Source organism: Phytopseudomonas flavescens (genome assembly GCF_900100535.1).
GTDB classification, from domain to species: domain Bacteria; phylum Pseudomonadota; class Gammaproteobacteria; order Pseudomonadales; family Pseudomonadaceae; genus Aquipseudomonas; species Aquipseudomonas flavescens.
The window spans coordinates 57,451-286,445 of sequence record NZ_FNDG01000006.1; the positions used below are offsets into that span (position 1 = coordinate 57,451).

201 protein-coding genes, 1 other RNA gene and 1 pseudogene are annotated in these 228,995 nt (G+C 64.8%); 79 read left to right on the forward strand and 124 right to left on the reverse strand.

Annotation, left to right across the window (positions count from 1 at the left end):
- Positions 1–23: 23 nt before the first annotated feature.
- Together BLR94_RS09560 and BLR94_RS09565 are read right to left on the reverse strand one after the other, a co-directional pair.
- Positions 24–1,517: a YifB family Mg chelatase-like AAA ATPase gene (locus BLR94_RS09560; RefSeq protein ID WP_084304678.1), complete on the reverse strand. Its 1,494-nt coding sequence runs from the start codon at positions 1,515–1,517 to the stop codon at positions 24–26.
- Positions 1,518–1,556: 39 nt separating this feature from the next.
- The gene (locus BLR94_RS09565; protein ID WP_084304677.1) at positions 1,557–1,814 is read right to left on the reverse strand and encodes an accessory factor UbiK family protein; all 258 of its coding nucleotides are present in this window, start codon (positions 1,812–1,814) and stop codon (positions 1,557–1,559) included.
- 402 nt (positions 1,815–2,216) lie between these two features.
- Between BLR94_RS09565 and glnK the strand changes: the two genes are divergently transcribed.
- The 4 genes from glnK to sutA all read left to right on the forward strand — a co-directional run bounded on the left by glnK (position 2,217) and on the right by sutA (position 5,129).
- The gene (glnK, locus tag BLR94_RS09570; protein WP_003096476.1) at positions 2,217–2,555 is read left to right on the forward strand and encodes a P-II family nitrogen regulator; all 339 of its coding nucleotides are present in this window, start codon (positions 2,217–2,219) and stop codon (positions 2,553–2,555) included.
- 41 nt (positions 2,556–2,596) lie between these two features.
- Positions 2,597–3,913, forward strand: coding sequence for an ammonium transporter (locus tag BLR94_RS09575; RefSeq protein WP_084304676.1), 1,317 nt, complete (start codon positions 2,597–2,599; stop codon positions 3,911–3,913).
- Positions 3,914–4,306: 393 nt separating this feature from the next.
- Entirely contained in the window at positions 4,307–4,732 is a 426-nt protein-coding gene (locus BLR94_RS09580) for a secondary thiamine-phosphate synthase enzyme YjbQ (protein ID WP_084304675.1), read from the forward strand.
- Between the two features lie 76 nt (positions 4,733–4,808).
- A complete protein-coding gene (gene sutA, locus BLR94_RS09585) occupies positions 4,809–5,129 on the forward strand; it encodes a transcriptional regulator SutA (RefSeq protein WP_084304674.1) in 321 nt (106 codons plus the stop codon).
- Between the two features lie 195 nt (positions 5,130–5,324).
- Here the strand turns inward: sutA and BLR94_RS09590 are convergent, their stop codons facing one another.
- From BLR94_RS09590 to lptM, 6 genes are all read right to left on the reverse strand, one after another.
- Positions 5,325–6,020 (reverse strand): HAD family hydrolase, encoded by a 696-nt coding sequence (locus tag BLR94_RS09590; protein ID WP_084304673.1) that lies wholly within the window; start codon positions 6,018–6,020, stop codon positions 5,325–5,327.
- Complete coding sequence (locus tag BLR94_RS09595) at positions 6,017–6,859, reverse strand: tyrosine recombinase XerC (protein WP_244158136.1); 843 nt, start codon at positions 6,857–6,859, stop codon at positions 6,017–6,019. The genes BLR94_RS09590 and BLR94_RS09595 overlap by 4 nt, the downstream gene beginning before the upstream one ends.
- Before the next feature lie 140 nt (positions 6,860–6,999).
- Complete coding sequence (locus BLR94_RS09600; protein ID WP_084304671.1) at positions 7,000–7,695, reverse strand: DUF484 family protein; 696 nt, start codon at positions 7,693–7,695, stop codon at positions 7,000–7,002.
- Positions 7,692–8,522: a diaminopimelate epimerase gene (gene dapF / locus BLR94_RS09605; RefSeq protein ID WP_084304670.1), complete on the reverse strand. Its 831-nt coding sequence runs from the start codon at positions 8,520–8,522 to the stop codon at positions 7,692–7,694. The genes BLR94_RS09600 and dapF overlap by 4 nt, the downstream gene beginning before the upstream one ends.
- A gap of 5 nt (positions 8,523–8,527) precedes the next feature.
- The gene (gene lysA / locus BLR94_RS09610) at positions 8,528–9,775 is read right to left on the reverse strand and encodes a diaminopimelate decarboxylase (RefSeq protein WP_084304669.1); all 1,248 of its coding nucleotides are present in this window, start codon (positions 9,773–9,775) and stop codon (positions 8,528–8,530) included.
- 9 nt (positions 9,776–9,784) lie between these two features.
- Positions 9,785–9,910: an LPS translocon maturation chaperone LptM gene (gene lptM, locus BLR94_RS09615; RefSeq protein ID WP_084304668.1), complete on the reverse strand. Its 126-nt coding sequence runs from the start codon at positions 9,908–9,910 to the stop codon at positions 9,785–9,787.
- A 316-nt stretch (positions 9,911–10,226) separates the two neighbouring features.
- Here lptM and cyaY point away from each other — a divergent pair, with 316 nt between their 5' ends.
- From cyaY to rnk, 3 genes are all read left to right on the forward strand, one after another.
- Entirely contained in the window at positions 10,227–10,559 is a 333-nt protein-coding gene (gene cyaY, locus BLR94_RS09620; protein WP_084304667.1) for an iron donor protein CyaY, read from the forward strand.
- Positions 10,549–10,758, forward strand: coding sequence for a DUF1289 domain-containing protein (locus tag BLR94_RS09625; RefSeq protein WP_084304666.1), 210 nt, complete (start codon positions 10,549–10,551; stop codon positions 10,756–10,758). The genes cyaY and BLR94_RS09625 overlap by 11 nt, the downstream gene beginning before the upstream one ends.
- A 115-nt stretch (positions 10,759–10,873) precedes the next feature.
- Positions 10,874–11,281: a nucleoside diphosphate kinase regulator gene (rnk, locus tag BLR94_RS09630; RefSeq protein WP_084304665.1), complete on the forward strand. Its 408-nt coding sequence runs from the start codon at positions 10,874–10,876 to the stop codon at positions 11,279–11,281.
- 67 nt (positions 11,282–11,348) lie between these two features.
- On the opposite strand, the gene BLR94_RS09635 is transcribed toward rnk, so the two are convergent.
- From BLR94_RS09635 to BLR94_RS09670, 9 genes and pseudogenes are all read right to left on the reverse strand, one after another.
- The gene (locus BLR94_RS09635) at positions 11,349–13,028 is read right to left on the reverse strand and encodes an ABC transporter ATP-binding protein/permease (protein ID WP_084304664.1); all 1,680 of its coding nucleotides are present in this window, start codon (positions 13,026–13,028) and stop codon (positions 11,349–11,351) included.
- Positions 13,025–15,811, reverse strand: a complete 2,787-nt coding sequence (locus BLR94_RS09640) for a M16 family metallopeptidase (protein WP_084304663.1) — start codon at positions 15,809–15,811, stop codon at positions 13,025–13,027. Before BLR94_RS09640 ends, BLR94_RS09635 begins: the two co-directional genes overlap by 4 nt.
- Before the next feature lie 11 nt (positions 15,812–15,822).
- The gene (locus BLR94_RS27910) at positions 15,823–17,358 is read right to left on the reverse strand and encodes a TonB-dependent receptor (protein WP_139807695.1); all 1,536 of its coding nucleotides are present in this window, start codon (positions 17,356–17,358) and stop codon (positions 15,823–15,825) included.
- Positions 17,359–17,950: 592 nt separating this feature from the next.
- Positions 17,951–18,715: pseudogene (locus BLR94_RS28290) on the reverse strand (STN domain-containing protein); the annotation flags it as partial.
- A gap of 152 nt (positions 18,716–18,867) precedes the next feature.
- Entirely contained in the window at positions 18,868–19,830 is a 963-nt protein-coding gene (locus tag BLR94_RS09650) for a FecR family protein (protein ID WP_084304662.1), read from the reverse strand.
- 90 nt (positions 19,831–19,920) lie between these two features.
- The gene (locus BLR94_RS09655; RefSeq protein ID WP_084304661.1) at positions 19,921–20,433 is read right to left on the reverse strand and encodes a sigma-70 family RNA polymerase sigma factor; all 513 of its coding nucleotides are present in this window, start codon (positions 20,431–20,433) and stop codon (positions 19,921–19,923) included.
- Positions 20,434–20,522: 89 nt separating this feature from the next.
- Positions 20,523–23,363 (reverse strand): class I adenylate cyclase, encoded by a 2,841-nt coding sequence (locus BLR94_RS09660; RefSeq protein WP_090423688.1) that lies wholly within the window; start codon positions 23,361–23,363, stop codon positions 20,523–20,525.
- Positions 23,364–23,472: 109 nt separating this feature from the next.
- On the reverse strand, positions 23,473–23,718 hold the full coding sequence (locus tag BLR94_RS09665; RefSeq protein WP_084304659.1) for a TIGR02647 family protein: 246 nt from the start codon (positions 23,716–23,718) through the stop codon (positions 23,473–23,475).
- A 178-nt stretch (positions 23,719–23,896) separates the two neighbouring features.
- Positions 23,897–24,172 (reverse strand): hypothetical protein, encoded by a 276-nt coding sequence (locus BLR94_RS09670; RefSeq protein ID WP_084304658.1) that lies wholly within the window; start codon positions 24,170–24,172, stop codon positions 23,897–23,899.
- A 166-nt stretch (positions 24,173–24,338) separates the two neighbouring features.
- On the opposite strand from BLR94_RS09670, the gene BLR94_RS09675 reads away from it, so the two are divergent.
- Together BLR94_RS09675 and BLR94_RS09680 are read left to right on the forward strand one after the other, a co-directional pair.
- Positions 24,339–25,136 (forward strand): IclR family transcriptional regulator, encoded by a 798-nt coding sequence (locus tag BLR94_RS09675; protein ID WP_084304657.1) that lies wholly within the window; start codon positions 24,339–24,341, stop codon positions 25,134–25,136.
- A gap of 111 nt (positions 25,137–25,247) precedes the next feature.
- A complete protein-coding gene (locus BLR94_RS09680; protein WP_084304656.1) occupies positions 25,248–25,871 on the forward strand; it encodes a 2-dehydro-3-deoxy-6-phosphogalactonate aldolase in 624 nt (207 codons plus the stop codon).
- 75 nt (positions 25,872–25,946) lie between these two features.
- Here the strand turns inward: BLR94_RS09680 and BLR94_RS09685 are convergent, their stop codons facing one another.
- A complete protein-coding gene (locus tag BLR94_RS09685) occupies positions 25,947–26,189 on the reverse strand; it encodes a DUF4282 domain-containing protein (RefSeq protein WP_084304655.1) in 243 nt (80 codons plus the stop codon).
- A 167-nt stretch (positions 26,190–26,356) separates the two neighbouring features.
- On the opposite strand from BLR94_RS09685, the gene BLR94_RS09690 reads away from it, so the two are divergent.
- Positions 26,357–27,022, forward strand: a complete 666-nt coding sequence (locus tag BLR94_RS09690) for a glutathione S-transferase family protein (protein WP_084304654.1) — start codon at positions 26,357–26,359, stop codon at positions 27,020–27,022.
- Here the strand turns inward: BLR94_RS09690 and BLR94_RS09695 are convergent, their stop codons facing one another.
- Genes BLR94_RS09695 through argH form a run of 3 tightly spaced genes read right to left on the reverse strand, consistent with a single transcriptional unit; the run spans position 27,023 to position 29,488 of the window.
- Positions 27,023–27,502 carry a GNAT family N-acetyltransferase gene (locus tag BLR94_RS09695; RefSeq protein ID WP_084304653.1) on the reverse strand — a complete coding sequence of 160 codons (480 nt, stop codon included), beginning with the start codon at positions 27,500–27,502 and terminating at the stop codon, positions 27,023–27,025.
- A gap of 28 nt (positions 27,503–27,530) precedes the next feature.
- A complete protein-coding gene (locus BLR94_RS09700; RefSeq protein WP_084304652.1) occupies positions 27,531–28,094 on the reverse strand; it encodes an AAA family ATPase in 564 nt (187 codons plus the stop codon).
- Positions 28,094–29,488, reverse strand: coding sequence for an argininosuccinate lyase (gene argH, locus BLR94_RS09705; RefSeq protein WP_084304651.1), 1,395 nt, complete (start codon positions 29,486–29,488; stop codon positions 28,094–28,096). The genes BLR94_RS09700 and argH overlap by 1 nt, the downstream gene beginning before the upstream one ends.
- A 218-nt stretch (positions 29,489–29,706) precedes the next feature.
- Here argH and BLR94_RS09710 point away from each other — a divergent pair, with 218 nt between their 5' ends.
- The 9 genes from BLR94_RS09710 (at position 29,707) to BLR94_RS09750 (ending at position 39,210) form a co-directional block, all read left to right on the forward strand.
- Positions 29,707–30,783 (forward strand): sensor histidine kinase, encoded by a 1,077-nt coding sequence (locus BLR94_RS09710; RefSeq protein WP_084304650.1) that lies wholly within the window; start codon positions 29,707–29,709, stop codon positions 30,781–30,783.
- Entirely contained in the window at positions 30,780–31,526 is a 747-nt protein-coding gene (locus BLR94_RS09715) for a LytR/AlgR family response regulator transcription factor (protein ID WP_084304649.1), read from the forward strand. The genes BLR94_RS09710 and BLR94_RS09715 overlap by 4 nt, the downstream gene beginning before the upstream one ends.
- A 140-nt stretch (positions 31,527–31,666) precedes the next feature.
- Positions 31,667–32,605 (forward strand): hydroxymethylbilane synthase, encoded by a 939-nt coding sequence (gene hemC / locus BLR94_RS09720; RefSeq protein ID WP_084304648.1) that lies wholly within the window; start codon positions 31,667–31,669, stop codon positions 32,603–32,605.
- Positions 32,602–33,375 carry a uroporphyrinogen-III synthase gene (locus BLR94_RS09725; RefSeq protein ID WP_084304647.1) on the forward strand — a complete coding sequence of 258 codons (774 nt, stop codon included), beginning with the start codon at positions 32,602–32,604 and terminating at the stop codon, positions 33,373–33,375. The genes hemC and BLR94_RS09725 overlap by 4 nt, the downstream gene beginning before the upstream one ends.
- Positions 33,376–33,391: 16 nt before the next feature.
- Entirely contained in the window at positions 33,392–34,537 is a 1,146-nt protein-coding gene (locus BLR94_RS09730) for a uroporphyrinogen-III C-methyltransferase (protein ID WP_084304646.1), read from the forward strand.
- Entirely contained in the window at positions 34,534–35,808 is a 1,275-nt protein-coding gene (locus BLR94_RS09735; protein ID WP_084304645.1) for a heme biosynthesis HemY N-terminal domain-containing protein, read from the forward strand. Before BLR94_RS09730 ends, BLR94_RS09735 begins: the two co-directional genes overlap by 4 nt.
- A 329-nt stretch (positions 35,809–36,137) precedes the next feature.
- On the forward strand, positions 36,138–36,599 hold the full coding sequence (rsd, locus tag BLR94_RS09740; RefSeq protein ID WP_084304644.1) for a sigma D regulator: 462 nt from the start codon (positions 36,138–36,140) through the stop codon (positions 36,597–36,599).
- 142 nt (positions 36,600–36,741) lie between these two features.
- The gene (locus tag BLR94_RS09745; protein WP_084304643.1) at positions 36,742–37,851 is read left to right on the forward strand and encodes an AlgP family protein; all 1,110 of its coding nucleotides are present in this window, start codon (positions 36,742–36,744) and stop codon (positions 37,849–37,851) included.
- Between the two features lie 537 nt (positions 37,852–38,388).
- Entirely contained in the window at positions 38,389–39,210 is an 822-nt protein-coding gene (locus tag BLR94_RS09750; protein ID WP_084304642.1) for a phasin family protein, read from the forward strand.
- 95 nt (positions 39,211–39,305) lie between these two features.
- On the opposite strand, the gene BLR94_RS09755 is transcribed toward BLR94_RS09750, so the two are convergent.
- The 6 genes from BLR94_RS09755 to BLR94_RS09780 all read right to left on the reverse strand — a co-directional run bounded on the left by BLR94_RS09755 (position 39,306) and on the right by BLR94_RS09780 (position 46,797).
- Positions 39,306–39,677: a gamma-butyrobetaine hydroxylase family protein gene (locus tag BLR94_RS09755; RefSeq protein WP_084304641.1), complete on the reverse strand. Its 372-nt coding sequence runs from the start codon at positions 39,675–39,677 to the stop codon at positions 39,306–39,308.
- Between the two features lie 95 nt (positions 39,678–39,772).
- Complete coding sequence (hslU, locus tag BLR94_RS09760; RefSeq protein ID WP_084304640.1) at positions 39,773–41,110, reverse strand: ATP-dependent protease ATPase subunit HslU; 1,338 nt, start codon at positions 41,108–41,110, stop codon at positions 39,773–39,775.
- A 24-nt stretch (positions 41,111–41,134) separates the two neighbouring features.
- A complete protein-coding gene (gene hslV, locus BLR94_RS09765) occupies positions 41,135–41,671 on the reverse strand; it encodes an ATP-dependent protease subunit HslV (RefSeq protein WP_084304639.1) in 537 nt (178 codons plus the stop codon).
- A 294-nt stretch (positions 41,672–41,965) separates the two neighbouring features.
- A complete protein-coding gene (locus tag BLR94_RS09770) occupies positions 41,966–42,661 on the reverse strand; it encodes an SPOR domain-containing protein (protein ID WP_084304638.1) in 696 nt (231 codons plus the stop codon).
- On the reverse strand, positions 42,662–44,425 hold the full coding sequence (gene argS / locus BLR94_RS09775; protein WP_084304637.1) for an arginine--tRNA ligase: 1,764 nt from the start codon (positions 44,423–44,425) through the stop codon (positions 42,662–42,664).
- Positions 44,426–44,577: 152 nt separating this feature from the next.
- Positions 44,578–46,797, reverse strand: coding sequence for a primosomal protein N' (locus BLR94_RS09780; RefSeq protein WP_084304636.1), 2,220 nt, complete (start codon positions 46,795–46,797; stop codon positions 44,578–44,580).
- Between the two features lie 348 nt (positions 46,798–47,145).
- Between BLR94_RS09780 and rpmE the strand changes: the two genes are divergently transcribed.
- From rpmE to BLR94_RS09795, 3 genes are all read left to right on the forward strand, one after another.
- A complete protein-coding gene (gene rpmE, locus BLR94_RS09785; protein ID WP_042552353.1) occupies positions 47,146–47,358 on the forward strand; it encodes a 50S ribosomal protein L31 in 213 nt (70 codons plus the stop codon).
- Between the two features lie 26 nt (positions 47,359–47,384).
- Positions 47,385–48,182 carry a thermonuclease family protein gene (locus tag BLR94_RS09790; RefSeq protein WP_084304635.1) on the forward strand — a complete coding sequence of 266 codons (798 nt, stop codon included), beginning with the start codon at positions 47,385–47,387 and terminating at the stop codon, positions 48,180–48,182.
- 227 nt (positions 48,183–48,409) lie between these two features.
- The gene (locus BLR94_RS09795; protein WP_084304634.1) at positions 48,410–49,678 is read left to right on the forward strand and encodes a malic enzyme-like NAD(P)-binding protein; all 1,269 of its coding nucleotides are present in this window, start codon (positions 48,410–48,412) and stop codon (positions 49,676–49,678) included.
- A gap of 100 nt (positions 49,679–49,778) precedes the next feature.
- Here BLR94_RS09795 and BLR94_RS09800 read toward each other — a convergent pair whose 3' ends face one another.
- Positions 49,779–52,217 carry a penicillin-binding protein 1A gene (locus BLR94_RS09800; protein WP_084304633.1) on the reverse strand — a complete coding sequence of 813 codons (2,439 nt, stop codon included), beginning with the start codon at positions 52,215–52,217 and terminating at the stop codon, positions 49,779–49,781.
- Between the two features lie 182 nt (positions 52,218–52,399).
- On the opposite strand from BLR94_RS09800, the gene BLR94_RS09805 reads away from it, so the two are divergent.
- The 11 genes from BLR94_RS09805 to BLR94_RS09855 all read left to right on the forward strand — a co-directional run bounded on the left by BLR94_RS09805 (position 52,400) and on the right by BLR94_RS09855 (position 68,189).
- Complete coding sequence (locus BLR94_RS09805; protein ID WP_084304632.1) at positions 52,400–53,464, forward strand: pilus assembly protein PilM; 1,065 nt, start codon at positions 52,400–52,402, stop codon at positions 53,462–53,464.
- Positions 53,464–54,036 carry a PilN domain-containing protein gene (locus BLR94_RS09810; protein WP_084304631.1) on the forward strand — a complete coding sequence of 191 codons (573 nt, stop codon included), beginning with the start codon at positions 53,464–53,466 and terminating at the stop codon, positions 54,034–54,036. The genes BLR94_RS09805 and BLR94_RS09810 overlap by 1 nt, the downstream gene beginning before the upstream one ends.
- Entirely contained in the window at positions 54,033–54,656 is a 624-nt protein-coding gene (pilO, locus tag BLR94_RS09815; protein ID WP_084304630.1) for a type 4a pilus biogenesis protein PilO, read from the forward strand. Before BLR94_RS09810 ends, pilO begins: the two co-directional genes overlap by 4 nt.
- Complete coding sequence (pilP, locus tag BLR94_RS09820; RefSeq protein WP_084304629.1) at positions 54,653–55,171, forward strand: type 4a pilus biogenesis lipoprotein PilP; 519 nt, start codon at positions 54,653–54,655, stop codon at positions 55,169–55,171. Before pilO ends, pilP begins: the two co-directional genes overlap by 4 nt.
- Before the next feature lie 54 nt (positions 55,172–55,225).
- Positions 55,226–57,400, forward strand: a complete 2,175-nt coding sequence (locus BLR94_RS09825) for a type IV pilus secretin PilQ (protein ID WP_084304628.1) — start codon at positions 55,226–55,228, stop codon at positions 57,398–57,400.
- A gap of 3 nt (positions 57,401–57,403) precedes the next feature.
- Positions 57,404–57,922 carry a shikimate kinase AroK gene (gene aroK / locus BLR94_RS09830; RefSeq protein WP_084304627.1) on the forward strand — a complete coding sequence of 173 codons (519 nt, stop codon included), beginning with the start codon at positions 57,404–57,406 and terminating at the stop codon, positions 57,920–57,922.
- A gap of 50 nt (positions 57,923–57,972) precedes the next feature.
- Positions 57,973–59,079: a 3-dehydroquinate synthase gene (gene aroB, locus BLR94_RS09835; RefSeq protein ID WP_084304626.1), complete on the forward strand. Its 1,107-nt coding sequence runs from the start codon at positions 57,973–57,975 to the stop codon at positions 59,077–59,079.
- Positions 59,080–59,086: 7 nt separating this feature from the next.
- On the forward strand, positions 59,087–60,694 hold the full coding sequence (locus BLR94_RS09840) for an AAA family ATPase (protein WP_084304625.1): 1,608 nt from the start codon (positions 59,087–59,089) through the stop codon (positions 60,692–60,694).
- A 232-nt stretch (positions 60,695–60,926) separates the two neighbouring features.
- Positions 60,927–65,375, forward strand: coding sequence for a glutamate synthase large subunit (gene gltB, locus BLR94_RS09845; protein ID WP_084304624.1), 4,449 nt, complete (start codon positions 60,927–60,929; stop codon positions 65,373–65,375).
- Between the two features lie 103 nt (positions 65,376–65,478).
- On the forward strand, positions 65,479–66,897 hold the full coding sequence (locus tag BLR94_RS09850) for an FAD-dependent oxidoreductase (RefSeq protein ID WP_084304623.1): 1,419 nt from the start codon (positions 65,479–65,481) through the stop codon (positions 66,895–66,897).
- A gap of 185 nt (positions 66,898–67,082) precedes the next feature.
- On the forward strand, positions 67,083–68,189 hold the full coding sequence (locus BLR94_RS09855) for a glycerol dehydrogenase (RefSeq protein WP_084304622.1): 1,107 nt from the start codon (positions 67,083–67,085) through the stop codon (positions 68,187–68,189).
- Positions 68,190–68,226: 37 nt separating this feature from the next.
- On the opposite strand, the gene BLR94_RS09860 is transcribed toward BLR94_RS09855, so the two are convergent.
- Positions 68,227–69,594, reverse strand: coding sequence for an LLM class flavin-dependent oxidoreductase (locus BLR94_RS09860; protein WP_084304621.1), 1,368 nt, complete (start codon positions 69,592–69,594; stop codon positions 68,227–68,229).
- Positions 69,595–69,672: 78 nt separating this feature from the next.
- Positions 69,673–70,653, reverse strand: coding sequence for an aliphatic sulfonate ABC transporter substrate-binding protein (locus BLR94_RS09865; RefSeq protein ID WP_084304620.1), 981 nt, complete (start codon positions 70,651–70,653; stop codon positions 69,673–69,675).
- Positions 70,654–70,887: 234 nt separating this feature from the next.
- Between BLR94_RS09865 and hemE the strand changes: the two genes are divergently transcribed.
- Positions 70,888–71,955 (forward strand): uroporphyrinogen decarboxylase, encoded by a 1,068-nt coding sequence (hemE, locus tag BLR94_RS09870; RefSeq protein ID WP_084304619.1) that lies wholly within the window; start codon positions 70,888–70,890, stop codon positions 71,953–71,955.
- A gap of 32 nt (positions 71,956–71,987) precedes the next feature.
- On the opposite strand, the gene BLR94_RS09875 is transcribed toward hemE, so the two are convergent.
- The gene (locus tag BLR94_RS09875) at positions 71,988–73,646 is read right to left on the reverse strand and encodes an ABC transporter ATP-binding protein/permease (protein ID WP_084304618.1); all 1,659 of its coding nucleotides are present in this window, start codon (positions 73,644–73,646) and stop codon (positions 71,988–71,990) included.
- A gap of 70 nt (positions 73,647–73,716) precedes the next feature.
- Positions 73,717–75,921 (reverse strand): TonB-dependent siderophore receptor, encoded by a 2,205-nt coding sequence (locus BLR94_RS09880; RefSeq protein ID WP_084304617.1) that lies wholly within the window; start codon positions 75,919–75,921, stop codon positions 73,717–73,719.
- 363 nt (positions 75,922–76,284) lie between these two features.
- Between BLR94_RS09880 and BLR94_RS09885 the strand changes: the two genes are divergently transcribed.
- On the forward strand, positions 76,285–76,497 hold the full coding sequence (locus BLR94_RS09885) for a heavy-metal-associated domain-containing protein (protein ID WP_084304616.1): 213 nt from the start codon (positions 76,285–76,287) through the stop codon (positions 76,495–76,497).
- A 64-nt stretch (positions 76,498–76,561) separates the two neighbouring features.
- Positions 76,562–76,918 carry a metal-sensitive transcriptional regulator gene (locus BLR94_RS28170; RefSeq protein WP_084304615.1) on the forward strand — a complete coding sequence of 119 codons (357 nt, stop codon included), beginning with the start codon at positions 76,562–76,564 and terminating at the stop codon, positions 76,916–76,918.
- A gap of 52 nt (positions 76,919–76,970) precedes the next feature.
- On the opposite strand, the gene BLR94_RS09895 is transcribed toward BLR94_RS28170, so the two are convergent.
- Positions 76,971–77,378, reverse strand: coding sequence for a DUF2141 domain-containing protein (locus tag BLR94_RS09895; protein ID WP_244158130.1), 408 nt, complete (start codon positions 77,376–77,378; stop codon positions 76,971–76,973).
- Between the two features lie 82 nt (positions 77,379–77,460).
- Between BLR94_RS09895 and BLR94_RS09900 the strand changes: the two genes are divergently transcribed.
- The 4 genes from BLR94_RS09900 to darH are packed head-to-tail and all read left to right on the forward strand — an operon-like array spanning position 77,461 to position 80,950.
- Positions 77,461–78,378: a hypothetical protein gene (locus BLR94_RS09900; protein ID WP_084304613.1), complete on the forward strand. Its 918-nt coding sequence runs from the start codon at positions 77,461–77,463 to the stop codon at positions 78,376–78,378.
- A 19-nt stretch (positions 78,379–78,397) separates the two neighbouring features.
- A complete protein-coding gene (locus BLR94_RS09905; RefSeq protein ID WP_084304612.1) occupies positions 78,398–79,555 on the forward strand; it encodes a beta-ketoacyl-ACP synthase III in 1,158 nt (385 codons plus the stop codon).
- Entirely contained in the window at positions 79,545–79,952 is a 408-nt protein-coding gene (locus tag BLR94_RS09910) for a DarG family dialkylresorcinol biosynthesis protein (protein ID WP_084304611.1), read from the forward strand. The genes BLR94_RS09905 and BLR94_RS09910 overlap by 11 nt, the downstream gene beginning before the upstream one ends.
- Complete coding sequence (darH, locus tag BLR94_RS09915; RefSeq protein WP_084304610.1) at positions 79,949–80,950, forward strand: BtrH-related acyltransferase DarH; 1,002 nt, start codon at positions 79,949–79,951, stop codon at positions 80,948–80,950. Before BLR94_RS09910 ends, darH begins: the two co-directional genes overlap by 4 nt.
- Before the next feature lie 180 nt (positions 80,951–81,130).
- Here darH and BLR94_RS09920 read toward each other — a convergent pair whose 3' ends face one another.
- The 6 genes from BLR94_RS09920 to BLR94_RS09945 are packed head-to-tail and all read right to left on the reverse strand — an operon-like array spanning position 81,131 to position 85,495.
- Entirely contained in the window at positions 81,131–81,682 is a 552-nt protein-coding gene (locus BLR94_RS09920) for a hypothetical protein (RefSeq protein WP_084304609.1), read from the reverse strand.
- Positions 81,679–82,782 (reverse strand): beta-ketoacyl synthase N-terminal-like domain-containing protein, encoded by a 1,104-nt coding sequence (locus tag BLR94_RS09925; protein ID WP_084304608.1) that lies wholly within the window; start codon positions 82,780–82,782, stop codon positions 81,679–81,681. The genes BLR94_RS09920 and BLR94_RS09925 overlap by 4 nt, the downstream gene beginning before the upstream one ends.
- The gene (locus tag BLR94_RS09930; RefSeq protein WP_084304607.1) at positions 82,779–83,045 is read right to left on the reverse strand and encodes an acyl carrier protein; all 267 of its coding nucleotides are present in this window, start codon (positions 83,043–83,045) and stop codon (positions 82,779–82,781) included. The genes BLR94_RS09925 and BLR94_RS09930 overlap by 4 nt, the downstream gene beginning before the upstream one ends.
- Positions 83,027–84,214: an ABC transporter permease gene (locus BLR94_RS09935; RefSeq protein WP_084304606.1), complete on the reverse strand. Its 1,188-nt coding sequence runs from the start codon at positions 84,212–84,214 to the stop codon at positions 83,027–83,029. Before BLR94_RS09935 ends, BLR94_RS09930 begins: the two co-directional genes overlap by 19 nt.
- On the reverse strand, positions 84,211–85,095 hold the full coding sequence (locus tag BLR94_RS09940; protein WP_084304605.1) for an ABC transporter ATP-binding protein: 885 nt from the start codon (positions 85,093–85,095) through the stop codon (positions 84,211–84,213). Before BLR94_RS09940 ends, BLR94_RS09935 begins: the two co-directional genes overlap by 4 nt.
- Positions 85,088–85,495 carry a hotdog family protein gene (locus BLR94_RS09945; RefSeq protein WP_084304604.1) on the reverse strand — a complete coding sequence of 136 codons (408 nt, stop codon included), beginning with the start codon at positions 85,493–85,495 and terminating at the stop codon, positions 85,088–85,090. Before BLR94_RS09945 ends, BLR94_RS09940 begins: the two co-directional genes overlap by 8 nt.
- Before the next feature lie 60 nt (positions 85,496–85,555).
- Here BLR94_RS09945 and BLR94_RS09950 point away from each other — a divergent pair, with 60 nt between their 5' ends.
- Complete coding sequence (locus tag BLR94_RS09950; protein ID WP_090423689.1) at positions 85,556–86,110, forward strand: methyltransferase family protein; 555 nt, start codon at positions 85,556–85,558, stop codon at positions 86,108–86,110.
- Between the two features lie 39 nt (positions 86,111–86,149).
- On the opposite strand, the gene BLR94_RS09955 is transcribed toward BLR94_RS09950, so the two are convergent.
- From BLR94_RS09955 to BLR94_RS10060, 22 genes are all read right to left on the reverse strand, one after another.
- On the reverse strand, positions 86,150–86,590 hold the full coding sequence (locus tag BLR94_RS09955; protein WP_084304602.1) for an excinuclease: 441 nt from the start codon (positions 86,588–86,590) through the stop codon (positions 86,150–86,152).
- An 18-nt stretch (positions 86,591–86,608) separates the two neighbouring features.
- Entirely contained in the window at positions 86,609–87,010 is a 402-nt protein-coding gene (locus BLR94_RS09960; RefSeq protein WP_169835193.1) for a hypothetical protein, read from the reverse strand.
- A gap of 37 nt (positions 87,011–87,047) precedes the next feature.
- Positions 87,048–88,274, reverse strand: coding sequence for a beta-ketoacyl-ACP synthase (locus BLR94_RS09965; RefSeq protein ID WP_084304600.1), 1,227 nt, complete (start codon positions 88,272–88,274; stop codon positions 87,048–87,050).
- A gap of 19 nt (positions 88,275–88,293) precedes the next feature.
- Positions 88,294–89,022 carry a 3-oxoacyl-ACP reductase FabG gene (fabG, locus tag BLR94_RS09970; protein WP_084304599.1) on the reverse strand — a complete coding sequence of 243 codons (729 nt, stop codon included), beginning with the start codon at positions 89,020–89,022 and terminating at the stop codon, positions 88,294–88,296.
- Entirely contained in the window at positions 89,019–89,489 is a 471-nt protein-coding gene (locus BLR94_RS09975) for a hotdog family protein (RefSeq protein ID WP_090423690.1), read from the reverse strand. Before BLR94_RS09975 ends, fabG begins: the two co-directional genes overlap by 4 nt.
- On the reverse strand, positions 89,486–90,745 hold the full coding sequence (locus BLR94_RS09980) for a beta-ketoacyl-[acyl-carrier-protein] synthase family protein (RefSeq protein ID WP_084304598.1): 1,260 nt from the start codon (positions 90,743–90,745) through the stop codon (positions 89,486–89,488). Before BLR94_RS09980 ends, BLR94_RS09975 begins: the two co-directional genes overlap by 4 nt.
- Positions 90,742–91,224 (reverse strand): DUF3261 domain-containing protein, encoded by a 483-nt coding sequence (locus tag BLR94_RS09985; RefSeq protein WP_084304597.1) that lies wholly within the window; start codon positions 91,222–91,224, stop codon positions 90,742–90,744. Before BLR94_RS09985 ends, BLR94_RS09980 begins: the two co-directional genes overlap by 4 nt.
- Positions 91,221–91,949: a class I SAM-dependent methyltransferase gene (locus tag BLR94_RS09990; protein WP_084304596.1), complete on the reverse strand. Its 729-nt coding sequence runs from the start codon at positions 91,947–91,949 to the stop codon at positions 91,221–91,223. Before BLR94_RS09990 ends, BLR94_RS09985 begins: the two co-directional genes overlap by 4 nt.
- 10 nt (positions 91,950–91,959) lie before the next feature.
- Positions 91,960–93,204, reverse strand: a complete 1,245-nt coding sequence (locus tag BLR94_RS09995; protein ID WP_084304595.1) for an NAD(P)/FAD-dependent oxidoreductase — start codon at positions 93,202–93,204, stop codon at positions 91,960–91,962.
- Positions 93,191–94,339 (reverse strand): cation:proton antiporter, encoded by a 1,149-nt coding sequence (locus BLR94_RS10000; protein ID WP_084304594.1) that lies wholly within the window; start codon positions 94,337–94,339, stop codon positions 93,191–93,193. The genes BLR94_RS09995 and BLR94_RS10000 overlap by 14 nt, the downstream gene beginning before the upstream one ends.
- The gene (locus tag BLR94_RS10005; protein ID WP_244158131.1) at positions 94,336–96,678 is read right to left on the reverse strand and encodes an MMPL family transporter; all 2,343 of its coding nucleotides are present in this window, start codon (positions 96,676–96,678) and stop codon (positions 94,336–94,338) included. The genes BLR94_RS10000 and BLR94_RS10005 overlap by 4 nt, the downstream gene beginning before the upstream one ends.
- The gene (locus BLR94_RS10010; protein ID WP_084304593.1) at positions 96,668–97,276 is read right to left on the reverse strand and encodes an outer membrane lipoprotein carrier protein LolA; all 609 of its coding nucleotides are present in this window, start codon (positions 97,274–97,276) and stop codon (positions 96,668–96,670) included. Before BLR94_RS10010 ends, BLR94_RS10005 begins: the two co-directional genes overlap by 11 nt.
- The gene (locus tag BLR94_RS10015) at positions 97,273–97,698 is read right to left on the reverse strand and encodes an acyl-CoA thioesterase (protein ID WP_084304592.1); all 426 of its coding nucleotides are present in this window, start codon (positions 97,696–97,698) and stop codon (positions 97,273–97,275) included. The genes BLR94_RS10010 and BLR94_RS10015 overlap by 4 nt, the downstream gene beginning before the upstream one ends.
- A gap of 89 nt (positions 97,699–97,787) precedes the next feature.
- Positions 97,788–99,329 carry an HAL/PAL/TAL family ammonia-lyase gene (locus BLR94_RS10020; protein WP_084304591.1) on the reverse strand — a complete coding sequence of 514 codons (1,542 nt, stop codon included), beginning with the start codon at positions 99,327–99,329 and terminating at the stop codon, positions 97,788–97,790.
- Complete coding sequence (locus tag BLR94_RS10025; protein ID WP_084304590.1) at positions 99,310–100,245, reverse strand: LpxL/LpxP family acyltransferase; 936 nt, start codon at positions 100,243–100,245, stop codon at positions 99,310–99,312. The genes BLR94_RS10020 and BLR94_RS10025 overlap by 20 nt, the downstream gene beginning before the upstream one ends.
- Positions 100,245–100,994 carry a glycosyltransferase family 2 protein gene (locus BLR94_RS10030; RefSeq protein WP_084304589.1) on the reverse strand — a complete coding sequence of 250 codons (750 nt, stop codon included), beginning with the start codon at positions 100,992–100,994 and terminating at the stop codon, positions 100,245–100,247. Before BLR94_RS10030 ends, BLR94_RS10025 begins: the two co-directional genes overlap by 1 nt.
- Positions 100,991–102,649, reverse strand: a complete 1,659-nt coding sequence (locus BLR94_RS10035; protein WP_084304588.1) for an acyl-CoA synthetase family protein — start codon at positions 102,647–102,649, stop codon at positions 100,991–100,993. The genes BLR94_RS10030 and BLR94_RS10035 overlap by 4 nt, the downstream gene beginning before the upstream one ends.
- Positions 102,646–103,191, reverse strand: a complete 546-nt coding sequence (locus tag BLR94_RS10040) for a COG4648 family protein (protein ID WP_084304587.1) — start codon at positions 103,189–103,191, stop codon at positions 102,646–102,648. The genes BLR94_RS10035 and BLR94_RS10040 overlap by 4 nt, the downstream gene beginning before the upstream one ends.
- A complete protein-coding gene (locus BLR94_RS10045) occupies positions 103,188–103,445 on the reverse strand; it encodes an acyl carrier protein (RefSeq protein ID WP_084304586.1) in 258 nt (85 codons plus the stop codon). The genes BLR94_RS10040 and BLR94_RS10045 overlap by 4 nt, the downstream gene beginning before the upstream one ends.
- An 11-nt stretch (positions 103,446–103,456) precedes the next feature.
- Positions 103,457–103,717: a phosphopantetheine-binding protein gene (locus BLR94_RS10050; RefSeq protein WP_042552285.1), complete on the reverse strand. Its 261-nt coding sequence runs from the start codon at positions 103,715–103,717 to the stop codon at positions 103,457–103,459.
- Entirely contained in the window at positions 103,698–104,507 is an 810-nt protein-coding gene (locus BLR94_RS10055) for a lysophospholipid acyltransferase family protein (RefSeq protein ID WP_084304585.1), read from the reverse strand. Before BLR94_RS10055 ends, BLR94_RS10050 begins: the two co-directional genes overlap by 20 nt.
- On the reverse strand, positions 104,480–105,193 hold the full coding sequence (locus tag BLR94_RS10060) for a beta-ketoacyl synthase chain length factor (RefSeq protein WP_084304584.1): 714 nt from the start codon (positions 105,191–105,193) through the stop codon (positions 104,480–104,482). The genes BLR94_RS10055 and BLR94_RS10060 overlap by 28 nt, the downstream gene beginning before the upstream one ends.
- Positions 105,194–105,428: 235 nt before the next feature.
- Here BLR94_RS10060 and BLR94_RS10065 point away from each other — a divergent pair, with 235 nt between their 5' ends.
- Positions 105,429–106,199: a ParA family protein gene (locus BLR94_RS10065; protein WP_084304723.1), complete on the forward strand. Its 771-nt coding sequence runs from the start codon at positions 105,429–105,431 to the stop codon at positions 106,197–106,199.
- Between the two features lie 108 nt (positions 106,200–106,307).
- Here BLR94_RS10065 and trxC read toward each other — a convergent pair whose 3' ends face one another.
- Together trxC and BLR94_RS10075 are read right to left on the reverse strand one after the other, a co-directional pair.
- A complete protein-coding gene (trxC, locus tag BLR94_RS10070) occupies positions 106,308–106,742 on the reverse strand; it encodes a thioredoxin TrxC (protein WP_084304583.1) in 435 nt (144 codons plus the stop codon).
- A 209-nt stretch (positions 106,743–106,951) separates the two neighbouring features.
- Positions 106,952–107,929, reverse strand: coding sequence for a sulfite exporter TauE/SafE family protein (locus BLR94_RS10075; protein WP_084304582.1), 978 nt, complete (start codon positions 107,927–107,929; stop codon positions 106,952–106,954).
- A 223-nt stretch (positions 107,930–108,152) separates the two neighbouring features.
- Between BLR94_RS10075 and BLR94_RS10080 the strand changes: the two genes are divergently transcribed.
- Positions 108,153–109,616, forward strand: coding sequence for an alpha/beta hydrolase (locus BLR94_RS10080; RefSeq protein WP_084304581.1), 1,464 nt, complete (start codon positions 108,153–108,155; stop codon positions 109,614–109,616).
- Positions 109,617–109,695: 79 nt separating this feature from the next.
- On the opposite strand, the gene BLR94_RS10085 is transcribed toward BLR94_RS10080, so the two are convergent.
- Positions 109,696–111,891: an OsmC domain/YcaO domain-containing protein gene (locus tag BLR94_RS10085; protein ID WP_084304580.1), complete on the reverse strand. Its 2,196-nt coding sequence runs from the start codon at positions 111,889–111,891 to the stop codon at positions 109,696–109,698.
- Between the two features lie 190 nt (positions 111,892–112,081).
- Here BLR94_RS10085 and BLR94_RS10090 point away from each other — a divergent pair, with 190 nt between their 5' ends.
- Positions 112,082–113,167, forward strand: a complete 1,086-nt coding sequence (locus BLR94_RS10090) for a hypothetical protein (RefSeq protein ID WP_084304579.1) — start codon at positions 112,082–112,084, stop codon at positions 113,165–113,167.
- Positions 113,168–113,393: 226 nt separating this feature from the next.
- Here BLR94_RS10090 and selO read toward each other — a convergent pair whose 3' ends face one another.
- From selO to BLR94_RS10110, 4 genes are all read right to left on the reverse strand, one after another.
- Positions 113,394–114,857 (reverse strand): protein adenylyltransferase SelO, encoded by a 1,464-nt coding sequence (gene selO, locus BLR94_RS10095; protein WP_084304578.1) that lies wholly within the window; start codon positions 114,855–114,857, stop codon positions 113,394–113,396.
- Entirely contained in the window at positions 114,854–118,192 is a 3,339-nt protein-coding gene (gene mscK, locus BLR94_RS10100) for a mechanosensitive channel MscK (RefSeq protein WP_244158133.1), read from the reverse strand. The genes selO and mscK overlap by 4 nt, the downstream gene beginning before the upstream one ends.
- Positions 118,193–118,339: 147 nt before the next feature.
- Entirely contained in the window at positions 118,340–120,082 is a 1,743-nt protein-coding gene (locus BLR94_RS10105) for a potassium/proton antiporter (RefSeq protein ID WP_084304576.1), read from the reverse strand.
- A 309-nt stretch (positions 120,083–120,391) separates the two neighbouring features.
- Positions 120,392–121,363 (reverse strand): helix-turn-helix transcriptional regulator, encoded by a 972-nt coding sequence (locus BLR94_RS10110; RefSeq protein ID WP_084304575.1) that lies wholly within the window; start codon positions 121,361–121,363, stop codon positions 120,392–120,394.
- A gap of 406 nt (positions 121,364–121,769) precedes the next feature.
- Here BLR94_RS10110 and BLR94_RS10115 point away from each other — a divergent pair, with 406 nt between their 5' ends.
- Both BLR94_RS10115 and BLR94_RS10120 read left to right on the forward strand, forming a co-directional pair.
- Positions 121,770–123,923 carry a TonB-dependent siderophore receptor gene (locus BLR94_RS10115; protein WP_084304722.1) on the forward strand — a complete coding sequence of 718 codons (2,154 nt, stop codon included), beginning with the start codon at positions 121,770–121,772 and terminating at the stop codon, positions 123,921–123,923.
- A 204-nt stretch (positions 123,924–124,127) separates the two neighbouring features.
- Entirely contained in the window at positions 124,128–124,427 is a 300-nt protein-coding gene (locus BLR94_RS10120) for a DUF2218 domain-containing protein (RefSeq protein WP_084304574.1), read from the forward strand.
- Positions 124,428–124,461: 34 nt separating this feature from the next.
- On the opposite strand, the gene ppx is transcribed toward BLR94_RS10120, so the two are convergent.
- On the reverse strand, positions 124,462–125,967 hold the full coding sequence (gene ppx / locus BLR94_RS10125; RefSeq protein ID WP_084304573.1) for an exopolyphosphatase: 1,506 nt from the start codon (positions 125,965–125,967) through the stop codon (positions 124,462–124,464).
- Positions 125,968–126,222: 255 nt separating this feature from the next.
- Here ppx and trxA point away from each other — a divergent pair, with 255 nt between their 5' ends.
- The 4 genes from trxA (at position 126,223) to BLR94_RS10145 (ending at position 130,783) form a co-directional block, all read left to right on the forward strand.
- A complete protein-coding gene (gene trxA / locus BLR94_RS10130) occupies positions 126,223–126,549 on the forward strand; it encodes a thioredoxin TrxA (protein ID WP_084304572.1) in 327 nt (108 codons plus the stop codon).
- Positions 126,550–126,789: 240 nt separating this feature from the next.
- The gene (gene rho / locus BLR94_RS10135; RefSeq protein ID WP_084304571.1) at positions 126,790–128,049 is read left to right on the forward strand and encodes a transcription termination factor Rho; all 1,260 of its coding nucleotides are present in this window, start codon (positions 126,790–126,792) and stop codon (positions 128,047–128,049) included.
- A 302-nt stretch (positions 128,050–128,351) separates the two neighbouring features.
- On the forward strand, positions 128,352–129,818 hold the full coding sequence (ubiD, locus tag BLR94_RS10140; RefSeq protein ID WP_084304570.1) for a 4-hydroxy-3-polyprenylbenzoate decarboxylase: 1,467 nt from the start codon (positions 128,352–128,354) through the stop codon (positions 129,816–129,818).
- The gene (locus BLR94_RS10145) at positions 129,818–130,783 is read left to right on the forward strand and encodes a CDP-6-deoxy-delta-3,4-glucoseen reductase (protein ID WP_084304569.1); all 966 of its coding nucleotides are present in this window, start codon (positions 129,818–129,820) and stop codon (positions 130,781–130,783) included. Before ubiD ends, BLR94_RS10145 begins: the two co-directional genes overlap by 1 nt.
- Positions 130,784–130,971: 188 nt before the next feature.
- Here the strand turns inward: BLR94_RS10145 and fecA are convergent, their stop codons facing one another.
- From fecA to BLR94_RS10165, 4 genes are all read right to left on the reverse strand, one after another.
- Positions 130,972–133,347: a TonB-dependent Fe(3+) dicitrate receptor FecA gene (gene fecA / locus BLR94_RS10150; protein ID WP_084304568.1), complete on the reverse strand. Its 2,376-nt coding sequence runs from the start codon at positions 133,345–133,347 to the stop codon at positions 130,972–130,974.
- A 73-nt stretch (positions 133,348–133,420) separates the two neighbouring features.
- Positions 133,421–134,380 carry a FecR domain-containing protein gene (locus tag BLR94_RS10155; RefSeq protein ID WP_084304567.1) on the reverse strand — a complete coding sequence of 320 codons (960 nt, stop codon included), beginning with the start codon at positions 134,378–134,380 and terminating at the stop codon, positions 133,421–133,423.
- Between the two features lie 2 nt (positions 134,381–134,382).
- Positions 134,383–134,895 carry a sigma-70 family RNA polymerase sigma factor gene (locus BLR94_RS10160; protein ID WP_084304566.1) on the reverse strand — a complete coding sequence of 171 codons (513 nt, stop codon included), beginning with the start codon at positions 134,893–134,895 and terminating at the stop codon, positions 134,383–134,385.
- An 84-nt stretch (positions 134,896–134,979) separates the two neighbouring features.
- Positions 134,980–135,957 (reverse strand): NADPH:quinone oxidoreductase family protein, encoded by a 978-nt coding sequence (locus tag BLR94_RS10165; protein WP_084304565.1) that lies wholly within the window; start codon positions 135,955–135,957, stop codon positions 134,980–134,982.
- Positions 135,958–136,111: 154 nt separating this feature from the next.
- Here BLR94_RS10165 and BLR94_RS10170 point away from each other — a divergent pair, with 154 nt between their 5' ends.
- On the forward strand, positions 136,112–136,531 hold the full coding sequence (locus tag BLR94_RS10170; protein WP_084304564.1) for a flagellar basal body-associated protein FliL: 420 nt from the start codon (positions 136,112–136,114) through the stop codon (positions 136,529–136,531).
- On the opposite strand, the gene BLR94_RS10175 is transcribed toward BLR94_RS10170, so the two are convergent.
- From BLR94_RS10175 to BLR94_RS10195, 5 genes are all read right to left on the reverse strand, one after another.
- Positions 136,532–136,981 (reverse strand): EVE domain-containing protein, encoded by a 450-nt coding sequence (locus BLR94_RS10175; RefSeq protein ID WP_084304563.1) that lies wholly within the window; start codon positions 136,979–136,981, stop codon positions 136,532–136,534.
- Positions 136,982–137,034: 53 nt separating this feature from the next.
- Positions 137,035–137,631, reverse strand: coding sequence for a 5-formyltetrahydrofolate cyclo-ligase (locus BLR94_RS10180; RefSeq protein ID WP_084304562.1), 597 nt, complete (start codon positions 137,629–137,631; stop codon positions 137,035–137,037).
- A gap of 97 nt (positions 137,632–137,728) precedes the next feature.
- A non-coding RNA gene (gene ssrS, locus BLR94_RS10185) (6S RNA) lies at positions 137,729–137,907 on the reverse strand.
- Between the two features lie 33 nt (positions 137,908–137,940).
- A complete protein-coding gene (locus tag BLR94_RS10190) occupies positions 137,941–138,255 on the reverse strand; it encodes a cell division protein ZapA (protein ID WP_084304561.1) in 315 nt (104 codons plus the stop codon).
- Entirely contained in the window at positions 138,252–138,461 is a 210-nt protein-coding gene (locus BLR94_RS10195; protein ID WP_084304560.1) for a TIGR02449 family protein, read from the reverse strand. Before BLR94_RS10195 ends, BLR94_RS10190 begins: the two co-directional genes overlap by 4 nt.
- Before the next feature lie 335 nt (positions 138,462–138,796).
- Here BLR94_RS10195 and BLR94_RS10200 point away from each other — a divergent pair, with 335 nt between their 5' ends.
- From BLR94_RS10200 to BLR94_RS10245, 10 genes are all read left to right on the forward strand, one after another.
- Positions 138,797–139,351 carry a YecA/YgfB family protein gene (locus BLR94_RS10200; protein WP_084304559.1) on the forward strand — a complete coding sequence of 185 codons (555 nt, stop codon included), beginning with the start codon at positions 138,797–138,799 and terminating at the stop codon, positions 139,349–139,351.
- 39 nt (positions 139,352–139,390) lie between these two features.
- A complete protein-coding gene (pepP, locus tag BLR94_RS10205) occupies positions 139,391–140,725 on the forward strand; it encodes a Xaa-Pro aminopeptidase (RefSeq protein ID WP_084304558.1) in 1,335 nt (444 codons plus the stop codon).
- Between the two features lie 4 nt (positions 140,726–140,729).
- Positions 140,730–141,920, forward strand: a complete 1,191-nt coding sequence (gene ubiH, locus BLR94_RS10210) for a 2-octaprenyl-6-methoxyphenyl hydroxylase (protein WP_084304557.1) — start codon at positions 140,730–140,732, stop codon at positions 141,918–141,920.
- Positions 141,917–142,399: a DUF4442 domain-containing protein gene (locus BLR94_RS10215; RefSeq protein WP_084304556.1), complete on the forward strand. Its 483-nt coding sequence runs from the start codon at positions 141,917–141,919 to the stop codon at positions 142,397–142,399. Before ubiH ends, BLR94_RS10215 begins: the two co-directional genes overlap by 4 nt.
- A 12-nt stretch (positions 142,400–142,411) precedes the next feature.
- Positions 142,412–143,629, forward strand: a complete 1,218-nt coding sequence (locus tag BLR94_RS10220) for a 2-octaprenyl-3-methyl-6-methoxy-1,4-benzoquinol hydroxylase (RefSeq protein ID WP_084304555.1) — start codon at positions 142,412–142,414, stop codon at positions 143,627–143,629.
- A 326-nt stretch (positions 143,630–143,955) separates the two neighbouring features.
- On the forward strand, positions 143,956–144,456 hold the full coding sequence (locus BLR94_RS10225) for a sigma-70 family RNA polymerase sigma factor (RefSeq protein ID WP_084304554.1): 501 nt from the start codon (positions 143,956–143,958) through the stop codon (positions 144,454–144,456).
- Between the two features lie 3 nt (positions 144,457–144,459).
- The gene (locus BLR94_RS10230; protein ID WP_084304553.1) at positions 144,460–145,395 is read left to right on the forward strand and encodes a FecR domain-containing protein; all 936 of its coding nucleotides are present in this window, start codon (positions 144,460–144,462) and stop codon (positions 145,393–145,395) included.
- 117 nt (positions 145,396–145,512) lie between these two features.
- Positions 145,513–147,948 (forward strand): TonB-dependent siderophore receptor, encoded by a 2,436-nt coding sequence (locus BLR94_RS10235; RefSeq protein WP_084304552.1) that lies wholly within the window; start codon positions 145,513–145,515, stop codon positions 147,946–147,948.
- 139 nt (positions 147,949–148,087) lie between these two features.
- Positions 148,088–149,089 (forward strand): extracellular solute-binding protein, encoded by a 1,002-nt coding sequence (locus tag BLR94_RS10240; protein ID WP_084304551.1) that lies wholly within the window; start codon positions 148,088–148,090, stop codon positions 149,087–149,089.
- A 108-nt stretch (positions 149,090–149,197) separates the two neighbouring features.
- Entirely contained in the window at positions 149,198–150,814 is a 1,617-nt protein-coding gene (locus tag BLR94_RS10245; protein WP_084304550.1) for an ABC transporter permease, read from the forward strand.
- A gap of 51 nt (positions 150,815–150,865) precedes the next feature.
- On the opposite strand, the gene BLR94_RS10250 is transcribed toward BLR94_RS10245, so the two are convergent.
- The 13 genes from BLR94_RS10250 to BLR94_RS10310 form a co-directional block, all read right to left on the reverse strand.
- Positions 150,866–151,948: a glucuronyl hydrolase gene (locus BLR94_RS10250; protein WP_084304549.1), complete on the reverse strand. Its 1,083-nt coding sequence runs from the start codon at positions 151,946–151,948 to the stop codon at positions 150,866–150,868.
- Positions 151,948–153,159: an MFS transporter gene (locus BLR94_RS10255; protein ID WP_084304548.1), complete on the reverse strand. Its 1,212-nt coding sequence runs from the start codon at positions 153,157–153,159 to the stop codon at positions 151,948–151,950. Before BLR94_RS10255 ends, BLR94_RS10250 begins: the two co-directional genes overlap by 1 nt.
- Positions 153,156–154,376, reverse strand: coding sequence for an acyl-CoA dehydrogenase family protein (locus tag BLR94_RS10260; RefSeq protein WP_084304547.1), 1,221 nt, complete (start codon positions 154,374–154,376; stop codon positions 153,156–153,158). The genes BLR94_RS10255 and BLR94_RS10260 overlap by 4 nt, the downstream gene beginning before the upstream one ends.
- Positions 154,370–156,019, reverse strand: a complete 1,650-nt coding sequence (locus BLR94_RS10265) for an AMP-binding protein (protein WP_084304546.1) — start codon at positions 156,017–156,019, stop codon at positions 154,370–154,372. Before BLR94_RS10265 ends, BLR94_RS10260 begins: the two co-directional genes overlap by 7 nt.
- Positions 156,016–157,863 (reverse strand): CoA transferase, encoded by a 1,848-nt coding sequence (locus BLR94_RS10270; protein ID WP_084304545.1) that lies wholly within the window; start codon positions 157,861–157,863, stop codon positions 156,016–156,018. The genes BLR94_RS10265 and BLR94_RS10270 overlap by 4 nt, the downstream gene beginning before the upstream one ends.
- Positions 157,864–157,948: 85 nt before the next feature.
- Positions 157,949–158,221 (reverse strand): MoaD family protein, encoded by a 273-nt coding sequence (locus tag BLR94_RS10275; RefSeq protein ID WP_084304544.1) that lies wholly within the window; start codon positions 158,219–158,221, stop codon positions 157,949–157,951.
- A gap of 72 nt (positions 158,222–158,293) precedes the next feature.
- On the reverse strand, positions 158,294–158,701 hold the full coding sequence (locus BLR94_RS10280) for a M67 family metallopeptidase (RefSeq protein WP_084304543.1): 408 nt from the start codon (positions 158,699–158,701) through the stop codon (positions 158,294–158,296).
- Between the two features lie 20 nt (positions 158,702–158,721).
- Positions 158,722–159,894, reverse strand: a complete 1,173-nt coding sequence (moeB, locus tag BLR94_RS10285) for a molybdopterin-synthase adenylyltransferase MoeB (protein ID WP_084304542.1) — start codon at positions 159,892–159,894, stop codon at positions 158,722–158,724.
- A gap of 180 nt (positions 159,895–160,074) precedes the next feature.
- Complete coding sequence (pigE, locus tag BLR94_RS10290; RefSeq protein ID WP_084304541.1) at positions 160,075–162,585, reverse strand: prodigiosin MAP biosynthesis aminotransferase PigE; 2,511 nt, start codon at positions 162,583–162,585, stop codon at positions 160,075–160,077.
- Positions 162,586–162,608: 23 nt separating this feature from the next.
- Positions 162,609–165,023: a decarboxylase gene (locus BLR94_RS10295; protein ID WP_084304540.1), complete on the reverse strand. Its 2,415-nt coding sequence runs from the start codon at positions 165,021–165,023 to the stop codon at positions 162,609–162,611.
- A 25-nt stretch (positions 165,024–165,048) separates the two neighbouring features.
- Positions 165,049–166,356 (reverse strand): MFS transporter, encoded by a 1,308-nt coding sequence (locus tag BLR94_RS10300; RefSeq protein WP_084304539.1) that lies wholly within the window; start codon positions 166,354–166,356, stop codon positions 165,049–165,051.
- A complete protein-coding gene (locus tag BLR94_RS10305; protein WP_420492676.1) occupies positions 166,353–167,414 on the reverse strand; it encodes a methyltransferase in 1,062 nt (353 codons plus the stop codon). Before BLR94_RS10305 ends, BLR94_RS10300 begins: the two co-directional genes overlap by 4 nt.
- A complete protein-coding gene (locus BLR94_RS10310) occupies positions 167,404–169,395 on the reverse strand; it encodes a TonB-dependent receptor (RefSeq protein WP_084304538.1) in 1,992 nt (663 codons plus the stop codon). Before BLR94_RS10310 ends, BLR94_RS10305 begins: the two co-directional genes overlap by 11 nt.
- A 162-nt stretch (positions 169,396–169,557) precedes the next feature.
- Here BLR94_RS10310 and BLR94_RS10315 point away from each other — a divergent pair, with 162 nt between their 5' ends.
- The 3 genes from BLR94_RS10315 (at position 169,558) to gcvH (ending at position 172,433) form a co-directional block, all read left to right on the forward strand.
- A complete protein-coding gene (locus BLR94_RS10315) occupies positions 169,558–170,523 on the forward strand; it encodes a helix-turn-helix domain-containing protein (protein ID WP_175154222.1) in 966 nt (321 codons plus the stop codon).
- A gap of 328 nt (positions 170,524–170,851) precedes the next feature.
- Positions 170,852–171,946 carry a glycine cleavage system aminomethyltransferase GcvT gene (gene gcvT, locus BLR94_RS10320; RefSeq protein ID WP_084304536.1) on the forward strand — a complete coding sequence of 365 codons (1,095 nt, stop codon included), beginning with the start codon at positions 170,852–170,854 and terminating at the stop codon, positions 171,944–171,946.
- Positions 171,947–172,049: 103 nt separating this feature from the next.
- The gene (gene gcvH / locus BLR94_RS10325) at positions 172,050–172,433 is read left to right on the forward strand and encodes a glycine cleavage system protein GcvH (RefSeq protein WP_084304535.1); all 384 of its coding nucleotides are present in this window, start codon (positions 172,050–172,052) and stop codon (positions 172,431–172,433) included.
- A 48-nt stretch (positions 172,434–172,481) separates the two neighbouring features.
- Here gcvH and BLR94_RS10330 read toward each other — a convergent pair whose 3' ends face one another.
- From BLR94_RS10330 to BLR94_RS10345, 4 genes are all read right to left on the reverse strand, one after another.
- Positions 172,482–172,784, reverse strand: a complete 303-nt coding sequence (locus tag BLR94_RS10330) for a DUF2388 domain-containing protein (protein WP_084304534.1) — start codon at positions 172,782–172,784, stop codon at positions 172,482–172,484.
- 120 nt (positions 172,785–172,904) lie between these two features.
- Positions 172,905–173,357 (reverse strand): NfeD family protein, encoded by a 453-nt coding sequence (locus BLR94_RS10335; protein WP_084304533.1) that lies wholly within the window; start codon positions 173,355–173,357, stop codon positions 172,905–172,907.
- A 2-nt stretch (positions 173,358–173,359) separates the two neighbouring features.
- Positions 173,360–174,283, reverse strand: coding sequence for an SPFH domain-containing protein (locus BLR94_RS10340; protein WP_084304532.1), 924 nt, complete (start codon positions 174,281–174,283; stop codon positions 173,360–173,362).
- A 295-nt stretch (positions 174,284–174,578) separates the two neighbouring features.
- Positions 174,579–175,715 carry a GlxA family transcriptional regulator gene (locus BLR94_RS10345; RefSeq protein ID WP_084304531.1) on the reverse strand — a complete coding sequence of 379 codons (1,137 nt, stop codon included), beginning with the start codon at positions 175,713–175,715 and terminating at the stop codon, positions 174,579–174,581.
- Between the two features lie 33 nt (positions 175,716–175,748).
- Between BLR94_RS10345 and BLR94_RS10350 the strand changes: the two genes are divergently transcribed.
- Together BLR94_RS10350 and BLR94_RS10355 are read left to right on the forward strand one after the other, a co-directional pair.
- On the forward strand, positions 175,749–176,885 hold the full coding sequence (locus BLR94_RS10350; protein WP_244158134.1) for an ABC transporter substrate-binding protein: 1,137 nt from the start codon (positions 175,749–175,751) through the stop codon (positions 176,883–176,885).
- 59 nt (positions 176,886–176,944) lie between these two features.
- Positions 176,945–178,063, forward strand: coding sequence for an aryl-sulfate sulfotransferase (locus BLR94_RS10355; protein ID WP_084304530.1), 1,119 nt, complete (start codon positions 176,945–176,947; stop codon positions 178,061–178,063).
- Between the two features lie 138 nt (positions 178,064–178,201).
- Here BLR94_RS10355 and tfpB read toward each other — a convergent pair whose 3' ends face one another.
- Both tfpB and BLR94_RS10365 read right to left on the reverse strand, forming a co-directional pair.
- Entirely contained in the window at positions 178,202–179,986 is a 1,785-nt protein-coding gene (tfpB, locus tag BLR94_RS10360) for a type IV pilus assembly ATPase TfpB (RefSeq protein ID WP_084304529.1), read from the reverse strand.
- A 117-nt stretch (positions 179,987–180,103) separates the two neighbouring features.
- Complete coding sequence (locus BLR94_RS10365) at positions 180,104–180,454, reverse strand: helix-turn-helix domain-containing protein (RefSeq protein ID WP_084304528.1); 351 nt, start codon at positions 180,452–180,454, stop codon at positions 180,104–180,106.
- Between the two features lie 163 nt (positions 180,455–180,617).
- On the opposite strand from BLR94_RS10365, the gene BLR94_RS10370 reads away from it, so the two are divergent.
- On the forward strand, positions 180,618–181,031 hold the full coding sequence (locus BLR94_RS10370) for a hypothetical protein (protein ID WP_084304527.1): 414 nt from the start codon (positions 180,618–180,620) through the stop codon (positions 181,029–181,031).
- Positions 181,032–181,075: 44 nt separating this feature from the next.
- Here the strand turns inward: BLR94_RS10370 and BLR94_RS10375 are convergent, their stop codons facing one another.
- The gene (locus tag BLR94_RS10375) at positions 181,076–181,747 is read right to left on the reverse strand and encodes a DUF502 domain-containing protein (RefSeq protein WP_084304526.1); all 672 of its coding nucleotides are present in this window, start codon (positions 181,745–181,747) and stop codon (positions 181,076–181,078) included.
- A gap of 56 nt (positions 181,748–181,803) precedes the next feature.
- Positions 181,804–183,174 carry a CYTH domain-containing protein gene (locus BLR94_RS10380; RefSeq protein ID WP_084304525.1) on the reverse strand — a complete coding sequence of 457 codons (1,371 nt, stop codon included), beginning with the start codon at positions 183,172–183,174 and terminating at the stop codon, positions 181,804–181,806.
- Between the two features lie 299 nt (positions 183,175–183,473).
- On the opposite strand from BLR94_RS10380, the gene BLR94_RS10385 reads away from it, so the two are divergent.
- The 4 genes from BLR94_RS10385 to argA all read left to right on the forward strand — a co-directional run bounded on the left by BLR94_RS10385 (position 183,474) and on the right by argA (position 188,330).
- Positions 183,474–184,154, forward strand: a complete 681-nt coding sequence (locus tag BLR94_RS10385; RefSeq protein WP_084304524.1) for a TIGR00153 family protein — start codon at positions 183,474–183,476, stop codon at positions 184,152–184,154.
- A gap of 38 nt (positions 184,155–184,192) precedes the next feature.
- Positions 184,193–185,458: an inorganic phosphate transporter gene (locus BLR94_RS10390; RefSeq protein WP_084304523.1), complete on the forward strand. Its 1,266-nt coding sequence runs from the start codon at positions 184,193–184,195 to the stop codon at positions 185,456–185,458.
- A gap of 306 nt (positions 185,459–185,764) precedes the next feature.
- On the forward strand, positions 185,765–186,910 hold the full coding sequence (gene argE / locus BLR94_RS10395; protein WP_084304522.1) for an acetylornithine deacetylase: 1,146 nt from the start codon (positions 185,765–185,767) through the stop codon (positions 186,908–186,910).
- Between the two features lie 121 nt (positions 186,911–187,031).
- On the forward strand, positions 187,032–188,330 hold the full coding sequence (gene argA / locus BLR94_RS10400; RefSeq protein WP_084304521.1) for an amino-acid N-acetyltransferase: 1,299 nt from the start codon (positions 187,032–187,034) through the stop codon (positions 188,328–188,330).
- A gap of 75 nt (positions 188,331–188,405) precedes the next feature.
- On the opposite strand, the gene rmf is transcribed toward argA, so the two are convergent.
- The 4 genes from rmf to BLR94_RS10420 form a co-directional block, all read right to left on the reverse strand.
- Complete coding sequence (rmf, locus tag BLR94_RS10405) at positions 188,406–188,642, reverse strand: ribosome modulation factor (protein WP_084304520.1); 237 nt, start codon at positions 188,640–188,642, stop codon at positions 188,406–188,408.
- Positions 188,643–188,758: 116 nt separating this feature from the next.
- Complete coding sequence (gene gshA / locus BLR94_RS10410; RefSeq protein WP_084304519.1) at positions 188,759–190,339, reverse strand: glutamate--cysteine ligase; 1,581 nt, start codon at positions 190,337–190,339, stop codon at positions 188,759–188,761.
- Between the two features lie 205 nt (positions 190,340–190,544).
- On the reverse strand, positions 190,545–190,934 hold the full coding sequence (locus BLR94_RS10415) for a PaaI family thioesterase (protein WP_084304518.1): 390 nt from the start codon (positions 190,932–190,934) through the stop codon (positions 190,545–190,547).
- A 4-nt stretch (positions 190,935–190,938) separates the two neighbouring features.
- Positions 190,939–193,281, reverse strand: coding sequence for a Tex family protein (locus BLR94_RS10420; protein WP_084304517.1), 2,343 nt, complete (start codon positions 193,279–193,281; stop codon positions 190,939–190,941).
- A gap of 394 nt (positions 193,282–193,675) precedes the next feature.
- Here BLR94_RS10420 and ompR point away from each other — a divergent pair, with 394 nt between their 5' ends.
- Positions 193,676–194,413 (forward strand): osmolarity response regulator transcription factor OmpR, encoded by a 738-nt coding sequence (ompR, locus tag BLR94_RS10425; RefSeq protein WP_084304516.1) that lies wholly within the window; start codon positions 193,676–193,678, stop codon positions 194,411–194,413.
- Positions 194,414–194,527: 114 nt separating this feature from the next.
- Complete coding sequence (locus tag BLR94_RS10430) at positions 194,528–195,841, forward strand: ATP-binding protein (RefSeq protein WP_084304515.1); 1,314 nt, start codon at positions 194,528–194,530, stop codon at positions 195,839–195,841.
- A gap of 102 nt (positions 195,842–195,943) precedes the next feature.
- On the opposite strand, the gene BLR94_RS10435 is transcribed toward BLR94_RS10430, so the two are convergent.
- From BLR94_RS10435 to rimA, 4 genes are all read right to left on the reverse strand, one after another.
- Positions 195,944–196,840: a S66 peptidase family protein gene (locus BLR94_RS10435; RefSeq protein ID WP_084304514.1), complete on the reverse strand. Its 897-nt coding sequence runs from the start codon at positions 196,838–196,840 to the stop codon at positions 195,944–195,946.
- A complete protein-coding gene (rimK, locus tag BLR94_RS10440) occupies positions 196,837–197,742 on the reverse strand; it encodes a 30S ribosomal protein S6--L-glutamate ligase (RefSeq protein WP_042554499.1) in 906 nt (301 codons plus the stop codon). Before rimK ends, BLR94_RS10435 begins: the two co-directional genes overlap by 4 nt.
- Positions 197,739–198,206, reverse strand: a complete 468-nt coding sequence (gene rimB, locus BLR94_RS10445; protein ID WP_084304513.1) for a retropepsin-like aspartic endopeptidase RimB — start codon at positions 198,204–198,206, stop codon at positions 197,739–197,741. Before rimB ends, rimK begins: the two co-directional genes overlap by 4 nt.
- A gap of 75 nt (positions 198,207–198,281) precedes the next feature.
- Positions 198,282–199,073: a S6 modification regulatory phosphodiesterase RimA gene (gene rimA / locus BLR94_RS10450; RefSeq protein ID WP_084304512.1), complete on the reverse strand. Its 792-nt coding sequence runs from the start codon at positions 199,071–199,073 to the stop codon at positions 198,282–198,284.
- A 109-nt stretch (positions 199,074–199,182) separates the two neighbouring features.
- Here rimA and BLR94_RS10455 point away from each other — a divergent pair, with 109 nt between their 5' ends.
- Positions 199,183–199,596, forward strand: coding sequence for an RNA-binding S4 domain-containing protein (locus BLR94_RS10455; RefSeq protein WP_084304511.1), 414 nt, complete (start codon positions 199,183–199,185; stop codon positions 199,594–199,596).
- Here the strand turns inward: BLR94_RS10455 and BLR94_RS10460 are convergent.
- Positions 199,560–200,384: a phosphatase PAP2 family protein gene (locus BLR94_RS10460; protein ID WP_084304719.1), complete on the reverse strand. Its 825-nt coding sequence runs from the start codon at positions 200,382–200,384 to the stop codon at positions 199,560–199,562. The two genes, BLR94_RS10455 and BLR94_RS10460, sit on opposite strands and share 37 nt — an antisense overlap.
- A gap of 218 nt (positions 200,385–200,602) precedes the next feature.
- Here BLR94_RS10460 and hslO point away from each other — a divergent pair, with 218 nt between their 5' ends.
- From hslO to BLR94_RS10475, 3 genes are all read left to right on the forward strand, one after another.
- On the forward strand, positions 200,603–201,490 hold the full coding sequence (hslO, locus tag BLR94_RS10465) for an Hsp33 family molecular chaperone HslO (protein WP_084304510.1): 888 nt from the start codon (positions 200,603–200,605) through the stop codon (positions 201,488–201,490).
- 154 nt (positions 201,491–201,644) lie between these two features.
- A complete protein-coding gene (locus tag BLR94_RS10470; protein ID WP_084304509.1) occupies positions 201,645–203,186 on the forward strand; it encodes a phosphoenolpyruvate carboxykinase in 1,542 nt (513 codons plus the stop codon).
- Between the two features lie 125 nt (positions 203,187–203,311).
- Positions 203,312–205,237 (forward strand): RecQ family ATP-dependent DNA helicase, encoded by a 1,926-nt coding sequence (locus BLR94_RS10475; RefSeq protein ID WP_084304508.1) that lies wholly within the window; start codon positions 203,312–203,314, stop codon positions 205,235–205,237.
- Here BLR94_RS10475 and BLR94_RS10480 read toward each other — a convergent pair.
- Complete coding sequence (locus BLR94_RS10480; RefSeq protein ID WP_084304507.1) at positions 205,201–206,154, reverse strand: LysR family transcriptional regulator; 954 nt, start codon at positions 206,152–206,154, stop codon at positions 205,201–205,203. The genes BLR94_RS10475 and BLR94_RS10480 overlap by 37 nt on opposite strands.
- Positions 206,155–206,280: 126 nt before the next feature.
- Here BLR94_RS10480 and BLR94_RS10485 point away from each other — a divergent pair, with 126 nt between their 5' ends.
- Both BLR94_RS10485 and BLR94_RS10490 read left to right on the forward strand, forming a co-directional pair.
- Positions 206,281–207,201 (forward strand): aldo/keto reductase, encoded by a 921-nt coding sequence (locus BLR94_RS10485; protein ID WP_084304506.1) that lies wholly within the window; start codon positions 206,281–206,283, stop codon positions 207,199–207,201.
- A gap of 82 nt (positions 207,202–207,283) precedes the next feature.
- Entirely contained in the window at positions 207,284–208,618 is a 1,335-nt protein-coding gene (locus BLR94_RS10490; RefSeq protein WP_084304505.1) for an NTP/NDP exchange transporter, read from the forward strand.
- On the opposite strand, the gene BLR94_RS10495 is transcribed toward BLR94_RS10490, so the two are convergent.
- From BLR94_RS10495 to BLR94_RS10565, 15 genes are all read right to left on the reverse strand, one after another.
- A complete protein-coding gene (locus BLR94_RS10495) occupies positions 208,608–209,492 on the reverse strand; it encodes a LysR family transcriptional regulator (RefSeq protein ID WP_084304504.1) in 885 nt (294 codons plus the stop codon). The genes BLR94_RS10490 and BLR94_RS10495 overlap by 11 nt on opposite strands.
- Before the next feature lie 77 nt (positions 209,493–209,569).
- Positions 209,570–212,359, reverse strand: coding sequence for a hybrid sensor histidine kinase/response regulator (locus tag BLR94_RS10500; RefSeq protein ID WP_084304503.1), 2,790 nt, complete (start codon positions 212,357–212,359; stop codon positions 209,570–209,572).
- 315 nt (positions 212,360–212,674) lie between these two features.
- Entirely contained in the window at positions 212,675–213,964 is a 1,290-nt protein-coding gene (gene purD / locus BLR94_RS10505) for a phosphoribosylamine--glycine ligase (RefSeq protein WP_084304502.1), read from the reverse strand.
- 198 nt (positions 213,965–214,162) lie between these two features.
- Positions 214,163–215,770: a bifunctional phosphoribosylaminoimidazolecarboxamide formyltransferase/IMP cyclohydrolase gene (purH, locus tag BLR94_RS10510; protein WP_084304501.1), complete on the reverse strand. Its 1,608-nt coding sequence runs from the start codon at positions 215,768–215,770 to the stop codon at positions 214,163–214,165.
- A gap of 73 nt (positions 215,771–215,843) precedes the next feature.
- Complete coding sequence (gene fis / locus BLR94_RS10515; RefSeq protein WP_042554510.1) at positions 215,844–216,164, reverse strand: DNA-binding transcriptional regulator Fis; 321 nt, start codon at positions 216,162–216,164, stop codon at positions 215,844–215,846.
- Positions 216,161–217,159: a tRNA dihydrouridine synthase DusB gene (gene dusB, locus BLR94_RS10520; protein WP_084304500.1), complete on the reverse strand. Its 999-nt coding sequence runs from the start codon at positions 217,157–217,159 to the stop codon at positions 216,161–216,163. The genes fis and dusB overlap by 4 nt, the downstream gene beginning before the upstream one ends.
- 203 nt (positions 217,160–217,362) lie before the next feature.
- On the reverse strand, positions 217,363–218,706 hold the full coding sequence (locus BLR94_RS10525; protein WP_084304499.1) for a DUF3426 domain-containing protein: 1,344 nt from the start codon (positions 218,704–218,706) through the stop codon (positions 217,363–217,365).
- A gap of 136 nt (positions 218,707–218,842) precedes the next feature.
- Positions 218,843–219,721, reverse strand: coding sequence for a 50S ribosomal protein L11 methyltransferase (prmA, locus tag BLR94_RS10530; RefSeq protein ID WP_084304498.1), 879 nt, complete (start codon positions 219,719–219,721; stop codon positions 218,843–218,845).
- 95 nt (positions 219,722–219,816) lie between these two features.
- Positions 219,817–220,509, reverse strand: coding sequence for a DUF4272 domain-containing protein (locus BLR94_RS10535; RefSeq protein WP_084304497.1), 693 nt, complete (start codon positions 220,507–220,509; stop codon positions 219,817–219,819).
- A gap of 144 nt (positions 220,510–220,653) precedes the next feature.
- On the reverse strand, positions 220,654–222,009 hold the full coding sequence (gene accC, locus BLR94_RS10540; RefSeq protein ID WP_084304496.1) for an acetyl-CoA carboxylase biotin carboxylase subunit: 1,356 nt from the start codon (positions 222,007–222,009) through the stop codon (positions 220,654–220,656).
- A gap of 17 nt (positions 222,010–222,026) precedes the next feature.
- Positions 222,027–222,479 carry an acetyl-CoA carboxylase biotin carboxyl carrier protein gene (gene accB / locus BLR94_RS10545; protein ID WP_084304495.1) on the reverse strand — a complete coding sequence of 151 codons (453 nt, stop codon included), beginning with the start codon at positions 222,477–222,479 and terminating at the stop codon, positions 222,027–222,029.
- 72 nt (positions 222,480–222,551) lie between these two features.
- A complete protein-coding gene (gene aroQ / locus BLR94_RS10550; protein ID WP_084304494.1) occupies positions 222,552–223,001 on the reverse strand; it encodes a type II 3-dehydroquinate dehydratase in 450 nt (149 codons plus the stop codon).
- Between the two features lie 120 nt (positions 223,002–223,121).
- Entirely contained in the window at positions 223,122–224,891 is a 1,770-nt protein-coding gene (locus BLR94_RS10555) for a protein-disulfide reductase DsbD (protein WP_084304493.1), read from the reverse strand.
- 309 nt (positions 224,892–225,200) lie between these two features.
- A complete protein-coding gene (locus BLR94_RS10560; RefSeq protein WP_084304492.1) occupies positions 225,201–227,165 on the reverse strand; it encodes a methyl-accepting chemotaxis protein in 1,965 nt (654 codons plus the stop codon).
- Positions 227,166–227,299: 134 nt separating this feature from the next.
- Positions 227,300–228,913 carry a GGDEF domain-containing response regulator gene (locus BLR94_RS10565; RefSeq protein WP_084304491.1) on the reverse strand — a complete coding sequence of 538 codons (1,614 nt, stop codon included), beginning with the start codon at positions 228,911–228,913 and terminating at the stop codon, positions 227,300–227,302.
- Positions 228,914–228,995: the final 82 nt, after the last annotated feature.

Here is a 228,995-nt window from a genome sequence, read left to right on the forward strand (position 1 = left end):
TCTCGCGTCGCCGTGGCGCTCACTCATCCCTGCGCCGGCCGGTACTGCAGGGCCTCGGCCAAGTGGCAGCGTGCGATATCGGGCGTATCGTCCAGGTCGGCCAGGGTTCGCGCCACTTTGAGCAGGCGATGGGCGGCGCGCAGGGAGAGGCCGAGGCGTTCGCAGGCCTGTTCCAGCCAGCGGCGTTCGGCATCCGGCAGGACGCAATGGCGTCGCAGGCCCGGCAGGTCCAGAAAGGCGTTGGCACAGCCCTGGCGAGCCATCTGCCGCTGCCGGGCGGAGGCGACCCGGGCGGCCACCGTGGCACTGCTCTCGACGCCGTGCGGCGGGCTATACAGAGTGGTGGCCTCGCGGGCCACGGTGACGTGCAGGTCGATGCGGTCGAGCAAGGGCCCCGACAGCTTGCCGCGGTAGCGCTGTATCTGCTCCGGGCTGCAACGGCAATTACCGCTGGGGGCGCCGAGAAAACCACAGGGGCAAGGGTTCATCGCCGCGACCAACTGGAACCTGGCTGGAAAGCGCGTCTTGTCGCGGGCACGGGCGATCACGATGCTGCCCGACTCCATGGGCTCGCGCAAAACCTCCAGCACCTTCCTGTCGAATTCGGGCAGTTCGTCCAGAAACAGCACACCGTGATGGGCGAGGGTTATCTCGCCGGGCTGTGGCCTGCTGCCGCCACCTACCAGGGCCGGGCCCGAGGCGCTGTGATGAGGCTGCCGGAATGGCCGCTGCGGCCAGCTCTGCAGCGGTGCATGGCTGGCGACCGAGCGAATCGCCGCAACCTGCAGGGCCTCGTCTTCGCTCAGTGGCGGCAGCAGGCCAGGCAGGCGGCTGGCCAGCAGCGTCTTGCCGGTGCCGGGCGGGCCACTGAGCAGCAGGTTGTGGCCACCGGCGGCCGCGACCAGCAGAGCCCGCTTGGCTGCGACCTGCCCCTGCACCTCGGCGAGATCCGGGTAGGGTTGCGACTGATGCAGCAGACCCTGGGCCTTGTATGGTGCCAGCGGTGTCTGGCCATTCAGGTGTGCGACCAGTTCCAGAAGGTGCCCCGCTGCCAGTACCGTCAACCCGGAAGCCAGGCTGGCTTCTTCCGCGTTTTCCCTGGGCACCACGAGGGTGCGTCCCGCTCCCCGTGCCGCCAGGGCTGCGGGCAGTACACCGCGAACGGGACGGATGCTACCGGACAGCGCCAGTTCACCGAGGCACTCGAGCGTGGTGAGCGCGTCCGCCGGCAACTGGCCGCTGGCGGCCAGAATGCCAAGGGCGATGGCCAAGTCGAAACGGCCGCCGTCCTTGGGCAGATCGGCGGGGGCCAGGTTCAGAGTGATGCGCCGAGGGGGGAAATCCAGTGCGCAGTTGAGGATGGCGCTGCGCACGCGATCCTTGCTTTCCTTGACCGCCGTTTCCGGCAGGCCGACCAGTGCCAGGGCGGGCAGGCCGTTGGCCAGGTGGGCCTCGACGGTGACGGCGGGAGCCTCTACGCCAACCTGGGCGCGGCTGTGGACTATGGCCAATGACATCGATCACTCCTTGATCGTGGCGGTTCACTCGACGCCGCGTCAGGGCGTCGTTGTACTGCCTGACTCCATTTCGGCGACCCTGGCCTCCAGAGCCTCGAGGCGTGCGCGGGTGCGCGCCAGCACCAGCATCTGGCTGTCGAACTCCTCGCGGCTGACCAGATCCAGTTTGCTCAAGCTGCTCTGCAGAAGCGCCTTGAGTTGGCTCTCGAGCTCGCTGCGTGGCAACGGATTGTCGCCGCTGAGCAGGCGTGTCGCCTGGCTGCTGAGCGCGTCTAGCAATGCTTTGGGTGGCAGCATGGGAACCTTCCGGAAACGATTGGCGGCAGTGTAGCACGGTGGTTTTCGGAGGCGGCCGGCTGTCGGTGCACTGAATTGGTGCGCCCAGCAATGCGCTTTGGCGCCGTTCTGGTGCGGTAGTACCGCGTGGTGGTTTGCCGACATGCCTCGGTGCGCCCGTAACGTCCTGAAACGAGGAGATTTGCTGGTATTGGCAAGCTTTCTGCTTGGAGGCAGATGACCCATGCACCGATGCGGTTCGGTCGTACCGTACGGGCGGGGAGTGTTTCGCCGGGAGCAGTTGGTGGTATCGGGATCAGCCTGTCTTGGCAACCGATGCATACAAAAGCCAGACACTGAGCTTAGACTGGCCACGGGGCAAGAATTCCTGGGGCAAGTCCACCTTACACGGGAGAGAGTTTCATGAAGCTAGTCACTGCCATCATCAAGCCGTTCAAGCTGGACGACGTCCGCGAATCGCTGTCGGAAATCGGTGTGCAAGGCATCACCGTCACCGAAGTGAAAGGATTCGGTCGTCAGAAAGGCCATACCGAGCTGTACCGCGGTGCCGAATACGTCGTCGACTTCCTGCCCAAGGTGAAGATCGACGTGGCGATCGCCGACGATCAGCTGGACCGCGTCATCGAGGCGATAACCAAGGCCGCCAACACCGGCAAGATCGGTGATGGCAAGATTTTCGTCGTCAATCTGGAACAGGCGATCCGCATCCGTACCGGCGAAACCGATACCGACGCGATCTAAGCTCTGCCCCCTTACCCCCCAATCGTCCCAGGAGTTAAATCATGACTCTGCGAAAAGTCGCAGGGCTCGGAGCCCTTTCGTCCCTGTTTTTCCCCGGCATGGCCATGGCGCAGGAAGCGACACTCAATTCCGGTGACACCGCCTGGATGCTGACCGCCACCGCCTTGGTACTGTTCATGACCATCCCCGGCCTGGCGCTGTTCTATGCGGGCATGGTGCGTTCCAAGAACGTCCTGTCGGTGATGATGCAGTGTTTCGCCATCACCGCGCTGATGAGCATCCTGTGGTTCGCCTACGGTTACAGCCTGGCGTTCGACACCACCGGGATGGAAGCCGGTGTGACCAACTTCAGCTCCTTCGTGGGCGGTTTGGGCAACATGTTCCTCGGCAACCTGACCAAGGAGTCGCTGACCGCGTCCTTCCCGGAAAGCGTATTCGTCACCTTCCAGATGACCTTCGCGATCATCACGCCTGCACTGATCGTCGGTGCCTTTGCCGAGCGTATGAAGTTCTCGGCGATGCTGGTGTTCATGACCGTCTGGTTCACCCTGGTATATGCACCGATCGCGCACATGGTCTGGGGCGGCGACGGCGCCCTGATGTGGGACTGGGGCGTGCTGGACTTCGCCGGTGGTACCGTGGTGCACATCAACGCCGGTATCGCCGGGCTGGTGGCGTGCATCGTGCTAGGCAAGCGCAAGGGCTTCCCGAGCGTGGCCATGGCGCCGCACAACCTGGGCTACACCCTGATCGGCGCGGCGATGCTGTGGGTCGGCTGGTTCGGTTTCAACGCCGGTTCCGCTGCCGCTGCTGACCAGACCGCCGGCATGGCCATGCTGGTTACCCAGATCGCCACCGCCGCCGCCGCGCTGGGGTGGATGTTTGCCGAGTGGGTCGCGCACGGCAAGCCAAGCGCTCTGGGCATCGCCTCTGGCGTCGTCGCAGGCCTGGTCGCCATCACCCCCGCTGCCGGCACCGTCGGCCCGATGGGCGCGATGATCATCGGTCTGGCGTCCGGCGTGATCTGCTTCTTCTGTGCCACCAGCCTCAAGCGCAAGCTGGGCTACGACGACTCCCTGGACGTGTTCGGCGTGCATGGCGTGGGCGGTATCGTCGGCGCGTTGCTGACCGGTATCTTCGCAGCACCTGCCCTGGGTGGCTTCGGCGAAGTCCAAGACATCGGCCTGCAACTGTGGATCCAGTTCAAAGGCGTTGCCTTCACCGTGATCTACACCACCATCGTCACCTTCGTGATCCTCAAGGTCATCGATGTGGTCATGGGCCTGCGTGTCAGCGAAGAAGAAGAGTCGGTTGGCCTCGACCTGGCTCAGCACAACGAGCGCGGTTACATCCTGTAACCCGAGTAGAGCCCGCCGCTTGCGGCGGGCGAGTGCCCGGAGCCAGTGGCCGGCCCGGGCATCTCGGTCGTCAGTACACGCCCAGCCGCTTGGCCGCCCGCTTCGATCCCCTCCATCTGCCGAATCGGCTGCACCATTGGGTGCTCCAGTGCGGCAACCCATGGCTTGCCGCTCGGTGACGAGAAGCGCGTCGCGCAGGGCGAGGTGGCTCATGGCTGCCGCATGGCTCGAGCCTCCCTTTGATTGCCAGCCCCATGGCCTGTGCGGTTTCTTTCCCGGCGGATCGCGCGCCCCTGAAAATGATCCCCGAACCACCAAAAGGCCGTGCAGACGGCCTTTGCTTTTTTCTACGGCACGCTAGAATGCGCGCGTTGAAAAAACAGGACGGCGAACATGTGGCAGCAACGGTTGATCAGCCTGCGTCCTCGGGTACGGGGCTTCCATCTCGTCACCGATGAATTGCAGGATTCATTACCGGAACTGCTGAGCTGCAGGGTGGGTCTGTTACACCTGTGGCTGCAGCACACGTCGGCGTCACTGACTGTCAACGAGAATGCGGACCCGGCGGTAAGACGCGACTTCGAGCGCTTTTTTCGCCGCCTCGTCCCTGAGGATGCGGCGGGTTACGAGCATTGTGACGAAGGACCGGACGACCTGCCGGCGCATTTCAAGTCGAGCCTGTTGGGCGTTCAGTTGCAGGTTCCCGTGAGCAACGGGCGCCTGGCACTGGGTACCTGGCAAGGGATTTACCTGGGCGAGCACCGTGAGCAGGGTGGTGCGCGCCGAGTGTTGGCGACCTTGCAAGGTACGGCGAATTGAATTTTTTCCAGGCGTTCGGCAGCGCTGGGCGACTGGGCTATAACTAACCTGCTTTTCGCAAGTCATGAGGTTGAACATGAGCGACGAAGAACTGGAACAAGACGAGCTGGAAGGCGCAGACGAGGACGACGGCGAGGAGCTGGCGGCCGCGGATGGCGATGGTGGCGATGACGACAGCGAATCCGACAGCGCGGCTCCTGCCAAGGGCAAGGCCAAGAAAGCCGTCGAAGTAGACGAGCTGCCGAGTGTCGAAGCCAAGCAAAAGGAGCGTGATGCGCTGGCTCGCGCCATGGAAGAGTTCCTGTCACGGGGTGGCAAGGTGCAGGAGGTCGAACCGAACGTGGTTTCCGACCCGCCCAAGAAGCCCGACAGCAAATACGGCAGCCGCCCCATCTGAGGCAAACGCCGCTTGCACACGTCAAAGCCCGCCCTTTCAGGCGGGCTTTGACGTTTCAGGGCGTAGAGACATGCGCCGGTGCTGGGTTTTAGCCCACCCATTACTCACATCCATCGAGCGTGGCAGCCCGGGCCAGGAGCGGTCCGGTGGGGCTTGAGGAGGGCGATCCGTTTTCGCCCGTCACTCGAACTGCCGCTAGGCCCAGCGCTGCAGCAGTGCTGGCAGCTCGCTCAGGCTGCGGATCTGCGCATCGGCTTCAGCGTCGCCGTCCCAGGCCTTGCCTTGCGGGTTGAACCAGACGGCGCGCCAGCCGGCCGCGCGCGCCCCGGCGATGTCGTCACCGGGGTGGTCGCCAATGTGCACGGCCTGCTCGGCCCGCATGCCGGAGCGGCTGAGCGCCTCCTGAAAGGGTTTGCGGTCGGGTTTACCGACGCCCAGCTCTTCAGCGCAGAGGATGACGCTGAAATAGTCGGCCAGCCCCAGGCGGCGCACGTCAGCATTGCCGTTGGTGATCACGCCCAGGTGGTAGCGGTTGGCCAATTGCTCCAGCGTGGTGACCGTATCGGCGAAGAAGGTGATCGCGTGACGCGCCTCGAGCATGGCCTGGAAAGCACCTTCGGCGAGGTGCCGGGCTTCGTCGGGAGCATGGCCGACCCCTTCCAGCGCATGCCGCAAGGTGCGCTGGCGCAGCTCGCTGAGGCGGTATTTCAGGCTCGGCTCGGCTTCCAGCAGGCGGCCGCGGGTCTGCCCCAGGTATGTGACAGGCTGGCTCGCCAGGCGGGGGGCGTGGGCGCTGATCCAGTCGCGCATGGCGGCCTCGGCGCCGAGGATCACCGGGCGGTTGTCCCACAGGGTGTCGTCGAGGTCGAAGGTGACCAAGCGGATACTCATGAGTCCTGTTCCTTGCGGCGTTTGGCACGTGGATGGGCGCTGTCGTAGACCTTGCTCAGGTGCTGGAAATCCAGGTGGGTGTAGATCTGTGTGGTGGCGATGTCGGCATGGCCCAGCAGCTCCTGCACCGCGCGCAGATCCTGGGAAGATTCGAGCATGTGGCTGGCAAAGGAATGACGCAGCATGTGCGGATGAATGTGCTGGCCCAGCTCACTGATGCCTGCCTGGCGAACCCGCAGCTGCACCGCACGGGCGCCAATGCGGCGTCCCTGACGGCTGATGAACAGCGCACCCTCCGCCGGATTGGCCAGGGCGCGTAGCGGCAACCATTGCTCCAGGGCTTCACGGGCCTTGCCGCCGACGGGCAGTTCACGCACCTTGTTGCCCTTGCCGACCACCCGCACCAGGCCGGCAGGCAGGTCGAGACCATCGAGGTCGAGTGCGACCAGCTCCGACAGGCGCAACCCCGAGGAATAGAACAACTCGAGCATGGCGTGATCGCGGCGGGCGATGAAGTCGTCTTCCTGGGCGCCGTCGAGCAGTTGGCTGGCGCGATCCACGTCCAGCACCTTGGGCAGCCGGCGCTCGCCCTTGGGAGGTGTCAGACCGCTGGCCGGGTCGTGTCGGCAATGGCCTTCGCGGATCAGGTAGCGATACAGGCCGCGGGTGGCGGAAAGCAGGCGCGCGAGGCTGCGGGCCGACTGCCCTTCCATGTGCAGGCGCGCCACCAGGCGGCGCAGACGCGAGGTATCGAGGGCGGTCCAGTCGGAGAGTTGCTCTTTCTCGCCGTAGGCGAGCAGCTTGCCAAGGTCGCGGCGGTAGCCATCCAGGGTGTGCATGGACACCTGGCGCTCGCTGCGCAAGTGCTCGAGATAGGCATCAAGGTCAGTTGCAAGCTTCACGCTTCACGCTCCAAGTAAGGCAGGACGGCAGGGCACGGGCTCCAACTTGCCGCTTGTGGCTTGAAGCTTGCGGCTGCCTAGCGTACCGAGCGCAGCGGCGTGGAGAAGCGCGGCAGCACCCGCGACAGGACTTCGGCGATATAGCCGAGGAACAGGGTGCCCAGCGAACTCTTGTAATGCTGCGAATCGGCGCTGCCGATCGCCAGCACGCCATGCAGACCCTGGTAGGAAAGGCCGACCACCGCCGCCGAGCCAACGTCCGCACCGGCGTTGCCGAACAGGAAATTCAGTTCGTGCTCGCGCAGCACGCCACAGATGGTCTTGCCGCCAGCCAGCAGGCCACCGATGGCCTGGTGGGCCTCCGCGCTGCTGACGCTGCGGCCGACCGGCAGTGGTGTGTCGCTGAACAGGATCAGGCCCACGAAAGGCACCTGGAACTCGCGACGCAGGCTGTCCTCAACGCAACTGACCACCTCTTCGAGGCTGCTGGCGTCCATCAGGTCGAGTATCAGGCGCCGGGTCTTGTCGAACAGCCGGTCGTTGTCGCGTGCCACATCCATCAGGTGCGACAGGCGCTGGCGCATCTCGATGTTACGCTCGCGCAGCAGTTTGACCTGGCGTTCCACCAGCGAAACCGTATCGCCGCGCTGGTGAGGAATGCGCAGCTCGGGAATCAGCTCGTCATGATCGATGAAGAACTCGGGGTGCAGGCGAAGGTAGGCCGCGACCGTTTCCGAGTCCAGCGGCTTGGGCGAATCCTGCTGATCAGTCATAGGCGAACCTGTCCTTCGTACACGCGCACGGCGGGGCCGGTCATCATAACCGGCTGGCCAGGGCCTGCCCACTCGATGCTCAGCTTGCCGCCCGGCAGTTCCAGCTGGACGGGGGAGTCCATCCAGCCCTGGCGGATCGCCGCGACGGCAGCCGCGCAGGCACCGGTACCACAGGCCTGGGTTTCCCCGGCGCCGCGTTCCCAGACGCGCAGACGGCCGCGCTGGCGATCGACGACCTGCAGAAAACCGACGTTGACCCGCTGTGGAAAACGCGGGTGATGCTCCAGCTTCGGCCCCAGTTCGTGCACCGGCGCGCTGTCGACATCATCGACACGCAGCACGGCGTGGGGGTTACCCATGGAAAGCGCGGCCAGCTCGTGGGCCTGGCCTGCGGCCTCGACGGTGTAGCTCAGGGCTTCGGCGTCGGCCTGGAAGGGAATCTGCTCGGGCGTCAGGCGTGGCGCGCCCATGTCCACGGTGATCAGGCCATCGGCACGCACCTGCAGCTCGATGATGCCGCCCTTGGTTTCCACACGGATGGTTTTCTTCACCGTCAGGCGCTTGTCGAGCACGAAGCGGGCGAAACAGCGCGCACCGTTGCCGCACTGTTCCACTTCGCTGCCGTCGGCATTGAAGATGCGGTAACGGAAATCCACGTCCGGATTCTGCGGCGGCTCGACCAGCAGCAACTGATCGAAGCCGACGCCGGTGTGGCGGTCGCCCCATTGCTTGGCGTGCTTGGGCTGGATATGGGCATGCTGGCTGACCAGGTCGAGCACCATGAAGTCATTGCCCAGGCCATGCATTTTGGTAAAGCGCAATAACATCGGCATCACTCCGGCAGGCGGCTTTCGCCCGCGAAGAGTTCGTCCAGGGTTTCTCGCCGACGCACCTCGAAGGCCTGCTCGCCGTCCACCATCACCTCGGCGGCGCGGCCGCGGGTGTTGTAGTTGGAGCTCATCACGAAGCCATAGGCACCGGCCGAGCGCACGGCCAGCAGATCCCCTTCGGCCAGGTTCAGAGCGCGTTCCTTGGCGAGGAAATCACCGGTTTCGCAGATCGGCCCGACGATGTCGTACTGACGGCTGGCGCCCTCGCGCGGTTGCACCGGCACCACCTCCATCCAGGCCTGATACAGGGCCGGGCGGATAAGGTCGTTCATCGCCGCATCGACGATGGCAAAATCCTTGTGCTCGGTGTGCTTGAGGTACTCCACGCGGGTCAGTAGCACGCCGGCGTTGGCGACGATGAAGCGGCCCGGCTCGAAGACCAGGGCCAGGTCGCGGCCCTCGATGCGTTGGCGCACCGCCTGTATGTAGTCGCCTGCCAGTGGCGGTTGCTCATCGCGGTACTGCACGCCGAGACCGCCACCGAGGTCGATGTGGCGAAGGGCGATGCCCTGCTCGGCAAGGCGGTCTACCAGTACCAGCAGACGGTCGAGGGCATCGAGGAACGGCGGCAGGCTGGTCAGTTGTGAGCCGATATGGCAATCGACGCCGACCACCGCCAGGTTCGGCAGCGCCGCGGCGCGGGCATACACCGCCTCGGCATCGGCGATGGCGATACCGAACTTGTTTTCTTTCAGGCCGGTGGAAATGTACGGGTGAGTGCCGGCGTCCACGTCCGGGTTGACGCGCAGGGAGATCGCCGCGGTCTTGCCGAGTTCGGCGGCGACCTGCTGCAGGCGTTCCAGCTCGTCGGTCGATTCGACGTTGAAGCAGTGCACGCCGACTTCCAAGGCGCGGCGCATGTCGTCGCGGCTCTTGCCGACGCCGGAGAAGACGATCTTGTCGGCGCTGCCGCCAGCGGCCAGCACACGCTCCAGTTCACCGCGCGAAACGATGTCGAAGCCCGCGCCGAGGCGTGCCAGAACGTTCAGCACGCCCAGATTTGAGTTGGCCTTGACGGCGAAACACACCAGATGCGGCATGCCATTCAGCGCGTCGGCGTAGGCGCGGTACTGCGCCTCGATGTGAGCGCGCGAGTAGACATAGGTGGGCGTGCCGAAGCGCTGGGCAATGGCGGACAGCGCCACACCTTCCGCGAACAGCGAACCGTCGCGGTATTCGAAGGTGTTCATGAGCCGTCCTTATTTGTCTTGTGCTGGCGCGGACTGGGTATCATCCGGCAGGTACAGCGGGCCTTTCTGGCCACAGCCACCGAGCAGGGTGGTGACGGCGACGAGCGCGATGAGGGCAGTGAACAGCCGCTTCATGGTCAAATCCTTGTAATAAAGCATAATTGCCCCGGAGTATACCGACCCCCCGGCATGTTGCCTATGCGCCGGGCTTCCCGTCCGGCGGGCCTTCGCCCTGGCATACTGGCGGGCATCGAACGGCGGCGACGCGGGTTGTGTGCAAACCGCCACGCTCGCTTCGCGGCGTTGCAGATCGGCATCGAAATGCTCGTTTACTGCCCGTAAACTGCAATTTTTCGCCGTTGCCCGGCCTGTACTGGTCAGGTTTCCACCGGCCGGGGCGATTCCTTATTTTTACGTGCGATGTCGCTGAATCCTTCATGAGGTAAATGCAATGAGTTTGACCGAAGCCCGTTTCCACGACCTGGTCGATGCCGTGCAGCAGGCGGTGGAAGACATCTTCGACGACAGCGACCTGGACCTCGATCTGGAAAACTCCGCTGGCGTGCTGACGGTGCGCTTCGAAAACGGTTCGCAACTGATTTTCAGTCGTCAGCCGGCGTTGCGTCAGCTTTGGCTGGCTGCCCGTTCCGGTGGCTTCCATTTCGATTACGACGAGGACAACCGGCGCTGGATCTGTGACAGCAGCGACGAGTTGCTCAGCGAAATGCTCGAGCGCATCGTGGTCGAACAGTCCGGCGCCAGCCTCGAGTTCGATGAGATCTGAAGCCGCCTGCGCCGATTCGGCGCTGGGCGGGGCACCTGTCGCGTCGCCCTGTCGGCGGCGTTGCTGCCTGAACGAGGCCGACAGGTGCCTGGGATGCGGGCGTCTGCTGGCGGAAATCCTCGAATGGGGCAACGCCGACGAGGGGCGCCGCCGCGTCATCCGGGCATTGGCTGAAGAGCGGTTGCTGGCGACGCCCTGAGGCCCCCTTGTTTATTCGGGTGGCTGTGTTACGGTCGGCTCCATCTGTGCAAAACCCTATCGTCTCGATGGGGTTTTGCTTTTTTGGCGCCCAGCAAGGGAGACATGCACGCACCATGGCCAGCACCCCAACCATCACCATTACCCGCCTCGATCTGCAGCGCCTTGAGCTATTGCTCGACAGCCTCGATGATTTCGGCCCGACGGCCGAGGCCTTGCAGGCCGAACTGGACCGGGCGGAGGTGGTTGGCCACGATCAGGTACCGGCCGGCGTGGTGACCATGAATTCGCGCGTGCATTGCCGCGAGGAAGGCAGCGGCAAGGATTACCACCTGACCCTCGTCTACCCCCAGGACGCCGGTGCTGAAGGCAAGGTGTCGATCCTCGCGCCCGTCGGCACCGCGCTGCTGGGGCTGAGCGTTGGCCAGCACATCGACTGGCCCGTGCCGGGCGGCAAGCAACTCAAACTGACCTTGCTGGCGGTGGAATATCAGCCGGAAGCGGCGGGCGAGTACGCCCGTTAAGGCTGCCTGCCTCGCCTGACTCGTCACCAGCCAGCTGGGTCGAGCGTCGCGACACCCGGGAATCTGTTCAGGCCGGCGCGACCGGCCGGCATACCGCCCCACAATCCTGCAAATCAATGCTGCGCTCGAACAGGCGCTGCACCGCTGGCTGATGGCTGACGCCGATCAGGGTGCAGTCGGGCAGGCGCATGCGCAGGCGCTCGAGCAATTCACAGGCCGCCCGCTCGTCGAGCTGATTGGTGGCTTCGTCGAGGTACAGGGTGTGGGGGCGATAGAGCAGGGCGCGGGCCAGGGCCAGGCGCTGCTGCTCGCCGCCGGAAAGCTCCCGGCCCCATTCGGTTTCTCGGTCCAGCTCACGGGTGAGATGGTCGAGCCCCACATCCTGCAGCGCGCCGATCAGTTCCAGAGCGTTGGGTATCTGCGTTGCCGGGTAGGCCAGCAAGCGATCCAGGCGACCGCTGGCCAGGTAAGGCTTCTGCGGCAGCAGCAGGCTGCGCCCGCCCGGTAATTGCCAGCTGCCGCGGTGATGAGGCCAGAGGCCCATCAGGGTGCGCAGCAGGGTGGTCTTGCCCAGGCCGCTGGGGCCCGCCAGGCGCAGCCATTCCCCGGGGCGGGCCTGCAGCGCCAATCCGCAAAGCAGCGGCTCGCCGTTGGGGCGCAGCACATCCAGCCCGCAGGTGTTGAGTGTCTCCCCATGGTTGAGTTCGACCGCCGGCAGCCGCTCCATGGCCTGCTGGAACTGGCCGAGGCGTTGGACGGTGGCGCTCCACTCCATCAGGGTGCGGTAGGAGTAGATGAACCAGCTCAGCGATTGGTGTACGGCGGCAAAGGCCGTGCGGATCTGCATCAATCCGCCCAGGGTGATGGTCTTGGCCAGAAAGGCTGGCAGCGCGATGAATACCGGCACGATATTGCTGACGCGCTCATAACCGACGGTGAATGTCCCGAGCTTCAGCTCCCGGCGCATCAGGCCGCGCCAATTGTCGGCGATGGCCGCGAAGCGCAGGCCCAGGCTTTGCCGCTCGGCCTGTTCGCCACCGTACAGGGCGATTTGCTCGGCATGCTCGCGCTTGCGCAGCAGATCCGCGCGGAAGGCCGCCTCGCTGCGTTGGCGCTCATAGTTGAGGCCGTGCAGCGGGTGGCCCAGCCAGTGGGTGAACAGGATACCGATCAGGGTGTAGACCACCACGGCCCACACCAGGTAACCATCGAGGGTGAGGCTGTAACCGCCGAGGGTGAAGGTCTGGGTCCCCGAAAGCTGCCAGAGAACGCTGACGAAGGCACCGATCTGCAGGGTGTTGATGAACAGCGAGACGACCAGGCCGACGGTCTTGTCCGTCAGCAGGTGCACATCCTCGGCGATCCGCTGATCGGGGTGGTCCGGCTCGCCGCTCAGCCCCAGCCGGTAGTAGCGACGTTCACCCAGCCAGCGATCGAGCATGTGATCGTTGAGGTGCTGGCGCCAGCGCAGGATCAGCGCCTTGGTCAGCCAGTTCTTCGAGACGATCACCACGATCAGCGCACCGATGGCCAGGGTGTAACTGCCCATGAGATCGAGCAGCGCACGGCCGTCGAAGGTCGCCAGGGTGTCGTAGAACGTCTTGCTCCAGGCGTTGATGTAGACGTTGACCTGAACGATGCCGATGCCCATGGCGAACACCGACGCCAGCAGCAGCCAGCCGGGCCAGCCGGCACGGCTGGCCCAGAACGGGCGGGACAGGCCGAAGAACAGTCGCAGGGTTCTCATGAGCCGACGTCCTGCGCGGGCAGCATCAGCAGGCGGACTTCGTTACTCGCTGGAAATACCTGGCGAGCCAGGCGCTTCAGGGCTTTGGGCTCGAGGGCTGCCGGCAATTGGTGCTGCTCGCTGAGGTAACGCGGGTCGTGCCAGGCGCGCTCGCTGAGAATCAGGCGATTGAACTGGATGGCTGGATCTTTTACCCGCAGCGCTTCCTGGCGGGTCAGTTCGCGGCGCAGGGCTGCCACACGCTTCTCGTCGATGCTGTCGGGCAAGGCGGACAGGGTCTGGCGCGCCAGTTGCCAGAGTTCGTCGGCGCGTTGCGGGTCACTGCTGAAGCGCAGCTCGCTGTCGATGCGCTGGTGTTCGGGGCTCAGTTCGCTGTCGAACTTCAGGCTGTAGATACCGGCAGCCTCGCCGCGCAGGCGCTGTTTCAGCAGGTCATTGGCGATCTCGCGCAGCGCCGCGACCCGGGCGGCATCCGCCGGGCTCCACGGATGGGGCTGGAAGCTGCCCGCATACAGGCTGGCGCGTGGCTCCCGAGCGATGGCCAGGCTGGCCTGGCGCTGACCGGGTTGGCGTGGCTTGGCCGTACTGATCAGCGGCTCGCCACGGGGGATGCCCGCCAGGTGGCGATTGACCAGCACTTCCAGTTCGCGCTCGGGCAGATCGGCCATCAAGTAATAGGTCACTGGCGCAGCAGCCTGGCGGCGCCATTGAGCCTCCAACGTGGAGCGCTCGAGGGCGTCGAGTTCCTGGGCGTTGGGTTCCTGCCAGTCATCCTGGCCCTGCTTGACGCTTCGCCAGGTCGCCTCCTGCTCGCTGCGCACGTTGTCACGTCGGCGCAGCAGGCTGTCGCGCAGCTCGCTGATGCTCTCGCGGTAGGCCGCTTCATCCAGGTCACGGCGGGTCTGTCGAGCCTGGTAGAGCGCCAGCAGGCTGCCCAGCTTGTCGACCGCAGCGCTGCCTTGCGCCTCCAGACGTTGCGGCCCCTGCGTGAAGGACAGTTGCACGGTTTCGCGTTGTTTCCAGGCCTTGAGCTGCTCATCGGTCCAGCCTGGCGGGGGCATCTGCAGGGCCAGTTGATTGGCGATTTGCGCGCGCCAGGACTGCGCGCCCTGGTACAGGAAGCCGGCGCTGGAATCGACGCGCAACTGCGCCTTGCCATCCGCGCCCCTGGCACGCAGCCACACCAGGCGGTCGCCATTGCTCAACTGCCACTGCTCGACCTTCTCGCGGGCGAAGCGGCGGCGCGTTTCGATACTGCCCGTCGGCGTGCCGCCGTGCAGGTCGGGGATGCTGACTTCTTGTTGGACGGCAGGGGGCGCAGGGGCTTCCAGGTGCATAGCGGCCAGGTGCTGCACCTGCTGCTCGACGCGTTCGGCATCGGGCAGTTTCAGCTGCACTCCACCGGGCGCGCTGAGTTGCAGGACCCGATCCGGGCTGTCGAGCCACCCGACGATGCGTTGCTGCAGTTCGCGCTTGTCGATGCGGTCCAGATTGATCCGGGTATTGCGCGCGATGGCCTCGGGCTCCTGCAGCACGCGCTCGCCCAGGGTGGCGTCGTTGAGCTGCCGCACCCAGGCGTCGAAATCCCGCGGCGTCGGCTTCGCCAGCATGCGCTCGGCGATCTGCCGCACCTCGCCCTTCGCGGCGGCCACGTCCTCGTCGTGCAAGCCGTGCTGGCGCAACCGTTGCAGCTCGCGCAACAGGGTCTGCAGCGCCTGCTCGTGGTGCTGGCCTTTGACGCTGGCGGCTACCGCCAATACACCGGTACGCCGGCCAATCTGGGTCTTCACCGCGGTCAGGCTGCCGATTCCCTCTTCCAGCGGTTGGCGGCGCAGGTACCGCGACAGTGCGCTGAGTGCCAGGCGATCCAGCAAGCGATCACGTCCCCCCGCGAGTGTCTGTTCGCGGATGTCCAATTTCCGGAAACGCATCAGCAGAGCGACCTGGTTGCTGCCGCTCTGGCTGTCCTGCACGCGGAACACCTTCAGCCTGGTGTCCAGCGGCAGCTCGAGGTGCTCGCGCGAGGGGCGTTCGCCTCGTTGCGCCTGGCCGAAATGGCGTTCGATCTGCTCGGCCATGTGCTTGGGATCGAAGTCGCCGACCAGGTTCAGCACCATGTTGCTCGGCCGGTACCAGCGCTGCTGGAAGGCTTGCAGGGCGTCCAGACGGGCCGCTTCGATGGCCTGCCGATTACCGATGGTGCGATGGCCGGGATAACGGGAGCCGGTACGCTGCGCGGCGGTGCGCTTGGCATTCATGCGTTGTGCGACGCCGAGCCCGCCGCGCCATTCCTCGATGACGATGGGCCGTTCGCGCTGCAGGTCGTCCGCGGTGAAATCGCCGGCGAAGGCCAGGGTCGCCAAGGCCTCCAGCGCCAGTTCGGCGCTGGCCGTGCCGTCGGGCGGGCTGAGCAGGTATTGAGTGCGCTCGTAGTGGGTCACCGCATTGAAGTGCCGGCCCTGTTGCCAACCGGCCTGCTGCAGGCGCTGGCGCACGTCCGGCGTGGCATCGCCATGGCTGTAGAACGCCAGGTGTTCGAGCAGGTGGGCGACGCCGACCTGGTCGTCGGCCTCGTCCACCGAGCCGGCGTGCACCGTCAGGCGCAGGTCGAGGCGGCCCTTCTGGGTGTCGATGGGGATCAGGTTGTAGCGCAGGCCATTGGGCAGCTCGCCACGGCTGACGATCGGGTGCCAGCGCAGGGGCGCGTCATCGGCGGGCGTGTGGGCACAGGCACCGAGCAGCAGCGCTGCCAATGCCACGAAGAAGAGGTTCAGGGTATGCATGGGGCGCGCTCTTAGAATTGGTAGCCGACTTCGAGCCAGTACTGGCGACCGGTTTCGTAGCTCAGGCTGCCGCTGGTGCTACCGATGATCTCGTTGACGTGGTTGGTCAGGTTGGTCACGTCCACCGCCATGTATAGGGCCTGTTCGCCCTGCAGGGGGATGTCCAGCTTGACCCGGGTATCCCAGGTGACGGCGGCTTTCGCCTCGCCGACCAGGTAGTGCTCGTAGCTGGTGTCGTCGAGGGTGATGGTGCCGTCGCGGTAGATCTGCTCGTACGCGCCGCGGTAGCGCAAGAAGTTGCTCCAGGTCAGGTTCAGCGCCGGGACGCTGGTGATGGTGTTGAGGCGTGCCGTCCACGGGCGGTTGAAGTTGTTCGCCGGCAGCTGGCTGTAGGGCACCAGCTTGCCATCGAAGTACACGTCATCGTCCTCCAGCCTGCCGGAGGTGAAGATGCTGTCGTAGTCGTCGTAGAAATTGCTCTTGGTCTGGCTCCAGTCGAAGGCGGCCTGCAGGCTGGTGACGGTGCCGGCCAGGCGCAGGTTCTGCAGCGGCGTGATGGTCAGGGTGACGGTCTCGTTCTCGCTGCGGGCGGCATTGGTGTAGGTGTAATAGTTGGCGATGGTGGTGGCGCCGTCGCCGTCCGGCAGGTCCAGGTCACGCGAGCGGGCCCGTACGATCTGGTCGCGGCCGTCGCGGTGCACGTACTTGAGGTCGACGCGCATGCCGAGCATCTGCTGGGACAGCCCGAGCATCCACTCGTCGTCATAGGGAATGTCCAGCTTGCGGAAGCTGCTCTCGTCCACGCCGTAATTGACCAGGGTGCCGAAGTCGGGAATGGCGTTGGCGCTGCTGGCGGCCCGGGAAGCCCGCCACCAGAGTGACTGGCGGCCGTCGGCCAGGCGGTACTTGAACAGGTTGCGGCCGTAGTAGCGGTTGGCGCCGGCGCTGAACAGGGTGCGCCCGTCGCCCAGCACGTCGTAGCTGGCGGCAAAGCGTGGCGCCAGGGTTTTCTTCTCCATGTAGTCGTCGCCGTCCAGGCGCAGGCCGGGGCGCAGGTTGAGCTTGCCGATCTGGATGTCGTCCTGCAGGAACAGCGCGTAGGCGGTCTGGTCCAGCTCGATCTCGCCGGCCTTGACGTAGCTGAGCATGCCGAAGTACTGGCGCTGAGCGACGCCGGCGGCATTGACACTGATCGAGCAGTAGTCGTCGTCGAGCAGGCCGCTGGCGGTCACGCAGGTGCTGCTGCCGGTGGCGTTGGAAAGCCTCAGCGCGCTGGTGCCCCAGGAATCCTCGGTGACTTCGTAGCGGGCCTCCTGGCGGCTCAGCTCCAGGCCGCTGCTCAGGCTGTGGGTGGCGCCGAGAAAATCCAGTGGCTGCAGCGCGGCCTTGAACGCGTACTCGAAGCCACGTTGCTCCTGTTCCAGGTCGCCCATGCCACCTTCGACGCTGGTGGCGCTGGTGCCACGCGCCGGATTGCCCCAGTTCTTCTCCTGCGACCAGCGCCACTGCTTCTTCACGTTGCTGTCGGCGTCGCGCGAGCTTTGCACCTGCTTCCAGGACAACTTGTGGGTCTGGGTGACTTGGTCGCCCTTCCAGGTGGGCCTGCAGTGCGGCGCTCTGGCCGCCGGACTCGATGGTGAAGCCCGAATTGCGCTCGTTGGCCTTGAAGTACTCCGCTTCCGCCGGGGCGTCGATCAGGGTGAAGGTCAGGTCCAGGCGCTCGTTGGGCGTCCAGAAGCCCTTGAGCATGTAGTTGTCGCTTTCCCGGGTCTGGTCACGCTTGACCTTGTCGCCCTGGCTCTGGAAACCGTCGGTGTAGGTGTACAGGGGGATCTCCGAGGTCTTGCGCACCACGTTGCCGATCAGCCCGAAGTTTTCCGTGAGCATGCCCTCGAGCATCAGCCGGGTGGTCAGCTTCTTGAATTCCGGCTGGTTGGTGTAGTCGCTGGACAGCTCGAATTCTTCCTCGCTGACGTCGTCGTCACTGAGGTGGTACTCGGTCCATTCGGAGCGGGTCATGCTGGCCGAGACCTTGCCGTGCAGGCCTTCGCGCGGGCGTCGGGTGATGGCGTCGATCACGCCGCCGTTGAAGCGCCCGTATTCGGCCGGCACGTTACTGTCGTAGACGCGTACTTCTTCGAGCAGGTCGGCATCGATGGCGATGCCGAAGGCATTGCTGGGAACGTCGTAGACACCATTGACGTCCATGCGGCTGGCGCTGCTGGCGGCGGGATTCAGATCGTTGTTGATGCTGATGCCATCGACCATGAAATTGTTCTGGTAGAACCTGGCACCGTTGATGCTGATGTCTGCAGGGCTGATCTCGCCCGGGGTCTTCGAGCTTTGCTGGGTGGTGTCGAAACGCACACTGGGGTGCATCCTGAGCAATGTCGTGAGGTCGCCATTGGCGCCGGCGAAGCTCTCGATGGCGCGTCGGTCGATGATCTCTTCGCCCTGGTAGAGGCTTTGCGATTGCCCGAGTACCACGGTATTGCCCAGCTCGATGGCGTTCTGTTGGCTGGCCAGTTGGTGCAGGGTGAGTACCTGTTGCTGATAATCCCAGCCGACATGGCTGCCATCGAGCAATCTGTCGAGCGCCTGCTCGCTGCTCATCTGGCCACGCACCTGGTGGCCGCGCAGGTGGGCGATCAGGCTCGGATCGACGCTGACCTGCAGGCCGCTCTGCTGGGCGAAGGCGATCAGGGCATCGGCCAGGGGCTGGGCGTCGATGGCGAAACGGTGTTGAAGCTGCAGCAGAGCGCCGGCAGGTTCAGGGCTTTGCTCGGCACGCAGGCCCGTCATGGGCAGGGCCGCGCACAGGCCCAGTAGCCCCAGGCTGATGGACGTAGCCAGTTTGCGGGTGCCGGTAGATGGCTGTCTGAGCCGTTGCGCGTGCTTTTTCATGGTTTGCCCCGGGCCGGCCGAATGGCCTGATTGAAAGCTAATGCGAATCCGTATTGATTCGCGTTCGGGGCAATGACGCGGTGGCGCGATGAATTTTCAGCGATTCATGGATTATTTTTACTGTGCGATAAAAAGCCGGCCTGTGAACGCGTTCAAGGTTCGCGCGTGACGACTCTCAACCAGGGCGTCCAGGTGCTGACCTTGCCTCGATAAGGCTTGACCAGTGCGCGCAGCGCGGTGTCAGGGTCGGCCAGTGCGTAGACGCCCGTGACGCGTTGATCCCCCAGAGCGCTGTCGCGCAGCACGACGTTGCCGCGCAGGTACGGGCCGAGCTCTTCCAGTACGTCGGCAATCCTCGCATCACGCACCACCAACTGGCCGTTTTGCCAGGCGGCTATCTGGCTGACAGGTAACCGGTCGCGGGTCGCGGCGTGGGTGTCGGTGTGCCAGCGCAAGCGCTCGCCAGCACCCAAGGCGGCAGCCAGGACGGTGCGGTCATGCGCCACGCGAACCGAGCCGTGCTGTACCGCCACGGCGAGGCCGCTGCGGCGGATTGCCACGTTGAAGGCCGTACCGGTGACGGTGATCTGCAGGTTCTCGGCATTCACGCTGAAAGGGCGCGTGTTGTCCGGGGTCACCTCGAAAAAGGCCTGGCCAGCCAGCAGGCGCACGTCACGGCGGTCATTGTGGTAGCTGACGGTAATGGCCGATTCGCTGTCCAGGTACACGTGGCTGCCATCTGCCAGCTCGACCGTACGTTGCTGGCCGAGGCCGGTGCGGTAGTCGCTCTGGTAGGCGAGGTAGCCATGGGGAACGATGAATGCCATCAGGCAGGCGGCCATGGCGCCCGCCAGCAGAGCCGGCCACCTGCGCCGACGTGGTCGCACGGCGACTGCCGGCGCTGGCTGATGGCGGGGCGGCGCGGCCATCTCCGCGCTCGCCGCTTGGGCCATGGCGGTGAGCCGCCAGACCCGCTCCGCCTTGCGGTACGCCACGGCGTGGCTGTCATCGACCGACAACCAGGCCGCCAGCGCGCGGCGCAGCTCGGTATCCTCCGGGCTTTGCTGGACGCGCAGCAGCCAGTCCAGGGCGGTGTGTCTGAGATTGCCGGTCATGGGCGGATCGCGGTCAGGTGAAAAGGTGGCAGATGTTCGCACAGTCGAATGTCACGAGCAAAGCCGGGCGTGGCCACGCCTGCGGATAAATCATCCATTGGCCTGCTCCAGTCGGTCCGCGCAATGGCATAGCGCCTGGTGAACCAGTTGATGGGCCAGGCCGACGGAGATGCCGAGCGCCACCGCGACCTGCTGCAGGGTATGACCTTCCAGGCGGTGCATCTCGAATGCCCGACGCACGCGCTCCGGCAGCTCTGCCAGGGCGGCATTGACGATGCGCAGTTCAGTGATGCTGCTGGCCTGCTGCTCGGGGCCGGGGCTGTCATCGGAAAGCGTGTCGAGCAGTTGTCCACTGTCCGGCTGGCGACGTTCGGTGGCGATGCGTCGGCCAAGGTCGAAAGCCAGGTTGCGCACGATGCGATACAGATAGCCGACGGGTTGGTCGATCACCGCCTCGGCACTGGCACGACTGTTGAAACGCAGCCAAGCCTCCTGCACCACGTCTTCGGCCTGGGCACGGCAACTGACGAGCGATGCGGCGTAGTCCACCAGGGCATTGCGATGGGTGAGGTAGAGATCGAGTTTGTGGCTGGGTGGAGACACGATGATGACTGCCAGAGGCCGTGCACAGCGGGCGTGCTACAGCGAGTGCGCATGTTATCTCATGTTGAGAATTGTTATCAATAATCCCTTCAGCGTCCACGCAGGGCGTTATTCAACGCCTCTTCCAGGCTGGCCTTGTAGCGCAGGTAATGCACCACCGAGGGCTGTCGGTCGCCCAGCAGGGCGGACAGATCGAGGTCGGTGATGTAGCAGGGATAGCGCTCTGCCCCGCTGCGCAGGGCAACGATGTGCTCGGCCACGGCGCTGAACAGGTTGTCGGCGTATTCGAGTTCGGAAAATTCCCGGTGGTTGCAATACAGGCTGATGTAGGCCCGCTGGCCGCTGCCGGGTTCGACGATCGCCTGCACGTCGTAGAACGGCTGGCTCACCTGCGTCAGCGGCGCAGGGCGTTGTTCCAGGCGCTGGGCGCGCAGGGGCGCGGCGGGCTGCAACTGCTGGTAGATGATTTCCAGGGGCGGCTGTGGGTTCTCCTGGGCCAGCGCGGCATTGCGCCGATAGAGCAGCGACTGCAGGAAGCGCTGCAAGGGTGTCAGCAGGCTCGCTTCGTCATGGAACGGCGCCTGGGTACGCCACACCACCCCATGTTCGTCGAGCACGGTGACCTGCGCCAGGCTGTCTGCTTCGTGCAGGCGATAGAACACCTGAATGCAGGCAGGACGGCCAGCGCCGAGAATCAGCGCCAGGTCCTCGTCTTCCAGTGCGTTACGGTCCAGGCGCAGCGGGTTGTAAGCAGCGCGATCCTGGGCAAGGTGCTCGAGCAGGGCTGGCAGATCGTCCAGGGTGGTGTGGCGGACGTCGCCGGGCGTCAGCTCGAGCAGGTGATAACGGCGGGTGATCTGCAGCAGGTAGCGCTGCTGCTCGCCGCTATCGAGACTGGCGATCAGGCCTCGCAGTAACTCATCGACACGCTCGGCGATGGCTGTCGCGCGGTTGCGGCAGAAGCAGAGTACCCGCAGGTTGGGGCGGCCGCCATTGGCGGGCAACGCGTTCAGGACGTCGGTGAGGCAGTCGAGCAGGGCGTCGGGGCCCTCATGGCGCTGCACCAGCAGTTCGTTCCAGCTGTTGAGGATGACCGTGTCGAGCGTCAGCACCAGGTTCTCGCGTACGCCGGAGTAGCCCAGAGGGTCCGTGCGTTCGCTGGTCATGTGTACGTTCATCTGGCTGTGCTGCCTGAGCGGGTCGACGCCGACGTTGACCAGCAACAGTACTTCCGTCGGTCGACGGGGCCGCTGCAGGGCGCTTTGCGCAACGCTTTCCAGCGGCATGGGCAGCGCCTGGGCGAGTCCGTTGAGCAGGTGGCTGAGCTCGAATTCGCTGAGGTCGCTGTCGCCCGGGTGCAGCGACAGGTGCGTCGCACTGTCGATGACTCCGTTGCGATGGCACCAGGCGAGCAGTTCGATCAGGCTGCGGGCCTGTCGCAGCGGGGCGAAGTCCAGCCATTCCTGGGGGCCGAGACTGCCGTTGAACAGCGCCCAGCGATCACCCCTGGGGGTGGGGCAATGCACCAGGGTAAGCGTGTCCTCGCCGAGGTCCGGCGCGATCCCCGGGTTGATGAATTCGACCTTGCCGGCGCGCCGCTCGAACGCCGCGTACAGGCGGCGGCCGAGCACCGCCAGGTCACGGCTATCGGTTGCGGCCTGGCCGCTCTGGTGGCGGGCGAGCTGGGACAGAAAGCGGTAACTGTAGTTGAGCTCGTTGACCAGGGCACGGCGCTCCGCACTCACCTGGCGGACTTTCCACTGGCTGCGGCTGTCGAGCATGATCAGTTGGCGCTCGCCCCAGCCCCATTCGGCGGTCAGTCGTTCGAGCAACAGGCGCTGCCAGCTCTTGGCGCGGTTGCGTGGCGGTTTGCTGACCTTCTTGTTGATCTTCAGGTACAGGCAGCGACGCACCAACTCCAGGCGTTCCGGCTCGCCGCGGGCGCCGAGGTACTCCTCCAACCGGCGATAGATCAGCACGTAGGGGTCGAGCTCATCGAGGTCCAGTTGCCCGTCGTGTACCAATTGCTTGAAACGCAGCGACAGGCAGTTCACCTGCGGGTGCTCGCTGGCGTAAACCTCGGTCAGCAGCAGTTTGAGCGCCGATTTGTAGGGGGATTCTATGCCCTTGAACAGTTGCCACAGGCCCGCGCCGATGAACTCGCCGGAAGGCACATGGGCCAGGTGGCCGAAGTCGATGACATCCTCTTCACGGATGAAACGCTTGCTCAGCAGGGCTGAAGTGAAGCGCTCGTAGCGCTGCTCGTCGAGCGCGGGTACCAGCCACCACAGTGGTGTGCGACCACCGAGCCAGATCGCGGTTCGGTAGAACTCGTCGAGCAACAGGAAATGCTGGGTGGTGCCGCAGTCATCCGAGGTCAGGCGCGCCCCGCGCTCGCCGCTGCGGAAACGCTGCGGGTCGATCTGGAAAAAGTGCGCCTCGGCGCCCAGGCTGGCGGCCCAGGCCTGCAGCAGGTCGCACTTGCGGCGCAGCTCTTCACGGGCTGCGGCAGTCAGGTCGCTGGCATGGCAGACCCACAGATCCATGTCGCTCTGCTCGGCCTGCGCCACGGTACCCAGGCTGCCCATCAGGAACAGCCCGTGGATCGGCGTGGGTGCCGGGCCACGGGCGGCCTTGTAGGCGAACGAGCGGGTCAGGCGCTGGGCTTCGGCGAGCAGCTGGGGGCTCGGTTCGAAGCCGCTGAGGCCGGCAGGTGTCTGCGCCGAGACATACCCGGGCAACAGCGGATGGTTGACGTGGAACAGCAGCGGCAACAGCGTGAGCACTCGCTGCTGACGAGGCGACAGCACCTGCATGACGCGCTGCTGGCGGCCCTGGTTGACGCGCATAAAACGTGCGCGCAATTGCGTGAGCACCTTGCGGTCGATGCCATGGTCGATATTGGGGCGCAGGGGCAGGTGGCGCGTCATGCTCGGGCTCGGCCGGGTGATGAGCAAGACTACAGTCGTGCAGGTCCTGTCGCAATCGCTGGTGGCGTAGAGGCCCGCCGCTGTCGAGGCGGCGGGGCATGGGCCACGATCAGGCCGGCTGTGGGGTGGTGAGGATGGCGCGCAGGCCTTGCACGTGCTCGGCCGCTTCTTGGCCCAGGCGGGTCAGGTAGCCGCCATCGGCGAGGCTGATCAGCCCCTTGTCATGCAGACGCTCGGCAGCGGCGATGACGGAGGGGGCAGCATCGTGGTGGATCTTCAATCCCTCCTGACCATTGTCCAGGTTGAACAGCAATAGAATGTCCAGTTCGGCGACCAGTTCGGCGGTGAAGGCCATGGTGACTCCTGCCTGTTGTTATCGTGCACGGCACAGACCGTGGGCTTTGGGGGGGCTGGCGCCCCACGGCCTGAGTGTAGTCAAGGCTCCCTCGGTTTGCCGGGGCTGCTGGCGTTGATCGAGAGCCTGCCGGTGGCCGCTACCGTCGCGGATGGCCGCACGCGCGGCGCGGACCGACTCAGTGCTCCTCGGGCAGCGTCGGCAGTGCGCGTAGCGCCTGCTCGTAGCCTTCGCTATCGAAAGGACGATCCTCGCGTAGCATGGCATCCACCTCATGGGCGAGCACCATGGCCATCATCTGCACGCTCTCCGCGCGCTCGTAACCCACCAGCGTCAACGTGTTCAGCACAGCGCGGGCGAAGGCTGGCTCGCCCGACTGCAACTGGTTCTCGATGGCCTCGAGCAGCGCTTGCTCGGTGAAGGTTTCGTCATCGTGCTGGTCGGCAGTGCTCATCTCGCGGATCCGGGGGGGCTGGAAGGAGTCGCCAGTTTGACAGTGCGGATTCTGGCTGGCCACGCAAACCGTCGTGTAATTCGATCGATTTCCACAATATGGGAGTTAGTCCCGTATATTGAGAATTATCGAAAGGCCGACTAGAGTGCGTTGCCAGGAGAGCCCCATGCCCGAAGACAACCACCACCATGCACCCCAGGGTGCCCAGGCACTGTTCAGAGGACTGGCGGTGATCGACGCGGTCGCTCAGGGGGCCGGCAGCCTGGCCGGCATCGGCGCGGCCATCGGCTGCACGCGCAGCACCACCCACCGCCTGATCTCCGCGCTGGTGAAGGCGGGCTATCTGCGCCCGGTTGGCGGTGGCGCCGGTGGCTATCAGCTTGGCCACCGGCTTATCGAGCTGGGCTACAAGGCCCGTGCGCAGATGCCCCTGGCCAAGGTTGCACGGCCCCATCTGGAGGCGTTGGCACGGCTCACCCAGGACACCGTGCACCTGGGCGTGCGTGACGAAGGCGACGTGCTCTATATCGAGAAACTGTCGAGCAGCCGTGGCCTGGAAATGCGTTCGCGCGTCGGCCTGCGCATGCCGTTGGCGCTGACCGGCATCGGCAAGTCGTTGCTGCTCGACCTGCCCGAGGCGCAGTGGCAGGAGCTGTATCAGCAAGGCCTGCAGCGCCGTGCCGGGCAGCCGGGGCTGCGTGAGGCGTTCACTTCATGGCATGAGTTTCACCGCCTGATGAGCGGCTATGCCGAGGGCGGTTTCAGCTTCGATCTGGAAGAGAACGAGCTGGGCATACGCTGTATCGCCGCTCCGGTCCGCGACGCCAGCGGGCAGATAGTCGCGGCGCTGAGCGTCGCCAGTGCCATCCCTTACATGCCTCTGGCGCGTATGCATCAGTTGCGCCCGGAAGTGACCGCTTGTGCCGCCACCATTTCCCGGGAACTGGGGTGGAGTGCCCGATGAGCGACGCGCCTCGACAGCACCGCCCACGCAGCCACCAAGATCGACCTCGTCCGCGCCGTTTGCCCGGTGCCGTGGTCGTCGTCGCCGTAACCCCTCTGAGGAGCGCTTCGCATGCCTGATTCCCCTCTGCGGCAATTGCCGTTGATCGCCATTCTGCGCGGCATCACGCCTGAGGAAATCGTGCCGGTCGGCCTGGCACTCTACGAAGCCGGTTTCCGGTTGATCGAGATTCCGCTCAACTCTGCGCAGCCCTTACAGAGCATCGGTCTGCTGGCGGCTGAACTGGGTGATCGCGCTCTGATCGGTGCCGGTACCGTACTCAGCACCCGGCAGGTCGAGGAGGTGGCGCAGGCAGGAGGCCGGCTGATCGTGTCGCCCAACTGCAACCCTGAGGTGATTCGTGCCACGCGCCGCGCCGGGTTGTTCAGTTCGCCCGGAGTGGCCACGCCCAGTGAGGGGTTCGCGGCACTGGAGGCCGGCGCTCAGGTGCTCAAGCTGTTTCCTGCCGAGCAGTTCACTCCGTCGATCGTCAAGGCCTGGCGCGCGGTGTTCTCGCAGGACATCGCCCTGCTGCCGGTCGGCGGTATCACGCCTGCCGGCATGGCCGCCTATGTGGCAGCCGGAGCCAGCGGTTTCGGCCTCGGCTCGGCGCTGTACAAACCAGGCATGAGCGCCGCGCACGTGAGTGACAACGGCAGGGCCTTCGTGGCGGCCTGGAAGGCCACGCAGCACTGAAATTCGCTTCGCCCATTGCCCATCGCAGCCGGTTTCTGACAGCGCCGACGAGGTGCTGGACGCGCAGCGTGCTGGTCAGGTGCGGCTGGCGATTTTCTGCAGGTTTTCGTGGATCTTGAACAGCACGATCATCAGTTCGCACCAGATACGCGCGCCGATGACGCCGCCGATCAGCGTGCCGAGGCCGCCGAGGAAACTGCCGTCGGTGCTGAACATCATCGCCAAGCCGCTGGCGGCCACGCTGAGCAGCAACAGCCAATAGACGAAGGTGATGATTTTCGGGGTGAGCATCGCGTCGAAGAAGAACAGGTTCTTCATGGTGTGACTCCAGTCCATGGTAGGGATTGCCGGGCGGCGAGCCCGAGGCGGCGGGAGAGTAGCAGGCCAGGGCGGTAGCAGACCAGTTGGTCTGAAGCGCTTGTGGTAAAGCGCCTGAAATGAGGTTAGCGTGCTCGTCCCGGCTGTCTATCAGAGGATACCCATCCATGCTCAGGCTCCACGGTTTTGCCGTCAGCAACTACTACAACATGATCAAGCTCGCCCTGCTGGAAAAGGGCCTGCCGTTCGAAGAGGTGCATGCCTATGCATCCCGTGATGAGGACTTCCTGACCATCAGTCCGCGCGGCAAGGTGCCGGTGCTGCAGTGTGGCGAGGGCTTCATCAGCGAAACTTCCGCGATTCTGGAATACCTCGACACCCTGGGGCAGGGTATCGCGTTGTTGCCCCGGGGCGCGTTCGAGCAGGCCAGGGTGCGCGAGCTGGCCAGGCACATCGAGCTGTATATCGAGTTGCCGGCGCGATCCTGCTACGCCCAGGCGTTTTTCGGTATGTCGCTGGACCCGGCGATTCTCAGCAAGGGCCGCGAGGAATTGCTCGCCGGTGTCGAGTCACTCAAGCGCCTGGGGGTGTTCGCGCCCTATGTGGCTGGCGAAAGCCTGAGCCTGGCCGACCTGTACTTCCTGTACAGCATCGACCTGGCCGCTGCGGTGGCGCACAAGCTGTTCGAGATCGATCTGCTCGGCGATTTTGCCGAAGCCCGCACGCTGCTCGAGCGTTTTGCCAGCAACCCCAACGTACAGCGCATAGCAGCGGACAAAGAGGCGGCGTTCGGGCCGTTCATGGCGCATATGAAGGCACGCCTGGCCGGCTGATCAGCCGGCGGCGAAGTCGGTCAGCGCTTCGCCGGTCAGGCGGTAGCCGATCCACTCGTTCTGCGGTTTGGCGCCGATGGACTGGTAGAAGTCGATGGCCGGCTGATTCCAGTCCAGCACCGACCATTCGACGCGACCGCAACCACGTGCCACCGCCAGCCTGGCCAGGTGGCGCAGCAATGCCTTGCCGGCACCGACGCCGCGTTGTTGAGGGGTGACGTAGAGGTCCTCCAGGTACAGGCCGTGCTTGCCCAGCCAGGTCGAGTAGTTGAAGAAATACACGGCATAACCGATGGGCTCGCCGTCCCGTTCGCAGATCAGGCCGTGGGCCGTGCCGCCTTCAGTGAACAGACTGTTTTCGATGCCGGCAATGTCGGTCTTGACCTCGTGCTCGGCCTTTTCGTAGATGGCCAGATCGGTGATGAAGCGCAGGATCAGGGCGGCGTCTTCACGTACTGCGGGGCGAATGGTGAGTGGCATCTGGTGCTTCCGGAAAGAGTGAATGGTGTTATCGAATGGTTGCCTCAGCCGACAGGCTGGTCAGGAAACGTTCGACGGCCTGGCGTGAACTCAGCCGCAGGTAATGCCGATGAGCCGGAGCGTTGCGCATTTCCTCGCCGTAACGCTGCCGGTAGGTGGCATGCCGGGTCCAGGCCCAGACCAGGATCGATTGCTCGGGCTTGAGGCTGAACAGGTTGGTCCAGCGCTCGCGGTTGCCGTTCCATAGTACCTGGCGGCTGAGCAGCCGCCGCAAGGTACGCCACAGCACCTGGCGCATCACGGCTGGGCGCGGTAAATCCAGCCAGATCACCAGGTCCGCGCGCTCCAGTACCAGAGGGCGGGCGGAGGAGTAGTTGCCTTCCACGACCCAGCCGTCACCCTGCAGGGCGTCGGCTACGGCGCGCTGGAACTGTTCCGTGGGCAGCGGCTGCCAGCCGGGCTGGTGGAACAAGCCATCCAACTCGACATGGCGGTAGCCCAGACGCTGCGCCAGGCGGCGCGATAGCGTGGTCTTGCCCGCGCCCGAGCAGCCGACCACCGAAATACGCCGGCCGGGTATCCAGGCCTCCATCAGCGTGAGGCGAGCAGGGCCCTGCCGTGCTCAACGGCCAGACGTACCTGGCGAGGCGCGGTGCCGCCGACGTGGTCGCGGGCGTTCACCGAGCCTTCCAGGGTCAACACGGCGAACACGTCCTGTTCGATCTGATCGCTGAACCGGCGCAGCTCTTCGAGGCTCATCTCGGCCAGATCCTTGCCACTGTCGACACCGTATTTCACGGCATGGCCGACGATTTCGTGGCAGTCACGGAACGGCAGGCCCTTGCGCACCAGGTAGTCGGCCAGGTCGGTGGCGGTGGAGAAACCACGCAGGGCCGCTTCGCGCATGATGGCGTGCTTGGGCTTGATCGCCGGGATCATGTCGGCGAAGGCGCGCAGCGAATCGCGCAGGGTGTCGGCGGCGTCGAACAGCGGTTCCTTGTCTTCCTGATTGTCCTTGTTGTAGGCCAGCGGCTGGCCTTTCATCAGGGTCAACAGGCCGGTCAGGGCGCCGAACACGCGGCCGGTCTTGCCACGTACCAGCTCGGGAACGTCCGGGTTCTTCTTCTGCGGCATGATCGAGGAACCGGTGCAGAAACGATCCGGCAGATCGATGAACTGGAATTGCGCGCTGGTCCACAGCACCAGCTCTTCGGAAAAGCGCGACAGGTGCATCATCGCCACGGACGCGGCCGCGCAGAATTCGATGGCGAAGTCACGATCCGACACGCCGTCCAGCGAGTTGCCGCCCACGGCGTCGAAGCCGAGCAGTTCGGCGGTTACTTCACGCTGGATCGGGTAGGTGGTGCCCGCCAGTGCGGCGCTGCCCAGGGGCATGCGGTTGGTGCGCCTGCGGCAATCGACCAGGCGCTCGTGATCGCGGCTGAGCATTTCGAACCAGGCCAGCAGGTGGTGGCCGAAGGTCACGGGCTGAGCGGTCTGCAAGTGGGTGAAGCCCGGCATGATGGTCTCGGCTTCACGCTCGGCCTGCTCCAGCAGGCCCTGCTGCAGGCGGGTGATTTCGGCGAGGATCAGGTCGATCTCGTCACGCAGCCACAGGCGGATATCGGTGGCCACCTGGTCGTTGCGCGAGCGGCCGGTGTGCAGCTTCTTGCCGGTCACGCCGATACGGTCGGTGAGGCGCGCCTCGATGTTCATGTGCACGTCTTCCAGGTCGACGCGCCAGTCGAAGTTGCCTGCTTCGATCTCGCTCTGGATCTGGGCCAGGCCGTCGATGATCGCATCGCGCTCGGCATCGCTCAGCACGCCCGCCTTGGCGAGCATGCTGGCGTGGGCGATGGAACCCATGATGTCGTGGCGATACAGGCGCTTGTCGAATTCCACCGAGGCGGTGAAACGGGCGACGAAGGCGTCGACGGGCTCGCTGAAGCGGCCGCCCCAGGACTGATTGGTTTTCTCGTTGCTCATGGGTTTGACTCGGCTGTATGCAGGTGCGCAAGCGCCGCAAAGGTGCGGCACGACGGAAATTGGCATCGATGATACCAGACACTTCGCTCCACGCAGCGGCTCGGGATACTGTTGCCTGAATCACATTTTCATCAGGCGTGACGCAGTGGCGTGAGCTATTTCACCAGCTTGCGATGGCCGCGCTTGCCGGCTTGCCGGCGTGCGCGGAAACTGCGGCGATGAACACCCATCGCACCACCTCGCCCCCTGCTGCGCCCGATGATTTCTTCGTGCCGGAACTGTGCCAGCCCGAGGCGCTGCTCAGCACCGTGCTGCTCGCCGAATTGCTGGTGCTCGTGCTGGTATTGGCCGAGCCGATGCTGCCCGGTTTCGACTGGGTTCGCCTGGCGCTGACCTCGCTGTTCGTGCAGTGGATCGTGCTGCTCTCCTCGGCATTGCTGTGCCGCTTGCGCCCGCTGCTCGCGCGGCTGCGGGCGATGTGGGCCGGAGCGGCGTGTTGTGTCCTGGTGGTCGGCCTGACGCTGGGCTGTACGGCAGTCGCCGATTATTACGACCTCGGTGGGCCGCTACTCCACGAGGGCGAGGTGAACCTGTACCTTCGCCACGCGCTGATCAGCCTGATCATGTCGGCGTTGCTGTTGCGCTATTTCTATCTGCAGAGCCAATGGCGACGCCAGGAGCAGGCCGAGCTACGCGCGCGTATCGAGTCGTTGCAGGCGAGGATTCGCCCGCATTTCCTGTTCAACAGTTTGAACAGCATCGCCAGCCTGGTTGTCACAGACTCTGTCAGGGCGGAACAGGCTGTGTTGGATCTTTCCGATCTGTTTCGGGCAAGTCTGGCCAGGCCGGGCACCCTCGTAAGCTGGAGCGAGGAGCTGGAACTGGCGCAGCGGTACCTATCGATCGAGCAGTATCGGCTCGGTGAACGACTACAGTTGCAGTGGGAGGTTGATGATGTCCCCGCTGATTTACCCATTCCTCAGCTGACCCTGCAGCCGCTGCTGGAGAATGCCTTGATCTACGGTATCCAGCCACGTATCGAAGGGGGTCTGGTGCAGATATCAGCCAATTACATCGATGGTGTATTCCATCTCAGCGTCAGTAATCCATACGAGGACGGCGGCAAGCCTCTGGCGTCGCGCGGAACCCATCAGGCGCTGGCCAACATCGACGCGCGTCTTGCGGCACTTTTCGGTGCGCAGGCCAGTCTCAGCGTGGAGCGTCGTGATGGTCTTCACTACACCCGTCTTCGCTATCCATGTGCAAGACTCACGCAGGAAGCCAGATCATTATGAATGTCTTGATCGTCGATGACGAACCCCTTGCCCGAGAGCGTTTGAGCCGTATGGTTGCCGCTTTGCCGGGTTATCGTGTTGTCGAGCCGTCTGCGGGCAATGGTGAAGAGGCACTGGCTCTGGTCGAGAGTCTAAAGCCCGACGTTGTACTGCTCGATATCCGCATGCCCGGTCTCGACGGCCTGCAGGCTGCCGCCCGTCTGTGCGAGCGCGAAGCGCCCCCAGCGGTGATCTTCTGCACCGCCCATGATGAATTCGCCGTGGAGGCCTTTCAGGTCAGTGCGGTGGGCTATCTGGTCAAACCGGTTCGCCCCGAGCACCTCGAGGAAGCGTTGAAGAAGGCCGAGCGCCTCAACCGCGTGCAACTCGCTGCGCTGACTCGCCCGGCGGCGGAAAGTGGCGTTGGCCCACGTAGTCACATCAGCGCCCGTACTCGCAAGGGCATCGAACTGATTCCGCTGGATCAGGTGATCTACTTCATCGCTGATCATAAGTACGTGACCTTGCGTCATGAGGGTGGCGAGGTGTTGCTGGATGAACCGCTCAAGGCACTGGAAGACGAGTTCGGTGATCGCTTCGTGCGCATCCACCGTAACGCGCTGGTATCACGTGAGCGCATCGAGCGCCTGCAACGTACGCCGCTGGGGCACTTCCAACTCTACCTCAAGGGGCTCAATGGTGATGCGCTGGTGGTCAGCCGCCGCCATGTCGCGGGCGTTCGCAAGATGATGAACCAGCTCTGAGCGCTCCGCTCCAGTCCATGGACTGCCGACAAAAAGCACGCGACTGGCCGTGATTGCAGGCTACTGCCATGCGGGCCAGCAGCTCGCATCCCATGGATGCCTGTTATCATCGCTGGCAATTGGTTCTCTGGAATTGTCCCATGCCTCGCGAAATCCGCATCGCCACCCGCAAGAGTGCCCTGGCCCTGTGGCAGGCCGAACACGTCAAGGCACGTCTCGAACAGGCTCATCCAGGGCTGGCGGTGAGCCTGGTGCCGATGGTCAGCCGGGGTGACAAACTGCTCGATGCACCCCTCGCGAAGATTGGTGGCAAGGGCTTGTTCGTCAAGGAGCTGGAGACCGCACTGCTGGAAAACCAAGCCGACATCGCCGTGCATTCGATGAAGGATGTGCCGATGGACTTCCCTGATGGGCTGGGCCTGTACTGTATCTGCGAGCGTGAGGATCCGCGCGATGCCTTCGTCTCCAACCATTTCGAGAGCCTCGATGCGCTGCCTGCCGGGAGCGTGGTCGGCACCTCGAGCCTGCGTCGCCAGGCGCAACTGCTGGCGCGTCGACCCGACCTGAAAATCCAGTTCCTGCGTGGCAATGTTAATACCCGCCTGGCCAAGCTGGATGCTGGCGAGTACGACGCCATCATCCTCGCGGCTGCCGGCCTGATCCGCCTCGGCTTCGAAGCACGCATCCGCGACTCGATAGGCGTCGAGCACAGTCTGCCTGCTGGCGGTCAGGGTGCGGTCGGAATCGAATGCCGGATCGACGATGCCGAGCTGCAGGTTCTACTGGCGCCGCTCAACCATGCCGAGACCGCACTGCGGGTCAGCGCCGAGCGGGCCATGAACAAGCGTCTCAACGGCGGCTGCCAGGTACCGATCGCCTGCTATGCGATTCTCGAAGGCGAGCAACTGTGGCTGCGAGGCCTGGTCGGCGAGCCCGATGGCGGCCGATTACTGCGTGCCGAACAGCGTGGCGCCGCGGCGCATGCCGAGCGCCTGGGCATCGAGGTGGCCGAAGCCTTGCTGGCCCAGGGGGCGGGCACGATACTGCAAGCCATCTATGCCGAGGGCGCAGCCGAGTGATGGGTTGGCGCCTGCTGCTGACGCGCCCGGAGCAGGACTGTCAGGCGCTGGCAACGGTGCTCGCTGGCGAGGGTGTGCATACCGCGTGCCTGCCCTTGCTGGACATCCAGCCTCTGCCAGAAACCCCGCAGCACAGTGCAACCATCTGCGACCTGAATCGCTACACCGCCGTCATCGTGGTGAGCAAGCCGGCTGCCCGCTTCGGTCTCGGCCTGCTCGACCGCTATTGGCCGCAGCCACTGGCCGCCCAGCCCTGGTTCAGCGTGGGGGCGGGCACCGGGCAGCTCCTCGCGGACTACGGGCTACGGGTCACCTGGCCCGACCGCGGGGATGACAGCGAGGCCCTGCTGGCCTTGCCCGAACTGCAGGCCGTACTGCAGGATGCGCTGTTTCCGCGGGTGTTGATCATCCGGGGCGAGGAGGGCCGCACTCTGCTTGCGGATCGCTTGCGGGAACAGGGCGTTGAGGTCGACTACCTGGCTGTCTATCGCCGGCTGCTGCCGGAGTACCCCGACGGCACCCTGCAGAGGCTATTACAGGTGGAACGCTTGAATGGGCTGGTGGTCAGCAGTGGGCAGGGCCTGATGCATCTGCACCATCTGGCGGCCGCTGACTGGCCACCGGTGGCGCGACTACCCTTATTCGTACCCAGTCCGCGAGTCGCCGTGATGGCCAGCGAGCTGGGTGCACGGAGTGTTGTGGATTGCCGTGGTGCCGATACCGCGGCGTTGTTGGCGGCCTTGCATGCGCAGGCCACGCCCGACTTGTGAATCGAAGGATGGATACGTGAGCGAAGCGACTACCCCGAAAGAGCAGGAGCAGCCTGTGCAACCCGCCCTCGAATCTTCCCCGCCTGCACGCCAGGCCAGGCCTGCTTCACCGGGTTCCGCACTGGCGGCCGTGGCCTTGCTGGTCGGTGTCATCGGTATCGCTGTCGGGGGCTGGAGTGTCTGGCAACTGCGCGCGTTGCAAACCGGAACCCAGCAGCATGCCGGTCAGCTCGAGGAGGCGCGCAGCCAGACCCAGGCGCTTTCGCAGCGTACCAACAGCTTGAGTGAACGTTTCGAGCAACTGCCGACGGTGCAGGAGCTTGAAGAGCGTCGCCGTCTGGTCGCCCGCTTGCAAGGCGACCAGCAATTGCTCAACCAGCGTCTGGAAACCGTGCTCGGTGCCAGCCGCCAGGACTGGCGCCTTGCCGAGGCCGAACACCTGCTGCGCCTGGCCAGCCTGCGCTTGTCGGCGTTGCAGGATACCAACAGTGCCACGGCGCTGGTGCAGGCGGCCGACGAGATTCTCAGGGATCAGGATGATCCGGCCGCATTCGCCGCCCGTGAGCAGTTGGCCAGGAGCCTGGAGGCGCTGCGTTCGACCGAGAACCCTGATCGCACCGGATTGTTCCTGCAACTTGGCGCCCTGCGTGAGCAGGCGTCGCAGTTGAACTCGCTGAATCCCAAGTTCGTGGCCGACGGCGGCGTACTGGGTGAGCTGGCTGCAGACAGCCAGCCAGGCACCTGGTGGACGCAGGGCTTGCAGACGCTGTCGCAGTACTTCCGTCTCGATTTCAATGCCGACCAGAACATCCGCCCGCTGCTCGCCGGCCAAAGCCTGACCCAGGTACGCCTGGCGCTGAGTCTTGCGCTCGAGCAGGCGCAATGGGCGGCGCTGCATGGCGAGACCCAGGTCTATCGTCAGGCGCTGCAGCAGGCTGGGGAGGTACTGGACGCCAACTTCAATCGTGACAATCCTGACAGCCGGGCCCTGCGCGCGCGGGTTGGCGAACTGGTCGACAAGCCCATCGAAGTCCAGGTGCCCGAGCTGACTCAGTCCCTCAACGCGGTGCAGGCCTACATCGAGCACAAGCAATCGGCACGTGAGCGGCTAAAGGACGCGCCGACCGATGAGGCAACCGGTAACCGGGAGGGGCGCCCATGAAGCGCGTTTACCTGCTGCTGTTCACCCTGCTGGTGATCGGCGGCCTGGCGCTGCTTGGCCTGGCCATCTCCGAACACCAGGGTTATGTGCTGTTCGCCTACCAGGGCTTTCGCTATGAGTCGACCTTGTGGGCATTCGTGCTGCTGGTCGTTGCCGTGTGGCTGGCGCTCTGGCTGCTGCGCCTGGTCATTCGGGCACTGTTGACTTCACTCGGGTTGGTCAACCCGTGGTCGCGCCTGCACCGTGAGCGCCGTGTACGCAGCGCTTCGGAACATGGCTTCCAGGAATTGATCGAGGGCCGCTGGGCCAAGGCCCAGACGCATCTGAGTCGAATTGCCCGCAACGAGCCCCGGCCGTTGATTCACTACCTGGGCGCCGCCCGCGCCGCCAACAATCTCGAGCACTATGAGGAAAGCGATGCGCTGCTGGCCGAGGCGCTGGAGCGCCAGCCGAATGCCGAGCTGGCCATCGCCCTGACCCATGCCGAACTGCAACTGGCGCGTGGGCAAGTGGATACCGCTCAGGAAACCCTGTTGGTGATGCAGGAGCGTCATCCGCGCAACCCGCAGGTGCTGCGCCAATTGCAGGATCTGTACGTTATACGGGGTGACTGGCAGGCGCTGTTCAAACTGCTGCCGGTGCTGCGCAAGGAGAAGGCGCTGGCTCCTGCCGAGCTGATGGCGCTGGAGCGACGGGCCTGGCGCGAGTACCTGACCGCCATAGACTTGAGCGCTGCCGATGAAAGCGTACTGCCTTCTCTGGCCCAGGCGTGGGAACGACTGTCGCCCAACCTACGCGCAGAGCCCGAGCTGCTTGCGGTGTATGCCGATCGTCTGCGTATGCTGGGGGCCGAGCCGGGTGCCGAGGAGTTGCTCAACAAGGCACTGAACCGCGAATACGACAGTCGCCTGGCGCGTTTGTACGGCCTGCTGCATGGTCGCGATCCGGCCCGCCAGTTGCAGGCTGCCGAGGGCTGGCTGAAACAGCATCCCGAGGATGCGGGACTACGGTTGACCCTGGGCCGTCTGAGCCTGCATAACCAGCTGTGGGGAAAGGCCCGAGACTACTTCGAGAGCAGCCTGACCTTCGAGCGCCATCCGGAAACCTGCGCGGAGCTGGCACGGCTGCTTGCCCAGTTGGGGGAAGTGGAGCGCAGTAACAGCTTGTTTCAGGAAGGCCTCGGTCTGCTCGACCGTCGCTTGAGCGGGCAGGTGGCGAGTGGTGCCGCTGCCACGGTCGTGCAGCCGCATGCTCTGGGGCCTGAGCGCTGATCCGTGCCCAGGTGCGTCGCTCCTGCCTCGCGGCGGCTGGTACTGCGGGTCGTGGGCATGTACCCGGCCACGTGCGATAAGCCGAAATCAGTGTTCGGACTGCAATGCGAATCATGCTAGTGTCCGGATTCGGCTGTGCGTTCAGGTATCGGTGCATGACGCTTGGGTCGTCTTCCGCCGTGTGAGCAGGGCTCGCACCGGAGCGGCCGCAGGTGAATGCCGCCAACAGGGCGATCAGCCAGCTTCCCATCCGAGGCGGTTGCCTGTTTCCCGAACCATAGCCGTTGCCCGGATGCCTACAGGAAACACCTTAAGGGAGGGAGATCATCATGCTCGAAAGTTGCCAGAATGCACAGGAACGCTGGGGCGGCGTGCACCTGCTGATCGATCGCTGGTTGCAGGAGCGCGCTGAGCTGATCAAGGCCTATGCCGCCATCGACGATGTCAGTGACAAGTCCATGAGGCAGCAGTTCTGCGAGATTCTCGTCGACTACGTTTCCGCCGGGCATTTCGAGGTCTACCAGCAGCTTACCGAAGAGGCTCGTGCATTCGGTGACCAGCGCGGTCTCGAGTTGGCCAAGCAGATATACCCGCGTCTTGAGGTGATCACCGAGGCTGCCCTGGCTTTCAATGACCGCTGCGATACCGGTGATTGCGCTGATGTCCAGGCCGTCGGTGCCGAGCTCAAATGTCTTGGTCAGATGCTTCATGAGCGTTTCGAGCTGGAAGATTGCCTGATCGAAGTGCTGCACACCGCCCACAAGCAGCAGGCCACTGCCGCTGCGGTATGACGTTGCACGCCGTGCAATCGCGGCGTTTCCGTCTCCTGTCTTTGTGCACTCGCTCTCATACGCATGGGCTTGCAAAGCGCCGCTAGCGGGCGCAAATTCACAGGTCTAGTATGGCTTCATCTCATCCGCCAGGAGGCGCGTCATGTCGGCCACGAAAAACGTGAAAAAGAAATCGGTCACCACTCCCTTGCACCTGCTTCAGCAGCTCTCCGGCAGTTTGCTCGAGCACCTCGAAAGTGCCTGCTCGCAAGCCTTGGTAGATGCTGAAAAAGTACTCGCCAAGCTGGAAAAACAGCGCGGTGCCGCGCAGGAAAAACTGCACAAGGCTCGCGGCAAATTGCAGGCCTCGGTTGAGGCAGGCAAAGCCAAGGCACAATCCAAGGCCAAGTCGGCCGTCGACGAGTTGGAAGGCGCCCTGGATGCGTTGCAGGCTCGCCAGGGCGAGACCCGCCAATACATCGTTCAGCTAAAACGCGATGCTCAGGAAAGCCTGAAACTGGCTCAGGGTGTCGGCAAGGTTCGTGAAGCTGCCAGCAAGGTTCTGTCCTCTCGCAGCAAAGCGCCGGCCAAAGCTGCCGCTGCGAAGCCTGCTGCCGCCAAGCCAGCGGGCAAAGCTGCCGCGAAGCCTGCTGCTGCCAAACCAGCCACCAAAGCCGCCGCCAAGCCAGCTGCTGCCAAGCCGGCTGCAAAAGTCGCTGCAAAACCTGCTGTAGCCAAGCCAACTGCCAAAGCTGTCGCGAAGCCAGCCGCTGCCAAGCCAGCCGCCAAAGCCGCCGCGAAGCCTGCTGCCGCCAAACCAGCCGCTAGCACTGCCGCGAAGCCAGCCGCCGCCAAACCAGCCGTTAGCACTGCCGCGAAGCCAGTCGCCGCCAAGGCCGCTGCAAAACCTGCTGTAACCAAGCCAGCCGCCAAAGCCGCCGCGAAGCCTACTGCTGCCAAACCAGCCGCTAGCACCGCCGCCAAGCCTGCCGCTGACAAGCTGGCTGCCAAAGCCGCGGTAAAACCTGTTGTAGCCAAGCCAGCCGCCAAAGCCGCTGCAAAACCAGTCGCCAAGCCAGTACCTGCCGCGTCCAAACCAGCTACCAAGGCACCAGCGAAACCCGCAGCAGCCAAACCTGCGCCCAAGCCAGTCGTAGCGGACAAACCGGCTGCGGTCGCCCCGGCCGCAGGTAAACCGGTCAGCGAGTCGAACCCGGCTCCCGCGCCGGCAGCGAGCAATAGCAATGGTGTGACCCCGCCTAGCGCCAGCTGATTCAGCTGCCTCGAAAGCCCGTGAGCGCTCCCTGGCGGAGCGTTCGCGGGCCGTCTCCCACGAGCGAGTGGCTCGTATCTATTGCATTGCTGCGTTCCCGCCTCCTGCTGTCTCGACAGCGCGCTGCCGTGCCTCCCGGTTGTACCTGGTGGTGGTGTCCATTCCTTGCTTCGTCGGCGCCGCCGCATGGATGCAGGCGCCGACCCAGGTGTGCACATCCGAAGGTGCCTGATCTTGTCTCTTTGCTGGAAAACTGCCGCGGATCGGCTACCCAGCGGAACAGCGTGCCAAGAAGCGGGTCAATGAGGGAGTCGGGTTGGCCAACGGCCAGCCGACGGAGTCAGAAGCAGAGTGTCCTTCGTGAAGAACGGGGTCTTCGTGAGTATCGAAAGATCGAGCGGGCCTCGGATCCTAGCGTGGCAGGCGCCCCAACCGGCTCGGCGTCCCGCTCGACAGGCTACCCAGCCCTGTCTGCTACGCTGGATGAGCTGAGCGCGTTGCTCGAGCACGTCGCGCTTACCCAATAAGGAGAGCAGGATGGCTGTCAAAAAGAAATCCGAGAAACAGACCGGCTCGTGGATCGGCGAGGTTGAAAAGTACTCGCGGCAGATCTGGTTGGCGGGCTTGGGCGCGTATTCCAAGGTCAGCAAGGACGGCACCAAGCTGTTCGACACGCTGGTCAAGGATGGCGAGAGAGCCGAAAAGGCCGCCAAGAGCGACGCGGGCGAGCACGCCGATGCAGCGAAGCGTTCGACCGGTAGTGCCAGATCCCGTGTCGATGAGGTCAAGGACAGGGCAATCGGCAAGTGGGGCGAGCTCGAAGAGGCTTTCGACAAGCGCCTCAACAGCGCCATCTCGCGCCTGGGCGTGCCGAGTCGTAGTGAGGTCAAGTCACTCAACGACAAGGTCGAGTTGCTGACCAAGCAACTGGAGGCATTGACCGGCCTGCCCGCAAAGGCAGCTGCCAAGTCTGCTGCCGCGAAGCCGCCTAGCAAGCCTGTCACTACCAAGACTGCCTCCGCTGCCAAGCCTGCGGCTGCGAGCAATGCTGCCAGTAAGCCAGCGACGAAAGCGGCGGTGAAGCCTGGCGCCAAAGTTGCAGCGGGCAAAGCAGCGGCGGCGAAGAAGGCTTCTGCTGGCAAAGCGGTAGCCGCCAAGCCTGCGGCTGCCAGCAAGAGCCCCGCCAAACCTGCAGCCAAGCCGGCAGTGAAGGCTGCGCCCAAACCAGCTGCCAAGCCGGTACGCAAGCCTGCAGCGAAGAAGCCAGCCGCGGCCAAGCCGGCAGCGCCGGTGAGCACGCCAGCGCCAACTGCCTCGCCGGCAACCGCTACGACGCCAGCCTCGGGCAATCAGTCCTGAGATTGCGCGCGGTAACGAAAGCGCCCGGCCTTGTGCCGGGCGTTTTCATTTCAGTTGGGAAATAGCTGCACCAAGCCGTCAGGGATGGCTGCGGGTCAGAGCATCAGACGCACGACCGACTCATCCGGATCGCGGGACTTGCCTGCTGCTGCGAGTTCCGCGAGATAGTCACGCCAGAGCTCGTCCTGGCGCAGCGCCAGTTGATGGAGGTAGTCCCAGCTGAACAGGCCACTGTCGTGGCCGTCGTCGAAGGTCAGTTTGAGGGCGTAATTGCCGGCAGGCTCGATGCCGATCAGCGCGACATTCAGCTTGCCCGTCTGCAGAATCGGCTTGCCGTGGCCCTGCACCTCGGCCGATGGCGAATGCACGCGCAGGAACTCCGCAGGCAACCTGTAGCTGTCGTTGCCGTATTGCAGTTCCAGCGTGCGCGACGCCTTGTGCAGCTTGATCGAGGTGGGGATACGCATGCGGACTCCAAGCCACAGGCTGCAAGCTGTACGCTGGAGTCAAAAAGCAGGTCGCTCTTGGCTCGATGTTCGTGGCTTGCAGCTTGCCGCTGCTCTCAGAGGATATAGCGTGACAGGTCTTCGTCCTGCGCCAGTTCGCCAAGGTGGCTGTTGACGTAGGCCGCGTCGATGCGGATGACCTCGCCATTCTGTTGGCCAGCCAGGTCGCCGGCACTGAAGGATACCTCCTCCAGCAGGCGTTCCAGCAGGGTGTGCAGGCGGCGGGCGCCGATGTTCTCGGTTTTCTCGTTCACCTGCCAGGCGATCTCGGCCAGGCGCTTGATGCCGTCTTCGGCGAACTCCACGCCCAGGCCTTCGGTCTGCAGCAGTGCCACATACTGCTCGGTGAGCGACGCGTGAGGCTCACTGAGGATGCGCTCGAAGTCTTCCGGCGACAGTGCCTTGAGTTCGACACGGATCGGCAGACGCCCCTGCAGCTCCGGCACCAGGTCGCTCGGCTTGCTGAGGTGAAAAGCCCCGGATGCGATGAACAGTATGTGGTCAGTCTTGACCATGCCCAGCTTGGTATTGACGGTGCAGCCCTCGATCAGCGGCAGCAGGTCACGCTGCACGCCCTCGCGGGAAACGTCGGCGCCACCGGCATTGGCACGCTTGGCCACCTTGTCGATCTCGTCGATGAACACGATGCCGTGCTGCTCGACCGCCTCCAGGGCCTTGGCCTTGAGTTCTTCCTCGTTGACCAGGCGTCCGGCCTCTTCTTCGCGCACCAGTTTCAGCGCGTCCTTGACCTTGAGCTTGCGGCTCTTTTTCTTGCCCTTGCCCATGGTAGAGAACAGGTTCTGCAACTGGCTGGTCATTTCCTCCATGCCGGGCGGCGTCATGATTTCGATGCCGGCAGGGCTGTCGGCCACTTCGATCTCGATTTCCTTGTCGTCCAACTGGCCTTCGCGCAGGCGCTTGCGGAACAGTTGACGGGTGTTGGAGTCCCCCGACGCCGCTTCCTCGGCAAAGCCGTTGCGCGCTGGCGGCAACAGGGCATCGAGGATGCGGTCTTCGGCCGCGTCTTCGGCGCGATGACGCACGCGTACGATCTCCTGCTCGCGCAGCATCTTCACCGCCGCATCGGCCAGGTCACGGATGATCGACTCGACGTCACGGCCGACGTAGCCGACCTCGGTGAACTTGGTCGCTTCCACTTTCAGGAACGGGGCATTGGCCAGCTTGGCCAGGCGCCGGGCGATCTCGGTCTTGCCGACGCCGGTCGGGCCGATCATCAGGATGTTCTTGGGCGTCACTTCGGCACGCAGTTCCAGCGGTAGCTGCATGCGCCGCCAGCGGTTACGCAGGGCGATGGCCACGGCGCGCTTGGCGTCGTCCTGGCCGATGATGTGGCGGTTGAGTTCGTGGACGATCTCGCGGGGTGTCATGGACATGAGCGGGCTCCGATCAGGACTGGCCTAGATGGCCGAGTCCAGCTCCTCGATGGTCAGATTCTGATTGGTGAAGACGCAGATGGAGCCGGCAATCTTCAGCGCGGTTTCGGCGATCTCGCGGGCGTCGAGTTCTTCGCCGCCTTTCTGCAGCAACGCGAGCGCCGCAGCCTGGGCGAAGCCACCGCCAGAGCCCATGGCGATCAGGCCATGCTCGGGTTCTACCACGTCGCCGTTACCGGTGATGATCAGCGAGGCGTCCTTGTTGGCCACGGCCAGCATGGCTTCCAGGCGGCTCAGGGACCGGTCGGTACGCCAGTCCTTGGCCAGCTCCACGGCGGCGCGGACGAGGTGGCCCTGATGCCTTTCGAGCTGCGACTCGAAACGCTCGAACAATGTGAAGGCATCGGCAGTGGCACCGGCGAAACCGGCGATGACCTGGCCGTGGTACAGGCGACGGACTTTCTTCGCGTTGCCTTTCATCACGGTATTGCCGAGGGATACCTGGCCGTCGCCACCCATGACGACTTTGCCGTGGCGGCGGACTGAAACGATGGTGGTCAAGGGCATGCTCCTTCGGCAGCTCCGGGGTTGACCTCATATATGGGGGTGGCTTTTGCGTGCTTCAAGCCAGATGGTGCGAACGGTAGGAAAACGAACTGCCCGATGGCAGGCTTTGGATGCCGCGTTATCTGTTCGAGGCGGGTTTCGCTTCGTGACCGGTGACCGTGTCAAGGCGGGAGCGGATCTTCGATCTATTGTGGGAGCGGGCCGCGCCCGCGATTTCGCGCGCATGGCGCGCTCCCACAAAAGCCGATCACAGGCCGCTCTTGGCTTATTACGCCTGTTAACGCTGTTTTAGCGGGTCTGGCGCTGTTGCAGCAGGAGATTGCTGAACCCGTTGGCGGCCAGCGCCTTTTGCGACTGGGCCAACTGGTCGCGGTTGGCGAACGGGCCGACCAGTACGCGGTGCCAGGTTTCGTCGCGCACGGTGCCGGACTCGACGCGCACGTTCTGACCGAGCAGGGTGATCTGCGCACGCACACCCTCGGCGTCGTCCTTGCGGCGGAACGAGCCGGCCTGCAGGAAGAATTGGGTGGTCAGTGGCGCCTGCGCGGCAGGCGCCGCTGTTGCCACGGGCGGCGCTGGCGGTGGAGTTTCGCCGTTGAGCGCGGCCTGTGCGCGGGCCGCGTCGATCTTCGCCGCTTCTTCCGGGGTTACCGGCGGCGGGGTCGGCGTGGTGGGCGGTGGTACGGCGTCCGGCGGCACGATGACTTCCGATTCCGGCAGCAGGGTGTAGAAATCGTATTTGGGCTTGCCCGGTTCCTGGCTGGTCGCCGACGGCGTCGCCTTGGGTGTGATGCCGGCGCGCTCAGGCTGCGGTTTTTCGCGCTTGATCGCGTCGCTACCCGGCTGCAGGTTGAACAGCAGCATGGCGAACACGCCAACCACCAGCCCGCAGGCCAGCCAGATCCAGCCCGGTACCGGGCGTTTGCTCGGGGCCTTGTAACGGCTGGCGCCGCGTTTTGGTGCGGGCTTCTTGCGGGCTGCCACTTACATGCGCTCCAGGGTTTCCAGGCCGAGCAGTTGCAGGCCTTGCTTGAGGGTGCGGCCGGTCAGCGCGGCAAGGCGCAGACGGCTCTGGCGGATGGTTTCGTTTTCGGCGCCGAGCACCGGGCAATGCTCGTAGAAACTGGAGAACAGCCCGGCAACGTCGTACAGGTAGCTACACAATAAGTGCGGCGTGCCCTTGTCCGCGACGCTACCCAGCACTTCGCCGAGCTGCGCCAGCTTGCCGGCCAGTTCGATTTCCTGGGGCGACTGAAGTTCGATGCGACCGTCGAGCTGCTCGGCGTTCTTGCCCAGTTTGCGGAAGATGCTTGCCGTACGGGTATAAGCGTAAAGCAGATAGGGAGCCGTATTGCCCTCGAAGCTGAGCATCAGCTCGAAGTTGAAGCTGTAGTCGCTGGTACGGTGCTTGGACAGGTCGGCGTACTTCACCGAGGCAATGCCCACGACACGGCCAATTTCACGCAGTTCGGCTTCGTCGAACGGCGTCTCACCCTTTGCCGCGCGCTGGTCGTTGCGTTCCTTGACGAGCTCGTAAGCACGTACCTCAGCTTCGTCGAGCAGGTCGATAAGCTTCACCGTGCCGCCATCGCGGGTCTTGAACGGGCGGCCATCGGCGCCGTTCATGGTGCCGAAGCCCATGTGTTCGAGTTGCATGCCCTCATGCACGAAGCCGGCGCGGCGGGCGACTTCGAAAGCCATCTGGAAGTGCAGGGCCTGGCGCTGGTCGACGAAGTACAGGGCACGGTCGGCCTTGAGCTGCTGACTGCGGTAGCGCATCGCGGCCAGGTCGGTGGTCGAGTACAGGTAGCCGCCACCGGCCTTCTGCACGATCACCGGCAGCGGGTTGCCTTCGGCGTTCTTGTAATCGTCGAGGAAGACGCACTGGGCGCCATTGTCCTCGGTCAACAGGCCTTTCTCGCGCAGGGCTTCGATCACCCCTGGCAGCTCCGCGTTGTAGGCGCTTTCGCCCTTGACGTCAGCCGGCGTCAGTTTGACGTTCAGGCGGTCGTAGGCCTTCTGGCAATGGCTCAGGGAAATACTGTTGAAACGGTGCCACAGGCGCATGCATTCATGCTCGCCGGCTTGCAGCTGGACGACCAGGGCACGAGCCCGCTCGGCGAACTCGGTGGATTCGTCGAAGCGCTTCTTGGCGGCGCGGTAGAAACCTTCCAGATCGGCCAGCTCGCTTTCCGCAGCGGCCGGGTTCTCTTCCATGAAGGCCAGCAGCATGCCGAACTGGGTGCCCCAGTCACCCACATGGTTCTGGCGGATCACCTCGTCGCCGAGAAACTCCAGCACCCGCGCCACGGCGTCGCCGATGATTGTCGAGCGCAGGTGCCCAACGTGCATTTCCTTGGCCAGGTTGGGCGAGGACAGGTCGACGACCACGCGCTCGGCCGGGCCGGCCTTGCGCACGCCAAGGCGAGCGTCGACCAGGGCGGCTTCCAGGCGCTCGGCCAGAGAGTCGCTGTTCTGGAAGAAGTTGAGAAAGCCCGGGCCGGCGATTTCGACCTTGCTGACCTGCGAATCGGCAGGTAGGGCATCGATCAGCTTCTGGGCCAGGTCCCGGGGCTTCATCGCCGCAGGCTTGGCCAGCATCATGGCGATGTTGCTGGCGAAGTCGCCGTGGGTCTTGTCGCGGGTGTTCTCCACCTGGATCGTCGGGCTCAGGCCTTCTGGCAGAACGCCTTCGGCGGTCAGGCGGGTCAGGGCTTGCTGGATCAGGTGGCGAATACTGTCTTTCATGGTCTGCTCATTCGGCCGCGAGATGCGGCGCCGCTCGAAAGCGTGGGTGGAAAACTGGGCATTATAAAAGCAGCGGCAAGCTGCAAGCCACCAGCCTCCAATAAAAGCATGCCACGTTTGCACCACTGGGCTGGCTGTCCGGTGTTTGCCGCTCAAAAAAGATCGATCGGATCGACATCCAGCGACCAGCGCACGGCACGCCCGCTGGGGAGGCCTTCCAATACCAGCAGCCAGTGGGCGAGCAGCTTGTGCAGGGGCGCGCGGGCGTTGCCTTGCAGCAGCAGCTGGGCACGGTAGCGACCCGCGCGGCGCTCCATGGGAGCGGGCACCGGGCCAAGCAACTCGATACCGCTCAGGCCGAGCTCGCCCAGCCATCGCTCGGCTTCGTTGCAGGCCTCGTCGAGAAAGTCTTCGGCCTGGCCGGGCTTGTGCGCTTCGGCGCGCAGCAGGGCGAGGTGACAGAACGGTGGCAGGCCGGCGGCGCGGCGCTCGCTGAGGGCCTGGTCGGCGAAGGCGAAGTAGCCCTGCTCGGTCAGTTGCACCAGCAGGGGATGGTCGGCCAGGTGGCTCTGGATGATCACCTTGCCCGGCTCCTCCGCGCGCCCGGCACGCCCAGCCACCTGGACGATCAGTTGTGCCATGCGCTCGCTGGCGCGAAAGTCGGCGGAGAACAGGCCGCCATCGGCATCGAGGATGGCCACCAGGGTCACCCGCGGGAAGTGGTGCCCCTTGGCGAGCATCTGGGTGCCGACCAGGATGCACGGCTCGCCACGCTGGACGGTGTTGAACAGGGTGGTCATCGCTTCCTTGCGCGAGGTGCTGTCGCGATCGACCCGCAGCACCGGCACCTCGGGAAACAGGATTTCCAGCCGCTCTTCGGCCCGCTCGGTACCTGCACCGACCGGGCGCAGGTCGACGTTGTTGCAGCTCGGGCAGTTGCTCGGCTGGCGTTCGGCATGGCCGCAGTGGTGGCAGCGCAATTCACGGCTGCGCTGGTGCACGGTCATGCGCGCGTCGCAGCGTGGGCATTGCGACAGCCAGCCGCATTCGTGGCACAGCAGGGTCGGCGCGAAACCGCGTCGATTGAGAAACACCAGCACCTGCTGGCCGGCCGCCAGGGTCTGGGCGATGGCCTGCTGCAGTGGTGGGGACATGCCGGCGTCGAGTGGGCGGCTCTTGATGTCCAGGCGCAGGAAGCGTGGCGGATGGGCGCCACCGGCGCGCTGATTCATGCGCAGCAGTGCGTAGCGGCCGCTGTGGGCGTTGTGCAGGCTTTCCAGCGAGGGCGTGGCCGAGCCGAGCACGATCGGTACGTTTTCCTGGTGGGCACGTACCACGGCCAGGTCGCGGGCGTGGTAGCGCAGGCCCTCCTGCTGTTTATAGGACGAGTCATGTTCTTCGTCGATGATGATCAGGCCTGGCCGCTTCATCGGCGTGAACAGCGCAGAGCGCGTGCCGATGATGATGTCGGCCTCGCCATCGCGGGCGGCCAGCCAGGCGTCCAGGCGCTCGCGGTCGTTGACCGCCGAGTGCAGCAGGGCGATGCGCGCGTTGAAGCGGCGCTCGAAGCGCGCCAGGGTCTGCGGACCGAGGTTGATTTCCGGAATCAGTACCAGTGCCTGCTTGCCAGCCTCCAGTGTCTCGCGGATCAGTTGCAGGTAGACCTCGGTCTTGCCGCTGCCCGTCACGCCGGCAAGCAGAAAGGCATTGAAACTGTCGAAGCCAGCGCGCACTGCCTCGGCTGCCGCGCGCTGCTCGGCGTTGAGTGGCAGTTCCGGCTGAGCCAGCCAGTTGGCATGCCGCTCCGGGCTGCTCAGGCGGCGAACCTCGACGCGTACCAGGCCCTTTTCCTGCAGCAGCTGCAGGCTGTCACGGTTGATCTGCAACTGGCCTAGCAACTGATGGGCGACGCCATGTGGGTGTTGGGCGATGGTCTTCAGCGCGTCGCGTTGGCGGGGCGCCCGGGCCAGCCGCGGGTCATCCAGGCGGGCGTCCTTGGCGATCAGCCAGAAGCGCTCCTGGCGCGCTTCGGCCGGCTCGCCCTGACGCAGCAGTACCGGCAATGCCCAACTGAGCGTGTCACCCAGGCTGTGCTGATAATACTGCGCCGTCCATTGGCACAGGCGTAGCAGTGCCGGCGGCATGGGCGCCTGCAGGTCAAGCAGTTGCAGGGCGGGCTTGAGCTTGTCGGCAGGTACCTCGCTATGCTCGCTGAGCTCGATCAGCACGCCGATCATCTCGCGGCGCCCGAACGGTACGCGCAGCCGCGCGCCAGGGCGCAGGTCGCGGGCCGATACGCCGGGCGGGGCGAGGTAGTCGAACAGGCGTCGCAGCGGCGAGGGCAGGGCGAGTCGCAGGATGGCGTCGGGCACGCGTAGGCTCCAGGCAGGCGAGGCGCGATATTAGCAGGCCGCTGAAAAACTACCTACGTTGCCATCACCGCGTTACGTCAGACTCGACAAGCCGTTTGCAGCGCGAAGGGCGAGCGGAGCGAGTGGTGCTTACTTTACAGCCTGTGCTGCGCTTTTCGCCTGTTCCTGCGGGTCGCCAGCGCCATACGCTGACCGCCACGCAGAGGTTTTCGATGGCCTGCGCCTTTGGCGACGGCCGGCGGATTCTGCAGCTTGCATCACGGGTGCGCTCTGGTATGATCCGCGGCCAACCTACGTGCGGTACCTGACATCCAGTCGGGTGGCGGCACAAGACCCGAGGAAAGAATCATGAAAGCCGATATCCATCCGGAATACGTTGCCATCGACGCCACCTGCAGCTGCGGCAACGTCATCAAGACTCGCTCCACCCTGGCCAAGCCGCTGAGCCTGGACGTGTGCTCCGAGTGCCACCCGTTCTACACCGGCAAGCAGAAAGTGCTGGACGCAGGCGGCCGTATCGACCGCTTCAAGCAGCGTTTCGGTGTGTTCGGCGCCAAGTAAGCGCCCGGACAGCGAAGAAAGCCCCGATGGCTGTTTTCGCACTATTGAAGAAGGCGTCCCTTGTGGGCGCCTTCTTCGTTTCTGCCGTTTGCCTGCCGGCCCAGGCGTTCTGCCCGGCGCCGGGCAAGCTGGCGCAGGTCAAGGTGCAGCGGGTGGTGGATGGCGACACCCTGCGCCTGGTGGATGGTCGCAGTATTCGCCTGATCGGTATCAATGCCCCGGAGCTGGCGCGCAAGGGGCGGGCTGCGGAGCCGCTTGCCGAAGCCGCCCGGGATCGCCTGAGCCAGCTGGTCGCCGCCAATGACGGCCGTGTGGGGGTGAAGGCGGGCGAGCAGAAAAAGGATCGTTACGGGCGCACCCTGGCTCATCTGTATGACCGTCGTGGCACCAACCTGGAGGCGCAGATGCTGGCCGAGGGTTTCGGCCAGATGGTGGCCGTTACGCCGAATGCCGCGCTGGTGGCCTGTCACCGCGAGGCCGAGCGTCAGGCGCGGCGTGCGCATGCCGGGCTCTGGGCGCAGCTGCGGCCCTTGCCGGCGCGGGCTGTGCGCAACCCCGGTTTCGTCCTGCTCGAAGGGCAGGTGCAGCGGGTCGAGCGCAATCGGGGTGGAGTGTGGATCGAGCTGGGTCACTCGGTGGTGCTGCGCATCGCGCCACAGGTATCGGGCAGCTTCGATGCTGCGCTGTTGGGTGGCTTGCAGGGCAAGCGAATCGAGGCGCGTGGCTGGATGATCGACCGTTCCCGGCGCGGCGGCCTCAAGGTTGGCCAGGCGCGCTGGATGCTGCCCCTGACCCACGGCGCCATGCTCGAGGTGTTGCGCTGAGGCCTGGCCTGGCGCTGTTCATCGAGCTTCCCTGACGACGATGACGGGAGCGTCTGCGTCGGCCGGCAAGCTGCATGGTGGCCGCGGGCCGTGGCCCTGCCAGTGCTTCAAAACGGATCGCCGAGACACGTTTGCAGGCTGACTGCATGGTCTTGTGCAGGCCCCTGCAACTTGCGTATCCTCGGCCGCCTGCCAGTCCAATAGCCCTAAAAAGCGGAAATGCCACCATGTCTGATCTGAAAACTGCCGCTCTCGACTACCATGAGAAACCCCGTCCGGGTAAATTGAGTGTCGAGCTCACCAAGCCTACCGCCACTGCCCGTGATCTCTCTCTGGCTTACAGCCCGGGCGTCGCCGAGCCGGTGCGCGAGATCGCTCGCGATCCGGAGCTCGCCTACCGCTACACCGGTAAAGGCAACCTGGTAGCAGTCATTTCCGACGGCACCGCGATCCTCGGCCTGGGCGATCTGGGGCCGCTGGCATCCAAGCCGGTCATGGAAGGCAAGGGCGTGCTGTTCAAGCGCTTTGCCGGTGTCGATGTGTTCGACATCGAGGTCGATGCCGAGAGCCCGCAGGCCTTCATCGATACCGTGAAGCGCATCTCCATCACCTTCGGTGGCATCAACCTGGAAGACATCAAGGCACCCGAGTGCTTCGAGATCGAGCGCGCCCTGATCGAGCAGTGCGATATCCCGGTTTTCCACGATGACCAGCACGGTACCGCGATCGTCACCGCGGCCGGCATGCTCAACGCCCTGGAGATCGCTGGCAAGACCCTGCCGGAAGCCAAGATCGTTTGCCTGGGGGCCGGCGCGGCAGCCATCTCTTGCATGAAGCTGCTGGTGAGCATGGGTGCCAAGGTCGAGAACATCTTCATGATCGACCGCAAGGGTGTGATCCACGCCGGCCGTGATGACCTCAACCAGTACAAGGCGGTGTTCGCCACCGAGACCTCCAAGCGTACCCTGGATGACGCGCTGACTGGCGCCGACGTGTTCGTCGGCCTGTCCGGTCCGGATCTGCTGAGTGCCGAAGGTCTCAGGCTGATGGCACCCAATCCGATCGTGTTCGCCTGCTCCAACCCTGATCCGGAGATCAAGCCGGAGCTGGCGCATGCCACCCGTGACGACGTGATCATGGCCACTGGTCGCTCCGATTACCCGAACCAGGTCAACAACGTACTGGGCTTCCCGTTCATCTTCCGTGGCGCCCTGGACGTTCGCGCCACCCGTATCAACGAAGAGATGAAGATCGCTGCAGCCAACGCATTGCGCGAACTGGCCAAGCTGCCGGTGCCGCAGGAAGTCTGCGATGCCTACGGCGGTATCGCTCTGCAGTTCGGTCGTGAGTACATCATTCCCAAGCCGATGGATGCGCGTCTGATCACCGTGGTGTGCGATGCAGTGGCCAAGGCGGCCATTGAAAGTGGTGTGGCGACGCTGCCCTATCCGAAGCACTATCCGCTGCAGTCGGTTGCCGATGTGTTCAACGGCTGAGTGATCGGCCGTTAGGCAATAAAAAACCCGCTTCGGCGGGTTTTTTATTGCCTAACGGCTTTCTATTCGAGGCGTGTGGCGTGGTGCCGCTTGCCGCGATTCAAAAGAGGTCGATCGGGGCGGCCTCGTCGGCCGGCAGCGGGCTGCCGGGGGCGCCCATGCCTGGGTCGAGTTCGTTCATGGGCGGCGGCGAGTCCTCGCTCTTGAACAGTTCGAAGTAGGCGTCTGGCGTTCCCGGTGCCGCAGCGCGACCGCTGTGAGGGTCGACACGCAGGGTGAGGATGCCCTCGGGCTCGGCTGGCGCGTGGGCGGGTTTGTCCTTGAGCGCGGCGCCCATGTAGTTCATCCAGATCGGCAGTGCCACGGTTCCACCGTATTCGTTGCGCCCCAGGCTTTCCGGCTGGTCGAAGCCCGCCCACACGGTGGTCACGAAATCAGCGTTGTAGCCGGAGAACCAGCTGTCCTTGGAATCGTTGGTGGTCCCGGTCTTGCCGGCCAGGTCGGTTCGGCCCAGGGCCATGGCGCGGCGCCCGGTACCGCGCTTGATCACGTCCTGCAGCATGCTGGTCATGATATAGGCGGTGCGCTCGTCAAGAATGCGCTCGGCCGCGGCCGGTTCGGGTGCCTCCGGCAATTGTTCGGGCTTGGCTTCTGCGGTGCTCATCACGCCCTCTTCATTGACCGGTGGCGGCACTGGCGGTTGTTCGGCATTCGGCACGCTTGGCGGATTGGCGATGAACAGCGGGTCGCCATGGCGATTGTCGATGCGCTGGATCAGGTATGGCTGAACCTTGTGCCCGCCGTTGGCGAACGTTGTCCAGCCGGTGGCGATTTCCATGGGGGTCAGGTTGGCGGTGCCCAGCGCCAGTGACAGATTGCGTGGCAGGTCCTGGCGGTTGAAGCCGAAACGCTCGATGTAGCGCAGCGTCCGTTCGATACCCATGGCTTGCAACAGGCGAATCGACACCAGGTTGCGCGACTTGTAGAGCGCCTCGCGCAGGCGGATGGGGCCTAGGAAGGTGTTGTTGTCGTTCTTCGGGCGCCAGACCTGATCCATGTAGTCGTCGACGAAGACGATCGGAGCATCGTTGACCAGGCTGGAGGCGGTGTAGCCACTGTCCAGTGCGGCGCTGTAGATGAATGGCTTGAAGCTGGAGCCTGGCTGGCGCTTGGCCTGTACGGCGCGGTTGTAGTTGCTCTGTTCGAAAGAGAAGCCGCCGACCAGGGCACGAATCGCACCATTGTGCGGGTCGAGGGAAACCAGGGCGCTCTGTGCGCTTGGCAGTTGCACGAAGCGCAGGCTTTCATCGTCCTGGCGCTGTACGCGAATCAGGTCGCCGACCTGCACCACGTCCGCTGGCTGCTGTGGCCTGGGGCCCAGGCTGTTGGTATTGAGGAAGGGGCGAGCCCATTTCATGCTGTCCCAGGACACGGCCTCTTCGGCGCCGCGGCGCGTCAGTACCAGAATGCCGCTTTTCTCGACCTGGGTGACGATGGCCGGTTCCAGACCGCCACGCAGGCCCTGCTTGCTCAGCTCGGCCTGCCAGGTTTCCCGGGTCATGCCGGGCAATCGGCTTTCCGGGCCGCGATAACCGTGGCGCTGGTCATAGTCGATCAAGCCGTCCCGCAGCGCCTTGTTGGCCATCAGTTGCAGGTCGCTGGGTACCGTGGTGGTGACGTTGAAACCCTGGGTATAAGCGTCGCTGCCATAGCGGCCGACCATCTCGGCACGCGCCATTTCGGCCACGTAGGGCGCCGGCACCTCGGGAGTGGGTACGTGGTAGCTGGCGTCCACCGGCTCGGCAAGGGCCGTTTCGTAGCGGGCCTGATCGATGCGGCCCAGGCGGTGCATGCGGCCGAGGATCCAGTCGCGGCGCTCCTTGGCGCGGGTCGGATTGGTCAGCGGATTGAAGGCCGAAGGTGCCTTGGGGAGACCGGCTATCGTCGCAAGCTGCGACAGGCTCAAGTCTCGAATGGACTTGCCGTAATAGACTTGTGCGGCGGCTTCGATACCGTAGGCGCGATGGCCCAGATAGATTTTGTTGACGTAGAGCTCGAGGATTTCATTCTTGCTCAACTCGCGCTCGATCTGCAGAGCCAGGAGGATCTCGGTGATCTTGCGCGAGAAACTTCGTTCGCTGGTGAGGAAGAAGTTCTTCGCCACCTGCATGGTGATGGTGCTGCCGCCCGATTGAATTTGACCGGTTTTCAATAATTGCGTGGCAGCGCGCATCAGGCTTGTAAGATCAACGCCATAATGGTTTGCGAAGTTGTCGTCCTCTGCGGCGAGCAGCGCACTGGTGAAGTCAGGCGGAATGTCGGCGAAGGCAATGGGGGAGCGGCGCATTTCCCCGAATTCCGCGATGAGCTTTCCATCGCTGCTGTAGACCCGAAGCGGGATCTGCAGCTCTATGCTGCGCAGGGCATCGACAGAGGGTAGAGTCGGGCTCAGGTAGAGGAAGGCACCGCTGAGGCTGAGTAGTAGCGCACAAAAAACAGCGATGACGGACCAACAGAAAAACTTCAGCAAACGCATCAAGATTTTTGGATTTCCAGATAAAAGAATGAGTTAAGCGGAAGACGAGGCGCAAGGGCAAAAAACTGATCACATTATAAGCGTTTTTTTTGCTGGGGAGCCATTTGCGCTTCTGTCAAGTCTGCTATTTAATGTGGAAAAATATAAATCGTCCGTAAGTTATGGATGTGAATAGGAAATCGGTCGTGCTAGGGCTCTTCAGTAAGAAAGCGAACACGCTTTTGGGGATCGATATAAGTTCGACCTCCGTCAAACTCCTCGAATTGAGTCGCTCGGGGAGCCGCTACAAGGTAGAGGCCTACGCTGTCGAGCCGCTGCCTGCCAATGCTGTCGTCGAAAAGAACATTGCCGAGCTCGAGGGTGTCGGTCACGCGCTCGCACGGGTTCTGAGCAAGGCCAAGACCGGCGTGCGCTCGGTATCCGTCGCCGTGGCCGGTTCGGCGGTGATCACCAAGACCGTCGAGATGGACGCGGGGCTTTCCGACGATGAGCTGGAAAATCAGCTGAAGCTCGAGGCCGATCAGTACATTCCTTATCCGCTGGAGGAAGTGGCGATCGATTTCGAGGTCCAGGGCATATCTCCTCGCAATCCCGAGCGCGTCGATGTGCTGCTGGCTGCTTGCCGCAAGGAGAACGTCGAGGTTCGCGAGGCCGCGCTGGCTCTGGCCGGGCTGACCGCCAAGGTGGTGGATGTCGAAGCCTATGCGCTGGAGCGCGCCTATGGATTGCTTGCCGAACAGCTTGGCGGTGTGCATGACGATCTGACCGTTGCAGTGGTGGACATCGGCGCAACCATGACAACGCTCAGCGTGCTGCATAACGGACGCACCATATACACCCGTGAGCAGCTGTTCGGTGGCCGGCAACTGACCGAGGAAATCCAGCGTCGCTACGGGCTTTCCGTCGATGAGGCCGGCCTCGCCAAGAAGCAGGGCGGTTTGCCTGACGACTATGACAGCGAGGTGCTGCAGCCGTTCAAGGATGCCCTGGTGCAGCAGGTATCCCGTTCCTTGCAGTTCTTCTTCGCTGCTGGCCAGTACAACGATGTCGACTACATCCTGTTGGCGGGCGGCACGGCCTCGATTCCCGATCTCGACCGGCTCATCCAGCAGAAGATCGGCACCCAGACCCTGGTTGCCAATCCGTTCGCGGACATGGCCCTGAGCGGCAAGGTCAATGCCGGGGCGCTGGCCAGCGACGCGCCGGCGCTGATGATTGCCTGCGGCTTGGCGATGAGGAGTTTCGACTGATGGCACGGATCAACCTCCTACCATGGCGCGAGCAGCTCCGCGAAGAACGCAAGCAACGCTTTCTGGTTTGCCTGGGCGGTTTGCTGGTAGTCGCCGCGGGCCTGGTGTTTCTGGGCGATCAGTACCTCAATGGCGAGATCGAGAACCAGCAGGCACGCAACGATTACGTGCGCAAGGAGATCGCTGTGCTGGATAAGCGCATCGCCGAAATCAGTGAGCTGCGCACACGTCGCCAGCAGCTACTGGAGCGCATGAAGATCATTCAGGATTTGCAGGGCAATCGTCCGATCATCGGGCATGTCTTCGACCAGTTGGTGCGAACGCTTCCCGATGGTGTGTATTTCACGGCCGTGAAGATGACCGACAAGACCATTGCCATCGTCGGCGCGGCCGAGTCGAACAGTCGTGTTTCCAAGCTGATGCGCGACATGGATGCCTCGGATTGGCTGGCATTGCCGAACCTGACCGAGGTCAAGGCGGTTACCGCCGGCGCGGTGGACCAGGCCAACACCTTTCAACTGACCGTGCAGCAGTCGCGGCCTGCCAGTGAAGAAGCGGAGGTCAAGCCATGAGTCTGAACGATTCCCTGGCGAGCTTGCGCAAGATCGATTTCAATGATCTCGACCTCAACAACATCGGTTCCTGGCCCTCCGCGGTCAAGGTCATTGCCGGCATGATTGCCGTGGTACTGGTGTTGGCGCTCGGCTACAACTTCCACCTGAAAGACCTTCAGGCGAACCTCGATCAGCAGCGCATGGATGAGGAAACGCTCAAGGAGCAGTTCTCCAGCAAGGCATTCCAGGCAGCCAACCTCGAGGCTTATCGCGAGCAGATGAATGAAGCGGAGGTGTCGTTCGGTGCACTGCTCAAGCAATTGCCGAGCGATACCGAGGTGCCGGGGCTGCTCGAGGATATTACCCGTATCGGTCTGGACAGCGGCCTGGAATTCGAGGAAATCAAGCTGCTGCCGGAAGTCACCCAGCCGTTCTATATCGAGCTGCCCATCCAGATCAAGGTGGTGGGTGGCTACCACGACCTGGCGACTTTCGTCAGCGGGGTCGCCAGTCAGCCGCGTATCGTCACGTTGCATGATTTCGAGCTGGTTCCCGCCGAGCAGGGCAGCACGTCCAAGCTGCGCATGAGTATCCTGGCCAAGACCTATCGCTACAATGACAAGGGTGCACATCCATGAAGCGGGTTTTCTTGTCCAGCCTACTGTTGCTCAGCCTGGGCGGTTGCGGTAGCGGCGACTTCAGTGATCTGCAGGCCTATATGGATGAGGTGCGGGCACGGCCGAAAGGCCAGATCGAGCCACTTCCACAACCCGAGCCCTATGAAAGCTTCACCTATAGCGCCGCGGCCCTGCGTAGCCCGTTCCAGCCGCCCGTGAAGATCGATCCGATCAGCCGGACCAAGGGCAGCAAGGAAATCAAACCGGACGAAACCCGGGTCAAGCAGTTCCTCGAAGGCTTCAATATCGAACTCTTCGAGATGGTGGGTACGCTGGCCAACAACAGCGGTTCGTTCGCGTTGGTCAGCGGAGCCGGTGGGGTTCATCGCGTCAGGGTCGGGGACTACCTGGGGCGCAATGAAGGCCGTATCGTCGCCATCGACAGTGCCAAGATCGACGTCGTCGAAATCGTCCCTGATGGTGATGGTGGCTGGCTCGAACGCCCCCGTACCCTCACTCTGAAGGAGCGCTCCTGAGGAGCGAGGTGAAGCATGAACAGAAATAACCGGTCTGCCAAACGGAACCCAAGCATGAACAGCTCTTTTTCGCGTCTCGGCGTTTCGCTGCTGGCGATCCTGCTCTCCCCTGCAGCGCTGGCAGCCAACCTGCAAGCGCTGGATGTCGCAGCTCTGCCGGGTGACCGTGTCGAGCTGAAACTGTCGTTCGACGAGCCGGTCAGCGCACCGCGTGGCTACACCATCGAGCAGCCAGCCCGCATCGCCCTGGATCTGCCTGGGGTCGCCAACAAGCTGGGCGCCAAGAACCGCGAACTGGGGATGGGCAATGCCCGCAGCGTTACCGTCGTCGAGGCCAAGGATCGCACCCGACTGATCATCAACCTGACCAATCTGGCGCCTTACAATACCCGTACCGAAGGCAACAACCTGTTCGTACAGGTCGGGACCGGTGTCGCCACTACCGCAGCCAGCGCCGCTGCCGCCCCGGCAAGTGCGCCGGCTGCTGCCCGCCCCGCCCCCGTGGCTGCTACACCGGTTGCGGCTCCCGCAGCGCCGAAGGTGTTCGGCGCGGTGAACAAGGCGATCCGCAACATCGATTTCCAGCGTGGTGAGCAGGGCGAGGGCAACGTCGTCATCAACCTCTCCGATGCCTCCGTCAGCCCCGATATTCAGGAGCGTAGCGGCAAGATCGTGCTGAACTTCAATCGCACCCAGTTGCCGGAAGCCCTCCGTGTGCGCCTGGATGTCAAGGACTTCGCCACGCCGGTGCAGTTCGTCAGCGCCAGCGGCACCGGTGATGATGCGAGCATCGTCATCGAGCCGGTCGGGTCGTTCGACTACCTGGCCTACCAGACCGAGAACAAGCTGACCCTGAGCGTCAAGCCGCTGACCCAGGAAGACGCCGAGAAGCGCCAGGCCGAGCGGTTCGCCTACACCGGCGAGAAACTGTCGCTGAACTTCCAGGACATCGACGTGCGTTCGGTGCTGCAGTTGATCGCCGACTTCACCGACCTCAATCTGGTTGCCAGTGACACCGTGGCCGGCAATATCACCCTGCGTCTGCAGAACGTGCCCTGGGATCAGGCGCTGGATCTGGTGCTGAAAACCAAGGGCCTCGACAAACGCCAGGTGGGTAACGTGCTGTTGGTGGCGCCAGCCGAAGAGATCGCCGCCCGGGAGAAGCAAGAACTGGAGTCGCAGAAGCAGATTGCCGAGCTGGCGCCGCTGCGTCGCGAGCTGATCCAGGTCAACTACGCCAAGGCCACCGATATGGCCAAGCTGTTCCAGTCGGTGACCGGGGCCAGCGGCGCCGCCGGTCCGGTGGATGAGCGCGGCTCGATTACCGTCGACGACCGCACCAACAGCATCATCGCCTACCAGACCCAGGAGCGTCTGGACGAGTTGCGCCGAATCGTGGCGCAACTGGACGTGGCGGTTCGCCAGGTGATGATCGAGGCACGGATCGTCGAGGCCAACGTCGATTACAGCAAGGCGCTGGGGGTTCGTTGGGGCGGCACACTCGGTAGTGCGGGATCCCGTTGGAGATCCTACGGTAAGGACGGCAACTTAGGGATAGAGGATGAGGACGGTGCTACCTGTGGGCCATTCGCTGGCAACTGTACTCGTCCCACATCTGGTGATTCCAACTCTCCGACACCTTTCGTTGACATGGGCGTTGCGAACAGCACCTCGGGCATCGGTATTGGTTTTATCACCAACAGCGCCATCATTGATCTGCAGCTTTCCGCCATGGAAAGTTCGGGTAATGGTGAAATCGTCTCCCAACCCAAGGTGGTAACTGCGGATAAGGAAACGGCGAAGATCCTCAAGGGGCAGGAAATCCCCTATCAGGAAGCGAGCTCCAGTGGCGCTACCTCGACATCTTTCAAAGAGGCTGCCTTGTCGCTGGAAGTGACGCCGCAGATCACTCCCGACAATCGCATCATCATCGAAGTGAAGGTGAACAAGGATGCACCCGACTACCAGAATCAGCTGAACGGGGTTCCGCCCATCAGCAAGAACGAGGTCAACGCCAAGGTGCTGGTCTCCGATGGCGAAACCATCGTGATCGGCGGGGTATTTGAAAACACTCAAACCAAGGCAACCGAGAAAGTGCCTTTCCTTGGGGATGTGCCCTACCTCGGACGCCTTTTCCGTCGCGACACGATTACCGATAGCAAGACCGAGTTGCTGATTTTCATCACCCCACGCATCATGAACACTTCCGCGGTGGCCGTGAGTCGGTAATTAGTGCGTAATCTGATCCTTGTCGGCCCGATGGGTGCTGGAAAAAGCACCATCGGGCGCTTGCTTGCCAAAGAGTTGCGGTTGCCATTCAAGGACTCCGACAAGGAGATCGAACAGCGTACCGGTGCCGACATACCCTGGATCTTCGATGTCGAGGGTGAGCAGGGGTTTCGCGAGCGCGAGCAGGCGGTGATCTGCTCGCTTTGCCAGTCCAACGGGCTGGTGTTGGCGACCGGGGGGGGCGCGGTGCTGCGGCCACAGAACCGGCAAGCGCTGCGCGCCGGTGGGCGGGTGGTGTATCTGCATGCCTCCGTCGAGCAGCAGATCGATCGCACGGCACGTGACCGTAATCGTCCATTACTGCGCACGCCCAATCCCGGGCTGGTGCTGGCCGACCTGCTCGCCATTCGTGATCCGCTGTATCGGGAAATCGCCGATGTGATCATCGAGACCGATGAGCGCCCGCCGCGTATGGTGGTTCAGGAAATTCTCGAGCGGCTGGAAGCGCTGGCACCGCGTTAATGACAGGGCCTAACTGCGTTATCCTAGCGCCCTTTTCAATCGGGGGCTCCATGCAAACACTTCATGTCGATCTCGCTGAGCGCAGCTACCCCATCCATATCGGTGCCGGCCTGCTCGGTCGTGCCGATCTGCTGGCGCCACATATCGTCGGTCGCCAGGTGGCGATCGTCACCAACGAAACCATCGCACCCTTGTACCTGTCGACGCTGCAGGCGACTCTGGCGGATTACCGGGTCACCTCGGTAGTGCTGCCCGACGGTGAAGCATTCAAGAACTGGGAAACCCTGCAAATCATCTTCGATGGCCTGCTCGCTGCGCGCCATGACCGCCGTACCACGGTCATCGCGCTGGGCGGCGGGGTGATAGGCGACATGGCCGGGTTCGCCGCCGCCTGTTATCAGCGTGGCGTGAATTTCATCCAGATCCCGACTACCCTGCTGTCCCAGGTGGACTCTTCGGTCGGCGGCAAGACCGGTATCAATCACCCGCTCGGCAAGAATATGGTCGGCGCGTTCTACCAGCCTCAGGCCGTGCTGATCGACACCCGTAGCCTGCATACCTTGCCACCCCGGGAGCTGTCGGCGGGGCTGGCGGAAGTGATCAAGTATGGTCTGATCTGCGATGAGCCCTTTCTCGGCTGGCTCGAAACGAACATGTCAGCGCTGCGTGGCCTGGACCCGCTTGCACTGACCCAGGCGATCGAACGCTCCTGTGCCGCCAAGGCGCGGGTGGTGGGGGCCGACGAGCGGGAGACCGGTGTGAGGGCCACCCTCAACCTCGGGCACACGTTCGGGCATGCCATCGAGACCCATATGGGCTATGGCGTCTGGTTGCATGGCGAGGCAGTGGCGGCGGGAACGGCGATGGCGCTGGAGATGTCTCAGCGGCTGGGCTGGATCACTGCCGAAGAGCGTGACCGCGGCATTCGCCTGTTTCTGGCGGCAGGCCTGCCGGTGGTGCCGCCGCAGGAAATGACCCCCGCGGACTTTCTCGAGCACATGGCTGTCGACAAGAAGGTGCTGGATGGCCAGTTGCGTCTGGTTCTGCTGCGCTCGCTGGGCGAGGCGGTGGTGACCAGTGACTATCCACGGGACATATTGAGTGCCACCCTGGCTGCCGACTACCCGGCACTGGTGGCCCGGCTTAACAATCAGTGAGTATTCAATGACCAGTCTGCACGCCGACGAAGCGTTTCTCGACCACTATCAGTTCACCCATGATCCGTTCGCGGCGCGGGTGCCGGGTTTCAAGTTCTTCCCGGCGCAGCGCAAGCCGGTACTCGGGCAGTTGCATCATCTGGCACGTTACAGCCAGTTGCTGCTGGTGGTGACGGGCCCCGAGGGGAGTGGCAAGACCCTGCTGCGTCAGGCGCTGGTGGCCAGCACCAACAAGCAGGCCGTGCACAACGTGGTGGTTTCTGCACAGGGGGCTGCCGATCCAGCGACATTGATGCGGCATATCGCCCAGGGCCTCAACACTCAGCAGACGGATCACGCATCGCTGTTGGCGCAGGTCGGCCAGCTTTCGCTGACCGGGCAGGAAGTCTATCTGCTGATCGACGATGCCGAGGAACTCAGTGACGCTGCGCTGGAGGCGTTGCTGATACTGGCGCAGGGCAATACGGAAGGGCGTCCCCACGTCTTTCTGTTTGCCGACAGCGATCTCATCTCCCGTCTGGACGCTCTGGCCGATGCGGAAGAGGTATTCCACGTCATCGAACTTCAGCCTTACACCGAGGACGAAACCCGCGAGTACCTGGCGCTACGTCTCGAGGGTGCCGCCCAGGGTATCGAGCTGTTTTCCGATGAGCAGGTCGAGCTGATTCATGATCGCTCGGGCGGCTGGCCCGGCGAGATCAACCGGGTGGCGCGTGATGTTCTGATCGACGCCATGGCGTCGCGCCGGGGGGCGGCGAAGGCGGGCGGTTTCTCCTTCAACCTGCCGAAGAAGCATCTGTTGGCGCTGGCAGTGGTCGGTATCGGTGTGGTCGCGGCGCTGTTGATGCAGGGGCGTTCGGGGTCTAACGATGCTCCTGCACCACAAGCGCCGCTGCCAGTCGATGCAGCGCAGCAGTCGCAACAACAGCCCGAGTCGCAGGCGGCCCTGCCTGGCACCGAGCAGGCTGCCGATGGCCGGCCTGCCATCGAGTTCGCCGGCAGCAACCAGCCCCTGCCCCTTCCGCTGGTTGGACAATCGCAACCGGTGATTCGTCAGCCACTGGCCCAGGCCGCCGGGGAAACCGACGGGGAGGCCGCTGTGGAACTCCCCGAGCCGGTCACCAGTACGCCCGTGACAGTCCCTCCAGCGGCGTCCCAGCCAGCGCCCGCGACTGCGCCGCCCGCCACGCCTGCTCCGGCCAGGACGCCTCAGGCATCCGCGCCGCCCGCGCAGCAACCCAAGCCTGTGGAGCAGCCGAAGCCGGCTCAACAGGCCCCTGTGGCCAAGCCCGCTCCTGCCGCCCAGGCCCCAGCCGCTGCCAGTGCAGCGCCAGGCAATGGCTGGTATGCGGCGCAGAACAAGAGCCACTTCACCCTGCAGGTTCTCGGTACCAGTACGGAAGCCAGTGCACGTTCCTTCATCAGTCAGAACGGCGCGCAGTACCGCTACTTCAAGAAGATCCACCAGGGCAAGCCGCTTTTCGTCATCACTTATGGTAGTTTTGCCAGCCGCGATGCCGCCCAGGCGGCGGTGAAGACCCTGTCTGCGAAGGTGCAGGCCGGCAAGCCCTGGCCGAAGACCTTCGCCAGCGTCGCGCAGGAGATGGCGCCTTAGGCTGATCAAGCCCGCCACGGGCGCAGCGACTGCATCCGTGGACGGGTTCTCTTTCATTTTTGCGACATTTCATTCCGATATTTCGTCACATTGTTCTTTGTGACGCCTCTCTCGCTATGTACAATGACCTCCGTTTGCCTGTGCAAAGCCGGGCGCATCGACCTGCGCGCAGGGTAATTGGGTTGAATTAGAAAGAAAAATGCCGAATAAGGCAGTCTGGTGAGAGTTCCCTATGAAAGCAGGTCTGTACCATCCTGATGAGTTCAAGGATAACTGCGGCTTCGGCCTGATCGCGCACATGCAGGGTGAGGCCAGCCATCACCTCTTGCAGACGGCGATAGAAGCACTGACCTGCATGACCCACCGTGGCGGCATCAATGCCGACGGCAAGACGGGTGATGGCTGTGGTTTGCTGATCCAAAAGCCCGATCTGTTCCTGCGCGCCGTGGCGAAGGACACCTTCGGGGTCGAACTGCCCAGGCAATATGCCGTAGGCATGGTCTTCCTCAACCAGGACGAGACCAAGGCCAGCGCTGCTCGCGACAACATGAACCGCGAGATCCTGGCGGCCGGCCTGACCCTGGTCGGCTGGCGCAAGGTGCCCATCGATACCAGCGTACTCGGCCGCCTGGCCCTGGAGCGCCTGCCGCAGATCGAACAGGTGTTCATCAGTGCCGATGGCCTGAGCGACCAGGATTTCGCCATCAAGCTGTTCTGTGCCCGGCGCCGCTCCTCGGTGGCCAACGCTGCGGACAGCGAACACTACATCTGCAGCTTTTCGCACAAGACCATCATCTACAAAGGCCTGATGATGCCGGCCGACCTGCAGCAGTTCTACCCGGACCTGGGTGACGAGCGCCTGCAGACCGCGATCTGCGTGTTCCACCAGCGCTTTTCCACCAATACCCTGCCGAAGTGGCCGCTGGCCCAGCCGTTCCGTTTTCTCGCCCACAATGGCGAGATCAACACCATCACCGGCAATCGTAACTGGGCACAGGCGCGTCGTACCAAGTTCGAGAATGGCCAGATCCCCGCCCTAGAAGAGCTCGGCCCGCTGGTCAACCGGGTGGGCTCGGACTCTTCGAGCATGGACAACATGCTCGAGCTGATGGTCACCGGCGGCATCGACCTGTTTCGCGGCGTGCGCATGATCATTCCGCCAGCCTGGCAGAACGTCGAGACCATGGACGCCGACCTGCGGGCGTTCTACGAATACAACTCCATGCATATGGAGCCCTGGGATGGCCCGGCAGGCGTGGTGCTGACCGATGGTCGACACGCCGTGTGCCTGCTCGACCGCAACGGCCTGCGCCCGGCGCGCTGGGTGACCACCACCAACGGCTACATCACCCTGGCCTCGGAAATCGGCGTGTGGAGTTATCAGCCCGAGGACGTGGTCGCCAAGGGCCGTGTCGGCCCGGGCCAGATTCTCGCCGTGGACACCGAGACAGGTCAGGTGCTGACCACCGACGACATCGACAACCGTCTCAAGTCCCGCCACCCCTATAAGCAGTGGCTGCGCAAGAGCGCGCTGCGCATCCGCGCGACCATGGAAGACAACGACCATGGTTCAGCCTTCTACGAGGCTGATCAGCTCAGGCAGTACATGAAGATGTTCCAGGTCACCTTCGAGGAGCGTGACCAGGTGCTGCGCCCGCTCGCCGAGCAGGGCCAGGAGGCAGTCGGCTCCATGGGCGACGACACGCCGATGGCCGTGCTGAGCCAGCGCGTGCGCTCGCCGTACGATTACTTCCGCCAGCAGTTCGCGCAGGTCACCAACCCGCCGATCGACCCGCTGCGCGAAGCCATCGTCATGTCGCTGGAGATCTGCCTCGGTGCCGAGCGCAACATCTTCGAAGAGTCGCCAGAGCATGCATCGCGGGTGATCCTCAGCTCGCCGGTGATCTCCCCGGCCAAGTGGCGCAGCCTGATGAACCTGGAGCGCCCGGGATTCGAGCGGCAGGTCATCGACCTCAACTACGACGAGTCGATCGGCCTGGAAGCGGCCGTGCGCAACATGGCCGACCAGGCCGAGGAAGCCGTGCGCGCCGGCAAGGTGCTGCTGGTGCTGACCGACCGTCACATCGCGCCGGGCAAGCTGCCGGCGCATGCCGCGCTGGTCACCGGCGCGGTACACCATCGCCTGACCGAGACCGGCCTGCGCTGCGACTGCAACATCCTGGTGGAAACCGCCACCGCACGCGACCCGCATCACTATGCGGTGCTGATCGGCTTCGGCGCATCGGCGGTGTATCCGTTCCTGGCCTACGAAGTGCTGGGCGACCTGATCCGTACCGGTGAAGTGCTGGGCGATCTCTACGAGGTCTTCAAGTACTACCGCAAGGGCATTTCCAAGGGCCTGTTGAAGATTCTCTCGAAGATGGGCATCTCCACCGTCGGCTCTTACCGCGGCGCGCAACTGTTCGAGGCGGTCGGCCTGGCCGACGAGGTCACCGGCCTGTGTTTCCGTGGCGTGCCGAGCCGCCTCAAGGGCGCGCGCTTCGTCGACCTGGAAGCCGAGCAGAAAGCCTTGGCGGGCGAGGCCTGGAACAATCGCAAGGCGATCCAGCAGGGTGGCCTGCTGAAGTTCGTCTACGGTGGCGAGTACCACGCCTATAACCCGGACGTGGTCAACACCCTGCAGGCGGCAGTCAAGCAGGGCAGCTACGAAACCTTCAAGGAGTACACCAGGCTGGTGGATACCCGCCCGGTGTCGATGCTGCGTGATCTGTTGCAGGTCAAGCTGGCCGATACGCCGCTGTCCATCGACGAGGTGGAGCCGCTGGAGTCGATCTTCAAGCGTTTCGACGCCGCCGGTATCTCCCTGGGTGCGCTGTCGCCGGAAGCCCACGAGGCACTGGCCGAGGCGATGAACCGCCTCGGCGCGCGCTCCAACTCCGGTGAGGGCGGTGAAGATCCTGCACGCTACGGCACCCTGCGCAGCTCCAAGATCAAGCAGATCGCCACCGGCCGTTTCGGGGTGACCCCGGAATACCTGGTCAATGCCGAAGTGCTGCAGATCAAGGTGGCTCAGGGCGCCAAGCCAGGCGAAGGCGGCCAGTTGCCGGGTGGCAAGGTCAACGGTCTGATCGCCAAGCTGCGCTATGCGGTACCGGGCGTGACCCTGATTTCGCCACCACCGCACCACGATATCTATTCGATCGAAGACCTGGCGCAGCTGATCTATGACCTCAAGCAGGTCAACCCCAGCGCCCTGGTCTCGGTCAAGCTGGTATCCGAAGCCGGCGTCGGCACCATCGCCGCCGGTGTGGCCAAGGCCTACGCCGACCTGATCACCATTTCCGGTTATGACGGCGGCACCGGCGCTTCGCCGCTGACGTCGATCAAGTATGCCGGCGCACCCTGGGAGCTGGGCCTGGCGGAAACCCACCAGACCCTGCGCGGCAACGACCTGCGCGGCAAGGTGCGGGTGCAGACCGACGGTGGCCTGAAAACCGGCCTGGACGTGGTCAAGGCTGCCATCCTCGGCGCCGAGAGTTTCGGCTTCGGTACCGCGCCGATGGTCGCCCTGGGTTGCAAGTACCTGCGCATCTGCCACCTGAACAACTGCGCCACCGGCGTGGCCACGCAGAACGACAAGCTGCGCAAGGATCACTTCATCGGCACCGTCGACATGGTGGTGAACTTCTTCACCTTTGTTGCCGAGGAAACCCGCGAGTGGCTGGCCAAGCTGGGCGTGCGCAGCCTGGGCGAGCTGATCGGACGTACCGATCTTCTGGACATCCTGCCGGGTGAAACCGCCAAGCAGAACCACCTGGATTTGACCCCACTGCTGGGTAGCGATCACATCCCGGCCGACAAGCCGCAGTTCTGCGAAGTCGACCGCAACCCGCCGTTCGACCAGGGCCTGCTGGCCGAAGAGATGCTGGCGATGGCCAAATCGGCGATCGACAGCGCCAGTGGTGGCGACTACCAACTGGACATTTGCAACTGCGACCGTTCCATCGGGGCCCGCGTCTCCGGCGAAATCGCCCGGGTGCATGGCAACCAGGGGATGCTCAAGGCGCCGATCACCTTCCGTTTCAAGGGTACTGCCGGGCAGAGCTTCGGGGTGTGGAACGCCGGTGGCCTGAACCTGTACCTCGAAGGCGACGCCAACGATTACGTCGGCAAGGGCATGACCGCTGGCAAGCTGGTGATCGTGCCGCCCAAAGGCAGCCCGTTCAAGACCCAGGACAGTGCCATCATCGGCAACACCTGCCTGTACGGTGCCACCGGTGGCAAGCTGTTCGCGGCGGGTACTGCAGGTGAGCGCTTCGCGGTGCGCAACTCCGGCGCCCATTCCGTGGTGGAAGGCGTGGGTGACCACTGCTGCGAATACATGACCGGCGGTTTCGTCTGCGTGCTGGGCAAGACCGGCTACAACTTCGGTTCCGGCATGACCGGTGGTTTCGCTTACGTGCTCGACCTGGACAATAGCTTCTACGACCGCGTGAACCATGAGCTGGTCGAGATTCAGCGCATCAACAGCGAGTCCATGGAGGCCTACCGTAGCCACCTGGAGCGGGTGTTGGCCGAGTACGTCGAAGAGACGTCGAGCGAGTGGGGCCGCAATCTGCTGGAGAACCTGGACGACTACCTGCGCAAGTTCTGGCTGGTCAAACCCAAGGCTGCGAACCTCAAGTCGCTGCTCTCCAGCATCCGCGCCAACCCGCAATAAGCAGCTTCAAGCGGCGAGCCCCGACAGTGGGGCTCGCCGCTCAACGTGATTGTCTTGCAACTTCGAGCGTGTCGCTCGGCGCTGCTGCTAAGAGGTTTATGATATGGCTGAACGTCTGAATAACGACTTCCAGTTCATCGAAGTCGGGCGCAAAGACCCGAAGAAGAAGCTGCTGCGGCAGCGCAAGAAAGAGTTCGTCGAGATCTACGACACCTTCAAGCCGGCCCAGGCCGGCGAACAGGCGCACCGCTGCCTGGGCTGCGGTAACCCGTATTGCGAGTGGAAGTGCCCGGTACACAACTTCATCCCCAACTGGTTGAAGCTGGTCTCCGAGGGCAACATCCTGGCCGCCGCCGAATTGAGCCACCAGACCAACACCCTGCCGGAAGTCTGCGGTCGCGTGTGCCCGCAGGATCGCTTGTGCGAAGGTGCCTGCACCCTCAACGACGGCTTCGGCGCGGTGACCATCGGCTCGGTGGAGAAGTACATCACCGATACCGCCTTCGCCATGGGCTGGCGCCCGGATATGTCCAAGGTCAAGCCGACCGGCAGGCGTGTCGCCGTGATTGGCGCCGGCCCTGCCGGCCTTGGTTGTGCCGACGTGCTGGTGCGCAATGGCGTGACCCCGGTGGTGTTCGACAGGAACCCGGAAATCGGCGGCCTGCTGACCTTTGGCATCCCCGAGTTCAAGCTGGAAAAGAGCGTGCTGAGCAATCGCCGCGAAGTCTTCACCGGCATGGGCATCGAATTCCGCCTGAACACCGAGATCGGTCGGGACATCACCCTGCAGCAGTTGCTGGATGAGTACGATGCCGTGTTCATGGGCATGGGCACCTACACCTACATGAAGGGCGGCTTCCCGGGCGAAGACCTGCCGGGCGTCCACGATGCCCTGGACTTCCTGATCGCCAACGTCAATCGCAACCTCGGTTTCGAGAAGGCGCCGGAAGATTTCGTCGACATGAAAGGCAAGCGCGTCGTGGTTCTCGGCGGCGGCGACACCGCGATGGACTGCAACCGTACCTCGATCCGCCAGGGCGCCAAGGCCGTGACCTGCGCCTACCGCCGTGACGAAGCGAACATGCCGGGCTCGCGCAAGGAAGTGAAGAATGCCAAGGAAGAGGGCGTGAAATTCTTCTTCAACCGCCAGCCCATCGCCATCGTCGGCGAGGACAAGGTGGAAGGCGTAAAGGTGGTCGAGACCCGTCTCGGCGAACCGGATGCCCGTGGCCGTCGCAGCCCGGAGCCAATCCCGGGCTCCGAGGAGATCATCCCGGCGGAAGCCGTGCTGATCGCCTTCGGTTTCCGCCCGAGCCCGGCGCCCTGGTTCGAGGCGTTCGATATCCGCATCGATACCCAGGGCCGGGTGGTCGCGCCGGAAAAGGCCACCTTCAAGCACCAGACCAGCAACCCGAAAGTGTTCGCCGGTGGTGACATGGTGCGTGGTTCCGACCTGGTGGTCACCGCGATCTACGAAGGCCGCAATGCAGCGGAAGGGATTCTCGACTACCTCGGTGTCTGAGCATCACCTTTCCTGACGAGGCCGGCAGCATGCCGGCCTCGTCGTTTCCGGCCTTCTAGAGCCTCTTTTCAACGCAGCAGTGCCGACGCGCAGCAGATTTCCAACCGGTTCTTAGCTGACCTGAGGCAATACGCCGCGTTGATCGCGCCTTTACAGTACCTCCAGCGTTTTCTCAGGAGGTTCCCATGTTGACCACTGCCATCTTCCCATCCCGTTACGTGCAGGGCCGCGGTGCGCTCGAGCAGCTCGGTTTCGAGTTGTCGCGCTTTGGCAGCAAGGCGCTGGCGCTGCTCGATCCTTTCGCCTATGACAATCTCGCTGCTTCCGTGGACGCAGCCTGCAGCGGCCATGTGCAGTTGCGTCGGGTGCGTTTCGCCGGTGAGTGCAGTGACGAGGAGATCGAGCGTCTGGTGGCACTCGCCGACGACGAGCGGCCCGAGGTGATTCTCGGCATGGGCGGCGGCAAGGCGCTGGATACCGCCAAGGCCCTGGCCCACGCGCTCGGCCTGCCGGTGGCGGTGGTGCCGACCCTGGCCTCCAGCGATGCGCCTTGCAGTGCGCTGTCGGTGATCTACACCGCCGAGGGCGTCTTCAAACGGTACCTGGTGCTGCCGCGCAATCCGGATCTGGTGCTGGTCGACAGCCAGGTGGTCGCCCGGGCACCGGCGCGCTTTCTGGTTTCCGGCATGGGCGACGCCCTGGCCACCTGGTTCGAGGCCGAGGATTGCCGCATCAGCGGCGCCGCCAACATGACCGGCCGCCAGGGGCCGCGTACCGCCCATGCCCTGGCGCGGTTCTGCTACGACACCCTGCTGGAGTACGGACCTCTGGCCTTGCAGGCCTGCCGCCAGCAGGTGGTGACGCCTGCGCTGGAGCATGTCATCGAGGCCAATACGCTGTTGTCCGGTCTGGGCTTCGAAAGTGGCGGCCTGGCCGCCGCCCACGCGATTCACAATGGCTTCACGGTCCTCGAGGGTACCCATGCCTACTGGCACGGCGAGAAGGTCACCTTCGGTGTGCTGAGCATGCTGATGCTGCGTGACAGCGCGCCGCGGCTGATCGATGAGGTCTATGGTTTCTGTCTCGCCGTCGGCTTGCCGGTCACGCTCGCCGAGATCGGTCTGCCCGAGGTCAGCGACGCCGATCTGCTGCGCGCTGCAGAGCTTGCCTGTGCAGCGGGTGAAAGTATCCACAACGAGCCCTTCGCGGTGGATGCGCACAGCGTGCTGGCCGCCATGCGCACCGCCGACGCCGAGGGCTTTCGGCGGCTGCAGGCGGCTAGGGTCTGTTGACGTTTCACGCACGGCCGCGCCGGAACGTCAACAGACCCTAGATAACCGTCTGATGGGCGGCGTGGCGAGGGTCGAGGCGGTCGCCCCGAGCGAACAGCTGGTGCCTGAGAGTGCCGCCCTCGTAAGCCTGGCGGTAGCGGCCACGGCGCTGCAGTTCGGGCACCAGCAGGTCGACGACCGCCTCGAGGTCTTCATGAGCGACGGCATAGGTCAGGTTGAACCCGTCGATGCCGGTGGCGTCCAGCCAGGTTTCCAGTTGGTCGGCGACTTCGCCGGGCGAGCCGAGCAGAACCGGCCCACGACCGCCCAGGCAGACGAACTCGGCGGCTTCGGCCACCGTCCACTGGCGGTTCGGATCGCTGCGCGTGAAGGACGCCAGGGCGGTACGGCCGGCATCGTTTTCCAGGTATTCGATCACCTGGTCGCCGCCCAGGCTGGACAGATCGATGCCTGTCCAGCCGGACAGGAGCGCCAATGCGGCCTCGACGTCCACGTAGCGACGGTAGTCGGCCAGCTTCGCCTCGGCAGCCGCCCGGCTCGGCGCGACGATGATCAACGCCTGGGCGTAGATCAGTTGCTCCTCGGGCTGCCGGCCCGCCTCCCGCAGGGCCTGGCGCAGGCCATCCACCAACCCCTTGAGGACGGTCTGGGTGGGGCCGCTGATGAACACGCACTCGGCGTGGCGGGCCGCGAAGGCCTGGCCGCGGGGCGAGGCGCCTGCCTGGAACAGCACCGGGGTGCGTTGCGGGGAGGGCTCGCAAAGGTGCATGCCGGGCACCTGGTAGTGCTCGCCGTGATGGCCGATCGGATGCACCTTGCCCGGGTCGATGTACGAGCTGCCGACCTCGCTGCGGTTGACCGCATCGTCCTCCCAGCTGTGCTCCCAGAGTTTGTAGAGCACCTGCAGGTATTCCTCGGCCAGCGCGTAGCGCTGGTCATGGCCCAGTTGTCTGTCCAGGCCCAGGTTGCGTGCGGCGCTGTCCAGGTAGCCGGTGACGATGTTCCAGCCCACCCGGCCGTCGGTCAGATGATCCAGGGTCGACATGCGCCGCGCGAAGGGGTAAGGGTGCTCGTAGGTCAGCGAGAAGGTCACGCCGAAGCCCAGGTGCCGGGTGACGGCGGCCATGGCCGGGACGATCAGCAGTGGATCGTTGACCGGCACCTGCACGCCGCCACGCAGCGCCGCCTCCGGGCTGCCCTGGTAGACGTCGTAGATACCCAGCACGTCAGCGATGAACAGCGCATCGAACAGCCCGCGCTCGAGCGTTTGCGCCAGCTCCAGCCAGTAAGGCAGGCGGTTGTGGTACTGACTGCGATTGAGTGGATGGCGCCAGAGGCCGGGCGACTGGTGGCTGGCGACATTCATGCTGAAGGCATTGAAACGGATCGGCTTGCGGGGCGTCATGGTGGCTCTACCGGTGTGCGGCTCAAGGACTGTCCCCACCACGTGGGTGGGGCGCGAGGTGGCTCGGTCAGGTCCCTGTCAGGGCAGCAGGGACTGTGGATAGACCGCCTCGTCGACGCGCAGGGGCTTGGGAATCAGCCCGAGGCCGAGAAAGGTGTCTGCCAGTTTTTGCTGCTCCGCGATGATCGAGGGCGTGATGGCCTCGGCGGCATAGTTGCGCCGCTCGGTGGCGAGAAGCAGCACGTCAGGGGCTATCCCCAGTTGTGGGGCGAGCAGGTCGGCGACCTGCTGAGGATGCTTGTTGGCCCAGTCACTGACCTGCGCCAGTTGTTGGAAGAAGGTCTTCACCAGATCGCCGTTGTGGTCGGTGAATGCGGCCGTGGACAGGTAGAAGGTACGGTTGTTGGTCAGCCCCTGGCCATCGCGCAGGTTGCGCACCGGCAGCTTCTTTTCGGCGGCGGCGAGGAACGGGTCCCATAGCGTGGCGGCCTGCACCGAACCCGATTGCAGCGCGGCGATGGCGTCCGCGGCGTTGTTGACATAGGCCGGGGTGATGTCGCTGTAGCTCAGGCCGACGTCCTGCAGCGCCAGGGCCAGCAGGTACTGGGCGTTCCAGCCGCGACCGGTGGCTACCCGCTTGCCCTTGAGGTCGACGATGTTCCGGATGCCTCCCTGATTCTGCGTCAGGATGCCGATGCCCTTGGGGTAGGGTTGTTCTGCCGCCAGATAGACCACCGGCTTTCCGGCAGCCTGGGCGAATACCGAAGGTGCATCGGCAGCGTGGCCCAGGTCGATGGCCCCGGTGCTCAGCGCTTCCAGCAGTTGCGGCCCGGCGGCGAACTCGTGCCAGCTGACCTTGACGCCCTGGGGTTCGAGCGCCTTCTCCAGTGCGCCACTTCCTTTGAGAATATTCACGCTGTTGAACTTCTGGTAACCGATTCGCAGCGTCTTGGCGCTCTCGGCGTGGGCCGCTTGCCACGGCAGCAGGACGGCGCTGGCGGCCGCCAGAAGGCCCAGGGTGAAGGCGCGGCGGCTGGGGAGACGGAAATGACGGGCCATGCTGAACTCCGAAATCGAACCTGATGGTGGACGGCCCTCAATATAGAATCAGAAGGAACTAACGAGCACGCTTAATCTTCTTTTTTGGTATAACGTTTTCTTTTCAGTACCTCATCAAGGAATATAAAGAGTGCGTCCGACGTGGCCAAAAGCCGCAGCGAACCACCTGCGCCGTGTCTTTTAGGCCGCGCTTTGCGACAATGGCGGGTCTGCCGCCCCCTGGAATCCTGTGCCATGACCGCCCTGAAGAACGACCGTTTCCTGCGTGCTCTGCTCAAGCAACCCGTCGATGTCACCCCGGTGTGGATGATGCGTCAAGCGGGCCGCTACCTGCCGGAGTATCGGGCCAGCAGGGCCAAGGCAGGGGATTTCATGCGTCTCATGATGAACCCCGAGTTCGCCTGTGAGGTCACCCTGCAGCCGCTGGATCGTTATCCACAGCTGGATGCCGCGATCCTTTTCTCCGATATCCTCACCATCCCCCACGCCATGGGCCAGGGGCTGTACTTCGAGACCGGCGAGGGACCACGCTTTCGCAAGGTGATCAGCAGCGCCGCAGATGTGGACGCGCTGCCGATTCCCGATCCGCAGAAAGACCTCGGCTATGTGATGGATGCGGTACGCACCATCCGGTCGGCGCTGGGGGGGCGTGTCCCGCTGATCGGTTTCTCCGGCAGCCCCTGGACCCTGGCCACCTACATGGTCGAGGGCGGCTCGTCGAAGGATTTGCGCAAGTCCAAGGCGATGCTCTATGACGATCCGCAGGCCATGCACGCGCTGCTCGACAAGCTGGCCCAGTCGGTCACGGCTTACCTCAATGGGCAGATCCTCGCCGGTGCCCAGGCCGTGCAGATCTTCGATACCTGGGGGGGCAACCTGTCGTCGGCTGCCTACCAGGCGTTCTCCCTGGCCTACATGCAGAAGATCGTCGACGGCCTGATCCGCGAACATGACGGGCGCAAGGTTCCGGTGATCCTGTTCACCAAGAACGGCGGGCTGTGGCTGGAGTCCATGGCGGCCACCGGCGCCGATGCGCTGGGGCTGGACTGGAGCTGCGACATCGGCGAAGCGCGCAGGCGCGTTGGTTCGCAGGTGGCCTTGCAGGGCAACATGGACCCTACCGTGCTGTACGCCAAGCCGGCGGCGATTCGCGCCGAGGTCGCGCGCATCCTGGCCAGCTACGGTAGCGGCAGCGGTCACGTCTTCAACCTGGGGCACGGCATCACCCCGGAAGTCGATCCGGCCCATGCCGGCGCGTTCCTCGAAGCCGTGCACGAGCTGTCGGCCGCTTACCACGGTTGACGGCGCCCCGCGACGATCCTGCGGCAGCCCCTTCACTGCAGGCGCAGGCACCTGTTGTGGTAGCGTTCGAGGTTCGCGTGGTGCGCCACGCTGATGACGGTGGCGTTCGGCAGTTGCGCGGCCACCAGTTGGTAGAGATTGTCTTCGTTGGCGGTGTCCAGCGCCGAGGTGGCCTCGTCGAGGAACAGGTAGTCGGGCCTGTGCAGCAGCACCCGGGCGAAGGCCAGGCGCTGTTGCTCACCGGGTGACAGGCGTTTTTCCCAGTGGTCGTGCTGCGCCAGCCTGTCGGCGTAGCCGTGCAGGCGCACCTGCTGAAGCGCTTGCACGCACTGGGTATCGGTGAAACCTTCCACGGCGGCGGGGTAGCACAGCGCGCCTTTCAGTGAGCCGGGGGGCAGGTAGCTTTTCTGCGGCAGGAACAGGTGCTTGCCGCCAGGCAGGTCGATCCGTCCCGCGCCGTGGGGCCATAGTCCGGCTAGGGCGCGCAGCAGGGTGCTCTTGCCGGCGCCCGATGGGCCTTGTACCAGCCAGCGCTGCCCGGCAACGATGTCCAGGTCGCCCACGCGGTTCAGCGGCGCGCCATCCGGTCGGGCCAGAAGCAGGCCGCGGATGTGCAAGCTGGCGTCGGCACTTACGGTCAGCCGGATGCCGGCGACGGGCACCGCCTTTAGCGCCTGGTCGAATTCGCGCAGCCGCTGCAACACCGAGCGCAGCAACGCCAGTTCCTTGTAGTTGAACAGGAACCAGGACAGCGCGGTGCGCAGGCGCGCGAAGCCGACGCTCAGCTGCATCACCCCGCCGATGGTGATCTGCCGGGCGAAGTAGCGGGGGATGGCGATGACGTAAGGCAGGATGCTGCCGACCTCGACATAGATTGACTCGGTGAAGGCGACCCGCTTGGTGTAGGTCATCAGGCCGCGCCAGTTGTGGCGGATGGCGTGGAAGGCCTGGCGCAGGCGCTGATGCTCGATCGGCTCGCCCCGGTAGAAGGCGACCTGCTCGGCATGTTCGCGCAGGCGCACCAGCAGGTAGCGGAAGTCCGCTTCGTATTGTTGCTGGCGGTAGTCGAGGCCGACCATGGGCTTGCCGATCTTCTCCATGATCCAGGAGCCGACCAGGGCATAGAGCACCGCAGCCCAGAGCATATAGCCGGGCAGCGCCCAGTCGATCCCCACGGCGCCCAGCGAAAGGCTGCCCGACAGCCCCCAGAGGATCACCGAGTAGGACACCACGTTGACGATGTTCTTCAGCAGGCCGAGGCTCAGGCTCAGGGTCTTGCCGGCCAGGTGGTTGAGGTCCTCGGCGATGCGTTGATCGGGGTTGTCGGCGAGCTGGCCGGCTTCGATCCGCTGGTAGGCGTGGTCGTTCAGCCAGCGTACCAGGAACACCTCGGTCAGCCAGCTGCGCCAGCGGATTTCCAGTAACTGGCGGAAGAACATGCTGAAGGTCGAGGCGAGGGTGATCGCTGCGATCAGTGCGCCCAGGGTCCACATCAGTGGCCAGATCGCCTCGCGCTCGAACGCCGAGAGGGCATCGAAGAAGGCTTTCTGCCAGTTGCTGATGCTCACTGCGCAGTACACGGTGAGCAGATCCAGGGCGATGACCAGGGCGAGCAGGCCGTAGGCGTGCCATTTGTCGTCCGACAGCCAGTAGGGGCGAATCAGTTGCCAGGCGGAGGGAGACGCTTTCATCGTGGGTCTTCAGGCGAATGGGCGAAGCACGCCATTGCACCGGGGCTCGTCGCCGAGCCCCGGTGTGCGGCTAGTAGCTGGCGCGTAGCGACAGGGTGAAATGGCGCGGCTCGCCGTAGGTGTTGTAGGTGTTGTTGCCGAGGCTGGCGTAGTACGTGCGGTCGCTGAGGTTCTCGCCGTTGAGAGCCAGCGTCAGGTGTTCGTTCAGCGCGTAGCTGGCCACGGCGCTGACCAGGGCGTAGCCGCTCTGCTTGCGGTCCGAGGCGAAGCGGTCGCTGCCGTAGGCGCTGCTGGCCGTGACCCCTGCGCCAAGGGCCAGGCCTTTGAGCGCGCCACCCGGGAAACGGTAGTGGCTCCACAGCTTCAAGCTGTGCTTGGGCGAGGAGTGGCTGAACAGGCCGGCGTTGCTGTCATCCTTGAGGTAGCGGGTCTTGAGGTGGGTATAGCCGGCACTGATGTCCCATCCCGGCAGCGGCCGGCCATTGACTTCCAGTTCCCAGCCACGGCTCTCCACTTCGCCGGCAGCGATGTAGTAATTGGGGGCGTTCGGGTCTTCGAAGGGGCGGTTCTCGTCGCGGATGCGGAAGGCCGCCAGCGTGGCGTTCAGGGCCTCGTCGAAGAAGGCGGTCTTGATGCCCACTTCGTACTGCTTGCCGACCCTGGGGGCGAGCGTGCCGCCGCCGGCCTTCTCGTAGTTCTGCGGAATGAAGATGTCCGAGTAGCTGGCGTACAGCGATGCCTGTGGGATCGGTTGGTAGACCAGGCCGCCATAGGGCGTGAACTCGTCATCGCTCGACTCCCCCTGACTCCAGGCCGTGGGCGTGGACGGGGATCGGCTGCGACTCTTGTAGTCGTAGTCGCTCAGGCGGCCGCCGGCCACCAGCGTCAGCGGATCCAGCAGGCGCAGGCGAAGCTGGCCGTAGACGCCACTCTGTTCGGTCAGGCGTTCCGCCCCCCGGTTGCGCACGAGGCTGGGCTCGGCCAGGTCGGGATTGGCCAGGTCGAGACCGCTGGCCGCGCTGCCCACCAGGCTCGAGGCGCTGCGGTTGCTGCCCCAGGTGTCGCTGCTGCGCACCCGGTAGTCGTCCTGGTTGTAGCCGATCAACGCCTGGTGCTCGCGGCCAAGCAAGCGGAACGGCCCCGAGGCATAGAGATCGGCCGCCCGGCGGCGCGAGTCGCCCTGGTATTCGCGCAGGAAGACATAGCTGAAGGTGTGGTCGCTCAGGTCGACGCCGCCTGCTCCGGGCACCGCATCCTTCCATTCGCTGTCCTGGCTGAGGTAGCGCAGCTTGGCGGTCAGGCTCCAGTCGTTGGCGAAGCGCTGTTCGGCGGCCAGCACGGTTTCCCGGGTGTGCGTGCGGTTGTAGCTCCAGTCGGGATAGGGGGTGGTGGCGCGAGACACGTCCAGCAGGCGGCCCGCCGTGCCGCCCGGCGCACTGACCGGCAGGCCGGAGAAGGGCACGTCGATGTCGTTGTCCTGGCGGGTGTGCGCCAGCGACAGGGTGAGAGCATCGTTCAGGTCGAGCTCCAGCACGCCATGGCCGACCCATTTGCGCTGGTGCGTGCGGTCGTAGAAGAAGTCGCGATCCTGGCCGACGCCGACGAAGCGGCCGCGCAGGCGCCCGTCGGCATCCAGCGGTCCGGTGATGTCCAGCTCGCCGCGCTGGTTGTCCCAACTGCCGGCACTGATGCTGCCGTCGAGGCCGAACTGGGCGCGGGGCTTCTTGGTCACCACGTTGACCGTGCCACCCAGGTCGCCGCTGCCCTGCAGTACGCCGGATGGGCCGCGCAGCACCTCGACGCGATCGTACACGGCCAGGTCGAACTGTTCCGCGCCGCTCAGCCCACCTGTGCTGGCAACCCCGTCGATGCTGACGTTGAGACCGTAGCCGCGCGACCAGTACTGGCTCTGTGCGGTGTCGTTGGGAATCACGGTAACGCCCGGGGTCTGGCGTAGCGCATCCTCCAGGGTATTGAGGTTCTGGTCTTCGATGCGCTGGCGGGTGATCACGCTGACCGACTGAGGAATCTCTCTCGGCGCGACCGGCAGCTTACTGGCCACCGTGGTGCGCTGGGCGGCATAGGCATCGGTGTCCTCGCTCTGGCCCTGCCCCCATACCGTCAACGTTGGCAGGCTGGTTGGCGCGGTGTCTTCATCTTCCAGAGACTGTGCCAACAGTGGACCGGACAGGCCGGCCAGCAGGCCGAAGCCGATCCAGCGGTAGCATTTATGAATACCCCATACCTGTATGCTTTCATGGCGATCCACGCTCATGGTTCCTCCCCGGTGACGACGGTAAAAAAGAGGTACTTCCGCCAGATCTGTGGCTGGTCAGCGGGGATGGATGGTAGGTAGCAATGAAAATGCAGTAAAAAGACTGTTTTTGAATATTTATAGTTATAAGTCGTCTATGGAAATATAACCTTTTGAATAGGCTGGATTTTTATCCAGCGAGGCGGCGAATTCCTGATCATATACCTACCTGGGGTATTTACAGATACCCCATGCAGGTATCTCATGGCCCGCATCCGTTCCTGTCGCGACCAGCGTCGGCATCCGCCTGATGGATGCCGAGCGAACGGAGTCTCGGCCTTTGGCCGGCAGCAGGCCCTCGTCGCCCCGTCAAAGGAGATTTTCATGGCGTCCATCATTCTCAAGGTTCAAGGCATGTCCTGTGGCGGTTGCTCCAGCAAGGTCAAACGCGCGCTGGAAGGCGTCGAAGGCGTCAGTAGCGCCGAGGTGGCGCTCGACACCGGTCTGGTCAGCGTCGAGGGCGCCGACAGCCTGCGCGCGGCGTCGCAGCGCCTGCGCGAAAAGATCGAAGCGCTGGGGTTCACGGTGCGCGACTGAGGCGGCGAGTCGCGTTCCGGGGACATGCTAGACTCGCGCATCCCTTTCGTCGCCGTGGATCACGATGAGCAAGCGCAAGGCCACCTCCCAGAACGTCGCGCCGTCCGGACAGGTCCCGTGCGTGCAGTGCGCGCCCACCGCCAGCACCGACAAGAGCGTGGTGCAGCCGCGCAAGAAGGCGCTGCTCAACCGCCTGAGCCGGATCGGCGGCCAGGTCAATGGCATTGCCCAGATGGTGGAGAAGGACCGCTATTGCGTGGACATCCTCACCCAGGTGTCGGCCGTTCGATCGGCGCTGGACGCGGTCGCCAGCCAGTTGCTCGCCGACCATGCCAGCGGTTGCGTGCGCAAGGCCATCCTCGAGGACGGTGGCGAAGAGGCCATCACCGAGCTGCTGGGCATCATCAAAAAGATGCGCTGACCCCTCAACGGCCTCCCGGCCCCGGGCTGGACGATCAACCGCAGCGAATCGCTCAGCGGGCGGCCGGCCTGGCGCCTGCTCGGGGCTGGCGCAGGCGGATGTCGACCAGCGTGTCGTCGGTGCCGTGCTCGAAGCCGACGTCGCGGGGCGCGGGCTTGCCCTTCAGTAGCGATGGGTTGGTGGAAAAGCCCACCGGCTCCAGGGGAATGCCCCGTTGGCTGAGGTCCAGGCGACCGTTGCCGTTGCTGTCCTGAAACAATTGCAGGGCGTATTGTCCAGGCGGCACGTCCTTCATGATCAGTTGCTCGCCTTCACCCTGCAGCTCGCGCAGCACCGCCTCCCAGCTTTTCTCATTGGCTGCCACCAGAGCCACGTACAACCTGGCGGCACCCGGGTTGTCCTCCAGGCGAATCAGCAGATCGCCTGCCTGCGCCGGCAATGACCCGAGCAGTAAAGCCACTGCGCAGAGTGCGCAGTGTTTTGTTACGATTTGAGGAAGTCTCTGTGGCATAATCCGCCCATTTTGCAGGGATTCGCTTTAAATGCGTCAGGTTCTAGTCGTTCACTTCTCACAGACTGGCCAATTGAACCGCCTGGTGCAATCGGTCTGTGCGCCGTTGCAGGCGAGTGAAGGCATTCAGGTGGATTTCCTGGTGCTGCAACCGGCCAAGCCTTTTCCCTTCCCGTGGCCTTTTCTTGGCTTTTTCCGGGTATTCCCGGAAACCGTGTTGATGAAGCCACAGCCTTTGCTGCCGTTGATGGTCGATGCCGATAAACGCTACGACCTGATCATCCTCGCCTACCAGGTATGGTTCCTGTCACCCTCGTTGCCCTTCACCAGTTTCCTCGCATCACCTGAGGCTGCTCGGCTGTTGAAGGATACGCCGGTGGTGACCCTGATCGGTTGTCGCAACATGTGGTTGATGGCCCAGGAAAAGGTCAAGGCCCGTCTGCAGGCGTTGGGCGCCAGGCTGGTCGACAACGCCGTGCTGACCGACGCCTGCGGCACGGCAGCGAGTTTTCTGGCCACGCCGCTGTGGATGTTCACCGGCCGGCAGAAACCCTTCAGCTGGGTGCCGCGTGCCGGTATCGACGAGAATGAAATGGCCGCCGCCAGCCGCTTCGGTGATGCCATGGCTCGGCGCCTGCTCGCTGACCAGCAGCCGATCGAGCAGCCGATGCTGGGCGGTCTGGGGGCGGTGATAGTGGATGAGAAACTGATTGCCAGCGAGAAGGTCGGCAACCGTAGCTTCACGCTGTGGAGCCGGCTGCTGAGCGCGCTCGGCCCGCAGCAGAGCAGGCGCCGTGCTGCCGGGTTGGTGGTCTACATCGTTTTCCTGATCTGCCTGATCCTGACCGTGGTGCCGATCAGTGCCCTGTTGAAGAAGTTATTGGCCCCACTGTTCAAGGCACGAATCCTGCGTGAAAAGGCCTACTTCGCCGGCCCGTCCGGCGAATAAACTGGTCCGAGGTAATCCCGTGGTATCACCTGTATTCATCAATCGCATCAGTGCAAGCCTGCCCTTTGATCCGGTCGACAACGAGCAGATGGAAGCTCGCCTCGGCATGGTCGGCGGCAAGCCGTCGCGCGCCCGCAAGCTGGTCCTGCGCCGTAACGGCATCCAGCAGCGCCACTACGTCATCGATCCGCTGACCGGCGAGCCAGGCATGAGCAACGCCCAGCTCAGCGCTGCGGCGATCCGTGGCCTGGTCGGCGCGGGGTTCGCGCTGGACAGCCTGGATTGTCTGGTCGCCAGCACCTCTTCGCCCGACCAGGTGATGCCTGGCCATGGGGTGATGGTGCACGGCGAGCTGGGTAATCCGCCTTGCGAAGTCGCCACTACGGCGGGCATCTGCCTGTGCGGGATGACCGCATTGAAGTACGCCTGGATGAGCGTGGCCAGTGGCGAAAGCCGCAATGCCGTGGCCTGCGGCTCCGAAGTGGCGTCGACGCTGATGCAGGCGCGCAACTTCAATGCCGAGTACGAGAGCCGCGTCGAGGAACTGGAGAGCCACCCGGAGATCGCCTTCGAGAAGGATTTCCTGCGCTGGATGCTGTCCGACGGTGCCGGCGCCGTGCTGCTGCAGGATCACCCCAACGCCAGCGGGTTGAGCCTGCGTGTCGACTGGCTGGATATTCTCTCGTTCGCCGACCAGATGCCCGCCTGCATGTACGCCGGGGCCGAGATGCAGGATGGCAGTCTGCGGGGCTGGAGCCGTTACGACGCCGATGAGCGCGCGCGGCAGTCGGTGATGGCGATCAAGCAGGACGTCAAACTGCTCAACGAGAATATCGTCAAGTACACCGTGGAAGAGGCATTGCGGCGCATCATGGTGCGCCGTGAACTGCGCGTGGCGGATATCGACTGGTTCATGCCGCACTATTCCTCGGAATTCTTTCGCGACCGTTTGGCCGAGGGCCTGGCCAATGTCGACCTGCCGATTCCGATGGATCGCTGGTTCACCAACCTGACCCGCAAGGGCAACACTGGCGCGGCGTCGATCTTCATCATCCTCGAAGAACTGTTCAATGGCGGGCTGCTGCGCAATGGCCAGAAACTGCTGTGCTACGTGCCGGAAAGCGGGCGTTTCTCCAGCGCATTCATGCACCTGACGGTGGTCGGCAATGAAGCTTGATGAAGTCCCCCAGGACCCCGATTCCGCTTACGGCGGGCATAGCAAATTGCTGTATGCCGTCGATGAAAAAGGGCATTACCAGGGCGCGCAAAGTACCGGTTGGGAGCCAGAGTCCTATTCCACCCAACTGGCCGTCGCCGAGCTGCAGGCGCAGGAGGCCGAGGCCCATGCCGCCTGGCAGCGTGGCGAGCTGTCGCCGCTGAAGTGCCTGATGTATCGCTATCGCATGGACGAGCCGGCGCTGGCGCAGATCGCCGGGCTCTGGCAGTGGCGCGTGCGCCGGCATTTCCGACCGGAAATCTACCGACGCCTGAGCGATTCGCTGTTGGCTCGCTATGCCGAGGCCTTTGGTCTGTCCGTCGACGAATTGCGTCGTTACCAGAAGGAACTGCCATGAGCGCGTTCGAGCATCGCCAGAGCGCCCACTGCGAAAGCGGCGTCATGGCCAGTCTGCTGACCCATGCCGGCCTGCCGATGAGCGAGCCGATGGCGTTCGGCCTGGCATCGGGCCTGGCATTCGCCTACCTGCCGATCGTCAAGCTGGGCGGCATGCCGCTGATCGCCTACCGCATGCCGCCCCGCCACCTGATCAAGACCCTCAGCAAGCGCCTGGGCGTGCGTCTGACCAGCCGTACCTTCTCCAGTCCCGAGCAGGGGCGCGTCGCCCTGGATGCCGCTCTCGACAGTGGTCGCCTGGCCGGACTGCAGAGCTCGGTGTTCTGGTTGCCGTACTTTCCGCCGGAGATGCGCTTTCACTTCAACGCCCACAATCTGCTGGCCTATGGTCGTGAAGGCAACGAGTACCTGCTCAGCGACCCAGTGTTCGAGGCGCCGGTGCGCTGCGCTGCCGAGGATCTGCAGAAAGCGCGTTTCGCCAAGGGCGCCCTGGCGGCCAAGGGCTTGATGTATTACCTGGACGACGTGTCGCCCGATCAGGACTGGCAGCGGCTGATTCGCAAGAGCGTGCTGTCGACCTCACGCATCCTCGATGGCATGCCGCTGCCGTGGATCGGCATTCGCGGTATTCAGCACCTGGCCAAGTGCGTCGAGGCGCTCGACCCGGCACAGGCCAAGTACAACCGTCTGTACCTCACCCATATCGTGCGTATGCAGGAGGAGATCGGCACCGGTGGTGCGGGCTTCCGCTTCATGTACGCAAGCTTCCTGCAGGAGGCCGGTGAGAAGATCGGCGATGCCACGTTGCAGGAGGCCTCGACGCGCCTGACCGCCGTCGGCGACGACTGGCGCCAGTTCGCCTCGGCCTGCGTACGGGCCAGCCGCAGCAAGGGCGAAGCACCGGATTTCAGGCCGATCGCCGACAGGCTGCGCGGCATTGCCAGCCAGGAACGTGTCTTGATGAAAGAGCTCGGTGCCTGGGCCCGGCGCAAGGGTTGAGCCAGGGCTGCAGTAGGGCGAAAGCGGTCATTTGTAGGGTGGACCGGGGCGCGTAGCCGACGCTTCACCTACGCGGCCCGACCCGTCCACCGCTCTGCGATCGCGATGGTGGATGAAAAGAGCGTCAGCTACGCGCCCCGATCCACCCTACGGCTGCTTTCGCCTTACAGCAGGCGCTTTTCATAGCTGCAACTGCAGCGCGTCGATCCCCGCCGTTAGCTCGGCAAAATCTGCCGCGTTGCTCAGCCCATTGGTCAGCACCGCCTGGGCTACGAACGCGTCGTTTTCATCGATCAGCACCAGAAGCGCCTGGCCGATCAACCCATCCGCCAGATCCAGACCGGCCAGCGCTTGCAGGTGTTTCCACGCATGCGGGCCGGCGCCGATGAACAGGTTCGGCCCCTCCAGCCCCAGCTGCGCCGCGACGTGAAAACCCGCTGCGTTGCTGACGCTGTTGACGAACTCGAACGGCTTGGGCTGCAAGCGGTACACGCAGACCGCGTCGAGCAGCGAGCCCATGGTCGCCCGTGCCGGGTGCCGGGATGCCAGGTACAGCCCGCAGTCGCTGCGTATCTGCGCCTTGAGCGGGGCGGTGCACAGCAGGGCCTGGAGGATCATCCGGTCGATGCGTCGAGGCGGGCTGGCCAGCCATTGGCTAAGGGTGGCCTTCAGATCCTTGTCGGAAGAGCTGGCGTCACCGCTGACGCTGCAGGCGGCAATGACCGTGCTCATGGTGTTTCTCCCGTGCAGCGCTGCAGCACCAGGCTGGCGTTGTTGCCGCCGAAACCGAAGAAGTTGGCCAGCAGCAGGCTGTCACCGGCGATGGCGAGTGGCTTCGACGGCAGTGGCAGCAGCGCCTCGTCGGCGTAATCGCACCCTGGCAGGTGTGCCAGGTTCTGCACCAGCAGCAGGGTCTCGGTCAGGCCGCAAGCGCCCAGGGTGTGGCCGAGCCACGGTTTGAGCACGCACAGCGGTGGCAGCACGTCGCCGAACAGCAGGCGCACGCCGTTGCTTTCGGCGCGGTCGTTGGCGCCGGTGGCGGTGCCGTGCAGTTTCACCAGGCCGATCTGTTCGGCACGGGTGCCGGCGCTGCGCAGGGCTTCGCGCATCACCCAGTCGATGTGGCTGCCGTCTTCGCGGGTGGTGGTCAGGTTGCTGGTGTCGCAGGCGCTGAAGCCGCCAAGCAGTCTGGCCAGCGGTGCCGGGCCGGGCTCCAGCGACAGCAGCGTGGCGGCGTAAGCCTCGCCGAGAACCAGGCCGTCGCGCTGGGGGTGGAAGGGCCGGTAGCGGCCGCTGGGCGAGAGCAGGTCCAGGGCGCCAAAGCCCTGCTGGGCTATCGCGCTGGGTGTTTCGAAGGCCAGCACAAGGACGCGCTGGTAGTGGCGGCTGGCAAGCAGCCGGGCACCGTACAGCAGCCCGTTGGCGGCGCTGGTACAGGCGGTATTGAGGGTGAAGGCGTCGGCAAAGCCCCAGCGCGCCCGCAACCGCTCGGCGATCAGATCCAGGGACGTGGAGTGATCGGGATGGAAGCCACCCTCTTGTTGCGCACGGGCCTCCAGCTCGTCGATGTCGAGGCTGGTGCTGGCGACGATCAGCAGGCAGTCGCCCTGTGCGCCGGCATGTTCGCCCAGGGTTTCGCGAAGCAGGCGGTCGAAGTGCTGGTCCCGGCATTCAGCCGCCATGCCCAGGTAGGCGCGCGGCTGCTGCAGCTCATGCAGCACGACGCTGTCCGCGGCAGGCAGCACGCCGCGCTGCAGCGCTTCATTGGCCGCGCACAGGTCGGGGCCGAGGGCACTGTGCAGGGCGCCACGCTGGAAATAGACGGGCGTCACTGCTTCTGCCTGATGAAGGCCGCGATACTGGCGATGCTGTTGAGGATGCGCCGGCCGTCCTTGGCCCCTTCGATGCGCACGCCATAGTGCTGCTGCAGGGCCAGGGAGACCTGCAGCGCGTCCAGGCTGTCCATCTGGATGCGGCTCTGCTGGCCGAACAGGGGTTCGTCGTCGTCGATGCTCTGCCAGTCGATGTCGTCTTCCTTGTCGCACTCGCGAATCAGCAATTGCTTGAGCTTTTCTTCTAGTAGTGTGTGGTCCATTGCGTTTGCTGTACTCGTTTGTGGAACAGGAACAAGCCGCTGGCGCCGGCCAGTGCCGCGAACAGCAGCAGGCGCACGCACCAGGGGGCTACGTCGTTCAGTGAGCCGTGGCCCACCAGCAGGGTGAGGAAAGCATCGAGCGCCCAGCTCATCGGGGAAACCTCGGCCAGCTGGCGCATGGCTTCCGGCATCACGCTCTTGGGCACCATGATGCCGCCGATGGCGGCGAGAATGATCGTGATTCCGCCGCCAAGCAATAGGGCTTGTTCACTACTGCGCGCCAGGGCCGCCAGCAGCAGGCCCAGGCTGCCGGTGGCCAGGGCGATGCTCGCCGCCAGCGCTGCGTAGGCGACCAGCGCGCCATTGAGTTCCAGCGCCGGCAGGCCGAGCAGTGGCAGGCCATGCATGCCGATGCCCAGCAGCAGCACGAACTGCAACAGGTTGATGGCCAGGTAGGGCAGCAGCTTGCTCAAGGCCAGGGTGCCGAGCCCCAGGCCCAGGCAGCGGAAGCGCAGTAGCGCGCCGCTCTGTTGCTCGCGCTGAAAACTGCCGGCCATGGGCAGCACCACGAAGAACATGCCGAAGATCAGCCAGGCCGGGACGCTCATCTGCGTGGCGTTGGCCTGGTCGCTCAGGTCGCCGCTGGCCAGGCGCTGGCGCTCGTCGATCTGGCTCTCGGTGCGTTGCTGGATCAGTTCGAGCTGTTCGGCGGGGCTGAGGCCCTCGTCCAGCGCGCCACTGTCTTGCAGGTAGGCGAGCAGCCGGGTCTGAGCCAGGGCGATGGTCACGGCGCCATGCAGGCGCTGGCGCGAGAGGCGGTCGAACTGCGCGGGAAAGCTCAGGGTAGGGCCATGATGGGGCGTATCCAGCAGCCTGCCGTCGAAGTCGGCGGCCAGGCTGATGCGGGTCATCTCCGGCGGGCCGCTGGCGAGCAACTGGCTGTCAGGCAGTTGTGCCTGCAGGGCGCTATGGAAGAAACGGCTGGCGTCGCTGGGCTGTGGCGCATCGATGACCAGTTGCAGGGGCGGCGGGCGGTCCTGCAGGTAGCTGGACATGGCCCCGGCCATGATCACCAGGAACAGCGTCGGCATGATGAACAGTACGGCCAGCGCGTGCGGGTCGCGCAGCAGCAGGAGGATTTCCTTGCCAACCAGGGCGCGCAGTCTCACAGCCGGCCTCCATTGAGGCGCAGGTAGAGCTGCTCCAGGGAAGGGCGGCCGAAGCGCAGCAGGCTGGGGACCTGCGACTGCTCGCTGATGAAGCGGGTGATCGCCAGCAACTGCGCGACGTCCAGCGCGGCGATGCGCACGCCAGTGGCCAGTTGTTCGGCGCTCAGCCCCAGGCTGTCAAGCAGCGGCAGCAGGCTGTCAGGCTGGCCCTCGGGCCATTCCAGGAACAGGCCCGGCTGGCCGTCGAGCAACTGCCGGGTGTCGATATCCAGCTGCACGCGACCTTCGTGGAGCAGCAGGATGCGATCCGCCACCCGCTCCACCTCGTCCAGATAATGACTGGTGTAAATCACCGCCTTGCCCTCGGCGGTCAGTTGCTGGACGGCTTCGATGAGCATCTGCCGGCTGGCGGCATCGACGCCCACGGTGGCCTCATCGAACAGATAGAGTTCTGCCGGTTGCAGCAGGCCTATGGCGAAGTTCAGGCGCCGCTGTTCGCCGCCGGACAGGCGCTCGGCACGGCGTTCGAGTTTGTCTTCCAGGGCCGTGCTGACGATGCAGTGCTCCAGGCGTTGGCGACGCTCCGGGCCGCGCAACCGGTAAAGGTCGGCGAACAGGGCGAGGTTCTCTTTCACCTTCAGCCCGGCATAGAACGCCAGTTGCTGCGGCACCAGGCCCAGGCGCCGCTCGCCCAGCCAGACGATCTCGCCGCTCAGTGGCTGCAGCACGCCGCTGAGCAGCGACAGCAGGGTGGTCTTGCCGGCGCCGTTGCTGCCCAGCAGCCCCAGGCACTGACCGGCCTGCAGGCGCAGGTCGATACCCTGCAGCGCTGGCTGTCGGGCTTCGGGGTAACGGTAGCCGAGGTTCTTGAGTTCAAGCACGGACGAGCACCAGCAGCAGTTTGCCATCGAGCAGCAGGCGCTCCTCGCTGTGCACGGTGAAGCCGTACAGGGCGCCCGCCGGACTCAGTGCCTCCTGGGTCGCGCTGAGCAGCAGGTCGCCGTCACGGCGCAGGGGATGGTCATGCAGGTGCAATTGCGAGAGCTTGCCAACCAGGGCCATTTCGATGGCGCTGTCGTTGCCGTATAAGGCACCATGCGCTGCACACAATTGCGCGGCGGCTTCGAACAGCAGGCAGGGCGAAGCATTGTCGCCTAGGCTGTCGAGGTGCTGCCAGTTGCTCAGGCCCTGGATAGTGCCGGCGTCATGTTCGAGCAGCGCGTCCAGCCAGAGCGCCTTGCCCTGGTGCGGCAGCAGTGTATGCAGTTGGCTTCGATCCATGGCGGGCGTCTGGGCGTACGGGCGTGGCAGTGTAACAGAGGGCAGTTAGGGAGGCGTGTGGTGGGTGGCTGGCAATTACTGGTTTTCGTGGGGCTGAGTATCGTTCTGATCGGGATTTCCTGGCGGTCGCTGGGTAACCCGCGTAGTCACGGGTTTTACCGTTTTATCGCCTGGGAGCTGATGGCCGTGGCGCTGGTGCTCAATGCGCCGTTCTGGTTCGAGGACCGCGACGCGACGCATCAGCGGGTTTCCTGGGTATTGCTGACGGCTTCATTGCTGGTGCTGTTCGCCGGCGTGTACCAGATGCGTCGCTTCGGGCGTGCCGACCAGCGGCGCCAGGACGACGAGCTGTTCGCCTTCGAGCGCACCTCGGCGCTGGTCACCAATGGCATCTTCCGCTATATCCGCCACCCGATGTACTGCTCGCTGCTGCTGCTTGCCTGGGGCATCGCCTGGAAGCAGCCGACCGCGTTGACGCTGATCCTGGCATTGCTCTCGAGCGTGGCGCTGTGGCTCGCCGCCAGGTGCGAGGAGCGTGAGTGCCAGGCCTATTTCGGCGATACCTACCGCGACTACATGGCGCGCAGCCGGATGTTCGTGCCCTTCGTTTTCTGACGCCTGCGCCGAGAGCCCCGCGGGCTCCCGGCGCATCACTCACTTGACGCGGGCGTACTTGGCCTTCAGTGCGACGCCGGCCATGATGGCGCCGGCATGGCATTCGTATTTGCTGTTGTCGCGGTATTCCTTGCTCTTGTAGTTGCTGGCCAGGTCGACCACGGCATTGGCGCCTGCGGCCTTGGCCGAGTTCTGCAGTTTGATCAGCGCGGATTGCAGCGCCCAGCTGCAGGCGGCCTCGTCGGTCTTGTTGAAGGCGTTGGTCTTTTGGCTGGTGGTGACGTTGGCGTTGATGATCTTGGCGCCAGCCGGGGTCTTGTTCAGGTAGAACTTCACCGACCCGTCGAGGCGGCCAGCCTGGGTGGCTTCGTTGACCACCGACTGGAAGTCCAGGAAGTGGGCGGTGTCACGGGCCTGGCTGACGGCAGGCAGCAGGGCGGCGGAGAGAAGTGCAGCAGCGGTCCAGGTTTTTGCGTTCATGGGTAACTCCTCGAGTGTTTACTGGGGCATGTAAAGGGAAGGACTGCTCAATTCCTGCTGAATGCTGCGATCCAGATTCTGGGTCCAGGTGTTGTAGGTCCGGTGGATCTTGCCGTTGCGGTAGTCGAGATTGCGACTGCCGCGGTAGCGGATCGAGTAGGTCGAAGCGGTGTAGGGAATGGTGACTTGCGCCTGGTGGCTGCGGCGGGTGACCGATGCCAGGATCTGCCCCTGGTCTGCGCGTTCCACCGTCCATTGGCGGCGCTGCAGGGCGGTGAGGATCGCCCTGCGCATGTCGTCCTCGCCCTTCACCGCGGTCGGTGGTGCGCTGTTTTCGATGTTCACCACCGGCTTCGAGGTGCAGGCGGTGATACCCAGGAGCAGAAGGGCGAGCAGAGCGATGCGGTTGAAACGAGACATCATCCATATTCCTTGTCGGTGAAGACGTTACGGTCTTTCAGTGCCAGCGGCGGAAGATCAACGACGTATTGACACCGCCAAAGGCGAAATTGTTGTTCATCACGTACTCATTGTTCATCTCGCGGAATTCGCCGCGCAGATAATCCAGTTCGCCGCAGGCCGGATCGATCTGGTTCAGATTGAGCGTGTGCGCGTAGCTGTCGCTGTTGAGCATTTCGATGCTGAACCAGGATTCCAGTGCGCCGCAGGCGCCCAGGGTGTGGCCCAGGTAACTCTTCTGCGAGCTGATTGGCATGCGTGTGCCGAACAGGCTGCTGGTGGCCTGGGTTTCCGCCACGTCGCCCTGCTCGGTGGCGGTGCCATGGCCATTGACGTAACCGATGGCGTCCGGCGTCAGCGCGGCATCTTCCAGGGCCAGTTGCATGGCCCGGCGCATGGTGGCCTGTACCGGTTTGGTGGCGTGCTGGCCGTCGGCGCTGCAGCCGAAACCGACGATCTCGGCGTGGATGGTGGCGCCGCGGGCGAGGGCATGCTCCAGTTCCTCGAGCACCAGCATGCCGGCGCCCTCGCCGATCACCAGGCCGTCGCGGCCCCTGTCGTAGGGGCGTGGGCTGGTGTGCGGCGCATCGTTCTTCAGGCTGGTGGCGTAGAGTGCGTCGAAGACCATGGCTTCGGTCGGGCACAGCTCCTCGGCGCCGCCGGCGAGCATCAGCGGCAGGCGGCCGAACTTGATCGCTTCAAAGGCGTAGCCGATGCCCTGGCTACCGCTGGTGCACGCGCTGGAGGTGGGGATCAGCCGACCGGTGAGGCCGAAGAAGATGCTGATATTGGCGGCCGTGGTGTGCGGCATCATGCGGATGTAGGAGTTGGCGTTGAGGCCGTCGGCCACCGAGTTGAGCAGCATGTTGCCGAACGCCTTGATCTCCTCGGTGCTGCCGGTGGACGAACCGCAGGCCACGCCCATGCGGCCGTCACCGATCCGTGCGTCGCCGAGCAGGCCGGCGTTGGCCAGGGCGCGTTCGGCTGCGTAGACCGACAGCCGCGATACGCGGCCCATGCTGCGCAGTTGCTTGCGGGTCCAGTGGCCGGGCACCACGAAATCGTCCACCGGGCCGCCCAGGCGGGTGTTCAGTTCGCTGAAACGATCCCACTCGTGCATCACCCGGATGCCGCTGCGATTGGCACGGAAATTCGCCGAGATACTGTCCCAGCTCTCGCCCAGGGAGGTAATGCCGGCCATGCCGGTAACGACTACGCGCTTCATCGTGCCACTTCACTCTTGATCAACACAGACCGCCATTCACGGCGATCACCTGGCGGGTGATATAGGCCGCTTCTTCGGACATCAGAAAATTCACCGCGCCGGCCACTTCGTCCGGGGTGCCCATGCGCGCCGCCGGGATCATCTTGAGAATCTCCTCGAGCGGCACGTGCTCGTCGAGAATCTCGGTATCGATCAGCCCCGGTGCCACGCAGTTGACGGTGATCCTGCGTTTGCCCAGTTCGATGGCCAGCGCCTTGGCTGCACCGATGATACCGGCTTTGGAAGCACTGTAATTGACCTGGCCGCGATTGCCGATCAGCCCGGAAACCGAGGTGATGCAGACGATACGCCCTGGCTTGCGGCGACGCACCATGGGCATGGTCAGCGGATGCAGGACATTGTAGAAACCGTCGAGATTCGTGCGCAGCACCACATCCCAGTCCTCTTCGCTGAGCGCCGGGAAGGCGCCGTCGCGGGTCAGGCCGGCATTGCACACGATGCCGTAATAGGCGCCGTGGGCCTCCACGTCTGCCTCCAGGGCATCGCGGCAGGCTGCGCGGTCGGCCACGTCGAACTGCAGGATGCGGGCGCTCTGGCCGAGTGCCTCGATCTGCGCCTGTACCGCTTCGGCCTCGTCGCGACGCGAACGGCAGTGCAGCACCAGGTCGTAACCGGCGCGTGCCAGGCGCAGTGCAATGGCGCGGCCGATACCGCGGCTCGATCCGGTGACCAGAATGGTCTCGCTCATGCGGACGGCTCCTTGGAAATGGGGGGTTCCTGAATGTAGGTGGCCACGTCGCGGGGCTGAAACACGTTCAGCCGGGCCTCGACGAGGATGGCCGGGCCTTGCAGGCGGCATTCGAATACGCACATGCCGTTGTCATCCTGCAGCGAGCGGGTGGCGGTGATGTGCAGTGTACTGTCGGCCGGGAAACGCTCCACGTTGCAGGTGAAATTGCGCGTGCCGAGCAGGAAACCCAGTTCCACCGGGCGGCCTTCCTGGCGCGCGTGGCAGCCGGCGAAGGCCGCCACGCTCTGGGCCATCAGCTCGATGCCGACCGACGCGGGCAGGCTGCCGTCCGCATCGCTGAACAGCCCGCCCGGGCGTACCACCAGGCAGGTCTCGATATGCTCGGCGCTGAACGCCAGCACCTCGTCGATCAGAATCATGTCGCCAGCGTGGGGCACCAGCTCGGCGACGGGCCAGACACTCACGGTAGGTCTCCTAGGGTCTGTTGGCGCTTCAGCGCACGCCGTTCGGAAGCGTCAACAGAGCCTAAAATCAAGGAAATGTTGTTGCCGCCAAAGGCGAACGAATTGCTCATCAGGTAACGGCGCCCATCCGTTGGCAGTTGTGCAGGGGCGGTCGCTTCGACCAGATTCAGGCGCGGCAGTTGCGTATCGGCCTGACCATCCCAGACATGAGGCGGCAGGCGATTGGCGGTGTTGTAATCACTCAGGGTCAGCCAGCAGAAGGCAGCCTCCAGTGCCCCGGCGGCGCCGAGGGTATGACCGGTCAGTGATTTGCTCGACGAACAGGCCACGCCGGCGGGAAACAGCGCCTGCACCGCCAGGCTCTCCATGGCGTCGTTGTGGGTAGTGGCGGTGCCATGCAAGTTCAAATAGCTGATCTGCTCGGCCGCCAGGCCCGCAGCGCTCAGCGCCTTGTGCATGGCTTGTTGGGCGCCGATGCCCTGTGGATGCGGCGCGGAAATATGGTGCGCGTCGGAGCTGGCGCCGCCGCCGAGCAGGGCAATGCCCGGGACATGATCGTCGTCGTGCGCGCGGGTCATCAGGAACAGTGCTGCGGCTTCACCGATATTGATCCCGTGGCGGTTGATCGAGAACGGGTTGCAGCGCTCGTCGGATACCGCCTCCAGGCTGGCGAACCCGTTCAGGGTCAGCTTGCAGAGGCTGTCGACACCGCCGCACAGCACGGCATCGCACACGCCCAGTTGCAGCAGGCGCTGGGCGCTGAGCAGGGCACGGGCGCTGGAGGTGCAGGCGGTCGACTGGCAGTACACCGGCCCGCTCAGCCCCAGCCAGTCGGCGAGGAAGGTGGCCGGGGCGACGATTTCCTGGCCGCTGTAGTGGTATTCGGCAGGCAGCACGCCGTGGTTCACGTATTCAGCGATATGCTCGCCTGCCTCGGCGATGCCCGAGGTACTGGTGCCGAGCATCACGGCGATGCGTCCGGCGCCGTGGCGGGCGATGGCGGCCCGGATCTCGTCGTGGATTTCCAGCGCCGCGGCCAGCAGCAGTCTGTTGTTGCGGCTCGCGGCGTGTTCCTGGCCGGCGGGCATGGCCGGCAACGGCCCCTCGACCGCGCCGACGGTCACGCTGCGCTGCGGTATCCAGCCGGCCTGGCGGCGCATGCCGCTGGTGTCACCGGCGAACAGGGCATCGGCCACTGCCTGCTTGCCCTGGCCAAGGGCGCAGACCACGCCAAGGGCGTCGAGTCGAGCGATCATGGTTGTGTCTCCAATGGGCTCACCTGGTAGCGCTGCTTGCCGTTATCCAGGCGGATGGCCAGTGGTGCCCTGTACTGGATGCGCCAGTTGGGCGCGAGCTGGCGACCGTCGCTGCCTTGCCGCTGCCAGTCGGCTTGAGCGTAGTTGCGTGCCAATTGATCGGCCGGGGTGAGGGCGAACAGCAGGGCGGCGAACAGTTCGCGGGCCTCGCCATTGGGCGGCAGCAGGCCGTCGTTGTGCCAGGCGCCGGCGATCAGCGACTGGCGAGCCAGGGGCACGCCGAGCGGGTCGAACAGCGACCAGCGCAGGCTGTTGCCTTCTGCCTGGATCACCAGCAGCCAGTCCTGGCCATCGGCGCTGCTCACCTGTAGCGATAGCGGCAGCGGTGCGACCAGCGCTGGGGATGAGTCGGGCAGCGGCGTGCGGGCGGCGCAGGCGGTCAGCAACAACACGCAGGCGAGCAACCACAACCTGTTCATGTCGGCGCCTGCTCGCCGGGCTTGCGCACCGCCGCATTGACCAGGGTCTCGTTGCGCTGGCCGAAGGGCCTGGCCTTGCGAAGCCCCCAGCGTTCCAGCAGGCCGAAGTCTTCCGAGCGGCTCCACCACAGGTAGGGGTAGGAGACATTGCCCTCGCCGAACACGAAGCCCTGATCACGTAGCATGCCCAGGTACTCGTCGGCGCTCTTCTGCACCTCCATCGGGTGGCGGAACAGCCAGCGGATCACCCAGGTATCGATGTAGTACTTGGTCGACTCGGCGAACAGCAGCAGGCCGCCGGGCTTGAGCACCCGCCAGAACTCGGCCAGCGCCCGTTCCTGCTCGACCAGGTGGTGGAAGGTCTGGTGACAGAAGAGGATGTCCACGCTGGCATCGGGCAACTGGATCGCCGCGCAGTCGCTGGCGAGCAGCTGCACGTCCAGGCCCAGGCGCCGGGCTTCGGCGCGCGAGCAGTCGAGGCTGTGCAAGTCGGCATCCAGGCCGATCATCCGCGCCGGCGCAAAGGCGCGCTGCAGCAGGCCGAACGACTTGCCCTGCCCGCAGCCGGCGTCGAGCAGCACGGCGTCGTTCGGCAGCGGGCCGTCGATCAGTGTCTGCAGGTCGTCGATGGCCACGCGCAGCACATGGTGCTGCCACACGTGGCTGCGCAGGAACCAGAAGCCGAAACCGGTTTCTTCGACGTAGGTCGGTGCGGGTCGATTCATGGCGCGGGTCTCAGGCACTGGCACACAACTCGGCGAGCACCCGCAGACGCCGCTTGGGTTCGGCGACGTAGGGGTTGCGCTCGTCCCAGGCATAGCCGGCGAGAATCGAGCTGATCATGCGGCGGATCTCCGGCGAGGCGTTGGGGAAGAAGATCACGTCCTGGAAGCTGCCGTCGTACCAGCCCTCCACGTAGACGCGGAAGGTGTCCACGCCGCGCTTGAGCGGGATGGCGAAGTCCTGCTCCCAGTCCACTGTTTCGCCACTGAGCTGGCGATGCAGGAGGTTGGCGGCCATGCTCGCCGAGCGCATGGCGATGGTCACGCCGGAGGAGAACACCGGGTCGAGGAACTCGGCAGCGTTGCCCAGCAGGGCGAAGCCAGGGCCATGCAGGGTCTTGACGTTGGCCGAGTAGCCCTTGATCTCGCGTACCGGGGTGTCCCACACGGCGTTGCCCAGCAGTTTGCTCAGGCTCGGCGCCTCGGCGACGAACTGCTTGAGGGCGGCGTCCATGTCCTCGGGGTAGTCGGCGAAGCGCTCGGCCAGGCCGACCACGCCCAGGGAGCAGCGGCCGTTGCTGAACGGGATGCTCCAGAACCACAGGTCGCGGTGGGCCGGGTGGGTGGTGATGAGGATCTTCTCGCGGTCGAAGGCCGGGTGATCGATACGGTCTTCGATGTGGGTGAACAGCGCCTTGCGCAGCGGCAGGCTGGACGGTTGCTCGAGATCCAGCAGGCGCGGCAGCAGGCGGCCATAGCCGCTGGCGTCGAGCACGAAGGTGCAACGCACCTGGTATTCATGGCCATCGCCCAGGCGGCGTACCGACAGCAGTGGCTGCTCGCCGCTGAAATCCACGGCGACGATTTCCTCCTCGTAGCGAATGGCCACGCCCTGGCGTTCGGCCTCGTCGGCCAGCACCTTGTCGAAGGTGGCGCGTTGCACCTGGAAGGTCGAGCCGAAGCTTTGCGAGAAAGTCTCGCGGAAGTCGAAGTCGGTATAGCGATCGCCCCAGGCGAAGGCTGCGCCATGCTTGATCTGGAAGCCGGCAGCGCGCACGGCATCGATCATCCCGGCTTCTTCGACGAAGTCCAGGCAATGGGACAGCAGGCTTTCACCGATCGAGAAACGCGGGAAACGCTGGCGCTCGAGGATCAGCACCTCGTGGCCCTTGCGCTTGAGGAGGGCGGCAGCGATGGCGCCGGAGGGGCCGGCACCGACTACGACGATCTGATGCTGTTGGACTTCAGGAGACTTCATAGCGGCGTTTCGCCTCGCTTGTGTACGCGCGCCGACCCAACAGGGCGGGCAGCAGAGTGGAGAACAGGCTCATCAGCAGCAGGCCGAAATAGACCATGGCATCGATCAGCTGCAATTGCAGGAGCAGGTTGAGGAAGACGATTTCGGTCAGGCCGCGGATATTCAGCAGCAGGCTTTCCTGCCACTTGATCCGCACCGAGGCGGCGGGCTCGGCCCAATGCAGGCCCAGCCAACTGCCCAGCAGCTTGCTGGCCACCGGCGCCACCAGCAGCACGCCGACGGCGAACCAGGAGTCCGCGGCGCCAATGCCGTGGAAGTCCACACGCAGGACGCCGCAGGTGAGGATCAGCGGCACTGCCAGGCCATTGATCAGCAGTTTCCACTGACGCTGCGGCAGCGGCAGGCGGAACGGCACGCGGATCGCGGCGAGGCACAGCATGTAGGCGATACCGAAGACCAGGGCGTTGAGCTTGAGGTTGTGCAGCAGCACCATCAGGGCGAAGAACGGCAGGCTGTAGCACAGCGGGTGGCGCAACTTGAGCAGGTGCAGCAGCAGCGGCAGGGCGGCGGCCAGCAGCGGCCACAGCAGGCTTGCCGGATGACTGCTGCCCTGGGCCAGGCCGAACAGGCTCCAGCACATGAAGTCCATCAGAATCGCCGCGTGCAGCAGGCGTTTGGTCGCTGCGGGCGGATAGTCGATGCTCTGCAGGAACAGGTAGAGCACCGGAATCGCGGTGATCGAGAACAACAGGCCGATCCCCACGGCGCTCAGCCAGCCATGGTCACCGGGCAGCACCCACAGCGCACAGGCCAGGCCGGCCAGCAGCGGAATCAGAAAGCTTGGCAGGGCGATCTTCAGGCAGGCCGGGCTCAGCTCCAGATCGATCACGTCGCTGAGGATATAGCCCAGCAGCAGGGCGAAGCACAGGCCGTAGAGCAGATCCACCCAGGCGGGGGCGAGCAGGTCGGCCGCACTGAGCTGCAGGTGCGGCTCGACCCAGCCGAGCAGCAGCGCGGGAATCGCCAGGCTGGCGACCAGCAACTGGCCGACGATGGGAATCAGCCGGCGGCCGCCAACCCGGCCGACCAGGGCGTAGACCGCCAGGGCCAGCAGCCAGAAACCAAGCACGCTCACGCGATGACCTCCTTGTCGGGGCGCGTTGCGGCCCAGGGCGATAGCAGAAAGCAGAACATCAGGCCGAGGCTGATGGCCAGGCCGAAGTTGGCGATGGCCGGTGTCTGGCTGATCAGCAGCAGGCCGAACGACAGCCAGCTGGACACCGCCGAGAGCAGCGTACCTAGGAGGCTGACCGCCGGGCCGCCGATGTTCTCGCGCATCAGGATGGCGTAGTCGACGCCGATGGCGGTGATCAGCAGCAGGCCGAACAGGCTGAACAGGGTCAGCGGCTGGCCCAGCCAGCCCAGGCAGGCCAGTGCGGCGAGGGCGGCCAGCAGCGGCAGGCAGACCACCCGCAGCGCGCCGCCGATGCCGAACGGGATGCACAGCAACAGCACGATGGCCAGGCACGACACCAGTTTGAGTTCGGCGGCGCTGATCTGGGTGGCGGCGAACAGGCTGTTCAATTCGCCCAGGCGATCGACCAGTTGCACGCCGTCGAGCCCCTCGGCGGCGCTTTGCAGCAGCGCGCTGTCGGTCTGCCCCTGCAGGCTGACGATGGCGGCGATGCCTTGGTCATCGCGGCCGAGCCACAGGGGGCGCCAGGGCTCGCCCAGGGGGCCGGCGAGGGCCTGATCCAGATCCCGGTGCGGCTGCTCCAGCAACTGCTGCCGTTCGGCTTGCAGGGCGCTTGCCGGCACGCCCAGCTCGAGCAGTGCCTGCCAGTGTTTCGGCAGCTCCGTCAGGGCAGTACGCAGCGACAGCAGTTGGGCTTCAGGTGCCACTAGCTGATTGAGCGACAGGTAGCTGCGCAACTGCTGGTTTTGCACCAGCGCATCCAGGCGTGCGCCCAGGGCTTGCTGGCGCTGCAGCAGTTGTGCCTGGTCGTTGGCGCGCACCAGGAAGAACTGGCTGGTGGGCTGCTGCCCGGTGAGTTCGACGATGCGTTGCGACTGGGCGAACAGCGCCGGGTCCTTGCCCAGCCACTGGCGCAGGTCGTTCTGGCTGTGCAGTTGCCAGATGCCGCCGGCGCAGAACGCCAGGAACGCGCCGAGCAGCCAGAAATTGCCATTGTCTCTCTGTATGCGTGAATGCCAGCTCAGCAGGCGCGTGGCAACCGCCAGCAGGCGCGGTGCCGGGCGCAGCTGCAGGCCGTCCAGCCAGGCGGGGAGCAGGCAGACCGAGCACAGATAGGCACCGACCAGGCCGGCGGCGGAGAACGCGGCGATCTGGGTGAGGGCCGGGAACGGCGTGAAGGCCAGTGCCAGGTAGCCGGCCAGGTTGGTGCCCAGGCTCAGGCTGAGGCCCGGCAGGGTGCTGCGCAGCGCGCTCCAGCTGCGCCATTCGGCTTGGCCCCAGCTCTTGCTCAGGTAATGCAGCGGGTAGTCGGCGGCGACGCCGATCAGGCTGGCACCCAGTACCAGGGTCAGGGCATTGATCTGCCCGAAGATGAGCACACAGGCGGCGCTCCCAGCCAGCAGGGCCACGCCGATCGGCAGCAGGCTGAGCAGCACCCGCGGGCGACGGAAAGCCAGCAGCAACAACAGCAGGGTGCCGAGGCTGGCGGCGCCGCCGATCAAGGTCATCTCGCCCATCGCCTTGTTCTGGCCGGCCGCCGCGTAGAGTACGCCGCCGGTGGCGAGCAATTGCCCGCCGGCGGCCTCGGTGGTGGCACGTGCCGCCTGGATGCCCTGGGCGATGGCCAGCGGTGCCTGCATGTCGAAGGCATCGCCACGGCTGCGCAGGTGCAAAACGGCCCAGGTCATGCCTGGCTCCTGAACCAGCAGGGTGCCGCTGGCCAGGTCCGGCTGCACCCGGCCGCCAAGATTCAGCGCCTGCTGGGCGCGGGCGCCGAGACCCAGCCAGTCCTGCTCCGGCGGCAGCAGGCTGAAGGAGGCGAAGGGGTCGAACAGCGCCGCGGCGCGTTGCGCTATGAAGGCCTGGGGTCGTTCGATCAGCAACTGGCGGTCGGCGGCAGGCAGCAGGTTGAGGCGGCTTGCGTGCAGGTCCTGGCGCAGGGCGTCGAGGTCGCTGTCGAGTGTCCAGCGCACCCGTTCGAAGTGGCCGCTGTCACGCCATTGTCGGCCCAGCTCGGCGGCCAGGGCGACGGCACGCTCGCGCTCGGGGTGGCCGACCAGCACCAGCAGATCGTGCTGGATCGGCTCCTGCATGCGCGCTTCTGCCTGCTGCAGGCGGGCGTCGCCGGCGCCGCTGGGCAACAGGGCGAGCATGCTGGCCGCCACCGGCGGGCCGTTGCGCCATTGCCAGGCGCTCAGGGCCAGCAGGGCCAGCAACAGCACGCCGAACAGCCGCGGCAGGCGGCGTTCGAGCAGGCCCGGGGTCGATTCAGCGGACAAAATCCTGGCGCTCCTGTTCGCTCAGGGTATCGGCCGGGACGCTGGCGGGCATGCGCAAGAGCGTACGGTCGCCCTGGGTTTCGTGCAGTTCGATGCGTTCGACCAGTTCGCCACCGCCGATGTCGATGCGGCTGAATACCTGCTTGAGCAGCAGCGAGGTCGGCAGCAGGGTCAGCGTCCAGGCCCTGGTGTCGCCCTCGAGCTGCAGCTCGAAGTCCCGCGCCAGGCCGCTGTGGTTGCCCTTGAGCACGTCGAGGAACAGCTTGCTCTGCTGGGCGGCGACGTCGCGCCCCGGCTGCAACTGCCAGCCGCCGGCGCTGCGCCGGGCGATGCCCGTGGCGTCGATGCGATATTGCTGCTGCAGTGGTTTTTCCAGCGTCCACAGCAGGCCGGCGTCGGCCGCCAGCACGAAGGTGCCACTGCTGGTCAGTGGTTGCGGCAGGGCACGCAGGTGCTTTTCCTGGATGAACGGGCCGCGCACCACGGGATGCTGCGACAACTGCCGACTGAGCTGATCGAGGGTCAGGGACTCGGCCTGGCTGCTCGATGCCGCGAGCAGCAGGCCGATCACCAGGGTGAAGCGCGCCAGGGCGTTCATCCGATCACCCGCTGTACGGCATCGATGAATACCTGAGGCGAAGCCAACTGCATCTCGCGGCTGGCGATCTCCACCGCCACTTGCACGCTGCTGCCGCGGGTCATGCGTTCGCCGGTGGCGCTGTCGCTGATCAGGTAGTGGATCTTCAGGCGGTTTTCCCATTCCACCAGGTCGGCGCACACCGTGATGCGCTGACCGAAGCGGGCGCCGCGGATGTAACGCAACTGCAGGTCGATCACCGGCCAGGCGTAACCGCTGTCGCGCATCTGCGGGTAGCCGTGGTCGAGCCGGTCGAGCAAGGCGCAGCGGGCTTGTTCGAAGTATTTGACATAGTGGCCGTGCCAGACGATTTCCATCATGTCCACGTCGAAGAACGGCACGAGGATTTCCACCTCGGCCTGCAGTACGCCTTTGCTACGCATGAGCGATGAACTCCACTGTCATGGCGTGGGATGCGGGAGCGGGCCATGCCCGCGATTCGCGCGCCTGGCGCGCTCCCACAGAAGTCAGGTCAGACATAAAGACTCCAGTGCTGGCCACGGATGCGTTGCAGGCACAGGCGCAGCTCGTTTTCCAGGGCACGATCCTCGATCAGCGGCGGGAAGTCTTCGCCGAGTTGCCCGTGCATGTCCGCCAGGGTGGCCGGCAGGGCAGTCGACCCGGCACGCTGGCGCAGCCACACGCCCTGGTTGGCGGCGAGCAGGGTGGCCGCGGCGACCTGCTCGGCCAGCTCCAGGCTGCGTAACGCGTCGCGGGCAGCGATGGTGCCCATGCTCACCTTGTCCTGGTTGTGGCATTCGGTGGAACGCGAGAACACGCTGGCCGGCAGGGTGTTCTTCAGGGCTTCGGCCGTCCAGGCGCTGGCGCCGATCTGCACGGCCTTGAAGCCATGGTTGATCATCGCGGTTTCCATCGGGGCACCGGACAGGTTGCTCGGCAGGCCGTGGTTGTAACGGGTATCGACCAGCAGGGCGAGCTGCCGGTCGAGCAGGTCGGCGAGGTTGCCGATCAGGTTCTTCAGGCTGTCCATGGCGAAGGCGATATGCCCGCCGTAGAAATGCCCGCCATGCAGCACGCGTTCCTCGTCGGGGTCGATCAGCGGGTTGTCGTTGGCGCTGTTCAGTTCGGTTTCGATGAACTGGCGCAGCAGCCCCAGGCTGTCGGCCAGCACGCCCAGTACGTGCGGCGCGCAGCGGATCGAGTAGCGATCCTGCAGGCGATGCAGTGGCGCGGTCGGTGCGTCGATGGCCAGGTCCTGGCGAATCCAGGCGGCGACCTGGTTCTGGCCAGGGTGCGGTTTGGCGGCGAACAGGCGCTCGTCGAAGTGCTCCGGGTTGCCCTGCAGGGCGATCACGTTGAGCGCGGTGATGCGTGTCGCCAGCTTGAGCAGGTAATCGGCACGGGAATAGGCCTGGCAGGCCAGGGCGGTCATCACCGCGGTGCCGTTCATCAGCGCCAGGGCTTCCTTGGGGCGCAGCACCAGTGGCGTCCAGCCCAGCTCGGCGTGCACGTCAGCGGCGCTGCGTCGCTCACCGCGGTACATGACCTCGCGCTCGCCACACAGGGTCGCAGCGATGTAGGACAGCGGCGTCAGGTCGCCACTGGCGCCCACCGAGCCCTCTTCCGGAATCAGCGGCAGCACGTCGTGTTCGATGAACGCCTGCAGACGCTCCAGCAGCTCCAGGCGAACCCCCGACATGCCCTGGCACAGCGACTGCAAGCGGGCCGCCAGCACCGCTCGGGTGGCCTGCTCGTCGAGCAGCTTGCCCAGGCCGCAGCCGTGGAAGGTGTACAGATGACGGGGCAGCGCCTCGACCTGGTGCAGCGGTACCGCCACCACGCAGGAGTCGCCGTAGCCGGTGGTGATGCCGTAGATCATGCCTTCGCGGTCCAGCAGGCCGTCGACGAAGCGTGCGCCGCGGCCAATGCGGTCCCGCCATTCGGGACTCGTGTCCAGCGTCGCGCGCGCTGTGCGCTGGGCCAGGCCGACGATCTGCTCAAGACGCAGCGGCTGAGCGCCGAAGGTCACCGTTTCAGGCTGATGGGTTGTCATGGTCGTTCCAGAACGGATAGAAATTGAACCACTGCCGCGGGGCTTGCAGGCAGCGTCGGGCCAGGTGGTCGGCGTAGCGTTGTGCCCAACCTCGGATGACCGCTTCACGCTCGCTGCGCTTCCACTGCACGGCATCGGCGAAGGGTTGCAGCATGACCTGGTAGCGGCCATCGATCTTCAGGCAGTCGATCAGGTTGACCGGGCATTGCAACAGCCCGGCGAGCAGCCAGGGACCCTGGGGCAGCGGCGCCGACTGGCCGAGAAAGTCCACGTCCACCGTGCGCTCGCCGTGCAGTGGCACGCGATCGCCGGCAATCGCCAGCCATTCGCCGCGCTCCAGGTGGTCGGCCAGGCGCATCATCACTGCCGGATCCAGTTCGCTGACCTGGATCAGCCGCAGGTTGTTGGCGCCGGTTTCCTTGAGCAGACGATTGAACTGCTCGGCATGCCGGGTGTGGACGAGCACGTTCATGCGCACCTGGGCGCTCAGTTCGGCCAGGGCACGGCACACCTCGAGGTTGCCGAGGTGGGCACCGACCAGCAGCTGACCGCGTGTTCCGCTCATCTGGTCATGCAGGCCATGGGGATCGAGCAGCTCGATATCGCTGAAGTTCAGGCGGCCGCTCCACACGTCCAGCTTGTCCAGCAGGCTGTCGGCGAAGGCCATGAACTGGGCGAAGACCGAACGGCGGGTCGGGCGCAGCCCAGGGCGCCCGCTCCAGTTCGCCAGGTTGTGCTGGTACTGGCGAATGCTGCGCCGCGCCTTGGCGCCGAACAGGAAGAAGTAGGCGACGATCAGGTACAGCAGCGGGCTCAGCGCGCGGCGGCCCAGATGGCGGGCAGTCAGGGCGGTGAATTTCATCAGCGCGAAGCTGCCTCGTTCGCGCTGGCCGGCCCAATGCCTGCTGCGCTCCATCAGCGCCACCGCCGGTAGAGCAGCCAGGGCGCGCGGCAGAGCATGCCGAAGAACAGCCGCGCATGCATTTTCGAGATCAGCAGGTTGTCCTGCCACAGGCGGAAATGCGAGATGCCGTCCGCGGGGTAGTGCACACGGGTCGGCAGCCAGCGCATCGGCTGTCCGCGCCAGGACAGGCGGACGAGAATCTCCGAGTCGAAGTCCATGCGCGTGCCCAGCTTCGCCGAGTCGATCAGCGCCACGCTGGTGGCCAGCGGGTAGACCCGAAAGCCGCACATCGAATCGCGGATCTCAAGCGACAGGCTGTTGATCCACACCCATACGTGGGTCAGGTACCGGGCATACAGGCGGCCCTTGGGCACGCTGGCGTCGTACTGCGGGTAGCCGCAGACGATCGCCTCGGGATGGGCGCGGGATTCGTCGAGAAAGGCCTGTACCGCCAGCAGGTCGTGCTGGCCATCGGCGTCCACTTGCAGGGCATGGCTGAAACCCAGGCGCTGCGCTTCGCGCAGGCCGGCCATCACCGCGCCGCCCTTGCCCCGGTTGTGGGGCAGGCGCAGCAGGTAGGTCTCGGCCTCATCCGCGAGCCGGTCGATCACCGCCGCGCAGGCCGGGCTGGAGGCGTCGTCGACCAGCACGCAAGGCAGCCCGGCTTCGAGCAGGGCGGCGACCACGGCGGGCAGCGCATGCTCATGGTTGTACACCGGGATCAGTGCGCAAGGGCGATGAACGGTTGCAGTCGGCGTCATGGCGCGGCCTTGAGCAGGATGCGGCCGGACGAGCAGTTGGCCTCGCCGTTGCGGAAGGTGAAGTACAGCTTGTTGCGTTCGGTGTCGAAACGCAGGCTCAGCTGCAGGCGGTCGCCAGGGCGAACCAGTTGCTGGAACTTGAGCACTTCCATGCCACCGAACAGTGGCGGCAGATCGCTGATCAGGGTACGCGCCAACTGTTGCGCCCAATCGATCTGCACCACACCTGGCAGCACCGGCGTACCCGGAAAGTGGCCGCTGAAGTGCGCCAGATCCAGGGGTACGTCCAGCTCCAGGTGCCACTCGCCTTGCTCTTCCCGCGCGCTGAGTGGCTCGACCCGGGTGGGGCGGTCGGCGGCCAGCAGGTCGTTGACCTGCGCCTGCCCCAGCTTGCCCTGGCTGCTGTAGGGCAGATGGGGCAGCAGGCGCCAGCGGCGTGGCAGGGCGATGGGCTCGCAATGGCCGGCCAGGTGCTGGCGCAGGCCCTCGGTCAGATGGCGACGACCCTGATTACGCAGCACGTGCTGGCCTTCCGGAGACAGCGCCAGCAGTGCACCGAGAAAGGCACGGCCCTGCTGCAAGACGCCAAGGCGCGCTTCACTGACCCAGTCATGCAGAGCCAGGGCCTGTTCCAGCAGGGGCAGGGAAATGCGTTTCTCTTCCAGCTTGACGATGCGGTCCAGACGGGCGCCGAGCATCAAGCGGCCATCGGCCTCGATCTGCGCGGCGTCGGCCATCTGCTCCCAGTGCCCCGCCGGCAGATAGGGCGAGCTCAGGCGCAGGGCCCCCTCGTCGTTCAGCGCGAGCTGCACGTCCGCGAAGGGTTGCCAGTGTTCGCCGCCCTGGCGCCAGGCGATGCCGCCGGTTTCCGAGCTACCGTAGATTTCCGTCGGCCACTGACCCAGGCGTTGTTGCACGGAGGCGGCGGCTTCGGCCGGCAATGCGCCGCCGGAGGAAAACACCTGGCGGACGCGGCTCAGCGCCGGCCAGTCGAGGTTGTCGCCCATGCGCTTGAGCAGCGCCGGGCTGGTGACCCAGGCAAACGCCGGGTGGGGCAGGCTGGCCAGTTGCAGGTCTTCAGGAAAGGGCAGTGCTTTGGGCAGGAATACCCGGCCGGCGCACAGCGGCCAGAGCACACGGAACAACAGGCCGTAGATATGCTGGGTGGCCACGCTACCGATGATCAGGGCCTCGCCGAGGCGCTCGCCCCACAGGTCTTCCAGCGCCTGCACTTCGTTGGCCAATTGGCCAAGGCTCTTGTCGATCAGCTTGGGCTCGCCGCTGGAACCCGAAGTGCACAGGGTCAGGCGGCAGCGCTGACGATCCAGCGGGCGGGCGGCCAGCGGTGCGGCAGCCACCGATTCATCCAGGTGCTCCAGCCACAGGTCGACCTGGGCACCCAGGCGCTGGCGTGTCTGCTGCTGGGCATCGGCCGGCAGCAGCACGTGAATGTCGGCCTGCCAGGCAGCGAGCAGGGCGATGGCCAGCTCGCAGGCATCCTCCAGATGCAGGGCGATGCGCTTCACCCCCGTGGCCTGCCAGTGCGCCGCCAGGCCCAGTGCGCGCTGGCACAGCTGCGCGTGGTCGAGCGTTGGGGTTACCTGGCGGCTGGCGTCCGCCTCCAGCAACAGGTTGTCGAGGCTCAGCCAGTTCATGCGAATCTCCTTACACGTTGACGCACCAGCCATTCGCCGGCGAACAGCAGGCCCATCAGCAGGTAAGAAATCAGCCCGGTGTAGAGTGTCCACCAGGACAGCGGTGCCCACAGGTTCAGGGCCACCACCACCAGGCCGTTGGCGAGCAGGAATACCGCCCACACTTCCGTCACCCGGCGGGTATAGCGCACTGCGATTTCCGGCAGTTCCGGCTCGCGCAAGCGGGCCAGGCGCTCGGCCATCGGCATGCCGATCTTCAGGCTGCCGGCGAACAGGGCCAGCAACAGCGCGCTGACCAGTACCGGGTACCAGCGCAGCAGCGTCGGCTCGTCGGCCAGGGCCAGCAGCAGGCAGAACACCAGCACCGCACCGGTCATCCTGCGGCCGTCGCGGTCATGCGGGTTGGCGAGCAGGCGGGCCAGCCACAGGCCGCCGAGCAGCCCGGCGAACAGCGCGGGCGAAACGTGGCCTGCACCGAAATACACGGCGAATGGGTAGGCCACGCTGACCAGGGCCACCAACAGGCCGAGCAGACGGCTCATGCCGGTTCCGCATTGACCAACTGATACACCGCTTCGACCACGTCGCCGACGGTACGCACCGACTTGAACGCCTCGGCGGCGATCTTCTTGCCGGTCTGGCGCTTGATATGGTCGATCAGGTCGACGGCATCGATGCTGTCGATTTCCAGGTCCTCGTAGAGGTTGGCGTCCAGGCTGATCCGTTCGGGGCTCAGCTCGAACAGCTCCACCAGCGCGTCGCGCAAGGTGTCGAAGATATCGTCACGGGTCTGCATGGTGGTCGTCCTCAGGCTGCCTGGCGGCTGGCAACGAAGGCTGCCAGGCTGGCCACGTTGGCGAAATGGGTGCGGGTATCCTTGGCCTCGGCGTCGATCTTGATGCCGAAACGCTTCTGGATCGCCAGGCCCAGCTCCAGCGCATCGACCGAGTCCAGGCCGAGGCCTTCACCGAACAGGGTGAGGTCGTCGTCGATATCCTGCGGCGTGATGTCTTCGAGCCCCAGGGAGTCGATGATCAGGTGTTTGATTTCAAGCTGTAGAGCGCTCATCGCTTGCGAGCTCCTTAATGAAATGCTGGTGCAGATGGTCGTTGAGTTTGCGCGAGGCCACAGGCGCCGGGCCCATGGCGCTGAACTGCGCGGGGTCGATGTCTTCGCCCACGCGCAGGTGGACGTGAAAGCGCCGCGCCGGGATCCGGTACCAGGGCTCTGCCTTGGTCAGGGTGGTCGGGGTCACGCTGATCACCACCGGGGTGATCAGGCGCGCGCCGCGCAGGGCGATGGCCGCGGCGCCGCGGTGGAATTCAGGTGGGCGGCCCGGCGTGGTGCGGGTACCCTCCGGGAAAATGATCAGGGTCTGGCCCTGCTGCAGCGCGCCTGCGGCCTCGTCGAGCATGTCCAGGCTGCCGCTGTTGCTGATGTAGCCCGCGGCACGGATCGGCCCGCGCATGCAGGGGTTGTTCCACAGGCTCTGCTTCACCACGCAGTTGGCATTGTGGGTGAAGGCGATGGTCACCACCACGTCGATCAGCGAAGGGTGGTTGGCGATGATCATCTGCCCTGGGCGGCCCAGGCGCTCGGCATTCTCGACCTCGTAGGTGAGCACGCCACTGCGGTGCATGAACTTCACGAAAGTACGAAAATTCCAGCTTACCACCTGGCGGGCACGGCGCTGCTGGGCCAGGGCATCGCCCGGCAGCAGTGACAGCACGGGAAATACCAGCACGCGCAGCAGCAGGCCGCCGATACCGAACAGGGTAAAGCTCGCCGCCGTCGCGATCAGCCGCCACCAGTAGGGCGCGCTGTAGCGCCTCACAGGCTTTTCCGTGACCAGGTCCATTGGCGCTCTTTCCAGGTGTGTTCGAGGGTGACGTATCCGTTGCACAGGCCTTGTATCAGGCTCAACGGATGCGGCCAGGGTGCGCGCGGGCCGCTGCCCGTGCGTAGCTGCAGATGCCAGTCCTCGCCCGGCATCAGCAGCAGGGCCAGCGCGTAGGGGAAGGGAACATCGTCGATGAAGGGCATATAAAGCTCCGGCTGGGCCTCTTCGCCGATCACCAGCAACACGGCCGGTGCGCCATCGGCGAGCAGCGTGGCGGCTTCCAGCATGGCCATTTCCAGGCCATCTCCCTCGCCGGCCAGGGCCGTCATCTCGCTGGTATCGCCGCGCAGGATCGACCATTGGCCGATGATCGCGTTATGAACAGAAAGACTGAACTGCGTTGGCGACAGCGGTTCTGCTCTTGCAAGGTCTTGAAGAATGCTCAGGCTGCGCGGGGTTTCACCATGGCGCGAGGCGAATACCAGCGGCAAAGCCGGATGCCCCTCGGCCAGCGGCCAGGCGACCTGGAACACCATGCGAGCCAGGCGGCTCAGGCGGCGGCGCTGCATGGCCGGCAGGAAGCCGACATCGGGCTGCTCGCCAGTATCGTGCAGGCGTCCGGGCGCCGAGCTCCAGACCAGCCAGTCATCCGTACTGTCCAGGCCGGGAGCCCAGGCACGCCATTGATCGATCCTGAAATGCATTTCTAGGTGGAACTCTGCTTGGCCCGCCGGGCATTTCCTTGTCTGGTCGACTGTCCTGTGCGACAAGAGCCTTGTCGATGGGGAGCTGGTGATGCGCGCGCATTATCCGGGGGATGACTTTTCGTCGCAAACATTAAGTAGCGATTTTCTGATGGGCGATGCCCATCCCGGCGTTTCTCGCTACTGTCAAGAACCTATGGCTAGTATGAATGTACTAGAGAGCGGAGAAATGCAGATGCGGCGCGTGGTTTTCAATCAGAAAGGCGGGGTGGGCAAATCCAGCATTGCCTGCAACCTGGCGGCGGTGAGTGCCTCCCAGGGCTACCGGACACTGCTGGTCGACCTGGACGCCCAGGCCAACTCGTCCCACTACCTGACCGGGCTGAGCGGCGACGAAATTCCCATGGGCATCGCCGACTTCTTCAAGCAGACCCTGTCCGGCGGGCCGTTCGCCAAGAAGGGCAAGGTCGACATCTACGAAACGCCCTTCGACAACCTGCACGTGATCACCGCCACGGCCGAGCTGGCCGAGTTGCAGCCCAAGCTGGAGCAGAAGCACAAGATCAACAAGCTGCGCAAACTCCTCGAGGAGCTGTCCGAGGACTACGAGCAGATCTACCTGGATACGCCGCCGGCCCTGAATTTCTATACGGTGTCCGCATTGATCGCGGCCGACCGTGTGTTGATCCCCTTCGACTGCGACACCTTTTCGCGCAACGCGCTGTTCGGCCTGCTGCGTGAAATCGAAGAGCTGAAGGAGGATCACAACGAAACGCTGGAAGTGGAAGGCATCGTGGTCAACCAGTTCCAGCCGCGCGCTACGCTGCCGCAGCAACTGCTCGACGAACTGATCGCCGAGGGCCTGCCGGTGCTGCCGGTGAACCTGATGAGCTCGGTGAAGATGCGCGAGTCGCACCAGGCCTGCACGCCGCTGATCTACCTCGATCCACGGCACAAGCTCACCCAGCAGTACGTCGAACTGCACGACCTGCTGCAGCAACGCTGACCAAGGCTTTCCTGGGTATCGCTGTGCTCAAGCGAAGGCTGCGGTGATGTTCTGGTAGCGCGGCGTCGGGCGCGGCGATACCCGGGACGAAGTCGCAGGCGTTGCCTGTCAGACACCCTGTGCATTGAGCCAGGCGAGCAATTGCGGCAGGGGCAGGGCGCCGCTCTGTCGGGCTGCTTCCTTGCCGTCACGAAACAGAATCAGGCTCGGAATCGAGCGGATGCCCAACTGGGTGGAGAGCTGTGGATGGGCTTCGCTGTCCAGCTTGGCAAGCCGGCAGCGGGTACGCAGTTCGCTGGCCGCTTGCGTGAACGTCGGCGCGAAGCTGCGGCAGGGCCCGCACCAGGCCGCCCAGACGTCGACCAGCAACGGCAGGTCACCCTTGAGTTGCGCAGCGAAGTTGCCCTGGCCAAGCTCGAACGGCGTACCTGGCAGCACCTCGGCCTTGCAGTGACCGCAGCGCGGTGCCTCGCTCAGGCGAGCGGCCGGGATCCGGTTGAGGCTGCTGCAACCGGGGCAGGGAATGATCGGCGACTCGTTCATGACAGGCTCCGCGAAGACGTTCGCCCGCAGCCTATGGGCTGTGAGCCGGCCTGGCAAGGCGCGGGTCGCCTCAGGGCATGCCTCGGAGCCGCCAGGTCGCGCGATCCATCGCCCCGGGGGCGAGCGCAGCGCCACCCGGATGACGGTACCGAGGGGCGCATCCTGGGAGGGCTCACGGCCTTGTGGTAACGACACTCGCTCCCCGCCTTTCAGCTGAGGCTGGCGTAGATGTTGTAGGCACTGATGCAGGTGATCAGGCAGCCGACGATGGTCAGCAGGGTGCGTGCCGACAGCGTCTTGCACAGCAGCGCGGCCAGCGGCGCGGCGAACATGCCGCCGAACACCAGGCCGGCGACCATCAGCCAGGTATCCGGCTGGCCGGCCAGCAGGATGAACGAGGTGGCGCTGGTGATGGTCAGGAAGAACTCGGCGAAGTTCACCGAGCCGATGGTGGTGCGCGGGTCGCTGCCCGAGCCGAGCAGGCTGCTGGTGACCACCGGGCCCCAGCCACCGCCACCGGCGGCGTCGACGAACCCGCCGAACAAGGCCAGCTTGCCGACGTGTTTGGGCTCCTTCTTGACCAATCGCACGTGGCGATAGGCCTTGTGCAGGATGTACAGGCCCATCAGCAACAGGTAGGCGGAAATGAAGGGCTTCATCACCTCGCCGTCGAAGGTGGTGATCAGCACCGCGCCGAGAACCGCCCCGATGATGCCCGGCAGCAGCAGGCGCAGGAAGAGCGCCTTGTTGACGTTGCCCAGCTTGGCGTGGGAGATCCCCGACAACCCGGTGGTGAACACTTCGGCGATGTGCACGCTGGCACTGGCGGCCGCCGGCGTGGCGCCGGTACTGAGCAGGAAGGTGGTGGCGGTGATGCCATAGGCCATGCCCAGCGCACCATCGATGACCTGGGCGAAGAAGCCGACCGCCACGGCGCTCCAGAAGGCGCGGCTGGTCAGCGCGTCCTCGATGATTTCCAGGCCGCTGCTCTCGTGGTTGCCGAAGAACAGGCGCCAGGCGAGAAACAGCAGCAGGCCAGCCAGGGTGAGGATGGCGAACCACATGGCGGCACGCAGGATCGGGTGGTTGTCCGGGTGGGAAACGTGGTCTTCGACGGGGGGTAATCCCAGGGCCTGGTGTGCATCGTTGACCGGGCTGGCGCTGAGATCGAGATTGCGAATTTTCATGCGGTGTAGAGGCCTGACAGCGGGTGGTAGAACAGGCGTTTTGCAGCGGCGCCGACGATAAACGGCTTTTGCCTCGAGGTCTAAGAACCTTTGGAAAGGTCTATATGTCTATTCGATTTAATAGATAAGCAGGTGTTCGGGGCTCGGTTATACCCAAACGACATACCCACGAAGTGATACGTCCAGGGTTATCATGAACCATTCGCATTCGAGAGGTTGAAGCATGAAGGCCGTGGTGAAGAAGTGGGTACGCCTGACCGCGCTGGTAGTCGCCGTGACTGCCCTGACCTTTTTCGCCCTGCGGATCTATGACGCGCACAGCAAACCCGACCTCAGCCCCTGGCATACCTTCGTCCCCCACGAACTGAGCGCCGACGAATTGGACTCCGCCAGTTGGCAGGACTACCTGCTGGCCGAGCAGGCCCTGTTCGCTTCGCTGCCGGGCAAGGTCTACCAGCGCCTCGACGATGCCGAGCGGGTGGCCGACAACCGCTACTTCGCCGACAGCCCGCTGAACGCCTCGCGCTTCGAATGGGACTGGAACCGTTCCTACGTGCTGGAGCCAGAGGGCAAGCCACGAGGCGCCGCGGTAATGCTCCACGGGCTGAGCGATTCGCCCTACAGCCTGCGGCACATCGCCAGGCTGTACCGTGAGGCCGGCTTCGTCGTCGTCGGCCTGCGCCTGCCGGGGCACGGCACCACACCCGGCGCGCTTACCGACGTGGCCTGGCAGGACTGGCTGGCAGCCACGCGCCTGGCCGTACGCGAGGCCAGGCGCCTGACCCGTGCCGGTGATCCGCTGCACCTGGTCGGCTACTCGGCGGGCGGTGGCCTGGCCCTCAAATACACGCTGGATGCCTTGGGCAACGATGAGTTGGCGCGGCCGGATCACCTGACCCTGATCTCGCCGATGATCGGCGTGGCCGGTTATGCCCGCTTCGCCGGACTGGCCGGGCTACCGGCCGTGTTCCCGGCGTTCGCCAAGGCCGCCTGGCTGGATGTGCTACCCGAGTACAACCCGTTCAAGTACAACTCCTTCGCCCTGAATGCCGCACGCCAGTCCTATCTGTTCACCACGGCGCTGCAGGAGCAGATCGTCACCCTGAGCGAACGTGGAGCGCTGGGGGAACTGCCGCCGCTGCTGACGTTCCAGTCGCTGGTCGATTACACCGTCAGCACACCTGCGGTGGTCGATGCCCTGTATGCCCGTTTGCCCGCCAACGGCAGCGAGCTGGTGCTGTTCGACCTCAACCGTTTCGTGGATTTCGGGCCGTTGCTCGGCGCCCACGCCAAATCGCCCGGCGACCTGCTGCCGGCCCCGCCCCGTGATTACCGCACCACACTGGTCGGCAACGCTTCGCCGCAGACGCTGGATGCCGCCGCACGCATCACCGAAGCCGGTGCCGTTGACGAACGGCTCATGCCACTCGGCCTGGCATTTCCCCGTGAGGTGTTCTCCCTGTCCCACGTCGCCCTGCCGTTCCCGCCGAGCGACTCGCTGTACGGCTTGCAACCTGACGAGCCGGAGGATTACGGCGTGCACCTCGGTGCGCTGTCAGTGCGCGGCGAGCGGGGGGTACTGCTGGTCAGCATGGAGGCGTTGCAACGGGTGACGTCCAATCCGTTCTATCCCTATATGGCCGAGCGGTTGGCGGAGCATGCCGGGTTCGAGGCGGCCAGGCGGTAGTGCGGGTCGCCCACGCAGGGGGTCGGGCAGAAAACGCAAAGCACCCGCAGGCGCCTTGTGTCGACGGCTGCCAGTCGGATCAGGCCACTACGTTGGCCCGTGCCGCATGCAGCTTCTTGTAGCTGTCGATCAGGCGCAGGTGCCTGTCGAGTCCTTCCAGTTGCATGCTGGTCGGCGTCAGGCCGTGGAAGCGTACCCTGCCGTATACCGAGCCAATGGCTGCGTCCATTCGCTCGTCGCCGAACAGGCGGCGGAAGTTGGTTTCGTAGTCCGCCAGCTCCAGGTCCTCATCGAGGCGCATTTCCAACACCGCATTCACCGCCTGGTAGAACAGGCCGCGCTCGACCGTGTTGTCGTTGTACTGCAGGAACATCTCCACCGCTTCCTTGGCCTCGTCGGTCTTCTCCAGGGCGAGGTAGATCAGCAGCTTCAACTCGAGGATGGTCAGCTGGCCCCAGGCGGTGTTGTCGTCGAACTCGATGCCGATCAGGGTTTTGATGTCGGTGTAATCGTCCAGCTCGCTCTCCACCAGGCGCTCGGCCAGCGACGCCAGCTCGGCGTCGTCGAGACGGTGCAGGTTGAGGATGTCGGCGCGGAAGAACAGCGCCTTGTTGGTGTTATCCCAGATCAGGTCGTCCACCGGATAGATTTCCGAATAGCCGGGCACCAGGATGCGACAGGCCGTGGCGCCGATGTGCTCGTACACCGCCATGTAGCATTCCTTGCCCATGCTTTCGAGGATGCCGAACAGGGTCGCCGCCTCCTCGCTGTTTGAGTCGGCACCCTGCCCGGTGAAATCCCACTCCACGAACGGGTAATCCGACCTGGCACTGAAGAAGCGCCACGACACCACGCCGCTGGAGTCGATGAAGTGCTCGACGAAGTTGTTCGGCTCGGTGACCGCGTGGCCTTCGAAGGTTGGCTGGGGCAGGTCGTTGAGACCCTCGAAACTGCGGCCCTGGAGCAATTCGGTAAGGCTGCGCTCCAGCGCCACCTCGAGGCTCGGGTGCGCGCCGAAGGAGGCGAACACGCCGCCGGTGCGCGGGTTCATCAGAGTCACGCACATCACCGGGAATTCGCCGCCCAGCGACGCGTCCTTGACCAGCACCGCAAAGCCCTGGGCTTCGAGGCCCTGGATGCCGGCGAGGATCGCGGGGTATTTCGCCAGCACCTGCGCCGGCACATCCGGCAGGGCGAACTCACCTTCGATGATCTCGCGCTTCACCGCCCGTTCGAATATCTCCGACAGGCACTGCACCTGGGCCTCGGCCAGGGTATTGCCGGCGCTCATGCCGTTGCTCAGGTAGAGGTTCTCGATCAGGTTGGAGGGGAAATACACCACCTCGCCATCCGACTGGCGCACGAATGGCAGCGAGACGATACCGCGCTCCTCATTGCCGGAGTTGGTGTCGAACAGATGCGAGCCGCGCAGCTCGCCATCGCGGTTGTAGATATTCAGGCAGTACGCGTCGAGGATCTCCGCCGGCAGCGCGTCCTTGCGGCCCGGCTGGAACCAGCGCTCGTTCGGGTAATGCACGAACGGCGCGTTGGCGATGTCTTCGCCCCAGAACTGATCGTTGTAGAAGAAGTTGCAGTTAAGCCGCTCGATGAACTCGCCGAGTGCCGACGCCAGCGCGGCTTCCTTGGTGGCACCCTTGCCATTGGTGAAGCACATCGGCGAGCTGGCATCGCGAATGTGCAGCGACCACACGTTGGGCACGATATTGCGCCACGAGGCGATCTCGATCTTCATGCCCAGCCTGGCGAGGATGCCCGACATGCTGGCAATGGTCTGCTCCAGGGGCAGGTCCTTGCCGGCGATGAAGGTGCTGGTTTGCGCAGCGTTGCCGGGGACCAGCAGGGCCTGGGCATCGGCATCCAGGTTCTCCACCTGCTCGATGATGAACGTCGGCCCGGCCTGTACGACCTTCTTCACGGTGCAGCGCTCGATGGAGCGCAGGATGCCCTGGCGATCCTTGTCGGAGATATCGGCAGGCAGCTCGACCTGGATCTTGAAGATCTGCTGGTAACGGTTTTCCGGGTCGACGATGTTGTTTTGCGACAGGCGGATGTTCTCGGTGGGAATGTCCCGCGTCTGGCAGTACAGCTTGACGAAGTAGGCCGCACACAAGGCCGACGAAGCCAGGAAGTAGTCGAACGGCCCGGGTGCCGAGCCATCGCCCTTGTAGCGGATGGGCTGATCGGCGATCACCGTGAAGTCGTCGAACTTGGCTTCAAGTCGAAGGTTGTCGAGAAAATTGACCTTGATTTCCATGGGGCAGCACCAGCACGCGAAACAAAATGGCGGCCATTATCCGGGTTTTCGCCTGGAAGTCTCGTGCCGCGCGGCAGGCGGCCGTGCGTGAAGCGTCAACAGGCCCTAGTACACTTGACCTATCCAGCGTGTGCCGCGCACTGCGTAGCATCACGGGATCATCGAGCCGTCCCGGGAAAGTCGCAACGACATGAACCATCACCTGAAACCAGCACGGATCGCGCTGGTACTGCTGCCCTTGATGGGCTGCGTCCCCCTGCAGCCTGCTTCCAACATGCTTGGCCTGAAGAGCGAGGCGCAGATCATCGCCGAGCGCCAGGCGCTGCAAAAGGCCACCGACGACTTGTTCGGCATGGCCCTGCAATCCGGCAAGGCCATCGTCGTCACCACCACCGTCAACCTCGACAGCATGACCTACGACCTGAACAGCAACGAAGGCATGAACGACTTCGCCAAGTTGCAAAAGGCCGGAGTCGAATGGGTCAACAGCCAGGCGCCGAACAACGTGCTGCGTGTCGGCAACACCAACAGGGCGCCTGACGTCGGCGTCACTGGCAGCCATTACCAGACGGTGTTCGGGCGCGTGCTGTATCAGGTCTACATCGTCGAGCCCGGGCACTACGAACTGAAGAACAGCTACTACGAATCACCGCGCACGGTGACGCCGAACCTGACCGGTCGCGAAACGCCCAAACCCTCCCCGCTCGGCCACACCGTACTCAAGGAAAAACTCAATGCCGAGTACGACCGTGGTCAGGAATGGCGCGACGCCCAGTATGCCAACAAGACCTACGAGCAGAGCTACTGCACCACGGTGCGCGTGGTGAGCAACGAGTGCGTGAACTGGCAGACCAGCTCCTATGACGTGACGGAGCAGACCCGCGCTGCCGGCTGGGCCAATACCGTTTCCGAGCGCAAGGTCGAGGCCCTGGACGTGCACTCGGCGCTGGCCAAGCCGTTCGCCAGCTTCGATGTCGCCGCCGGCGAAGCCGTGCTGGTGGACGGCTTCTTCCCCGAGGTACCGAACATCGATTTCCGGGACGAGCAGTGCGAACGCATCGCCAGCGAACAGGTGCAATGCGAGCTGGATGGTCTCTACCTGGTGCGCCTGCCGACGCAGTTGAAGGATTTCCGCAACGCCAACGACCCGTCCAAGTACGGCTACCGCCAGATGAGTACGGCACTGTCCGGGCTGCAATTGCGTCCCGTTGTCCTCGCGGCCAAGCCGACCAAGGGGCAATCGCGCTGGGGCGAGCTTTACCGGGTCGCGCGCTGAGGCCGGTTCGCCCCGCCACCTATCTTGGCTACGACGCTGGCAGGGCGGTGGGGCGCCCAAGGGCAACGACCTTGGCCGGCGACATGCGGCGCCCTGGCATTCCGGGTGGCCTGCACTACGGCGTTGCTGTTGCTCGGCTTCACCGATTTTGCCAAGCGGCGCAGGGTAGCGGGACGGTATGCCACAGGTTCGGTCTGATTGGCGGGTTTGCGGCTGGCCCTGATGCTCACGACGAACAGCTGATCTCCAGGTGCTTGCCCCAGTCCGGCGGGCGCTGGGCGTAGCGCTGCTTGCCGGCCTGTTCCTCGAAGGGGCGTCTGAGCACCTCGTGCAGTTCCCGTACGGGAGCGTAATCGCCCTGCTCGGCGGCAGCGATGGCTTCCTGGGCGAGGTAATTGCGTAGCACGTAGAACGGGTTGACGGCGTGCATGCGCGCCTGGCGAGCGGCCTGGTCGCTGCCTTCCCGGACGCTGCGGGCCAGGTAGTCGGCGCCCCAGGCATCGAAGCCCTGGAGGTCGACGAAGTCGTTGCGCACCACCTGCAGTGCTTCGGCGGGTGCCTGCTCGCCGAGGTGGCGGAAGAACAGGTGGTAGTCCGTGGATGTGCCTGCCTGCATGAGTGTCAGCAGGCGCTGGATCAGTTCTTCGTCTGCGTCCTCGGCAGTGGTGAAGCCCAGGCGCTTGCGCATCAGGTCGTGGTAGTGGGCCTGGTACAGCGGCAGGAACAGCTCGAGGGTTTCCCGCAGGCTGTCCACTTCGACCAGCGGGGTCAGCGCCTGGGCAAGCGCCGAGAGGTTCCAGTGGGCGATGGGCACCTGGTTGCTGAAGCTGTAGCGGCCACTGTCGTCGGAATGGTTGCAGATGTGCCTGGCATCGAAGTCGTCGAGGAAGGCATACGGGCCGAAGTCGAAGGTGATGCCGAGGATCGACATGTTGTCGGTGTTCATCACGCCATGGCAGAACCCGTAGGCTTGCCAGCGGGCAATCAAACCGGCGGTGCGCTCCAGAACGGCCCGGAACAGGGCCTGATAGGGCTGCGGGTGCTCCAGGCACTGCTGGTAATGGCAGGCCAGCACATGGTCGGCGAGCTGTTTGAGCAGGTCGTGTTGGCGGGTGTAGTAGAAGTACTCGAAATGGCCGAAGCGGATGTGGCTCTGCGCCAGACGCACCAGCATGGCGGCGGTTTCCTGCTTTTCGCGCCACACCGGGGTACTCGAGCCGGTGACGCACAGTGCCCGCGAGCTGGGGATGCCGAGGGCATCCAGGGCCTCGCTGGCGAGGAACTCGCGGATCGAGCTGCGCAGCACGGCGCGGCCGTCGCCCATGCGCGAGTAGGGCGTCATGCCGGCGCCCTTGAGGTGCAGGTCCCAGTGCTCACCTGCCTGATTGAGCACCTCCCCCAGTAGCAGGCCGCGGCCGTCGCCGAGGCGCGGGCTGTAGCCGCCGAACTGGTGGCCGGAATAGACCATGGCCCGCGGCTCGGCATCGCTCCACAGCTGGTTGCCGGAGAACAGCTCGGCGAACACCTCGCGCTGTGCTTCCTGTGGGGCGAGATCGAGCAGCGCCATGGCGTCTTCGCTGACCACCACCAGGCGCGGCTCGGCGATGGGCTCGGGCAGCACGGCGGTCGAAAAGCTGTCGCCCAGTTCGGCGAAACGGTTTTCGAAGGTCAGGGTATCGAGGGTTTTCACGGTTTTGCCTCGCCATTCTTCTCGGCGCTCGCCAACTGTTCGTCGTCGAGCTTGAGGGTGTCATGGGGGGCGGCGGAACGACTGAGCACGATGTCCATCTTCGGCGTGCCGGAGAGGTTGATGTTGTTGCTGGCGAACAGCTGGTCGATGCGCCGGTTGAGCTCGTCGGTGGCCGCGCCACGGTCACCCAGTTCCTTGACGTAGAACTTCAGCTCGTGGGTCAGGCCGCCCGGTGCATAGACGCTCAGCTGAGCGGTCGGCGCCGGATCGCGCATCACCCGCGAGTTTTCCTGGGCAGCCTGCAGCAGCAGGGTGCGCACCTTTTCCAGATCGTCGCCGCGGTTGACCACGAAGGTCAGTACGATACGGGTCACCGTGTCGGTCAGCGTCCAGTTGATCAACTGGCTGGTCACGAACGTCTTGTTCGGCACGATCACTTCCTTGCGATCGCTGTCGATGATGTGGGTGGCGCGGATATGGATACGTTTCACCGTGCCGGTCACCCCACCGATGGTCACCAGATCGCCGATGCGCACCGGGCGCTCGAACAGGATGATCAGGCCGGAAATGAAATTGGCGAAGATCTCCTGCATACCGAAGCCGATACCCAGGGACAACGCGGCGACCAGCCATTGCAGCTTGTTCCAGCTCACCCCCAGGGTCGCCAGGGTGACCACGATGCCGGTACCGAAAATCACATAGGACAGCAGGGTGGTGATGGCATAGGCACTGCCCTGGCCGAGCCGCAGGCGTGACAGCACCAGCACCTCGAGCAGACCCGGCAGGTTGCGACCCAGGATCAGGGTGATGGCGCCGATGATCAGCGCATACAGGGCATCGAACAGGCTGATCGGAATCAGCGAGGCGGCGCTGCCGGCGACGGTACCGCTGTTGTATTCGTAGAGGGTGATGTTGTCCAGGTAGGCGAATACCGAAATCAGGTCGGCCCACACCCAGTACATGGCCGCGATGAAGGTGCCGAGCAGGGTCAGGCGGATCAGGCGCAGGGATTGCTGGTTGACCTGCTCGATGTCCAGGGTCGGCGCCTCGAGCTGGATTTCCGTGCCTTCGCTGTCTTCCGCGGTTTGCGCTTCGCGCTTGGCGGTGGCGCGCTGGTAGGCCAGGCGCCGCGCGGCAACGGCCAGGCCACGCACGAATACGGCCTCGACGACCAGCCAGATGAGCAGCAGGTAGAGGGTATCGATCAGCCGGTCGCTGAGTTTCAGTGCGGTGTAGTAATAGCCGAAGCACACGGCGAGAAACAGGGCCAGGGGCAGCATGCTGAACAGCACGCCGATGAACATGCGGAACGACGACGCGTTCTCCCGGGCCGGGCCACGCAGCAGCAGCTTCTGCAGCAGCCAGATCATCAGGCCGTAGCAGGTCAGCACCACGGCGATGCCGATGACGTCGTCGGACAGGCTCGACGGCTGGTGCTCGGCCACGGTGACCACCGCTACCAGCGCCATGACCACCACGCCCAGCCAGCGGATCTGCCGGTGCAGGTAGGCGACGTGAGAACGCGCCCAATGGAAGTGCAGCTCGGCCACGCCGCCTGGGGTGAAGATCCGGTACACCGTGTAGAACACCAACCAGGCCTGGGCCATCCCCAGGAACGCCGAACCGAGGTTGACGTTGAGCCCGCGGGCGTCCATCTGCAGGGCGAAACCGCACAGCGCCAGCAGCAGCGTACCGGGCAGGGCCAGCAACACGTTGAGGAGGATCGCCACCGGCGTGTGCAACTGGCTGTCACGCTTGAAGTGGCCGATGTCCTTGTGCAGATCGGTGAGCTTCTGGCTCAGGTAATGACGCTTGTATAGCAGCAGGCCCATCACCAGCAGCAGTGGCAGGAACAGCAGGGGCCGCTCGATCAGTCCGGCGCCGAGCTGGCTCAGGTTGTCGAGCCAGGGCAGGTCGGCGATCTGCCGCTGCAGCTGGCTGGGCACGTTCTTGAACCAGTCGAGGTTGAGCGGGTTGTTGCTGGGAATCCAGAACATCTGCTCGTCGAGGGTGGCACGCAGCGCCGTCGCGGTGTCCTGCAGCTGTTTCTGATTGAGCTGCAGGGTGATCGACTCGTTGAGCAGCGCATTGAGTTCGCGGTTGAGGCGGTCGTGCAATTCCCGGCGGGTGTCGATCAGGTCGAGCAGAGATTGACGCAGCTCGGGTGTCACGCTTTCCGGCGGCTGGGCGGCCAGTTGCTTGTCGACATAGGCGCCGGGGTTGGAAATCTGCTCGCGTTGCTGATTGAGCTCGAACTGATAGAGACGGATATCGGCGATTTCATCGGCCAGCCCGGAATCGAGCTTGAGCTTGGGTAGCGCCTGTTTCTGCTTGTAGAGGATCTTCGATAGCAGCAGGCTGCCCTGCAACACGCTGATCTGCTCGTCGAGGGCCTGATCGGTCTGGTTCAGGGTGTCGAGCTGCTGCTGAGTGCGCAGGTTGAGCTGGGTCAGTTCGTTGAGACGGTCGGTGCCGCGCAGCAGGTAGTCGGACAGCTTGACATTGAGCGCGCTTTCCCGCGACAGCAGGGTATCGGAGCCGCCGACCTTCTGGGCCTCCATGGACTGCTCGGCCACGGTGCGCTCGGACTGGTTGCGACGCTTCTCGTTGATCAGCGTCTGCAGATCCTGCAACTCGATATCGAGGCGCCGGATCTGCTCGTCGAGCAGGTCGCGTTGGGCGCTGCCCAGATCCTGCAGCACACTGTTGCCGGCCATCTCCTGGCGACGCAACTGGGTCTGGGCACCCAACTGGGCCAGTTCGGCCTTGAGCTGGTTGCTGCGCTCGCTGGTCAGCGGCTTGCCGTCCTCGCGGCCGTTCTTCAGCAGGTTGTTGATCTGCTGGGTGCGCGTCTGGTTGTTGCTGATTTCCGCCTGGGCCCGCTCCGGTCGTGTCTGGGCGGTGATCACCAGGGTGTTGGCATCGTTGCTCTGCTTCTGCCAGTCACTCAGCTGTGCGCTGCGCTGGCTGATGATCTGTTCCAGTTGGGCAACGCTGCTGCCGGCGTAGCGCTGCGCCACCGGGGCCACTTTGCTGGCCTTGAGCTTTTGCAGCTCTTTGTGAGCCTCCTGGGTCTGGCGTGGCGCCTGTGCCAGCTGCTTGTCGAGGGCGACCAACTTCTGCTGGCTTTGCGCCTGGGCGTTCAGCGACGCCAGGGTCTTTTCCAGAATCTGGCGCACCAGCGACTGTTCCGGCTCCACCAATTTTCGATCGGCGAGGGTATCCAGGCTGCGCTGCACATCGGCGCTGGTCGGGGTGGCATCGGCCCAGGCGGGCGATTGGGCCAGGCACAGGCCCAACAGGGAAACGGCAAGAAAACGACGGAATGAGAGCATGGTCATGATCGCGGGGGTGGAGTCCTGCTGAGTCTACAGACTGGTGGAGAGTCCCGCGCGGCGATCTGTCAGAAGCCGTTCACGATCGGCTGCGCATTGGCACTGCCGTGTTCGGGCGGGGCGCCGGCTGGCCAGATACGGGCGGTTTCAGAACGACAGACCGGGTCCCGGACGGGTGCCTTCGGGGAATCTGACGCCCACCTTGCGGATCTTGTTCCCATCCATCTCCGCGACCGTCCAGGTCAGGCCCTGCCACTCGACCTGGTCGCCGACCACCGGGCCGCCGCCGATCTGCTGGGTGATGAAGCGCCCCAACTGTTGCGTGCGATCCAGCGGCTCGGTGGAGAGCCCGTAGAGGGCGGCGATGGCACCCAGCTGGGCATCGCCCTCGAGCACGAAGTCGCCGAAGAAACGCAGGTCCAGGCCGCGTTGCGGGGCCTGGCTGAACAGCTTGCCGAGGGCCGGCAGGTCGTGCTCATGGCCGATCACGCAGAGCATGTCGCCGGCTTCCAGCACGGTGCTGCCGGAGGGATGCAGCAACTGCTGGTGGCGGAACAGCGCCGCGACGCGAGTGGCCTCGGGCATCTTCAGGTCCCGCAGGTGCGCGCCGATGCACCACTTTTCGGCGCCCAGGCGATAGACGAACAGCTCCCACTGGCTGGTCGGATGCACCTCCAGGCCGGCGCGGGAAATCGGTGCCGGGTCCGGCGGCACCGTGACTTTCAATAGCTTGGCCACCCACGGCAGGCTGGCGCCCTGCAGCAGCAGCGAGACCAGCACGATGAAGAAGGCCAGGTTGAAATACAGCTGGGCATTGGGCAGGCCGGCCATCATCGGGAACACGGCGAGGATGATGGGCACCGCGCCGCGCAGGCCGACCCAGGCGATGAACACCTTCTCGCGGTTGTGGAAGGCGCGGAACGGAATCAGGCCGACCATCACCGACAGCGGGCGTGCGAAAAGGATCATCCACAGTGCCAGGCCCAGGGCGGGCAGGGCGATGGGCAGCAGATCGTGGGGCGTGACCAGCAGGCCGAGCACCAGGAACATACCGATCTGCGCCAGCCAGGCCATGCCGTCGAGCATGTGCAGAATGCCGTGGCGTGAGCGAATCGGCCGGTTGCCCAGCACCAGGCCGCACAGGTAAACGGCCAGGAAGCCGCTGCCGTGCAGGGCATTGGTCAGGGCGAAGACCAGCAGGCCGCCACTGACCACCAGCAGCGGATACAGGCCGTGGGCCAGGTGCAGGCGATTGATGATTTTCAGCAGCAACCAGCCACCGCCCAGGCCAAGCAGCGCACCGATGCCGAACTCCTGCACCAGGTGGCCGAGAAAGCTCAGGTGAAATGTGCTCTGGCCCTTGGCGAGCATATCGATCAGGGTCACGGTGAGGAACACTGCCATCGGGTCGTTGCTGCCCGACTCGATTTCCAGGGTCGCGCTGACCCGCTCGTTGAGTCCCTTGTCACCGAGCAGTGAGAACACCGCCGCGGCGTCGGTGGAGCCGACGATGGCGCCGATCAGCAGGCCCTGCATCAGGTTCAGGTCGAACAGCCAGGCGGCGACCATGCCCGTCAGCCCGGTGGTGATCAGCACACCCACCGTGGCCAGCGAAAGCGCCGGCCACAAGGCCACCCGGAAGCTGCCGACGCGGGTGCGTACGCCGCCATCGAGCAGGATGATCGCCAGGGCCAGGTTGCCCACCAGATAGGCGATCGGGTAATTGTTGAAGATGATGCCGCCGCCATCGACGCCCGCCACCATGCCGACGGCGAGGATGATGACCAGAATGGGGATACCGAGGCGCGACGACAGCGAGCTGACCATGATGCTCGCGCCCACCATCAGGGCGCCGACCAGAAACAGGCTGTTGATCGTGCTGGCATCCAAGGTGGCGTGACTCCGGGGTCATGGGGCGAGCCCGATTCTAGCCTGCACGTTGGCGCCGCTGTCAAAAATAGTTACAAGTCAGCGGCAGGCCCGATGGCGGTCAGCCAAGGCTTTTAACCGAGGCTGCCGGACACCAGGGTCTGTTGACGTTTCGACGGGAGCCGCCTGCCGCGAGCAATCTTGCCAGGTGAGGCGGAAGACGCGGGGAATGGACTAGCCGTCCGCGCCTTCCCTTTTCAAGCCCTCCAACGATGCATGGCGAGATTTCCCACACCACTCGCAGGGCCTGATCCTGTTTGCGGCTTGTCACTAGATTTTCGACCTCACCTGCCTTGGCGTCAGGCCGAACTGGCGCTTGAAGGCGGTGGCGAAGTTCGCCGCGCTGCCGTAACCCGCCAGCCAGGCGGCCTGGGTGACGCTGATGCCTTCGCGCTCCAGGGCTGACCGCGCCTGTACCAGCTTGCGCACGCGCTGGTACTCGAACAGCGTCATGCCCTGGCTCGCCTGGAACTGGCGCTGCAGGGTATTGATATTGACGCCGATGTCTCGGGCGATGGCCTCCAGTGTCCACTCGTCGGCCTGACCACTGTCGAGCAGTTCGAGCACCCGGCGTACCCGCTGATGCTCCTGGGGGCGCAGACCCGAAGCCGCGCCCACCGGCTGCTGGCTGAGCATGGCCAGCGCTTCGCTGGCGATCTCCAGGCTGCGGCTCTCCAGGTAGAGATTGTCGAGCAGGGCGTTGTAGCCCGGCGGATGAAGAATCTGCGCGGCCAGGGCCTGCAGGCGTGCCGACGGCTGCCAACGGCGCATGGCCATGTGCTGGTTGGCGAAGCGAGTGATGGCCGCATGCTCGGGTTGGCCGTCCAGCCCGCCGCTGTCGAGCCAATCCGGCGATAGGCTGACCACCAGCTTGCGGATATGCGCGCCGCGCCGCGCCTTGCGGGAAAACAGCACGGGTTCGGCCAGGGACAACGCGACGCCTTCGCAACCGGCCGGGCCGTCCGAGCCGAAGCGGACATCACGGTCGCCGTAACGCACGTCGCTGCGGCCTTGCAGAAACAGCACGAAATTCAGGCGCGGCTCGATCTGCAACTGGGTGCTGAAGTTGTGCAGCTCATGACAATCGGAGCTGTGCAGCGACAGCCCGGAGCGCAGGCGCAGCCAGCGCAACGTGCCGCGAAACAGATCGCCCCCGCACGGTTCGCTCTCTATCAAGTGCAGGTCGGGGCTGACCTGACGGATCAACTGCTGGGGATGTACGACGGTATTCGGGCTGGTCATGTGCATGCCTGCGCGAGCGAGTCTGCGGCCTCGGAAAGGTGGCGCGAATCCGGCCACCCGCTTTTGGCGAGCGAGGCGCAGGCGGACGCCTTGCGGCCGTCCGGCGAACGCGGGATGGATTCACCTGCACCCGTGCCGGAAACGCCGGTCAAGGCTACCCCCGCACGGCGCTCAAATGCAAATGATTCTTAAATGATTAATGATCACAGCAGGCGTTTGCGCAAACATCATTCTTGCTTGCACAAACCTTTTCTCGGTAATCCCGTGTGACAATTCTCTCCTGCAAATACGAATCGATAACGTTTGTCCGGCATCGTCAATTTCTGGGGAGAAACACGTGGGAAATCGTCGTTATGGAACCTGGCCGCTCAGTCGAGTGGCCGCTGCGCTGCTGCTGACCGGCGGGATGAGCGGCCTGGCGCGGGCCGATGACGCTCTGCAGCTCGAAGAAACCAAGGTCATGGCCACTGCCCAGGAAGAGCTCAAACAGGCCCCTGGGGTTTCCGTGATCAGCGCCGAGGACATCCGCAAGGCACCGCCGGCCAACGACATCGCCGAGATCATCCGCAAGCAGCCCGGGGTCAACCTGACCGGCAACAGCGGCTCCGGCGCCCGTGGCAACAACCGGCAGATCGATATCCGTGGCATGGGCCCGGAGAACACCCTGATCCTGGTCGATGGCAAGCCGGTCACCTCGCGCAACTCGATACGCTACGGCTGGCGTGGCGACCGTGACACCCGCGGTGACACCAATTGGGTGCCGGCCGACCAGATCGAGCGCATCGAGGTGCTGCGCGGCCCCGCCGCGGCCCGCTATGGCAATGGCGCCGCGGGCGGGGTCGTCAACATCATCACCAAGGGGCCGACCGCCGAGCACCATGGCAACGCCACCGTCTACATGAACATGCCGCAGCACAGCGATGAAGGGGCCAGCAAACGCATCAACTTCGGCCTCAGTGGGCCCGTCACGGAGAACCTGTCCTACCGCCTGTACGGTAACCTCAGCAAGACCGACATGGACGACGAGGACATCAACGAAGGGCATGTGGTGAATGCCGGCGCACGCTCCACGTCCGGCCGCGAGGGGGTGCGCAACAAGGACATCAACGGCCTGCTGTCCTGGCGCCTGGACGACCGGCAGACCGTCGACTTCGAGGCGGGTTTCAGCCGCCAGGGCAACATTTACGCGGGCGACAACATGAACAACAGCGGTTCCGCGGCGCTGACCTCCTATCGTGAACCCTGGCTCGGCCGCACCACCAACAAGATGTACCGCGAGAACTACGCCCTGACCCACCATGGCGATTGGAACTTCGGCACCACCCTGAGCTACCTGCAGTACGAGAAGACCCGCAACCGGCGCCTGGAGGAAGGGCTCTCCGGCGGTCCCGAGGGCAACATCACCGCCAGCGGCCTGTTCAACACCAGCGTGCTGGAAAGCACCACCGCCCACAGCGAGGTCAACCTGCCGCTGTCCTGGGGCCGTGAGCAGGTTCTGACGGTCGGCGCCGAGTGGGTCGAGCAGTCGCTGGACGATCCGTCCTCGAACACCCAGACCACCACCGAGGCCGGTTCGGTCCCCGGGATCAGCGACAGCAGCCGTGCATCGGACATTTCGGCGCGAATCGCCTCGCTGTTCGCCGAGGACAACATCGAGCTGCGTCCCGGCACCATCCTCACGCCGGGCCTGCGGGTCGATCACCACAGCATCGTCGGTACCAACTGGAGCCCGGCACTCAACGTCTCGCAGACCCTCGCTGCGGACTTCACCCTCAAGGCGGGGATCGCACGTGCCTACAAGGCGCCGAACCTCTACCAGCTGAACCCGAACTACCTGCTGTACAGCCGCGGTGCCGGCTGCTGGGGCGCCGGCGGTTCCTGCTACCTGCAGGGCAACGACAAGCTGGATGCAGAGACCAGCGTCAACAAGGAGCTGGGCATCGAATTCAACCGCGATGGCTGGGTCGCCGGCATCACCTGGTTCCGCAACGACTACAAGAACAAGATCGAGGCCGGGCGCAGCATCGTCGGCAGCGCCCTGGGCGGTAGCAGCTCGGCCTATGCCAACGCTGACGTGTTCCAGTGGGAAAACGTGCCCAAGGCGGTGGTCGAGGGGCTCGAGGGCACGCTCAACATGCCGCTGGCGAGCAACCTGGACTGGAACACCAACTTCACCTACATGCTGCAGTCGGTGAACAAGGAAACCGGCGAGCCGCTGTCGATCATCCCCGAATACACGGTCAACTCGAGCTTCGACTGGCAGGTCAGCGAGCCGCTGTCGTTGCGCGCCTCGGTGGTCTGGTACGGCAAGCAGAAGCCTGGCAAGTACGACTACCAGGGCAACGTGCTGACCGGCGACGCGCGTCGCGAGATTTCCCCTTATGCGCTGGTCGGCTTCAGCGGCAGCTACGCCATCACCAAGAACCTGAGCATCGGCGCGGGCGTCGACAACCTGTTCGACAAGCGCCTGTACCGCGAGGGCAACGCGCGCGAGGCCGGCGCCTATACCTACAACGAACCGGGGCGCACCTTCTACACCAGCCTGAGCGTCGAGTTCTGAGGTCAGGGCAGCGCTGCCGGGATAACGCGGACGCCGGGTGGGTCGGGCGCGTTGGCAACGCTCTTGCCCACCATTGCGATTGCAGAGCGGTGTACGGATCGGGCCGCATAGGTGAAGCGTCGGCTACGCCCCCGATCCATCCTGCGAGCTCGCCCTCGTGCGCGCTCGATGCCTTACCGTGATCTCAACATCCGAGAAACCTGCATGATCCGTTTTCAAGGGTGCGTGGCCACGGCCGCGGCCTCCCTGTACATGACCAAGCTGTGCAAGCATTTCCGCCACAAGATCGCTGTCGAGTTCGATGCCCGGGAAGCACGGGCAGAGTTTCCCTATGGTGTGTGCCTGATGTCCGCCGATGAGCGGGCACTCAGCTTCGAGTGCCTGGCCCAGGACGATGAGGCCGTCGCAAGGATGTGCGCGGTAGTGGATGACCACCTGGTGCGCTTCGCGCGCAAGGAAGCGTTGCGGATCGAATGGCGGGCGGTACCGCAGGAAAACGCTTGAGTGGGCATGGCAGGCGCGATGCCCATCTGCAACGTCATCGCACCGTCAGGGTGATGTCGATACGCTTGAGCCAGTCGGCTTCGCTCTCGAAGTCCGCCTGGGTCAGCGGATTGGCCGCCAGCCAGCCATCGGGAAACTGAATCGCCAGGCTGGTGGGGCCGGCTTTCAAGCGCACGGTCGGCATGTTCTGGCTGCCACGGATGTGGTGGAACAGGATGGCGAAACGCAGCAGCACGCAAAGGCGAACCAGTTTCACCCCTTCCTGGCCGAACTCGGTGAGCTTGTCCTTGGGAATGTTGCGGCGATGGCCGCGCACCAGCAGGGCGAGCATCTGCTGATCCTGGCGTGAAAACCCGGACAGATCCGAGTGCTCGATCAGGTAGGCGCCGTGCTTGTGGTACTGGTAGTGGGCGATATCCAGGCCGACCTCGTGCACCTTGGCCGCCCAACTGAGCAGCTCGCGATGCCAGTCGTCGGTCAGCCCCCAATCCCTGGCCACCTTGTCGAGTGCCGCCAACGCCTTGGCCTCGACGCGTGCGGCCTGCTCCTGATCGACATGGTAGCGCTCCATGAAGGCCGACAGGGTACGCTCGCGCACGTCCTCGTGCTGGTGACGGCCGAGCAGGTCATAGAGCACGCCTTCGCGCAGGGCACCTTCGGAATGGCTCATGCGGTTCAGCTCGCAGGCATCGAAGATGGCCTCGAGAATCGCCAGGCCCGCCGGGAAGATCGGCCGTCGATCCGGCTTCAAGCCATCCAGGTCGAGGCGTTCGACATCGCCGCACTTGAACACCTTGCGCTTGAGCCAGGCCAGGCCCTCGGCGGTCACTTCACCGTTGCTGCTCAGCCCGGCGGACTGGATCGACAGGCCGATGGCCTTGATGGTGCCCGAGGCGCCCACCGCGTCCTGCCAGCCGAGGCGGCTCAGGCCGTGCTCGATGCCCATGATCTCCAGGCGTGCCGCGGTGTACGCCTGGGCATAGCGGGCCGGGGTGATCTTGCCATCCTTGAAATAGCGCTGGGTGTAGCTTACGCAGCCCATCTGCAGGCTCTCGCGCAGCAGCGGTTCGAAGCGTTGGCCAATGATGAATTCGGTGCTGCCGCCGCCGATATCGGCCACCAGGCGTTTGCCAGGGGTGTCGGCGATGCTGTGCGACACGCCGAGGTAGATGAGGCGTGCTTCTTCGCGCCCGGAAATGACTTCCACCTGATGGCCCAGCAGGGCCTCCGCGCGGCGAATGAACTCGGCGCGGTTGCGGGCTTCACGCAGAGCGTTGGTGCCGACGATGCGCACCGCGCCCTGGGGCAGGCTGTTGGTCAGCTGGGCGAAACGGCTCAGGCAGTCGAGGCCGCGCTGCATGGCCTCTTCGCTGAGCTGGCGCGCCTCGTCGATACCCGCCGCCAGCTGAACCTTGTCACCGAGCCGTTCGAGAATGCGTATTTCGCCATGATCGGCCTTGGCCAGTACCATGTGGAAGCTGTTGGAGCCCAGATCGATGGCGGCGACCAGGGGAAAGGACTCGGCATGGGAGTGCGGCATGATCAATCAATCTCGAGGCAGAACCCCCTCATCGTGACACGATAGGGCGCGCGCGCCAACGCATACCGCCGTCGCAGGCAGGTCTGGCGAGGCGTGCAGACCCGCTTGAACCGGTGTGCAGGCCGCCGCCGCCCATCGTCGGCATCGATAGCCGATATAGCTACGCTCAATGGCCGGCGCCTTCCTGTGCCAGGCTAGCCGGGCTATGATGGTCGCCACTTTTATCGTTATTGCCTGCGAACACGGAGACTTCCCATGAGTGAATTCATCACCAACGTCAGCGATGCCAGCTTCGACCAGGACGTCATCCAGGCAGAAGGCCCGGTACTGGTCGACTACTGGGCTGAGTGGTGCGGTCCGTGCAAGATGATCGCACCGGTTCTGGACGAGATTTCCAAGGAATACCAGGGCAAGCTGAAGATCTGCAAACTGAACATCGACGAGAACCAGGACACCCCGCCAAAGTTCGGCGTGCGCGGTATCCCGACCCTGATGCTGTTCAAGAACGGCAACGTCGAAGCCACCAAGGTCGGCGCCCTGTCCAAGTCGCAACTGGCTGCCTTCATCGACGCCAACCTGTAAGATCCGCCGAATAGCCCCGTAGACAACGGGGCTTTTTTCTGCCCAAAGGCTAGACGCATTCGTAAAACCGGTGTTACATTCAGGCCTGTCGCTTTTCCTAAGCGACCCCCTGCACGCCGCTGCCGACGCATTCCTACTCGAACATTCGACAATAAAGCGGGCGCCTGTCGCCTATCCGCGCTGCGGCCTCTCAAGCTCAATGCTTACCATCCCCTCCTTATATGATTACGTCATTCCTATATGAATCTGACTGAACTCAAGCAAAAGCCGATTACCGAACTGCTGGAAATGGCCGAACAAATGGGCATCGAGAACATGGCCCGTTCGCGCAAGCAGGACGTGATCTTCTCGCTGTTGAAAAAGCATTCCAAGGGCGGTGAGGAAATTTCCGGTGATGGCGTGCTGGAGATCCTCCAGGACGGCTTCGGCTTTTTGCGCAGCGCGGACGCCTCCTATCTCGCCGGCCCCGATGACATCTACGTATCGCCGAGCCAGATCCGCCGCTTCAACCTGCGTACCGGTGACACCATCGTCGGCAAGATCCGCCCGCCGAAAGAGGGCGAGCGTTACTTCGCCCTGCTCAAGGTCGACAGTATCAATTTCGACCGTCCGGAAAACGCCAAGAACAAGATCCTGTTCGAGAACCTCACGCCGCTGTTCCCCAACAAGCGCCTGAGCATGGAAGCCGGCAACGGCTCCACCGAGGACATCACCGGCCGCGTCATCGACCTCTGCGCACCGATCGGCAAGGGCCAGCGTGGCCTGATCGTCGCCCCGCCGAAAGCGGGCAAGACCATCATGCTGCAGAACATCGCCTCGAACATCACCCGCAACAACCCCGAGTGCCACCTGATCGTTCTGCTGATCGACGAGCGTCCGGAAGAAGTGACCGAGATGCAGCGCACCGTGCGTGGTGAAGTGGTCGCCTCGACCTTCGACGAGCCGCCGACCCGTCACGTGCAGGTCGCCGAGATGGTCATCGAGAAGGCCAAGCGCCTGGTCGAGCACAAGAAGGACGTGGTCATCCTGCTCGACTCCATCACCCGTCTGGCGCGTGCCTACAACACCGTGATCCCGAGTTCCGGCAAGGTGCTGACCGGTGGTGTCGACGCCCACGCCCTGGAGAAGCCGAAGCGTTTCTTCGGTGCCGCCCGTAACATCGAAGAAGGCGGCTCGCTGACCATCATCGCTACCGCGCTGGTCGAGACCGGCTCGAAGATGGACGAAGTGATCTACGAAGAATTCAAGGGTACCGGCAACATGGAGCTGCCCCTGGATCGCCGTATCGCCGAGAAGCGCGTGTTCCCGGCCATCAACATCAACCGCGCCGGCACTCGTCGCGAAGAGTTGCTGACCGCCGAAGACGAGCTGCAGCGCATGTGGATTCTGCGCAAGCTGCTGCACCCGATGGACGAGATCGCCGCCATCGAGTTCCTGATCGACAAGCTCAAAGCGACCAAGACCAACGACGAGTTCTTCATGTCCATGAAGCGCAAGTAAGAGGATCTACTGCGCGAAGGTGATGCTGCGTTGAAAACAGGCTCAGAAAGCCGCTTGCGGCTAACGCACTTTAGTACGGCCCCGAAGGGGCGAGCGGAGCGAGTCATGCTCATGTACAACAGTACACTCCGCTTTTTCGCCTGCTTTCGCCCTGCCTGACCTTCGCTCGTTACGATCCAATGCTTATTTTTTGTACTCCAAAAGCCGGGGAAACCCGGCTTTCGTCTGTCTGTCGTATCGCTATTCTTCTGCAATACCGACTTCGGCGCTAAACTTTGCGCCCCGAATCGAGAGGCTCCAGCATGCAGTATCGCGACCTGCGCGACTTTATCCGCGGCCTGGAACAGCGCGGCGAGCTCAAGCGCATTCAGGCGCCGGTGTCGCCGATCCTGGAAATGACCGAGATTTGCGACCGTACCCTGCGCAAGGGCGGCCCGGCATTGCTGTTCGAGAACCCCACTGGCCATAACGTGCCGGTACTCGGCAACCTGTTTGGCACGCCGAAGCGCGTGGCGCTGGGGATGGGCGCGGAAGAGGTGTCGGAGCTGCGCGAGATCGGCAAGCTGCTGGCGTTCCTCAAGGAACCCGAGCCGCCGAAGGGGCTCAAGGACGCCTGGAGCAAGCTGCCGATCTTCAAGAAGGTCATCAGCATGGCGCCCAAGGTGCTCAAGGATGCGCCCTGCCACGAGGTGATCGAAGAAGGCGACGACGTCGACCTCGGCAGACTGCCGATCCAGCATTGCTGGCCAGGTGACGTGGCACCGCTGATCACCTGGGGCCTGACCATCACCAAGGGACCCAACAAGGAACGCCAGAACCTCGGTATCTATCGCCAGCAGGTGATCGGTCGCAACAAGGTGATCATGCGCTGGCTCAGCCATCGTGGCGGAGCGCTGGACTACCGCGAGTGGTGCGAGAAGCATCCGGGCACGCCTTATCCCGTCTGTGTGGCCCTGGGCGCTGACCCGGCGACCATTCTCGGCGCGGTGACACCGGTGCCCGATAGTCTGTCCGAATATGCGTTCGCCGGCCTCCTGCGCGGCCACCGCACCGAACTGGTCAAGGCCATCGGCAACGATCTGCAGGTGCCGGCCAGTGCCGAAATCGTCCTCGAAGGTGTCATCCATCCGGGGGAGACCGCACCAGAGGGACCTTATGGTGATCACACCGGCTACTACAACGAGGTCGACACCTTCCCGGTGTTCACCATCGAGCGCATTACCCGCCGCCGCGAGCCGATCTACCACTCGACCTACACCGGCCGGCCGCCGGATGAACCGGCGATTCTCGGCGTGGCGCTGAACGAAGTGTTCGTGCCGATCCTGCAGAAGCAGTTTCCCGAAATCACCGATTTCTACCTGCCGCCGGAAGGCTGTTCCTACCGCATGGCGGTGGTGACCATGAAGAAACAGTACCCCGGCCATGCCAAGCGCGTGATGCTCGGTGTGTGGTCGTTCCTGCGGCAGTTCATGTACACCAAGTTCGTCATCGTCACCGACGACGACATCGATGCCCGGGACTGGAACGACGTGATCTGGGCCATCACCACGCGCATGGACCCCAAACGCGACACGGTGATGATCGACAACACGCCGATCGACTACCTGGATTTCGCCTCGCCGATCTCCGGGCTGGGGTCGAAGATGGGCCTCGATGCCACCCACAAGTGGCCGGGCGAGACCAACCGCGAATGGGGCCGGGCGATCGTCAAGGACGAGGCGGTCACGCGCCGGGTCGATGAAATCTGGAGCCAGTTGGGAATCGATTGATGAAGGTCACCCTGCAACCCTCCGGCGCGGTGCTCGATGTCGACGCCGGCGAACGCATTCTCGATGCCGCTCGACGCCTCGGCTACACCTGCCCGCAAAGCTGCCGCAATGGTAATTGCCATGTCTGCGTGGCGCTGCTGGTGGAAGGGCGCGTGCGTCAGGACGGCGCCAACCTCGACCATGGCGAGCTGTACACCTGTATCGCCGAACCCCTGGAAGACTGCGTGCTGCACTGGGATGGCGTGCTCGCGCCTGGTGAACTCGCGGTGCGCAGCCTGGGCTGCCAGGTGCTGGCGTGCATCGACGCCGGTGGCGATGTCTGGCGCGTGCGCCTGCGTGCACCGGCCGGCAAGCCGCCGCGGTACCACGCCGGTCAGTACCTGCTGATCGAGCGTCGGGACGGCGAGAAATCGGCGTTTTCCCTGGCCTCGGCGCCTCAGCAAGGTCGTGATCTGGAACTGCATATCCTCGGCCGCGAAGCGAGTGCCCTGAACCTGCTGGAGCAACTGCGCGAGCAGGGTGTAGCACGGGTGCAGTTGCCGTTCGGCGACGCCCACCTTGCCGAGTTGCCGGACGGGCCGCTGGTGCTGATCGCCGCAGGCACCGGCATGGCACAGATGCACAGCCTGATCGAGGAGTGCCGCTCGCGGGGCTTCGAGCACCCGGTACACCTGTACTGGGGCGCGCGGCGGCCGGAGGATTTCTACCGCTTGCCGCACTGGGAAGAATGGCAGGCACTGCCCAATCTGTTCCTGCACCAGGTGGTCAGCGATCAGTGTGGCTGGGCTGGGCGTTGCGGCCTGCTGCACGAAGCGATCCGCGAGGATTTCGACGACCTTGGCGCGTTGCACGTCTATGCCAGCGGCTCGCCGAACATGGTCTATGCCACGCTGGATGCGCTGGTCGAAGCGGGCATGGACGCCCACCAGATGCGCGCCGACGTATTCGCCTACGCCCCACGCTAATCTCGCGCCTGCCGGGTAGCCGGGCGTAGAGCGCAGCGAAACCCCGGGAGCGACTTTCTTCGCGGCATGGAAACAGGCTCGAAGAACGCTCCCCGCACATCGCTGCGCTCGGTGACGGGCTACGGTCAGGCGTCGTAGGCCGGGTAGGGCGCAGCGACCCGCAAGGCGGTTCGCCGCCACGCTACCGATCAGAACGCCAGCGACGTCTGCACGTACAGGGTACGTGGCTGGCCGAGGTACTTGCCGCTGTTGTTGTCGTCGAACGAGCGGGTGTAGTACTCACGAGCGAAGACGTTCTTGACCCCCGCCGCGACCGTCAGGTCGGACAGCTGCGGGCCGAAATCGTAAGCGCCGCGCAGCCCCCAGACCATGTAGCCGGGAATCTCGCCGTTGTTGCCTGCCGCGTTTTCCGCTTTGGTATTGGCGTTGTCGGCGAACTGGCTGCTCTGGTAGCTGCCATCCACGCCCCACTGCCACGGGCCGCTTTCATAGCGAGCCCCCACCACGCCCTTGTGCCGCGACGAGAAGGGCACCTGATTGCCCTTGTTGTCGCCGTTCTCGCGAATCTCGGCGTCGACGAAGGTGTAGGTGGCGTACACCGACAGGCCGCTGAGCGCAGGGTTCAGCGCCTCGAGCGCGTAATTGAGGCTGCTTTCCACGCCACGATGACGGGTCTCGCCGCGTGCGGTGACGTCGTTGGTCTGCTGATTGCTCTCGTACTGGTTGTCGAAGTTGATCAGGAAGGCGCCGATCTCCGCCTGCAGCAGGCCATCGTCATAGCGGGTGCCGAGTTCCCAGGTACGGGCTTTTTCCGGCTCGACGTCGCCGCTGGCCAGCGCCTTGCCCATCTGGCTGTACTGCACGGCGCCGAACGAGCCTTCGGTATTGGCGTACAGGTTGACTCGATCATTGACCCGGTACAGCACGTTCAGCGCCGGCAAGGCGGTGTTGTAGCGCCCGGCGGCACGGCTGCCGTTGATCTTGTTGTCCTGGCGCGAGGCAATCTTCTCGTAGCGTACGCCCGGGGTGATGGTCCAGTTGCCGATATCGATACGGTCATCGATGTACACCGCACTGGCTTCGGTTTCGCCGCGGCTGTTGCGATCTCGCAAGCTGGCAGTGCTGGGCAGTACGCCGGTGCTGGTCGGATTGCGGAAGCGCTGCTCGTGGCTTTCCTCGCTGACGTAGCGGTAGCCGACACCCACTTCGTGATCCAGCAAGCCGGTCGCGAACGCCTGGGAATAGCGGGTCTCGATACCACGCACCCAGTACTCGCGTGGCGACAGGGAGAGAAAGTTGCCCTGGTCGAGGAAGCCACTGCGCAGGGTCTTGGTGAAGAAACTGGTGACCGTCAGTTCGCGGTCGGCGTCCGGGGTGTAGGCATAGCTGGCGCTGGCCAGGGTGCGGCGCCCCCAGAAGCTGTCGTAGGGGCGAGTGGACTGGTACGGATCGGCATCGAAAGCCGCGGTGCCGAGGCCACCCGGCATGTCGGCCTCCCCTTCGTAGTACTGACCCATGGCCGAGAAGGTGTGCACATCGTCGGCGCTGTACTTGCCCTTGAGGATCAGGTCGTCGATCTGCGTATCGCTGTGCTCGCGCCAGTCGCTGCCACGGGTGCCCGAGTAGAGCAGGGCGCCACCCAGACCATTGTCGTTGGTGCCGCCGATCAGCAGATTGCCGGTCTTCTTGAAGCCATCCTGGCTGCTGGAAGGGCTGACTTCGGTCTGCAGACCGCCCTTGATGGTCGGCTGGTCAGGGATGGCACGGGTCACGAAGTTGACGATACCGCCGACGTTCTGTGGGCCGTAACGCACCGCGCCGCCGCCGCGCACCACGTCGATGGCGTCCATGTTGCCCAGGGAGATCGGCGCCAGGGACAGCTGTGGCTGGCCATAAGGGGCGAAGGGCACCGGAATTCCATCCATCAGTACCGTGGAGCGCGAGGCCAGGCGCGGATTCAGGCCACGGATACCGAAATTGAGCGCCAGGTCGTGGCTGCCGGTGCCATTGTTTTCCGGAGCGTTGACGCCGGGAATGCGGTTGAGCACGTCCCGGGCACTGCTGGCACCCATCTGCTCGAAGATGTCGCGGCGAATCACGTCGCGAGCGCCAGGGTGGTTGTACACATCGAGCGCATCGGCGCTGCCCAGCCAGTCACCCACCACGCTGGAGGCCTGCAACTGCATGGGTTCGCCACTAACAGCGGCGGTCAGGGCGTGCAGGCGGTAACCGCCATCAGCGTCCCGTTCGGTGCTCAGATCGCTACCCTGCAGTAGCCGGGCGAAGCCTTGGTCGATTCCGTAGCTGCCCTTCAGGCCGGCGCTGTTTTTGTTGGCGGTCAACGCCGGGTCGAAGGACAGCAGCACACCACTCTGCGCGGCGAAGCGCGACAGCGCGGTACCCAGGGGGCCGGCGGGCACGTCATAGCTGCGGGTTGCCGTCTGGGTCGCCGAGCTTTCGGCGGCCATGGCCAGGTTGATCGGAAGTGTGCTCAGGGTACCAAGGGCCAGGCCGATGGCGAGGGTGAGCGGGTGACGGCTGGGAAAGGACGTGAGCGAGACCATGTTGCCCTCCAATGGGTGGTGTATTGAAGGGCCAGTCGAGCGTCGAAAAGGTACAGGCCGCGCAGACGTTTTTTCAGCGCGGCTCGATATGCACCCAGTAACGGGTGAAGCGGCGGATGCGTACCGGCAGGTTGGCAGCCAGGGCGTCGAGGGCGCGATCACTGTCGTTGAGCGGGAAGGCGCCGGATATGCGCAGGTCCGCCACCGCTGTGGCGCAGGTCACCCTGCCGCGGCGCTGGCGCTCGAAGGCACTGGCGAAATCGCTTAGCGGCATGTCATCGGCAATCAGCATGCCGTGCAGCCAGGCGAGCAGGTCATCGCTAACGGGCGTGGGGGCGTCGCTGCCTGCGCGGTACAGGCGCGACGCCTGTCCGCTGTCGAGCTGGCGCCGGCTGCTCGGGGCGGCGCCGGGGGTGAGCTCTACGCTGCCACTGAATACCGCGACCCCTGTGTGTCCGGCTTGCTGGCTGACGGAGAAGCGCGTGCCGATGGGGCGGACGCTGCCTTCGGCGGTGATCACCCGCAGCGGACGGGGATCGCGCCCGGTTTCCAGCAGCAGTTCGCCATCGAGCAGATGCAGAATGCGTTCAGCCTGGCTGAACTCGACGCTAATGGCGCTACTGCTGTTGAGGTTCAGCAGGCTGCCGTCGGCCAGGCGCCATTCACCCTGCTCGGCCAGGCCTGTCCTATAGTCGGCAGTCCAACGCTGCCAGGGCTGCTCGCGCAGGGCGAACCAGCCGCTGCCGGCAACGCCGATCAGCACTGCCAGGTTCTTGATCGCACGGCGACGGCCGATACCCGCCGGGACGCTCAGCGTTGCCCTGGCCAGGTCGGCCGGCAGCCCCTTGAAGTGACCTCCGACGCCATTGGCGCAAGCCCAGGCCCGGGCGTGCTCGGGCGACGCGTCGAGCCACTGCCGCCAGCGTTGCTGGTCCTCTTCGCTGGCATCGCCAGCATGCAGGGTGACGAACCAGTGGGCGGCCTGGTCGAGCGCGATGTCGGACAACGGTTGATAGGGCGCTCGGGAATTCATGCTCAGAGGCCTGGCTGCATGCAGTGGCGGATGGCCTTGAACATGTACTGTTTCACCGAGCTGAGTGACACGCCCAGGTGCTCGGCGATCTGCGGGTAAGTGAGACCGTCGAGTTGCGACAACAGGAAGGCCTGGCGAACCCTGGCAGGCAGGCCATCGAGCAGGGCATCGATTTCCAGCAGGGTTTCCAGTAGCAGGTAACGCGCTTCGGGGCCTGGCAGCAGGTCTTCGGGGAGATTCGCCAGGCTGTCCAGGTACGCCCGCTCCAGCGCCTTGCGACGCAGGTGATTGACCATCAGGCCCTTGGCGACGGTGGCCAGATAGGGCCGCGGTTCGCGAATATCGGCAAGATCCCGGCGGGCGAGAATGCGCAGGAAGGTGTCGTGGGCCAGGTCGGCCGCATCGAAGGCGCAGCCCAGGCGCTGTTGCAGGCGCAGGCGCAACCAGCTGTGGTGCTCGCTGTAGAGCTGATGCGCAGCGAGAGGGCCGTCGTGCAGGCAGGACAAGGTCGACATGCGCGCAATATCCAGAGAAATAAAGCGCGCTTTATATAGCAATAGTTCTCATTTTCATAGCTCGGCCGTCCTGCGGCAATCTGCTCAGCGCACCCTGACCACCAGTTTGCCGACCGCCTTGCGTTGCGCGAGGACCTCGATGGCTGCGCCGCCGTCGGCCAGCGGGTAGGTCTGCGAGACCAGAGGTTTCAGCCTGCCCTCGGCATGCCAGGTGAACAGCTGGGCAAAATTGGCGGCATTGTCCGCTGGCTGTCGCTGTGCGAAGGCGCCCCAGAACACGCCGACCACCGCCGCGCCCTTGAGCAGCATCAGGTTCACCGGCAACTGCGGAATGTGTCCGCTGGCAAATCCGACGACCAGCAGGCGGCCGTTCCAGGCGATGCTGCGCGCGGCCTGATCGAACAGCTCGCCACCCACCGGGTCGACGATCACATCGGCGCCCTGGCCATCGGTCAGGCGTTTCACTTCCTCCTTGAGGCTCTGCGTGCTGTAGTCGATCAGCTCGTCGGCGCCCGCCTGTCTGGCCACCTCCAGCTTGGCAGCGCTGCCTGCCGCTGCGATCACGCGGGCGCCCATGGCTTTGCCGACCTCCACCGCAGCCAGGCCGACCCCGCCGGACGCGCCGAGCACCAGCAGGGTTTCGCCTGCCTGTAACCCGGCGCGTTGCCTGAGTGCGTGCATCGAGGTGCCGTAGGTCATGCCGAAGGCGGCGGCGCTGATGAAGTCCATGCCGTCGGGCATCGGCAGGACGTTGTAGGCCGGTACCGCGACCTGTTCGGCGAAACCGCCCCAACCGGTCAGCGCCATGACCCGATCACCGACGTGCAGATGGACAACCTTGTCACCAACCGCGCTGACCACACCGGCCACTTCGCCGCCCGGTGCGAAGGGGAAGGGCGGTTTGAACTGGTAGTTGCCTTCGATGATCAGCGTGTCGGGAAAATTCACGCCAGCCGCCTGAACCTCGATCAGCACCTCATGGTCCTTTGCGCGTGGACTGGCGACATCTTCCAGTACCAGGCAATCGGCGGGGCCGAAGGCCTTGCATAGCAGTGCTTTCATCGTCATCACCTGTGGTTTGCTGCGGTCTTCAACGCAGTCTAGAAAGCGCCTCGGTCGGGTCAACGAGCATCGTCGCCCCTGATGGTCTGCCATAAGCATTGGGATCCGTTGCAGGCATTGCTATGCTTGCAGGCAAGCCAACGGAGATAGCCCTGTGAAAACCCTCGTCACGCTTTTGCTTGCCTGCGCACTGTCGTTCCCGGCTTTCGCCAACGAGGAAAAGAAGGAGGGGGACGGCGAGGCTGCCGCGACGCAGGTGATCTACCACAGCCTGACCCCCGCACTGGTTGGCAACTTCGGTACCGGCCCGCAGCTCAAGTATTACAAGGCTGACGTCGCGCTGCGTGTAACCGGTGCCGACGCCGAGGCCAAGGTCACGCACCATGAGCCACTGATTCGCAATCAGTTGGTGATGCTGTTTTCCCAGCAGACCGAGGAAAGCCTGGCCACCCCCGATGCCAAGGAAAAACTGCGTCAGGAAGCCCTCAAGCAGGTGCAGCAGGTGCTCAATGACGAAGAAGGCAAGCCGCTGGTCGAGGACCTGCTGTTCAACAACCTGATCCTGCAGGGCTGATCAGCGCAGCAGCAGGATCGCCGTCCACTGCGCCTCGCTCACCGGCATCACCGACAGACGGCTACCCTTTTGCACCAGTGCCAGTTCCTGCAACGCGCCCTGTGCCTTCAACTCGGCCAGGGGGATGACTCGCGCGAAGGCCTCGACGAATGCCACGTCGATGGCGGTCCATGGATTCTTCTCGGCGCTGGCCCTGGCATCGAAGTAATGACTCTTGGCGTCAAACGCCGTGGGGTCTTCGTAGGGGGCGCCTTCGATACGGGCGATTCCTGCCACCCCGGGCTGCGCGCAGCTCGAGTGATAGAACAGGAACTGATCGCCGTCCTGCATGTGACGAATGAAATTGCGTGCCTGGTAATTGCGCACGCCATCCCAGCGTGCCTTGCCCAGGCGCTGCAGGTCGCCTATGGACAGTTCGTCAGGTTCGGATTTCATCAGCCAGTAGGGCATGAGGGGCTCCCGGATCGGTACGTTGAGAGAGAGGCGGTCAGGCGCGGCTGGCGTCAGTACCAGCCATCGTCGGTGACCGTGGCATCCAGCGGTATGTCCCAGCCCGCCACGGGCAGTCGGTCGACCTGCTGACAGCCGTGTGCCAACCCCAGCAGCGTCGGTTTTTGCCAGCAGCTGCGGCGCGTCCGGTAGGCCAGGCTGCGGTCGTAGAAGCCGCCGCCCATGCCCAACCGGCCGCCGTGGCGATCAAAGCCCACGAGAGGCAGAAGAATCAGATCCAGTGTCCAGACCTTGCGCTGGCGCCTGCCGTGACGGCGAGGCTCGGGGATACCGAAGCGATTGCCGACCAGCCGCTCCCCGGCGTCGATACGCTGAAACACCATGCTGGTACGTGGCCAGGACTTCAGCACCGGCAGGTAGACCCGCTTGCCACGCCGATGGGCTGCCGCGATCAACAGGTGAGGGTCGATTTCACCGTCGTTCGCCAGGTACAGCGCGACGTGGCGGGCGCGGCGAAACAGCGGGTGATGCGCCAGCTGGCGATACAGCGCCCTGGCAGCGTGGCGCTGTGCCACAGGTGCCAGGCGGCGACGTTGCTGGCGCAGGATACGGCGCAATTGGGCGCGCGTGAGGTCGTTGGCGTCGATCATGGGCAAGCAGGCACGGTGACGAAAGCGTTGGCTGGCAGGCAATCGCAGGCAACAAAAAGCCCGTTGCCAGCGTGAGCCGGCAACGGGCCGTGAATAGTGACTCCCCAGCATGCCGCTGTCGGTTTAGCCCTTGAACCCGAAAGTTCAAGGTGGAGGTTGCAGGAAACCTTAAGGCTTTCCGTCGAGCGGACATGCACACCGGCTTCAACTGACAACCCCCAGGGTTGTGCGTATCGGCTCAGGGACATCACCGACTGGCGCACACTCCAGGGAGCTGTGGCCAGTATAACGCAAAGTACGGACCGTTGGTCAGGCGCCGCGGCCATCGGCGTCATCGATCAGCGCATTGTCGACCCGGCCCAGCAGATCACGCACGTGATCGCGGGTGGCGGTGGCTTGCTGATCCAGGTGCTGTTGCTTGTGCAGCAGGTCATGGGTGATGTTCAAGGCGGCCATCACCGCAACCCGGTCGGCACCGATGACTTTGCCGCCGCTGCGGATCTCACGCATCTTGCCATCCAGGTAACGGGCGGCGCTTTGCAGGTTGCTACGCTCCTCTGCGGGGCAGGCGATGCAATATTCTTTATCCAGAATCTGGACGGTAACGGTATTCGATTGGGTCATGAGTCCTGCTCCAGGGCTTTGAGGCGCGAAATCATCGATTCGACCTTGTGTCGGGCCATTTCGTTCTTTTCGATCAGATGAGCGCGTTCTTCGCGCCACGCCTGTTCGCTCTCCTGCAAGAGACGGTTTTGCGCCTTGAGGCGCTCGACACGCTGAATCAGCAACTCCAGTTTGGCCGTCAGGGCTTTCAGATCGGCGTCTTCCATTGGCTCTCGCTTCGGCAGGGTTGTCTGGAGTGTATGGGTGCGCTGGCCAAGGGGCGCAAACCCGCGGATAGTCTTGGCACGTCTGCAGCTGACCAGGCCAGTTAACGCTGCCCCGCGGCCGCGCCGGAGCCCGTTTTGCCGGGATACAAGGGCCGGGCCCGCTCCCGGCGGGCTGGCGGCATTTCCCCATCCATGTGGGTCACACAGCCGCGAAGTCTAGCCGGCTAAATGAACCGGCGAGAAACGCAGCGACGCGGCTTGCGCGGAAATGTTAACAGGCCCTACGATACAAGGCTTCCATTCTAGTGATTGCGCCGCTTGGCGCCTAGTGATCAATGCCGACTTCCCGTTCTCCCTACGCTGCATTCGCCACCTTGCTCGCCAGTGGCGGTGCCTCCGTTTCTCCCGCCGAGCTGCACGGCCTGCTACTCGGCCGCAGCTGTGCCGGCGCCGGTTTCGAGGCAGGCCCCTGGCTGGTCGACGCCAACGAACTGCTCGGTAGCGAGCCGCCGGAGAATGTCCGCCAGGCGCTGATCGGCCTGCAGGAAATGGTTCGCGGCGAATTGACCGGTGAGGATGTCACCGTCGTTCTGTTGCTGCCTTCCGACGACGCCCCGCTGGCCGAACGTGCCGCCGCTCTGGGCCAGTGGTGCCAGGGCTTCCTCGGAGGTTTCGGCCTCACTTCCGGCGACGCGGCGCTGAGCGCCGAAGCCATGGAAGTGCTGCAGGATCTGTCCGCCATCGCCCAGGTGCAGAATGCCCTGGATGAGTCTGAGGACGGCGAGAACGATTACATGGAGGTCACCGAATACCTGCGTGTGGCGCCGCTGCTGCTGTTCGCCGAGTGCAACAGGCCGGCTGCCCCAGCGCCGAAACCGTCGCTGCACTGATACTGCCACTCATTCGACCGATCGGAACCTAGCGTGCCCATGACCAGCATCTCCAAAGCGGAATACGCCCGTCGACGCAAGGCGCTGATGGCACTGATGGAACCCAACAGCATCGCCATTCTGCCGGCGGCACCCGTGTTCATCCGCAACCGCGATGTCGAACATATCTATCGCCAGGACAGTGATTTCCAGTACCTGTCCGGCTTTCCCGAGCCCGAGGCGGTGATCGCATTGATCCCCGGCCGCGAGCACGGCGAATACGTGCTGTTCTGCCGAGAGCGTGATCCCGAGCGTGAACTGTGGGATGGCTTGCGCGCCGGTCAGGAAGGCGCCATCAGCCGCTTTGGTGCGGACGATGCCTTTCCCATCGGCGATATCGACGACATCCTGCCGGGGCTGATCGAAGGTCGCGAGCGTGTCTATTACGCCGTGGGTACCAACCCGGAATTCGATCGGCATCTGATGGACTGGGTCAACGTGATCCGCTCCAAGGCCCGCCAGGGCGCCACGCCACCGAAGGAATTCGTCGCCCTCAACCACTTCCTGCACGACCTGCGTCTGTACAAGTCGGCCGGCGAAGTGAAAGTGATGCGCGAGGCGGCGCAGATTTCCGCACGGGCCCACATCAAGGCCATGCAGGCCAGCCGCGCGGGGCTGTACGAATACCACCTGGAAGCCGAACTGGATTACGAGTTTCGCAAGGGCGGCTCGAAGATGCCGGCCTACGGTTCCATCGTCGCGGCCGGCAAGAATGCCTGCATCCTGCATTACCGCGAGAACGACGCCCTGCTCAAGGATGGCGACGTGGTACTGATCGACGCCGGCTGCGAGATCGACTGCTATGCCAGCGACATCACCCGTACCTTCCCGGTCAGCGGCACCTTCACGGCCGAGCAGAGGGCCATCTACGAGATCGTGCTGGCGGCCAACCTGGAAGCCTTCAAGCACATCGCGCCGGGTCGTCACTGGAACGAGGCCCATGAAGCCACGGTACGGGTGATCACCGCCGGTCTGGTCGAGCTGGGCCTGCTCAAGGGTAATGTCGACGAGCTGATCGCCGCGGAGGCCTACAAGCCGTTCTACATGCACCGTGCCGGCCATTGGCTGGGCATGGACGTGCATGACGTCGGCGAATACAAGGTCGGCGGCGAATGGCGTGTGCTCGAAGTGGGCATGGCCATGACCGTCGAGCCGGGGATCTACATCGCGGTGGATAACCAGAATGTCGCCAAGAAATGGCGCGGTATCGGCGTGCGCATCGAGGACGACGTCGTGGTGACCAAGACCGGTTGCGAGATTCTCACCGGCGACGTCCCCAAGACCGTCGACGAGATCGAGGCACTGATGGCCGCTGCCCGCGCGCAGGTGGCCTGAGGCCATGCTGCGGGTCGATCTGGCGATCATCGGCGGTGGTCTGGTCGGTGCCAGCTTGGCGCTGGCGTTGCAGGGCGAGGCGCGCAAGCGCGGCTGGCGAATCGCTTTGATCGAGCCATTCGCTCCTGGCGAAGGCTACCAGCCGAGCTACGATGCCCGCTCCACGGCGCTGTCATACGGCTCGCGGCTGATCTACCAAGGTCTTGGCCTGTGGGCGGCGATCGCCCAGCACGCCACGCCCATCGAGCAGATACAGGTATCGGATCGCGGGCGCTTCGCCGCTGCGCGGCTGAGTGCCGAGGAGGAAGGCGTTCCTGCCCTGGGCTATGTGGTGGAAAACGCCTGGCTCGGCCACTGCCTGTGGCAGGCGCTGGACGCCGAAGTGATCCAGTGGCGCTGCCCGGCCCAGGTCGAGCGGATGGACGCGCTGCCGGACGGCTATCGCCTGACCCTCGATGATGAAAGTGTGATCGACTGCTCCCTGGCGGTGCTCGCCGATGGCGGACGCTCTTCGCTGCGTGAGCAGTTGGGCATCACGGTGAACCAACGGCCTTATGACCAGACCGCGCTGATTGCCAATATCACGCCTTCCCGCCCGCACGCTGGCGAAGCCTTCGAACGCTTTACCGAGTCCGGGCCACTGGCGCTGCTGCCGCTTTCCGACAATCGTTGTGCACTGGTGTGGACGCATCCGAGCCGGAATGTCGAGCGGCTGCTCGAACTGGACGAACGAGCCTTCCTCGCCGAGCTGCAGGAAGCCTTCGGTTACCGCCTCGGTGCCTTGCGTCAGGTCGGCGCGAGGGTGCCTTATCCGCTGGTGCTGGTCGAGGCGGCCGAGCAGGTACGCGCCAATCTGGTGGTGCTGGGCAATGCCGCGCACAGCCTGCATCCGATTGCCGGGCAGGGCTTCAACCTGTCGCTGCGCGATGTCCGTGCCCTGGCCGATGTCGTGCTGGCGAGTTCCGCGCCGCTTGGCGACCTGGCCACTCTGCAGCGCTATGCCAGTCACCAGGCTGGCGACCAAGCCTTCACCGTGGGCTTTTCGGATCAGGTCACCCGGCTGTTCAGCACCGACCAGCCGCTGCTCGCCGCGGGCCGTAACCTCGGCCTGCTGGGGTTGGAATTGTTGCCGCCGGCCAAGCGCTGGTTCGCCCGCCAGGCCATGGGCATGGGTACGCGCGGTACCCTGCAATGAGTGCCCGGCGGCTGGCGCGCAAGGCTCGCCTGCTGCGCTGGGTGATGAATTGCTACCCGCCCTACCTGGGGGCTGGTGTATGGATTCGGCGCATCGCAGCGGATTTTCGTCAGGTCGACGTGAAGATGCGTCTGGGTTGGTACAACCGCAACTATGTGGGTACCCAATTCGGCGGCAGCCTGTATTCGATGACCGATCCTTTCTACATGTTGATGCTGATGGAGAACCTGGGGCGCGATTACGTGGTCTGGGACAAGGCCGCCAGCATTGACTTCATCGCGCCGGGCAGAGGCCCGGTATTCGCCTCGTTCGCCATCGATCAGGCATTCGTCGACGAGGTGCGCCAGCGTACCGCTGCGGGTGAAAAGTACCTGCCCGAGTTGCAGGTGGAAGTCCGCGATGGCGACGGCACCCTGGTCGCGCGGGTACACAAGACGCTTTACGTGCGGCTCAAGCCGCGCCAGCGGCAGGCCGCCTGAGGAATGGACGACATGCGTGCAGATATGATCATCGTCGGTGCCGGAATGGTCGGCAGCGCCCTGGCGCTGGCCCTGCGCGAGCAGGGACTGGATTGCCTGGTACTGGATGGCGGGCCCCTGCAGGTCGAGCCGTTCGACGCTAACACGGCCTACGAGCCACGGGTCAGCGCGCTGTCGATGGCCAGCCAGCGCATCCTCGAGCGCCTCGGTGCCTGGCCCGGCGTGCTGGCGCGGCGCAGTTGCCCGTACCGCGAAATGCGCGTGTGGGATGGCAGCGGCACCGGCAGCATCCATTTCAGTGCGGCCAGCGTGCATGCCAATAGGCTCGGCCATATCGTCGAGAATCGCGTGGTGCAGGACGCTCTGGTCGAGCGCCTGCACGCCAGCGATGTCTGTCTGCTCGCCGACGCGCGGCTGGAGCGCCTGCGCCACTCCGGTGATGACTGGCTGCTGACCCTGGCCGACGGCCGCGAATTGCGCACCCCGCTGGTGGTCGCGGCGGATGGCGCCAACTCGGCGGTACGTCGTCTGGCGGGTTGTGAAACCCGCGAGTGGGATTACCTGCACCACGCCATCGTCACCAGCGTGCGTTGTGCCGATGCGCATCAGGCCACCGCCTGGCAGCGCTTCACCGACGACGGCCCGCTGGCCTTCCTGCCGCTGGGCGAGCGTGACGGTGGGCACTGGTGTTCGATCGTCTGGTCGACCACGCCGGAGCAGGCGACCCACTTGATGGCGCTGGCTGACGATGAGTTTTCCACGGCCCTGGGGCAGGCGTTCGAATATCGCCTGGGCCAGGTACTGCAGGTGGATCGACGCCTGTGCATTCCGCTGCGCCAGCGCCACGCCAAGCGCTATGTCGAACCCGGCCTGGCGCTGATCGGCGATGCCGCCCACACCATCCATCCGCTGGCCGGCCAGGGCGTCAACCTCGGCTTTCTCGACGCCGCGGTGCTCGCCGAGGTACTGGCGCAGGCAGCCGGGCGTGGTGAGCGGCTTGCCGAGGTGCGCGTGCTGAGTCGCTACGAGCGCCGGCGCATGCCGCACAACCTGGCGATGATGGCGGCAATGGAAGGCTTCCAGCGCCTGTTCCAGAGCGACGCCCTGGCTCTGCGCTGGCTGCGAAATACCGGCCTCGGGCTGGTCGATGGCCTGGACGAGGCCAAGGCGCTGTTCGTGCGCCAGGCACTGGGTCTGAGCGGCGATCTGCCGGACCTCGCCAGGGCCTGAATGGCACCACGGTGCGTAGGGTGGACAACGCTCTTTTTGCCCACTCTTGCAATTCTGGAGCGGTCGGCGGATCGGGCCGCTTAGGCGAAGCGTCGGCTACGCGCCCCGGTCCACCCTACGAATGATCGCTTCGCCTGGGCATCGCCGTCGTCCCGCCGTCGCTTCAACAGAAAAATCGATCATGGGATTGCTTGTACCGCCGCAGAGCTGCCGTTGTTCGGGCGGTTACGCCGATTACTTGCGGCTGATCGGCATGCCCGGCTTGCATCCGGCGGAAGGCTTGCAAGACAATGCGATGCATTATCATCTCTAGCCCTGGTGCTGCCATGTCCGGCCCGGATCATTCCGCGTTGCATCTTCTCTACCGCGAACACAACGGCTGGCTCAAGGGCTGGCTGCGGGCACGCCTGGGCAATACCAGCGATGCGGCCGACCTGGCTCAGGACACCTTTGTGCGGGTGCTCAGCGCCCGCGACGTGCAGGCCATCCGCGAGCCGCGTACCTACCTGAGCGCCATCGCCCGCGCGCTGATGATCGACAAGTTTCGCCGCCAGGCCGTCGAGCAGGCCTATCTCGATGTACTGGCGCTGCGTCCCGAGCCCGTGGACATCTCGCCGGAGACCCGTCTGCTGATCCTCGAAACCCTCACTGCGGTCGATGCGATGCTCGACGGTCTTGGTGAGCGCACGCGGCGCGTTTTCCTGGCGGTGCAGCTGGAAGGGCTCAGCTATGTGGCTACCGGCGAGCGTCTCGGCGTGTCGGTGACCACGGTGAAGAAGCACATGATCCGCGCCATGACCCACTGTCTGTTGCTGATGGAAGACTGAGCCATGGATCGCCAGACCCTGGAAGCGGCCGCCACCTGGTACGTGCAGCTCAACGCCACGCCGCCGAGCGAGGCCGAGCGTCTGGCGCATCGCGAGTGGCTGGCGCAGCACCCCGGGCACCGCCAGGCCTGGGCACGGGTAGAGCGCTTGCAGCATCAGCTCGGCGGCCTGCCTGCGGATGTCGCGCTGCCCGCCCTGGACGGTGTGCGGGCGCGGCGCCGGGCGGTGCTGAAGACCCTGGGGCTGCTGCTCGCCTCCGGGGCGGCAGGCTGGGCGTCCTCCGACCTGGCGCCGACTCAGGACTGGCTTGCCGATCAGCGCACGGCCACCGGTGAGCGTCGTCACCTGCAACTGAGCGATGGCAGCGTGCTGGATCTGAATACCGCGACGGCGGTGGATATCCGTTTCGACGCCAGCCTGCGACAACTGCAGTTGCATCGCGGCGAGATACTCGTGCGTACCGCTACCGATCCGGCCGGACGGCCTTTCGTGGTGCATACCGCGCAGGGCAGTGTACGGGCGTTGGGTACCTGTTTCAGCGTGCGCTGCGAGGGCGACAGCACTCAGGTTGCGGTGCTGGAAGATGAGGTCGAAGTGCGTGCGGCCCGGCAACCTGGTCGGGCAGTGCATATCGGCGCCAATCAGCGAGTCGATGTGGAGGCCGCTGCGGTCGGCGCGCCCAGCGCATTGCCGCCGGGAGCAGGTGCCTGGGCACAGGGCATGCTGACGGTGATCGACTGGCGCCTGGACGCCTTCGTCGCCGAACTTGGGCGCTACCGTCCCGGCTATCTCAACTGTGCCGACGCGGTGGCAGACCTGCGCCTGTCTGGCGCCTTCCGGATCGACGACACGGACATCATTCTAGAAAACCTGGGCGCCTCGCTGCCGATTCGAGTGCGTTACCTGACTCGTTACTGGGCGCGAATCGAGCCTGCCTGATCGGGCCTGCAAAAAAACAGCCATCCGGGGTTGCCGATTTTCATTCTCATTCGGCCAAGCACATGAAGCGGTTTTGCATCGCCGCGGATCTGCCCAGCCCATGACAAGGAAATGACCATGCCCCGCTTTCTCTCGCCAGCCAAACCGATGGCCCGTGCCGTTCACCTGGCCCTGTTCGGTCTGGCCGGTGCGCCGATACCCCTGCTCTGCGCCTTGCCGGGCCAAGCCCTGGCGCAGGAGGCGGCGGTTCAGAGCTACCGTATCGCCCCTGGCTCTCTGGGTACCGCGTTGAGCCAGTTCGCGACCGTAGCCGGGGTGACGCTTTCATTCGCTGCCGTGCAGACCGAAGGGCTGGACTCGCCGGGCCTGCAGGGCGACTACGGTGTCGACGAAGGACTCGCGCGTCTGTTGCAGGGCAGCGGTTTGCAGGCTCAGCGCCAGGGCAACGGCAGTTATGTGCTGGTACCTGCCAGTCGGGGCCAAGGACTTGAGCTCTCTGCGTTGAGCATTTCCGGCAAGGCGCCGGGCTCGACCACCGAGGGCACGGGCTCCTACACCACGGAATCGTCCAGCAGCTCGACGCGCCTGAACCTGTCACTCAAGGAGACGCCGCAATCGGTCACCGTGCTGACCCGCCAGCGTATGGATGACCAGAACCTCGACAGCCTGACCGATGCCCTGGATGCCACTGCCGGCATCACCGTGATTCGCGAAAGCCTGGGGGCCGACAGCACCACCTATCTGTCGCGCGGTTTCGCCATTCGCAACTTCGCCATCGACGGCGTACCGACCTCGGCAGGCATGGACAACTACACCCAGAACACCGCCATGTACGACCGCGTGGAGGTGGTGCGTGGTGCCACGGGCCTGGTCAGCGGCCTGGGCAATCCTTCCGCGACCATCAACCTGATCCGCAAGCGCCCGGGCATCGAACCTCAGGTGCAGCTGTCGGCCGAAGCCGGTAGCTGGGACCGTTACGGCCTGGGGGTGGATGTCGGCGGTGCGTTGACCGAGAGCGGCAACGTGCGCGGGCGCTTCGTCGTCGATCACAAGGATCAGCACGCCTGGATTGATCGCTTCAGCCAGGAGGTGAGCACCGTCTACGGTATCACCGAGCTGGATCTGAGCGAATCCACCCTGCTGACCCTGGGTTTCAGCCATCAGGCGACCAACAGCAACGCGCCGATGCGCACCGGCTTTCCATTGTTCACGACCGACGGCGGAAGAACCGACATCAAGCGCTCGTTCAACAGCTCGCCTGACTGGACGTACTACGATCGCCAGCAGAGCACACTGTTCACCTCCGTCGAGCAGCAGTTCGCCAATGGCTGGAGCGGCAAGCTGGAGTACAGCCACGCGCGCAACGATTACGACACCGTGGTCAGCTACATGGATGGCCTGATCGATCCGGCTACTGGCTCGGGTGCCTACATCATGCCGACCCGCTGGCAGGCGACGCCCGAGCAGGACAATCTCGACGCCTATCTGACCGGCTTCTTCCCGTTGCTGGGGCGCGAGCACGAGCTTATCGGCGGGGTGACCCTGTCGCGTCTCGAGGAGCGGGGAACCTCCAATTACGGGGGCTGGCAGCGCCCGGGCTCCAGTTATGCCGGCAGCATCGACAACATCTACGGCTGGAACGGCCAGGCGCCGAAACCGGTGTTCAACAAGATCGGCGAGAGCGATCTGACCGAAACCCAGTATGCCGCCTACCTGACGTCGCGCTGGCACCTGACCGATGCAGCCAGCCTGATCCTCGGCGCGCGTGTGGTGGACTGGAATCGCGAGAGCAAAAGCCGCTTGTATGGTGGCGCCACCAGCAAGACGGAGCGTACCGAAACCGGCATCGTCATTCCCTACGCGGGCTTCGTCTACGACCTCGATGACACCTGGACGGCCTACGCCAGCTACACGCAGATCTTCAACCCGCAGAACGCCAACATCCGCGACGTCAACGGCACGCCTCTGGATCCTCAGGAAGGCACCGGCTACGAGCTCGGGCTGAAGGCCGACTTCTACGACGGCCGCCTCAACGGCAGCCTGGCGGTGTTCCGCGTCGAGCAGGACAACCTCGCGGTGGCCAACGGCAGCCTGCTGCAGCCCAGTGGATTCCAGGCCTACAAGGCGGAAAACGGTACGACCAGCGAGGGTGTGGAACTGGAGGTCAATGGTGAGCTCGCCGACGGTTGGCAGCTCACGGGGGGCTACTCCTACAGCGTCAGTTTCAATGACGACGACAAGCGGATCGTCACCGAGATCCCGCGCAACAGCGTCAAGCTGTTCACCAGTTATCGGCTGCCGGGCGCCCTGGACAAGCTCACCGTCGGTGGGGGCGTGAACTGGCAGAGCGAGAGTGGTTATGACCTCAGCTATGCGACCACGCAGAGCAGCTACGCGCTGGTCAACCTCATGGCGAAGTACCAGCTCACGCCGGCGCTGTCGGCATCGGTGAACCTCAACAACCTGTTCGACAAGGAGTACCTCACCACCACGGCAGCAGGCTTGTATGGCGCACCGCGCAATGTCATGACCAGCCTGCAATACAACTACTGATGCGGTATCGGGTGCTCACGGTGACGTGGGCACTCAGCGTTCGGCGATGGCGGTAATATCCGGCAATGACCTGGCAGTGTGCGGTGTAGATGAGAGTCACTATCATCACCGCTCTTTCAGCTCCCATAAGGTCGTCGCCATGTCGCTACGTCGTGCGCTTCTCGCTGTTTTCACCCTCAGTACGCTTGCCAGCGCTGTGCAGGCGGCCGATGAAGTGGTCGTCTACTCCTCGCGTATCGATGAGCTGATCAAGCCGGTGTTCGATGCCTACACCGCCAAGACCGGGGTCGCGGTGAAGTTCATCACCGACAAGGAAGCGCCGCTGATGGCGCGCATCAAGGCCGAAGGCGAGAACACGCCGGCGGATCTGCTGCTCACCGTGGATGCCGGCAACCTCTGGCAGGCCGAACAGATGGGCATTCTGCAGCCCATGAAATCCAGCGTCGTCGACGCCAACATTCCCGCTCAGTATCGTGCCGCCAGTGGCGCGTGGACTGGCCTGTCGTTGCGCGCACGGACCATCGTGTTCTCGCCCGAACGCGTCAAGGACGGCGAGTTGACCACCTACGAAGCGCTGGCCGACAAGAACTGGGAAGGCCGCCTGTGCCTGCGCACCAGCAAGAAGGTCTACAACCAGTCGCTCACCGCCACGCTGATCGAGACCCACGGCGAGGCCAAGACCGAAGAGATCGTCAAGGGTTGGATCAACAACCTGGCCACCGACGTGTTTCCCGATGACAACTCGGTGATCAATGCCGTCGCCGCTGGCCAGTGCGATGTTGGCATCGTCAATACCTACTACTTCGGTCGCCTGCACGAGCAGAAGCCTGATCTCAAGGCCAAGCTGTTCTGGCCGAATCAGCAGGACCGCGGTGTGCACGTCAACCTGTCCGGTGTCGGCCTGACCCAGAATGCGCCGAACCCTGAGGCCGCTCAAAAGCTGGTCGAGTGGATGACCAGTGCCGAGGCGCAGAACATCTTCGCCGACGCCAACAAGGAGTTTCCGGCCAATCCAGCGGTCAAGCCATCCGCGGAAGTCGCCTCCTGGGGCGAGTTCAAGGCCGACAGCATTGCCGTGGAAGTGGCAGGCAAGCGCCAGGCCGAAGCCATCCGCCTGATGGACCGCGCTGGCTGGAACTGATCACTGACCGCTGTGCCTGAGCGAGCCGTCGACCCGCTCCTCAGGCATCCGTAATTCGACGCCCCGGCCTGTACGGGGCGTCTTGCTTTGCGTTTTCCAGGAGTTTGCGTGGCTCATCCTGCCCAGCGTCGCTGGTACCCCATCGCCTTTGCCGTGGCCCTGTTGGTGCTCCTGCCCCTGCTGGTTCTACTGGTCAGCTGGCACGAGGTGGATCGGCAGATCTGGTCGCACCTGTGGCAGACGCAACTGCCACGGCTGATCGGCAACACCCTGATCCTGGTGCTTGGCGTAGGCGTTGGCGTGACCCTGCTGGGCGTGAGCCTGGCCTGGCTGACCAGTCTGTGCGAGTTTCCCGGGCGGCGCTGGCTCGATTGGGCGCTGATGCTGCCATTCGCCATCCCCGCTTACGTGCTGGCCTTCGTGTTCGTCGGTCTGCTGGATTTCTCCGGCCCGGTACAGACCTTGCTGCGCGAGTGGTTCGGCACGGGCATACGGTTTCCGCGGGTGCGTTCCACTGGCGGGGTGATCATCGTTCTGGTGCTGGTGTTCTACCCCTACGTCTACTTGCTTGCTCGCAACGCGTTCCTGGCCCAGGGCAGGGGGCTGATGGAAGCCGCCCGTACCCTCGGTCATTCGCCCTGGCAGGCCTTCTGGCGGGTCGCCCTGCCGATGGCGCGGCCCGCCATCGGCGCCGGGCTGGCGCTGGCGCTGATGGAAACCCTGGCCGACTTCGGCGCCGTGTCGGTCTTCAATTTCGATACCTTCACCACGGCCATCTACAAGACCTGGTATGGCTTCTACAGCCTGGGTAGCGCCGCGCAGCTGGCTTGCCTGCTGTTGTTCGCGGTGATGCTGGTGCTCTATGGCGAGCGTCGGGCCCGTGGACCCGTGCGGCCTGCCGTCGAGCGGGCGCGGAGCGGGGCGCTGTACCGCCTCAGCGGGCTACGTGCGTTCGCGGCCAGTGGCTGGTGCCTGCTGGTGTTCGCCTGTGCGTTCGTCATCCCGGTGCTGCAACTGCTGGTGTGGTTCTGGCAGCGCGGGCGCTTCGATCTGGATGAGCGCTACCTGGCGCTGATCCAGCACACCCTGTACCTGGGCGCTGCGGCAGCGTTGATCACCGTGTCCGTGGCGTTGCTGCTGGCGTTTGCCCGGCGTCTGGCCCCCACGCGGCTGATGGGGGCCACCGTCGGTCTGGCCAACCTCGGCTATGCGCTACCCGGTTCGATGCTGGCCGTGGCGATCATGCTGGCCTTCAGCACCCTGGACAACGGGGTGGTCATTCCCCTGTCGGTCTGGCTGGGTGGTGCCGGCAAGGCCCTGCTGCTCGGTAGCCTTGGCGCGCTGCTGCTGGCTTACCTGATCCGCTTTCTGGCAGTGGCCTACGGACCATTGGAAAACAGCCTCGCGCGCATCCGTCCTTCGCTGCCTCAGGCATCGCGCAGCCTGGGGGTCGGCGGTGTGCCGCTGTTCCTGCGGGTCTATCTGCCGTTGCTGATGCCCGGCGTACTGTCCGCCGGGTTGCTGGTGTTCGTCGACGTCCTCAAGGAAATGCCTGCCACGCTGCTGATGCGGCCGTTCGGCTGGGACACCCTGGCGGTGCGCATCTTCGAAATGACCAGTGAAGGGGAGTGGGCTCGGGCTGCATTACCGGCGCTGACCCTGGTGCTGGTGGGGCTGTTGCCGGTGATTCTGCTGGTTCGCCGCTCTGCCCGGCGAATTGGCTAAACGGTCGCCGGGGTAGGGTAGGCCCCCGGGCGTCGTGATGTTTACGCGGTTCTAGAGCCAAGCCGGATCGATCTTCCCGGACCAGGCCAGCAGCGCCGCCAGCAGAAAGAAACTGCCACAGGCTGTTTCGACCTTCTGCTCCACGGTGGCCGCCGTGCGGTAGCAGTGGCCGACAAAGCAACCGTCGTGAAAGTCGCCACCGCGGATGATCGCCGCCAATTGTGCGCCGGCCTGCATGCGTAAGGCACCGCCGTTGGCTGCGGTGACCGACCTGCCGAGCAACGCCAGGCTGGCCATGGCCGCCGCGCAGGGGTCATCCGCTGCGTGGGGTTGGTCGAGTCGATTGAGCGGCCCGGCATGGGCCCGGCTGAGCAGCCAGTAGTCGGCGGCGCGTTCGGCACAGGCGCCGTACGGCTCGCCATACAGTGCCGCGCCCACCTCCAGGCCGAGCATGGCCCAGGCCTGGCCCCGGGACCAGTTGCCGGGCGCATCGCCGGGCTGCCATCGACCCTGGACGAAACGCGCGTGGCTGCTCCAGGCGCCATCCGCTCCGGCGCAGGCGTGCAGCGAGCCCTGCAGTTGCTGACGCCCCAGGTTCAGCAGGTGCGGTTCGGCGTCGAGGGCAAACAAGCGCAGGGTCGCGGCCAGCGGGTCGATACTCAGGCATCGAGCGCCGTGCTCGCCGCCGCCCATGTCGCGCCCGAGGGGGATGGCCCCCAGCAGCGGGTCGAAGGCGAGGGCCAGACGCTGGCGGGCCTGGCGCGCCAGTGCGGCGGACGGCTGGTTGTCCAGCAGGCGCGCGCCGAGCCCGGCGCCGTACCAGAAGATCAGGCTGCGGTGATGGGTGTCGTCGTCGAGCTTGTCGGCCAGGCGCCGCGCAATCCGCTCGGCCTGCTGCTGGTCTTGCCGGTCGCCCTGGCCATAGGCTCGCAACCACCATAGGCCCGCCCAGAAGCCACCGAGCCAGGAGCCCCCGCATGAGGCTTTCCAGGGTTGCCCGACGCCTCGGCAATACAGCGGGAATGCCTCACCGCAGGCCGCCTGGATCAGATCCAGGCGCGCCAGCATCTGGTCGATGGCGCGCTCGGCTTCGAGCGCTTGCAGCGGCGCCTGGGCGTGGCTCGGGGTGGTCATCAACCGCCTCCGGGGTTGGCTTGGCCGCCAAGGACGATGCACCGATGGCGTTGCCGCGCGCGCAGCAACAGCAGGCTCAGCCCGCAGCCGAGCAGCAACACGCCGATCAGCGCCAGCCAGGCCTCGGCGAATCCCCAGGTGCCGCGCAGCAAGTGTCCGAACAACACCGGGCCGAGGGCAAAGCCGGCGAAGAACCCCACCGAAAGCAAGCCCGCCGCCGGAGCCGGGTGACCGAACCCGGGGTCGCGCAGCACCATGCTCATGGCGATGGCATTGGTGGCCACCGCCGTCAGGCCCATGCCCAGCGCCCCCGCCCAGAGGAGCCAGCGGCTGTCCGTGGTGGCCATGGATGTCAGCCACAACGCCAGCCCCGACAGCAGCAACAGCCCCAGCAGCAGCCAGGACTCATCGGCCATGCGTGCTCCCAATGGGGTCAGGCAGATCCGGGCGACGATGCCCATCACGCCGAAGCCGGCGATCAGGCCACCGATCAGCCCCGGGGTCATGCCCTGCCGGGCGGCGAACAGTCCGAGAAAGGTCACGAACGACGACAACACAATACCCACGCACAACTGCACGCCCATCAGCAACGCCAGGCGTCCATTGGGTCGGCTCACGGCCAGGCTCACGGGCTTGACCTGGTGCGTGCGTGGGGCCACGCGCGGCCCCAGCAGGGCCAGCAGCAGCGCCGGTACCAGCAAGGTGGCCAAGGCCCCGCGCCACCCGAGCCCAGAGGCCAGGCCAGGCAGCAGCAAACCGGCGAACAGCGCCGAGACCTGCACCCCGGATTGCTTCAGGCCGACCACCGAGGCCTTGTCTGACGGTGCGACGCGCTCGGCGATCAGCAGGTTGGTCACGGGATTGGCCAGGGCCTGGGCGATGCCGCAGACCGCCAGCGCCAGCACCACCCCGGCGAACCCCGGCAGGCTCGCCAGCAAACCATAGGCCGCGACCGTGGCCCAGAACAGCCAGGCCGTGGCGCGCCGGGTGCCCAACCGGTTGACCAGCGGCCCGGCCCACAGCGACAGCAGCGCGGCCAGACCGAAGGCGCTCATGATCAGCCAGCCCAGCCAATGGGGCGGTACGTCCAGGTCGGCGACCATCAACGGCCCCAGGGTGCCGACGGCGTAGAAGATCAGCATCGGCAAGGCCATCGCCGCCGTCAGCACCAGCCGCAACCACAGGCCCTGCGCCTTGCCGTCCTCGGTCATCGTGACGCCCTCGCGGGCTGCGAAGGCTGGTCGAAGTCCAGCCCGGCATCGCCGCAGTTATCCAGAAGTTGCCGGCCCACGGCGCTGATCAAAGCGTCGTCGGTGCCATCGAGAATGTGGGTGGTGCGTGCGGTACGGTAGATACCCGACAGCGGCGACAGCTCGCTCAGGCCCTCGGCGCCCATGATCTGGATCGCCGAGTCGGCCGCCAGGCTCAAGGCCTGGGATGCGGCGATCTTGGCGATGTTGACCTCGACGCTGTTGGCCATCCCGGCATCGTATTTTTCGGCGGCGTCCTGCAGCAGCGCGCGGGCGCTGGCGATGGCCTGGTAGACCTGGAACACCCGCAGCCGCGCCAGTTGCTTGTCGCCCAGCCGTGCCTGCCGGCCCCGGGGCGAATGGATGCGCGCGCACAGCATGTCGAAGCAGCGCTGGGCCAGCCCCAGCCAATGCACCGAGCGCAGCACCCGGCCCAGGCGCAAACGCTCCTGCATCAGCGCCAGGCCCTGACCCGCCTGCCCCAGCACATGGCTGGGCGGTAGCCTTACCCGGTCGAACACCAGTTCGCCCTGGCCGGAAAACCGCCCAAGGATCGACAGCGACCGCTCGACGCGAAATCCCGGCGCATCGCTGGGCACCAGCAGCATCGACAACGCACCCTCCAGCGGCCCCTCGGCGGTACGGGCGATGACCGTGACCAGCGACGCCCGCGCGGCGCGGCAGATAAACCACTTGCGCCCGGTCAACAGCCAATGACCGTCGACCCACTGCGCCCGGCTGCTCAGGGTCGCCGGGATCGAGCCGATGCTGTCGGGTTCCGACATGCCGTAGCTGGACACCAGAGAACCCGCCGCCAGGGGGGCCAGAAAGCGCCGGCGGATGTCCTCGCTGGCATGCCGGGCGAGCATGTGCAGGTCCAGGGTCGCGTCGTCGCCGAAGATCGCTGGCGCATATTCCGAGCGACCCTCCTGCTCGGCCACCGCCAGGTAGCTGCGCAGGCTGTCGAGCCGGCCCCCCAGGGCCGGCGGGTAGAAACTGCCCCACAGTCCGGCGGCCCGGGCCGCGGCGCTCAACTCGGCCATCCGCCGCTCGGCCTGACGCGGCTCGCCCGCCAGCTCGGCTTCGAACGGCAGGATGCGCTCGTCGACGAAATGGCGAACCTGCCGCGCCCGCTCGGCGGCGTCTCCGGGGGCGACGATCGGCTGTGCGCTCAACATGCGACGCCCGCTCCGCTTTCGAGGAAGGCGACTTCGGCGGCCAGGGATTTCTTGTCGATCTTGCCCGCCGGGGTCAGCGGCAACTGCCGGTAGAAACGCAGGTATTCCGGCAGCTTGTTGACCTCCAGCCCCTGCTCGCGCAGGTAGTCGGTCAATTCGGCGAGGGAGAAGCGCGGCGCGCCGTCGCGCAGGGTCACGCAGATGCACACCCGTTGGCCCAGATCCGCGTCGGGCACCGGGACGCAAGCGACGCTGACCACATCCGGATGGCCGGTGGCCAGGTTCTCGATCTGCACCGGGCTGATATTGGCGCCGCCACGGATGATGATGTCCTTCTTGCGCCCGGCCAGAACCAGGTAGCCATCGGCGTCGATGTAGCCCAGGTCGCCGGTGTTGACCCAGCCCTCTGCGTCGCGGTACCTGGCATCGAGTTCCGGGGCGTTGACGTACTGCATCGGGCTCAGCGGCCCGCGCGCCTTGATTTCGCCGATGCTGCCCTGGGGCAGTTCGCGGCCCTGTTCGTCGAAGATCTTGATCGCGCAGACCGCCGGGTTCGGTCGGCCGACGCTGTAGAACACCACGTCCAGGGCATCGTCCAGGGTGTTGTGGCAATTCACCCCGTCCGCCGAGCCGTAGAGGCTGATGAAGCCGCAGCCGAAGGCCTCGACGCAGCGGCGCACGGTTACCTCGTCGATCAGCGCCCCGCCGCAGATCAGCCCCTGCAGGCTGGATTTGTCGACCTCGGCCAGGCGCGCGTCGGCGGCGATGCGCTGGAGCATGGTCGGCACCCCGAGCACATGGGTGGGCCGCAACCGCTCGATGGCCTCGATGGCCGCGCCGACATCGAACTGGGCCAGCAGCACGATCGAGCCGCCCAGCCAGGACAGACTGCCAAAGGTCGCGGTGGAGCCGAACGAGGAACCCAGCGGCACCAGGTACAGACCACGGAAGGTCGCGCCTTCGGGGTGGATGCGCTGCAGGAAGCGTCCACGCCCACCGACCAGTGCATTGTGAGAATAGGCCACGAGCTTGGGCTCCGACTCGGTGCCGGAAGACACCAGCAGGCGCACCGGCGAGTTGGCGCACACCTCGGGCAATTGTGCGTCGCTCAGGGGCTCGGCCTGAAGCATCGACTCCAGGCTCAGCCAGCCGTCGCGAACGCTGCCTTCGACGATCAGCACCCGCAGTGACAGCAGGGTCGGGCGCAGGGCCTCGATCACCTGGCACAGGTCGATCCCGGCATACTCGGCCGGGACGATCACCGCCCGCGCATCGCAGCGCCGCACCAGGGCCTGGATATCCAGGCTGCCACGCCCCGGCGGGAACGGCGCAACCACCGCGCCGAGGGCGGCGGCGGCCAGATCGATGGCGCAACTGCGCCAACTGTTGGTCAACTGGTACGCCACCACATCGCCCGCCACGATGCCCACGGCGCGCAGGCTGGCTGCCATGCGCAGCGCGGCGTCGTGCAGTTCGCCATAGCTGAGGGTACCTTCGGCCGAGAGTACCGCCGGCTTGTGCGGCTCGCGCATGGCGTGCTCGCGGAACAGTCGGTACACCGAGCGGTTGGGGTAGGTGCCGTCGCGTTCCCAGACACGACGTACATCGGCGGGAACCAGATCGATAATGCCTGCGTTATTCATCGAAAACTCCAGTGAGCGTTGACCGAGGTATAGGCATTCACGCTTAAACACGTCTTCAATCGCCCGTCTGCAGCCAGATGCGACAGGTCTTGTATGACCACGGAGGTCGGGATGGCGGCATCGCTCAGCACCTGTTGCCAGGTCGCCGCGGATTGGGCCGCCAGGGCCCGGCGCAGTTGCGCGTCCTGGCCGTCGGAACCGGCGCCCAGCTCACAGTCGAGGATGTGCGCCAGGCGCTCGAGCTGATCCGCGGTCTGGCAGTCGATCGCCAGCAGCCCGTCCAGGGTCGGGTACACCCCTTTGAGTCGGCTGCCAGGCGCCGGCTGCTCGTGCAGGCGCGGCTCGCACAGCAGGTTGGCGGCCCCCAGCAGCGAGCTGTCGACCCGCACCGCCTGGCCACTGAGGGCACGCCGCAGCAAGGCTGCCGTGACGCCCTGGGCGGCGACCACGCCCCCCAGCACATCGAGCACGGTGAACAGCGAACCGCCCGGGGTCGCCGACGCCTGGCCGATGCACTGGCCCACCCCCGACCAGGCCTGAACCATGAAATCGGTGCCCGGCAAGGGTTCGCCCGGGCGGTCATGGCCCCAGCCACCGGCATAGGCATACACCAGGCGCGGGTTGACCCGCGCCAGGTCGGCACGGTCCAGGCCCAGCTCGGCCGCCTTGCCCGGCGCCCAGTTGTGCAGGAACACCGCGGCGTCGCGCACCCGCTCGTAGAGTTCTTCGCGTCCGCCGGCCGACTTGATGTCCAGCTCGCGCACCTGCTTGAGGCGATTGAGCGCGTCGAAACGCACCGACACCCCGTCGACGCACGGCGCCATGGCCCGCAGCGGATCGCCACCCGGCAGTTCGATACGCACCACCTCGGCGCCGAGCATGGCCAGCAAGTGGCCGGCCAAGGGCCCCTGGATCCGCCGGCAGGATTCGATCACCGTCAGCCCGCTCAAGGGCAGGGTCCCTCTGCCCAACGCCGGCAACGCCGCGCCATTGCGTTCAGCACTGAAAGCCCATGGGCCCTGGCGGCGCTGCAACGCCAGGTCGTCATCGGCGGCGCGCTGCTCCAGGCTGCGCAAGGGGCACAGCGCCATGCCGCTCAGTTCGCACAGGGCCTGGATGCGCGCCATGGGCAAGCGCGCCAGGGCCTGGCGGAACGCCGCCGGCATTGGCGCGATGGCCTTGGCATAACGCAACAGGAATGCCTTCCAGCCCTGGCCCGCCCGTTCGCCGTCGATGCCCACCGCGGCCCAGAAGCGGCGCCAGGGTTCGGCGTCGAGGGTCTCCAGTTCAAAGCGCACGCCCTCGGCCGAGACGAAAGGCGGACGGTTTTCCGCACAGGTGGCGCCCGGCAGCAGCTGCTCGGCTTCGGCGCCCGCCGTGGCGCCGGCCAGGTATTGGCCGATGCCCAGCACCCCGGCGGCGGCCATCGAGCTTTCGACCTGGCGCCAATCACCCCCGCGCACCTGGCCCAGGGCCGCGGCGAAAGCGCCCTGCAAGGCCAGGCTGGCGCTCAGGGTGGCGATGTAGTCCAGGCCCAGGCCCTGGGCCTTGCCACTGGCCCGGCCGTGCACCGACATCAGGCCGCAGGCGGCCTGCAAGGTGTGTTCGCTGAAGCCTTGGGAGGTGCCATCGGGCCAGGCGTGAACCCATGACTGCACCGGTTGCAGATCGGGGTGGCGCAGGCTGAAGCCCAGCCCCTGCTGCAGCGAATCGGTGCAAGCGATGTGGGGATCCAGGCCCAGCGCCGTCGCTTGGTAGCGCAGTGACGCGGCCAGCGCAGCGAACCCGGTCGCCGATGCGGCAAAGCCGCCGCTGAGGCTACAGCCCTGTAGAAGTGGAGACATAAGACAGACGCCAGAGTGATTGCATGCCACTGCGCGACGGCCTCGGGTGAGGTACGCCACGCAGGCCTTGAGCGTTCGTCGCGCCTCAGCCGCCGGCGACCGCCGGCAGGATGGTGATGGCATCGCCAGGCTTGAGCGCGGTGGCCAGGTTGTCGGCAAAACGGATGTCGTCGTCATTGACATAGATGTTGACGAAACGGTGTACCTGGCCGTCGCCGATCAGACGCGCCTTGATCCCAGGGTAATCCCGTTCCAGGTGTTCGATGACCTCCAGAACCGTATGGCCTTGAACATCGACGCGCTTTTTATCCTGAGTAAACGTGCGCAACAAAGTGGGCACGATGACGGAAATCGACATGCAGAACTCCCCGAGCCTTATCAAGCCCGTTATTAATCGATTGAGGGTTGATCAGGTTCGCCCCCTCCCGGGTCAGCGAACGATGTGAATACTTTCTTCAGTCACTTTGTTATCGATGATTCGGAAACTGCGCACGGGCGACTCGCTGTGCGGCACGGTTGAAACAATCACGTAGTGCACGTTCGGATCGCCGGCATGGCGCACATCGTCGGCACTGGGATAGGCCACGCTGGCGGTGTGCGAGTGGTAGATCACCCGGCATTCCTCGTCACGCTCGTCCAGTTCGCGCCAGACCCGCAATTGCTGCCTGGGGTCGAAGCTGAAGAAGGTCGGCGAGCGCGAGGCGTTGTCCATGGCGATCAGTCGCTCGGCAGTCTTGGCTCCCAACGGCGCGGCGATGATGCCGCAGGTTTCCAGGGGGTGATCCCGCCGCGCCTGCGCCAGCATCGCCTCCAGCAGGCCGGCACGAATACTCAACATCTGCGCGCCTCACTCCCGGCTCAGTAGACCGGCAACGATGGATCGATATCGCGCACCCAGGCCAGCACACCGCCGTCGAGGTTGCGCACGTTGCTGAAACCGCGCCGCTGCAATTCCAGCAGCACGGCCTTGGAGCGCGCGCCGGATTTGCAGTGCAGCACCAGGTTGGCGTGCTTGCCGAAGCGGGTCTCGATCGACTCGGCGAGCGCCGGCCCCTTGGGCAGATGGTGGGCGCCCTGGATACGCACGATGTCCCATTCGGTACGCTCGCGCACATCGATCAGCAACACGTCCTGACCGCCTTCGCGCAGGCGATGCAACTCGCGGGCGTTGATCGAGGGGATGTCCGAAGGCGGCACGCCGACCGCCGCACCCAGGCCGCAGAAGGCCTGGTAGTCGCTCAGGGCCTCGATCGGCCTGCGGTTCGGCAAGCGCCGCAAGGGCATTTGCCGGTAGCTCATCTCCAGGGCGTCGTAGACCACCAGCCGGCCCAGCAGGCTCTCGCCGACGCCGGTGATCAGCTTGATCGCCTCGGTGGCCATGATCGCGCCGATGGAGGCGCAGAGAATCCCCAGCACCCCGCCCTCGGAACACGAGGGCGCCAGTTCCGGTGGCGGCGGCTCGGGGTACAGGTCGCGGTAGTTGAGGCCGACGCCGCCCGGGGCATTTTCCCAGAACACCGAGGCCTGGCCTTCGAAACGGAAGATAGACCCCCACACGTACGGCTTGTTGGCCAGCACGCAGGCATCGTTGACCAGGTAGCGGGTGGCGAAGTTATCGGTGCCGTCGAGGATCAGGTCGTACCGGCTGAACAGCTCGACCGCGCTCTCCGGCTCCAGGCGCTGGTCATGGATCTGAACCTCGACGTGGGGGTTGAGGTCGCGGATCGCCGCCGCCGCGCTGTCGACCTTGGGCTGGCCGACCGTGGCCATCCGGTGGATCACCTGGCGTTGCAGGTTGGAGGCTTCCACCCGGTCGAAATCGATGATGCCCAGGGTGCCGATACCGGCAGCGGCCAGGTACAGCAGCGCCGGCGAACCCAGGCCTCCGGCTCCGATGACCAGCACTTTGCTGCTCTTCAGCCGGCGCTGGCCATCGAGGCCCACATCGGGAATCAATAAGTGTCGGCTGTAACGGGTGATTTCTTCGTTGGTTAAATGCGCGAGGGGCTCTACAAGTGCTGGAAGTTTCATGATTAATACCCGTCCGTGAATGCAATCGATTCTCAACCGGAGAGTGCGATTAAGCAATTCGCCCGGCGCGGTTTTTCATATGCGCAAGGTAGGTTTTTGTATGCATTCGAGAATCGACGGAAACTTTCATCGGTCACTCGGCCGGCCCGCCTCGAAAGGACTGGCCGAGCAGTGAACGGGTCAGGCCAGAAAGGTCGACATGTCCTTGCACACCGCACTGAAGGCTTCGACGAAGTGCCGCGCCTCGTCGTCGTTGAGCACCAGCGGCGGCTGGATGCGCATCACCCGATTGTTGTTGGCGGTGACGAAGGTCAACACCCCGTGCTCGCGGGACAGCTTGCTGACGAAACGCAGGACGAACATCTCCTCGAAGTTCTTCTCGATCTCGCTGATGGCCTCTTCGATGTGCCGCTTGGCCTTGCCCGAGAGCATGCGGTAAGTACCCGCCGCGTTCCCCGGGATGCGGCTGGCGAACTCGCGGACGAAGGCCTCGACACCGCCGTCGAAGCTGTATTCGAACTCGATGGCGATCATCAGCCCGAGGCCACGCACCTCGCGGATGAAGGGGTAGGCGCTGACCGCTTCGCGCAGGGCCTCCCTGAGTCGGCCGCCGACCCGGGCGGCGTTGCCGGCCAGATCCTGCTCGGCGATCACCTCCAGGGTGGCCAGGGCCGAGGCCGAGGCGAAGTTGCCGCCACCGAAGGTCGAGGTGTGCAGGGCGAAGGTGTCGATGCTGCCGTAGGCGCGGTTCCACAACGCGGCGCTGGACAGGGTCGCGCCGATGGGCACGGCGCCGCCGGACAGGGATTTGGACAGCACCATGATGTCCGGCACCACCTGTTCCCACTCGCAGGCGAAGAGCTTGCCGGTACGGCCGAGGCCGGTCTGGATCTCGTCAAGAATCATCAGGCAATCATGGGCATCGCACAGCGCGCGCACCTGCTTCAGGTAACCCGGCGGCGGCAGTATCACCCCGCCCTCGCCCTGGATCGGCTCCAGGATGAAGGCCCCGACATCGCCTTGGCGCAAGGCTGCTTCCAGCGCGTCGAGGTCGCCGAAGGGGATCGAGTCGCAGCGCGACAGCAACGGCTTGAACGGATCGCGGTGCTTGTCGCGGCCAGTGACCGACAGCGCGCCCAGGGTCTTGCCGTGGTAGCCGTTGTCGCAATACAGCACTCGTGGCCGCTGCATCGCGGCCATGGCCAGCTTCAACGCCGCCTCGACCGCTTCGGTGCCGGAGTTGCTGAAGAACACTCGCTCCAGGTTACCCGGCGCCAGGTCGCTCAGGCGCTGCGCCAGGAGACTGGTTTGCAGCGGCACCGACACGTACTGGACGAAGGTCGGGTGCTGTCGCTGCAGGTACTCCTGCAACGCCTGGTTGACCCGGGGATGGTTATGCCCGGTGTTCAGGCAGCCGTAGCCGGCGACGAAATCGAGGTAGCGGGCACCGTCCAGGTCGGTCAGCCAGCAGCCGCTGCCGTGGGTGAACACCCGCTCGATATGGTTGAACTGGTAGAACTCGCGCAGCACCGGGTTGATGTGCTGGCCAAAGCAGCGCAGGGCTTCGGCGCGCAGGGTCGCCGGCGAATCGACAGGCGTGGCGGCCACGCTGCTCCGGTGGAAGCGGCGCAACGCCTGGAAGTCCTCCTCGCGCAGGCGCTCGCCGTAGGAGGCCATGGGCGACGGCGAGAAACCGTGCCGCTCGGCGATCCGGCCGATCTCCAGCACCCGCGCCTCGGGCAACTCGCGGCCGATGGAAAATGCCTCGGCCCGCCCTTCCAGGGCCAGCACCAGGGTTTCCGCCAGGCAGCCGTTGAGGAATTTCTTCGGTGCCAGGCCCAGGGTTTCGGTGCCGAAACGCAGGGCTTCGCTGGCCGACACCAGGCCGCCGTCGATGATCAGGATATCCTGACGATCGTGCTGCAACGGCAGTACGTCGCGGGGCAGCGCGGCATCCACCACCACCGCGCCCGGGGCCAGCCGGTACGGGTCGATGACCCCGCCGCTGGAGGTGGCGGCGACATAGAAGCGCACCTCGTCGTAGCAACTGCCGATGTCCGCGCTCAGGCGCACCTGGCCATGCGTCTCCGGCGGCAGATAGGCCAGGCTCTCGCGGCCCTGCTCGGCGCTGCCGCGGTGCACCAGGCGCAGGCGGCAACCGTCACGGGCCAGGAGCTTGGCGATCACCAGGGCGATAGAGCCCGGGTAGCCGACCACCGCCACCTCGCTGTCGGCCGGTGCCACCTGCAGGCGCGCCATGGCCTCCAGCACGTTCTGGTAGGCGGCATAGGCGGTCAGCGAGTTGCCGGTGGTCACCGCCACGCCGCTGCGCTCCAGGGTCTGCAGGCCGCGATTGCCGACGATCGCGGTGAAGCCGCCCAGGCCCACCAGTTGCGCGCCCTGCTCCTTGAGGCTTTGCACGCCTTCGAGCACGCGCCCGGCGATGCTGCGCGGCTGGCTGAGCATCTGCTCGGCGGTCAGCGGCAGGTAATGCAGGATGCCTTCGCAGGTGGCGCCGGTGGCGCTGACGATACGCCCGAAGTCGGCGAACGGCACCAGGTTGCGCGGTTGCCACAGTTGCGCCTGATAGCCGCGATCCTGTTCGACGAGGGTGCGATCCAGCAGGTCGATGATCTTGACCTGGCGCTGCAGGGCGATGGAGGTTGGGTGGGCGATAAAACCGAATTTCATGGGCAGTGATCCTGGGTGCTGACTCATTGACGGTTCCAGGCGGTTTCGGAGACCAGGCTCAAGCCGTCGCCTTCCGAGTTGTGGGCCAGCAACACGTCGAAAATATTCAATTGGCCGGGGCGCGTCAGGGCGCTGCGCAGGGCGGTTTCGTCAAAGCGGATCAGGCGCTCGCGGTGCACGCGGATGGCCCCGACGTGCTGCATCAACGGCGCCAGGGGCGCCGCGTTGGCGATGCCGACCTGCTGCGCGCCGTTGTGGGCGTAGCGCTTGTCGAGGTAGGTCTGGATCAACGACAGCATGCCGTTGGTGAGGTAGAACAGGCTGACGTTGCGGCCCTCGGCCTGCGGCTCCCGGGCCAGCCCCTGGGCCAGGCGCGTCTCGATGTCCGGCACCAGGGCCCGGGCGCCGTCACCGACGAAGGCCAGCACGTTGCGCTCGCCGGTGATGGCGATATAGGGCAAGGCCATCAGTCCATCGCCCATCAACGCGCGGCCATACCAGCCGGAGAACCCGGGGTCGGTGCGCGGCACATTGCGCACCGCCGAGACCCCGCAGCGGCCGACGTCGTAGACCCCGGTGTAGCGATAGCCCTGCTGTTCGATCAGTTCGCGCACCAGCCGGCCCAGGCGCTGGAAGAAGTAGTTGGCGGTCATCGGCAAGGTTTCGATGTGGTCGGCGGCCACGGTTTCGCTGCACCGCGCCATGGCCTGCAACTTGGCGCGGCGCAGTTCGAGAACCTGCGGCTCGACCTGCAGGCCGCGTTCGACATGGTCGAGGAAGGCATCCAGCGGCACGTCCAGGGCCAGGTCGGTGAACGGCGACAGGTGGCGCGGTTCATGGTTGACCTGAACCACCCGCAACTGGCGCTTGAGCTTGCCCTCGGAAAACGGCGTGGCGGCCTGATCGACCTTGCTCTTGAGGAAAAACACACAGTGCTCCTGCGGACTGTTCAGCTCGTGCTCGGTGTGCACGAAGCGGTACACCCGGCGGCTGAACCCGTACAACGACAGCGGCCCCAGGTAGTGCGCCACCGGACGGCCCTGGTGGTACGGGCCGACGCTGCCGGGTTGGGTGATGCTGTCGGCCAGGCCGATGGCGCCGCGTTCGGCCAGGGCATGCACGCGCCGACGCTGCTCGTCGCTGAGCGTGCCGCACTGCCAGAGCAGGTGCAACGGCTGCCGGTTGATCAGCGCCAATGCCTGATCCAGGGCCGCGCGCTGGCGGGTGTCCGGGCGCCAGGCAAGCGGCGCCGCAAGCGCCGGCAAGCGTACGTCCAGCGGTACCGGGGGCCGCGATTCGAGCACACCCTGGGTGGCCAGGATAAACACCGGCCCGGCGCGTTCGGCGAGCAGAGCGAAGGCTTCTTCCAAACGCGCGCCAACCTCCTCGACCTTGCGGATGAACACCTGGCGCAGGCCCCGGGCCTCGATCACCCGGCGACCGTCGTTATCGGCGTCCTGGGTACCCTGGAACGCATACCAGACGCTGTCCGGGCTGTCGGCGCAGATGATCAGGCCCGGCGCCCCGACACGCCTGAGGTTGGCCAGGGTGCCGCGAAACTCGTCGATCATCCCCGAGGTCACGGCGATCACATAGGCCCGGCCAAACAGTTGCCAGCCGGCCATGGCACTGACCGCCAGGCTGTGCTCGTTGCACCCGCCCAGGCAACGGATGCCGCTGCCGGCGACGTTCTCCTGCATCGACTGGATCAACCCCGCGACCATGGAGCCGGTGTAGTAATGAAAGTCCCAGCGCTCCTGCCAACGGCTGCGCATGAAACGCGTCACCTCGGTGGCCAGGCTCACCGACGGCAGCGGGCCGCCGATGGAGCGCGCCAGCAACCGATTGAAGTGGGCGTGCTCAAGGTGGTCGATGACGATCCGCAGCAGGTCGGCGCGGCGTGCCGCGCGATCCTCCCCGGCCACCCGCAAGTGGCGATTGCCGCCGATGCGATCGATCCAGCCTGGCAGCGCCGTCAAGGCGCAATACAGCAGCGCCGAATGGGGTGACAGACGCGACTCGGGCGCCGCGGCGATCAGTTCCTCGAAGGGATCCTCGGTGCCGGCCTCGCCCCGCTGCCCGAGGTCGAGAATGAACAGCTCGTTGGACAACGGCGGATGCTGGCAGCTCAAGTGCTCCCGGGCCGCCTGGAGCGAGTCGAACGTCAGCAGCCGCAGATCGGGCACGGCGGCCATGCTCGCCGGGCTGCCCCGCAGGTAGCGCCGGGCCTGGAGCGCCAGGGTTTCCAGCACCGCCGCGCTGTGCGGAGATGGGCCGAGAGCACGGTGCATGGCTTCGCAGTCGATATCCTCCAGCGAGCGCTCCACCGAAGTGGCCGGGGGGTGCAGGCCGGCCTGTACCTGCTCGATGACAAATGCCACGTCTTCGATCAAAGGTTGCGCCTGGGTAATCAGACAAATACCTAAAGTAGCCTTCATAGACACATCCCTATCTAAGTCGAATTTACGCCTGGCCGACTGACGGGGCGGCTCGGTTCTCGCCAGCGCAACCCGGTGGAACGCCGACGGCCTTGTCGGAATCGTCATGCACAGCCGCCGTGGCCAGGGCGACCGAACGCCGCGCGGCCAGCGCCAGGCCACATACGGCGAACATCGCCAGCGACAGGCCGAGCAGCATGCCCACCGGGCCGCGGTGGTCGAGCAACACCCCGGCCGCGACCGGCACCAGCAACCGGGTCAACACGAACAGGCTGGCCTGCAGCCCGTAGTCGGCGGCCTGGTGGTGCCGGCGCGAGAAACACATCATCAGCCCGAACACCAGGGTCGAGATGCCGCCCATGGCGCAGGCCAGCAGAAAGGCCGCGAACACCAGCCAGGCCAACGAAGCCTTGAGCCAGACCGCGGCGGTCAAGGCGAGCAACGCGACCAGGGCGAACGCCATGCACCAGGGCAGGGCAGGGCCCGGGCCGCGTCGCCGCACCAGGCGCCCGCCCAGCAGGCTGGCCAGGGCCCCGACCACCCCGCCGCCGATCCCGGCCACCCAGGCCACCTGCTGCACCGGCATGCCCTGATCCAGCAGCAACGGCTTGAGGTAGAGCCAGGCGGCACCGACAAAGGGGAAGCCGCCCAGCAGCACCCAGGTCCAGAGCCAGGCGCCAGGCTGGCTGAAATATCCCGACCAATCGCTCAGTGACGGCCGTGCATGCTGCGGCTCAGCAACCTCGCTGGCGCTTTCGCCCAGCAACCCCAAGGGCAACAGCGCCAGCAACAGACCGCCGGCCATCAGCAGAAACGGCGCCTGCCAGCCCCAGCGGCTCTGTACCAGCAGCATCACCCCGGCCCCGACGATGGCCCCGATGAACAGCGCCGCCGAACGGATACCGCCGGCACGGATCTGCTGCGACGGCGGCAGCAGCTTGATCGCCAGGGCATTCACCGGAATATCCGCCCAGGTCGCCAGCACCCCGGCCAGCAACGCCAGACCGAACAGGTGCAGCCGCGGGGCGGTGATTGCCTGCTGGCTGACCAGAATCAGCAGCAGTGCCAGTGACAGGCACAGCATCCAGGCCCAGGCCCGATAGTGCCCGCGTGCCGAGCGATAGCGCTGCACGGGCAGCGCCAGCAGGAACTTGAACACCGCCGGCAACCCGGCCAGTTGAAAGAGGCCGATGTCGGTGCCCGACCAGCCGTGCTCGCGCATCACCAGCGGCAGCCCCAGCAACAGGTAGATGCTGGGTACCGCGAGCACGAAGTGGAGCCAGCCGAACACTAACTGCAGGCGCCAGGCAGGGGGCTGGCGCAGCGCGTTCACAAGCGGCTCCGACGCGCCACCTGAACCGCCAGCGGGGCGACGGCAAAGGCCACGTCGTCATGGCTGTCGATGGTCACGAAACCGGCCTGCCGCAGGGCTTGGCTCAAGCCACCCGCCGGGGTCAGCGGGCGCCCGAGCATCTGCATCGACAGGTAATAGGGCAGGACGCGCCACGCCTGCCGCGGATCCTCGGGAATCTCGGCATGGGCACTGACCAGCACCCCCCCGGGGCGCAGGGCCGCGTGGATTTTCTTCAGGGTCGCCGACAGGTCAGGCACGAAATGCAGCACCGAGGAACACCAGATCAGGTCGTAGCCCTCGCCGATCGGGTCGCTCGCCAGATCGCCGCCGCGCACCGTCAGGCGTTGCTCCAGCCCGGCCTGGCGAATGTTGTCGGCGGCCACGCTGACGGTCTGGGCAAAATCGAACACCTCGCCGCCCAGCGACGGGTTGGCGCGGGCCAGGGCAATCGCCACCAGCCCCGGACCGCCGCCGAGGTCGAGCATGCGCCGGGCGGCGGGAAACTCCGCAATCCGCGTCATCAGGCGCAACGCCAGATCCACGGTGACCGCCCGTTGCTCCTGGGCGATCTGCAGGCGGGCGGCGGCGGTCCAGTTGTCGACGGTGGTCGCCACGTCCGGCGCCTGACCACTCGGTTGGCCGGCTCGTACCTGGTCGCCGAGTTGCCCGGCGAAGTGGCGCAGCCCGCGCAAGCGAAAGCGCCAGGCATCGCCGCAATAGCCCGGCGCCTCGGGGCGCAGGTAATCGCTGGTCACCGAGGTGTTGCGGTACTGCGCTGGCCGGGATGCGTCGCGGCTCAGCAGCTCCATGCTCCACAGGGTGTCCAGCCAGTAGCCGGTGTTGGCCGGGTCGAGCCGCAACTGGTGGGCAATCGATTGCGCCGTGGCGGGCACCTGCAGCAGGTCGAACAGCTTCCATTCCAGGGCGATGCGCAGGGCATCGGCGCGCACCGCGGCCAATGTCAGATCCCAGTACGGTTGCAACGGGTGCGGGATTGTCAGGTTGACGCCGTCCATCATTTGCAGCTCACAGTTCATAGCTCACTCGTAGACCGATTTCCCGGGGCGGGCTGTATACCCGCGCAGTGCCGTTCAGATAGCCGACCGCGTCGTAGCGCTTGTCGGCGGCGTTCTTCACATAGGCGCTGATTCCGTAGTGGCTGAAGTCGTAACCGACGTTGAGGTCGATCAGGCCGTAGCCGCCACGGCTGTATTGGTTGGCCGCGTCGAGGTAGGTCTTGCCCACGGCGCTCACGCCGCCCTCGGCCCACCAGCCCTGCGAGCCGTCGTAGCGCAGGCCCAGGTGGCCGGTCAGATCCGGGGCATAGGGGTTGCGATTGCCCTGGTAGTCGTTACCGCCCTCGCGAAAGCGTTGGAAACGGGTGCGGTTCAGGCCCAGGGCGCCGACCAGCCGCCAACCGTCGGCGAGCAGGTACTCGGTCTCCAGTTCGAGGCCGGTGGAACGCGCCGAGGCGGCGTTGGTGATGTACACCACGCCCGGCTGGATCATTTGCTGAACCTGCATGTCAGCCACGTCCATCCAGTACAGCGCCGCCGAGTAGCGCAGGCGCTTGTCGTCCATCCACCCCTTGGCCCCGACCTCATAGGTCTTGACCCTTTCCGGGTCGTAGCCGGGGTAGTTGGCGGCGCTGGAGAAGGCGTTGAAACCTCCGGCGCGAAAGCCCTCGGCGTAACTCGCATATAAAAAAGCGTCGCGCTGCCACTCGTACTGCAAGGCCGCCTTGGGCGTCAGACGCTGCCATCGATCGCTCTGGCGGCTGCCGCTGGCCGGGTCGATGCGCACCTTGTCCTGTTCGGCGCGGGCGCCCAGGGTCAGGGTCCAGCGCTCGGCCAGGGGCATCACCCACTGACCGAACAACGCCGTGGTATTGCCGCCCAGTTTCACGTCGGTGCGGGTCAGGCGCAGCGGCAGCTTCTGCCAGTAGGACAGGTCGTGCTCATCTCGGTCGGCATAGGCCCCGAGCAGCCATCGGCTGTCACGCCACTGCCCCTCCAGGCGGAACTCCTGTGACAGGGTGTTCATGTGGTAGTCGCGTCGCAGGTGGAACAGATCGGCCGGCATGAAGTCGGTGTCTTGCTGGATGCGGTCGTAAAAGTCGTTGCGCGCGGTGATCGAGCGCAGCTTCAGGCCCGAATCGAACTCATGCAGTACATCCAGGGACAGGCTGCGCCCGCTGGAATGGTTCCAGCTCGGGGTGGCGGATCGCACGTCGCGCCGCGAGGCCTCGATCGGGCCCCACAAGGAGGCGCCGTCGCGATAGTCCTGGCGGCTGTAGCGCAGATTGATGTCGGTGTTCAGGCTCGGCGTCCAACGCAGCACCAGGCGTGCGCTGTGGCGCTCGCGGTCATCGGCCTTGCCGCCGCGATAGCCGTCGTCGATGAAACCGTCTTGTTCGAGCCATTGCCCGGCCACCCCGGCGTACAAGGCGTCAGGCACCAGCGCGGTACTGGCGTCGGCACTCAGGGTGCGCTGATCGCGATTGCCGGCGACCGCTTCCAAGCGCGCATAGGGTTCGTCGTCAGGCTGGCGGGTGTGGATACTCATCACCCCGGCCTCGGCATTGCGCCCATACAAGGTGGACTGCGCCCCACGCAGGATCTCGATCCGCTGCACCCCCAGCAGGTTGTGGTCGAAACCCTGGCCCATCAGGGTCGGCACGCCATCGACCAGCATCAGCATCGCCGTGGAGAACGCCGTGGGGCTGGAGGTCAGGCCACGCACCACCGGCAGATTGGTGCCGGACTGGCCGAAGGGCTGGAAAGTGAACCCCGGGGTCAGCCGTGCCAGGTGCTCCAGGTCGTCGATACCGCCCTTGCGCAAATCCTCGGCGTCCAGCACCGAGAGGCTGGCCGCCACCTGCTCACGGGTCTGTTCGATCTTGTTGGCGGTGACCCGCACCGGATCCAGTTCGGCCTGCGCCATCCCACAACTGCCCCCGCCCAGCCAGCAACAGACGTACAACATGCAGCGGCCGGCTTTCCACATAGGCTCGCTCATCGGACTCCCCATCAATGAATTGGCGCCTGCCTCGTCCTGGCGATAGCAGTTGCGATGGAAACATGCTATTCATTAATACGAATGCTTATCATCCATGTTCATATGGATTCTGGATCAATCCATATGCAAGCCGGAGCCAACCCAAAAGGGAGAACTGCAGAAGTGGGGGCCTTACGAAGGATTTCCCAGTCGTATCGAGTCGCGCCAACGCACTCGCGACTGGTCAGCAACGACGACCAGGGCTGGATGCGCCAGCAGTTGCCACAGGAACTGGGCGAATGCTATTCCGAGCGCTTATCCCTGGAAGACGACTTGATGGTGGTGCGTTTGCGCTACCGCCCCACAGGCAACCTGATCGAGGAAACCGCCAGCCCGCACAATCGCCACATGCTGGTGATCACCTACGGCATCCAGGGCGACTCCGGCTACAAGGGGGCCGATGGTTCGGCCGTGCTGTTCCGTGCCGGCCACACCACCATCACCTCGTTCCAGTCGAGCCTCGGCGAGCGCTGCTACGAGGCTGGAGCCACGGTCTCGCAACTGCGCCTGTTGATCGGCGAAAACACCCTCACCAAGTACCTGGGCGAGCAACGCACCCGGCAACTGCTGGGCAATGGCAATGTACGTCAGTTGGGTTTCGCCAAGACTTCGGCCACCAGCATCTGCCATGCCACGGCCCTGACGCGTTATCTGAACCAGGGCGCGAGCGAAACCCTGGAATTGCATATCCACACCCTCAGCCTGCTGTCCGAACAGCTCAAGCTGCTGAGCCCGCCCAGCGCGCCCGACAGCCTGCCATTCACCGCGGCCGACATCGAGAAGCTCGAGCGGGTACGCGACATCATGATCGAACAGATGGATCAGCCCTTGACCATCCCCTACCTGTGCGCCGCGGTCGGGCTCAACGAGTTCAAGCTCAAGGAGGGCCTGCACCAGCGTTTCAACTCCACGCCGCACCGCATGCTCCATGAACTGCGCATGCGCAAGGCCTACACGCTGCTCGAAAGTGGTTGCCAGGTGGCGCAGGCGGCCTATCAGGTGGGCTACAAGTTTCCCAACAACTTCAGTGCGGCCTTTACCCGGTTCTTTGGCAAACCACCCAAGGCGGTGTTCGGCAAGCGCCGATGAGCACCTGCTCTGGTGCAGCGATGCCAAGAACCCGGATGGCGGCGCCCGTCCCGCGCAGGCTGACGTCGGGGGATGTTGCCGTGACTCCGTTCATTCGCCGTTGCGCCCGGCGAATCGGATAAACGGTCTCCAGACAGGCACCACCTCTGCCCGTGGCCTGTCCTGCAGGCGCGGTAACACGCCCTGCCAATGTCCAAGATGACCCGCCCCGACCATGCGGCTACAATGCGCGCCATTCGCTGCGGCCCGTCATGAGCCCATCTCCGCGTGTCGCGGAGTGGCCCTGGTAGTGCGCGCCCCGGCCTCGCAACGCCCGGAAGGAGATCCCATGGGACAGCGCACACCTCTATACGACCTGCACCTCGCACTCGGTGCGAAGCTGGTCGACTTCGGCGGCTGGGACATGCCGCTGCACTATGGCTCGCAGGTCGAAGAGCACCATCAGGTGCGCCGCGATTGCGGGGTTTTCGACGTCTCGCACATGACCGTCGTCGATGTACTGGGCGACGGCGCCACGGGCTATCTGCAGTATCTGTTGGCCAACGATGTGGGGCGCCTGCAGCGTCCGGGCAAGGCCCTGTACAGCGTCATGCTCAATGAGCAGGGGGGGGTGATCGACGACCTGATCGTCTATCTCCTGGGTACCGCGAGTGCGCCGAGCTACCGGCTGGTGGTCAATGCCGCCACACGCGACAAGGACTTGGCCTGGATGCGTGCGCAGAGTAGCGACTTCGCCGTCCAGCTGCGCGAGCGCAGCGACCTGGCGCTGTTGGCCATCCAGGGCCCCAAGGCCCGTGCCAAGACCGCCGAACTGGTGAGCCAGGCCCGTGCCGCCCTGATCAACGAACTCGAGCCGTTCCAGGGGCTGCCCGACGGCGAGTGGTTTATCGCGCGTACCGGCTACACCGGGGAGGATGGGCTGGAAATCATGTTGCCGGACAGCGAGGCGGTGGCTTTTTTCAACGACCTGGTCGGTGCGGGTATTTCGCCGATCGGCCTGGGCGCTCGCGATACCTTGCGCCTGGAAGCCGGCATGAACCTCTACGGCCAGGACATGGACGAGCAGGTTTCCCCGCTGGCCGCCAACCTGGCCTGGACGGTGGCCTGGGAGCCGGCCGAGCGGCCGTTCATCGGCCGTGAAGCGTTGCAGCGCCAGCATCAGGATCGTTCATACCCACGCCTGGTGGGGGTGGTGCTCGAAGAACGAGGGGTGCTGCGCGCTCATCAGGTGGTACGGGTCGAGGGTGTGGGCGAGGGTGAGATAACCAGCGGCAGCTTTTCGCCGACCCTGGGCAAGTCCATCGCCCTGGCCCGTGTGCCGGCCAGCACGGGCGACCGTGCCGAAGTGGAAATCCGCGGCAGGTGGTACCCGCTACGGGTCGTGCAGCCGAGTTTCGTAAGGCATGGCAAAGTGTTGATCTGATCACGGACGCGCATTCCGTTCCAGCGGCTGGATGCAAGCTGTGCGCACCTGCTAAATTTCCCTGACGGCGCGGTCGCCGTCCTGTCTGATAAGGAACGACAACATGAGCTCTATCCCCGCCGATCTGCGCTACGCCACCAGCCACGAATGGGCGCGACTCGAAGCCGACGGCAGTGTCACCGTGGGCATTTCCGATCACGCCCAGGAAGCGCTGGGCGATGTGGTGTTCATCGAGTTGCCGGAGGTCGGCAAAGTGCTTGACGCTGGCCAGGAAGCGGGTGTGGTGGAATCGGTGAAAGCCGCATCCGACATCTATGCACCGGTCGGCGGTGAGGTGATCGCGATCAACGAAACCCTCGCCGACAGCCCGGAAAACGTCAATAACGACCCGTACGGCAGCTGGTTCTTCAAGCTGCAGCCGAGCGATGTCGGGCAACTGGAAAAATTGCTCGACAGCGCCGGCTACGAGGCCAGCATCGACGGCTGAACCGTCGGCGCTGCATGGAAAAAGCCGGCCCTTGGGCCGGCTTTTTCATCACTGCTGGGCAGTGAGAATCGCAGTCGCCAGCTCCAGGTCGCTGGCTTGCAGGTCGGGGTTGTCCGTGCGGATCTTCTGCAGCGCCGCCTCCAGATACGGGCCACGGATCTCGCCATTGCTGGCGATGTAGCTGCTGGCATCATCCTGCGCGGGGATGATCATCTTGTTGTCCTTGAACGTCAGGTAGGTCGACGCAGTGGTCGCCCCCGACGAGAGGATATCGCGCAGGTTGGCGGAGAACGCCTGAGAGGATGCTGCCAGGAACAGGCCAGCGAACAGCAACGAACTTAAACGGCGCATAGCAGTGACTCCTGTTTATTTTCCCAAAGCTTAGGAGTGTGTTGGCGTGCGACTGGTTCCACGCCATTCACGCAGAGCGGCATATGCCTGTCCGGGCTGCCGACAGGCAAGGAGCCGGCCCTAGGTCGCTGCTGCGCGTACTTTCAACAGCACGCCGTCCTGGCCAATGACCTCGACCACGGAGCCAACCGGCAGATCGGCGCCCTCTACCAGCCACAACGAATCACCGGCCTTGATCTTGCCGCGACCGCCGACGATGGCCTCGTGCAGCACGAACCGGCGGCTTTGCAGCTCATGGCCCCGGCGGTTCAGGGCGGGCTGTCCGGCGGCTTCGCGGGAGCTGCGCTGGCGTCGCCACCAGAACACTGCGGTGAGCACCGAGAGGCAGCCGAACAGAATGAACTGCAACGCCCAGGGGATTCCTGGAGCCAGGTAGGTCAGCACGCCGACGCTGGCCGCCGCCATGCCGATCCATAGCAGGTAACCGCCCGCCCCGAACACTTCGAGAATCAGCAGCACGGTACCCAGTGCCAGCCAGTCCCAGAACGTCAGATTCTGCAGATAGGCCAGCATGCTCAGGCCTTCCTGTCACTGAACGTGGCCTTGACGATCTCGCCAATGCCTCCGACCGCGCCGATCATCTGGCTGGCTTCCAGCGGCATCAGGATGACCTTGTTGTTGTCGGCGCTGGCCAAGCGGCCGAGGGCGTCGATGTATTTCTGGGCGACGAAGTAATTGACCGCCTGCACGTTGCCTGCGGCGATCGCCGCCGACACCACGCGGGTCGCCTCGGCTTCCGCGGCAGCGGCTCGCTCACGCGCCTCTGCCTCGAGAAATGCCGCCTGCCGTTCGCCCTCGGCTTCGAGGATCTGCGCCTGTTTCTTGCCCTCGGCAGTCAGAATGGCAGCGGCGCGCAGGCCTTCGGCCTCGAGGATTTGCGCACGCTTGATCCGCTCGGCCTTCATCTGCCCGGACATGGCGGCCATCAGGTCGGCAGGCGGGCTGATGTCCTTGATCTCGATCCGGGTGATCTTGATGCCCCAGGGCGCGGTGGCCTCGTCGACGGTCTTCAGCAGCTTTTCGTTGATCGCGTCGCGCTGGCTGAGCATGGCGTCCAGCTCCATGGAGCCGAGCACCGTGCGGATGTTGGTCTGCAGCAGGTTGCGAATCGCGTGTTCGAGGTCGTTCACCTCATAGGCGGCCTGGGCCGAGTTGATCACCTGAAAGAAGCACACTGCATCGATCTCCACCGTGGCGTTGTCGGCGGTGATGACTTCCTGGGGCGGTATGTCCAGCACGCTTTCCATGACATTGAGCTTGCGGCCGATGCGATCCATCACCGGGACGATGATGTTGAGGCCCGGTTTGAGCGTGGTGGTGTAACGACCGAAACGCTCCACCGTCCATTCCGATCCCTGGGGAACGACCTTGAAGCCCATGAAGACGATGGCGAAGGCCAGGCCAACGAAGAGGAAGATGACTGCGGTACCGATTTCCATTGGTGTTGATCCTTCTTGGAGTTAAGCGTCCTGACGACGACGTTTGGCGCAGATCGTGCGCAGGTATTGGCCGGATATGGGTTTTTCGAATAAAAAAATTATTTTTATAAGTTTATACGATTGTTCATGGGGGACTCTTAATCATTGAGGCCCGATAATACACGCCCGTTGATTTGCCTTGACTGCATGACCCCATCCACGCCGTAGGGCGAGTCTTGCGTAAATTGCCGCCTCCCATGGGCCTGTTCTTGGCGTCGTGCAGGATGTATCCACCGCCGTGATCGCGAGGCCGCCATCATTGCGCCAACCGATTCATGGCGATCGACAGCCGTGTGTCATGCCGGAAACCGGTCTGTCCCTGCGCCGGGATCTCGTTGGCCCTGTAGCGGATACACGCCTGCCTGCGATAGCCCAGCGGGCTGCAACCCAGTTGCCGCTGGAAGCTGCGGCGCATGCGTTCCTCGTTACCGAAGCCAATGGTCTCGGCGATCCGCTTGACCGGCTCCCGGGTGGTTTCCAGCAGCCGACAGGCAGCTTCCAGGCGCAGGGCTTCCACGGTCTGCGCCGGCGTGCCGCCAGTGGCGGCAGCATAGGCCCGGGCGAAGTGACGAGGGCTCATGCCAAATTTTTCCGCCAGGCGTTCGACCCGCAGGTCGGCGCTGAGGTTTTCGGCAATCCAGGCGTGCAAGCTTACCAAACGCAGGTCACGGTCTGTACGCAGTGCGTCGCTCTGGGCCTTGAGCGGCGCGCTGAGCTGAGGTTGCTCGGCGGAGCGACGCAGGAATACCGTGAAGTAGCGCGCCAGTGCCAGGGCTGCATGGGGCCCCAGATCCTCTTCAAGCAGTGCCAGTCCCAGGTCGATGCCCGCCGACGCGCCGCCACATGTCCACAGGTTGCCATCGTGCAGGTACAGCGCCTCGCTCTCGACCTGCAGCTTCGGATAGCTCCGCTGCAGGGCGTCGGCGAATTTCCAGTGGGTGACTACGCGGCGCCCGTCCAGCAATCCTGCCGCTGCCAGGGCGAAAGCCCCGGTGCCTACCGAGCAGAGCCGACGCGCGGTGGGCGCCCAGCGGTGCAGCCAGGCGATTACCTGCGGGTCGGCCTCCAGGCGTGAGACGCCGGGGCCACCGATGACGATCAGGGTGTCGAAGACGGGGTCCTGTTCTATATCGCGAAGTGAGTGGGTGCATACGCCGATCCCGGAAATGGTCTCGATTTCGCCCCCCTCGGGAGAGGCCAGCACCACTCGATAGGGCTGCTTCTCTGCCAGTTCGCCGCCCAGCACTCGTGGCGCGGCGGCGAATACCTCAAGGGGGCCCGCTGCGTTTAGCAGCAGGGCGCCCGGAAAGGCCAGGACCAGCACCGTGCGCGACGTGTTGATGGCAGTAAACGAGGGGTCTTTGGCATGGTGGCGGTCAGGGTGCGTCGACATACTGGGATCAGCCTGGATTCGAGAGCTTCGACGATGCACACAAACTTCACCGCTGCCAAGCGCCCGCAGGGCAACCCGATCAACCTGACCTGCGCAGGAAGAGGGCTGCTCGTCCTCTGGCGGATGATTCCGTTGCGCAAAACAGTCCACGGGGTTGGCAAACTCATTGCCCTGCGTTCGCCTCGCTTACGCAGATTGTCGCGCCTGCTGTTCGGTCTGCTGCTGGGAGCCTCTCAGGCGTGGAGCGAGCCTGTGCCGCTGCACGGACGGCCTGCCGCAGAACTGGCGTCGACGCTGCTCAGGGCGGGTGATCAGAGTGGCATGACCCAGGCCCTGCTGGCAGCCTCGGGCGAGGATCGCGAGCTGCCCTATCAGTTGCGCTGGCACCCCTTCGCTGCCGGCCCGGCATTGATGGAGGCGCTCAATGCCGGGGCAATCGACATCGGGGTGGTAGGTAACGCACCACCGGTTTTTGCCCAGGCCGGGGGCTTCGAGGTGCGCATCGTGGCCGCTGCCGAGGGCGCGCAGAACAACAACGCGCTGCTGCTTCCGGCTGGCTCTGGCATCCGTACTTCGGCCGACCTCAAGGGCAAGCGCATCGCCGTGGCCAAGGGTTCCAGCGCGCACTACCTGCTGCTCGCGGCCTTGAGCGAGGCCGGCCTGACGATGGCTGACACTCGGGTGAGCTACGTCAGTCCGGTCGACGCGCAGAATGCCTTCGCCAGTGGCCACCTGGACGCTTGGGCCGTGTGGTACCCCTTCGTTGGCCAGGCCACTTCGCGAGGTGCGCAGCGCCTGCTCGATGGCAGCCGCTGGCCGGAAACCGGATTGAATTTCACAGTGGCTAGCCAGGCTGCACTGAATGACCCACTCAGGGCCGAGTTGATCGGCGATCTGATCCAGCGTCTGGCCCGCGCCCAGGCCTGGGCCACGGCCAATCCTGAACCCTGGGCCGAGCATTTGGCTGGCGTGACCCGCCTGCCGCTGGCGCTGGTGCGCGAGATGCTAGCGCATCAGCAACTGCGCTACGTGCCTCTGGATGACCGGGTCGGTGGGCTGCAGCAGCGGCTGGCGGATGCCTTTTACCAGGCACGCCTGATTCCCCGTCCGCTGCATGCTCTCGAGTCCTTCGACCAGCGCTACAACAGCCTGCTGCCAGAAAACCACTGAATCTGCGCCCGTTCGCCATGCCGTCAGTCGGCAGGATGGCGCTCACCTGGAGAAAAACCATGTCCTCACTCGATCCCACCACCTTGAGGCGCCGCGCCAACGGTCTGATCGCCGTAGACGCCGAGCGCTCCGCTGGCGGCTATACACTGTTCGCGCCCCAGACCGCCGATGGCAACGTGTTCCTGATCAATCTGCAAGGTGAATTGGTGCATCGCTGGAAGCTGCCGCATCGCCCAGGGCGTGATGCCGTACTGTTGGGTAACGGCAATCTCGGCTACAACGGCAACCACCCGGATTCCCCCGAGCTGTTTGCCGGGTGGTCAGTCTGGCACGGCGGCGCTTTCTCCGAAGTGACGCCGGATGGCGAAGTGGTCTGGCAACATACCGACCTGTCTCATCATCACGACGCCCAGTGGCTGGCCAATGGCAACCTGCTCTACACCACCGCCGAGCCGTTACCTACGGACGTTGCTGCGCGCGTGCAGGGTGGCATCCCCGGTAGCGAGGCGCCTGGCGGGATAATCTACGGTGATGTGGTCAAGGAGGTGGATCGCGCCGGCAATCTGGTCTGGACCTGGCGCAGCTGGGAGCACCTGGCTGCGGAGGACTATCCGCTGCACGACTGCTTCGAACGCTACCACTGGCCGATGACCAACGCGGTGACGCCTGGGCGCGATGGCAAGCTGATTCTCAGTCTACGCAGCGTGTCTTCGGTGATCGCTGTGGAGCGACCCAGCGGCCGTGTGCTCTGGCGTCTGGGGCACGACCTCGTTGCCCAGCAGCACTGTCCGAGCGAGCTGGAAGATGGCCGCGTGTTGATCTTCGACAACGGCATCTCGCGTCCGCATGTGAGCATGCCGCATTCGCGGGTCATCGAGGTGGACCCGATCAGCCAGCGGATCGAATGGCAATACGCGGACCGCCCCGGCTATGCCTTCTTCAGTCCGTTCATGGGCGGTGCTCAACGACTTCACAACGGCAATACGCTGATCACCGAGGCCAACTTCGGCCGGCTGTTCGAGGTGAACCGAGCTGGCGAAGTGGTCTGGGAATACCTCAGCCCGTACTTCGCCGCCTATCCGGACGCTGCTTCGCGTGCCTACCTGCCGGGCGAAACCAACGCCATCTTCCGCGCTCACCGCTATCAGGCGAAGGACATTCCCTGGCTGCGCGACTGAATGCCGATTAGCCTGATCGTTGATACGGACGACAGCAGCCCGTGAGCACTCACGTTGCTCGGCCGCAGCCCTGTCAGGTCGCCCAGACAGCCTTGGCCGGGTCGTTTGCTCTGGCTCGGGCGTGGGTTACCAGTGCGCTTAGCGTTGCTCGCTTTGCGGCGTGACGCGCAGAACCTCTTCTACGGTGGTCTGGCCGGCGGCGATCTTTTGCGCGCCGGACAGCCGCAGGCTACGCATGCCGTCCTTGAAGGCCTGACGGCGTAGCGGGGTGAGGTCGGTGTCGGCGTTGATCAAGGGTTTGAGGCTGTCGCCCAGCAGCATGATCTCGTACACCCCGGCACGGCCGCGATAACCGGTTTCCCGGCACTCCACGCAGCCCACGGCACGCTGGGAGCCGGTCGGCAGCGGTGCGTTCCAGGGGCGGGTCAGTTCCTGCCAGTCCGCCTCGTCGAGCTCCAGCGGCGCCTTGCAATGCGGGCACAGCGTGCGCACCAGGCGCTGGGCCATGACGCCGAGCAGGGTGGCCTTGAGCAGGTAGTGCGGCACGCCCAGTTCGAGCAACCGGGTGATGGCGCTGGGCGCGTCGTTGGTATGCAGGGTCGACAGGACCAGGTGGCCGGTGAGTGCCGCCTGGATGGCCATCTCGGCGGTTTCCAGGTCGCGGATCTCGCCGACCATGATGATGTCCGGGTCCTGACGCATCAGCGCGCGCACGCCGCTGGCGAAGGTCAGGTCGATGTTGTGCTGCACCTGCATCTGGTTGAAGGCGCCCTCGATCATCTCGATGGGGTCTTCGATGGTGCACACGTTCACTTCCTCGGTCGCCAGTTGCTTGAGCGTGGTGTACAGCGTGGTGGTCTTGCCCGAGCCGGTAGGGCCGGTAACCAGGATGATGCCGTTGGGCTGGCGGGTCATGCTCTCCCAGCGCTTGAGGTCGTCCGGGCTGAAACCCAGTTGGTCGAAGCCGCGCAGCAGCACGTCCGGGTCGAAGATGCGCATCACCATCTTCTCGCCGAAGGCGGTGGGCAGGGTCGACAGCCGCAGCTCGACCTCGTTGCCGGCAGGCGTCTTGGTTTTCACCCGGCCGTCCTGGGGCTTGCGTTTTTCGGCGACGTTCATGCGTCCCAGGGTCTTCAGGCGGCTGACGATGGCCATGGTCACCTGGGCGGGGAACTGGTAGACGGTGTGCAGCACGCCATCGATGCGAAAGCGCACGCTACCCTGTTCTCGACGTGGCTCGATGTGGATGTCGCTGGCACGCTGCTGGAACGCATACTGGAACAGCCAGTCGACGATGTTCACCACATGGGCGTCGTTGGCGTCCGGTTCCTGGTCCTGAGCGCCGAGGTTGAGCAACTGCTCGAAGTTACCGACGTTGCTGATCCTGGCATCGCTGTTGGTCGCGCCGCTGACCGAGCGCGCCAGGCGATAGAACTCCACGGTGAAACGCTGGATGTCCGCCGGGTTGGCTACCACACGCTTGATGGTGCGCTTCAGCACGTGGGTAAGGTTGGCTTCCCAGCCGTGCATGAAGGGCTGGGCGCTGGCGATGGTCACCGATTCGGCGTTCACCGCGACGGCCAGTATCTTGTGGCGCTGGGCGAAGGCGTAGGACATCAGCGGCGTGACCGCCGCGGCGTCGATCTTCAGGGGGTCGATGCGCAGGTAGGGCTGTCCTGCCTGCTGGGCCAGCCATTGCGTCAGGCCTTCCAGGTCGAGTTTGCGGCCCGCTCGCGTCAGGTCGTCGAGTTGCTGGGCTGCCAGGAACTCCAGCGGATGAAGGTCGTTGCTGGCACCGTTGCGGCGGATCGCCAGGCATTGCTCGGCGCTCTCCTGAGCGATTCGCCCCTGAGCGACCAGTTCGCGCAACAGCTCGTTGAGATCGAGCAGGCGGTCGGGGGCGGTGGGGGTGAGGCTGGGCATGCGGGCTCCTCGAGTGTCCGGTGTGCCGCCAGCATGCCGGAAAGCGTGAATGGCGCGAAGGTCACGGCGCAATTTAGGAGCATCCGCTGCAGAGTGCCAGCGCCCGAGGTGAGGGGGCTATCCGCCGAGCAGCTTGAGCAGACCCTGGCGACGCTGTTTCGGCAGGTTGCGAAACAGCAGGAGCAACTGCAGCTCGTCCGATGACTGTGCGCGGCGCGGGTCGGGTGTGTAATCAGCACTTTGCTCGGCGGCCTTTATGCCCTCGCTGCCACCCAGAAAGTCCAGGCTGACCGACTGTTCGGCGAACAGCGCTCTGATTTTGAGCAGGGTGTCGAGTCCAGGCCTGGCCTTGTCGGTTTCCCACTTGCTGATCGTCGCTTTGGTGACGCCCAGCTCGAACCCCAACTGTTCCTGTGACCAGTTGCGGGTATCTCGCAATGCACGCAGGCGACTACCGAATGAATTCATCGGCGGAGTCTGGCGATTAATGCCTGAATTGTCGTATCCCTGCGGTTGACATGGCGTGTTTCTTTTTAGGATTCTTCAGGCGTCGTGTGGCATTCGCCTCCTGTAGCCTGCATGGCAGGTGCGAGTCGGCGAATGGGTAAAAGTTCTTGAGCGGGGAGGCTGGATGACGGCAATTCGCAAGCTTCTGGGTGGCCCGATTGTCGCGTTGTTTCTGCGGCCGTTACGGGCGATCGTCGCGAGGCTGGCGCTCCCCTCCCTGTTGCACGGGGTCCGACTGGACGGGGAGACTCCAGACGGTCGCGCCATCCACATCGACCTGCTTCGCGCCGAGCTGTACCACGGCATCGCGCTGGGAGGCGAGCCAGGAGAGTCCGGTCGGGTGATCGTCGCCGGGCGGGCGGCGGCGCACCCTGTCACGTTGCGGCTGAAAGGCCGGGCGCTCTACGTGCGCTGCGAAGGCTCGGGCAAAGCCGCCTCGTTGAATGCGCGCAGGCTGCAGGCCTACCGCCATGAGCGGGTAAGCCATGGCGACTGGCTTTGCCTGGAAGGCAGCGTCTTGCGGCTGACCTTCTATTGAGGTGGGGATGCCCGCGCGCACGGTCTCCGGCATGCCAGATGGCCCTACGAGGCGGCTTGCCTGGGCGCTTCGCTGCTCACTCCGTCTCTGGCGGGCGGTGGTGTGAGGCCCATGGACACATAGATGCTGGTCAGCGCGTCCACGCCCATGTTGGCTGGTTTGACCCATTCGACTGGAACATAGAGCAAGCCGCCGCCGATCGGGATGGGTGCCGTGGGGACGAGGATCGCGAAATGCGGGCGGCCTTCCAGCTCAACCGGTTGCGAGCTCGGTTGCAGGGCCAGTACGGCGACACCGTCGCCGCCGAAGAAACACCACACCGGGCGCATGCTGGTGATGTCGGTGTTCTTCTTGTCCAGCAGGCCGACGAAACGATCGGCCAGGTTGTAGAAGTTGCCGATCAGCGGCGTGCGCCGCAGGGTCACGTCGATCAGCCAGCCAAGCGGCCTACGCAAGCCCAGCTTAACGGCCAGGCCAAGTGGATAGAGGCTGACCAGCAATACCAGGGTACCGAGCAGGTAGGCCAGGTAGGGGTTGCTCGCGAAGGGGGTGCCCAGGGCCGCGAACAGCCGGCCGATGGCGGTGGAGGGGCCGATCAGGTTATTCAGCAGGCTGACGATCCAGGCCAGCACCACCATGGTCAGCGCCAGTGGCAGCAAGGCCAGCAGCCCGGTGAGCCAGGTGGCGATGATGGATTTCAGGCTGAGTTTGAACATCGATAGGGCGTCCTGTGGTCGAGCGAGGCAGGTAGGAGCGCTACCTGCCGGGTTTGTCAGCCGTTTTTCAGCAGTGTTTTCCAGGGTTTCAGGCTCATGATGATCTGTGCCTGGGTCATGCGTGGTTCCAGTTCCTCTGGACTCAGGGGGCGCTTGGCCAGTTCAGCCAGTTTGTTCAGTTCACCGAACAGGCGATCGGTCTCGGCGACATCGAGCACGTCACGCGCCAGGTGCAACCAGAGCAGCAGGCGTTCCAGGCGCGGCAATTGTTCGGCGAGGTCTTCGGGTTGCTGCTGGTAGCGCTTGAGCTGCAGGTCCCGGCCCTCTTCGGCGATGAAGGTCGGCAGCCAGCTGTGCAGGGCCGCGGCACCCTGGCGGTCGCCCCGTTTGTTGCGCGAGGCCGTCCAGCTGCGGGCCAGCAGCCAGCGCGAGGCATTCAGCGAGAACAGGCCCCAGCGGGTCTGTGCCAGTTCGGCGGTGAATTGCGCGGGTGCGTCCTGGCGAGCGCTTTCATCCTGCTGGCCGGCGAGCACCCGGGGGCGCCAGTCTTCGAGCAGGGCGTCGAGTACCTTGCGCAGCTCGCTGCTGCTGGCGCGTGGTGCGGCCTGGCCGAGGCTGCCGAGCAGGGCACGCAGGTCCACCAGGCAGTTCAGCCAGTCGACCAGCAGGCGCCAGTGGCCGTTGTGGCGGTACTGTTCGGCGAGACGCTGGCTGCTGCCGAGCAGGAACCAGCCGATGGCGGCGACGGCATCGTCCAGGCTCTGCTCGGCCTGCAATTGCGGTGTGGGCAACTGCAGGTTGTAGCTGGCTTCGTCGAACAGACGGTACCCGCGCTCGGCCTTGCTGATGTCGCACGGCATCAGGGCCAGGTCGGCGGCCAGTTCAGCGGCCAGCTCCAGCAGCGCTTCGGGCTCGCCCTGGCGCAATTCGAGTTCCAGTTCGCAGATTTCTTCCTGCTGCTTGCCCACGATCACCTTGCCCAGATCGAGGGCGGCCTCGATGACCACTCTGGCCTTGCCGCGGCCCCAGGCGATCTCGGCGCGCTGACGAACGAAGTCGGTGGTGAAGATCGGCTTCAGCTGTTTCTTGTCCAGCTCTGCCAGGCTGGCGGGCCAGCAGCTGTCATCGAGTCTCGATAGATCCAGTTTGGCCTTGGTCAGGTACCAGTCCCACTCGTTGCGCTCGGACAGCCCGGCGACGCTCTGACCGCGACTCTTCAGGGTCTGTATCACTTGGTCGCCGTCCTTGCGCAGGCGCAGGGCGACCTTGGCGCCGGCGAGGTCGCGCGCTTCGGTGTCGAAGTACTGGTTGAGCAGCTCGCTCGTCTCCCAGCCACCCTTGCTGCGTTTCTTCAGCAGCGGGTGGGTTTGCAGGGCAGCCAGGGTTTCGCGACTGGCGCGCAGTTTGATTTCGGTTTCTTTATTCATTGCGAGGGCTCGGTGAAGCGGCGACGGCGGCGGGGATTGCACGGTGCCGGACGCTGCCCGGCACCTTAGGCCGTACAGGGTAGTGGAAAAGCGCGGCGGGTGCAGGTCGGCGAACGGTCATCGTGGAGCATGAGGCAGTGGCTGGACTGTGCATTACCATAGCTTTACCGATATTTCCCCGGCGTTCGCGGAAAATCCGTCACGAAATACGTCATTGTGACGGAACAATGACACGCGCTGGCTTGCCCAGGATGTCATCCGTATACTTGCCGCCTCTTTGACAGACAGGGGTCACCCCCATGCCAAGCAATCCGTTCATCAGCAGCCTCTTTGGCCGCTCGCCGATCGGGCCGATGCAACAGCATATCGCCAAGGCACACGAGTGCGCCGCCAATCTGGTGCCATTCTTCGAGGCGGTCATGGCCGAAGACTGGGCTCGTGTCGAGCAGGTGCAGCAAGAGATGGTGCGCCTGGAACACGATGCGGACAAGCTCAAGAAAAACGTGCGCATGCACTTGCCCAAGAGCCTGTTCCTGCCCGTGCCACGCTCCGACCTGCTGGAGTTGCTCAGCACCCAGGACAAGGTGGCCAACCGGGCCAAGGACATCGCCGGGCTGATGCTCGGCCGCTCAATGACCATTCCCGGCGACCTGCAGCCGCTGATGCTGGCCTACGTGCAGCGCTGCGTGGATGCCAGCGCCCAGGCGCTGAAGGCGATGAAGGAACTGGACTCGCTGCTCGAGGCCGGTTTCGCCGGTCGTGAGGCCACCCTGGTCGAGCGCATGGTCGAAGAGCTCGAGGAAATCGAGCGCGAGACCGATCGCCAGCAGATCGAGGTGCGCCGCGCCTTGTTCAAACTGGAAAAGGATCTTCCCGCAGTCGATGTGATGTTCCTCTATCGGATCATCGACTGGGTCGGAGACATTGCCGATCGTGCAGAGCGCGTGGGCAACCGGCTGGAACAACTGCTGGCGCGCTGAGCCGCCAGCATCCTTTCTGGGTTTACAGGTAAATTTCTATGTCTCTTGTCGCGGACTACGGTTTCGTACTCCTCGTGATGGCCTGCTGCTTTGGTTTGTTCATGGCGTGGGGTGTCGGTGCCAATGATGTGTCCAATGCCATGGGCACTTCCGTGGGTGCCAAGGCACTGACCATCAAACAGGCGATCCTCATCGCCATGGTCTTCGAATTCTGCGGTGCCTACCTTGCCGGTGGCGAGGTGACCGAAACCATCAAGAACGGCATCGTCGATGCCTCGGTGATTCCCGCCGACATGTTCGTACTGGGCATGATGGCGTCTCTGCTGTCTGCCGGTACCTGGCTGTTGATCGCCTCGCTGCGTGGCTGGCCGGTCTCCACCACGCACTCGATCGTGGGCGCCATCATCGGCTTCGCCTCGATCAGCGTGTCGGTGGACGCCGTCAACTGGGGCGGCCTGGTGCCGATCGTGTCCAGTTGGGTGGTCACCCCGTTCATATCCGGTCTGCTGGCTTTCGGCCTGTTCATGAGCGTGCAGTGGCTGATCATCGATACCGACGACCCGTTCCGCAACGCCAAGCGCTGGGTGCCGGTGTACATGTTCCTCACCGGCTTCATGCTGGCGCTGATGACCTTCACCAAGGGCCTCAAGCATGTGGGCATGAGTTTCACCACCGGCCAGGGCATTCTGCTTTCCGCAGGCGTCGGCATTCTGGTGGCCGGCCTGGGCATACTCCTGCTGCGCCGCATCAAGCTCGATCCGGAAGCCGACAAGGAATTCCACTTCGCCAGCGTCGAAAAAGTCTTTGCCGTGCTGATGATCTTCACCGCCTGCTCCATGGCCTTCGCCCATGGTGCCAGTGACGTGTCCAACGCGGTCGGCCCGCTGGCTGCGGTGGTCGGTGTGATCGAGGCGGGTGGCGACATGGTCATCGGTGGCCAGTCGTCGGTACCGGGTTGGGTGCTGCTGATGGGCGCCGTGGGTATCGTCATCGGCCTGGCGACCTACGGCTGGAAGGTGATCGCCACCATCGGCAAGAAGATCACCGAACTGACCCCGAGCCGTGGCTTCGCTGCCGAACTGGCCACCGCGGCCACCGTGGTCGCTGCCTCAGGCATTGGCCTGCCGATCTCCACCACTCACACGCTGGTCGGGGCGGTACTGGGTATCGGCATGGCCCGTGGTATCGGCGCACTGAACCTGGCGGTGGTCGGCAAGATCTTCACCTCCTGGGTGGTGACCCTGCCTATCGGGGCGGCGCTGGCGATCATCTACCTGGAAATTTTCATGCTGATCTTCCTGTAAACCTCTGACGGTCTGCTGTGCGTCGGTACTGCGTCGCTGAAAACAGGCTGGATCGCCAGCCCGGTCGGAAAGCGACTTGCCGCTGACGCGCTGCAGCGCGGGCCGAAGGGCGAGCTAAGCGAGTAATGCTCATGTGCAAGCGACCCCGGCCGCTTCCTCGCCGGTTCTTGTGGGGCCGCCTAGACCTTGCATTGCTCTGGCTCGCTAGACCTCGAAGGTATTCTTGCTGAGCGGCAATTGTCCATTGGCGGTTCTCGCGGGCAACGCTTCACTCTATGATGAAGCGACCGACCCGAGAGAGCCGCCATGTCATTCACCCTCAAGGATCGTTTCGCGGCGCTGATTGCCGCGCCATCGGTCAGTTGCACGCAGCCTGCGCTGGATCAATCGAACCTGCAGGTCATCGATCTGCTGGCCAATTGGCTGAGCGACCTGGGGTTCGCTTGCGAGAGGCAGCAAATCGAGCCCGGCAAGTTCAACCTGATCGCCACCTACGGCAGTGGCCCCGGCGGCCTGGTGCTGGCCGGGCACAGCGACACCGTGCCCTTCGACGAAGCCCTCTGGCAAAGCGACCCGCTCGCGCTCACCGATACCGGTGATCGCTGGGTAGGCCTGGGCGTGTGCGACATGAAGGGCTTCTTCGCGCTGATCATCGAGGCCGTTCAGGGGCTGCTCGACCAGCCATTCAAGCAGCCGCTGATCATCCTTGCCACCTGCGATGAAGAAAGTTCGATGTCGGGTGCCCGTGCCCTGGCCGAGGCCGGGCGGCCGCTCGGTCGCGCCGCGGTGATCGGCGAGCCGACCGGGCTCAGGCCGATCCGCCTGCACAAGGGCGTGATGATGGAGCGCATCGATATTCTCGGACAGAGCGGGCACTCTTCCAATCCGGCGCTGGGGCATAGCGCGCTGGATGCCATGCACGACGTCATGGGTGAGCTGATGCAGTTGCGCCGCCAGTGGCAGCAGGAGTACCGCAACCCGCAATTCAGCGTGCCGCAACCGACGCTGAACTTCGGTTGCATCCATGGCGGCGACAATCCCAACCGCATCTGCGGGCAATGTTCCCTGGAGTTCGACCTGCGCCCGTTGCCGGGCATGCAGCCGGACGCCTTGCGTGCGGCGATCCGGCAGAAGCTGCAGCCCCTGGCCGAGCAGCACCAGGTGAGCATCGACTTCGCCCCGCTGTTTCCCAGCGTGCCGCCCTACGAGCAGGCCGCCGATGCCGAGCTGGTGCGCCTTGCCGAGCGCCTGACCGGGCACACCGCCGCTGCGGTGGCCTTCGGTACCGAAGCTCCGTATTTCCAGCAGCTTGGCTGCGAGACCCTGGTGCTCGGTCCGGGCGATATCGACTGCGCGCACCAGCCGGGCGAATATCTCGACACCGACCGCCTGCTACCGACGGTGCAACTGCTGCGCCAACTGATCCAGCACTACTGCCTGACCCCGAGCTGATACGAGGAGTGTCCCCCTGATGCCGTCGCGACGACGATAACGCACCGAGCCCGCCTGCGAAGCCGCGTGCTTCGCACCATTTGATGCCTCCTTCGTTCTTACCCAGGGGTTCTTGCTTCCCATGCACGACTACGTCAACTGGCTTCGCCACGCCTCGCCCTACATCAACGCCCACCGTGACTGCACCTTCGTGGTCATGCTGCCGGGCGAAGGGGTCGCTCATCCGAATTTCGGCAATATCGTCCACGACCTGGTGCTGCTGCACAGCCTCGGCGTGCGCCTGGTGCTGGTGCACGGCTCGCGCCCGCAGATCGAGGCGCGCCTGCTCGGGCGGGGGTTGACGCCGCACTACCACCGTGACCTGCGCATCTCCGACGGACCGACCCTGGAATGCGTGATCGATGCAGTCGGCCAGTTGCGCATCGCCATCGAGGCGCGCCTGTCCATGGACATCGCCGCCTCGCCGATGCAGGGCTCGCGGTTGCGGGTAAGCAGTGGCAACTACGTCACCGCGCGACCGATCGGCGTAGTGGACGGTATCGATTACCAGCACACCGGCGAAGTGCGGCGCATCGACCGCAAGGGCATCAACCGCCAGCTCGATGAGCGCAATATCGTCCTGCTGTCGCCGCTGGGCTATTCGCCGACCGGCGAAATCTTCAACCTGGCTTGCGAGGACGTGGCCATGCGCGCGGCCATCGACCTGGCTGCCGACAAGCTGATCCTGTTCAGCAGCCAGCAGGGTCTGCTCGACGACGACGGCAAACTGATTCGCGAGCTGCGCCCGCAGCAGGTGCCCGCACATGTTTCGCGCCTGGGTAGCGACTATCAGGGCGAGTTGCTGGATGCCGCGGCTCAGGCCTGTCGCAGTGGGGTCAAGCGCAGCCACATCGTCAGCTACACCGGCGACGGCTCGCTGCTGACCGAGCTGTTCACCCGCGATGGGGGCGGCACCCTGGTCGACCCGGAGCAGTTCGAATCGCTGCGTGAGGCGAACATCGGTGACGTCGGCGGGCTGATCGAACTGATCAGCCCGCTGGAGCAACAGGGCATTCTGGTGCGTCGCTCGCGGGAGGTGCTCGAACGCGAGATTGGCCAGTTCAGCATCGTCGAGCGCGATGGCATGATCATCGCCTGTGCGGCGCTCTATCCCATCGCGGACTCGACCTGCGGTGAGCTGGCCTGCCTGGCGGTCAACCCCGAATACCGCCACGGCGGCCGCGGCGATGAACTGCTCGAACGCATCGAGGAGCGGGCCAGGGCCATGGGTATCAACACCCTGTTCGTGCTCACCACCCGCACGGCGCACTGGTTTCGCGAACGCGGCTTCGCGCCCAGCAGCGTCGAGCGCATGCCTGCCGCACGGGCCTCGCTGTACAATTTCCAGCGTAATTCGAAGATATTCGAGAAGGCCCTGTAGCGGGGCGTTGGGGGGGCGCCCCGCCACTGAAGAGCGGCGGCCATGAGCCCTCGGCTGCTTCGGCAGGCAATCGAATCAGGCGTGCTTTTGGGTGACCGGGGTATGGCCGGCCGCGCGGTTGATATTTTCTTCGCTGAGTCGACGCTGGGCTTTCCCGTCGACCCAGCCGGCTTCCCAGGCCGCAGCGGGCACGCTGGCGGGAAAGGGCTGCGTATCTGGTGCATGGCCGGCCAGGCCGGCCATGTAGCCCTGCTGGTAAGCCTTGGTGAGGCTGGCCACGCTCCAATGCGGGGCTTGTTGACGGTCGCTCATGAGGGGGATCCGCAGTCAGTGCCTGCAGATAATCCTAGACACGCATGTGCGCCGCCGGTAGCGGATCCCCGGTCATTGGATTTTTTTGTGACGCAGTCGACCTTGCGGGTAGCCGCTCAGACCGCCAGTGCCAGGATGCTGGCCTGGTAGGCCGCGGCGAAGCTGTCGAAGTCACCATCCTCATGCACTTCCAGTTCGGCCTGCTCCTGTAGGGAACGCTGCGCAGCCTGCTCGAACTCGGCCTGTCGCTCGGCACTCAGCGGCTGTGCGCGGAAGTGTTCGGCGTGGCGTTTGCTCTGGCGCAGGGAGAACGCCGAGAAGCTTTCACCTTTCTGCAGTTCTGCCAGCACCTGGGCCGATGGCGTCAGGCGGGGGTCGTCGATTTTCGCGCGCTGCGCCTGCAGGGCGCCGGCGTGGGCTTCGCCACCCTGGCTGGTGTCGAGCAGGGTAGCGATGGCTTCGATACCATCGAGCAGCTCATGAGCCCAGCTCTGCAGGACGACCGGCCCGCCATGGCGATGCAGGTGCAGGCCGGGGCGACGCCCCTCCTTGACCACCTTGAGGAAGTTGTCGGAGCAGTTGCTGCACTCGCCATTGCCCAGCTGCGGGCTGTCCTGCAGGGCGCAGAACAGCAGGAAGGCGTCGAGAAAGCGTGATTCGGCAAGGTCGATGCCCAGTGGCAGGAACGGATTGATGTCCAGGCAGCGGGCCTCCACGTACTGCACGCCACGGGCCATCAGCGCCTGGATCGGGCGTTCGCCGCTGTAGGTCACGCGCTTCGGGCGGATGTTGGAGTAATACTCGTTTTCGATCTGCAGGATGTTGGTGTTGAGCTGCAGCCAGTCACCGTCCTTCTTGGTGCCGATGTCGACGTAGGGCGGGTAGGGTGTAGCGACCGCCTGGCGCAGGCTGTCGGTATAGCTGGCCAGGTCGTTGTAGCAGGGCGTCAGCCCGGCCTGGGCCTCGCTCTGATAACCCAGGTCGCTCATGCGCAGGCTGGTGGCATAGGGCAGGTACAGGGTGTCGGCGTCGAGCGCCTGCAACTGATGGGCACGGCCACGCATGAAATTCTTGTCCAGCGCCGGAGACGCACCGAACAGGTACATCAGCAGCCAGCTGTAACGGCGGAAATTGCGGATCAGCGCAATGTAGCGCGACGACTGATAGTCGCGGGCACTTCGCGTGTCGCCCTCGGCCTGCTGCAGCACGACCCACAGCTGCTCCGGCAGGGAGAAGTTGTAGTGAATGCCGGCGATGCACTGCATGGTCTTGCCGTAGCGCAGCGCCAGGCCCTTGCGGTAGACGTACTTGAGCTGGCCGATATGGGAGTGGCCATAGCGGGCGATCGGAATGGTCTCTTCGTCCGGCAGCGGGCCGGGCATCGACGGGCTCCACAGGTACTCGCCGTCGAGCTTGCTGTAGACGAAGCGGTGGATACTATCAAGTTCGTCCAGGGTGTCGCTCGGGTCGACGGCGGTCGAGGTGATGAACTCGAGCAGCGACTCCGAATAATCCGTGGTGATCTGCGCATTGGTCAGCGCCGAACCGAGGGTGACCGGATGCCCGCTGAGCGCCAGTTCGCCTCTGCTGTCGACGCGCAGGCATTCGCGTTCGATGCCATGCAGGCACTGGGAAAGCAGGGAAAGGTTGGCGTGCTCACCGAGCAGTGCCAGACGGCGGGAGAACAGGTCGCTCAAGATTGCATTCCTTCACGCAGCGGTCGCCCCAATATGGGGGTGGATGCTGCACTCTACAAGGGGCGAATTGCTGACGTTGGTCGTCTGGCGAAAAGAGCGGGTATTCTAGCGCCCTCGGTCGCCGTGGCGAAGGGCGGCAGTCCTCTCGGGCATGGCGCTGGCCCGGATACCGCCCCGGCCGGGCGCGTCGGCCGCACCACTGCCCTCAGAGGCAGGCGAAGGTGGCCTGGGCCTTGGCGACCAGCTTGTCGTGCTGATGCACCTCGGCCTCGATCACTTGCGTGCGCCGCCCGGCGTGCACCACCCAGGCCCGGCAGCTCAGTTCACCCTCGGTCACCCCGCGGATGTAGTTGACCTTGCATTCCAGGGTGACGCTGCTCGGCGCGCCGTCAGTGAGGCTGTGGCTGGCCTGGCCCATGGCGCTGTCGATCAGCGAGAACAGCGCGCCGCCGTGCAGCTTGCCGTGCAGGTTGCGCAGGCCATCGTGCATGCTCAGCCGGATCACCGCCTCGCCGCCTTCTGCCTTGACGATCTGCAGGCCGAGCAGGCGCCCGAAGGCGCTGCTCTTGCCGACTTCTTCCATGGGCTCGCTCATCGGCCTACTTCCTCAGTTGCTTGGCGTTGGCGAACAGAGAAGCCATGGCGGCATTGGCCGGTGCAGGTTTTTCCTGGCCCGAATGGCGCTCGCTGCGTGGTGCCTGACCACCCTTGCCGCCACCCTGGCGACCGCCGCCACGTGGCCCTTCGACTTTCTCGCCTGGCGTGTCGCCCATGCGCATCGACAGGGCGATGCGGCCTCGCGCGATGTCCACTTCCATGACCTTGACCTTGACCACGTCACCGGCCTTGACCGCCTCGTGCGGGTCCTTGATGAACTTCTCGGACAGCGCCGAGATATGCACCAGGCCGTCCTGGTGAACACCGATATCGACGAAGGCGCCGAAGTTGGTGACGTTGGTCACCACGCCTTCGAGGATCATCCCCAGCTCGAGATCCTTGAGGGTTTCCACGCCTTCCTGGAACTCGGCGGTCTTGAACTCGGGGCGCGGGTCGCGGCCGGGTTTTTCCAGTTCGCTGAGGATGTCGCCCACGGTCACCAGGCCGAAGGTCTCGTCGGTGAACGTCTTCGGGTCCAGGCGCTTGAGAAAGCCGGCATCGCCGATCAGCGAGCGGATATCGCGGCCCGTGTCGACGGCGATGCGTTGCACCAGCGGGTAGGTTTCCGGGTGAACCGCCGAGGCATCGAGCGGGTTTTCACCGTTCATGACGCGCAGGAAGCCGGCAGCCTGTTCGAACGTCTTGTCGCCGAGGCGTGGGACCTTCTTCAGGGCGTCACGGGTCTTGAAGGCGCCGTGGGCATCGCGGTGAGCGACGATGTTCTGCGCCAGGGTCGCATTGAGGCCGGAGATACGCGCCAGCAGTGCGCTGGAGGCGGTGTTGACGTCCACGCCGACGGCGTTCACGCAGTCCTCCACCACGGCGTCGAGGCTGCGGGCCAGCTTCAACTGGGAGACGTCGTGCTGGTACTGGCCCACACCGATGGATTTCGGGTCGATCTTCACCAGCTCGGCCAACGGATCCTGCAGGCGACGGGCGATGGACACCGCGCCACGCAGGGACACGTCGAGATCCGGGAATTCTCTGGCAGCCAGTTCAGAGGCCGAATACACCGACGCTCCGGCTTCGCTGACCATGATCTTGGTCATCTTCAGGCCCGGGTATTTCTTGATCAGCTCGATGGCCAGCTTGTCGGTCTCGCGGCTGGCGGTGCCGTTGCCGATGGCGATCAGGTCCACACCGTGCTTGGCACACAGCCTGGCCAGCACGTTGAGGGTGCCGTCCCAGTCGTTGCGCGGCGCGTGGGGGTAGACGGTGGCGGTATCCAGTACCTTGCCGGTGGCGTCGACCACGGCGACCTTGCAGCCGGTGCGCAGGCCCGGGTCGAGGCCCAGGGTCGCACGCGGGCCGGCCGGAGCGGCTAGCAGCAGGTCGTGCAGGTTGCGGGCGAAGACGCTGATGGCTTCATCTTCGGCGCTTTCGCGCAGTTCGCCCAGCAGGTCGGTTTCCAGGTGGGTATAGAGCTTGACCTTCCAGGTCCAGCGCACCACTTCACCCAGCCATTTGTCGGCGGCGCGGCCTTGGTTGGAGATGCCGAAACGCTCGGCGATCATGCACTCGCACGGATGCAGGGTGCCCGGCGTAGCGACGCCCGACAGTTCTTCGCCGACCTTGAGGCTGGCGCTGAGGATGCCCTCGTTGCGGCCCCGGAAGATCGCCAGGGCGCGGTGCGAGGGGGCGCCCTTGAGTTTCTCGTCATGCTCGAAGTAGTCGCGGAACTTGGCGCCTTCCGCTTCCTTGCCGGCGACCACGCGGGCGCTGAGGGTGGCATTATCCTTGAGAAAACCGCGCAGATTGCTGAGCAGGCTGGCGTCCTCGGCGAAGCGTTCCATGAGGATGTACTTGGCGCCTTCGAGCACCGCCTTGGTGTCGGCGAAGCCCTTCTCGGCATCGACGAAGCGCACGGCCTCGGTTTCCGGGGTCAGGTTCTGGTCATTGAACAGTGCATCGGCCAGCTCGCCAAGGCCGGCTTCCAGGGCGATCTGGCCCTTGGTGCGACGCTTCTGCTTGTAGGGCAGGTACAGGTCTTCGAGGCGGGTCTTGGTGTCGGCGAGGTTGATCTCACGGGTCAGCTCGGGGGTCAGTTTGCCCTGTTCCTCGATGCTGGCGAGGATACTGGCGCGACGATCGTCGAGTTCGCGCAGGTAGCGCAGTCGCTCTTCCAGATTACGCAACTGGGTATCGTCGAGGCTGCCGGTGACTTCCTTGCGGTAGCGGGCGATGAACGGCACGGTGGAGCCTTCGTCGAGCAGGGCGACAGCGGCGGCGACTTGTTGCGGGCGGACGCCCAGTTCTTCGGCGATACGGTTGTTGATGCTGAGCATAGAAAGAAGAATCCACCCTGAAACTGCGAAAACCGGCCTCGCTCATGATCGGCCGGACGATGAAACGGCGCATTATAGCCCCGTAAAGAGGCGCCCGGGCCATTGGCCTCGAGCTGCCGCCAGACCATGAACAGACCCTGGAAAGTCAGTTGCGTTGCCGCCGCAGCGCTAAAAGAGCGGTCGAAAGCGACTGGTGACCAGCGCCCCTCCTGGGTGGCTGTGCAAGGCGTTCGTGCCCCTTGCGCGCTTTACTGCCTGTCGGGCGCGCAATAGCCCCTGAAGCAGCGAAAAATCTGCTAACAATGGACAATAGGTGGTCTATACGGCCTCTGGGCCATAATGCCGCGTTGAAATCGGCCGCGTCGCGTCGCGGATTCTCGATCAAGGAGCCTCTATGAGCAGCACTGCAGCACAACCGGTCGACGGTGAGAAAATCCTGATTGTCGACGACGATGCCCGTCTGCGGCGTCTGCTCGAACGTTTCTTCGACGAGCAAGGCTACCGGGTGCGTGCGGTGGAGAACGTCGAACAGATGGATCGTCTGCTGTCGCGCGAACTCTTCAACCTGGTGGTGCTCGACCTGATGCTGCCTGGCGAGGACGGCCTGAGCGCCTGCCGCCGTCTGCGGGCGTCGAACAATCAGGTGCCGATCATCATGCTCACCGCCAAGGGCGACGAGAGCAGTCGTATCCAGGGCCTGGAACTGGGTGCCGACGATTACCTGGCCAAACCCTTCAACCCGCGCGAACTGCTGGCGCGTATCAAGGCCGTGCTGCGTCGCCAGGTGCCGGTGGTGCCCGGCGCGCCGGGCAGCGAGGACGAGAGCGTCACCTTCGGTGACTACGAGCTGTCCCTGGCCACCCGTGAGCTGAAGAAGGGCGAGGAAGTGCACATGCTCACCACCGGTGAGTTCGCCGTGCTCAAGGCGCTGGTGCAGCATGCCCGCGAACCGCTGACCCGCGACAAATTGATGAACCTGGCCCGCGGCCGCGAGTGGGATGCCCTGGAGCGCTCCATCGACGTGCAGATTTCCCGCCTGCGCCGGTTGATCGAGCCGGATCCGTCCAAGCCCCGTTACATCCAGACCGTCTGGGGCGTGGGCTACGTGTTCGTGCCGGATGGCAACAAGTAGTCACCATGCGTCCGTCGGCAACCCTGTAGGAGCCAGCTTGCCGCGCTACGGCGCTCCGTCGATCCTTGCGCTCTGATCGCCAGCAAGCTGGCTCCTACGGATTTTGTGTTCTCAATGAAAGCCCCACTGTGGTTCCCGCAAAGCTTCTTCTCGCGCACCCTCTGGCTGGTGCTGATCGTGGTGCTGTTTTCCAAGGCGCTGACCCTGGTTTATCTGATGATGAACGAGGACGTACTGGTCGACCGTCAGTACAGCCACGGTGCCGCGCTGACGCTGCGCGCCTACTGGGCGGCTGATCCCGAGGACCGCACCAATATCGCCGAGGCCGCCGGCCTCAAGCGGGTGCCGCGTACCGAGGTGCCGGCCAGCGAGGAGCACTGGCCCTATAGCGAGATCTTCCAGCGGCAGATGCAGTCCGAGCTTGGCCCCGATACCGAAACCCGGGTGCGGGCCAAGAGCCCTCCGGCCTTGTGGGTGCACGCACCGACACTGGGCGATGACTGGCTGCGGGTACCGCTCTATCCTCATCCGCTGCGTGGCCAGCGTATCTGGAGCGTGCTGGGCTGGTTCCTCGGGATCGGTCTGCTGTCTACCGCGGCTGCCTGGATCTTCGTGCGCCAGCTCAGCGCGCCGCTCAAGCGCCTGGTGGTCGCCGCCCGGCAGTTCGGCCAGGGGCGCAGCGTGCGGTTACCGGTCAGCGACACACCGAGCGAGATGACCGAGGTGTATCGCGCCTTCAACCAGATGGCCGAAGACGTCGAGCAGGCCGGTCGTGAACGTGAACTGATGCTGGCCGGGGTGTCCCACGACCTGCGCACGCCACTGACGCGCCTGCGTCTGTCGCTTGAGTTCCTCGACCACGACTCCGAACTGACCGACGACATGGTGCGTGACATCGAGGACATGGATGCCATCCTCGATCAGTTTCTGGCCTTCATCCGTGATGGTCGTGACGAGCCGGTGGAGGCGTTGAACCTGCCGGAGCTGATCCGCGACGTGGTGGCGCCCTACAACCAGAAAGAGGAGCAGGTGAGCCTGTTTCTCGAAGCGGTGCCGGCCTTTCCGTTGCGGCGGGTATCGATCAAGCGCCTGATCGTCAACCTGATCGAGAATGCCCTGCGCTATGGTGGCAGTGGCGTGGAGATCGTACTCTCGGTGGCCGACGACCACAGCGCTCCCTACGTGGTGCTCAGCGTGCTGGATCGCGGTACCGGCATCGACCCGAGCGAGCTCGGCAATATCGTCAATCCCTTCATCCGCGGCGACCGTGCGCGGGGCGGCCAGGGCGCAGGGCTCGGCCTGGCCATCGTCAAGCGCATCGCCTCGATGCACGGCGGCAGCGTGGAGCTGCGCAACCGCACCGGTGGTGGGCTGGAAGCACGTATCTGCCTGCCGTTGGGGTTGCTGTTGCCGCGCGACGCAGCGTGATCCGAGGGGTGCCGCCGCCCGCTTCGGGCGGGCAGGGCATCCATGGGCACGTCCATCGGTGAGGCGCGTTGCCCAGCGTGGATTGTGCTTCTGGCGAGCGTGCTACCAGCTGAGGGCGCTACCCTGCAGCGTTGCGAGCCGGCCATAGGGCCAGGCGAGGTTGGCGTCACCATGGCCACTGGGCAGGTCGCCGTAGAGCGGTATGCCAAACGGCGCCAGGTATTCGCCGATGATTTCCTCGATGCTGTGCTGGACGCCGCGCCGTGGGCAATCGGTGAAACTGCCCAGGCATACCGCTGCCGGGCGTTGCTCGGCGAAGCTTTCGAACAGTTGCCAGAAACTGCGCTCCAGGCGGTAGTAAGGCTCGCCGACGTCTTCGAGGATGAGGATGGCATCGTTCGGCAACCGCATACCTGCGACGGTGCCGCAGCCGCTGGCCAGGGCCGTGAGGTTGCCGCCAACCAGAGGCCCTTCGACGGCGGCTGCCGGGCCGCTGATAGGCCGCACCGGCAGGCTGTTGCTGCGCCCCTGCAGCACGTCCCACAGCGAGCCCATGGACGCCAGCCGCTCACGTTGCCCCGTGGGCGCTGACAGCGTCTGCAGGCCGAGCGCCGTGGCGACCGGGCCATGGATGGCCGGCAGACCGTGGCGGCCGAATGCGTCGAGCAGCAGGGACAGGTCGGAGTAGCCGATCAATGGTCGCGGGCTGGCGTTCTGCAGCAAGGCCCAGTCAACGCCTGGCAGCAGTTGCGCGCAGCCATAGCCGCCGCGCAGGCACCAGACCGCGTCGATGTCCGGCAGGGCGAAGGCCTCGTGCAGATCGTCCAGGCGCTGCGCCGGCGTGCCGGCCAGGTAACGATGCCGAGCCCGTACGTGCCGGCCCAGGTGATAGTCGATGCCCTGCACCTCGAGCTGCGCCAGGGTCGCTTCGAATACCTCGTCGGCGATGGCCGAGGCGGGGGCGATCAGCGCCAGGCGCCCTGCGAATGCTGTGCTCATCCTTTACCCTTGGTGCGTGTCAGGTTGGGGCCGCCGTTCTTTTCCAGAAACTGGATGATCATGCCGGCGACGTCCTTGCCGGTGGTCACTTCTATGCCTTCCAGGCCTGGCGAGGAATTCACTTCCATCACCAGCGGGCCGTGGTTGGAGCGCAGGATATCCACACCTGCCACCGACAACCCCATGACCTTGGCGGCGCGGATGGCGGTCATGCGTTCTTCCGGGGTGATCTTGATCAGGCTGGCGGTGCCGCCGCGGTGCAGGTTGGAGCGGAATTCACCGGGTTTGGCCTGGCGCTTCATGGCCGCGATGACCTTGTCGCCGACCACGAAGCAGCGGATGTCGGCACCGCCGGCTTCCTTGATGTACTCCTGCACCATGATGTTCTGCTTGAGGCCCATGAAGGCTTCGATCACCGATTCGGCGGCCTTTTCGGTTTCGCAGAGCACCACGCCGATGCCTTGCGTGCCTTCCAGCACCTTGATCACCAGCGGGGCGCCGTTGACCATGTCGATCAGGTCGGGAATGTCGTCCGGCGAGTGGGCGAAGCCGGTCACCGGCAGGCCGATGCCGCGCCGCGACAGCAACTGCAGCGAACGCAACTTGTCCCGCGAGCGGGCGATGGCCACCGATTCGTTGAGTGGCACCACGCCCATCATCTCGAACTGGCGCAGTACTGCGCAGCCGTAGAAGGTCACCGAGGCGCCGATACGCGGGATCACCGCGTCGAAGCCTTCCAGTGGTTTGCCGCGGTAGTGGATCTGCGGCTTGTGGCTGGCGATGTTCATGTAGGCACGAAGGGTGTCGATCACCACCATTTCATGGCCGCGCTGCTGCCCGGCTTCGACCAGGCGGCGGGTGGAATACAGGCGCGGATTGCGCGACAGCACAGCGATTTTCATTGGGCACCGCTCGGGTCGGGAAGCACGGGTTTGTCTTGGACGTAGGTGAGCGCCGGGTTGACCACCAGGTGGCCAGCCACCAGCGCCTTGGAACCGAGCAACATGCGATAGCGCATGGTCTTGCGGCTGGCCAGGGTAAACTCCACCGGCCACGCCAGATCACCCAGCATCAGGCTCGTGCGGATCACGTAGCGGCTCTGCGCCAGGCCATTGGAACTCTTGATGCGCTTGTATGCCACCAGGCGCGCCTCGCAGCGATGGCGACGCTGCACCTGGGTACCGATATAGGCCGTGAATCTGACCCAGCGTTCACCTTCCCGTTCGAATGGCTGGATATCGCTGGCATGCAGGCTCGAGGTGCTGGCGCCGGTATCGATCTTGGCGCGCAGGCCGATGATGCCCAGCTCCGGCAGGTTGACCCATTCGCGAAGGCCGATCACGTTGAGCTGGTCGAATGTCTTCAAGAAAGGCTTCCGTGGCTGCTGGGGTCTGGCACCGTGGCGCACAGGGTACTGAAAATACGCTGCGCTGCGCGCCTGTCAGCGAGTGGAATCGATTGCCGGCCAAGCCGCCTCTGCTATCGCCGGCAAGCCTTTGAACCGGGGCCGGGCGAACAGGTAGCCCTGCATCAGGTCGATCCCGCTGTCAGCAAGAAAGTCCCGCTCTCCCGGCGTCTCGATCCCCTCGGCGATCACCTGGACGTCGAGGTCGCGGCAAATGGCGACGATGCCGCGTACGATGGCCTGCCGCGCCTTGTCCTGATCAACCGCGCGAATCAGTGCCATGTCCAGCTTGATCAGATCGGGCTGAAAATCGGCCAGCAGGGTGAGCCCTGAATGACCGGCGCCAAAATCGTCGATGGCCGTCTTGAAGCCGAATTCCTGATACTGACGCAGAATGTGGGTCAGGTGTTTGCTGTCCGCCATGGGATCGCTTTCCAGGGTCTCGAAAATCAGCCTGTCCAGCGGGAAATTGTGCTGGCGGGCAGCTTCCAATGTGCTGCGAATGCACAGTTCCGGGCGGTAGACGGCAGTCGGCAGAAAATTGATCGACAGGTGAGTGTGCATGCCCAGTTGCATCGCCTCGGCGATAGCCTGGGTGCGGCAGCGCTGGTCGAAGCGATAGCGATTGTCGTCGTTGACGCAACCGAGGACGCTCGGCGCACCTTCACCTGCCGGGCCGCGAACCAGGGCCTCGTGCGCGAAAACCTGCCGGCTGCGGATGTCGACGATCGGCTGAAAGGCGAAATTGAAGTCGAAATCCAGCGGCGGGCTACTCTGGCAGCCACGGCACTTTCCGGGGTGGGTGAGGTCGTTGGGAAAATGAGTCACTGCTGCTCCGGTATTGCGGGTGCGCGGTCAGGGCCAATATCGGTATGACACTATGTACAGGCTGATGTGGCGGCGAAATTGTGATGACAATTCAATCGATGGTGAGGTGATGGTGGCAAAGCAGGATGCCGATGACAAGGTACGCTTGGACAAGTGGCTGTGGGCCGCGCGCTTCTTCAAGACGCGTGCCCTGGCCAAGGCGGCGATCGAAGGTGGCAAGGTGCATTGCCGCGGCGAGCGGTGCAAGCCGGGCAAGGAGCCGAAGGTAGGCGAGGAGTATGTGATTCGTGCCGGTTTCGACGAACGTACCGTGGTCGTGCAGGCGCTCTCGGCAGTGCGTCGCGGCGCGCCGGAGGCCCAGGTGCTGTATGCCGAGACCGGCGAAAGCATCGTGCGGCGCGAGCGGGCCGCCGAACAGCGCAAGGCTGGCGCCCTGGGCGTGCAGACCGACGGACGCCCCAGCAAGAAACAGCGCCGGCAGCTGTTCTACCTGCGCGGCGGTTCTGGCGACTGGGTGGAATAGCCCCCGCCGATCACGCTCAGCGAGCCCAGCAACGGCAGCCTTGCCAGGCGCCGTGCAAGCGGTGCGGTCAGCTGCTCGATGACCGCGCTGGCGCGGTAGGCCAGCGGCGTGTAGCAGCTCCAGGCGATGCCCAGCACACTGAGCAGCACGCCGCCGACCAGGGCATCCGCGCCCCAGTGAGCGCCGGCCACCAGGCGCGGCAGCATGCCGATCACGGCGATCGCCCAGACCAGCGCCCAGCGCCAGCCGCTGACGAAGAAACTGCAGAACATCGCCCAGATCATCAGCACCGAGGCATGGTCACCGGGGAAGCTGCGGCTGGCGCTGTCCTTCAGGTCCCAGCGTTCCTCCCAGGCCGGGAACATCGCTGTCAGCCGTGCACTGCCTTCCACCTGCAGCGAGGGGCTGGCGTGTTGCCAGCCCATGTACTCGACGAGATCGGCGAACAGCACGCGCATCAGCAGCATGACGGTCAGCGCCACCAGAAAGGCATAGAGGCCGGTACGCACCTGTGTGGCCGGAAATACCAGGCCGGCGCGCAGCATGATCGCCAGCATCACCAGGCCCACGCCGGCATCCACCGGGCGCATGCTGCCGATGGCCCAGATGTGCGCCCACAGGCCGGCGGCGTGCAGTGGGTCATTGAGCAGATGGAACAGCCACAGGTCGAATTGATTCCAATGGGCGCGGGTGACCGGCCACAGCCAGCTGCAGAACAGCAGGGCGATGAGCAGGTGGCTGACGATGAGGGCGCGAGGGCGCCACTGGGCATTCAGGCTGAGGTGCATGGCGGAGCGCTTTCGAGGAAAAGTGCCGATTCTAGGCAGGCTGCGCAGCGTGCCGATGCCTTTCAGCGTCTCGTTCAGCCGGTGTTCAGGCGCGTGCGCCAGGGTGGTTCGGCGCATTCGGCTTGGTCGGCGCCGCGTTTGCGCCTAAAATTGCCGGCCCCCAGGCCCGCGGGCGCTAGCCCCTGGCTTGCTTCGCATCATTGTGCAGGCGATTCCCTATGTCCGACTTCACCCAACGCTTTCTTTTCGATGACACCGATGTGCGCGGTGAGCTGGTCGGGTTGTCCGGCAGCTACCAGCAGGTGCTGGCCAAGCACGACTATCCTCGCCCCGTGACGCAATTGCTCGGCGAGCTGCTGGCTGCCGCGTCGTTGTTGGTCGGCACCCTGAAGTTCGATGGGCTGCTGGTGCTGCAGGTGCGTTCCGAAGGCCCGGTGCCGCTGCTGATGGTGGAGTGTTCGAGCGATGGCGAAGTGCGTGGCATCGCTCGCTACGAAGCCGAGCGCATCGCCGATGGCGACGGGCTGCTGCAACTGATGCCCGAAGGCGTGATGGCCATGACCGTGGATCCGAAACAGGGCCAGCGCTACCAGGGCATCGTTTCCCTGGATGGCGGTACGCTGGCCGATTGCCTGACCAATTACTTCGCCACGTCCGAGCAACTGGCCACGCGTTTCTGGCTGTGTGCCGACGGCCTGCGTGCCCGTGGCTTGTTGCTGCAGCAACTGCCGGCCGATCGTCTTGTCGATGACGACGAGCGCGCCGCCAGCTGGGAGCACCTGGTGACCCTGGCCGATACCCTGCAACACGAGGAATTACTGGGCCTGGACAATGAAACCCTGCTGCATCGTCTCTATCACCAGGAGACGGTTCGCCTGTTCGATCCACGCCTAATCCAGTTCCGTTGCAGCTGCTCTCGTGAACGCTCGGCCAAAGCGCTGGTCAGTTTAGGGCGGGCCGATGCCGAGCTGCTGCTCGGCGAGCACCACGGCCGCGTGGAAATCGACTGCCAGTTCTGCAACGAACGCTATGGCTTCGACGCTGCCGACATCGCTCAACTGTTCGCCGGCGGAGGCAGTCAGCAGCCCTCTGACACCCGTCACTGAGGGCCGCCAGCAACGCGCAGGGTGTTCTGACTGGGGGGCTGCACGCGCAGCCCGCTTTTCTGGCATAATCCGCGCACTTTTTTAGCTGTAGTCCTGCTTTGTGCATGGCTACAAACGTTTGGAAGACTCGGCCGTTCGGCCGACGGGGATTCACATGACGCAAGCCAACAACGCTGTGTACACCGACATCAGCACCGCTCAACTGGTCGAAGAAGCCCTTCGGCGTGGTGAGGGCGAACTGGCGTCCACTGGTGCTCTGGTTGTACGCACCGGCCACCGTACCGGGCGTTCTCCGGTCGATCGCTTCATCGTCGATGAGCCGAGCACGTCGGCCGACATCGGCTGGGGGCCGATCAACCGCAAGTTCCCGGCCGACAAGTTCGATGCCCTGTGGGACCGTGTCCAGGCGTTCTCCGACGCCCAGGACAGCTTCGTTTCCCACGTTCATGTAGGTTCCGCCGACGCCCACTACCTGCCTGTCAAGATGACCACTGCCACCGCCTGGCAGAACCTCTTCGGCCGTCAGCTGTTCATCGAACCGGCCCAGTACAACCCGTCCGCCAAGGCGCAATGGCAAGTGCTCAACGTGGCCAACTTCGAGTGCTCCCCCGAGCGTGATGGCACCAACTCCGATGGTTGCGTGATCATCAATTTCGCTCAGAAGAAGGTGCTGATCGCTGGCATGCGTTACGCCGGTGAAATGAAGAAAGCCATGTTCAGCGTGCAGAACTTCCTGCTGCCGGCTGCCGACGTGCTGCCGATGCACTGCGCTGCCAACATCGGCGAAGAGGGCGACGTGACCCTGTTCTTCGGCCTGTCCGGCACCGGCAAGACCACCCTGTCCGCCGATGAGAGCCGTTACCTGATCGGTGACGACGAGCACGGCTGGGGCACCGGTGTGGTGTTCAACATCGAAGGCGGTTGCTATGCCAAGTGCATCGACCTGTCCGAGAAGAACGAGCCGGTCATCTGGAAAGCCATCAAGTTCGGGACCGTGCTGGAAAACGTGGTGCTCGACGAGCAGCGCGCGCCGGACTACACCGACGACAGCCTGACCCAGAACAGCCGTGCCGCCTACCCGCTGGAATTCGTCGAGAAGCGCAGCGAGAAGAACCTCGGTGGCGAGCCGAATGCAGTGATCTTCCTGACCTGCGACCTGACTGGCGTGCTGCCGCCGGTGTCGATCCTCAACGAAGAGCAGGCGGCCTATCACTTCCTGTCCGGTTACACCGCCCTGGTCGGTTCCACCGAAATGGGCTCGGGTTCTGGCATCAAGTCGACCTTCTCCACCTGCTTCGGCGCACCGTTCTTCCCGCGCCCCGCTGGCGTTTACGCCGAGCTGCTGATCAAGCGCATCCAGGCGTTCGGCTCCAAGGTCTATCTGGTCAACACCGGCTGGACTGGCGGTGGCTATGGCGTCGGCAAGCGTTTCAACATCCCGACCACCCGTGGCGTGATTGCAGCCATTCAGAGCGGCGCGCTGATCGGTACCGAAACCGAGCAACTGCCGATCATCAACCTGAGCGTGCCGAAGGCCGTTCCGGGCGTCGAGACCAACCTGCTCAACCCGCGCAACACCTGGGCTGACCAGAACGCCTACGACGAGGCCGCCAAAGGCCTGGCCAAGCTGTTCATCGACAACTTCACCAAGTTCGATGTCAGCGATGCCATCAAGAGCGCCGGCCCGCAGCTGTAAGCTCGCCACGTTCTGACAAAGCCGCCCTCGGGCGGCTTTGTCATTTATGGCTGGCGCGGCCTGTAAAACGCTTTCCATACACACTACGGTTATTGGCCATCAGGCGGTCAATGGAGTGACAGCACATGCCCAGTACCCTCGAACGTGTCTTCGGTTTCAGCCAACTGCGTCCCGGCCAGGAAGCGGTGATCAGCGCCGTGCTCGCCGGCCGCTCGGCTGCGGCGATCTTTCCCACCGGCTCGGGCAAGTCCCTGTGCTACCAGTTGCCTGCATTGCATTTGCCGCACCTGACTCTGGTGGTCTCGCCGCTGCTGGCCCTGATGCAGGATCAACTCGCCTTTCTGCATCGGCACGGCATCAGTGCGGCCAGCATCGATTCGGCGCAAAGCCGCGAGCAGGTCAGCGAAACCATGGCCAAGGCCAAGTCCGGTGAGCTGAAGATCCTGATGATTTCGGTCGAGCGCCTGAAGAACGAACGGTTTCGCAACTTCATCGCCGGCGTGCCGATTTCCCTGCTGGTGGTGGACGAGGCCCACTGTATCTCCGAATGGGGCCACAACTTCCGACCGGACTACCTGAAGCTGCCGGATTATCAGCGCCAGTTCGCCATCGCCCAGGTGCTGTTGCTGACCGCCACGGCGACGCCGCCGGTGATCGCCGACATGCAGAAGAAGTTCGCCATCGCCGCGGATGACGTGGTCACCACCGGTTTCTATCGGCCCAACCTGAACCTGCTGGTCGAGCCGGTGGCCGGCCGTGACAAGCAGCGACGCCTGGAGCAGTGGCTGGGTGCCAGGAAGGGCGAGCCGAGCATCGTCTATGTCACCCAGCAGAAGACCGCGGAGCAGGTCGCCGAGCAGCTCGCTCGGCAGGGCCTGTCCGTCAGTGCCTACCATGCCGGTATGGGGCATGAGGTCCGCGAGGCGATCCAGCGCCGCTTCATGGCGGGTGAGCTGGGCTGCATCGTCGCCACCATCGCCTTCGGCATGGGCATCGACAAGCGTGACATTCGCAACGTGGTGCATTTCGATTTGCCCAAGTCGGTGGAGAACTACAGCCAGGAGATCGGTCGCGCCGGGCGCGACGGCGAATCCTCCGACTGCCTGGTACTGGCCAACCGCGACAGCCTCAACGTGCTGGAGAACTTCGTCTACGGCGATACGCCGGAGCGTGATGGCATCGTCAGGGTGCTCGAGGAAATTCGCGACAACGCCAGTGGCGACCAGTGGGAAATGACCATCAATGCGCTGAGCGATCAGAGCAATATCCGCCAGCTGCCGCTCAAGACGCTGCTCGTGCAACTCGAGCTGCGCGGCATCATCGCGCCGCGCTATGCCTACTTCGCCGAATACCGCTTCAAGTACCTGATCGAACCCGAGGCGTTGCTGGCGCGCTTCGAAGGGGAGCGACGGCAGTTCGTCGAAGCCATCGTCAACGCCTCGACGCGGGCGAGGACCTGGTGCGCGGTGGACTTCGATGCCCTGTATCGCGGCCATCAGGCCGAGCGCGCGCGGGTGGTCAAGGCGCTGGACTTCTTTCAGGAGCGTGGCTGGATCGAGCTGGAAAGCAAGCAGATGACCGATGTCTATGCCGTGCTGCAGGGCTTCGACATCCAGGCCCTGGCGGACGAGCTGCACGGTTATTTCCTCGCTCAGGAGGGCAGCGAAATCCGTCGCATCCAGGCCATGCTGGAATTGTTCGCCAGTGAGCAGTGCCTGAGCCACCGCCTGGCGGGGTACTTCGGTGACGAGCGCGCGCCACGTCAGTGCGGGCATTGCTCGGTCTGTCGCGGCCAGGTCGCCCATTTGCCCGACCCCCCTGCGCTCGCGCCGCTGGCGGGACGCGAGCGCAATGCGTTGTGTGGAGCGTTCATCGCCAGGTATCAGAGCGCCCGTGGCGAAGAATCGCCCAGTAACGAATGTCTGGCGCGTTTTCTGTGCGGCATCAGCGTCCCGTTGTTCACCCGGCTCAGAGCCCGGCAGATCAGTGGTTTCGCGGCGCTGGAGGACTATCCTTACGCCGACGTGCGGGACTGGTTGGCCGCGAGCTGACATGCCGCGAGCTCGGCGATCTCCTGCTGCCAGGCCTGCCCCAGGCGCGTGCCGATGAACTCAACGAAGCGCCGTACGCGTGGTACCTGCTGGCGACTGGTCGGATAGAGCGCATGCAAAGGAGCGTCCGGTAGCCGATAGCGCGGCAGAACCCGTTCCAGGCGCCCAGCCCTGAGGTCGGCCGCCACATCCCAGATGGATTTGCTGACGATGCCCTGGCCCTGCAGCGCCAGGGCGTGGGCCGCTTCACCGTCATTGCACAGAATACTGGCCTGGATACGCACCTGCAGCGGTACGTCATCCTGTTCGAAATGCCAGTGCGCGTGCTCCTGAGCACCGATCAGCAGGCAACTGTGCGTGTGCAACTGCTCGGGATGAGTCGGGCGGCCGTGCCAGTCCAGGTAAGACGGTGAGGCGCAGAGCACCCGGTGGTTCGGCGCCAGTTGCCGGGCGATCAGGCTGGAATCGGCAGGCATACCGAAGCGGATAGCGATGTCCACCTCGTGCTCAAGCAGGTCGACCAGGGCATCGCCGAAATTCAGCTGGATGCGCAGCTCCGGATATTGTTTGCGGAATGTTGCGATCAGCGGGATCAACTGGCGACGACCGAAGCCGAACGGCGCACTGATGCGCAGCAATCCGTCGACCTGTTCGCGGCGTTGCAGGAGCATCGCTTCCGCCGCATCCACCTCGTCGAGAATGCGTCGACAGTGCCCATGGAACAGCCGGCCTTCTTCGGTCGGGGCCAGGCGCCGCGTGGTGCGCTGCAGCAGACGCACGCCGACACGGGCCTCGAGCCGCGCCAGGCGCTTGCTCACCACGGCAAGGGAAAGATTCAGTTCCCGAGCGGCTGCCGACAGGTTGCCCGCGCGAAGGATGCGTTCGAACAGGCGCAGGTCGCTAAGGTCTTCGAGCATGGGTTTAATCAACCATGGGGAAATAATGCATATCGATTCTGGAGAGAATGCAGCCGGTTGCCCTGACCATACTCGCCTTTCGCACGTTGCGGCCAGCCCGGCCGCTGTTTCCCGCCAGGAGGCCTCATGCACACACGTCGCCAGTTCATCCAGCGCAGCAGCGCTCTTGCCGCCATGGCCAGCATGGCGTCCTTGTTTCCCTCGTTCAGTTTCGCCGCGGACACCCTGCTCAAACGGGCCATTCCGGCGACCGGCGAAACCCTGCCGGTAATCGGCCTGGGCACTTCACGCACCTTCAACGTCGATCCGGCATCGGCGGACATGGCGCCTTTGCAGGAGGTGATCAAGGCCTTCGTCAACGGCGGCGCCACACTGATCGATACGGCGCCGAGCTATGGCCGTTCGGAAGCGGTCACCGGCGAACTGGTCAAGCGCACCGGCACCGGCGATCGGGTGTTTCTCGCCACCAAGGTCTCGTCCACCGGGCGCGAGGCCGGCCTGCAGCAGATCGAGGCCAGCTTCAAGGCCCTGCAGACCGAGCGCATCGACCTGATCCAGGTGCACAACCTGCAGGACACCGCCACCCAGCTGGGGCTGCTGCGCGAGCTCAAGGAGCAGGGGCGGATTCGTTATGTCGGCGTAACCCATTACCTGGAGTCGGCCCACGATGACCTGCTCGCGGTGCTGGAAAAGGAGCCGGTGGACTTCGTCCAGTTCAATTATTCCATCGGTGCACGCAATGCCGAACAGCGGCTGTTGCCCTATTGCACCGACAAGGGCATCGCCACGCTGATCAACCGCACCTACCAGGCTGGCGAACTGTTCGCCAAGGTGCGCGGCAAGGAGGTGCCGCAATGGTTGCAAAGCGAACTGGGCGCGACCTCCTGGGCCCAGGTGATGCTCAAGTTCGTACTGGCCAACCCGGCGGTCACCACGGTGATCCCGGCCACTTCCAACCCGCGCTACGTGCTCGATAACCTGTTGGCAGGCCAGGGGCAATTGCCGGATGCCGCACAGCGTGCGCGGATCGTCGAGCTGTTTGCCTGAACGGGGCAGCTATGCTGCCCCTTAGCAAACGCTGGCGTTGACCTGGGCTGCGCCGCCGTTCCCGCCCTGCCGAGGAGTACTCATGACCCTTGCCACATCCCTGCCATCGCGCGTGGCCCGTGCGATCAATGCACAGCCCGGTGAGCTGGGAGCCGCTCTGTCGGGCTTCGCGCTGTTTTTCTGTCTGTTCTGTGGCTATTTCATGCTGCGGCCGATCCGTGAGTCCATGGGTATCCAGGCCGGCGTGGAAAACCTGCAGTGGCTGTTCACCGCGACCTTCGTGAGCATGTTGCTGGCGGTGCCGCTGTTCGCCTGGCTTAACTCCAGGGTACCGCGCATCCAGTTCATCGACTGGGTCTACGGGTTCTTCTGCCTCAACCTGCTGGCTTTCGCCGTGGCGTTCAGCGCCATGGCGGAGAGCCTGTGGATGGCGCGAGTGTTCTACGTGTGGATCTCGGTCTACAACCTGTTCGTGGTATCGGTGGCCTGGAGCCTGATGGCCGATGTGTTCGATTCGCCACAGGCCAAGCGGCTGTTCGCCTTCATCGCTGCCGGTGCCAGCGTCGGTGGACTGGCCGGGCCGGCACTCAGTGCGCTGCTGGTGGGCGCTATCGGTGCCAGTGGCCTGGCGTTGCTGGCCGCGTTGCTGCTGGCCGGGGCCTTGGCGCTCAAGCATTACCTGATGGGCTGGCGCGAGCGTGCCGGGGCAGGGCGGCCGGGCGCCGGCCAGGCGGAAAATCCGCGGCGCCCGGTGGCCGGCAATCCATTCAGCGGCATGACCCGTGTGTTGCGTTCCTCCTACCTGCTGGGGATCTGTGCTTTCGTGGTCCTACTCGCCACGGTCACCACCTTTCTCTATTTCGAGCAGGCGCGGCTGGTGGCCGAGCTGTTTCCGGAGCGCAGCGAGCAGGTGCGCGTGTTCGGTTTGATCGACTTCGTGGTGCAGGTCGGTGCGCTGCTGGCACAGCTGTTCATCACTGGCCGGGTCGCCCAGCGCCTGGGTGTGCGCACCCTGCTGGCAGCTGTGCCGATACTGGTGTGCGTGGGCTTTCTCGCTCTGGCCATGGCGCCGACCTTCGCGGTGCTGGCCGGGTTGATGATCGTGCGGCGCATCGGCGAGTACGCATTCGTGCGGCCGGGGCGGGAAATGCTCTTCGCGCCGCTGGATGCCGAGAGCAAGTACAAGGCCAAGAACTTCATCGACACCGTGGTCTATCGCGGTGGTGATGCGCTCAGTGGCTGGGCCAAGAGCCTGATCGACATGCTCGGCCACGGGGTGGCGTTGATCGCCGTGATCGGCGCGCTATGTGCGGCCGCCTGGGGCCTGCTCGGCTGGTACCTGGGCGGCCGTGCCGACCGCGGTGCAACCGGCGTGCAGCCGCTGCGCGAGGACGCCGAGTCTGCGCTCAGGCGTTGATCAGCACGCGTGCCTCGGCGAAGCAGGCTTCGGCCAGGGCAGAACGTGGCGCGCTGCGGCGCATGATCAGTCCCAGTGGCGCCAGGGTGTGGGCGTCTTCGATGGGGGTCAGCAGCAGGTCGTCAGTGAACTCGGCGAGGCCGTTGTGCAGCGGCATGATCGAGCAGCACAGGCCAGCGCTGACAGCCTGCAGCAATTGATGCACGGCATCGGTTTCCAGTTTCGGCAGTGGTGTCAGCCCCCGTGAGCGGAAGCTGTGGTCGATCGACTGGCGAAAATGCATGCCGGCAGACAGCAGCCCCAGCGGCAGGTCGATGAGGTTTTCCCAGCGCAGGGTGGCCTGGGTGAACCGGAAGTGTCGACGGTCGTACAGCAGGCCCATGCGCGTCGCCGCCAGCTCCAGGCTGTCGAAGTGCTCGCGATCCAGGCGGTCGAGGTACGAGAGCCCGAGGTCGAGCTGATTGCTGCCCAGCCGCTCGAGGATCTGGTCGCTGCTCAAGGCGAACAGCTGGAAGCGCAAACCGGGATGCTGCTCGGCGAACAGCTCGACCAGCTCCATCGGATCGAAGCCCGACAGTGGCACCACGCCGAGGCGCAGGGTGCCGACCAGTTGCCCGCGGCAGGCCGCGGCCTCGGCATACAGCCCGTCGTGGGCGGCCATCAGGCTGCGCGCCCAGGCGAGGATGCGTTCGCCTTCGGCGCTGAAGCCCTCGAAGCGCTGTCCGCGGCGTACCAGCTCGAGGCCGAGCTCATTCTCCAGGTTGCGCAGGCGCATCGACAGGGTCGGCTGGGTCACGTGGCAACGGCTGGCTGCCTGGCCGAAATGGCGGGTTTCGTCGAGGGCGATGAGAAACTTCAGCTGCTTGATGTCCATGGGCGCTTCGTCGGGGCGTGGGCGGTGCTGTCGCGGCGCGCGCAGAGCGCCCTGTCAGCGGGATTCTAGCAGCCCAGTCAGGAGGGCACGGTGTCGTCTTCAGGCTGTGCCTGGCGTTCGCCGACCCAGTACTCTATCAGGTCGCGCAGTTGCGACATCTCCACCGGCTTGGCCATGTGTCCGTCCATGCCGACCAGGCGTGCGCGTTCCTTGTGTTCATTGAGGATGTGCGCGGTGAGCGCCACCACCGGGGTGCGCTGGCGCCGTTCGGCGATTTCCCAGGCACGCAGTTGCTCGGTCGCGGAGAAGCCATCGAGCACTGGCATCTCGCAATCCATCAATACCAGGTCGTAGCGCTGTGTCTTCATCGCGCTGAGGGCTTCTTCGCCATTGCTCGCGGTATCGGGGTGCACGTTGAGCTTGCCGAGCATGCCGCGAATCACCTTGGTGGAAATGCTGTTGTCCTCGGCGACCAGGATGCGGAAGTCCTCGGGTATCACCAGCGCCGAGGTGCCGGCCGCGGGAGGGGCATCCTGGCCGCGCTGACGCTGGGCCAGCTCGTCGGCCAGGGTGGCCTTGAGGGTGTAGCCCGCCACCGGCTTGGCAAGGATGCGCTTGATGCCGGCATTGCGCGCGATGACCTTGCTGGGCGCATGGCTGATGCCGGTGAGCATGACGATCAGGATATCGTTGTTGAGGCTCGGGTCTTCCTTGATCTTGGCGGCCAGCTGCATGCCGCTCATGCCGGGCATGTCCTGATCGAGCAGCACCACGTCGAAGTATTCGCGCATGTGCGCCTTGGTGCGCAGCAGGGCCAGCGCTTCCTTGCCCGACGGCACGCTGCTGACGTTCATGCCCCAGGCATTGCACTGTTGCAGCAGCACCTTGCGGCAGGTGTCGTTGTCGTCCACCACCAGCAGCCGGGTGCCTTGCAGGGTGCCGTCGATGTCGGTGCCCGGTTGTTGCAGGCGGGCGTTGTCCAGCGGCAGGGTCAACCACAGCGTAGAACCCTGGTTGCCGCCGCTCTGGATGCCGAACTCGCCGCCCATCAGGCGGATCAGCTGGCGGGCGATGATCAGTCCCAGGCGACCACCGAGGCGCGTGGCGGAGAGGAAGTCCCGGCTCTGCAGCTCGGTGTTGAGCAGTGCCTCGCGTTCGCTGGCGTTGAGCGGGTGGCCGCTGTCCTGCACGGCGAAGCGCAGGCGCGGCTGCTCGCCACTGGTATCGAGCGCGACCACCAGCAGGATCTCGCCTTCGCTGGTCTGCTTGAAGGCATTGTCGAGCAGGCTCAGCAGGGTCTGGCGCAGGCGGGTCGGGTCACCGCTGACGATCCGCGGCACCTGCGGCTGGATGAAACTGATCAGCTCGATTTTCTGCAACTCGGCCTTGGCGCGGAAGATGTCCAGGCAGTCCTCGGTCAGCGCGTTGAGGTCGAACTGCACGTCATCCAGTTCGATCTGCCCGGACTCCAGCTTGGAAATGTCGAGGATTTCGTTGATCAGGTTGAGCAGCTCGTTACCCGAGCTGTGGATGGTCTGTACGTAGTCACGCTGCTTGGCCGACAGCGGCGTGCCCAGCAGCAGCTCGGTCATGCCCAGTACGCCGTTCATGGGCGTACGGATCTCATGGCTGATCTTGGCCAGGAATTCGGCCTTGGCTTTCAGCTCGGCATCATTGGCGGCCAGCTCGGTACGCGCCCGTGAGGCGGCGCGCTGCAACTGCCGCTGGTGTTCGGCCAGGGCCGCGCTGAGTACCACGCCACTGAGGGTGGCGATGCTGAACACGCCGATGACCAGCCAGCCGGGGTCGAGTTGATCGAAGCCGAACAGCACCGGGATGAACAGCCCGAAGCCGACGTTGAACACCATCATCGCGCCGACGACCAGGCGTGCCGATTGATAGCCGTTGTGCCAGTGCACGCCGCTCACCAGCAATACGCTCAGGGTGCCCAGCAGCACCATCAGGTATACCAGCGCGCTGTACCAGAGCAGGCCGGTGGCCAGGATGGTCAGGCCCAGCCCCAGGGTCAGCAGCGCATGCCCCCGCAGCAGCCAGTTGAGCTTGCTGCGTTGCATGGGCGTGCCGCGGAAGAACGCGAGGGAGAACGATGACAGGCAGAGTGCGGCGATCAATGCACTGATATCGGCGATCAGCGACTGGTTATAGCCCAGGCCCGGCACCCAGACCGCCAGCAGGCCCAGGTTGGCTGCTGCGCAGGCCGCCAGGGCGGCATGCAGGCCTGCCAGCCAGAGGCTGCAGGCCGAACGCGCGTAGGCGAAGCGGAGCAGGTTGTAGAGCACCACCAGCAACAGCGCGCCGAGCAGTGCGCCAAACAGGTAGGCAGGCTTTTCCAGGCTGACCAGCTCGCCCTCGTCGATGACCTTGAACCAGGCCATCAGCGGGTGGTTGGACGTCATCCGCACATAGACTTCCCGCGCCTGCCCGTCGTTGGGCAAGGACATCAGGTAGGCCCGTGAGGGCAGCGGTCGAGAAGCCAGCGGCATCGATTCGCCGGTGTGCACGCTCTGCTCGACCCGGGCGCCTTGCAACAGGTAGTAGTCGAGGCGTTGCACGCGTGGCGCGAACACCCACAACCAGTAGGGAGCCTGGTGTTCGGGGACGTCGAAGCGCAGCCAGACTGCCTGGCTACTTGGCGGGTAGGTGAAGGCGAGATCGTCGAGGGGAAGGAACTGGCTGCGCCGGCTGCGCACGTCGTCGAGATCCATACGGGCGCTTGCGTCGACGAAAACCGACCAGCCGCTTGCGTAGGGCGCCGTGACCCGCTGTGGCGCCGCGCTACCGGACAGACAGACTCCGGCCAGCAGCAAGCTGACGAGTAAACCTATGGCGATCCTGAGCCGTCGCACGTGGCAGTCCCTTTGAGTTTATGCGGCTGGATTATAGCCGGCCGTGGTGGTGCAGACCATGACACTGGGAACCTGCCCACGATCCGCTGCGTGTCGGCCCTGCTGGATTGAAAACGAGTGAAATAGCCGACCAGCCCGACGCGCTTCAGCGCGCCGCGAAGCGCGCAAGGTAGCGCCCGTGAACTCGCCTGTGGCCCAGCACGAGGTCGCCAGCAGGCTCAGCCTGTCATGCTGACAGCCAGGGCCTGTCGATGACCGATGAACCGCGGGGTATTGCCGACAGGCGGCATCGATTGCCGCCGCCGTCTTGTTACATCAGTTTTCGCCACGCTCGCGGGCGATCGCGCGATAGCCGATATCGTTGCGATGGAACATGCCGTTCCAGCGAATCTTCTCGGCCAGGCGGTAAGCCTGTTTCTGGGCATCGGCGACGCTGGCGCCGATGGCCGTCGCGCAGAGCACGCGGCCGCCGGCGGTGACCACCTGGCCCTCTTTCAGCGTGGTACCGGCGTGGAACACCTTGCCGTCGAGCGCAGCGGCCTCAATCAACCCGGTGATCACGTCACCCTTGGCATAGTCGCCCGGGTAACCGCCTGCAGCCAGCACCACGCCGACCGTCGGACGTGGATCCCAGCGTGCTTCGACCTTGTCCAGCGCTTTGGCCAGCGCGGCCTCGACCAGCAGCACCAGGGATGACTCCAGGCGCACCATGATCGGCTGGGTTTCCGGGTCACCGAAGCGACAGTTGAATTCGATGACCTTGGGCTTGCCGGCCTTGTCGATCATCAGGCCGGCGTACAAGAAGCCGGTGTAGACGTTGCCTTCAGCCGCCATACCGCGCACGGTCGGGTAGATGACTTCGTCCATCACGCGCTGGTGGACGTCGGCGGTAACCACCGGCGCGGGCGAGTAGGCGCCCATGCCGCCGGTGTTCGGGCCGCTGTCGGCGTCGCCAACGCGCTTGTGGTCCTGGCTGGTGGCCATCGGCAGCACGTTCTCGCCGTCGACCATGACGATGAAGCTGGCCTCCTCGCCGTCGAGGAATTCCTCGATCACCACCCGCGAACCGGCTTCGCCAAAGGCATTGCCGGCGAGCATGTCGCGCACGGCGTCTTCGGCTTCCTGCAGGGTCATGGCGACGATAACGCCCTTGCCGGCTGCCAGGCCGTCGGCCTTGATCACGATTGGCGCGCCTTTCTCGCGCAGGTAGGCCAGGGCAGGCTCCACGTCGGTGAAGTTCTGGTAGTCGGCGGTGGGGATGTTCTGGCGCGCCAGGAAATCCTTGGTGAAGGCCTTCGAGCCTTCCAGCTGGGCGGCTGCGGCGGTGGGGCCGAAGATATCCAGCTTGCGGGTACGGAACAGATCGACCACGCCTTTGACCAGCGGCGCTTCCGGGCCGACGATGGTCAGTTGTACGTTATGCTCGGCGAAATCGGCCAGCGCCTGGATATCCAGCACGTCGATGGCGACGTTCTCGCACTTGGCTTCGCTGGCGGTGCCGGCGTTGCCCGGGGCGACGAATACTTTCTCGACGCGCTTGTCCTGCGCCACTTTCCAGGCCAGGGCGTGTTCACGACCGCCACTGCCGATGATCAATACGTTCATGCTTCTCTCCCAATGGAGGCGGGCCTTGAGCCCGCACGGTGGATAAGCGAAGCGTTATCCACCCTACGAATTCCGAGGCCGCGATGAAGCCGGTAGATGCTAGGCGCCCTGGGTTTCGACAAGCGGAGTTGCCTAGTGGCAATGAGCATTGGCGAAACCCGGGGCAACGACGCAGATGCCGGTTTCAGTGCGGCCGATTTAGTGCCTGAAGTGGCGCATGCCGGTGAACACCATGGCAATGCCCGCTTCGTCGGCGGCGGCGATCACTTCGTTGTCGCGCATCGAACCGCCCGGCTGGATCACCGCGGTGATGCCGGCCTTGGCAGCGTTGTCGATGCCGTCACGGAACGGGAAGAAAGCGTCGGAGGCCATTACCGCGCCCGGCACCGGCAGGCCGGCGTGCTCGGCCTTGATGGCGGCGATGCGCGCGGAATTGACGCGGCTCATCTGGCCGGCGCCGACGCCGACGGTCTGGCGATTCTTGGCGTAGACGATGGCGTTGGATTTGACGAACTTGGCCACTTTCCAGGCGAAGATCAGGTCATGCACTTCCTGCTCGCTGGGTGCGCGCCGGGTGACGATCTTCAGGTCATCGGCAGTGATCATGCCGATATCGCGGCTCTGCACCAGCAGGCCACCGTTGACCCGTTTGTAGTCCCAGCCAGCAGCGCGCTCGGCCGGCCATTCGCCGCACTCGAGCAGACGCACGTTGGCCTTGGCGGCGACCACTTCACGGGCCGCGGCGCTGATTTTCGGGGCGATGATCACTTCGACGAACTGGCGTTCGACGATGGCCGTGGCGGTTTCGCCATCCAGCTCCCGGTTGAAGGCGATGATGCCGCCGAATGCCGACTCGGTGTCGGTGGCGTAGGCCAGGTCATAGGCCTTGCGGATACCGCCTTCGTTTTCCGGCACCACGGCAACGCCGCAGGGGTTGGCGTGCTTGACGATCACGCAGGCCGGCTTGACGAAGCTCTTCACGCATTCCAGCGCCGCATCGGTGTCGGCCACGTTGTTGAACGACAGTTCCTTGCCCTGCAATTGCACGGCGGTGGAAATGCTCGCTTCACCCTTCGCCGCTTCGACGTAGAACGCCGCGCTTTGGTGCGGGTTCTCGCCGTAGCGCATTTCCTGGGCCTTGACGAACTGGCTGTTGAAGGTACGCGGGAACTGGCCGCGGTCGGCTGTCGACAGGGTGTCGCGGCTCTGCTCGATGGTGCCCAGGTAGTTGGCGATCATGCCGTCGTAGGCAGCGGTGTGTTCGAAGGCCTTGAGGGCCAGGTCGAAGCGCTGGGCGTAGCTCAGGCCACCGGCCTTCAGGGACTCGACGATACCGGCGTAGTCGCAGGCATTGACCACGATGGCCACGTCCTTGTGGTTCTTGGCCGCGGAGCGGACCATGGTCGGGCCACCGATATCGATGTTCTCGATGGCGTCGGCCAGCTCACAGCCAGGCTTGGCCACGGTGGCGGCGAAGGGGTACAGGTTGACTGCCACCAGGTCGATCGGCTTGATGCCGTGCTCGTCCATCACCGCACCATCGATGGCGCGACGGCCAAGGATGCCACCGTGGATTTTCGGATGCAGGGTCTTCACCCGGCCGTCCATCATCTCCGGGAAACCGGTGTAGTCGGCCACTTCCACTGCCGCCACGCCATTGTCCTTGAGCAGCTTGTAGGTGCCCCCGGTGGAGAGGATTTCCACGTCGAGGGCGACGAGTTCGCGGGCGAATTCGAGGACGCCGGTCTTGTCGGACACGCTGATCAGCGCACGGCGGACGGGGAGGCGGGTGGTCTGGTCGGTCATTTCAGAGTCCATCAGAGCGGAGTATTAGCAAAAAAGGCGGCCTGCTGGAGCCGCCCTTTTCGGGAATTCAGGGTCAGAGCAGGTCGTACTGCTTGAGCTTCTTGCGCAGGGTGCCGCGGTTCAGGCCGAGCAGCTCGGAGGCTTTGGTCTGGTTACCCTTCACGTAGTTCATGACGGTTTCCAGCAGAGGGGCTTCAACTTCGGTGAGCACCAGATTGTAGACGTCGGTGACGTCCGCACCTTCGAGGTGGGCGAAGTAGTTGTGCAGGGCTTTCTCGACACTGCCGCGCAGGGTCTGGCCTTCTTCGCTCGGCGTGTTGAGGTGCTGTTTCAAGCTGGCGTTGTCGCTCACGGGTGCAATCCCACTTCCTAAAGTCTCGTTCAACATTGTCATGCGGCCACCCCTTCGTCGTCGTTATAGCGATCACCGAAGAACTGGCGAACGCTTGCACACTGCGCCTCCTGGCTGTCCAGACGATTGAACTCGGCTCGGAACTCACGGGCGCCGGGTAGCGTCGCGAGGTACCAGCCCACGTGCTTGCGGGCGATGCGCACACCCATCACATCGCCATAGAAGGCGTGGAGGGCGGCCAGGTGCTCGAGCAGGATGCGTTCAATTTCGGTCAGCGCCGGGGCGGGGCAATGGGCACCGGTGCGCAGGTAATGCTCTATTTCTCTGAAAATCCATGGGCGCCCTTGGGCGGCCCTGCCGATCAGCAGGCCATCTGCAGCGGTGGCGGCCAGCACGTGGGCGGCCTTTTCCGGTGAGTCGATATCGCCATTGGCCAATACCGGGATGGACACTGCCTGCTTGATAGCGGCGATGGTGTCGTATTCCGCTTCGCCGGTGTACAGGTCGGCGCGGGTGCGGCCGTGTACGGCGAGGGCGACGATGCCGCATTGTTCGGCGATACGCGCCACGTCTACACCGTTCTTGTTCTGTCTGTCCCAGCCGGTGCGGATCTTCAGCGTGACCGGGACGTCTACTGCGGCTACCACGGCCTTGAGGATCGCTTGCACCAGTGGCTGATCCTTGAGCAGGGCGGAGCCGGCAGCCTTGTTGCAGACCTTCTTGGCCGGGCAGCCCATGTTGATATCGATGATCTGCGCACCCAGTTGCACGTTGGCCCTGGCCGCCTCGGCGAGCATCTGCGGGTCCCCGCCGGCGATCTGCACGGAGCGTGGCTCCAGGTCGCCGCTGTGGATCATGCGCAGGCTCGACTTGCGCGTATTCCACAGGCGCACATCGCTGGTGACCATCTCCGACACCACCATGCCGGCGCCAAGGCGGCGGCACAGCTGTCGGAACGGCTGATCGGTGACGCCGGCCATGGGGGCCAGGATCAGTCGATTGGGCAATGTGTAGGGGCCGATGCTTAGCGCCGACATAGGGCTTCCCTGCTCAAGAGACGTGCTGTTGAGGCCAGTAGGAGAGTGCGAAAAAGGGTGGAGATCATACCCGCTCTGAATGACCGGATAAAGGTGGTTCTGAACAAAATCTGAACAGTTGACCTGTGGTCTGCGGTCGCGTCGCCCGATTGCCGCGTTGCAGAAAGGCTGCCCTGTGGCAGCCGTCCATCGGCTGGCTGTGGCTACTCCGGGGAGTGGAAGTTGAGGCTGTAATTCACCGCCCGAGCGCCGGGGTCGAGGATATCGAGGGCGATATGGATCGGCGTTTGCGGCGGCATTTCCGCCTGGCCGGCCAGTTCGCCCGCCAGGTATTCGCTGGGCTTGAAGCGACGGCTGGCGATCAGTTGGCCATTCAGATCCGCGAAACGCATCTCCAGCAGCGGAAAGGGCTGGGAGAACGGGGCGCGGTTGTAGAGGATCGCGTCGACCACCAGCGCACCGCTGAATTCCGGGTGGCTGCGAACCACCAGGTTGCTGCTCTTGATCTGCTCGATATCGACTTTGGACGGCAGGGTACAGCCGATCGTCGGGCAGACCCGCTCGAACCAGGGGCGGTACTGATCCTGGCGGGCCAGCTCGGCGTAATGGTAGATCACGTACTGACCGGCCAACGCACTGGCGGCCAGCAGGTTCAGCAGGCCCCAGCCGAACCAGCGCCCCCATGGTTTGCGTGGCGGGCGCCAATCCAGCTGCAGCGGTTCTTCCTGCAGCTCGAACAGCGCATCGTCTCGCAGGTTGGGTTCGCTGCGCGGACGCGCCCGCTGGGGCTGTTTGTTCCGCTGTGCGTGTGCCTCGTGCGGGGCGTCGGCCTTGTGCTCGGCCCCGAGGTCGGCTGGCTCGTCATCGCGCTGCGCGCTGAGGCTGAAGGTCGGCTCGGCGTCTGCGCGTGTCGGGCTGCGCTTGCCTGGGGGGGGCATCAGGTCGCGGATGCCGGGCGTACTTGGGATCGGAGGCACGTCGTCGAGGGCTTGCGGACGGGGCGCTGGGGGCTGACCGAAGTCCGTGGACAAAGGCGCCGGTCGCTCGCCCTGTGGTTCGGGCTTCGCTTCAGCGGCGGGAGGGTCGTCGCGCAACAGGGCTTCGGTCCAGCGCTCGTCTTCAGGCGGTTCGTCGTCCTCGGCCTGCTCGAAGCCTGGCGCCCTGGCTGATGCCGGATCGAGTTCGAGGAACTGGCGAGACAACTGCTGTTCCTGAGCTTCGAGCTTGGCCAGCTCTTCGTCCAGATCCAGGTCATCGAGGTCGAGGTCGTCGTGAATCCACAGGGTTTCATCGTCGGGCTTGGCTGCTGTCGCCTCGGCCGCGACGCTCGGTGCGGGTGCGGGTGCGGGTGCGGGTGCGGGTGCGGGAGGCGCGACTGTGCGCATGTCGGGAATGTGGTGGCCCTGCTCGCGCAGTTGGCGTGCCGCATTGAAGACTTGCAGGCAGGCGCCGCAGCGCACCGATCCCTGGGCAATACCGAGCTGTGCCAGGTTCACGCGGAAGCTGGTACTGCAGTTTGGACATTGGGTGACGAAACTTTCGGTCATGCGCAATCCGGCGGCCGCGTGGCGGCAAAAACGGGCGGTTAGTCTAACTCAACTGCCGTGAGGCAGCGGTGGGTGCCCGAGGCCTGGATTGACCAGAGGCGTAAACGAGGACGCAGTGGCAATGCCCTCGTCCTGATCAACGGCGCACACCGCTGATGCGCACCCAGCCGTCCTGCGTCGCGGTCGGGTCGAGCAGGAAGTCGGCCTCGTAGGCGGCGCGCACGTCCTCGGCCTGTTCGGCGAGGATACCCGACAGGGCCAGGCGGCCACCGCTTTTCACCAGGCCGGTGATCTGTGGCGCCAGGCTGACCAGCGGGCCGGCGAGGATGTTGGCCACCACGACGTCCGCTGGCTGCTGAGGCAGGTCGCCCGGCAGGTAGAGCGGGAAGCGCTCCTCGGCGATGCCGTTGCGCCCGGCATTGTCGCGGGAGGCCTCCAGGGCCTGGGGATCGATGTCGGTGCCGACAGCCCGCGGCGCGCCGAGCAACAGGGCGGCGATGGCCAGGATGCCCGAGCCGCAGCCGAAGTCCAGCACGTCGCAGCCGTCCAGCGTCTGGCCGTCGAGCCATTGCAGGCACAGCGAGGTGGTCGGGTGGGTACCGGTGCCGAAGGCCAGGCCGGGATCGAGCAGCAGGTTGACGGCCTCCGGTTCGGGGGCCTCGTGCCAGCTAGGCACTATCCACAGGCGCTGGCCGAAGCGCATCGGGGCGAAGCCGTCCATCCAGCTGCGCTCCCAGTCCTGGTCGGCAATCGCCTCGACGTGATACTCGGGCAATTCGCCCCCGGTCAACAGCTGCAGATGGGTGACCAGGGCCTCGGCATCGGTGTCCGCTTCGAACAGCGCCAGCAGGTGGGTATTGCTCCACAGTGGCGTGGTGCCCAGGTCCGGCTCGAAAATCGGCTGATCCTCGGCATCCATGAAGGTCACCGATACCGCGCCGACTTCCAGCAGGGCATCTTCATAGGTGGGGGCCTGTTCCGGGGTGATGGCGAGGCGCAGTTGTAGCCAGGGCATGTGAAGCTCCGGTTGGCGCGGCCCCGGGTGGTTCGTTCGGGGCGGCAGGGTGAAGCGGGCGTACCCGCGTGGGGCGCCCGAATGGGCGGGCCTGCTCAGGTGCTGACGTCGGGATTGTCCCAGTCGTCCTGGCCATCGCTGTCGATGAGCCAGTTTAAGGCGGCATGGCGTTCCATGACCACGCTGGCGTTGAGGCCGGCGGGCATGGGTGCCTGTTTCAGGCGCGCGTCCACGCAGGCCCAGTGATAGCGGTAAATCAGATCGGCCTCGTCGAGCAGGGTCGGCACGTCGCGCAGCCGTACCTGACCCATGAACGAGGCGAAATCGGCATGCTGGGACACGGCCTGGATGGCGAAGTCGCAATCGATGGCATGGTCGGGAAAGTCCAGTTCCTTCACCACGCCAAGAGCCCAGAGCAGCACCCAGTAGGCTTCGTACTTCCACACCATGTTGACGACATCCTGCTCGCCACCCTCGTTGCCGAGGATGCGCACTTCGTTGGGCGTCAACTGATCGATGCCGTACTGCGCCAGCAATTCCTGGCACCACTGCGCTGTTTCCGGCGTGTATTGCTCGGCCTGGCGGTCGCAGGCGGCCTGGATGGCGACAAGGCAGGCAATCGCCCGGCTGGCGATTGCCTCGGCGCTGCGCACGCGCACTTCGGCCGCATCCTCGATCATCGGCAGGTGCTCGATGTAGGGCACACCGGCTTTCTTGAGGCGGGCGATGGACGCATCCTTGCGTGCCTGCGGGGTCAGTGCCGTGCTGCGGCGGAAAAACCAGTTCATGTCGCCATCCTCGGGGTCTGTTGCCGTCTCGGTGCAAGCCGCAAGGCCGCGGCGCTATGGCGCTGCAACGGCTGCAGGCGGCAAATGGGGAAACGCAAAGGGAGCGGCCTTGGCCACTCCCTTTGGTCACTGCTCAGGAGGCGATCAGTGCTTATCCATACCCAGTTTCTTTTCCAGGTAATGGATATTCACGCCACCTTCGCAGAAGCCCTTGTCCACCACCAGGTTGCGGTGCAGCGGAACGTTGGTCTTGATGCCATCGACGACGATTTCTTCCAGGGCATTGCGCATGCGGGCCATGGCTTCGTCGCGGGTGGTGCCGTAGGTGATCAGCTTGCCGATCAGCGAGTCGTAGTTCGGCGGTACCGAATACCCGCTGTACAGGTGCGAATCGACGCGCACGCCGAAGCCCCCTGGCGCGTGGAAGTGCTTCACCTTGCCAGGGCAGGGCATGAAGTTATCCGGGTCTTCGGCGTTGATGCGGCACTCCAGGGCATGGCCGAGGAGCTTCACGTCTTCCTGCTTGTACGACAGTTTGTTGCCAGCGGCGATGCTGAGCATCTCCTTGACGATGTCGATACCGGTGACCATCTCGGTGACCGGGTGCTCGACCTGCACCCGGGTATTCATCTCGATGAAGTAGAAGCGGCCGTCTTCGTAGAGGAACTCGAAGGTACCGGCACCGCGGTAGCCGATCTCGATGCAGGCATCGACGCAACGCTGCAGCACTTCGGCACGGGCCTTCTCGTCGATCAGCGGCGCCGGCGCCTCTTCCAGCACCTTCTGGTGACGGCGCTGCAAGGAGCAGTCGCGGTCGTAAAGGTGGATGGCGTTGCCCTGTCCATCGGACAGCACCTGGACTTCCACGTGACGCGGATTGCCGAGGAACTTCTCCAGGTAGACCATCGGGTTGCCGAATACCGAACCGGCTTCGCTGCGGGTCAGGCGGGCCGACTTGATCAGGTCTTCTTCTTTCCAGACCACGCGCATGCCGCGACCACCGCCGCCGCCAGCGGCCTTGATGATCACCGGGTAGCCGACTTCGCGGGCAATGGCCAGAGCCGTGGCATCGTCTTCCGGCAGCGGGCCGTCGGAACCTGGGACCACCGGTACGCCGGCCTTGATCATGGCGTGCTTGGCCGAGACCTTGTCGCCCATCAGGCGGATGGTATCGGCTTTCGGGCCGATGAAGGCGAAACCGGAGTTTTCCACCTGCTCGGCGAAGTCGGCGTTTTCCGCGAGGAAGCCGTAGCCAGGGTGGATGGCTGTGGCACCGGTGACTTCCGCGGCGCTGATGATCGCCGGGATATTCAGGTACGACAGGTTGCCCGGTGCCGGGCCGATGCAGACCGATTCGTCGGCCAGGGCCAGGTGCATCAGTTCGCGGTCGGCGGTGGAGTGCACCGCGACGGTCTTGATGCCCAGCTCTTTACAGGCACGCAGGATGCGCAGGGCGATCTCGCCGCGGTTGGCGATCAGAACTTTTTCCAGCTTCTGCATTACGGGTTCCCCGTGCATCAGACGATGGTGAACAGCGGTTGATCGTATTCCACCGGCTGGCCGTTCTCGCCGAGGATGGATTCGATCGTGCCGCTGGTTTCGGCCTCGATGTGGTTCATCATCTTCATCGCCTCGACGATGCAGAGGATGTCGCCTTTCTTCACGACCTGCCCGACTTCAACGAAGTTGCCAGAGGTTGGCGAAGCGGCGCGGTAGAAGGTACCGACCATCGGCGAACGGACGACGGTGCCGTTCAGCTTGGCAGCGGCCGGCGCGGCGGCTTCGGCAGCGGCAACCGGAGCGGCTGCGGCCACTGGTGCAGGGGCTGGCGCGTAGCTGGGCTGGACGTAGGCCGGCTGCTTGCCATGACGGCTGATGCGTACGGACTCTTCGCCTTCCTTGATTTCCAGTTCGTCGATGCCGGACTCTTCCAGCAGCTCGATCAGTTTTTTGACTTTGCGAATATCCATAGGTGTTCAACTCCCAGTCTGGTCAGGGTCGTTCAAGTTGTGCGAATGAACCGCCGCATCATGGCGCCGGTTTCAGGTGTTTTTGCTCGCCAGGTTTTCCAGGGCCGCCTCGAGGGCCAGCCGATAACCGCTGGCGCCGAGACCGCAGATCACGCCTACCGCCACGTCGGAGAAGTAGGAGTGATGCCGGAACGGCTCGCGCTTGTGCACGTTGGAGAGGTGCACTTCGATGAATGGGATGCTCACCGCCAGCAACGCGTCACGTAATGCGACGCTGGTGTGGGTGAAGGCGGCCGGGTTGATGAGGATGAAGTCGACGCCTTCGCCTTTGGCAGCATGGATGCGCTCGATCAGCTCGTACTCGGCATTGCTCTGCAGGTGCAGCAGATGATGGCCGGCCTCGCGGGCACGTTGCTCCAGGTCGAGATTGATCTGCTCGAGGGTCGTGGCGCCATAGGTGCCGGGCTCTCGGCTACCGAGCAGGTTCAAATTGGGGCCGTGCAAAACCAGTAGGGTCGACATCAAGCGGGCTTCCTTCTTTTTAGCTGCGCGGACTCTGCCAGAAGTGCCGTGGGGCTGTCCAGTTTTCGGGAGTAGTCAGCACGATCCATGCAGGGTTGGCCGGATATGTGACCGAACTGCTCAGAAACGTTCTCGTGCCTGCGTCAGGCGCCCGGAAAACGCCTTGGCATCGATCTCGCCGACCACGCGCAGGTCGTGCAATTCCTGGCCCTTGCCGTCGAACAGCTGAATCGCCGGAGGACCGAACAACTGGTAACGGTCGAGCAACGCCCGTTGGGCAGCGGTGCTGTCGGTCATGTCGAACCGCAGCAAGTGATAGTCAGCCAGTTGCGGGCCGACCTGGGGCGAATTGAACACCTCGCGCTCGATCTTCTTGCAACTGATGCACCAGTCGGCATACCAGTCGAGCAGCAGCGGTTGACCTGCGTCCTTGGCCTGGGCCAGGGCCGCATCCAGCTCGGCCGGGGTACTGACGGTCTGCCAGCTGCCAGCTGTCGCGCTGTTCTGCTGGGCGCCCGGCAAGCTGCTGCCCAGCGGTCGCAGCGGGTCGTCGTGGCCTTGCAGAGCGCCTGTCCAGGCTGCCAGGGCGTAGACCAGCAGAACCAGGCCGGCGAGCTGAGCCAGTTTGCCCCGCGAGGTCTTGGGCGTGAATTCCAGAGCGCCGAGAAACAGCGCCACGCCCGCGGCCAGCAGGCCCCAGAGGGCCAGCGACAGGTTAGCGGGCAGCACTCGTTCCAGCAGCCACACCGAGACCGCCAGCAGCATCACGCCGAAGGCGTTGCGCACGGCGACCATCCAGGTACCGGATTTGGGCAGCAAGGCGCCGCCGCCTGCGGCGAAGATCACCAGCGGCGTGCCCATGCCCAAACCGAGCGCGAACAGTTGCAGCGCGCCACCCACGGCATCGCCGGTGCTGCTGATATAGAGCAGCAGGGCGGTGAACGGCGCGGTGATACAGGGGGAGACGATCAGGCTGGAAAGCACCCCCAGGGTCGCCGCGCCGGCCAGTGTGCCGCCCTGGGTCTGTGCGGCCTTGCGGTCCAGGCGCTCACGAATGGAGGCCGGCAGACGCAGTTCGAAGACACCGAACATGGCCACCGCGAACAGCGCGAAGAACAGCGCGAATGGCACCAGAACCCAGGGGGATTGCAGCATGGCCTGCAGGTTGAGCTTGGCGCCGAACAGCCCCATCAGGGCACCGAGTGCGGCATAGCAGGCCGCCATCGGCAGCACGTAGGCCAGCGACAGCGCCAGCCCGCGGCCCCTGCTCGGGCGGCCGCGCAAGACCACGCCGGAGAGGATCGGCAGCATGGGCAGTACGCAGGGCGTGAAGGTCAACGTCAGGCCTGCGGCGAACATCAATGCCAGATCGACCCAGCTCCAACCTGCCTTCGTCGGCCCCGCTACGCCGGTCGAGCCTGCAACGCCGCCGTTGATGGCCAGCGTCTCGGTTTCCGGTGGATAGCACAGGCCCTTGTCGGCGCAGCCCTGGTAAGTGACGGCGAGGTTGAGCGGTTGGTTGGCCGGGTTGTCGAGCGGCACGTCGACATCCAGTACCTCGTAGAACACCTGCACGTCACCGAAATACTCGTCGGTCTTGTGCAGGCCATCCGGCAGTTGCACGGGGGCGCCGGCCAGTGCGACGGGCTCGACCTTGAACTTGAACTGGTGGCGATACAGGTAGTAGCCCTCGGCCGCGACGAAGCGCAGGGTCGCCGAGGTTGACGAACTGCTCACCAGGCTGAGCTTGAAGGCTTCGCGCACGGGCAGGAAATCGGCACTGTTGTTCAGCGCCTGGCCGAGCGGTGCGGCATTCGGGCGGCTATCGAAAACGCCGGCGCTGGCAGGCAAGACGACCAGCAACAGCAACAGGCAGAGGAAACGTGGCATGGGTATCTCGTGAGGCATTGATCGCGCCATGATAGCGGAGCCGGCGATGCATGCCACGTCGTGTGCTGTAAGTGGCGATCGTGCTGGCCGGACGATGCCTGCCTTGGCGGATGGCCGTGCGGCATAAGGCCGCGTAGGTGGCAGGTTCGTGGCGATAGCGGTCATTTGTAAGGTGGACCGGGGCGCGTAGCCGACGCTTCACCTACACGGCCCGACCCGTCCACCGCTCTGCGATCGCGATGGTGGATGAAAAGAGCGTCAGCTACGCGCCCCGATCCACCCTACGGCTGCTTCCGCCTTTTTCTTCGCCTATACCCGGAAGGCCTGCACTGCCTGGTTCAGTTGCCCGCTCAGGGCCTGCAGTTCGCCGCTCTGTTCGCGGCCCTGGCTGATGCGCTGCAGGTTGTCGCCACCCAGTTGGTGGATGCGTTCGCTGTGGTCGCGAATCTCGCTGACCGCGCCGCTCTGGTAGGCCGTGGCATCGGCGATGCGCTCGGCCATACTGGCGATGGTACGGATGGCGCTGACGATTTCGTCCAGGGCACCATCGGCCGTGCGGGCCTGGTTGGCGGTGGACTGGGCGTGTTCGACCTGGCTGCGCATCGCCACCAGCGAGCCGTTGGCGGCGGTCTGCAGGCGGCCTATCACGTCCTGGATCTGCGTGGTAGCGGCGCTGGTGCGTAGCGACAGCGTGCGTACTTCATCCGCCACCACGGCGAAGCCCCGGCCGGCCTCGCCCGCGCGGGCGGCTTCGATGGCGGCATTGAGGGCGAGCAGGTTGGTCTGTTCGGCAATGCTGTGGATTACCGTCAGCACACTGCCGATGGTGCCGGTCTCTTCGGCCAGGCGCTCGATGGCCTGGGCGTTGCCCTGTACTTCCTCGACCAGCGCGTGCAGGCCGGTCAGGCTGCTGCCGATGACCCGCTGGCTCTGGGCCAGGGCGCGGTCGGCATCACGGCTGGCGGTGGCGGTCTGGCTGGCGTCCCCGGCGACCTGAAGGATGGTCGCTTCCAGTTCGCCGAGGGCGTCGCGGATCTGCGCGGTATCGCTGGCCTGGCGTTCGGCGCCGCCGTGCAGGCCACCACTGAGGTCGGCCAGGGTGCGGCTGGAGGCCGAGACCTGGCCAGCATGCCGGTGGATGGTGCCGACCAGGTCGACCAGATAGGCGCGCAGGCGGTTCAACGATTCCTCGATGTCACGCAGCTCGCGGGTGTTGGTGGCCAGGTGGATGTCGCGGCTGAAATCACCGGCGGCCCAGGCCGAGAGGGCCGGCACCAGTCGCTCGAGCAGGCGGGCGAGGCGCCGTTGCAGGGTGTCGATGATCAACGCGATGAGCAGGATCAGGGCGACCATGGCGCCGAGGATCAGGCGCACCTCGCCCTGGATGCGGCCATGCTCGGCGCGCACCTGGGGTTCCAGGGTGGTGAACGACTGTTGCACCGCATCCAGTCGCGCGCGGGTCGCATCGGCCAGTTGGGTACGCTGTTCGATCAGCGCACGGGTACGCGCCAGTTCTCCCGGGTAGCGCGCGAGCAGGCTATTGAGCTCCCGTTTCAGGACGATGCCGCGATCTTGCGCCTCGCTCTCCTGGCTGTCGCTGTCCAGGCCCATCAGTGAGGCGAAGGCGTTACCGCCCGATGCCGCTTCATCGGTGAGGCCGAGCAGTGCCAGGCCATCGATGGCTTTCGCCAGCGCCTGCAGCGACTGCACTTCACGTTCCACGTCCGCGGCCAGCTCGCTGCGTCCGCTGCTGACCAGCTTGTCGCGGGCCAGGGCCAGGCGGGCGAGGTGCTGGGCCGCCTCGAACAGCGGCAGGCGATAGGCTTGTACTGCTTCACCCTGGCCCTCGTCGGCGTACCTGGCGATGTTCGACAAGGCATCGGCCATCTCCCTCTCCGCCTGGATCAGCAGGCCCTGGGGATCCCCGGACAGTTTTCCGGCCGCGAGCAGTTGTTCGCTGGCGAAGGTCTTCAGTTCGGTGAGGCTATGGCCGAGATCGGCCGCCAGATCGGCAGGCAACTGGGCCACGTTCTGCTGCAAGTCATCGAGACTCTGCAGGGCAGCGCTGTGGCGCAGCGCGTCACCGCTTTCCAGGTAGCCGGTAACGTTCTGCGCAACCTCGCGCTGGAAGTGCTGGGAAAGGCCCAGGTACTGCTCCATCAGCCGGTAGGGGCGTTCCGATGCCCGCTGTGACCACCCCAGCGTGCAGGCCAGGGCGATACCGACCCCGACCAGCAGCAGGGTATTGAGGTTGGTGAGCGATTTCAGGCGCATGGAACTCGACCGACGACCAGGGTAATGGCACTGCGCCATGCAGTGCAGCGTGTCGGTACGTTATGGCGTATGCATGACAGGCGTATGACGCTGTGGGAAAGCGTCAAGCCAGGCCATGGGGTGGATCCGTTGCCTCAGTCGCAAACTTCCACACAATTGCGGCCACTGTGCTTGGCGCGGTAGAGGGCGTCGTCGGCACGCTGCGACAGGTGCCTGCTGTCCAGATCGTCCCGCAGTTCGGCGATGCCGCAGCTGAAGGTGCAACTGAGGTCGTGGGGCTGGGCGGGATAATGGATTTCGGCAAAGCGCTGACGGACTTCGTCGAGCACCTTGGCAGCCGTGCCTGCGTCTGTATTGGGCATTACCACGGCGAACTCCTCGCCACCATAGCGGCCGATGCAGTCGCTCTTGCGCAGCCGCTGCTTGAGGAACAGCGCCAGGCTCTTGATCACCCGGTCGCCCATGGGGTGGCCATAGTTGTCGTTGACCTTCTTGAAATAGTCGATATCGAGCATGGCGAAGCTCAGCGACTGGCCGTCACGCTGGGCGCGGAAGCGGGCATCCTCGAGCAACTGCAGGATGTGGGTGTGGTTGAACAGGCCGGTGAGGCTGTCGCGCACCATGCGCGCCTTGAGGTTGCGGGCGCGGTCGGCGCGATTGCGTACCGTGGCGATCAGATGGCGCGGTTTGATGGGCTTGGTCAGGAAGTCGTCGCCGCCTTCGCTCATGGCGTCGAGTTGCTTGTCGAGATCGTCCTCCGCGGACAGGTAGATGATCGGCACGCTGACATAGCGGTCGTTGTGACGGATCACCTTGGCCAGCTCGGTGCCGCTGCAGGCGGGCATGTACATGTCGAGGATGATCAGGTCCGGCTGGAATTCCGCCAGTTCGGCCATGGCCTGGATTGGCTCGGTCAGGGTGCGGGTGACGATGCCGGCACTGTTGAGCACCCGTTCGGTGTGCGTGGCCTGGGCACGGGAGTCGTCGACGATCAGCACGCGGTACGGTTCGTACTGCAGGACATGGGTCAGCACCTCGATACGCTCCAGCAGCCGAGAGGCATCCAGGGTGCCGGTGAAGAACTCGCGCCCGCCTGCGCGTACGGCCGCCAGGCGGGTCGGTGTGTCGGTATCCTCGTGGCTGTAGAACAGCAACGGAATCTTCTCCTGCAGCCCTTCCTGGACGTCTTGGGCCAGCACCAGGCCATTGCCGCAGCCGGCGAAGTCTATCTCCATCAGGATGGCTGCCGGGTGACGTTCGAGCATGGCGGCGCGAAAGGCGTTGGCGGTATCCAGCGGCTTGGCGTTCATGCCGAAGAACTCCAGTTGCTGCGCCAGCCGCTCGGCACGCTCCAGGTGCTGTAGTGCCAGGTAGACCGGCTTGCGCAGCGGCGGAAGGGTGGTCTGTTCGAAGCGGTCGCCATGGCGCAGGCCGGTACGCGACAGGCGCTGCATCAACTGGTTGAGCTCACTGATGACGTCACTGTTGAGGCGCCCCCGATTGGCATCCACGGCACCCAGGCAGGCGACGATGCGCTGCGCCAGGTCGCGGTGCTCGGCCTGCTCGAAGCGCTCGGCGTAGCGCTGCAACAGTTGCGCGGCTTCGTGCAGCTCCTGCATGCCGAGATCGTTCCACTCGGCACGTTGCAGGCGTTGCCAGACCTCCAGCACCTGACGGGCCTGGTGGATGACGCGCTGGGCAAAGTGCTGCTTGAGCCGGTCGCGGCTGGGGTCTTCATGCTCGTTCATGGGGTATCAATCTGTGAGTGGCGGCGAATCGCTGCCCGTGGTGGCGTCATGATATCACTTGGTGGTTGTATTGACATTATTC

Coding starts and splice junctions, on each gene's coding strand:
- BLR94_RS10145 (WP_084304569.1), top strand. CDS start 129,818: ATGAAGGTCACCCTGCAACCCTCCGGCGCGGTGCTCGATGTCGACGCC.
- BLR94_RS10555 (WP_084304493.1), bottom strand. CDS start 224,891: ATGCCACGTTTCCTCTGCCTGTTGCTGTTGCTGGTCGTCTTGCCTGCC.
- fis (WP_042554510.1), bottom strand. CDS start 216,164: ATGACAATGTTGAACGAGACTTTAGGAAGTGGGATTGCACCCGTGAGC.
- BLR94_RS10565 (WP_084304491.1), bottom strand. CDS start 228,913: ATGAACGAGCATGAAGACCCCAGCCGCGACCGGCTCAAGCAGCACTTT.
- aroQ (WP_084304494.1), bottom strand. CDS start 223,001: ATGTCGACCCTACTGGTTTTGCACGGCCCCAATTTGAACCTGCTCGGT.
- BLR94_RS09930 (WP_084304607.1), bottom strand. CDS start 83,045: ATGGACCACACACTACTAGAAGAAAAGCTCAAGCAATTGCTGATTCGC.
- darH (WP_084304610.1), top strand. CDS start 79,949: ATGAGCGCGTTCGAGCATCGCCAGAGCGCCCACTGCGAAAGCGGCGTC.
- BLR94_RS09755 (WP_084304641.1), bottom strand. CDS start 39,677: ATGCGTATCCCCACCTCGATCAAGCTGCACAAGGCGTCGCGCACGCTG.
- BLR94_RS10190 (WP_084304561.1), bottom strand. CDS start 138,255: ATGACCCAATCGAATACCGTTACCGTCCAGATTCTGGATAAAGAATAT.
- BLR94_RS10050 (WP_042552285.1), bottom strand. CDS start 103,717: ATGAGCGCTCTACAGCTTGAAATCAAACACCTGATCATCGACTCCCTG.
- BLR94_RS10390 (WP_084304523.1), top strand. CDS start 184,193: ATGTCTCTTGTCGCGGACTACGGTTTCGTACTCCTCGTGATGGCCTGC.
- BLR94_RS09790 (WP_084304635.1), top strand. CDS start 47,385: ATGGCTGTTTTCGCACTATTGAAGAAGGCGTCCCTTGTGGGCGCCTTC.
- BLR94_RS10380 (WP_084304525.1), bottom strand. CDS start 183,174: ATGAATAAAGAAACCGAAATCAAACTGCGCGCCAGTCGCGAAACCCTG.
- lptM (WP_084304668.1), bottom strand. CDS start 9,910: ATGAAGCGGCTGTTCACTGCCCTCATCGCGCTCGTCGCCGTCACCACC.
- BLR94_RS10260 (WP_084304547.1), bottom strand. CDS start 154,376: ATGTTGAGCGCACAGCCGATCGTCGCCCCCGGAGACGCCGCCGAGCGG.
- BLR94_RS09750 (WP_084304642.1), top strand. CDS start 38,389: ATGGCTGTCAAAAAGAAATCCGAGAAACAGACCGGCTCGTGGATCGGC.
- BLR94_RS09985 (WP_084304597.1), bottom strand. CDS start 91,224: ATGAACAGGTTGTGGTTGCTCGCCTGCGTGTTGTTGCTGACCGCCTGC.
- BLR94_RS09900 (WP_084304613.1), top strand. CDS start 77,461: ATGCGTCAGGTTCTAGTCGTTCACTTCTCACAGACTGGCCAATTGAAC.
- BLR94_RS09955 (WP_084304602.1), bottom strand. CDS start 86,590: ATGAACGCAAAAACCTGGACCGCTGCTGCACTTCTCTCCGCCGCCCTG.
- ppx (WP_084304573.1), bottom strand. CDS start 125,967: ATGCCGCACTCCCATGCCGAGTCCTTTCCCCTGGTCGCCGCCATCGAT.
- BLR94_RS10040 (WP_084304587.1), bottom strand. CDS start 103,191: ATGAGCCGTCTGCTCGGCCTGTTGGTGGCCCTGGTCAGCGTGGCCTAC.
- BLR94_RS10230 (WP_084304553.1), top strand. CDS start 144,460: ATGGATCGCCAGACCCTGGAAGCGGCCGCCACCTGGTACGTGCAGCTC.
- BLR94_RS10085 (WP_084304580.1), bottom strand. CDS start 111,891: ATGGAAATCAAGGTCAATTTTCTCGACAACCTTCGACTTGAAGCCAAG.
- BLR94_RS09560 (WP_084304678.1), bottom strand. CDS start 1,517: ATGTCATTGGCCATAGTCCACAGCCGCGCCCAGGTTGGCGTAGAGGCT.
- BLR94_RS09670 (WP_084304658.1), bottom strand. CDS start 24,172: ATGAGCACTGCCGACCAGCACGATGACGAAACCTTCACCGAGCAAGCG.
- BLR94_RS10045 (WP_084304586.1), bottom strand. CDS start 103,445: ATGCAGACCCGTGACGATATCTTCGACACCTTGCGCGACGCGCTGGTG.
- BLR94_RS10115 (WP_084304722.1), top strand. CDS start 121,770: ATGAGCGGCCTGGCGCGGGCCGATGACGCTCTGCAGCTCGAAGAAACC.
- rsd (WP_084304644.1), top strand. CDS start 36,138: ATGCTCGAAAGTTGCCAGAATGCACAGGAACGCTGGGGCGGCGTGCAC.
- BLR94_RS09855 (WP_084304622.1), top strand. CDS start 67,083: ATGTTGACCACTGCCATCTTCCCATCCCGTTACGTGCAGGGCCGCGGT.
- BLR94_RS10340 (WP_084304532.1), bottom strand. CDS start 174,283: ATGGAAATCGGTACCGCAGTCATCTTCCTCTTCGTTGGCCTGGCCTTC.
- BLR94_RS09745 (WP_084304643.1), top strand. CDS start 36,742: ATGTCGGCCACGAAAAACGTGAAAAAGAAATCGGTCACCACTCCCTTG.
- hemC (WP_084304648.1), top strand. CDS start 31,667: ATGCCTCGCGAAATCCGCATCGCCACCCGCAAGAGTGCCCTGGCCCTG.
- pilP (WP_084304629.1), top strand. CDS start 54,653: ATGAAGCGGGTTTTCTTGTCCAGCCTACTGTTGCTCAGCCTGGGCGGT.
- BLR94_RS10455 (WP_084304511.1), top strand. CDS start 199,183: ATGGTGGCAAAGCAGGATGCCGATGACAAGGTACGCTTGGACAAGTGG.
- BLR94_RS10335 (WP_084304533.1), bottom strand. CDS start 173,357: ATGCTGGCCTATCTGCAGAATCTGACGTTCTGGGACTGGCTGGCACTG.
- BLR94_RS10155 (WP_084304567.1), bottom strand. CDS start 134,380: ATGAATTCCCGAGCGCCCTATCAACCGTTGTCCGACATCGCGCTCGAC.
- BLR94_RS10225 (WP_084304554.1), top strand. CDS start 143,956: ATGTCCGGCCCGGATCATTCCGCGTTGCATCTTCTCTACCGCGAACAC.
- gltB (WP_084304624.1), top strand. CDS start 60,927: ATGAAAGCAGGTCTGTACCATCCTGATGAGTTCAAGGATAACTGCGGC.
- BLR94_RS10160 (WP_084304566.1), bottom strand. CDS start 134,895: ATGTCGACCTTGTCCTGCCTGCACGACGGCCCTCTCGCTGCGCATCAG.
- BLR94_RS10385 (WP_084304524.1), top strand. CDS start 183,474: ATGCCAAGCAATCCGTTCATCAGCAGCCTCTTTGGCCGCTCGCCGATC.
- BLR94_RS09710 (WP_084304650.1), top strand. CDS start 29,707: ATGAACACCCATCGCACCACCTCGCCCCCTGCTGCGCCCGATGATTTC.
- BLR94_RS10030 (WP_084304589.1), bottom strand. CDS start 100,994: ATGACGCCGACTGCAACCGTTCATCGCCCTTGCGCACTGATCCCGGTG.
- BLR94_RS10560 (WP_084304492.1), bottom strand. CDS start 227,165: ATGCGCCTGAAATCGCTCACCAACCTCAATACCCTGCTGCTGGTCGGG.
- BLR94_RS10020 (WP_084304591.1), bottom strand. CDS start 99,329: ATGACAACCCATCAGCCTGAAACGGTGACCTTCGGCGCTCAGCCGCTG.
- BLR94_RS10525 (WP_084304499.1), bottom strand. CDS start 218,706: ATGACCGAAAGTTTCGTCACCCAATGTCCAAACTGCAGTACCAGCTTC.
- BLR94_RS09875 (WP_084304618.1), bottom strand. CDS start 73,646: ATGAAAGCGTCTCCCTCCGCCTGGCAACTGATTCGCCCCTACTGGCTG.
- trxA (WP_084304572.1), top strand. CDS start 126,223: ATGAGTGAATTCATCACCAACGTCAGCGATGCCAGCTTCGACCAGGAC.
- BLR94_RS09965 (WP_084304600.1), bottom strand. CDS start 88,274: ATGAAGCGCGTAGTCGTTACCGGCATGGCCGGCATTACCTCCCTGGGC.
- BLR94_RS10330 (WP_084304534.1), bottom strand. CDS start 172,784: ATGCGCCGTTTAAGTTCGTTGCTGTTCGCTGGCCTGTTCCTGGCAGCA.
- BLR94_RS10435 (WP_084304514.1), bottom strand. CDS start 196,840: ATGAGCACAGCATTCGCAGGGCGCCTGGCGCTGATCGCCCCCGCCTCG.
- BLR94_RS10460 (WP_084304719.1), bottom strand. CDS start 200,384: ATGCACCTCAGCCTGAATGCCCAGTGGCGCCCTCGCGCCCTCATCGTC.
- cyaY (WP_084304667.1), top strand. CDS start 10,227: ATGAGTTTGACCGAAGCCCGTTTCCACGACCTGGTCGATGCCGTGCAG.
- aroB (WP_084304626.1), top strand. CDS start 57,973: ATGCAAACACTTCATGTCGATCTCGCTGAGCGCAGCTACCCCATCCAT.
- BLR94_RS10235 (WP_084304552.1), top strand. CDS start 145,513: ATGCCCCGCTTTCTCTCGCCAGCCAAACCGATGGCCCGTGCCGTTCAC.
- BLR94_RS10180 (WP_084304562.1), bottom strand. CDS start 137,631: ATGATCGACGCCAACGACCTCACGCGCGCCCAATTGCGCCGTATCCTG.
- BLR94_RS09960 (WP_169835193.1), bottom strand. CDS start 87,010: ATGTCTCGTTTCAACCGCATCGCTCTGCTCGCCCTTCTGCTCCTGGGT.
- pepP (WP_084304558.1), top strand. CDS start 139,391: ATGACCAGCATCTCCAAAGCGGAATACGCCCGTCGACGCAAGGCGCTG.
- BLR94_RS09980 (WP_084304598.1), bottom strand. CDS start 90,745: ATGATCGCTCGACTCGACGCCCTTGGCGTGGTCTGCGCCCTTGGCCAG.
- BLR94_RS10305 (WP_420492676.1), bottom strand. CDS start 167,414: ATGAACTGTGAGCTGCAAATGATGGACGGCGTCAACCTGACAATCCCG.
- argH (WP_084304651.1), bottom strand. CDS start 29,488: ATGAGCAACGAGAAAACCAATCAGTCCTGGGGCGGCCGCTTCAGCGAG.
- BLR94_RS10165 (WP_084304565.1), bottom strand. CDS start 135,957: ATGAAAGCACTGCTATGCAAGGCCTTCGGCCCCGCCGATTGCCTGGTA.
- gcvT (WP_084304536.1), top strand. CDS start 170,852: ATGGGACAGCGCACACCTCTATACGACCTGCACCTCGCACTCGGTGCG.
- BLR94_RS09850 (WP_084304623.1), top strand. CDS start 65,479: ATGGCTGAACGTCTGAATAACGACTTCCAGTTCATCGAAGTCGGGCGC.
- BLR94_RS10110 (WP_084304575.1), bottom strand. CDS start 121,363: ATGACCAGCCCGAATACCGTCGTACATCCCCAGCAGTTGATCCGTCAG.
- hslO (WP_084304510.1), top strand. CDS start 200,603: ATGTCCGACTTCACCCAACGCTTTCTTTTCGATGACACCGATGTGCGC.
- BLR94_RS10090 (WP_084304579.1), top strand. CDS start 112,082: ATGAACCATCACCTGAAACCAGCACGGATCGCGCTGGTACTGCTGCCC.
- BLR94_RS10025 (WP_084304590.1), bottom strand. CDS start 100,245: ATGGAGCGCAGCAGGCATTGGGCCGGCCAGCGCGAACGAGGCAGCTTC.
- dusB (WP_084304500.1), bottom strand. CDS start 217,159: ATGTCGGCGCTAAGCATCGGCCCCTACACATTGCCCAATCGACTGATC.
- BLR94_RS09840 (WP_084304625.1), top strand. CDS start 59,087: ATGACCAGTCTGCACGCCGACGAAGCGTTTCTCGACCACTATCAGTTC.
- BLR94_RS09880 (WP_084304617.1), bottom strand. CDS start 75,921: ATGAGCGTGGATCGCCATGAAAGCATACAGGTATGGGGTATTCATAAA.
- hemE (WP_084304619.1), top strand. CDS start 70,888: ATGACCGCCCTGAAGAACGACCGTTTCCTGCGTGCTCTGCTCAAGCAA.
- fecA (WP_084304568.1), bottom strand. CDS start 133,347: ATGGTCTCGCTCACGTCCTTTCCCAGCCGTCACCCGCTCACCCTCGCC.
- BLR94_RS10265 (WP_084304546.1), bottom strand. CDS start 156,019: ATGAATAACGCAGGCATTATCGATCTGGTTCCCGCCGATGTACGTCGT.
- BLR94_RS09665 (WP_084304659.1), bottom strand. CDS start 23,718: ATGGCCTTCACCGCCGAACTGGTCGCCGAACTGGACATTCTATTGCTG.
- BLR94_RS09675 (WP_084304657.1), top strand. CDS start 24,339: ATGCCCGAAGACAACCACCACCATGCACCCCAGGGTGCCCAGGCACTG.
- BLR94_RS10375 (WP_084304526.1), bottom strand. CDS start 181,747: ATGTTCAAACTCAGCCTGAAATCCATCATCGCCACCTGGCTCACCGGG.
- BLR94_RS10270 (WP_084304545.1), bottom strand. CDS start 157,863: ATGTCTCCACTTCTACAGGGCTGTAGCCTCAGCGGCGGCTTTGCCGCA.
- BLR94_RS10080 (WP_084304581.1), top strand. CDS start 108,153: ATGAAGGCCGTGGTGAAGAAGTGGGTACGCCTGACCGCGCTGGTAGTC.
- BLR94_RS09885 (WP_084304616.1), top strand. CDS start 76,285: ATGGCGTCCATCATTCTCAAGGTTCAAGGCATGTCCTGTGGCGGTTGC.
- sutA (WP_084304674.1), top strand. CDS start 4,809: ATGAGCGACGAAGAACTGGAACAAGACGAGCTGGAAGGCGCAGACGAG.
- BLR94_RS10370 (WP_084304527.1), top strand. CDS start 180,618: ATGACGGCAATTCGCAAGCTTCTGGGTGGCCCGATTGTCGCGTTGTTT.
- BLR94_RS09575 (WP_084304676.1), top strand. CDS start 2,597: ATGACTCTGCGAAAAGTCGCAGGGCTCGGAGCCCTTTCGTCCCTGTTT.
- BLR94_RS09920 (WP_084304609.1), bottom strand. CDS start 81,682: ATGAGCACGGTCATTGCCGCCTGCAGCGTCAGCGGTGACGCCAGCTCT.
- BLR94_RS10420 (WP_084304517.1), bottom strand. CDS start 193,281: ATGCTCAGCATCAACAACCGTATCGCCGAAGAACTGGGCGTCCGCCCG.
- rmf (WP_084304520.1), bottom strand. CDS start 188,642: ATGAGCGACCGTCAACAAGCCCCGCATTGGAGCGTGGCCAGCCTCACC.
- BLR94_RS09695 (WP_084304653.1), bottom strand. CDS start 27,502: ATGCCACTCACCATTCGCCCCGCAGTACGTGAAGACGCCGCCCTGATC.
- BLR94_RS09595 (WP_244158136.1), bottom strand. CDS start 6,859: ATGCACACCCTGGATGGCTACCGCCGCGACCTTGGCAAGCTGCTCGCC.
- BLR94_RS09910 (WP_084304611.1), top strand. CDS start 79,545: ATGAAGCTTGATGAAGTCCCCCAGGACCCCGATTCCGCTTACGGCGGG.
- BLR94_RS10480 (WP_084304507.1), bottom strand. CDS start 206,154: ATGCTCGAAGACCTTAGCGACCTGCGCCTGTTCGAACGCATCCTTCGC.
- BLR94_RS09690 (WP_084304654.1), top strand. CDS start 26,357: ATGCTCAGGCTCCACGGTTTTGCCGTCAGCAACTACTACAACATGATC.
- BLR94_RS10010 (WP_084304593.1), bottom strand. CDS start 97,276: ATGAACGCCCTGGCGCGCTTCACCCTGGTGATCGGCCTGCTGCTCGCG.
- argE (WP_084304522.1), top strand. CDS start 185,765: ATGTCATTCACCCTCAAGGATCGTTTCGCGGCGCTGATTGCCGCGCCA.
- BLR94_RS09590 (WP_084304673.1), bottom strand. CDS start 6,020: ATGAGTATCCGCTTGGTCACCTTCGACCTCGACGACACCCTGTGGGAC.
- BLR94_RS28170 (WP_084304615.1), top strand. CDS start 76,562: ATGAGCAAGCGCAAGGCCACCTCCCAGAACGTCGCGCCGTCCGGACAG.
- purH (WP_084304501.1), bottom strand. CDS start 215,770: ATGACCGACCAGACCACCCGCCTCCCCGTCCGCCGTGCGCTGATCAGC.
- pigE (WP_084304541.1), bottom strand. CDS start 162,585: ATGAAATTCGGTTTTATCGCCCACCCAACCTCCATCGCCCTGCAGCGC.
- hslU (WP_084304640.1), bottom strand. CDS start 41,110: ATGTCCATGACACCCCGCGAGATCGTCCACGAACTCAACCGCCACATC.
- ompR (WP_084304516.1), top strand. CDS start 193,676: ATGAGCAGCACTGCAGCACAACCGGTCGACGGTGAGAAAATCCTGATT.
- BLR94_RS10485 (WP_084304506.1), top strand. CDS start 206,281: ATGCACACACGTCGCCAGTTCATCCAGCGCAGCAGCGCTCTTGCCGCC.
- fabG (WP_084304599.1), bottom strand. CDS start 89,022: ATGAGCGAGACCATTCTGGTCACCGGATCGAGCCGCGGTATCGGCCGC.
- BLR94_RS10065 (WP_084304723.1), top strand. CDS start 105,429: ATGCGGCGCGTGGTTTTCAATCAGAAAGGCGGGGTGGGCAAATCCAGC.
- BLR94_RS10275 (WP_084304544.1), bottom strand. CDS start 158,221: ATGTCGATTTCCGTCATCGTGCCCACTTTGTTGCGCACGTTTACTCAG.
- BLR94_RS09625 (WP_084304666.1), top strand. CDS start 10,549: ATGAGATCTGAAGCCGCCTGCGCCGATTCGGCGCTGGGCGGGGCACCT.
- BLR94_RS10015 (WP_084304592.1), bottom strand. CDS start 97,698: ATGCGTAGCAAAGGCGTACTGCAGGCCGAGGTGGAAATCCTCGTGCCG.
- BLR94_RS09990 (WP_084304596.1), bottom strand. CDS start 91,949: ATGAATCGACCCGCACCGACCTACGTCGAAGAAACCGGTTTCGGCTTC.
- BLR94_RS10495 (WP_084304504.1), bottom strand. CDS start 209,492: ATGGACATCAAGCAGCTGAAGTTTCTCATCGCCCTCGACGAAACCCGC.
- BLR94_RS10240 (WP_084304551.1), top strand. CDS start 148,088: ATGTCGCTACGTCGTGCGCTTCTCGCTGTTTTCACCCTCAGTACGCTT.
- rho (WP_084304571.1), top strand. CDS start 126,790: ATGAATCTGACTGAACTCAAGCAAAAGCCGATTACCGAACTGCTGGAA.
- BLR94_RS10195 (WP_084304560.1), bottom strand. CDS start 138,461: ATGGAAGACGCCGATCTGAAAGCCCTGACGGCCAAACTGGAGTTGCTG.
- BLR94_RS10355 (WP_084304530.1), top strand. CDS start 176,945: ATGTCCTCACTCGATCCCACCACCTTGAGGCGCCGCGCCAACGGTCTG.
- dapF (WP_084304670.1), bottom strand. CDS start 8,522: ATGTTATTGCGCTTTACCAAAATGCATGGCCTGGGCAATGACTTCATG.
- BLR94_RS10475 (WP_084304508.1), top strand. CDS start 203,312: ATGCCCAGTACCCTCGAACGTGTCTTCGGTTTCAGCCAACTGCGTCCC.
- BLR94_RS10075 (WP_084304582.1), bottom strand. CDS start 107,929: ATGAAAATTCGCAATCTCGATCTCAGCGCCAGCCCGGTCAACGATGCA.
- BLR94_RS10250 (WP_084304549.1), bottom strand. CDS start 151,948: ATGACCACCCCGAGCCACGCCCAGGCGCCGCTGCAAGCGCTCGAAGCC.
- rpmE (WP_042552353.1), top strand. CDS start 47,146: ATGAAAGCCGATATCCATCCGGAATACGTTGCCATCGACGCCACCTGC.
- BLR94_RS10470 (WP_084304509.1), top strand. CDS start 201,645: ATGACGCAAGCCAACAACGCTGTGTACACCGACATCAGCACCGCTCAA.
- BLR94_RS10055 (WP_084304585.1), bottom strand. CDS start 104,507: ATGGACCTGGTCACGGAAAAGCCTGTGAGGCGCTACAGCGCGCCCTAC.
- BLR94_RS10035 (WP_084304588.1), bottom strand. CDS start 102,649: ATGAACTGGCTGAGCCTCGACAACCTGTTGCTGGAGGCGGACGCCAGC.
- BLR94_RS09635 (WP_084304664.1), bottom strand. CDS start 13,028: ATGAGAACCCTGCGACTGTTCTTCGGCCTGTCCCGCCCGTTCTGGGCC.
- BLR94_RS09600 (WP_084304671.1), bottom strand. CDS start 7,695: ATGACTGATCAGCAGGATTCGCCCAAGCCGCTGGACTCGGAAACGGTC.
- BLR94_RS10295 (WP_084304540.1), bottom strand. CDS start 165,023: ATGAAGGCTACTTTAGGTATTTGTCTGATTACCCAGGCGCAACCTTTG.
- BLR94_RS10200 (WP_084304559.1), top strand. CDS start 138,797: ATGCCGACTTCCCGTTCTCCCTACGCTGCATTCGCCACCTTGCTCGCC.
- BLR94_RS10350 (WP_244158134.1), top strand. CDS start 175,749: ATGCACACAAACTTCACCGCTGCCAAGCGCCCGCAGGGCAACCCGATC.
- BLR94_RS09995 (WP_084304595.1), bottom strand. CDS start 93,204: ATGAAGTCTCCTGAAGTCCAACAGCATCAGATCGTCGTAGTCGGTGCC.
- BLR94_RS10255 (WP_084304548.1), bottom strand. CDS start 153,159: ATGACCGAGGACGGCAAGGCGCAGGGCCTGTGGTTGCGGCTGGTGCTG.
- BLR94_RS09565 (WP_084304677.1), bottom strand. CDS start 1,814: ATGCTGCCACCCAAAGCATTGCTAGACGCGCTCAGCAGCCAGGCGACA.
- BLR94_RS09860 (WP_084304621.1), bottom strand. CDS start 69,594: ATGACGCCCCGCAAGCCGATCCGTTTCAATGCCTTCAGCATGAATGTC.
- prmA (WP_084304498.1), bottom strand. CDS start 219,721: ATGCCCTGGCTACAACTGCGCCTCGCCATCACCCCGGAACAGGCCCCC.
- BLR94_RS09700 (WP_084304652.1), bottom strand. CDS start 28,094: ATGGAGGCCTGGATACCCGGCCGGCGTATTTCGGTGGTCGGCTGCTCG.
- argA (WP_084304521.1), top strand. CDS start 187,032: ATGCACGACTACGTCAACTGGCTTCGCCACGCCTCGCCCTACATCAAC.
- accC (WP_084304496.1), bottom strand. CDS start 222,009: ATGCAGAAGCTGGAAAAAGTTCTGATCGCCAACCGCGGCGAGATCGCC.
- rimK (WP_042554499.1), bottom strand. CDS start 197,742: ATGAAAATCGCTGTGCTGTCGCGCAATCCGCGCCTGTATTCCACCCGC.
- BLR94_RS10490 (WP_084304505.1), top strand. CDS start 207,284: ATGACCCTTGCCACATCCCTGCCATCGCGCGTGGCCCGTGCGATCAAT.
- BLR94_RS09580 (WP_084304675.1), top strand. CDS start 4,307: ATGTGGCAGCAACGGTTGATCAGCCTGCGTCCTCGGGTACGGGGCTTC.
- BLR94_RS10220 (WP_084304555.1), top strand. CDS start 142,412: ATGCGTGCAGATATGATCATCGTCGGTGCCGGAATGGTCGGCAGCGCC.
- pilO (WP_084304630.1), top strand. CDS start 54,033: ATGAGTCTGAACGATTCCCTGGCGAGCTTGCGCAAGATCGATTTCAAT.
- BLR94_RS09735 (WP_084304645.1), top strand. CDS start 34,534: ATGAAGCGCGTTTACCTGCTGCTGTTCACCCTGCTGGTGATCGGCGGC.
- BLR94_RS09660 (WP_090423688.1), bottom strand. CDS start 23,363: ATGACGCGCCACCTGCCCCTGCGCCCCAATATCGACCATGGCATCGAC.
- BLR94_RS10535 (WP_084304497.1), bottom strand. CDS start 220,509: ATGAACTGGTTTTTCCGCCGCAGCACGGCACTGACCCCGCAGGCACGC.
- accB (WP_084304495.1), bottom strand. CDS start 222,479: ATGGATATTCGCAAAGTCAAAAAACTGATCGAGCTGCTGGAAGAGTCC.
- BLR94_RS09640 (WP_084304663.1), bottom strand. CDS start 15,811: ATGCATACCCTGAACCTCTTCTTCGTGGCATTGGCAGCGCTGCTGCTC.
- ubiD (WP_084304570.1), top strand. CDS start 128,352: ATGCAGTATCGCGACCTGCGCGACTTTATCCGCGGCCTGGAACAGCGC.
- BLR94_RS10415 (WP_084304518.1), bottom strand. CDS start 190,934: ATGAGCGAGCCCATGGAAGAAGTCGGCAAGAGCAGCGCCTTCGGGCGC.
- trxC (WP_084304583.1), bottom strand. CDS start 106,742: ATGAACGAGTCGCCGATCATTCCCTGCCCCGGTTGCAGCAGCCTCAAC.
- BLR94_RS10215 (WP_084304556.1), top strand. CDS start 141,917: ATGAGTGCCCGGCGGCTGGCGCGCAAGGCTCGCCTGCTGCGCTGGGTG.
- BLR94_RS09685 (WP_084304655.1), bottom strand. CDS start 26,189: ATGAAGAACCTGTTCTTCTTCGACGCGATGCTCACCCCGAAAATCATC.
- BLR94_RS10120 (WP_084304574.1), top strand. CDS start 124,128: ATGATCCGTTTTCAAGGGTGCGTGGCCACGGCCGCGGCCTCCCTGTAC.
- argS (WP_084304637.1), bottom strand. CDS start 44,425: ATGAAAGACAGTATTCGCCACCTGATCCAGCAAGCCCTGACCCGCCTG.
- BLR94_RS10310 (WP_084304538.1), bottom strand. CDS start 169,395: ATGAGCGAGCCTATGTGGAAAGCCGGCCGCTGCATGTTGTACGTCTGT.
- BLR94_RS09945 (WP_084304604.1), bottom strand. CDS start 85,495: ATGGATCGAAGCCAACTGCATACACTGCTGCCGCACCAGGGCAAGGCG.
- BLR94_RS09680 (WP_084304656.1), top strand. CDS start 25,248: ATGCCTGATTCCCCTCTGCGGCAATTGCCGTTGATCGCCATTCTGCGC.
- BLR94_RS10365 (WP_084304528.1), bottom strand. CDS start 180,454: ATGAATTCATTCGGTAGTCGCCTGCGTGCATTGCGAGATACCCGCAAC.
- BLR94_RS10430 (WP_084304515.1), top strand. CDS start 194,528: ATGAAAGCCCCACTGTGGTTCCCGCAAAGCTTCTTCTCGCGCACCCTC.
- BLR94_RS10280 (WP_084304543.1), bottom strand. CDS start 158,701: ATGTTGAGTATTCGTGCCGGCCTGCTGGAGGCGATGCTGGCGCAGGCG.
- BLR94_RS10060 (WP_084304584.1), bottom strand. CDS start 105,193: ATGCATTTCAGGATCGATCAATGGCGTGCCTGGGCTCCCGGCCTGGAC.
- BLR94_RS10345 (WP_084304531.1), bottom strand. CDS start 175,715: ATGTCGACGCACCCTGACCGCCACCATGCCAAAGACCCCTCGTTTACT.
- rnk (WP_084304665.1), top strand. CDS start 10,874: ATGGCCAGCACCCCAACCATCACCATTACCCGCCTCGATCTGCAGCGC.
- BLR94_RS09715 (WP_084304649.1), top strand. CDS start 30,780: ATGAATGTCTTGATCGTCGATGACGAACCCCTTGCCCGAGAGCGTTTG.
- moeB (WP_084304542.1), bottom strand. CDS start 159,894: ATGAAACTTCCAGCACTTGTAGAGCCCCTCGCGCATTTAACCAACGAA.
- BLR94_RS09810 (WP_084304631.1), top strand. CDS start 53,464: ATGGCACGGATCAACCTCCTACCATGGCGCGAGCAGCTCCGCGAAGAA.
- purD (WP_084304502.1), bottom strand. CDS start 213,964: ATGAACGTATTGATCATCGGCAGTGGCGGTCGTGAACACGCCCTGGCC.
- gcvH (WP_084304535.1), top strand. CDS start 172,050: ATGAGCTCTATCCCCGCCGATCTGCGCTACGCCACCAGCCACGAATGG.
- BLR94_RS09650 (WP_084304662.1), bottom strand. CDS start 19,830: ATGACCGGCAATCTCAGACACACCGCCCTGGACTGGCTGCTGCGCGTC.
- BLR94_RS10175 (WP_084304563.1), bottom strand. CDS start 136,981: ATGCCCTACTGGCTGATGAAATCCGAACCTGACGAACTGTCCATAGGC.
- lysA (WP_084304669.1), bottom strand. CDS start 9,775: ATGAACACCTTCGAATACCGCGACGGTTCGCTGTTCGCGGAAGGTGTG.
- glnK (WP_003096476.1), top strand. CDS start 2,217: ATGAAGCTAGTCACTGCCATCATCAAGCCGTTCAAGCTGGACGACGTC.
- tfpB (WP_084304529.1), bottom strand. CDS start 179,986: ATGCCCAGCCTCACCCCCACCGCCCCCGACCGCCTGCTCGATCTCAAC.
- BLR94_RS09825 (WP_084304628.1), top strand. CDS start 55,226: ATGAACAGCTCTTTTTCGCGTCTCGGCGTTTCGCTGCTGGCGATCCTG.
- ubiH (WP_084304557.1), top strand. CDS start 140,730: ATGCTGCGGGTCGATCTGGCGATCATCGGCGGTGGTCTGGTCGGTGCC.
- mscK (WP_244158133.1), bottom strand. CDS start 118,192: ATGCTCTCATTCCGTCGTTTTCTTGCCGTTTCCCTGTTGGGCCTGTGC.
- BLR94_RS09795 (WP_084304634.1), top strand. CDS start 48,410: ATGTCTGATCTGAAAACTGCCGCTCTCGACTACCATGAGAAACCCCGT.
- BLR94_RS09865 (WP_084304620.1), bottom strand. CDS start 70,653: ATGGCCCGTCATTTCCGTCTCCCCAGCCGCCGCGCCTTCACCCTGGGC.